We start from the raw sequence: 172458 nt of genomic DNA on the forward strand, positions 1-172458 counted from the left end.
GTCAACCTCGAGGCGCGAAAGGCGAACAACGCCAGTGATCCGCCGATGAACAGTGTCAGGATGCAGAGAACGAACACGCCGCGCGTCGGATCGGTGGCGAAGGCGTGGACGGAGGTGAGCACGCCGGAGCGCACCAGGAAGGTGCCGAGCAGCGACAGCGAGAAGGTCAGGATCGCCAGCAACAGCGTCCAGATCTTCAGGGCCGAGCGCTTTTCCATGACGATCGCCGAATGGAGCAGCGCGGTGCCGGCCAGCCAAGGCATGAACGAGGCGTTCTCGACCGGATCCCAGAACCAGAAACCGCCCCAGCCAAGTTCGTAATAGGCCCAGTAGGAACCCATGGCGATGCCGCCGGTAAGGAACATCCAGGCGACCAGCGTCCATGGCCGCACCCAGCGCGCCCAGGACGCGTCGATGCGGCCTTCGATGAGGGCGGCGACCGAGAAGGAAAAGCAGATCGAGAAGCCGACATAGCCGAGATAGAGCAGCGGCGGATGGATGGCGAGGCCGAGATCCTGCAGGATCGGGTTGAGATCGCGGCCCTCGATCGGCGCCGGATTGAGCCTGGCGAACGGGTTGGACGTCGCCAGGATGAACAGCAAGAAGGTGGCGCCGATCGCGCCTTGCACGGCCAGCACGTTGGCTCGAAGGGTCGCTGGAAGATTGCTGCCGAAAGCAGCGACGAGCGCCCCGAAGAAGCTCAGGATCAGCACCCAGAGCAGCATCGAGCCCTCGTGATTGCCCCAGGTGCCGGTGATCTTGTAGATCAGCGGCTGCAGCGAATGCGAGTTGTCCCAGACGTTGGCCACCGAAAAGTCCGACGTCGCATAGGCCGTCGCCAGCGCCGCGAAGGACAGAGCGGTCAAGGCGAAGCCGGTCACCGCGACCGGACCGCCGACGGCCATCATCTTCTGGCTGTTGATACGCGCACCGAACAGCGGCACCAGCGCCTGTACCAAAGACAGCGCGAACGCCAGGACCAGCGCGAAATGTCCGGTTTCAACCATAGTGGCCAAGCCCGCCAGGTTTTTGCTTTGCCGCAGGGTCTTGCCGCAAAATCGTGGGAACCCTCGGGTCAAGCCCGAGGGCAGGCTTTTGCGGAACCTGCTTAGTCACTTTTTGCTCTCCTGCCACACGCCCCTGGATTTGAGGCCGTCGGCCACCTCCTTGGGCATGTAGTTCTCGTCGTGCTTGGCCAGCACGCTGTCGGCGACGAAGACGCCGTCCGGGCGAAAAATGCCTTCAGTGATGACGCCCTGCTCCTCGCGGAAAAGGTCGGGAAGAATGCCGGTGTAGGTGACCTTGACCTGCTTCTGGTTGTCGGTCACCGAAAAAGCGACGGTGGTCCCCTGACCGCGCTCGATTGTGCCTTTTTCGACGAGGCCGCCGAGCCTGATACGCTGCCCGGGCTGCAGGCTGGCGGTGGTCAGATCGGCGGGCATGTAGAAGTAGGAGGCCTTCTGGCCGAGCGCGTAGAAGGTCAGGCCTGTGGCGGCACCGAGGAAGGCCAACCCTGCGGCGATCACCGACAGTCTTTTCTGCTTGCGCGTCATTTCTTACTCCGTCGCCGTCAGGCCAAGCGAGGCGGCAAAGGCGGTGAATTTCTTCGCTTCGTCACTATCGGAGCCAAAAACGGCGATACCGCGATTGAGCGCGTCGCGCGCCTGATCGGCCTTGCCCAGCACGACATAGGAACGAATAAGCTGCATCCATCCTTCCACATCGCGCGGGTTTTGCCGCAGTTTTTCGTCAAGCCCCGCAACCATGGTGTTGATCATCGCTTCCCTATCCTGCGGCGACATCGACGAGGCGGCGTCGACATCCCCGGCGTTCGGGCCTTTTGCAGGCACTCCCGAAGCGACGCTGCGCCTGGCGGTTTCGGCCAGTGCCTGCGCGACGGCGCCGCGCCAGGGCGTGTCCTGCGGCAAGGCCGCCAGCATTTTCTGCCAGCCGGCCGTCGCCTCCTCGATGCGGCCTTCCTGCGCCATGCCCATCGCCAGATAAAAGCTGGCCTTCGGAGTCGCCGGATCGAGCTTCAGCGCCGCCTCGAAGGCTGCCTGGGCATCGGCCGAGACAATGCCGCCCGCTTCGCTGGCGATCGCCTCGCCGAGGCCGGCTTGGCGGGCTGCGCTGTCGCCGTCGAGGCGAATGGCGTTGCGGTACGCCGTCACTGCGTCGGAGAACCGCTGCATGCGCAGATAGATTGGCGCCAGGACGTCCCAACCCCTGCCATCGGACGGGTTGGCGGCAAGGTGGGCCTCGGCGCGTGCCACCAGTTCGTCGACCGAACTGTCGGCGGGATTCTTGGCCAGTCGCTCGCTGAGCGGCTGCGACGGCAGATCGGGCGAGCCGAGTTGGCTGTACAAGCCCCAACTGACCAGCGGAACCGCCAGGACCGCAGCCGTCGCGACCAGCCTGGTCGCCATCGACGGCTGCCGCGCCGCTGCCTTGTCGGCGGCATTGTCGAGGCGAAGGATGCGGCGGGCGATCTCCGCACGCGCCTCTTCGGCCTCGGCCGGCTGGATCAGGCCACGCGCCACGTCGCGGTCAAGCTCGGACAACTGGTCGCGATAGACTTCAAGGTCATGATCGCTGCTTGGCGAACCACCCTTCGGGCCGCCGGCCAGCGGCAGCAGCACCGCCAGGCTTGCACCCAGCGTGAGAATGGCGGCTATGACCCAGAACAGCATGCTTCTTCCAATAACGGCAGAGCCCTGCCCTGCCAACACAGGCGTCCTGCGACGCTTTGACGGCAGATGCGTCGCATGTCCTTGATTGATGTCAACCGGACCTAAAGCGCGCCGCGTTCGACCGGCGTCATGCGACGCGCCTTAGATAGTTGTTTTCATGCATATCGTCATCGCAAGATCGCTGCACACCCTCGAGTCAGGCCCGAGGGCATGCTTTTGCGCGAATTCTTGTTTTTATGCATGTCGTTATCGCAAAACCGCTGCACACTTTTGCGCGACATGCATTATCCGGCCGGTCGTTACGTCAGCGGCGTCCAGCTGCCATCGGCGTTGCGGCAAGCGGTTCCGCGCGCGGTGGCGCCGGCGGCGCCGGTAAACACCGTATGGGTGTATTGTCGGCAGTCCTGCGAGCCGACACGATAGGGCTGGGCGGGCACGACTTCACCGTAATGCGCCGACCGATCGCTCTTCCACGTCACCTTCTGGCTGCTCGCCGTGTACTCGAGCGCCCTGTATTCCGCCTCCAGCGCCTTGCGTTTTTCGGGGCCGCTCAAGCCGGTACCGATCGATCCGCTGACGAGGCCGCCGCCCATGGCGGAAATGACCGTCGTCGCGATCTTGCCTTCACTTGGCGGCGTTGCGGCCGGCCGCGGCGCCACCGTGGGGCCAGGGCTGCTGCCCAGCGTCGTGCAGCCAGAGACGGCCAGCAGTGCGGAAACAAGCGCGACGCGAATCTTCATGCCAACAACCGGTTTTCTTGAGTTAAAGCTGGGGGCCGCGCCATCGGGGAAGTCGGCGTGGCCATAGTGTCGATGTTTGTCGGAAATTTGGCCACGGCCGACGGCTCCGGGACCAGTCGACATGCCGCAATATCACGCACCGTCGATCAATGTCGACTGGCCCAGCAAAAAGCATAGGCCTAGTGAAGGCTCCGCAATCGAACCACCGCCTTCAACCCGCCCATGCTGGACCGTTCCAGAGCCAGAACGCCTCCGTATTCGTTGACGAGGTCGGCGACAATGGCAAGTCCAAGCCCGGTGCCCGGCCTTGTCTCGTCGAGACGCCGTCCGCGCTTCAGCGCCTCGCGCGCCTTGTCTTCTGGAATGCCCGGGCCATCATCCTCGATGCTGATCTCGAACAGATTGACAGCACCCTCCTTGCCGGCGCCAGTCTTCTTGCCGGGGATTGGCGCCACCGATACCGCGACCGCGCTCCTTGCCCATTTCATGGCGTTGTCGAGCAAATTGCCAAGCAATTCTTCCAGATCCTCGCGTTCGCCGGCAAAGACGATATCGACTGCCGGCAGCGACAGTGAGAGATCGGTCTGCGGATTGAGTTTTTGCAGGACGCGCACCATGCGCTGGACCAGCGGCGCCACCGGCGTTCGGTAGACGACGCTGTCGCGTTGCGCCGCGACGCGGGCGCGCTGCAGATAATGGTCAATCTGCTTCTGCATCGAGGCGGCCTGTTCGGCTATGAGCTGGCCCTTGGCGCCGCCGAGCGCCCGTCCCTCGTTGATCAGCACCGCCAGCGGCGTCTTCAGCGAATGGGCGAGGTTGCCGACCTGCGTCCGCGAGCGCTCGACGATACGCTTGTTGTTTTCGATCAACGCGTTGGTCTCGTCGGCGAGCGGCTCGATCTCGGCGGGGAAGCGACCGTCGAGCTTTTGCGCGGTTCCTTCGCGCACCATGGCGAGAGCGTCCCTGACCCGGCGCAATGGCTGCAGGCCCAGCAGGATGGCGATGGCGTTGATGGCGATCATGCCGACGCCGAACAGCGAAAGATAGGTCAGCAGGCGACGCTGAAAGGCGCTTATCTCCTGCTCGAGCTCGGTCCGGTTGCCCATGACGCGGAAGCGCGCTGCGCGATTTTTCGCGTCGAGAACGAACTCGCTCTCGAACACTTCCAGTTCCTCGCCATCGATGCCTTCTGCCGTATAGCTGCGCTGGAAGCTGGCATTGAAAGGAACCTCGGCGACGCTTGGCGACAGGATCGCCTTGGTCATCGAGGAGGAGTGCAACTCACCACTCACGCCTTCCGACGCAGGCTCCACCGACCAGTACCAGCCGGAATTCGGCTCCGAGAACCGAAGGTCGCCCAGGTCGGGAGCGCCGGTCAGCGAACCGCCTTCGGACACGCCGACCGAGCCGATCAGATTGAACAGATGCGCCGACAGCAGGCTGTCGAAACCGCGCTCGCTCGCCTGGCGATAAAGGGTTGTGATCAGCGTGAAGATGACAATCAGGGTGAGTATCGCCCAGACCGTGGAAAAGGCGATCACCCGGAACGCCAGCGACCGCGGCCCGAACCGCAGTGAAAGCGGCGTCCTTGCAGTCTGTTTGAGCGGTTCCGCCTTACGCCTCCGGCTCACGCATTCGATAGCCCATGCCGCGAACGGTTTCTATCATGTCGATGCCCATCTTCTTGCGAAGCCGCCCGACAAAGACCTCGATTGTGTTGGAATCGCGGTCGAAATCCTGATCGTAAAGGTGCTCGACCAACTCGGTTCGGGACACGACCTCGCCCATATGGTGCATCAGATAAGCAAGCAGGCGAAATTCATGCGACGTCAGCTTCAACGGCACGCCGTCGACATCGGCCTTGGAGGCTTTGGTGTCGAGCCGCAGCGGCCCGCAGGTCAGCTCGGACGACGCATGGCCGGCCGCGCGCCGGATGAGCGCTCGGACCCTGGCCAGCACCTCTTCGATGTGGAACGGCTTGGTGACATAATCGTCGGCGCCGGCGTCGATGCCGGATACCTTGTCGCTCCAGCGATCGCGCGCCGTCAAAATCAGGACCGGCATCTTGCGGCCGCCGCGCCGCCAGCGTTCGACCACGCTGATGCCGTCCATCTGCGGCAAGCCGATGTCGAGCACCACGGCGTCATAGGGCTCGGTGTCGCCGAGGAAATGCCCTTCCTCACCGTCGAAAGCCCGGTCGACAACATAGCCGGCATCGACCAGCGCGTCTGATATCTGCCGGTTCAGATCCTTGTCATCTTCGACGACGAGTACGCGCATGCGGGAATCACACCCAGTTGAAGAATCCGCCTGTTGAAAAATCGGCCTGTTGAGGAGCTGGACGTCAGATATAGGCCGATTCCAGCGCCTGGGATACGGCAGGCATCAGTTCAGCGGAACGACGATCTCCGTGCGGCGCGGACGCTGCCCATCCTTGCCCGGAACCAGCACGACGATGACGCAGACCGGCTGGCCACCGCGCGTCGACTGCGACGCCTTGGCCAGCGTGCCGCCATTCTGCTCGGCGACCTGCTGACCGATCGCGTAGCAGTCGGAGGCGGCCAGGACGATCGGCCGGTTCTGCTCGGGCACGACGACCGGCAGCGCCGTCGCCTGCGACGCAAACAGACCGGCAGCGCAGAGAGCAAGTGTCGCGGTTGGGAAGTGGGAGCGAAGCGTTTTCATGATCAGCGTCCTAACGCATCGGTGCTGAACGTGATATGAACATTGCCTGCAACACATGCCTGTCTCACCCCCTGAAATGCGACACAACCAACCCCGGTGATTTGGCCGCCCCAACCCGGCAAATCCAGGCGCCAGTCTAGACTGTGTTGCAGCCTTATTGAAAGCGCGTCAGGCGTTTTCTTCCGTCACGGCACGAAAGCGCAGCAGCCCGTGACAGGCTGAAAGATCCTCGTCGTAACGGACCTCGGTGAATTCGAGCCTGAGATTGACGCGGTGATGCTCATCGAGGGCGAGCGCCGCATCCTGGAGGCGGGCGCTGACCATGTCCATCACGTCGAGCATTTCTTTCCTGGCCTCGGATTTCGACCAGAAATGCAGAGTGAAAAGCTGCTCGGCGTCTTTCTTCCTGCCTGTTACCCAATCATAGACGCTGGTCCGGCCGAACGTCACATAGGGAAACGGGATGTTTTCCGGGACATGGTCGAATAGTTTTGCGCCGCCCAGCGCCGCTGACAGGGAACCGTCAGCGTCCAGCGCCTGGAACAAGGCCTTCTGCAACGCGGCAGCCGGCGCGGTCATTGTATTCTCCCTCGCCCGTCGCGGTTGAACAGGCCTTTGTGCCGTCAACGATTCGTGCTTGCAGCGTAGCCGCGTTGAGGTTGCTGCGCCAGATCAGGGGGATCTCAGGTGGCTACCCACACCTTTCATTTGACATGCAAGGCGTTTGAAAAACGGTGCTATGGAGTGTTTGTTTCTCCAGACCTTCGAGGTTGTTTTCGTGCGCGAGCCATCGCTGCTGCCTGTTTTCGGAAAGCTTGGGATCAAGACGCCAGTCGTCGTTGCGGCGGCGCCGACCATGTCGAAAAGCATTAAGAACATTGTGTCCCTTTCTGTCTTCATACGGAGGCCTAGCCTTGAAGCTGTTCGTCGTCGTTTGGACGGTCCTTGTCCTGGCGGCAGTGTTCTACATCACGCAGGCCTGACCAATCGCATTCATCGATCGGGGGCGGAAACGCAGCCGTCGAGCTTAAGCACCAGGTCTTGGTTGGCATGAACACGCGCGATGCAGACGCGATGGTCGGATCGGCTGAACAGCCGAGACGTCAAGCGACGGGCAAAGGCGGAGAGCAAGCCCTGATCCTGCCGCTAGGTTCACTCGGCACATTCGTGCGCCTGGATCGGATCTGGCGCGTTGGCCCTGAACGCGATGACGTTCGGGATTTAACGAAAATCGGCCGCGGTCAGCACATATATGCTCTTGCGGGTTCGGTCATAGGCATTCCTGGCGACGTCGTGGATGGAGCTGGAAGCCGTATCGAAGGCGGCGAGATAGGTGGCTTCTGCAGTTGGTGTCCCTGACTCTGCCTTCGAGATGGCATCCGTGGCGACGGAGAAGGAAATCTGGAACATGCCGTCATGGCCGACGAAGCGGATGCGTTTGCCCGCCTCGTCGTAGCTGCGGCTTCGATTGGGAAATGTCAGGCTCATGACTTGACCTCCGTTGATGCAACGTCTGCTTTCTTGATCGCCCGCGACGCCCGCTTTTTCTTGGGGGCGACGGGATTGAGGGCCTCCGCGGCGCGGTCGGCCTCTTCCTTGGCCAGCCGCAACGCCCGCAATCTTGCCGTCTTAATGGTCCTGGCCTTGGCCTCTGAAACATATTCGGCCGTTGCTTGGTTGCGTTCCGCGGTTTTCTTCTGCTTCTCCATGAAGCGCGCTTCGGCTTTTTCCATGATGTTCTGGCTAACTTCCGCCATCGATTAAAACCTCCTATTGGCTGCAATGATGAAAATGATTTTCTCCCTTAAAATAGTCACTCGATGTGGAAAAATCAAATTCTGACCTATTTTTGATCGAGCAAATTTCTGAAGCGAAAAGGCAAAATAATACTATTCAATGTTTTACGGCGGCCAACGAATATTTTTTGGCACTCCTATCTTTCGAGTGCTAACGCGCCTATAGAAGGGAGCGGCCGCCTAAGCCGGCCCCAGAAAGAAGTTTCCATGAAATTCCGGCCACTCCACGATCGCGTCGTCATTCGGCGCGCCGAAAGCGACACCAAATCCAAGGGCGGCATCATCATCCCGGACAATGCCAAGGAAAAGCCGCAGGAAGGCGAAGTGATCGCCGTCGGGCCGGGCGCGCGTGACGAAAGCGGCGCGCTGATCGCGCTCGATGTCAAGGCCGGCGACCTCATCCTGTTCGGCAAATGGTCCGGCACCGAGGTCAAGATTGACGGAGAGGACCTTCTGATCATGAAGGAGGCCGACATCATGGGCATCATCGACAAGAGCGAGATGGGCATCATCGAGAAGACCGGGGCTGCCAAGAAGGCCGCCTGATTGGAGCGCCGCGCGTCTTGGACGCGCAAAGGACGCTCCAAATTTTTGATTCAGGCGGTGCTGACAGCGCCCTGCCGCAACCAACCGAACTGGAAAAAAGATGTCTGCCAAGGAAATCAAATTCTCCACCGATGCGCGTGACCGCATGCTGCGTGGTGTCGAAATCCTCAACAACGCCGTCAAGGTGACGCTCGGCCCCAAGGGCCGCAACGTCGTCATTGACAAGGCCTATGGCGCACCGCGCATCACCAAGGACGGGGTGGCGGTAGCCAAGGAAATCGAGCTTTCCGACAAGTTCGAGAACATGGGCGCGCAGATGGTGCGCGAAGTGGCGTCGAAGACCAACGACCTTGCCGGCGACGGCACCACCACCGCCACGGTGCTTGCCGCTTCCATCTTGCGCGAGGGCGCCAAATTCGTTGCCGCCGGCATGAACCCGATGGACCTCAAGCGCGGCATCGACCTTGCCGTTACCGCTGTCGTCAAGGAAATCCAGGCACGCGCCAAGAAGGTCAAATCTTCCGGTGAAATCGCGCAGGTCGGCACCATTGCCGCCAATGGCGACACCACCGTCGGCGCCATGATCGCCAAGGCGATGGACAAGGTCGGCAATGACGGCGTCATCACCGTCGAGGAAGCCAAGACCGCCGACACCGAACTCGACGTCGTCGAGGGCATGCAGTTCGACCGCGGCTATCTCTCGCCCTATTTCGTCACCAATGCCGAGAAGATGCGCGCCGAGCTGGAGGACCCTTACGTCCTCATCCATGAAAAGAAGCTCGGCAATCTGCAGGCGATGCTGCCGATCCTCGAAGCCGTGGTGCAAAGCGGCAAGCCGCTGCTGATCATCTCCGAGGACGTCGAAGGGGAAGCGCTTGCGACGCTGGTCGTCAACAAATTGCGAGGCGGCCTCAAGGTTGCGGCCGTCAAGGCGCCGGGCTTCGGTGACCGCCGCAAGTCGATGCTGGAAGACATCGCGGTGCTCACCGCCGGCCAGGTGATTTCGGAGGACCTCGGCATCAAGCTCGAAAACATCACCATCGACATGCTAGGCCGCGCCAAGCGCGTGCTGATCGAAAAGGACACGACGACGATCATCGACGGCGCCGGCGAGAAGGCCACGATCCAGGCGCGTGTCCAGCAGATCAAGGGGCAGATCGAGGAAACCACTTCCGACTACGACAAGGAGAAGCTGCAGGAGCGGCTGGCTAAGCTCGCCGGCGGCGTCGCGGTCATTCGCGTCGGCGGCGCGACCGAGTCCGAGGTCAAGGAAAAGAAGGACCGCATCGACGATGCGCTGAACGCCACGCGCGCGGCAGTGGAAGAAGGCATCGTTCCCGGCGGCGGTGTCGCGCTGCTGCGCGCCAAGGCCGTGCTGAATGGGCTGACCGGAGCCAATGCCGATGTGACGGCGGGCATTTCGATCGTGTCGAGAGCGCTCGAAGCGCCAATCCGCCAGATCGCCGAGAACTCCGGCGTCGAAGGTTCGATCGTTGTCGGCAGGCTCACGGACAGCAAGGATCACAATCAGGGCTTCGACGCCCAGAACGAGACCTATGTCGACATGATCAAGGCCGGCATCGTCGATCCCGCAAAGGTGGTGCGGACCGCGTTGCAGGATGCGGGGTCGATCGCGGCGCTGCTGATCACCGCGGAAGCCATGATCACCGACATTCCGGCAAAAGACACTGCGCCTTCGGCCGGCATGGGCGGCTACTGACCACCCCTCCCGTAAATGGGCCTGCAAGGCCTGGCCCCAGCAAGGCCGGGCGACCGATCCCAACATCAACCAGGAAGGAACTGTCCGTGGCCACACAAAGCAGCAAGCCATCTCTCGCGCGTCGATGGGAAGATTACCAGCCGGCCAAATCCACGCTTTTGTGGGCATGCGCTGCAACCGTCGTCGCCACGCTGATCATCGGTTTCAACTGGGGCGGCTGGGTGACCGGCGGCACCTCGCGCGCGCTGGCGGCCACCGCCGGCGATACGGCGCGCGGCGAGCTGGCCTCGGCGGTCTGCGTCGATCGCTTCAATACGGCGCCCGACGCGGCCGCCAAACTTGTCGAGTTCAAGGCCATAACCGACAGCTACAAGAAGCGGCAGTTCATCGAGACGGGCGGCTGGGCGACCATGCCCGGAAAAACCTCGCCCGACAGGCTGGGTGCGCAAAGCTGCGCGGTCGCTCTCGCCACCTAACATCTTCGACCTCTCGGAGAGAACGTGCTCTTGACGAGAGCCTGAAAGACAGCCGCCGGGCATCCCCCGGCGCGCAGCCGTCGGCAAGGAGATCGATCCATGATTGCATTCGTCCCGAAGCCAAATGCTGTAGTAAAGACCAAAGTGGCCGAGGAAAGCCGCTTCGATCGCATTCGCAGACTCGCCGCCGACAAGCACAGGAAAGCCGATGCCGGCACGATCCGCCGCGACCCGCAGAAGGCAGGCGACAAGCGCCCCATGTAACGCGCGCTTGCTGAACTACATCACGAGACCGGTGCTGCGCCACCCTCTTCCGTGCGCCGCGCAATGAATTCGTCGAGAACACCTGATGTGGCAGCGGCGCAAGCCGGCGGCCGAAAATCGGCCAGCAGCCGTTTCCAGATGCCGGTGGCGCGCTCGGTGGCGGTTCTTGACCCGGCCTCAGTCCAGTTGCCGAAATTCGACCAATCGGCGACCAGCGGCTCGTAGAATGCGGTGCGGTAGCGAGCCATTGTGTGCCCGGCCGAGAAGAAATGCCCGCCCGGCTGCACTTCGGCGATGGCCTCGAAGCCGATCGCGCCCTCGTCACCGGGCGTCGCCGCGCAGAGTTCCGCAATGGTCTGCAGCGCCTCGATATCGGTGATCAGCTTCTCGAACGAGACGCTCAACCCGCCTTCGAGCCAGCCCGCAGCATGGATGCAGACCGTCGCGCCGGCGAGCACCGAACCCCACAGCGCGAACTGTGTTTCGTGGGCTGCCTGCGCGTCCGAAATGTTGGCGGCACTGCCGCCTCCGGACCGCCAGGGAAGGCCGGTGAAGCGCGCAAGCTGACCGGCGCCGAGCGTCGCCTTGACGTGCTCCGGCGTGCCGAAGGCCGGCGCCCCGGACTTCATGTCGACATTGGACGAGAAGGAGCCATAGACGACCGGCGCGCCTGGCCGCACGATCTGGGCCAGCGTCAGCCCGGCCAGCGCTTCGGCGTGCTGCAGCGTCAGCGCGCCGGCCACTGTGATCGGCGCCATAGCGCCGGCCAGGCAGAAGGGCGTGATGATCAGCACCTGCCCCGCCTTGGCAAGCCGCAGCATCTCGAAGCCGTCCTCGACCTGCGGCGTGCCGCGCGCGAAGACGAACGGCAGCTTGTCGGAGAGCGTCAACTGCGCGCGGCTGACGGCATAATGGCGGAAGCGGTTGTCAATGTCCTGCGGCTCGATGCAAGGTCCCAGCATATGCAGCACGTCGAAATGCTGCACCAGCCGGATGAGATCCTCGAAAGCGGCAAGCGTTCCCGGCCGCCGGCCGTGCTCCAGATCGGTGACGTTCGGCGCCCCGGATCCTGCCAGGAACGTCATCGAGCCGAGATCGAGCGTCAGGTCGCGGGCACGGTCACCGGCATGGACGCGGATCGATTTCGGCGCCGAGCCCAGCGCCGCCGCGACGATGTCGCGGCCGATGCGCACCATCTGGCTGTCCTCGTCGACCAAAGCGCCGGCACGGGCAAGAATAGCGCGCGCCTCCGGCAGCAGCACCTTGACGCCGAGTTGCTCGAGCACGCGCAGCGCCGTGTCATGGATCGCAGCGACCTGGTCGGCCGAAAAGATCGGCTGCGGCAGAAACGGGTTCTTCAGCGAACGATAGTCCGGCCGGCGGCTGGTCTCGCTGCCGGCCTCGCCGGTTCGTCCGCGCCTGCGTTCGCGCCTGAGGTTGCGTGCGGCGTCATCGACCATGGCGGATACTCCTCATTGCCGTATTGCCCTGCGTTGCGGATCGTAGGCAGGAGCCGCGATGACGCGCGTCGGCCGCTCGGCCCAGTTCGTTGAGGCAGACAGGATACTTGCCCTGTACATATGTGTCTAGTACGGTTGTATGCAGTTCGCCCTCATGCCTTTGTGCGGCCATGATCATGATTTCTCCGCAGGACGAGCCGGCGTCCGGCAACACCAAGGTGACGCGCCGCGACTGGATCAATCTTGCGCTCCAGACACTGATTTCAGACGGCATCGCAAGCGTGCGCGTGCTGCCGCTCGGCCAGAAGCTCGGCGTATCGCGCTCAAGCTTCTACTGGTATTTCGAGAGCCGTCAGGACCTGCTCGACCAGTTGCTTGCCCATTGGCGGGACACCAACACCAAGTCCATCGTCGAACGCGCGCAGCGGCCGGCCGAAAGCATCATCATGGGGGTCATGAACGTGTTCGAATGCTGGGCGGACGAGCGCCTGTTCGATCCCAGGCTCGACTTCGCCATCCGGGAATGGGCGCGTCGCTCCGAGGACGTGCGCCGGGCCATCGACCAGGCCGACAATGACCGACTGGGTGCGATCCGCGACATGTATCGCCGGCATGGCTACGGCGAAGAGGATGCCTTCATCCGCGCCCGTGTGCTCTACTACATGCAGATCGGCTATTATGTGCTCGACCTCAAGGAACCGGTCGAGGCGAGGGTCAGTCATCTCGCCGCCTATCTGCGCAGTTTCACCGGCCAGGAGCCAAGCGATGCCGACGTGGCGCATTTCATGCGCTTTATCGCGGCGCAGTAAGCGGGCGCGAGGTGGCGGAGGTGGCAGGCCCGACCCTGGTATCAACAAACTGTACCGCGAAAGCTCCCCTCACCCTTGTGAGCGAGGCCAAAATGGACAAATAGTCTGGTAGGAGTGCCGCTTCTCAGTGGGAGGCGTAGCCGCAGCCGGATCTTGGAATGGCCAGTCCTTTGAAAACACGCAGGAGAAGGGGTCCGATTGCCGCAAGACTGCTGGCGGCGGATGCGTGGTTCGATTCCTCGCTTTACGAGACCGGCTTCAAGGCGCGCCGGTTCTGGGAAGCGGCCACCATTTTTTTCCGGCGCTTCCGCGTCTCCGGCTGGCGCCGCGGCATCATCGAACTGTTGAGTGAGGGCTTCACGCTCGGCGCCGGCGGCATCGTCGTCATGCTGGCGCTCGCCTTGCCGGCCTTCCAGGAAACCGCCGGCGACTGGCGCGCCCAGGGCGATTTCGCCATCACCTTCCTCGACCGCTACGGCAATGAGATCGGCCAGCGCGGCATCATCCAGCGCGATTCGGTGCCGGTCGACGAGATGCCCGACCAGGTCATCAAGGCGGTGCTGGCCACCGAGGATCGGCGTTTCTTCGATCACTACGGCATCGACGCGCTCGGCCTTTCGCGCGCGATCTTCGCGAACGTGCGGGCGAATTCCGTGGTGCAGGGCGGCTCGAGCATCACCCAGCAGTTGGCCAAGAACCTGTTCCTGACCAATGAACGGACGTTGGAGCGGAAGGTCAAGGAAGCCTTCCTGGCGCTGTGGCTCGAGGCCAATCTGTCAAAGAAGGATATCCTGCAGCTCTATCTCGACCGCGTCTATATGGGCGGCGGCACTTTCGGCATCGAAGCGGCCGCCGATTTCTATTTCGGCAAAAGCGTCAAGGATGTGAACCTCGCCGAAGCGGCGATGCTGGCCGGCCTGTTCAAGGCACCGACCAAATACGCGCCGCACATCAACCTGCCTGCTGCCAGGGCGCGGGCCAATGTGGTGCTGTCGAATCTCGTCGAAGGCGGCTTCATGAGCGAGGGTCAGGTGCTGCAGGCGCGGCTGCATCCGGCTGAAATCGTCGACCGCGGCGAGCAGAAGAGCCCGGATTACTATCTCGACTGGGCATTCGAAGAGGTCAAGAAGATCGCCGCGAAGTCCGGCCAGCATTCGCTGGTCGCCCACACCACTTTCGACGCCAACATCCAGAAGGCGGCGGAAGAATCGATGGAGTTCCATCTCCGCCAGTTCGGCAAGGAATACAACGTCACCGAAGGCGCCATGGTCGTCATCGAAACCAATGGCGCAGTCAGGGCGATCGTCGGCGGCCGCGACTACGGCGCCAGCCAGTTCAACCGCGCCACCAAGGCGCTGCGCCAGAGCGGCTCATCGTTTAAACCCTACGTATACGCAACGGCGATGGAGCACGGCTTCACGCCGGACTCCGTCGTTTCCGGCGCGCCGATCTCCTGGGGTGCCTGGTCGCCGCACAATTACAATGACGGACGGGCCGGCAAGGTCACGCTGATCACGGCGATGGCCAAATCGGTCAACACCGTGCCGGTGCGGCTTGCCAAGAATCATCTCGGCATCAAGCCGATCAAGGCGATGGCGGAAGCCATGGGCGTCGAATCGCCGCTCGAATCGCACAAGACGATGGTGCTCGGCACATCGGGGATGACCGTGATGGACCAGGCGACAGGCTTTAGCGTGTTCGCCCAGAACGGCTTTGTCGGCTCCCGGCATGGCGTCACCCAGCTCGTCACCCGTACCGGCGAGGTGGTTTACGATTTCGCCAAGGATGCGCCGCCGCCGCGCCGTGTGCTCTCGGAGCAGGCGCTGAAATCCATGAACACCATGCTGGCGGCGGTGCCGGTGATGGGCACGGCGCGGCGCGCTGCGCTTCCCAATATCGTTTCGGCCGGCAAGACCGGCACAACACAGTCTTACCGCGACGCATGGTATGTCGGCTTTACCGGCAACTATACGGCTGCCGTGTGGCTCGGCAATGACGACTTCACCCCGACCAACAACATGACCGGCGGCTCGCTGCCGGCGATGGTTTGGCAGCGGCTGATGGTCTATGCGCACCAGAATATCGACCTCAAGCCGATCCCCGGCCTCGATCATCCCTTCGTCGACGAAGAGATCGCCGCCAAGGCCGAGGAAGCGGAGCAGAAGAATGCCGAGCAGGCAGCGGCCGACACCGCTGCCGAGCGGCCGCCGGTGCTGTCCAGCCAGACGACGCGGGCGCTCAGGGACATCACAAGGCTGTTCCAGTCGGCGCCCGTCCTCCAGGCGCCTGCGACACCGGAGACCCTGTCGGCGCTTTGATGCCGGCACGACGGGCCAGGCCATCCCTCGCGCCGCAATTCCACAGAGGTCCGCTTGCCATGGCCCCCTGCCCCGCGATATCCCCGAGCGGCACTCCTCTTGCCCGCGGCTCTTCATGTTCAAGAACGCATTCCTGACGCTCCTCGCGCTTGCCATAGCCATCGGCGGCGGCGGCGGCAGCGTCTGGTACGCTCTCAAGACGCAGGATGGCATTGGCGCGATCAGGATCGGCCAATGGACGGCGTTTCCCGATATCGGCACGCAGACGGCGGATCCTTATTCGAAAGCCCGCGTGGCGCGCGAGGGTGTCCTTGCACTCGGGCAGGCAGAAGGCCTGTCGTTTATCGCCGAACGCGATTCCGATGGCGAACTATTGAAACGCCAATGCGGCTATGAAATCGAAGGCGGATTTCCCACAGCCCGGTTCTGGACCCTCTATGCCGCCGATCGGTCGCTCGGCGTGGTCGAGACCGGCAAGCCAAGGCTTGCGGCACTTCAGTCCTACCAGGTGCTGCGCCAGCCCGACAATTCCGTGCTTATTTCCGTCAGCAACCGCCCCGCGCCCGGCAACTGGCTGCTTTCCGACGGCTTCGGCCGGATGTATCTCGTGCTGACATTCTACGACACGCCGATCGCCAGCAGCACGGGCCTTTCGGATGTCACGCTGCCGCAGATCGTGAAGGTCGGCTGCAATGCGTAGGCTGCTGCACGCGATCCTGCTCGGCCTGCTTGGCGCCGGCATCGTACACATCATCGTGCTGCTGCTCGCCCCGGAATTTTCCGAACGCAATGCCTGGTCGCGGCTGGCCATGGCCTCCAACCTTTATCGGATGACCAGGCTGGACGCTGAGGCCGGCGGTACGCCTGTGGTGAAATCGGTCGATCCGCTGTTTTATGCTGCGGCTTGCCGCTTCGATTTGTCCGATGGGATGGTTCGGGTGAAGGCACCGGGATACGTCCCGTTCTGGTCCGTATCGGTCTATGACCGCAGCGGCCATAACATCTACTCCTTCAACGACTACAGCGCGACCGGAAGGGTGCTGGACAGTATCGTACTGACGCCGGCGCAGATGATCGAGATCCGCAAGGATCTCCCGGAGGAATTGCAAGGGGCAATCTTCGTCGAAGCGCCGATCGACGAAGGCATGTTCGTCATCCGCTCCTTCGTGCCCGACGACAGCTGGAAGCCGACCGTGTCGCGGTTTCTCGAGCAGAGTTCCTGCGAGCTGCAGGACTACTGACGTCAACCGAAACATGCCGCCGGTTCCGGCCCATGCCTTGCGAGCCGCCGCGGCGCTCATTCAAGGAGATAGAGCGTCCTTTGCGCGCCCAACAGGGCGCGGCGAATCCATTCAGCCGCGACGCGCTTTAATGATGCGGAACAGGCAACGTCCCCGACGTCCCCGGCATCGTCCTTGACGAACCCGGCTTGTCCGGACCGGCGCCTGGCCGCGTCTCGCCCGTCAGTGGCGGTTGCTCGTAGCGGACGCCGGGGAAAATGATCACCGCCGCCGGCGCTCCGGTGTTTCGGTCTGCTCGATTGGTTGCCGCCGGTCGCGGCACGAAAGACAGTACCATGCCCATGGTTCGTGCATTCCTCTCGGTTGCCCCGGAGCACAACGCAACGCCTCCAACCTGATTAAGGAGCCAGTAGGTTAACGGAACGCTAACGGATCGCCGCTAATTTGATCTTTGTTCTGAGGTCAGGAAGTCCTGACCCGTGGCAAATGCGAAACCGACACAGTCCCGGTCGAGCATGGTCCAGATTGTGTCGAGTGTCAGGCGTATCCTTCGTGTCATCTGCGGATTTCAGGCAAATCGCTATACGGGCTGAACCGGGAAAGGCCGAAAGGCTGTTCCGCGCCACGGTGTCGGCGTTCTGTTCGCTGACCCGCCCTTCGCGCCGGGAGATCGCGCAACTTGAGGATCTGACGCTGCCGCTTTTCGCCGATGTGCCGATCGAATCGCGCCGCTACGTCGCCGCCGCCCTTTCCGAATGCGAATATGCGCCCGCTGCGCTGGTCCGGCGGCTTTGCGAGGAGCCGGTCGACGTTGCCGCGCCGCTGCTCATCCGCTCGCGCGCGCTCAGCGATATCGACCTCATCGCGCTGATCGGACGCCATGGCCTGCCGCATGCGCGCGCCATTGCGCGCCGCAAGGATCTGAACCCGACCATCGCCCACCTGATCAGGGCGCTTGAAAAGCCGACGCTGGTGAGCGTGCGGCAGCCTGAGGCGAACGCCAAGATGGTGCCCGAGAGCGCCGAAGTCGTCGCCGACAGCCAGCAGGCGCCCGGCGCCGCCGCCGAGACTGCACGGCGCCGGCTGCGGTCGATGATGCGTGATGCCGAGAGCGGCGGCGCGGCCATCAATCCGTTCGCCGGCGCGAACACCTATGTCAAACTGCGCGAGACGGCGCTGACCGGCAATGCCGCATTCTTCCAGACAGCACTGGCCGACGCGCTCGAGATCGATTTTTCAACGGCGCGGTCGCTCACCGCGCACCAGAGCTACACGTCGCTGCTGGCCGCCCTGCGCGCGCTCGATCTCGGCGAAGAGAGGGCGTTCCTGATCACCGCCGCCGTCTATCCCACAGAGTTTTCGCATCCGCAGGCCATCCGCATCTTTCTCGACCGCTATCGGCTGCTGCATCGCGACGCAGCGCTGGACAGGCTACGCGGCTGGAAAGCCGAGACACTGTCGAAGGCCATTCGCAATGCCGGACCGATCGCGGCAAACGCCGACGTCCGCAAGGCGGACAGCGACAATACTGCCGCCAGCCCTAAAGCGCGTCGCGTTCGACCCTGAAAAGAGATTCAAGCGAACGCTCTAAGCCTTTGTCTGCATATCGCTATTGCGACTTGACGGAAAGAAGCTCCTCGACGGGAACAGAGCCGGCCTCGATCTCGACCACCCAGATGTCGGGATCGAATTTCTTCTCCCTTTCCAGTCGCCCGTCGAAGACGGCGGCATCGTCGCCGGCGCCGAGCAGACTGAAGAAACGGTCGTCGGGTTTGGCTGAATCGTAGCTCGTCTGCGGCGCCGGGCCAAACAAGGCAATCTCGCCCATGCGGCCACGCGCCAGCACGAAGACGGCGCCGGCCTCGGTTGCGCCGCGCTTGACCACGGCGGCAAAGCCGCCGGCGCCGAAAACCCGGCGCAGCAGGGCCGACACCCACAGATCGGTGGTTACGCGCATGGCAGCATTCTGGACGACATCGGACGGTACTTAGAGCGCTTTGCGTTTGGGTGAAACCAAAAACCGCCCGCCTCCAATCATCAGTTGGTCAGGCCGATCTCGCGCATCTTGACGTAGACGACCTCGTCGGGCTCGCCGGTCTCAGGCAGCCCGAACAGCGACTGGAACTCCCTGATCGCTGCCTTGGTGCGGGCCCCGACCACGCCATCGAGCTGCATGTCGTCATTGCCGAATGCCTTCAACCCGGCCTGGATCTTGATGATGCGGGCGTCGGGTGCCTGCCTCGGCGCATCTGCCGGCGAAGCCGAGACGGGAATCGCGGCCATGTCGTCCGGACGGGGTGCCGGATGCGGCACGACTGTCGAGGCGGTTGGCATGGCGCCCAGTTGATCGAGCAGAATGGTGTCGATCTCGCCGGAAGCGTTGAGCCCGACCTTCTGCTGATAGGCTTGGATGGCCTTGCGCGTGTTGGGGCCGGAAATACCGTCAACGGTGCCGGAATAGAAATCGAGATCCTTCAATATGCCCTGGACCTGCTCGACGACCGGATCGCTCTTGATCGGGGCCGGCTCCGGCCGCACGATGTTGATGGTGGTTTCAGGCTCGTCGGCGCCGGCTCGAGGAAAGCCCTCCATGCTCCTGGTCGCAAAAAAAGCGCCGGCATGAGGAAAAGGCTGATACCACAAAGCGTTCGCCGAGACGTAGAACAGCGTCACCAGGAAGGCGGTCGAACCGCCAACCAGAACCGGATTGCGTGAAATCTGGCTGCCGAGGGCGACCGCGCTGCGTTGGAAGGCATTGCCGCGGCGCTTGACCGCCCTAGGCTCTTTTGCGGAGCGAGCCATGCCTGTCCCCTTTCGTCTCCGCCTTGGCTGCAGGCATCGGCAGTACGCCGGGCTTGTCGTTCGAACGTCCGTTCGGTCCGTTCACCGGCAAGCTGATCGTGACCGTGGTGCCCTCCCCCGGCATGCTTTCGATCGACATCGTGCCCTCGTGCAGCGCCACCAGACCCTTCACCAGCGACAGGCCGAGCCCAGTCCCCTCGAAGCGGCGCGTATAGTCGTTCTGGATCTGCATGAACGGCTTGCCGAGATTGGCAAAGTCTTCCTCGGCGATGCCGATGCCGGTGTCCCTGACCCAGAAATGCAGTCGCGAGCCGATCCGCTTGGCGCCGACGACGACATCGCCGCCATCGGGCGTGAACTTGATGGCGTTGGAGACGAGGTTGATGAGTATCTGCTGCACGGCACGACGATCGGCGTTTATCTCGCCTGCATCCGGTGCGATCTGGGCCTGAAGATCGATGTTCTTTGCGTCGGCCTGCAAGCGCATCATCGACTGGCACATTTCGACCGCTTCGACGAAACGGAATGGTTCCGGCTCGGTTGCGTAGGCGCCGGCTTCGATCCTCGATACGTCGAGTATCGAGGTGACGACGGCAAGCAGATGCTGGCCGGACTCCTTGACCAGGCCGACATATTCCTTCTGCCGCGGATCCTTGAAGGTGCCAAACATCTCATGCAGCAGCATGTCGGAAAAACCGATGATGGCGTTCAACGGCGTGCGCAGCTCGTGGCTGACGACCGCCAGAAACCGTCCCTTTGCCACTTCGGCAGACGCGGCCGCCTCTTTCGCAGCGGCAAGCTCTTCGCGCAAGCCGGCGAGTTCGTCGTTTTCGCGCAGGACGAACGTGAGGACGTCCTGCTGCTCTTCCCCGCGCGCCAATTCAAGCGAAAACGGCCGGTAATTGTCCGCCGTCGGGCCATTGCCGTTTTGCGGCAGCCGGACGCGAAGATCCAACCGGCGCGCTGGCGCGCCATCGCGCATGTCGGCCAGCGCGCTAAGGTATGCGACGCGATCGGACAGATGGATGCGGTCGAACAGGCCGGTACCGAACAGTAGCTCCGGCTGCAGCTTCAGGATCGTGCGCGCCTTTGCCGACGCATCCAGAACCTCGCCATGCCTGCCGGCCCGCAGGACAACGGCGTCGATGATGTTCTCGAGCCGGTCGTCGGTCGCCGGATCAAGCTGCGCGCCGGCCGGGCTGCCAAGCGCTGCGACGCGGGGAACGAGAGTGAGCCCCCAGGCCAGCGGCAGCAGCCAATGCCAAGCGGCGATTTCCGCCGGGCCGAACGGAAAGACCGAACCGGCAAAAGCCTGCAGCAGGACAGCGACACATGTGGAGACGGCACCCCAGAGTGCAGCGCGACGAGACGCGCCGATCCACCGGGCTTCGAACGGCAGCGCGACGACAAGCATGGCGACCGGCGAGGCCATCCCGCCCGCCGCGGCGATGACACCGGCAAGAGCAAGACTGCCCATCACCAGGGCGACCTGGCCGGCGAACGCCATCTTGCCCGATGCGGCCACCAGCAAGGCAGCAAACCAGCAGAGGCCGAACGTCGCAAAGATCGCAGCCATGGTCACGGCCACGCCCATGCCCGAGGTGACCAGCGTGACTGCTGCGCCTGCGGCAAAGAACGGAGCGGCCAGCATGACACCGATAAACCGCCTCTGGCACCGGCGGTCGTTCTGTCCGAGGATCGACGGATGAACCATACGTTCGCAACCGGCTGCCATCGCGCCGGGCAACTCAACGTATCTGGCCCTTATCGAACTCAACTCAACGCACTCGCACCTGGTCGTGAACAGCCCTGCTTCGCAGATGCTTTTGTTGATCTGAAACTCGCATCCAGCGTTTAAGGAATGGATAAGGCAGGACCGATCAATGCCCGGCCTGAGGCAGATATTGGGAGTCCGGCACGGGGCAAACCTTGGCAATTGCGGCCATAGTAAATGGAGCGTTATCCGGGCGAACCGCCCTCCCGCCTTTGACAGTCGCCCCCGGTAAGCCATGCTTCTGGGAAATACACAAGGCAAACAGTTGGATAGATGGTTAACCTTAAGTGAAGAAAATCGGCTGGACTTGAGGCAAATCCATTGCAAATGCTTCGTTTCGAATTTGCCTAAAATTTGAGGAAAATTTTCGCTGACCGGGCAAGCCGTCCTTTGCGCGTCCATGTCACTATCGTATCCATAAAGAGGTCATGCCGCATGAACGCATGATCCGGTCACGAATGAGGGCATACAGATGGGCTTTCTGATCAGAATGGCTTTCTGGTTTTCGCTGGTGCTTCTGGCATTGCCGCTGAATGTCGGCTCTGACGAGACAGGCCACCAAAGCGTCGGGCCGATCCAGGCGTTGTTTGCGGCACGCGAGGCGGTCGGCGACATTGCCGGCATATGCGAGCGCAAGCCCGACGTCTGCGAGACTGGCAAGTCCGCAATGCACACGATCACCGCCCGGGCCAGGGAGACAGCCAAGATCGCGGCCGCCATGTTGGACGACAAGACCGCCGAACCCGACACGGCGACAACGACCGGCAGCGTGCCCGAAGACATCGTGTTGCCGGCGAAAGTCGATTTGCCGGCGAAAAACTGAGATATTTTTCAGCGCATCTGTCACAGCACCGCACCCCGTCCGCCCTAAAGCGCTTTGGCCGGCCTCACGCGACGCGCTTTTCCTCTTTTTCCGTGACGCGGCGCCGCCGGATGATTATATCCGGGGCTATGACCACGACGATCCAAACGATCCGCGACGACTTCTCCCTGCTTGACGAGTGGGAAGACCGCTATCGCTATGTGATCGAACTGGGCGAGGCCCTTCCGCCGTTTCCCGACGAGGAACGCAACCCTGCCAACAAGGTGCCCGGCTGCGTCAGCCAGGTCTGGCTGACCACCGAGTATGGTCCGGGGCCCGACCCAGTCGTCACCTTTGCCGGCGATTCGGACGCGCATATCGTGCGCGGCCTCGTCGCTATCATGCTGGCGCTGTTTTCCAGACGACCCGCCAGCGAGATCCAGAAAACCGACGCGGAAGCCACGCTGAAGGCACTTGGCCTCGACGAGCACCTGTCGCCGCAACGTGCCAATGGTCTTCGTTCCATGGTCAAGCGCATCAAGCGCGACGCAGAGGCGGCCTTGAAGCAGACCGCCTGATCAGACGAACAGCGCGCGATGGCCCGACATGATCGGAGCCGCACATGTCGCAACGCATATCGATTGCTCCAGCATCGCCCCAAGATCAAAACGGCGCCCGGAGGCGCCGTTGATCATCTAACCCAGGTTGGGAAGAGAGCCGGTATCAGCGCCCCTTGCGCTTGCGGCCGAGACCCATCTTCTTGGCGAGCTGTGAGCGGGCGGCAGCATAGTTGGGAGCAACCATCGGGTAGCTTGCGTCGAGGCCCCATTTTTCACGATACTCGTCGGGCGTCAGACCGTAGTGGGTCATCAAGTGACGCTTCAGCGACTTGAACTTCTTGCCGTCTTCAAGACAGACGATGTAGTCGTCATGGACGGAGCGTTTCGGGTTTACTGCCGGCTTCTGCTTGTCGGCAGGGGGCTGTTCACTGGCCCCGCCCACGCGCCCGAGGGCGGCATGGACATCGGCGATGAGGCTCGGCAGCTCGCCGACCGGCACCGGATTGTTGCTGACATAGGCGGCCACGACATCGGCCGTCAATTCGATCAGCGCATCACTATTTCTGGAAGGTGTTTCGACAATATCCATGGCTTCCTGGCCCCAACGTGAGTTGTTTCTACCTGCGCCCTATTTTTGATAGGTCGGGCATCGCGCGAAATTTTTGCAGGAAAGAGCCTCTGCGATTCGCGTCGTAGCATCCTAATGAGCCACTAAGCCAAGTAAGTCAATTCGCTTCTTGCGCTGTATTCATCGATGGCAATAAAATATTCGACGATCAGCTTCAACCTTTCGTGCACTCTGTAACTTTGCGATATTTTCTGGGCAGACCAGCAGCGGCGGACGCCCAGTCAAGCTGCCGTTACATCCATGAGAGCCAATAAAAAAAATCTCAATGCTTGGCTATGCTTGGTTGTGGCGTAGGCTATCTGGTTGTTTTTAGAATCTACAAAACCATAGGTTGCGATTTGCTGTTGCAAGCAAGCCGGAAATCAGCACCGCGGACCGGCACCGATCCATCAATGTGGGGTGATGTATTTTCCGTAGACCCAGCCGGTGACGAAATTGCCGTTCTGGGCCGGATCGTGCCAGACTTCGCACCAGCGATAGCGGATCTTCTGTTCCTGCTTCCAAACCGGCTGTTTGCCGATGTCGAGCAGGTTTATGCCGCCGGTGCATCTCCCGGTCATCTGCAAAACGGCACCGTTGGGGTAGGCGGCCTGTTTCTGGGACGATCCGGCCGGATACTTGCGTACGTTGAGCGTGTCGCCAAACGGAAGGTTGGTCACTTGCCAAGCTGCGAACACGGTTGCATGAGATTGGCCGATAAAGGCGAAAACTGTCGAAGCGACGGCGAAAGCCGCAGCAGCGTGAAAACGGAACTTCATTTTTCCCTCTCCTCCGGCTCATCTTCTGGAGCCCGGCGCAAACATATACTCCGGCTCTTGAACCTGCGCTGATCGGCGTGTTCATTCTCCATACAAGTAACTTCCACAGCGAGACGCAATGACCCGAACCCCGGCATTTCCAACTATCAGCCCGCCGCAACCTGAGAAGCGACCGGTCTTCGATGTGCATCATGGAGTGACCCGGACGGACGACTATGCCTGGCTGAGAGCTGACAACTGGCAAGAGATGTTCAGGGATCCGTCGCTGCTCGACACCCAAATCCGCGCCCATCTCGAAGCCGAGAACGTCTATCAGGCAGCGCTCATGGCCGACACCGCCCAGGTGCGGAAGCAGCTTTTCAAGGAGATGAAGGGCCGCATCAAGGAGGACGATTCGTCCGTGCCGATGAAGGATGGGCCGTACGCCTATGGGTCATCTTTCAAGCTTGGCGGCGAGCAGCCGCGTTATTTCCGCACGCCGCGCGACGGCGGCGACCAAGAGATCCTGCTCGACGGCGATCTCGAGGCCGAAGGCAAGGCCTATTTCCGCCTCGGCGGTGTCGACCATTCGACCGATCACCGCAAGCTTCTGTGGGCCTTCGACGACAAGGGTTCCGAATTCTACACGCTTCGCGTCCGCGATCTCGCCGACGGCAACGATCTGGCCGACAGGATTCCGGATACCGGTGGCGGCGGCGTGTGGGATGCCGGAAATGATGGATTTTTCTACACCCGCCTCGATCCCAACCATCGTCCTTCCAAGGTGCTGTTCCATGCCCTTGGCGACAGTCCTGAGAACGACCGGCTGATCTACGAAGAAACCGATCCGGGCTTCTTCATGAATGTCGGCGGCACACGCTCCAACGAGTGGATCATGGTTGGCATCAACGACCACGAGACCTCGGAATATCGCATCATGAGCGCCAGCGAGCCGTTCGCCGAACCGAAGCTGGTTGCTGCGCGCGAGACCGGCCTGCAATACGACCTCGAAGAAGGCGGCGGTGTCTTCTTCATTCTCACCAATGCCGACGGCGCCAAGGATTTCAAGATCATGACTGCGCCGGCGAGCGACCCGGTGCGCGCCAACTGGCAGGAGCTGGTGCCGCACGAAGCGGGCCGGCTGATCCTTTCGGTAATCGGTTTCAAGGACCACATGGTCAGGCTTGAACGCAAGGAAGGCCTGCCGCGCATCGTCGTGCATGACCGCAACAGCGGCGAGGAACACCTCATCTCCTTCGACGAGCAAGCCTTCTCACTCGGCCTGTCGGGATCCTATGAATACGATACCGAGATCATGCGCTTTTCCTACTCGTCCATGACAACGCCGGCGCAGGTCTTCGACTACGACATGCGGACCCGCGAGCGCGTGCTGCTGAAGACCCAGGAAGTTCCGTCCGGCCACGACCCGGACCACTTCGTGACGCGGCGGCTGATGGCGCCCGCAGCCGACGGCGAACTGGTGCCGGTCTCGCTCATCCACCATCGCGACACGCCGCTCGACGGATCAGCGCCTTGCCTGCTTTACGGCTACGGCTCCTACGGCATCACGGTCCCGGCCGCCTTTAACACCAATTTGTTATCGCTGGTCGACCGCGGCTTCGTCTACGCGATTGCCCATGTCCGCGGCGGCAAGGACAAGGGCTATGGCTGGTACGACGACGGCAAGCGAGCGCACAAGATGAACACGTTCACCGATTTCATCGCGGTCGCCCACCACCTCGTCGCCGAGCGCTACACCGCCCATGATCGCATTGTCGCACAGGGTGGCTCGGCCGGCGGCCTGCTGATGGGCGCCGTCGCGAATATGGCGCCGGAATGCTTCGGCGGTATTGTCGCCGAGGTTCCGTTCGTCGACGTGCTCACCACCATGCTCGACGCGACCTTGCCGCTGACGCCGCCGGAATGGCCCGAATGGGGCAACCCGATCGCCTCCGAGGAAGACTACCGGACGATTGCCGCCTACTCGCCCTATGACAATGTCGCCGGGCTCGACTATCCGCCGATCCTGGCGCTTGCCGGCCTCACCGACCCGCGTGTCACCTATTGGGAGCCGGCCAAATGGGTGGCGCGGCTGCGCGACCGCAAGATCGGCGACAATCCGGTGCTGTTCAAGATCAATATGGACTCCGGTCATGCCGGTGCATCCGGCCGGTTTTCCCGGCTCGAGGAAATCGCCTTCACCTATGCGTTTGCGCTGAAGGTGGCGGGCAAGGCCGACCTTGCCACCACAGCGCCGCCGACCCTGTTGGACGCACAGACGGCGCTGTAGGAGCTTGATCTTGCGCACCATCCCCACCAGCGGAAAATCGATTCCGGGTCAGGTCAGGTCGATTTTCCGCTCGCGATTGCCATAGCTGCGCGCTACCCAATGCGCGGCTTTTCGCAGCCGCGCCACCCAAAAATCATCCAGTCACGCCAAGGGTCCGCCATGTTGCTCGTCGACGTCTATCTCGACAAATCGCCCATCCAGGGCATCGGTGTCTTTGCCAAGAACCACATTCCCCGCGGCACACTGGTCTGGAAGCTCCATCCCAATTACGACCGGCGCATCCCAGTCGAGGTCTATGAACGCGAAACCGGGCCGGTCAGAGCCTATCTCGATCGCTATTCCTATCCCGACCGGCGCGACCCGAACTTCGTCGTTTTCGAAGCCGACGACGCCCGCTTCATGAACCATGCCGATGACCCGAATTGCGACGTCGCCTCGCCCGAGGAGACATATGCATTGCGCGACATCGCGCCCGGCGAGGAAATGACCTGCGACTACAATCATTTCTTCGAAACCGGCTTCGATTTCCTCGGCGACCGCTGACGCGCCGCCATCCCGTCCGGCTCCCGGAATCAGTTCGCTGGCTGCTTGCGCGCCGGATAGCCGTTGGGATGCGGCGGTATCGCCTTGAGATAGGCTGCTATCGCCGCACGGTCGTTCGGTGCCAACTCGGCCATGTTTCTCTGCACGTCGACCATGGCGCCACTGACGGAATCGAAATCCGGGGTGAAGCCGGTCTCCAGAAAGTAGGCTATGTCGGCCTCCGACCAGTCACCGAGCCCGCCTTCACCCGACGTGATGTTCGGCACGATGCCGCTGCCTTCGGCAGCCGCGGCCCCCGCCAGCCACTCGCTCTTCCTGGTGCCGCCAGCAAAATCGCGCGGCGTGTGGCATTCGCCGCAATGGCCGGGCCCTTCGACCAGGTAACGGCCGGCCATCACCGGATCCGGCGTGCCATCGGGGAAGGAAACCACCGGCTGGTCACTCAAATAGAGATGTTTCCACAGCCCGATGCCGCGACGGATGTTGAACGGGAACCCCAGTGAATTGGGCGGCGCCTTTCCCGCCACCGCCGGAAGCGTTTTCAGGAAGGCATGGAGATCGGCTATGTCGGCCGGCTTCATGCGTGCGTAGGATGCATAGGGAAACGCCGGATAGAAGTGCTCGCCGCTCGGCGACACGCCCTTCAGCATGGCGTTGGCGAGATCTTCGACTGACCAGCCGCCGATACCGTCCTCGGCATCCTGTGAGATGTTCGGTGGCACGAAGATGCCGAACGGCGTCTTGAGTTCGAGACCGCCGGCCAGTTGAAGGCGGGCGTCGCCTTGCGAGCCTGGCTTCGCGTGACAGGACGTGCAGCCGCCGGCATAAAAAATGCGCTTGCCCCTGGCGGCATCGCCGGGGCCGAGCTGCGCCAGGGTCTCGCTGTCGAGCCTGACCGGTGCCGACAGGAACCAGCCGGCGACCGCGCCGGCGGCGCCCAGAACGAGGGCGGCGCCGACGAGTTTTTTCAGCAGGCGCATCGCCCGCTATCAGCCCTTCTTAATCCTGTATGTCTGGTGGCAGGTGCCGCAATCGCCGCCTATGGTGTTGAACCCCGCCTTCAAGGAATCGACGTCGGCAGGAGCGGCGGCCGCCGCAGCCTTGACGTCGGCGAGATATTTGCCTTCCACCGCCTTGAAGCCGGCCATATCCTCCCAGATTTTTGGGGCAGCGGTGGTGTCGCCGGTGCCGCTGCCAGCCGGGAAAAGAGTGTCGACTTTTGCATGGAACTTCTCGGCGTTTGCCTCCAGCGCCTTCAACGCCGCCAGCACGGCCGCTGCGTCATAAGGGGTCTCGCCCTTGACGACTTTCGACAATTGGCCGGCGATCTTTCCACGTTCCTTCATAATGGCCTGCCGCTCCTGGATCGGATCGGCAAACGCCGCCGAACCGGCGAAGGCGAGCATCGAGATGGCGAGGATAAGCTTTCTCATTCAACTGGCTCCATGGTGAAGATGTTTCGGGTGAAGGTCCGACTGATCGATAACGGCAAAACTGGCTTGAAAATTCCGGAAATTCGCCTCACGCTGGTGTGAATTTTTCGCGACGGTCGTTGGAAAAGGGCGGCCGATCATTTGGCACATAGAGAAAAGCCCCGGTTTTGCCGGGGCTCTTCTGCAACTCAGTCAGGCCTACGCCTTTTCGTAGAGCTCGAGGACATGGTCCCAGTTGATGAGACTGTCGACGAAGGCTTCGAGATATTTCGGCCGGGCGTTGCGATAGTCGATGTAATAGGAGTGCTCCCAGACATCAACGCCCAGGATCGGGGTCGCGCCATGGACCAGCGGGTTCTCGCCGTTCGGGGTCTTCGAGATCGCCAGCTTGCCGTCCTTGACCGAAACCCAGGCCCAGCCCGAACCGAACTGGGTGGTGCCGGCGGCGATGAAATCGGCCTTGAACTTGTCGTAACCGCCAAGATCGCTGTCGAACGCCTTTTGCAGCGCGCCCGGCAATTTGTTGCCGCCGCCGCCCTTCTTCATCCACTGCCAGAAGTGGATGTGATTGTAGTGCTGACCGGCATTGTTGAAGAGCCCGGGGTTCTTGCCGAAGGATTGTTTCACAATCTCTTCGACCGACAAGTCGCCGAGCCCGGCTTCGGCAGCCAGCTTGTTGCCGTTGTCGACGTAGGCCTTGTGGTGCTTGTCGTGGTGATACTCCAGCGTCTCCTTCGACATGTAAGGCTGCAATGCCTCGTAGTCATAGGGCAAGGCGGGCAATTCAAAAGCCATCGGTCGTACTCCTCGTGGAAAAATCCGGTGTCGATACCGGACTAACATAGGTCTGGATTGGTGTGGAGCAACTCCGGAACGGAGCGCCGGTTCGCTTTTTAGCCAGTCAGCCGGCCGAAGTCGAATGCGCCCACTCCCAATAGAGTTCGCGCGCCTTTTTCGCTACGGGCCCGGGCTGGAGACTGCGATCCTCGATGCGGGTGACCGGCACGACTTTCGAGTGGTTTCCGGTCGAGAATATCTCGTCGGCTTCGAGGAATTCGCGCACCGACAACACCTTTTCGATGGTCTTGAAGCCATATTCGTCAAGCAGCGTCATCGTCCGCGAGCGGGTGATGCCGGACAGGAACGTGCCGTTCGGCGCCGGCGTCAGGACATGGCCATCCTTGACCAGGAAAATGTTCGAAGTTCCGGTCTCGGCGACATTGCCCAGCATGTCGAGCACCAGGGCGTTGTCGAAGCCGCGCATCTTGGCTTCGAGAATGGCACGACCGTTGTTGGGATAAAGGCAGCCGGCCTTGGCGTTGGTCGGCATGGTCTCGATGGTCGGACGCCGGAACGGCGAGACGGTGACAGAAAAGCCTGCCGGCGAGATCATCGGCGATTCGTAGAGGCAAAGGCAGAAACGGGTCGAGGCCGGATCTGCCGGCACGCCCATATAGCCACCATGTTCGGCCCAGTACATCGGCCTTATGTAGACCGCCGTCTTGCCGTCGAACTTCTTCAGCCCGTCCCAGGTCAGCCCGACGATCTTTTCGGCGCTCATGGATGGTTTGAGACCAAGCGCGATCGCCGAGGCGTTCACCCTCGCGGCGTGGCGGTCGAGGTCAGGGGCGACGCCCTCGAACCAGCGGGCGCCGTCGAACACGCTGGTGCCGAGCCACATGGCATGGCTGCGCGGCCCCAGAATGGCGACGTTGCCTTCATACCAGTCGCCATCGACGAAGGTCCATGTCGCGGATTGTGCCGCAGCCGCCAGTGTCATCGCTTGATTCCGCGTTTCAAAAAGCTGTCCTGTGTCGCCATTGGAAGATGCTTTGGCGCCTGCCGTCAACTGATATGGCCGAGATTTATTGAGGCCAGCGGTCTGTGACTTGCAATCCGTGCTTGCGCCTGGCCTTGCCGCGCCGCAAAACTGTTGCCATGCAACATGCCGCTTACGTTTTCGACGCTTACGGAACGCTGTTCGACGTGCACGCAGCTGTACGCCGTCATGCCGACCAGATCGGACCGGACGGCCAACTCCTGTCGGAGATCTGGCGCGCCAAACAATTGGAATATTCCTGGGTGAGGACGCTGATGGGCGCCTATGCCGATTTCTGGCAACTCACCGAACAGGCGCTGGATTTCGCCTTGCGCAAGGTTCCCTCCGCGGACAAGGGGCTGAGGGCCAAGCTGCTCGACGCCTATTGGCGACTGGACTGCTATCCGGAGGTGCCGGCCGTGCTCAAGGCGCTCAAGGCGTCTGGCGCCAAGCTGGCGATCCTCTCCAACGGCTCGCCTGAAATGCTGGAAGCGGCGGTCAAATCGGCCGCGCTCGACCAGGTTCTGGACGACATCTATTCCGTCGAGGCCGTCAAGCGCTTCAAGGCCGATCCGTCGGTCTACGACATGGTCACGACAGGCTGGCGTCTCTATCCGGGTGCGGTGTCGTTTCAGTCATCCAACCGCTGGGACGTCGCCGGCGCCACCAAATTCGGCTTCCGGACAGTCTGGATCAACCGCTCCGACCAGCCCGAGGAATACCCGGACTTTCCGCCGGCCCTGATCCTGCCCTCGCTCGAGGGCCTGCTCGCCGCAGGCTGACACATAAGCCCAAATCGGAATCGATTTTTGGAAAGGATCATTACGCGCGGCGCTGTGGGCCTGTTGCCTCGGCGCAACAGGGGCTGAACCGTCACAGCTTTGCCTTTGTTTGTTCACCCTCAGGCCAGAATCGGAACCGCCTATCGCGCCAGGCATTGGTAGGGCTGGCGCGCCGTACTGATTGGCGTATTCATGTTCTGTTTCGATATCTTAAAAAAGGCAACGATGTTCATAACCGAAATCGACTCCTATCGCCTGAGCCGTCGCGGCTTTCTCAACGCCGCTGCGCTCGGCGCCGCCTCGATTGCGGTTTCCGCCTGCACCACGACGGCAGGCCGGCCTGTCGAGCCGCCGCCGCCAGCCAATGTCGAGCCGCCGCTCATGGACTATGCAACAATGTACGGTCCGGTCAGCGACAGTGGGTTCGAGCTGCCGGGCATACCCTACGAGAAAATCGACGAGCAATTTCTGCGTCAGATCGTTCCCGATCCGACCGGCCAAGCCCCCGGCACCATCGTCGTCGATACGGCCGGCCACCACCTCTATCTCGTGCGTCCGGGCGGACAAGCCATTCGTTATGGGGTCGGGTTGGGTCGCGCCGGTTTCGAATGGTCTGGCGATGCTGTCGTTCAGTGGAAGCAGAAGTGGCCGAAATGGACGCCGCCGGCCGAAATGATCGCCCGCCAGCCCGAGTACGCAAAATACAGCGCCGAGAATGGCGGCATGCCCGGCGGGCTCACCAATCCGCTCGGAGCGCGGGCGCTGTATCTCTTCGAGGGCAACGAGGACACGCTGTACCGCCTGCACGGCTCGCCGGAGTGGTTTTCCATAGGCAAATCAGTGTCATCTGGCTGCGTTCGCTTGATAAATCAGGACATTATCGACCTTTATGACCGTGTGCCCAACAAGACGCCGGTGATCGTTACTTCCGGTGTCGGTCAGGAACTGGTTGCCACGGCAGACCGCAAAGCCATTCCAATCGATGCGGGCGTCCCGGAAGGATCGATCCTGCTCGGCCCGGCAAGGGCGATCTCGGAACCGATCTTCTGAGCTGGTCGAAGGCGCTGGAGCGGCGGACTTTCGGCGCCGCGAATTTCCGGTCCGATGCTTTTCCCCGAGCATCGGATTCTCGCAAAACCGGTGACCGGTTTTGGGTCCGATGCGGTGCTTTCAGCGCCGCCCCCTAGCCAGGCTGCCGAGGATGCCGCGCACGATCGCCCGTCCAACCGACGTGCCGACCGAGCGAACCACCGATTTGATCGCCGCCTCCGCCACCGTCTGGCGATTGGACGCTCGCGGCGCCGGTGCTCGCCTGCCGCCGGTGGGCTGGGGGGCGGGATCGTCATTGCCGAAGCCTGGAATGGTCCAGCGCGAGCCGCCGCTCTCCTGCTGCTGCGCCTCCGCGTCCAACGCATCCTTGGCTTTTTTCTGCAGCATCTCGAAAGCCGATTCGCGATCGACGGTCTGATCGTACTGTCCCACAACCGGGCTCTCGGTGATCAGCGTGCGGCGCTCGTCAGGCGTGATCGGGCCAAGTCGCGACGACGGCGGGCGAACCAGCGTCCGCTGGACCATGGACGGAACACCTTTGGCTTCCAGCGTCGAGACCAGCGCCTCGCCGGTGCCGAGCTGCGTGATCACGGTAGCACAGTCGAAGTCGGGATTAGGCCTGAACGTCTCGGCGGCGGTCCTCACGGCCTTCTGCTCCCGTGGCGTGTAGGCGCGCAGGGCGTGCTGCACCCGGTTGCCGAGCTGGGCCAGAACGGTTTCGGGGATATCCAGTGGATTCTGGGTGACGAAGTAGACGCCGACGCCCTTCGAACGGATCAGGCGGACCACCTGCTCGACGCGGTCGATCAGCACCTTCGGCGCGTCGTCGAACAGAAGGTGCGCCTCGTCGAAGAAGAAGACCAGCTTTGGCTTGTCGGGATCGCCGACTTCGGGCAGCTCCTCGAACAGTTCCGACATCAGCCACAGCAGGAATGTCGCATAGAGCCGGGGATTCATCATCAGCTTGTCGGCGGCCAGCACGCTGATCGCGCCGCGCCCGTCGCGGGTGGTGCGCATGATGTCGGCGATCCGCAATGCCGGCTCGCCGAAGAAATTCGTCGCGCCCTGCTGCTCCAGAACCAGCAGCGTGCGCTGGATTGCGCCTACCGAAGGTTTCGTCACATTGCCGTAGCGAGCGCCGATTTCTTCGGCGCGTTCGGCGATGTTGGCAAGAAGCGCTTGCAGGTCCTTGAGGTCCAGCAGCAACAAGCCTTCCTCGTCTGCGATGCGGAAGGCGATGTTCATGATGCCTTCCTGCGCCTCGGACAGGTTCATAAGCCGCGACAGCAGCAGCGGCCCCATTTCCGAGACGGTGGCGCGGATCGGATGGCCCTGCTCGCCGAAAAGATCCCAGAATATGACCGGAAATTCCTGGAAATCATAGGGATCGAGCTTGACCTGCTCGGCGCGCTTGACCAGAAAATCCTGTGCCGCGCCCATCATGGCGATACCGGACAGGTCGCCCTTGATGTCGGCGCAGAAGACCGGCACGCCGGCATTGGAGAAACCTTCCGCCAAAATCTGCAAGCTCACGGTCTTGCCGGTGCCGGTCGCGCCGGTGACCAGGCCATGACGATTGCCATACTGAAGCAGCAGGTTTTCGGCGCGCTGGTAGCTGTCATCAGGCTTTCGGCTGGCTCCGATGAAAATACTGGTGTCGTCAGCCATGTGTCGGGTCTCCGCAACCTGAAGTGTTGAATGCCCTGATCTATTGAAAGTAGCGGGGCTCGCCGCAGGTATAATGACGCCATTGCGCAGCGACAATGGCCATGGTCGAAATTGGGTTTTGGAGCTTGCGGATTTTGCGCATGTTTGGCAATCGGTTGACGGTTCACCGTCGCAGGGCGCGTGTTGCATTGTGATATGCGACGGGGAACCGTAGACTGACGTTCCAGGCCTATCGGCCGAGAAGACGAGGAGAGCGGATGGCCGGTGCCTTGAACCACGATGCCGAACTTCCGAACCCTGACCGGCAGCGGTGGCTAGCCCTTGCGGAAAAAGCCCTGGCCGGCGGATCCTTCGAGGAAAAACTCGTATCCCATGCGGACGATGGCATCCGCATCGAACCGCTTTATGATCGTTCGGTCACCGCAGAGCCTCTCCCACGGGCAAACCCCGGATCGCCGTGGATCGTCAGCCAGCGTATCGACGATCCGGATGTCGGCCGCGCCAAAGCCCAGGCCCTGGAGGACGTCGCACAGGGCGCCACCGGATTGTCGCTTGTCTTCGAAGGCGCGCCGAATGCGTTCGGCTACGGCCTGCCGAGGACTGCCGAGGCGCTGGAGACCGTGCTGGACGGCGTGCCGCTCCACCGCATCCAAGTCCGCATCGACGCGCATCCCTGGAGCCGCGCCGTGGCCGACTGGCTGGTTGCGTTCTTGAGCAAGCGCCGGTCAGACCCGGCAAAGCTCAACCTGTCCTTCGGCATCGACCCGGCGGCGATCTTTGCCGGAACCGGCCGGTTGCGGATGTCGATCGAGGCCTTGCAGGCGTCGATGCCGCAGTCCCTGGCGCACTTTTTCTCGATGGGCGTGCCCGGGGTCCTGCTGGAGGCAGACGGACGCGTCTTCCACAATGCCGGTGCCACCGAAGCGCAGGAGCTGGGCACCATGATGGCTTCGGCGGTCTCCTATCTCCGGATGTTCGAGGAGGCGCGCCAGCCGCTTGTCTATGCGGCGCCCCATATCGGCTTTGCGCTGAGCGTCGACCAGGACCAGTTCGTATCGATGGCCAAGGTCAGGGCCCTGCGCAGGCTGTGGACGCGGGTCCAGGAGGCATGCTCGATCTCCGCCGCCACCGCCAACATCCATGCCGAGACATCGTTCCGCATGATGTCTTCGGCGGACCCGGAGACGAACATCCTGCGCACCACGATCGCCGCTTTTGCCGCGGCAACCGGCGGGGCGGACTCGGTCTCCATCCTGCCTCATACGATCGCGCATGGCCTGCCGGCGGGCTTTGCCCGCCGTGTTGCCCGCAATACGCAACTGATCATGGCCAACGAAAGCCATATCGATCATGTCGCCGACCCTGCTTGCGGTTCGGGCGCCGTTGAAGCGCTGACTGGCGAACTCTGTGAAGCTGCCTGGGAAGAATTCCAGCGGATCGAGGCGGAAGGCGGCGTGCTGTCCAGCCTGCAGCAAGGACACATCCAGAAACGGGTTCAGGCGGCCGCCGCCCGCCGCAATGCCGCCTATCAGGCGGGCGACCGGGCCATCATCGGCACGACCCTTCACCCGTCGAAGACCGGACGTCCGGTCGAAACCTTGGCGGCGGAGCGGCGGCCCTCGGTCACCGAGGGCGTCGCGGTGTGCGAGCCGCTGTTTCCGATCCGTATCGATCAATCGATCGGAGCAGCATCATGATCCCGGATTTCAGCCAGATCGGCTGGTCGGCGCCGCGCCGGGCGCCGATTGAGGTCAAGGGCCAGCGGATGACCCCGGAAGGCCTGGCCATCAAGCATCTGTACAACCAGGGCGACCTCAAGGGGTTGCCGCATCTCGACACTTATCCGGGCCTGCCGCCATTCGTGCGCGGCCCCTACCCGACCATGTATGTCCAGCAGCCGTGGACGATCCGGCAATATGCCGGCTTCTCGACGGCGGAAGAGTCGAACGCCTTTTACCGGCGCAACCTCGCGGCCGGCCAGAAGGGACTGTCGGTCGCTTTCGACCTTGCCACGCATCGCGGCTACGACAGCGATCATCCGCGCGTTGCCGGTGATGTCGGCATGGCAGGCGTCGCCATCGATTCCATCCTCGACATGCGCCAGCTCTTCGACGGCATCCCGCTTGACGAGATGACGGTGTCGATGACCATGAACGGCGCGGTGCTGCCGATCATGGCGCTCTACATCGTCGCCGCGGAAGAACAGGGCGTTGCGCAAAAGGACCTCGCCGGGACCATTCAGAACGACATTCTAAAAGAGTTCATGGTGCGCAACACCTACATCTATCCGCCAAAGCCTTCGATGCGGATCGTGTCGGACATTTTCTCCTATACGTCGCAGCACATGCCGAGGTTCAATTCGATTTCGATCTCCGGCTATCACATGCAGGAGGCAGGGGCGACCGCCGACCTCGAGCTCGCCTACACGATCGCCGATGGAATCGAATATGCCCGCGCCGGTGTCGCGGCGGGGCTCGATATCGACCGTTTTGCGCCGCGCCTGTCCTTCTTCTGGGCGATCGGCATGAACTTCTTCATGGAAGTCGCCAAGCTGAGGGCAGCCCGCCTTTTGTGGTCGACCCTGATGCTGAAGAACTTCTCGCCGAAGGACGAGCGCTCGCTGTCGCTGCGCACCCATTGCCAGACTTCGGGCTGGTCGCTAACGGCGCAGGACCCTTACAACAACATCATTCGCACCATGATCGAGGCGATGGCGGCGACGCAGGGTCATACACAATCGCTGCACACCAACGCCTTCGACGAGGCGATGGCGCTGCCGACCGACCATTCGGCCCGCATCGCCCGCAACACGCAGCTCATCCTGCAAAAGGAATCCGGCACCACCCGCATCATCGACCCGTGGGGCGGCTCTGCCTATCTCGAACGGCTGACGCATGACCTGGCGGCGCGCGCGCTTGCCCATATCGAAGAGGTCGAGAGCCTGGGTGGCATGGCCGCCGCAACCGAAAAAAACATACCGAAACTGCGCATCGAAGAGGCCGCCGCGCGCACGCAGGCGCGGATCGATTCCGGCGAACAGATCCTGGTCGGCGTCAACGCCTATCGTCCCGGGACGGATATCAAAGTCGACGTGCTGAAGATCGACAACGCCGAAGTCAGGGCCCGGCAATTGTCGAAACTGCAGCGGCTGAAAGGCACGCGCGACGTCGGCGCCGTCGAGAGCGCACTGAGTGCGCTGAGCCGGGCTGCGGAGAGCGGCGAAAATCTGCTGGAGTTCGCCATTCGCGCCGCACGCGCCAACGCCACAGTCGGCGAGATTTCACTGGCGCTGGAAAAGGTTTTTGGCCGCCATGTCGCCTCCGTCCAGACGATCTCCGGCGTCTATCGCAAGGCGCTCGGCGACAATCCGGCGGTCGATCGGCTGCAGGACAAGATCGTCGCGTTCGAGGAGAAGTCCGGCGGCAAGCCACGCATTCTCGTCGCCAAGATGGGACAGGATGGCCACGATCGCGGCCAGAAAGTGATCGCCACCGCCTTTGCCGATCTAGGCTTCGACGTCACCGTCGGGCCGATGTTCCAGACGCCGGACGAGATCGCCAGGCTTGGCGTCGAGCACGACGTGCATATCATTGGCGCCTCGTCGCTGGCCGCGGGTCATTTGACCCTCATTCCCGAACTCAGGGACGCGCTGAAGAAGCTTGGCCGCGACGATATGCTGATCGTCGCCGGCGGCGTCATCCCGCCGCAAGATCATGAGGCGGTACGGCAGGCGGGTGCTGTGGAAATCTTCCCGCCAGGCACCGTCATCCCGGAAGCGGCGGAGCGGCTGATGGACAGGCTACTGCAGGCCGGCTGAACTTGTTATAATCCATGTTGCAACGACCGACAATTTGAGTTATAATTGGCGTTGCAACAAGGGTTGAATCCATGAACACGACCATTCGCAAAATCGGCAATTCCGAAGGCGTGATCCTGCCCAAGGAAATTCTCGATCGCCTGAATCTGAAGGCCGGCGATCAGCTTGAGATCGTCGAAACGAGCAAGGGCATCGCCCTTCGGCCAGTGGACGACAGCTTCGAGCGGCAGATGGAAGCTGCTCGCCAAGTCATGGACAAATACAAAGTCGCGCTTCAGAAGCTCGCCGAATGAGCTGGGAGTTCCTGAGCCGGCGTGCGGTCGAAGCCATGCACGCCGAGCAGTTGCGTCGGCACGGCGGAGCGCACGGTTTGAGGGATGAGAATGCCCTCGAATCGGCGCTCGCCCGAGCCGAGAACAAGGCGAACTATGGTGATCCATCGATCGAGGATCTGGCGGCGGCCTATATCTTCGGCATCGCCAGAAATCACGCCTTTGTCGACGGCAACAAGCGCACGGCCATCGTCGCCGCCGGCGCATTCCTGATTGTCAACGGCTATATGCTGACGGCCGACAACGGCACGATCTATGAGTTCGTAATGGGCGTCGCCGCCGGCGAAATCGACGAGGCGGGTGCTGCGGCGTTCTTCCGCGACCATGTCGTCAAGGTCGAGGGCTAATGTGCGTCGCGTTCGGGATGGATTCCCGCGACGCGCTTTAAGTTCTCGTTTTTATGCGGTCGCTATCGCAAAACCGCTGCGCACCCTCCGGTCAGGCCCGCATGCTTGGGCGACATGCATTAGCTGTCGGAGAGCTTCACAATCTCCCACTCCCTGCCGTTCACCACGGCAATTTCGCCGATCCTCTTGCCGAACAAGGCCAAGGCCATCGGTGAAACATGGGAAATCGTCCCCTTGGCCGGATCGGCCTCATCCTCGCCGACAATCCTCCAGTGCACCTTCCTGCCGTCATCGCCTTCCAGCGTGACGCCCATGCCGAAGCGAACCAGGTCGCTGCCCGGATCCGGCACGGAAAGCTCGGCGCTTTCACGCCGCGCGGTCCAGTAGCGCAGGTCGCGCGAGATGAGCGCGATGCGCTCGCGGTCGGCCCTCTTTTCCGCTCTGCCCAGATCGTCGCGCAGGGCAGCCAGTTCGGCGTCGATCAGCGCCAGGCCGCGTTGCGTCACCAGATTGCGATGGTGGCTGATCGGCCGCTCGCCGATGCCGGCGATGGCGTTTTCGCTATCTTCTTCGCGCGTGAAGGCTCTGCTCATCAGTCGAGCTTATGCCTCGCGTGGCGACTCCACAAGCTATTGCCGGCAAACCGGATCTGCCGATCCGGCGTGACACGATTCCTGCGGCGCGACGGCCGGACACTCGGACTCTGTGCGGATATGCGCATCTGACCCTCGGACGCAATCCTGGGAGCCGAAGCCCGTTCTCAGCCCAGCGCAGCAGTGGGGCGGAGTGAGCCGACCTTGGCGCCGATCCGGTTTTCCACGGGCGGATGTGCCTGTTCGACCAGTATCGCCGCCAGCGCCTTGTCGGCGTGCAAAACCTTGGCCATGCAGGCCGCGACCATGACTTCAGCGGCGCGGCCGGCGCCATCATCGCATTTCAGCGCAATGCCAAGGCCAAGCTCGGGAAGTGCCGCGCAATAGACGCCTTCGGCCCCTCCCTTCACAAAAATCCGGCCTGACGCAGCCTGCATCAGCGCAACATCAGCCCTGCCCGTGCCAGCGACGAAAAATGGCTCGGCCATGCAAGCGGAAAGCAGCCGCTTTGCGGCTTTGGCGCGAATGGGTTCAAAGCCAATACCTGTCGCCATGCGGGCAAGGCCGAGCGCGAAGCTGCGTAGCGGCACGGCGTAGGTCGGGATCGAGCAGCCGTCAGTGCCGCAATGATCGACATCATGGGCAGCACCGGTCACCGCTTGCATTGCATCGCGCACCATGTCCTGCGAGGCATGGCCGGATTTGACATAGCCGCGATGAGCGACGCCGGCGTGGACGCAGGTGCAGAGAAAGCCTGCATGCTTGCCAGAACAATTGTTGTGCAGCGCGTTTGGCGAGGTGCCGGCACGGGCGAGCGCAACTGTCGCGTCATGGCTTGACGGCCAATGCGCGCCGCATTCCAGCGCCGTGTCGTCCAGCCCGGCTTTGGCCAGCATCGCCCGCGCCAGTTCGACATGCGCCGGCTCGCCGGAATGCGAAGCGCAGGCCAGCGCCAGTTCGCGATCGCCGAAGCCATACGCAGCGGCGGCGCCGCTTTCGACCAGCGGCAGCGCCTGGATCGCCTTGACCGCCGAGCGCGGAAACACCGGGCGAGCCGTATCGCCGATTTCCAGGAACGGCTTGCCATCGGCATCGAAGACCGCAATGGCGCCACGATGCGCGCTCTCTACCACGGCGCCGCGCAAAACTTCGACCAGAACCGGATTTGTCATGAATTCCCCGCTAACGCATGACCTCGAAAATCGGATTCGATTTTCGAAAAGGATCATGCGTAAAATCAAAGTGTTACAGCGTCCTTTTCGCGTCCGGAAGGGCGCGCGACGCTGTAATGCGGGCCGCTTTTATCTGATCCGATCGAGAATGGAAACGTAGTTGGCGACCGCGGCGCCGCCCATATTGAAGATGCCGCCGAGCTTTGCTCCGGGCACCTGGATGCCGCCGGCCTCGCCGACGAGCTGCATGGCGCTCAGCACATGCATCGACACGCCGGTGGCGCCGATCGGATGGCCCTTGGCCTTCAGCCCACCTGACGGATTTACCGGCAGCCGGCCGTCCTTCGCCGTCTCGCCGTCCAGCGCCAGTTTTGCGCCCTCGCCCGGTCTCGCCAGGCCCATCGCCTCATATTCGATCAGCTCGGCGATGGTGAAGCAGTCATGCGTCTCGACAAAGGACAGATCGTCGAGCGTCACACCGGCCTTGTTCAACGCCTGGCTCCAGGCCTGCTCGCAACCCTCGAATGCCAGGATGTCACGCTTCGACATCGGCAGGAAATCCTGCACATGCTCGTTGGCGCGGAAAGCGACGGCGCGGCGCATTTTCAATGCCGTCGCGGTGTCGGCAAGCACCAGGGCGGCGGCGCCGTCCGAGACCAGCGAGCAGTCGGTACGCTTCAGGGGACCGGCGACGAAGGGGTTCTTCTCGCTCTCGTGCCGGCAGAACTGATAGCCGAAATCCTTGCGCATCTGCGCGTAGGGATTGTCGACGCCGTTCCTGTGGTTCTTGGCGGCGATCATCGCCAGCGCGTCCGACTGATCGCCATAGCGTTGGAAATAGGCTTGCGCGATCTGGCCGAAAACGCCGGCGAAGCCTGCCGGCGTGTCGCCCTCCTCGGGCAGATACGAGGCCTTGAGAAGATTCTTGCCGATTTCCGGACCAGATGTCGTCGTCATCTGCTCGGCGCCGACCACCAGCACGATACGCGCCGCATTGGCGTCGATGGCGCGGATGCCTTGCCTGACCGCCGCCGAGCCGGTGGCGCAGGCGTTCTCGACCCGCGTCGCCGGCTTGAAGCGCAGCCGGTCGTCGGCCTGCAGGACCAGGCTTGCGGTGAAATCCTGTGCGGAAAAGCCGGCATTGAAGTGGCCGAGCACGATCTCATCGACCTCGTCCGGACCGATGCCGGCATGATCGAGCGCCTCGCTAGCCACCTTGGTGATGAGGCCCTCCAGCGTCTCGCCTTCGAGCTTGCCGAAGCGCGAATGCGCCCAGCCGACGATGCATGCTGTCATGGTTATCTCCATCCCTGCGGCCGGGCTACGCGATGTCGCGGCGCGCTATCAACATTGTTCAAGAATGAACCGTTCCAGCGACTTCGTAAAGGGGCCAGAACCACACAGCGACTTGATCTTGATATCTGGTCACGGCAGCTGACATTTGCCACACAATCGCGTCGGATTTTTGTTGATTGATCCGTCAATAAAAAATAGTCTTGCCGCAACGGACCGGAGCAAAGATGCCGAAAATCGGAATGGAGCCGCTGCGCCGCAGGGCGCTGATCAACGCGACGATCTCGGCGATCGGCGAGCGCGGTTCGCTTGATGTGACGATGTCGGAAATCGCCGGGCGAGCCGGGGTGTCCTCGGCGCTCGCCCATCACTATTTCGGCGCCAAGGACGAACTTTTGCTGGCGACGATGCGGCACATCTTGGCCGAGCTGACCGCCGACATGCGGCGCGCGCTTCGATCGGCCAGCACGCCACGCCAGCGCGTTTCGGCGGTGGTCGCGGTCAATTTCTCCGACGCCCAGTTCCAGCCGGAAACGATAGCCGCCTGGCTCGCCTTCTATGTCGAGGCGCAGAAATCGCCAGCGCTGCGCCGGCTGCTCAAGGTCTATGCGCGACGCCTGCATTCCAATCTGTTGAGCGGGCTGACCTGCATCCTGCCGAGAAGCGAAGCCGACCGCGTCGCCGAGGCGACAGCGGCGCTGATCGACGGGCTCTACATTAGGCGCGCGCTGAAGGACGGCGTGCCCAATGCCGCGACCGCGATCGCGCTGATCGAGGACTATCTCGAAACGAAACTCGGGCGGCGGAGCGCGCAGTGACGTCGAAGCGACCCAATTTTCTGATCGTCATGGTCGATCAGCTCAACGGCACATTGTTCCCGGATGGGCCGGCAGACTTCCTGCATGCGCCGCATCTGAAGGCGCTGGCGGCTCGTTCGGCGCGCTTCAAGAACAATTACACCGCCTCGCCGCTCTGCGCGCCGGGCCGTGCGGCGTTCATGAGCGGCCAGTTGCCGTCGCGCACCGAGGTCTATGACAATGCCGCCGAATTCGCCTCGTCGATCCCGACCTATGCGCATCATCTGCGTGCCGCCGGCTACCACGCCTGCCTGTCCGGCAAGATGCATTTCGTCGGGCCGGATCAGTTGCATGGCTTCGAGGAGCGGCTGACCACCGACATCTATCCGGCCGATTTCGGTTGGACGCCGGATTATCGCAAGCCCGGCGAGCGGATCGACTGGTGGTATCACAATCTCGGCTCGGTGGCCGGCGCCGGCGTCGCCGAGATCACCAACCAGATGGAATATGACGACGAAGTCGCTTTTCACGCGGTGCAGAAGCTTTATGATTTCGCCCGCGTTTCGGACGATGCCGCGCGCCGGCCGTGGTGCCTGACCGTCTCCTTCACCCATCCGCACGACCCCTATGTCGCGCGCCGGCGCTATTGGGATCTCTACGAGGATTGCCCGGCGCTCGAGCCGGAAGTCGGCTTCATCCCCTATGACGAACAGGATCCGCATTCGCAGCGGCTTTACCGCGCCAGCGACTCTGACAGTTTCGACATCACCGGCGAGCAGATCCGCCGCGCGCGGCGCGGCTATTTCGCCAGCATCTCTTATCTCGACGACAAGGTCGGCGAACTGCTGTCGGTGCTCGAGCGCACGCGGATGCTCGACGACACGATCATCCTGTTCTGCTCCGATCACGGCGACATGCTCGGCGAGCGCGGCCTGTGGTTCAAGATGTGCTTCTTCGAGGGCTCGGCGCGGGTGCCGCTGATGATCGCCGGAAAAGACATTTCGGCCATCCTGATCGACGCACCGGTCTCCAATCTCGACGTCGTGCCGACGCTTTGCGACCTCGCCGGCATCGACATGAGCGGGATTGCGCTATGGACCGACGGCCAGTCGCTGCTGCCGCTGCTCGACGGCAAGACGCGCACTGAACCTGTGCTGATGGAATATGCGGCCGAAGGCTCCAACGCGCCGATGGTGGCGATCCGCGAGGGCCGTTATAAATTCATCCATTGCGAGATCGATCCGCCGCAACTGTTTGATCTTGAATCGGATCCGCGGGAATTGACCAACCTCGCCGCCGACCCGGCGCACGCGGCTTTGGTGGCTTCTTTCACCGATAAGGTCCGGGCGCGCTGGGACATGGCTGCCTTCGATGCCGCCGTACGCGCCAGCCAGGCGCGCCGCTGGGTGGTCTATCCGGCGCTGCGCAACGGCACGCATTACCCCTGGGAATTCCAGCCGCTGCAGAAGGCCTCGGAACGTTACATGCGCAACCACATGAACCTCGACCTGCTCGAAGAGCAGAAGCGCTTTCCACGAGGCGAATGATGACAACCCAGGTCCCCTCCCTCGATCACCTCAAACAGGCCTATGCCGTCACCGCCAAGGCGACGCAGATCACGCCGCTGCTGGAATCGGCGGCCTTGGCCCGAGAGACCGGCGCCTTGCGCGTCTTCGTCAAGCCGGAGTCGCTGCAATGGGCGGGTTCCTTCAAGGTGCGCGGCGCCTTTTGGCGGCTGAAGCGGCTTTCGCCCGATGAAGCCAGGAAGGGCGTCGTCGCCTATTCCTCCGGCAATTTTGCGCAAGGGCTGGCCGCCGCCGGCCAGGCGCTGGGCATTCCAGTGACCATCGTCATGCCGATCGACGCGCCGGCCGCCAAGCGCGACGCAACGACCGGCTATGGCGCGCGCGCGGTGCTGACCGACCATGGCGAGCGCGCGCGTGAGGAGGTTGCCGCCGCCACGGCGCGAGAGATCGCCGAGACCGAGGGGCTGGCGCTGCTGCATCCGTTCGATGACCCCGAGATCGTCGCCGGCCAGGCTGGTGCCGGGCTGGAGGCACTCGAGCAACTCGATGCCAAGAATGCCAGCGCCGATCTGCTGTTCTGCACGGTCGGTGGCGGCGGGCTGATCGGCGGCGTTTCGCTGGCTTTCCACTATCTGTCGCCGGCGACCGAGATCATTGGCGTCGAGCCGGACGGTTTCGACGGCATGGGCGCGTCGCTGGCGCATGGCGTCATCGAAACCATGCCGATCGGGCCGAAATCGATATGCGACGGGCTGATGGCGCGCAGGCCCGGCGACGCGCCGTTCGCGGCGGTCAGGACCGCGGGCGTTCGCGGCATCACCGTCGACGATCAATCGGTGCGCGGCGCGATGCGCGTCGCCTTCGAACGGTTGAAGCTGGTGCTGGAACCTTCGGGCGCTGCATCGCTGGCGGCGCTGCTCGGCGGCAAGGTGGATGTGAGCGGCAAGAGCGTTCTCGTGGTGACAACCGGCGGCAATGTCTCGCTCGCCGATTTCATGACGCATACGAACGATGGGCGCATATGAACCATGCTTGAGGCGGATTTCGTCATCATCGGCGCCGGCTCGGCCGGCTCGGCCATGGCCTACCGGCTGTCGGAGGATGGCAAATATTCGGTGATCGTCATCGAATTTGGCGGCAGCGACATCGGGCCGCTGATCCAGATGCCGTCGGCGCTGTCGATCCCGCTCAATATGAGCCTCTACGACTGGGGTTTTGCCAGCGAGCCGGAGCCGCATCTCGGCGGCCGTGTGCTGGCGACGCCGCGCGGCAAGGTCATCGGCGGCTCGTCCTCGATCAACGGCATGGTCTATGTACGCGGTCACGCCCGCGATTTCGACCATTGGGCAGAACAGGGCGCGGCTGGCTGGGGGTTTGCCGACGTGCTCCCCTACTTCAAGCGCATGGAGGACGCCAACGGCGGCGAGAATGGCTGGCGCGGCCACGGCGGCCCGCTGACCGTGCAGCGCGGCTCAAGGACGAATCCACTCTACGGCGCCTTCGTCGAGGCAGGCCGTCAGGCCGGCTTCGAGCTGACCGACGACTACAACGGCGCGAAGCAGGAAGGCTTTGGTCCGATGGAGCAGACCATTCGCGGCGGCCGCCGCTGGTCGGCGGCGAGTGCCTATCTCAGGCCGGCGCTGAGGCGGAAAAATGTAAGCCTGGTCAAGGGCTTCGCCCGACGGGTGATCATCGAGAATCAACGCGCCACCGGTGTTGAGATCGAAGTGCGCAGACGGATTCAGGTGATCAAGGCGCGACGTGAAGTGATCGTTGCCGCCTCCTCGATCAATTCGCCCAAGATCTTGATGCTGTCCGGCATCGGCCCGTCCCAACATCTGAGGGAATACGGCATTCCGGTGATCGCCGACCGGCCCGGCGTCGGCCGCAACCTGCAGGACCATATGGAACTCTACATCCAGCAGGAATCGACGCAGCCGATCACGCTGAATTCGGTGCTGAACCCGTTCTCCAAGGCGCTGATCGGCGCGCAATGGCTGTTCTTCAAATCGGGCCTCGGCGCAACCAACCATTTCGAGGCGGCCGCCTTCGTGCGCTCGCGCGCCGGCGTCGACTATCCCGACATCCAGTATCATTTCATCCCGGCGGCGGTCCGCTATGACGGCAAGGCGGCGGCGAAAGCGCACGGTTTCCAGGCGCATGTCGGGCCGATGCGATCGAAGTCGCGCGGTTCCGTCACGCTGCGCTCGCCCGATCCCGGATCGAAGCCGGTGATCCGCTTCAACTACATGTCGCATCCGGACGACTGGATCGAGTTCCGCCACTGCATCCGGCTGACGCGCGAGATCTTCGGCCAGTCGGCCTTCGACCCTTATCGCGGCAAGGAGATCTCGCCGGGCTCGAAGGTGCAGTCGGACGACGATCTCGATGCCTTCATCCGCGATCACGCCGAAAGCGCGTACCACCCCTGCGGCACTTGCAAGATGGGCCGCAAGGATGATCCGATGAGCGTCGTCGATCCGCAATGCCGTGTCATCGGCGTCGACGGGCTGCGGATCGCCGATTCTTCGATCTTCCCGCGCGTCACCAACGGCAATCTCAACGCGCCGTCGATCATGACCGGCGAAAAGGCCGCCGACCACATTCTCGGCCGCACGCCGCTGGCGCCGTCCAACCAGGAACCATGGATCAATCCGCGCTGGCAGGTGTCGGATCGATAGAACGACTTGGGTCCATTCGGACGCACAAGCGCTCTATCGCTTTTTTAGTCCTCGCATCGTGCTTTCCGAAAATCGATTCCGGTTTTCGGGCCGATGCGATAAGCGATGATCCGGCGGTGTCTGCCCGCCGGGCCCATCGAAAGACAATTTGGAGAAGATCCCATGCGCGCCCAGCCAAAGGCATCGCACTATGTCAACGGACGCTACATCGACGATGAGCAAGGTGCGCCGCTGCCGGTCATCTATCCGGCAACCGGCGAGACCATCGCGATGCTGCGTTCGGCGACGCCGAACGTGCTGGAACTGGCGATCGAAGCAGCGCGTGCAGCACAACCGGCCTGGGCGCGGCTGAAGCCGGTCGAGCGCGGGCGCATCCTGCGCCGCGTCGCCGACATATTGCGCGTGCGCAACGCCGACCTGGCGCGCATCGAGACGCTGGATACCGGCAAGGCGATCCAGGAGACGCTGGTGGCGGACGCGCCATCGGCAGCCGACTGCCTCGAATATTTCGGCGGCGCGGTCGCTGCCTATAATGGCGAGTCCGTCGATCTCGGCGGCGCCTTTGCCTATACAAGGCGCGAGGCGCTGGGCGTCTGCGTCGGCATCGGCGCCTGGAACTACCCGATCCAGATCGCCGGCTGGAAATCGGCGCCGGCACTCGCCATGGGCAACGCCATGGTGTTCAAGCCGTCGGAGAACACGCCGCTGTCGGCGCTGGCGCTCGCCGAAATCTACACCGAGGCCGGCCTGCCCGACGGGCTGTTCAACGTCGTGCAGGGCTATGGCGATGTCGGGGCCGGCCTCGTCGGGCACGATGTCGTCGCCAAGGTTTCGGTGACCGGCTCGGTGCCGACCGGCCGCAAGGTGCTGTCGCTCGCCGGCTCGAAGATGAAGCACGCCACCATGGAACTTGGCGGCAAGTCGCCGCTGATCGTCTTCGACGATGCCGATCTCGAAAATGCCATTGGCGGCGCCATGCTCGGCAATTTCTATTCAACCGGCCAGATCTGCTCGAACGGCACGCGGGTGTTCGTGCAGAAGGGCATCCACGACCGCTTCGTCGAACGGCTGGTCGAGCGGACCAAGAAGATCCGTATCGGTGATCCGCTCGACCAGGAAACGCAGATGGGGCCGCTGGTCTCCAAGGCCCAGCATGAAAAGGTCATCGGCTATATCGAGACCGGCAAGCAGGATGGCGCCGTGCTCGCTTGCGGCGGCAACGTGCCCTCACTGCAGGGTTTCGGCGGCGGCTTCTTCGTCGAGCCGACGGTCTTCACCGGCGTCACCGACACGATGCGCATCGCGCGCGAGGAGATTTTCGGGCCTGTCATGAGCGTGCTGAAATTCGACGGTGAGGACGAGGTGATCGAGCGCGCCAACGATACCGAATTTGGCCTTGCCGCCGGCGTGTTCACGCGCGACCTGCCGCGCGCCCACCGCGTCATCGCCGAGTTGCAGGCCGGCACCTGCTGGATCAACGCCTACAACCTGACGCCCGTCGAAATTCCCTTCGGAGGCTTCAAGCAGTCGGGAATCGGGCGAGAAAACTCGCTTGCGGCGTTGGCACTCTATTCGCAGTTGAAGTCGGTCTATGTCGAGACCGGGGATGTGGCGAGCCCCTATTGAGGCTCACCGGCGCCGCCGACCAGAGACCTTAGCCAGAGAACTTAGAACGTCTGGTTGTAGGCGCCGACCTCAGGGCTGCGGCGCAGCACCGCGTCGACGGCTTCGAACATCTGCCGGCGCCGCTCCGATGACACCGGGCTCTCCACCACGACGACAAGCTCCGGCTTGTTCGACGACGCCCGCACCAGGCCCCAGGTGCCGTCCTCGGCAACGACGCGAACGCCATTGACGGTGATCAGCTCGGCGATCTTCTGGCCGGCGAAGACGGCGCCGTCATGCTTCATGGCCTGAAAGTCGGAAACGACCCGCTCGACCACCCCATATTTCAGCTCGTCGGCGCAGTGCGGCGACATGGTCGGCGTGCCGAAGGTCAGCGGCAGGTCGCGGTAGAGATCGGCCATGCTGCTTGTCGGGCTGCGATCCAGCATCTCGCAGATGGCGATGGCTGTGATCAGACCATCATCATAACCGCGCCCGATCGGCGGGTTGAAGAAGAAATGACCGGATTTCTCGAAACCGGCGATGGCGCCAAGCTCGGCCACGCGCCGCTTTATATAGGAGTGGCCGGTCTTCCAATAATCGGTGACGGCGCCATCGGCGCGCAGCGCTGCGTCGGTATTGAACAATCCGGTCGACTTGACGTCAACGACGAAGGTCGAGCCTGGATGCAGGCGCGCAATGTCGCGCGCGAGCATGACGCCGACCTTGTCGGCGAAGATCTCGTTGCCTTCATTGTCGACCACGCCGCAGCGGTCGCCATCGCCGTCGAAGCCAAGCCCGACATCTGCTCCTGTCTCCAGCACCTTGTCGCGGATCGCGTGCAGCATCTTCATGTCTTCGGGATTGGGATTGTAATTCGGAAACCTATGATCGAGCTCGACATCGAGCGGGATCACCTCGCAGCCGATCCGTTCCAGCGCTTCAGGTGCAAAAGCGCCGGCAGTGCCGTTGCCGCAGGCGGCGACCACCTTGAGCTTTTTCGCTATGCGCTTGTCGCGGGTCAGGTCGTCGAGATAGATCTTGCGGAAATCCGCAACGAAGTCATAGGAGCCGCCGCCGACCAGGTCGAAGTCGCCGGCAAGCACGATCGCCTTCAATGCGCTCATTTCCTCCGGACCGAAAGTCAGCGGACGCGCCGCCCCCATCTTGACGCCGCTCCAGCCGTTCTCGTTGTGCGAGGCGGTGACCATGGCGACAGACGGCGTGTCGAGCGCGAACTGGGCGAAATAAGCCATCGGCGATAGCGCCAACCCGATATCCCTAACCCGCGCGCCGGCGGCCATCAGCCCGGAAACCAGCGCCAGCTTGATCGCCAGCGAATAGGAGCGGAAATCATGCCCGGTCACGATGTCCGGCCCGGCGCCCAAACGCCGGATCATCGTGCCGAGCCCCATGCCGAGCGCCTGGACACCGATCAGGTTGAGCTCCGGCGGCTCGGCAGAGCCCGGATGGCCGAACCACCAGCGCGCATCATACTCACGAAAGCCGGACGCCTTGATCAGCGCCGAGGTTTCAAACTCGAAAGTGTTGGGAACGGCTTCGCTAACAATCTTCAGGGACAAGACAGCAACTCCAAGCGGCTGGATTCAGAGTGGTTTCAACGCAGGTGGCTATGCCTATTACACGAGCCGTCAAGCGGTGTTTATCCCGCAGGGAACTGAAACCTGTATGACGTTAGAGCGAAACGGCAAGAAATGCGACAGAAGCGCTGCCATTGGCGCTTGCAGGAACGAAGTACGGCGGCTATAAGCCCGCGGTCTGGTCACGGAGTGTAGCGCAGCCTGGTAGCGCACATCGTTCGGGACGATGGGGTCGCAGGTTCAAATCCTGCCACTCCGACCAGAAAAAACAATGGCTTAGCTTTTTTCCGAAAGCGTTAGCCCATCGCGGCCACAGTCTATTTCCTGAAAAGCAAACGCCCCGGCGGGCACCAGGGGCCGTCCCGCACTCTATGTTCTCTTCACGATTCTCGGCTTAATTGGCCGGCGGGATTGAGCCGCACTCTCAAGGGCCAAGGCCAGCCGCTTCTCGTCTTCGATGGCGCGATCGACTGCCTCGATTTCCGCTTGGAGCTCCTTCAGCTCGGCTCCGTAGCTGGAGCCGTCGCTGTCCCCGATCTGAAAGCCACTTGCCCGCATTGCGTCGCGGGTATGGTGCACGTTACGGACTCCTTCGCGTCGAGTCGCGACCAGGATTTCCCTGAACTCTTCAAGACGTTCAACGTGATTGCGAGTCATTGCGTTCTCCTATTTCGTCGTCATCGGCGCTGAGGGCGATTCAGCACGGCTAAAACTTACGGCGCAGAAGGTTTAAGCGACTCTAAGAGATACGCTCGACAAAACATGAATAAGGAAGCTCAAATTTGACCGTCTTGCAGTAAAGTGGAGCGCAGGAAATTGGCTTGGGACCCGACCGCTCACCGACCAGTTGCTAGACTCTTGGGCCGAACGCGCTTGCTGGTCCATCCAGCTGCCGATTCTGGATCGCGAGGGTCCGTTTCTGAGCGCACGGCGACGCTGTTCTCAATGTCCGATAAGGGCGCATTGCTGCTCGAGAGCATAGTGGGCCGTAAGCAGTCCGGCAGCTGTCAGGAAGCGGCGCAACAAGCGGCCGTTCTGTTGACCGCCCCCTTTTGGGGACTCAAAAGCAGGGTTCACAGACGAAGTGAGAACGATAGCGTGGGTCCTCTAACAGCGTGCCAAAGCCGAGAAGAAATGCTCCCTGTGCGAGCACAACTGCCACAGCCATGATGCCAACTCCTGAAGCCAGTTTGCAAGCCAAGCCGACCGATGAAGAAAAGCGCCAAGGGCGTATCAATGCAACGATTGCGGCTGATGCCAGCAAAATAAGCGCTGGAACGCCTAAGACCACAGCGTGCATCTCCAGCATAAGGGCGAACGGAGTACCCGCTTTTATCATCGGCTTAATCTCCCCTAAAACCTGAAGGCATTCAACATCGCGACTCCAATGACTGAAGCGTTAACATCCACCATTTATAACCTGCCATTGGCGCTGTGCGCGGGACTTAGGCTGCCGCGGATCGGACACCGCCGGCACCGGCGAGTCGTCCAACGATCTTGCTCAGCGTTCGCAGCGTCCAGGCCAGCGGCGCCAGAACCATCCTCAGCAGAGAAGCCAGGACAAGACAGAGTATGAGGTAGGCTGCAAAGGCGCCGAGCCAAGCCGGGAGACCTGCTTGTTCGGCTATCCAACCGGCTGCGTTTGCCAGAAGGTGAGGTCGCGTGATCGCCACATAGGGAAGTGCGACGACGGCGGCGACACCGGCTGCGGTACCGACGGCGGAAAGCGATTGGAACGCACCTTTGCCTGCAGCCCTCAGATGTACTATCCGCACAGTTCCGCGACCAGCTGCGGCCACCGGTGCCCTCGCAACGCGCAATGCCTTGGCTGTGGCGCCCATGCCCCCGACGACGATTGCCGCATCGAAGGCCGCCCAACCCATCTCGCCCCAGGTCGGAAGCCGCTCGCCGCGGGTGATCACCCCTTCCAGATCGGAAACGCCGCCCAGGACTATGTTCTTCGCACCAAGCAGCGTGCGGGTGAACTGTCTGCGGACTGCTGTTCCGTCAACGATCTCGAACTCCGACAGCATCTCATGCCCGCGATCCTTGAGCTCGTGAATGGCAATAAGCCCATATTGCTCCGGCGAAATCTCGGCGAGGCCGAATCCCACCTGCCGGTCGTCCCATAGGCTCGAGAGGCCCTGACCGATGGTTTCCTGCAACAAGTACTGCGACGATCCATTCTTCACGAAGTAAGCAATCACCGGCACGACCGGATGGCCGAGGCGGTCGAAAACCTCCACGAAATCCGCATCCTCGCCATAGACGAGGAACACTCTGGCTGCATCGTCGCCATATTTCGCCGCTGCCTCATGCCAGCCGAGCCCGCCTGCCGCGCAGGCTGCAAGAACCCATGGCCGAGCCTGCTCCACAGCTTTGCTGCTGAGCGGGCAACGGGTGTCGTCCCGGCGAACTTCCTCCGCCAGCGCGGCTCGCATGACGTCATCCTCGAAGTGATGGGGCTCCAGCCATTCCCATCTGAGCGTCAGGACGATCGCCACAACGAGTGAGGCTGCTAGCAGATATCTCATTCTCAAGGGGGCATCCTCCCGCAGTCATGCATGCCAAGACGTGCCGAAGCTATCAGCCAATCCCGATGAAGCGATCGTTAGTTCTGGGATGTGGTGGAAATTTGCTGGAGGGTGCGCCGACAGCGGACGTTCCGTTTTCCACCAAACCTCGCCGTTCATGGTCATTTTGGGGCAGAGGGGCGTCCGTCAGCTTTCGGGAATGCGATGTCGAGAAGTTGCCGTTCCGCTGCGCGAGACATGGGATAAATGCCGATACTAGGATTGCGCCGGCATCTGTTGTGGAGAGTCGGAAGCGGTTGCCTCTGGGGTCACAGGTATCGGCCCAATCAGAGGGACTCGAAAAGCTTGTAACCGCACGCGGTCACCCGTCAATTTCCACTTCGGCTTCGCAGTTTACGGGCGCATTCAAAGGGATGGCCATGCCGATGGACGAGCGGGCGTGGGCGCCCGCGTCAGGCCCGTATAGGTGCAGTATCAAATCGGAATAGCCGTTTGTGACCAGTGGTGTCTCATTGAAACCCGGAGCAACATTCACCATGGCGAAGACGCGCAGCCAAGCAGTAACCCGATCGAGGTTTCCGACGGCCCGCTTGAGGCTCGCGAGATGGGCTAGGGCAACGAGCCGCGCAGATGCGTAACCCTGTTCTGGCGAAACCTCGGTCCCGACCTTGCCGAGGGGTCTTGCCAATGTTCCATCCCGGTTACACGCGACGTGACCCGAGATGTAGGCGCGGCTGCCGCGCACCCGGACCCAGGCGAAAGGCATATGCAGCCCCTCGCGAACTTTCAGAGGCTCGGGCAGTTCCAGGCCCATAGCAGCTAGACGTTGTTCGATGATGGTCATAGAGCACCTCCCGGCCCGATGAGGGTACGATGTCGTCGAGCTCCGGCATCAGCACGACGCTCTCGTTTGCTGCGGGGTCGTTGCGGGCACCGAGGAACTCGGCATTTTCCGTGCTGCGATTGACGGCCACGTGCGGAACGCCGGCCGGAATGAAAAGGTAGTCGCCGGGGAGGACCATATCGCACCGTTCGAGCGCGGCCCCCGACCAGATCTCGATCTCTTTGCCTGCGGTCATAAGAAGGGCTGTCTCGTGCCCCTGATGGCGATGGGCGCTGGTTCGTCGCCCTGCAGGTAGCGAGATTGTTCCGAGCCACAGCATGCTAGATCCGACGCTCTCCGCCGACACTCCCGAGCGATAGACAGATCCTTGCTCGGCGATATAGCTGTCACTCCCGCGTACGATTTTCGCGGATAACGCAGAAGCATTTTTCGGTTGCATTGTTTCGTTTTTCATCGCTCTCACCACCTCAACGGCTGCATGGAGCTGAATCTGCGCGCGGAGTCGGCACAAGTCCTGAAACGACGCCGAAAAATTCCGAAAAACTGCAAAATCGGGCGTATCATTCCCAATATGAGCGCCCAGCACCTTGTATTCGGCCCCTTCGAGTTCATTATCGAGGACGGATGCCTTCACCGTGAGAATCGGCATGTCTCCATCGGCACCCGCGGCGCTTCGCTGCTTGCCGCTCTGCTCGCGGCACATGGGCGTGTCGTCACCAAGTCGGCGCTGATGGATGCCGTTTGGCCTGGGCTCGCTGTCGAGGAGAGTAATCTTTCCGTTCAGATTGCTGCCCTTCGCAAGCTGCTTGGCCCGGCATCAGACGGCGGCGACTGGATCGTCACGGTCCCACGGGTCGGATACAGATTTTCCGGTCCGGTAGAGAGCCGGTCGGCCGGACTCGGTAGCGAAGGGCGTTCAGAGGCGAGATCCAGCTCCGCTATTGCAGTACTGCCTTTCGAGAATCTCGGCGGCGGTGCAGAGAGACAGTATCTGGCCGACGGTATCGCCGACGACCTGATCATGGCACTCGCTCGGTTCCGATGGTTCCGCGTCGCGTCGCGCGGGGCGAGTTTCGCAAGGGGGAATGTCTCGAAGGATCCGAAGTCTATCGCGCGCGACCTTGGCGTCGATTTTCTTGTGGATGGAGCCATCCGGCGCGCCGGCGATCGGATGCGGATATCGGTGCACCTCGCCGACGCAATAAAGGGCGCCACCATCTGGTCCGAACATTACGATCTTCCGGTGGCCGAGGTATTTGCTGTGCAGGACGCCATCGCCGAGCGGATCGCAGCGGCGGTCGAGCCCGAGTTGCTGTTGCGCCATGGACTTCAGGTTGCTCCGCACACCGGCAACGTGACCGCCTGGGATCTCGTACGGCAAGGCACATTCAACTTTCACAAGGTCACGCAGCCGACGCACAGTCTCGCACGACAATTCTTCCGAGAGGCAACGGAACTCGATCCCATGCTTCCCGAGGCGCAGATTTGGCTGGCGCGGGTCAACGCAGGCCTCATCGCCTATGGTTGGACGGAAAATCTCGCCGCAGACGGGAAGGAAGGACTCGATGCGGCCCTGCGGGCGATATATCTCGATGCTCGAAATCCCTATGCCCACTATGCGTTGGCGATTGTGTCAGCCTACACAGGCAGGGCCGAACATGCGATCCTCGCAGCGGAACGGTCCATCGAACTCGGTCCGAGCTTTGCCTTGGGGTATCTCGTCCTCGGTATGGCCCGTCTTTTCGTGGGCGATGCGGCCGGTGCGCGAAAGCCATTGGCTCGCGGCCTCGAACTCAACCCCCACGATCCCCAGAATGCGGTCTGGTTTAGCCTCTTGGTGCTTGCGCTGTTTTTTTCGGGCGACGTCGAGGGCGCGCTCAACTCGGGACGCGCGGCGCTTAAGGCGCGGCCTGATTGGCCGGCGCTCATCCGCATTCAGGCATGCTGCCAAGCGGCCGCGGGACATAATCAGGAGGCTCGCCGCCTTGCCGTCGCTGCAAGCGATCTCCCGGAGCCTGCAGGCGACGCGCTTGGTCCGTTCAGAGATGGGAACAGGGAATGGGCGGCTCGCCTCGAGGGCCTGCTGCGAAAGGCGGAACACGGGTCGGGACCCATAAACTGAGCGAAGACTCGGATGACGGCTTCGAGCCGCAAACGCGACCCCGTCTAGGTCTGCCGCGTTGTCCGCTTCCAGGCGAAGGCAAAGTTTACCCCTACGACAGACATTAGGCGCATTGCGGACCAAGCGTTGGGCCGTATTGCGACCGGAAGCTTCAGGACAAAAAGACCTCCTAGGCGGATAGTTCGCATGCCGCCGTGTCCGGCTTATAGCGGACATTCGGCAATTTGGCAGCGAATGACCACATTGTGACAATCTTGCCGAAGACGAACCTCTAACCTAAACCCTCATCCCAGGACATCAACCAAATTGGAGCCACTGTTTGGGACCGGGCGTAGTTGCGACGTTTGCCCTATCCGGACGTGTGAGCAAATGCCGTGGGCAACCGTGATGCGTGCATTTTTTCGTTCGGTTGCTGCGACGATCGTGATGTCCGGCCTGGCAGGTTGCACGAGCATTTCCTACTATGCACAATCCTTGAAGGGTCACGTGGAGATCATGGCGGCGCGCCAGGATGTCGAAGAGCTGATCGACGATCCTTCGATCCCTGGGACATTACGCGCTCGAATGGAATCGGCGAGCGCCATCCGACAGTTTGCGATAGATGAACTAGCGCTGCCGGACAACGATAGCTACCGCAGCTATGTCAACGTTGGTCGGGACGCGGTGACATGGGCCATCTTCGCCGCGCCGGAATTCTCGCTGACGCCACGAACATGGTGCTTTCCGGTGTTTGGATGCGTTCCGTACCGAGGATACTTCTCCAAAAGGTCTGCGATTGAAACCGCTGTCGAACTTCAGAGACAGGGCCTGGAGGTCTATGTGACGGGCATCACTGCATATTCCACGCTTGGCTGGTCAAGTGACCCGCTGCTAAGCACGATGCTCAGCCAGGATGAAACGTACCTTGCAGGGCTAGTTTTCCATGAGCTGGCCCACCAACGCGTCTATGTGAAGGACGATTCCGCATTCAACGAGGCATTCGCTGTCGCCGTCGAAACAACCGGCGTGAGAAAATGGCTGCGCGCGGCTGGTGATACTGGCGAGTTGCGCCGTTACAAAGCCGACCGGAGGCGCAGAGCTCAATTTCTTGCGCTGGTGTCGCAGACCCGGGACGAGCTAAGCCATGTCTATGACGGCAGCGCTACCTCTGAGCAGAAGCGGGCCGCGAAGATGGCCGCGATCGAACGGCTGCGGATGCGCTACCGAGAGATGCGCGACACTCGCTGGCGTGGATACCAGGGATACGATGTCTGGTTCGATTCTCCGATTGACAACGCGAAGCTCGCCGCGACTTCCGTCTACGGCGATCAGGTGGCGACGTTTCTCCGCTTGTTCGATTTGTGTTCGGGCGACTATCCACGGTTCTTCGCGTCGGTTCGACGGATCGGAGCGTTAGACAAGGCTTACCGCGCCGAAGCGCTCAAAGCAGCAGATTCATGCGATAGCCGGTCAAATCCGAAGGCCAGAAGCGGCGAGTCGGTCGCCGATGTGCTCGGCAGCCGGCGCAGGTGATTGAATTGACCATTTGTCGGCCGATTTCCCAGGAACTTTGACGTCGGCGGGGCCGGAAGCCGCATGTCGGCCTACAGAAGCCAAAAGCGGACTTGCCTGAACTCCCCGGCGGATCCTGGACCACAATGTTTGCCGGCGGGCCGTGGCGCCTCAGGCTGCGCCCTACTAGGCCGAAAACCTCACGCTCACGCCGCGCTGCCGAAAATAAGCCTGCATCAGCTTGCGGCCCGAACGGTTGTTCTGCGCCAGCCTGGTCGGATCGAACACCGCCTGTTTTATCCCTTCTCGTGTCATCGCCGCCTTAAGCGTCGCGATATGCGCGTCGATGTCGGCATTGTCCGCCCGGAGGGAGGCATAGATACTTTCGGTCGCCTCGGCCACGGTCGGTTCGCTCACAGGTGTCGTCCTTTGGTTGGTTGAGCGGCGGCTTACCACAGATTCGCGGCTCCGCCGATACCGATGAGACGGCTAGATGGGCGGCAACAGTATCCCTTGGGATTTAAAAGGGATGCCAATGACGGGCGCCGGCGGCTAACGCGCCATAAGGATCGGCATCGACGGGTCTTCAAGCATCGAGACGGTGACGCCACCGAAGATGCGCTCGCGCAACCGGGAATGACCGTAAGCGCCCATCACCATCAGGTCGGCGGCGATGTCGAGCGCGTGCCGGCGAAGCACGTCGACGACTGAATGGTCCAGGCTGGGCAGCCGGTCGACTGTGACATTCACGCCATGCCGCGCGAGATAGGCGGCGGCGTCGGCTCCGGGTTCGGCCCCGTGGCGGTACTCGTCCTCCACCGGATCGACCATGACTAGGTGCACCTCATCGGCGCCTGGCAGCAGGCCGAGGGATTCGCGGACGGCACGCGATGCCTCCAGACGGGCGTCCCATGCAATCAGCACGCGTTTCGGCTTCAGGGTCGGCTGCGCCCCCGCGGGGATGAGCAGCAAGGGCTTTTCCGAAGAAAACAATGCGCCTTCGATCGCTTTGCTTTTCAGCGTTTCGTTGGCGAGCAGCTCCGGTCCAATGACCGTAATGTCGGCATAGCGGGCACGGCGGCCGATGGTGTCGTCGGCCCAGCCGGCTTCCGGATATTCGCTGGAGACATCGGCCGAAAGCACGCTGCCGGCGAGAAAAGCCGACAGGTCAGCAGTCCGCTTCTTCAACAGATCCTCGACGGCCCGACGCTCGTCGAGCCAGGCTTCTGAAACGACCGCGGCATACTCCCCGACTGGTGGCGGCGCAGCTACGGCAACGACCAGAACAGCAAGATGGGCGCCGATCTCGTTGCACAGGTCGGCGGCAGGCTTGAGATCACCGTCTCCCTCGTGCGGTCCCGTAACGGCAAGTATCGTCCTGAAAGCCATGGCGGCTGCTCCCGATTTTGCCCCAAAGCCCAATCGTCGTTGCAACAACAGCGAGACGGCTCGGCGCGCTGCTAGCGCTGAGTCAAGAACGCCGCCGGTCATCATTTGATCCGTATCAACATGCCCACGTGCCGACGCCAACAGGTTTCAGGCCGCTGGAGGACGCCAAGAATACGCCCCGAACACCGGAGCAGCAGCATCACGGAACGCATTCGTGACCTGGCTGGTTATATCCAGGCGCTGTGGCAGCAAGGGCCTGATGGCGTGGAATTTCAGCGACCACGCTCGCTGGCTTCCCCAGGTTGGGTACAAAACAAAGAGGCATCCGATGATCGTCGAGGATCAGCAATCCGTGGCCGCGATGTTGATGGACCCTGCCGCATATGGCGAGAGCGGACCGGTCGAGGCGATCGAGACCCATATCTCGCGGATATTCCTGGTTGGCCAGCGCGCCTACAAGATCAAGCGAGCGGTCAAGCTGCCCTATGTCGACTTCTCGACCCCGGCGCTGCGGCTCGCCGCTTGCGAGAAGGAGGTCGATCTCAACTCCAGGACTGCCCCCGGCCTCTATCTGGGGGTGCGGCGCGTCACCCGCGAGGCCGGCGGCGAGCTGGCCTTCGACGGAAGCGGCAAACTGGTCGATGCGGCGATCGAGATGGTCCGCTTCGATCAGTCGAAGCTGCTCGACCGAATGGCAGTCGGTGGCGAACTGACGCCTGCGCTGATGACGGATGTCGCGCGCATGATCGTGCGCTATCATCGTGGCGCGCCGGAGGTCCACAAGGGCAGCGGATCCTCGAACCTGGCAGGCGTGCTCGCCATCAACGAAGCCGGCTTTGCCACCAGCCATGTTTTCGACGAAACCGAGATCAAGGCATTCGCCGGGATGTTTCGCACCGCCCTCGCACGTCATTGCGAGTTGCTCGACCGGCGGGAGACGGCAGGCAAGATCCGACGATGCCACGGCGACCTGCATCTGCGCAACATCTGTCTCTTCGACGGCGAGCCCCGCCTCTTCGATTGCATCGAATTCAACGACCAGATCGCCAGCATCGATGTGCTTTACGACCTGGCTTTCCTGCTGATGGACCTCTGGCATCGCGGCTTTCCGGAACTCGCCAACCTGGTGATGAACCGCTATCTCGACGAAGCAGACGACGAGGACGGCTTCATCCTCCTGTCGTTTTTCATGGCAGTGCGGGCCGCGGTGCGCGCGCATGTCACCGCAACCCAGATCGAGGAAAGCGGTGACGATTCCAGCGGGCTGCTTGCCGAGGCCAGATCCTATTTCGAGCTTGCCCGAACACTTCTCGAGGAAAAGCCTCCTCGGCTGATCGCCATCGGCGGCTTGAGCGGTTCCGGCAAAACGGCCGTTGCCGAGGCACTCGCCGCACATGTTGGCGCGCCGCCCGGCGCACGCATTGTCGAAAGCGACCGCATCCGCAAAGCCCTGCATGGGGTGCCAGCCGAGACGAAGCTGCCGGACAGGGCTTATCGACCTGATGTGTCGGACCGCGTCTACCGCGAAATGGCATGGCGCGCCGACTTGATCCTTGCCGAAGGCGGTTCGGTGGTCGCCGATGCCGTCTTTGACCGACCGGCCGATCGCAACCGCATCGAGAAAGCTGCAAACGGCAGAGACGTTGCTTTCGCCGGATTCTGGCTGGAGGCGGATCCGCTCGTTCTTTGGCAGCGGGTGAGCGAGCGCAGTGGCGGTCCTTCTGACGCCACAGTCGATATCTTGTCGCGGCAATTGCAGCGAAAGGCTACCCCGTCCAACTGGCGCAAGGTCGACGCCGATCGAAAGCTCGCCGATATCGCCGCAGAATTGGCCAAGGTTTCGGACGCGGTCGCTTTTGCGCAGAATCCTCCACTCAAGACCGCATCGTGACGGCGACAATCGACGCGCATAAAGACGGGTAAATGGGAATGACGCAGGAAAAACTGGTGGTTTGCGGCAAATGCGGCGGGGTCAATCGCCTGCCGCCGGCAGGCGATGCCGGGGACGCGAAATGCGGAAAGTGCGGCTCCAGGCTGTTCTCGGGTCATCCGGCAGACGTCGATGCACAGAGTTTCGATCGCCAGGTCACGCGAAGCAGCCTCCCCGTCGTCGTCGACATATGGGCACCATGGTGCGGCCCGTGCAAGATGATGGCGCCGGCCTATGAAGCGGCAGCCAACGAACTGGAGCCGCATGTTCGACTGATCAAGCTCAATTCCGACAATGAGCAGGCCGTTGCAGGCAGGCTCGGCATCCGCGGCATCCCGACCATGATCATCTTCCACGGCGGATGGGAGGTTGCGCGCACATCCGGCGCAATGACGGCGGGACAGATCGTCAGGTGGGTCCGCGATCACCTGCCGGCCGCAGCCTGAAAGCCGCTACTGCGTGGATTTCACTGAAAGCCGTGCCCAGCACGATGGAAGCGGGCCAAGCGACCTGATGGCCGACGCCGAGCACAGAAGCCATACGATGACCTTAAGGCTTTCGACATCGGACCACGAATTTTCATATGATGATGATCTCGCTTTTGGCCCGCACTTGGAGTATGGATCCTCAGGATCCGGCAAAGTTGGGAGGACCCATGCAGCAGGCCGAACATCGAACGTCCCGGCGGTCGTTCGTCTCTCAGGTTGCCGATGCACTGCGCGATCAGATCGAAGCCGGCTTTTATGCGCCTGGCGATAAATTGCCGACAGAACCCGCGCTGATCGACCGATTCGGGTTCAGCCGCACCGTGGTCCGGGAGGCCATTGCCGCGCTTCGTGCCGATGGGCTGGTGGAATCGCGGCAAGGCGCTGGCGTCTTCGTTCTCGGCCCGAAACCCGTCGACGAGGGATTGAAGCTGTTCACCGACGAAACGAACAAGATCTCGGACATCATCGAAGAGCTCGAGCTGCGCATCGGCATCGAAGTCGAGGCCGCCGGTCTTGCCGCCGCCCGCAGTTCGCCGGCGCAAGAGGCCGAAATCGAGGCCCAGGTCGAAAGGTTCGCCGACCTCATGGCGCAAGGGCAACCCACGGACGATGCGGACTTCCAGTTCCACATGGCGATCGCCGCCGCAACCAACAACGCCAGGTTCAAGGCCTTCCTCGAACATGTCGGCCGGCGGATGATCCCGCGGGTGAAGTTCAAGACGATGATGGGCGGCATCGACCCCTTGCCCAATCGCGACCATCCGATTCTGCAGGAGCACAGGGAAATCGCCGATGCGATCCTCGCCCGCGACCCGGAAAAGGCGCGTGAGGCGATGCGCCGCCATTTGATGACCGGGATAAAGCGCTATCGCGCCCTGACCGTCCGGCGCCCGACAAATCAGGACAACACCGGCGGTTGACTCGTCGGTATACTCATCATATGAATCGAGATGACATCATATTAATTTGTGGGATGAGTTCCTTTGTCGCCAGATGAAATCAAGTCGCGTGTCGCTTCAGGGCTGCTGTCGTTTCCGGTCACGCATTTCAACGAGGATTTCAGCCTCAATCTCGAAAGCTATCGCGCGCATGTCGAATGGCTGTCGGGGTTCAGTGCCGCTGCCCTGTTCGCGGCCGGCGGCACCGGTGAATTCTTCTCGCTGTCGCCGGAAGAGGTCGCCGACGTTACCCGCGCGGCCAAGGATGCCTCGGGAGACGTGCCGATCATCGCCGGCTGCGGTTACGGCACGGCGCTCGCCACGGAAATCGCCCGCCGCGCCGAGGCTGCGGGAGCCGACGGTCTCCTGCTTCTGCCTCACTATCTGATGGAGGCCTCGCAAGAAGGGATTTTTCGGCATGTCAAAGCCGTGTGCCAGTCCACCGGCCTCGGCGTCATCATCTACAACCGTGCGAACTCGGTCGCCAATGCCGACACGGTCGCCCGCCTTGCTGACGCGTGCCCAAACCTCATCGGGTTCAAGGACGGCACAGGCAAGATAGATCTTGTCCGCCACGTCACTGCAAAGCTCGGCGATCGGCTCTGCTACATCGGTGGCATGCCCACGCATGAGCTGTTTGCCGAGGGCTTCAACGGCGCCGGCGTGACGACTTATTCCTCCGCGGTCTTCAATTTCGTGCCGGAATTGGCACAGCGCTTCTACAGGGCGATGCGGACAGGTGATCGCGCTGCAATGGAAGAAATCCTGCACAGCTTCTTCTTTCCCTTCGCGGCTCTGCGCGATCGCGAGCAAGGTTATCCGGTGTCGATCATCAAGGCAGGCGTCGAACTCATCGGACGAACACCCGGCCCGCTTCGGCCGCCGCTGACGGATCTGAAGCCGCAGGAGAAAGACGCGCTGCGCGGACTGATCGAGAAGATCGCCGCCTAGCCGCCGCGAGATCGGCAAATTGTCGGCAGCACGGGATGAGGAGGATCGTCTCGTGCGACAGCCAAAACGGAAGATCCCAAATGGAAGAACAAGGGAGGAGAGACATGAACAGAAGCATTCATACGATTGCAGCTGTCGCAATGATGACCGCTGCCGCGCCATCGGCCGTCGCACAGGAAGCGGCGCAGGAGATCCGTATCGTCCTGCCGGAGCAGCCGGCCAATCTGGAGCCCTGCGGCACCATCATCACCAATGTCGGCCAGATACTCAGCCAAAACGTAGTTGAATCGTTGACCGTCATCGATCCGAACAGCGGACAGCCCCAGCCGAAACTGGCGACCGAGTGGACCAGCGTGGATCCGACCACCTGGCGGATCAAGCTGCGCGAAGGCGTCAAATTCCAGGACGGAACCGAACTCAATGCGGATGCGGTCGTCTTCTCCATCAACAGGATGATCAGCGGCAAGCTTACCTGCAGCAACATTGCGAAATTCGGCGATGCCAAACTGACGCTGACGCCGCTCGACAAGCTGACCGTCGAAATAAAGTCGGACAGGCCCGAGCCCATCATGCCGACGCTGTTGAGCGTGGTCATGATCGTCTCGCCGAAGACGCCGGTCGACCAGGCGGTGAACGATCCGGTCGGCACCGGCCCGTTCACGCTGTCGACCTTTTCCCCGCAGACCGTGGTGCTGGACGCGTTCGACGGCTATTGGGGCAACAAGCCGCAGATCACCAAGGCAACCTATGTCTGGCGACCCGAATCCTCGATTCGAGCCGCCATGGTGGAGACCGGGGAAGCCGACCTGACACCGTCGATTGCCATCCAGGACGCCAGCAATCCGGAGACGGATTTCGCCTACCTGAACTCCGAAACCACCGCCATCCGCATCGATGCCGCCGAGCCGCCGCTCGACGACCTGCGCGTGCGCAAGGCGCTCAACCTGGCGATCGACTGGGAAGGCCTTGCCCAGCTGTTCGGCGACGACGTCAAGCGTGCGTCGCAGATGGTCGTCTCCGGGATCAACGGCCATGACGATGCGCTCGAGCCTTGGCCGTATGATCCGGAAGAGGCGAAAAAGCTCATCGAAGAGGCGCGCGCGGCGGGCGTCGCGGTCGACACCGAGATCAAGCTCATCGGGCGAAACGGCATCTATCCGAACGGCGCCGAAGCGATGGAGGCGATGATGACGATGTGGCAGGATGCCGGCCTCAACGTGAAGCTGACCATGCTCGATGTCGCCGACTGGCTGCGCTATCTGCAAAAGCCGTTCCCGGCGGAGCGCGGCCCCAATCTCCTGCAGATGATGCATGACAACAACAAGGGCGATGCGGCCTTCACGGTGCCGATCTTCTATCGATCGAGCGGCAGCTACTCGACCTTGGCCGATCCGGCATTCGACAAGCAGATAGACGAGGCACTGGCGGCGACCGGCGAAGCCCGCACCAACAGCTTTAAGGCGATCTTCGGCAAGGCCCGCAACGAAGTGGTGGCGGACATCCCGATGTTCCACATGATCGGCTATACCCGGGTTGGCACCAGGCTGGAATGGAAGCCCGATATCACCACCAACAGCGAAATACCGCTGGCCAATATCGCCATCAAAGACTGAGCGATACGGGGGTGCCAGGCGGTCGTCGCCCTGCGCCCCCTGACCCGCTGCCTCCGTCGATATCCGCCGAAGGGCATCCGAAATGATAATCTATCTTGGACGCCGGGCGTCGCACAGCATCCTGTCGGTCATCGGTCTTTTGACCTTGGTTTTTTTCCTGACACGGCTCACCGGCGATCCTTCCGCCTTGTACCTGCCTCTGGACTCGACTGCAGAAGCTCGGGCCGCGTTCGCGCGGTTGAACGGCCTCGATCAGCCGATCCATTGGCAGTTTCTGGGATATCTGCGCGATCTGCTGCAGCTGGATTTCGGTGAATCGCTGCGCCAAAACCGCTCGGCGATGCAGGTCGCGCTCGAGGCGTTCCCGGAAACGCTGAAGCTGGCCGTCGTCGCGATCACGCTGTCGACCGCCTTGGCAATCCTTGTCGGCTCGCTGGCGGCCGCGTGGCCAGGCAGCATCTTCGACCGTATCGCCAGCCTCGTCTCGCTGGCCGGCGCAAGCGCGCCGGATTTCTGGGTCGCCATCGTCGGCATCCTTGTCTTCGCCGTGGGGCTCGGGCTTTTGCCGACATCGGGCACCGGCACCTGGGTCCACTGGATCATGCCGACCTTCGTGCTGATGCTTCGCCCTTTCGGTCTCCTGGTGCAGGTCGTGCGCGGAACCATGCTGTCGGCGCTTGCCTCTCCATACATCAAGACCGCAAGGGCCAAGGGCCTGCCGCGGCAGAAGATCATCTTCGGCCATGCGCTTCGCAACTCGCTGCTGCCCGTCGTCACGGTCGCCGGCGACCTGGCGACCAGCCTCGTCAACGGCGCCGTCGTCGTGGAGTCGATATTCGGCTGGCCCGGCATCGGCAAGCTGATGATCGATTCGATCATCCAGCGCGATTTTGCCGTCGTCCAGTCGACCATCCTGGTGACGGCAACCGCCATCTTCATCCTGAACATCGCGATCGACCTCCTCTACGCGGTTCTCGATCCGCGCATCCGGTACTGAGCCATGACGATCATCACCCCCGACATCAAGCCGGCGGCCGTTCCAGGCAGCGGCCGCGTGCTTTTCGCCTATTTGAAGCGCGACAGGCTTGCGCTCGCCGCCGCCATTTTCCTGGTGATCGTCGTGCTCGCTGCGGTCCTCGGCGCGTGGCTGGTGGGCGATGCCGCTTCGCGGCTGGGCCTGCGCCAGCGCAATCTTGCCCCGTTCTCGCTGGCCAGTGGCTGGATCTACGTCCTTGGCGCCGACACCCTCGGCCGGCCCATCCTGGCCAGGCTGATTGTCGGCGCGCAGAACACATTCGGCATTGCCGCGGCGGCGGTGTTCGCGTCGATGCTGGTCGGTGGAACGCTGGGCCTGATAGCGGGCTATTCGGAGCGCTGGTACAGCCATCTCATCCTGCGCCTCGCCGATGTCGTCATGAGCTTTCCCTCGCTGCTGCTGGCGCTCATCGTGCTCTACACGCTGGGTCCGAGCATCACCAACCTGGTGATCGTTCTCGCCGTGACGCGCATGCCGATCTACCTCAGAACGGCGCGCGCGGAAGTGCTGGAGTTGCGCGAGCGCATGTTCGTCAGCGCGGCGCGAGCCATGGGCGCGAAGCCGGCCCGGATCATCATCCGGCACATCGCCCCCCTGGTCCTGCCGACATTGATGACGATTTCAGCCATTGATTTCGCGACCGTCATTTTGTCGGAATCGGCGCTGAGTTTCCTTGGCCTCGGCATTCAGCCACCCGACTTCACCTGGGGCGCAATGGTCGCAAACGGCCGCGGCTATCTCGCCACCGCCTGGTGGATCGCATTCTGGCCGGGCCTTGCAATCATGCTGACGACGCTGTCGCTCAACATCCTCTCGAACTGGGCGCGCACCGTCGCCGATCCGCAGCAACGCTGGCGCCTTCAGACATTGCGAAAAGCTGCCCGATGAGCAACGCGACCATTCTCAAGGTGGAGTGTCTGACCGTCGATTTTCTTTCGAACGATGAACCGATACGCGCCGTCGACGATGTCTCTTTCCACGTCAGCCGTGGCGAGACGCTGGTGATCCTCGGCGAAAGCGGTTCGGGTAAGAGCGTCAGCACCAGCACGGTGATGGATCTCATCGACTGTCCGCCAGGCGACATCGTGGCCGGCTCCTGCTTCTTCGACGGCGTCGAACTGTCAGGCCTCGGCGCCGAGGCGCGCCGAAGCATCAACGGCCGCAGGATTGCGATGATCTTTCAGGATCCGCTCGCCTATTTGAACCCGGTCTACACGGTGGGGCGCCAGATCGAGGAGGTCTTTGAGAGCCACGGTGCGGCAGCCGGCAAGGGCGCACGCGCCAAGACGATAGAACTGCTTCGGCGGGTCGGCATTCCAGAGCCGCAAAACCGCGTCGACTTCTATCCGCATCAATTCTCGGGCGGACAGCGCCAGCGCGTGATGATTGCCATGGCGATCGCGTTGAAACCGGACATCCTGATCGCCGATGAGCCGACGACTGCCCTGGACGTCAGCGTGCAAGCGCAGATCCTCGATCTGCTGCGCGATCTCCAGCGCGAAACCGGCATGGCGTTGATCATGATCACCCACGACCTCGAAGTCGCCGCGTCCATGGCGGACCGGATCATCGTCATGAACGGCGGCAAGGTCGTCGAGACAGGCATCGCCAAGGAGGTCTTCAGCAATCCGCAGCACCCCTATACGCGCCGCCTCATCGCCGCCCTGCCCCACGGCAACGCAGCGGAGGCGCCGAACAGGCGTTCGACGACGATCGCCGGCGAGACGCTGCTCAAGGTGGAACATCTCACCAAACACTATGAGCTTGCTTCCGGAGCTTTTAGCAGCAAGCGGACGTTCAAGGCGGTGGACAACATAAGCTTCGAGGTCAGGAGAGGAGAAACGCTCGGCATCGTCGGCGAGTCCGGGTCCGGCAAATCGAGCGTCGCGCGCATGCTGTTGGGGCTGAACGCGCCAAGCGCCGGCAAGGCGGTCTTTGCCGGTGAGAACATCTTCGACATGAATGGGAAGCGCCTCAATGCGTTTCGGCGCAAGGTCCAGATGGTCTTCCAGGACCCATACGGATCGATGAATCCGCGCATGCGCGTTTATTCGATCATTTCCGAACCCTGGGTGATCCACCGCGATATCCTGCCGAAGGACAGGTGGAAGGCTCGAGTGGCAGAACTCCTGGAATTGGTTGGGCTGTTGCCGGAGCACGCCGAGCGCTACCCGCACCAGTTTTCCGGCGGCCAGCGACAGCGCATCGCCATTGCGCGCGCACTTGCCAGCGAGCCGGAACTGATCGTCTGCGACGAGGCGGTTTCGGCGCTCGACGTCTCTATCCAGGCGCAGGTGATCGACCTTCTGGCCGACCTCAGGACGAGGCTCGGCCTCTCCTATGTTTTCATCACCCACGACCTGCCGATCGTGCGCCATTTCGCCGACCGGATCATGGTCATGAAAGACGGAAAGATTGTCGAGGAAGGCCAAACCGCGGCGCTGTTCGGGGCGCCTCGCCACGACTATACGAAAAGCCTGTTGCAGGCTGTGCCTAAGCCCAAATGGCTTACGCAGGCTCAATAGTTCCTGGATATCGGCCTCGATTGTCCGCGCGCGCCCAGCTAGCGTTGCCGACTGATGGGCCGAATGCGCTTGACAAAATGGCGATCGCCCGCTCAATTTGACCCATTCACCAGGGGGGTCCCGGCAAGGGGCTGAGATACTGCTGGCTTTCGCGGCGCAGTGACCCGTTGAACCTGATCCAGTTCATACTGGCGTAGGGACGGTGCAAGCGCTTTGCGGGAGTCCATGCCCGAAAACCTGTAAGCAGACAGACCAAAGCGTCTTTTCATCCTTCCGGCACAGAACTGGGTCTCCAATGCATGAGCAAAGGAGCCTCAAAATGAATGCCATTTCCCCCGCCGTGTCGACGGGACCGCTGCCCGCCTCAAGGAAAATCCACAAACCCGGCCTGATTCACCCGCAGATCAGGGTGCCGATGCGGGAAATCGCCGTCCATCCGACGGCAGGCGAACCGCCTGTCACCGTTTACGATCCGTCCGGCCCCTATACGGACCCGACTGTCGAAACCAGCATCGAAAAGGGCCTCGCCAGGTTTCGCCATGAATGGGTGACGGTGCGCGGCGACGTCGAATTCCACGATGCCCGCAGTGTCAGGCCGGAGGACAACGGCTTTGCGTCAGGTGAGCGCCTGACGCCGGAATTTCCCGTGCGCCACCGGCCGCTAAAGGCAAAAACGGGCCAAGCGGTGACGCAGCTTGCCTATGCGCGCGCCGGGATCATCACCCCCGAAATGGAGTTCGTCGCCATTCGCGAAAATCTCGGCCGCGAGAGCTTACGCGGCGGGATGCAGCGCGACGGCAACTCTTTCGGCGCGGCGATCCCGGACTTCGTCACGCCGGAATTCGTGCGCGACGAGATAGCGCGCGGACGGGCTATCATTCCCGCCAACATCAACCACCCGGAGAGCGAGCCGATGATCATCGGCCGCAATTTCCTGGTCAAGATCAATGCCAATATCGGCAATTCAGCCGTCACCTCGTCGATGGCCGAAGAGGTCGAAAAAATGGTCTGGGCGATCCGCTGGGGAGCCGACACCGTGATGGACCTGTCGACCGGTCGCAACATCCACAACATCCGCGAATGGATCGTCCGCAATTCGCCGGTGCCGATCGGAACCGTGCCGCTCTACCAGGCGCTTGAGAAGGTCGGAGGGATCGCCGAGGACCTGACCTGGGAAATCTACCGCGATACGCTGATCGAACAGGCCGAACAGGGCGTCGACTATTTCACCATCCATGCCGGTGTGCGGCTGCACTACATCCCGCTGACGGTCGACCGGGTCACCGGCATCGTGTCGCGCGGCGGCTCCATCATGGCCAAGTGGTGCCTGCATCATCACCGCGAAAGCTTCCTCTACGAGCATTTCGAGGAAATCTGCGACATCTGCCGCGCTTACGACGTGTCGTTCTCGCTCGGCGACGGCCTTCGTCCCGGCTCGATCGCCGACGCCAACGACGCGGCGCAGTTCGCCGAACTGGAAACGCTCGGCGAGTTGACAAAGGTCGCCTGGGCCAAGGATTGCCAGGTCATGATCGAGGGGCCGGGCCATGTTCCGATGCACAAGATCAAGGAGAACATGGACAGGCAGCTCGAAGTCTGCGGCGAGGCGCCCTTCTACACGCTTGGGCCGCTGACCACCGACATCGCACCCGGCTACGACCACATCACCTCAGGCATCGGCGCGGCAATGATCGGCTGGTACGGCACGGCGATGCTCTGCTATGTCACGCCCAAGGAGCATCTCGGTCTCCCCGACCGCAACGACGTCAAAACGGGCGTCATCACCTACAAGATAGCCGCGCACGCCGCCGACCTCGCCAAGGGTCATCCGACGGCGAAGCTCCGCGACGATGCGCTGTCGAGGGCGCGGTTCGAGTTTCGTTGGGAAGACCAGTTCAACCTGTCGCTCGACCCCGAAACCGCGCGCTCCTTCCACGACGAGACCTTGCCGAAGGAGGCGCACAAGCTGGCGCATTTCTGCTCGATGTGCGGGCCGAAATTCTGCTCGATGCGCATCTCCCACGACATTCGGGCCGAGGCACAGAAAGAGGGCATGGCGGCGATGGCCGCGAAGTACCGCGAGGGCGGCAATCTTTGTATGCCGGTGGACGGCGAACCGCCCATGCCGAAGATGCCGGAGCCGTCATGAGGCTGCTGGTCAAAGGGGCCGGCGTCGCCGGCCTCACCGCCGCCTTCGAACTGGCCGCCCGCGGTGCTGCGGTAACCATTGCCGAGACCCGGCATGGCCTTGGCGGCAACGCATCATGGATGGCCGGCGGCATGCTGGCGCCCTGGTGCGAGCGCGAAAGCGCCGAGCAGCCGGTGCTGGATCTCGGACGCGATGCCGCCGACTGGTGGGATGCGGTCCTGCCGGGTCATGTCAGGCGGGCCGGAACGCTCGTTCTGGCAATGCCGCGGGATGCGGGCGAACTCGACCGGTTTGCAAGCCGCACGTCGGGTCATCGGCGGGTCGACGAAGACGAAATCGCGCTCCTGGAACCCGATCTCGCCGGCCGCTTCCGTCGCGGGCTGTTCTTCCCGCGCGAAGCCCATCTCGACCCACGCCGTGTAATGGCGGCGCTGCATGAAAAACTCGCCGGAAGCGGCGTCGAGTTCCGCTTCGGAGTGGACGCCCGGCACATGACGGGATTCGACCGCGAGATCGATTGCATGGGAATGGCGTCCAGCGATGAAAGGCTTCGCGGCGTTCGCGGCGAGATGCTGATCCTGCGTACACCGGACGTCTCGCTGTCGCGCCCGGTCAGGCTGCTGCACCCGCGTTTGCCGCTCTATCTGGCGCCGCGCGCCGACCACCATTTCATGGCGGGTGCAACGATGGTCGAGAGCCTGTCCACGGAGCCGGTCACGGTACGGGCGATGATGGAACTCCTGAACGCCGCCTATTCGGTTCATCCCGCCTTCGGCGAGGCCGCGATCGTTGAGACGGCCGTCGGCATTCGCCCGGCGTTTTCCGACAACCTGCCGCTCGTCGAAGCGCATGGCAGGACCGTCGCCATCAACGGGTTCTACCGCCATGGTTTCCTTCTGGCCCCCGCCATGGCGCGCCGGGTGGCCGACCTTGTTTTCGATTCTGACAAACCGGTGGAACTTGCTGATGAAACTGACGGTCAACGGCGAAGCGCATGAGATCACCGCCGCCACCCTGGCGGAGCTTCTCGCGGCGCTTGACTACGAAGGCAACTGGCTTGCAACGGCCGTGAACAGCGACCTTGTGCACGCGACTGAGCGGGCGCTGTTCCAGCTGAAGGACGGCGACCGGATCGAAGTTCTCTCACCCATGCAAGGAGGTTAGTAACGTGATCGAGCTTTACGGAACCAAGCTTCCGTCGCGCCTGCTTCTCGGCACCGCACAGTACCCCTCGCCCGCCATTCTTGCCGATGCGGTCAAGGCGTCCTGCGCGTCCGCGGTGACCGTCTCATTGCGCCGCGAAATGGCCGGCGCCAAGGGTGGCGAGAAATTCTGGTCGCTTATCCAATCGCTGCGGCTGCATGTCCTGCCCAACACCGCCGGTTGTCACTCCGTCAAGGAAGCCGTCACGACCGCAAAGATGGCGCGCGAGGTCTTCGGCACGAACTGGATCAAGCTCGAGGTGATCGGCAATCATGACACGCTGCAGCCTGACGTCTTCGGCTTGGTCGAGGCCGCGCGAATCCTGTGCGACGACGGTTTTGCTGTATTTCCTTACACGACGGACGATCTCGTCGTCGCCGAGCGATTGCTGGAAGCCGGATGCAGGGTGCTCATGCCCTGGTGCGCGCCGATCGGTTCTGCGCTTGGACCGGTAAATATCACCGCGCTCCGCTCGATGCGCGGCCATTTCCCGGATGTCCCGCTGATCGTGGATGCGGGCCTCGGCCGCCCATCTCACGCGGCTCTCGTGATGGAACTCGGCTTCGACGCAGTGCTCCTCAACACGGCAGTGGCCAAGGCCGCCGATCCGATCGGCATGGCGCGCGCGTTCGGCAAGGCGGTCGATGCCGGCCGTGAGGCCTATCGCTCGGGCCTGCTCGAGCCGCGCGACCTCGCCGTCCCATCGACGCCGACAATTGGCCGGGCAGTCTTTCAATGAAACTCGATCCTTTTTATCTGATCGTCGACAGCGCCGCCTGGATTGAAAGGCTAGCGCCGCTCGGCGTCAGGCTGATGCAGCTTCGCGTCAAGAACCTCGATGAGGCTGCGTTGCGCGCCGAGATCCGCAAGGCGAAGGCCTTGTGCGCCCGATACAAATGCCAGCTCATCATCAATGACTTCTGGCGGCTGGCGATCGAGGAGGACTGCGATTTCATTCATCTCGGACAGGAAGATCTGCAAGCGGCGGACCTTACGCGGATAAGGGCTGCGGGTCTCCGTCTCGGCCTCAGCACGCACGACCATCTCGAACTCGAAACAGCCCTTGCCGCCAGACCGGACTATATCGCGCTCGGCCCAGTCTATCCGACCATCCTGAAACAGATGAAATGGGCGCCGCAGGGGCTCGAACGGCTTGGCGAATGGAAGCGCCGGATCGCGCCGACACCTCTGGTCGCGATTGGCGGCCTCAACCCCGACCGGCTCGAGGGCGTCTTCGGTTGCGGTGCGGACAGCGCCGCGGTAGTGACCGACATTACATTGAATGCCGATCCGGAAGCGCGAACGCGCGAGTGGCTCGAAAAGACGGGGCGATGGCGTTGAGGCGCGAACCGCATGTGCTTGTCGTCGGCGGCTCGGACTCCAGCGGCTGCGCCGGCATAGTCCGCGACATTGAGACGATCTCCGCCCTCGACTTGCGCACCTGCCTTGCCGTTACCACCGTGACGGTGCAGACGCATGAAGCCGTCACGCAAATCCACAATTTGCAACCCGGTCTGGTGGCCGATCAGATGCGTGCCGCGCTGCAAGCCAATGCGGTCGGGGCGATCAAAATCGGCATGCTCGCAACGGAGCAAATCATCGTCGCCGTCGCGGATGTGCTGCGCCAAAACCCACAGATACCGGCAGTCATCGACCCGGTGCTGGTCTCTTCCTCGGGTTGGCCGCTTCTGGACACAGGCGCTATCGACGTCCTGAAGCATGAACTCATCCCGCTTTGCCGTCTCGTCACGCCCAACCTCATCGAACTGGCTGTCCTTGCCGGCTCAGACCTGGCCATCGACGAGGACGGCGCATTGCAACAAGGTCAGAAATTGCTCATCGCCGGATTGCAGGCCCTGCTGATCAAGGGCGGCCACGCCGCGGGGTGTCGATCGACGGACATCCTGCTGCGCGCCGATCAAGAGCCCATCCGCTTCGATGCGCCGCGTCTTGCCGGATCGATGCGCGGGACGGGTTGCGCGCTGGCCAGCGCCATCGCCGCGCATCTGGCAAACGGAAGCCTGCTTGAAGACGGCGTGCGCAAAAGCAAGCTGTTGGTTTTCGAGAAGCTTCGGAAATCGATCTCTCGGGATTGAGGCAGTTGAGCTTGGCGGAGGCTTCTGGGCAGCAAGCTGGCGGCCGGTTCTTCGCCTCCCGTCGAAGAGTCCCTCAGACAGCACGCGAAGTAAATCGCCTTGTCGGGCCTTGTCTCAAGCGATGTCGTCGCGAATGCAGGCCTTCAAATGGCCATCGGACGTTGTTGCCCGCAATGGCGGGACGATGCCGGCGCAAGCGTCCAGGGCAACCGGGCAGCGGGTACGGAAAACACACCCGGTCGGCGGATTTGCCGGGCTTGGAATGTCGCCCTTCAGCACCTGCCGGCCTTGCCTGGCCAGTGGGTCGAGCGACGGAATGGCCGAAAGCAGCGCGCGCGTATAGGGATGCTGCGGCCGGGCATAGAGTTCGGCGGCCGGTGCGACTTCCATGATCCGGCCGAGGTAGAGAACGATCACCGTGTCGCAGATATATTCGACGACGGCCAGGTCATGCGAAATGAACAGCATGGTCAGGCCGAGCCGGACCTGCAGATCGCGCAAAAGATTGATGATCTGCGCCTGAATGGAGACATCGAGGGCAGAGACCGGCTCGTCGGCGACGATGAATTCGGGTTCGAGCGTAAGCGCCCGGGCGATACCGATGCGCTGGCGCTGCCCGCCCGAAAATTCGTGGGCGTAGCGATCATAGGCATCGACTGGCAACTCAACAGCAGCAAGCGCCTTCTCAGCCTTCGCCCGCCGCTCGCGCCTGTTGCCGATGCCCTGAATGTCCAAGCCTTCGGTCAGGATCTGCCCAATGGTCATGCGCGGCGACAGACTGGCGAACGGATCCTGGAAAATATACTGCATCTTGCGGCGCTGGCGAGCCAGCGGCCCGGCGCTCAGGCTGGTGATATCGACGCCGTCAAATCTTATTTCGCCGGACGTCGGCTCGATGAGACGCAGCACCGAGCGGCCGATCGTGGTCTTGCCCGAGCCGGATTCGCCGACGAGACCGACCACCTGGCCGCGCGCAATGTCGAAGGAAATATCTTCCAGCGCCCTGACGACGGGACCGCGCGAGAACGCCGTCGGCGCAAAATGCTTGGTCAGGTTCCTGACCGAAAGGAAGGGGGAGTCCATTGTCAAAGGTCCTCCCAGCGCAAACAACGGCTTTGCTGGGTCGGTGTCGCCGCGAACAATGGCGGTACAGCAGTGCGGCAGGCATCGACAGCCAGGGTGCAACGCGGCGCGAAGGAGCAGCCATTGGGCAGCAAGGCCAGCGACGGAACATTGCCGGCGATGGTCGGAAGTGGCGTTCCTCCTGCCTTCAGCATGGTGGCCTGGCCGAGCCGCGGCACCGAACGCATCAGCCCGGCGGTGTAGGGATGACGCGGACGGTTGAACACCTCGCTCACCGGACCCGATTCCACGATGCGCCCGGCATACATCACCGCGACCCGGTCGGCGATCTCGGCAACGACGCCGAGATTGTGCGTGACGAATAGAATGCCCATGCCGCGTTGCGCCTGCAACGCGGCCAGCAGGTCGAGAATCTGGGCCTGGATAGTGACGTCGAGGGCGGTGGTCGGCTCGTCGGCGATCAACAAGGTCGGATCGCACGACAAGGCCATGGCGATGGTGGCGCGCTGGCGCATCCCTCCCGACAGCTCATGCGGGTATTGCCGCGCCCGCCGATCAGGGTCGGGAATTCCGACCTGAGCCAGCAGCCGCACGGCATCAGTGGCCGCATCACGGTGCGATCTGCCGAGATGGATGCGGATCGGCTCGGCGATCTGTTCGCCGATGCTGTAGACCGGATTGAGGCTGGTCATCGGCTCCTGGAACACCATGCCGATGTCGTTGCCGCGCACCTTGCGCAGCGACTCGGGATCGAGGCCGGTCAGTTCGGTGACCGTGCCGTCCCTGCGCCGCAGCGCGATCGAGCCCTCGGCAATGCGTCCGACCTTCTTCGGCAGCAGGCCGATGATCGACAGGCTGGTGACCGACTTGCCCGATCCCGACTCGCCGACCAGCGCAACCGTCTCGCCCGAACCTATCACCAGGTCGACGTCCTGCACGGCGGCGATGTCGCGTCCGGCGATACGGAACACCGCTCGCAGACCGGAAATCGAGAGGATCGGAGCGTCCACGGTCAGCGCAGCAAGCCGACGTCGCGAAGGATGATGTCGACCTTTGCGCCTTCCTCGTCGTTCAGGCTGCGTTGCGGCCGCGCCATGGTGTTGGAGGCGATGATGCCGAGGCTCCTCATCGCGGTCTTGAAGGCACCGACCCCGGCCGAGCCGGCGCTCGTCCTGCCGAGCGAGATCCAGACGATCTCGAACAGCTTCAACAGCCGCTCCTGCTCCAGGCGGGCCTCGGCGTGCTGACCCGCCTGCATCAGGTTCCACAGCCTGACGTATCCGTGCGGGTCGACATTGGCGAGGCCCGGCACGACCCCATGCGCGCCCATGGCAAGCACGCTGTCGACCAGGATCTCGGACCCGGTCATGCCGAAAAAATTCGGGTCGTTGGCCATGTCCTTGAGCACATAACGCAGATTGCCGTCGTCACCGCTGGAATCCTTGATGCCGGCGATAACGCCCTCGCTGGCAAGGCCGACGGTGGTCTGGCGCTCCAGCTTGACATGGACGCAGACCGGGATGTCGTAGGCGATGATCGGGATGTCGACTGCGTCCTTGATGTAGCGGAAGTGATCGCCGATCTCGGGCTGGCTGGTGCGGGCATAGAACGGCGCGGTGACCACGACTGCGTCAGCGCCGGCCGATCTGGCGATCAGGGCGTGGTTGACGACGCGATCGGTTGTCGGGTCGATGACCCCGGCGAAGATCGGAACGCGGCCATTGTTGACCTTGACCGCGTGCTCGATGATGGCCCGGCGGCCGGCCTCGTCATGGAAGACCACCTCGCTGGTCGAGCCGAGCACGAACAGGCCGTGAACGCCGCCGTCGAGCAGGTTTTCGATGGTCCGCGTGAACGACGCAAAATCGACACTGAGATCGGAATGGAGTGGGGTGACGACGGGTGGCACGACACCGGTAAACAGGGGCATTTTTTCAAAAACCTTCAGGTCAGTTGAGATCGGAACGAGGGTCGAATGCATCGCGCAGGCCATCGCCGATGAAGTTGATGGCCAGCACGGTGAGCACGAGTACGGCGCCGGGAAACATCCATTGCCAGGGGTATTGCTCGAGCACCACGGTGGAGCGGGCGAGATTGAGCATGTTGCCCCAACTGGCTTCGGGCGGTGCGATGCCGAGGCCGAGGAAGGAAAGGCCGGCTTCGAGCAGAATGGCATTGGCGATCTGCAGCGTGGCGTAGACGACAAGAATGTCGATGCAGTTCGGCAGGCCGTGGCGGAACAGGAGATGCGGCAGCCCCGCCCCCATGCCACGGGCGGCGACGACGAAGTCGCGCTCGCGCAGCTCGAGCAGCCGGGCGCGCACCATGCGCGACAGCACCGGCCAGGAGAGCAGCGAGATCACCAGGATGGTCGGCGCGATGCCGGTGCCGGCGATCGAAGCGAGCACGAGCAGGAAGATCACCGGCGGCAGGGTCATGGCGAGGTCGACGAAGCGCATCACCGTGCCGTCGACAAGGCGCCCGCCGAAGCTGGCGACAGCGCCGACCAGGAAGCCGATGACGATCGAGATGGCGACCGAGCAGACGGCGACCAGCAGCGAGATCCGTCCGCCTTGCAGCAGCCGAGCCATGACGTCGCGGCCGACGCCGTCGCTGCCGAGCCAATGAATGGCGGACGGCCCCTTGTTGATCGCCCTGAGATCGATGGCGTTGGGGCTGAACGGCCACCACAGGGAATAGGTCGAGACCGCCAGCAGAATGGGGACGACGATAAGCAGACCGGCGCGCGCCGCACGATTTTCAAAGAACCGGCCGAGCGCGCGGCGAAGCGGTCCCTTGGTTTGCGGCCCGGCTGTCGGGTCGATTGTCGGAGCTGGTGCGGTGATCGTCATCACGACACCTGGATGCGCGGGTCGACGACGGCATAGACGATATCGGTCAGGAGATTGACCAGAATGACGCAGATGCCGATTACCAGAGTGGCGCCCATGATCACCGGGTAGTCCCTTGTGCCGACGGCGTTGACCAGCAGCAGGCCCATGCCCGGCCAGTTGAACACGCTTTCGAGGAAGATGGCGCCGCCGATCGCTATGCCGACCGTCGACCCGATCAGGGTGATGACCGGTAAAAGCGCGTTGCGGGTTGCATGCTTGATGATCACCCAGAATTCGCGCACGCCCTTGGCACGTGCGGTCCGCACATAGTCCTGGTTGAGCACTTCCAGCAGCGACGCGCGCATGTAGCGCATGATCAGCGCGGCGTGTCCGATGGACAGCAGGCAGGCGGGCAGGACCAGGTGCGCGAGCACGTCCGCTAAAGAAAAAGGCGCGCCGGCGGTCTGCATGCCGCCTGATGGCGCCCAGCGCAGCAGCACCGAGAAAAAGTACAGTCCCAGAAGTGCCGTCAGAAACGCCGGGCTGGAGATGCCGACGAAGGAAACCACCGACAGCGCGATGTCGGGCAGCGTGTTACGGCGGACGGCGCTGAAGATGCCGGCGGAAATGCCGAGCACGATGGCGATGGCCAGGCCGGTGCCCATCAACAGCGCGGTCGGGCCGATGCGCTCCATGACCAGCGGCAGCACGCCAACGCCGCTGCGCTGGATCGAATAGCCGAAGTCGCCGCCGAGCGCAGCGCGAAGCCAGGCGAGGTATTGCACGGGAAGCGGCTGGTCGAGCCCAAGCCGGTCGCGCAGGACTTCGAGGTCGGAAGCCGACATCGGGCTGGACGGATTGATATAGGCATCGATCGGATCGCCGGGCGCCAGCCGCAGAAGGATGAAGATGAGGACGCTCAGGGCGACCAGCATCAACAGTCCTGTAGCGCTGCGGCGGGCAATGAAACTCAGCATTGGCTGTCCGTGGCGATGGTGAGCGGAGCCGGCATCGTGCCGGCCCGTATCATTGGCGGGCCGGAATGGCCCGCCAGCCGTTTTACTGGATGTCCCAGCGTTCCGGGTGAGCCGCATAAGGACCGCCGCCCGGCGCCGGCGTCCAGACAAAGTCACGCAGCTTGTTGGAGGCTGCGCCATAGCGGTTGGCCACCCATAATGTCGCCCAGGGCAGATCCTTGTTCATCACCTTGCAGACTTGCTGCCAGGATTGGTCGATCTTGGCCGGATCGGTCTGGGCGAGCGCGGCGTCCAATGCGGCGCTGAGATCATCGAACTCGATGCGCATGGTGTTGAAGCCTGCCGGCGGAATCTGGGACTTGTTGAGACCCGGGCTGATGCCGGCCGGATTGGGACCGTTCTGCAGGCCGGCATAGACCATCGCAAACGCGTTCCAGTCCGGCGTGCCTTCCTTGTAGACGATGCCGTTATAAGTCGGCGTATCGACGACGCGCGGCACCACATTGATCCCGACCTCGGCCAGCATCGACTGGATGGCAGCCATCACGTTGGCGGCTTGCGGCGAGCCGTAATAGGTCAGCAAGGTGATCGGCTTGTCGCCGTTGATCTTGTCCCAGCCGGCCTCGGCAAGCAGAGCCTTGGCTTTGGCCGGATCATAGGCATAGGGTTCGAGGCCTTCGGGAAGCAGGTGCGGCGCGACGTAGCCGCAATTGGCCGGTTTGGCCGCGCCGCCATAGAGGCTCTCGATGATGGCGTTGCGATCGATCGCGTACATGATCGCCTGGCGCACGCGAACATCCTTAAAGAGCTCGACCTTCTGGTTGAGGCCGATGTAGTTGACCACATAGGAGGCGCCCTCGATCACCTTGAAATTGCTGTCGCTCTTGAAGGTTATCGCGTCGTCGGGCTCGACATAGGTGAACTGGATTTCGCCGGCGCGCAGCGCCGCAACGGCCGCCGCCGGGTTCTCGAAATACCTGTTGATGAGCACGTCGACCTTCGGCTTGCCGCCGCGATAGTCGTCATCCGCGGCCAGTTCGACATATTGATCGCTGACATAGCGCTTGAACTTGAAGGGGCCGGTGCCGACCGGCGTCGTGGACCACCAGGTGCTCGTGGCCAGCGTTTCCGGCGGCATCGCGGCCAGGGCATGCTCCGGCAGGATCATCACCTGCGAGAGAATCGACAGGAAGGAGCCGTTGGGCTTCGACAATTTGACGACCACGGTGCGATCGTCCGGCGCGTCGACCGACGCGATGTCGCCGAGGCGCGCGGCAAACAGGCTGCCGGAGGCCTTGTTCCTGGCGAGCTCAAGCGTGAACTTGACGTCCTTGGATGTGAACGGCTTGCCGTCGTGCCAGCTCTCCTGGGCAAGGTTGAACGTGTAGGTCAGCTTGTCGTCGCTGACCTTGTAGTCCTTGGCCAGATCGCCTTCGAGTTCGGTCAGTTCGGCGTTGTAGATGACCAGCGGTTCAAAATAGGTGCTGAGCCAGGTAAAGCCGCCGGTCGCAGCCAACGGATTGAAGTTCTTGGGAAAGCCGCCGGGGCCGACATCGAAGCCTCCGGTGATGGTCTTGGCGCCCTGTGCCTGGACGCTGGTGGCAAGGCTAATGCCGCCGAGCAGCAGCCCGGTGATGGCCAGATGATGAGCTATGGTCTTGATGCGCATGGTTTTCCTCCCTTGGCATTGTCAGTAGTCCGGCGTTGGGTCAGGTAATCCGGTTTTTGGCGATCACTTGCTGAATCCCTCTGTAGTGGTCGTCGAGGCGCTGACGCGCCCGGTCGACATCCTTGGCGGCGACCGCCTCGACGATCTCGTGATGGTCGCGCCACGTCGCCAGCGGCGTCGGATTGTCGAGGCTGGTGAAGTTCGAGGCCTTGTTGAACGCCACCCAGAAGATGTCGATCAGCGCGCTCAACATGTGATTGTTCTGGCAGCGGAACAGCAACTGGTGGAATTGCTGGTCCTCTTCGGCAAAGCTTTCCTGGCGCTCGGCGCGCCGCCGCATGCTTTCGGTCAGCTGGCGCAGCGCGGCGATGTCTTCGGCGCTGATCATCTCGATGGTTTTTGCGATCAGGCCGGTCTCAAGGACGCGGCGGATCTCGCGCAGTTCCTCGACGTCGCGCAGCGAATCCTGCAGGCCGTATGCCAGATTATCCAGCAAGGGCTTGAACGAGAATTCCTTGACGAACACGCCAATGCCGCGACGCGTCTCCAGAATGCCGATCGACTCCAGCGCCTTGATCGCTTCGCGCACCGAGTTGCGGCCGACGCCGAGCCGCTGCGCCAGGAAGGTCTCCGGAGGCAAGGGGTCGCCCGCCTTGAGCTGGTTGCTTTGGATATATTTCCTCAGGCTCTCCTGCACGCTGACGTGAAGCAGCGGCGGTCGGGCCAGCGGTTCGATCGATTTTTGTTCCGGGTTCAACTTGGTTTCTGAACTCGATTTGGGTTCCGGCATTTTGCTCCCAGCGCCGCTGCAATTGCGGCCGATGGCGCGTCGCAAAGCGGTCGATGCTTGTAGCATAGCGACTTGTAGGATATCCTGCAAGCAAGAGGATTACACGCTGAAATGAAGATCGTCCTGGCCGGCTCGAGCCATTGGCACGCCGAAATGCATCTTGACGCTGCACGGTTTTGCAGCGCCGAGATTGCCGGCATCTGGGATGAGGACGCGCAGCATGCGCGCGCCTTCGCGACGCGCCAGCATTTGCCGTCCATCGCCGATTTTGCGACAATCCTCTCCGGCCCGCCGGACGCGATCCTGCTGATGGGACACCCTTCGACGGTGCCGGCGCGGGCGCGTGCCGTCATCGAAGCCGGCATACCGCTGATCCTGGAAAAGCCGGCGGCCAGCAGCACCGCAGCGTTGGCCGCGCTCAGCGAGTTGGCGAGGCAGCACCAGGCCTTTGTCAGCGTTCCCCTGCCCAACCGCTTTGGGCCTGCCGCTACTGCCTTTGAACGGCTGCGCAGCCAAGGCCGCGCCGGTGCGGTCGCGCATTGCCAGTTCCGGCTGGTCAATGGCCCGCCGCAGCGCTATGCGGCCGACGGCGTGGCCTGGATGGTGGATCCGGCGATCGGTGGCGGCGGCGCGCTGAGGAACCTCGGCATACACGGCGTTGACGCCGCGCTCGGCCTGGCAACCGGCGCGCTCGGGCTAAAAACCGTTTCGATCGAGAACCGCATTCACCGCGCCGCGGTCGAGGACCATGCGCTGCTTGTACTGGAAGACGCTGCCGGAGCGTTGTTCGTCGTCGAGGCCGGATACACTTTTGCTTCGATGCGCCCCGGCGGCGATTTCGAATGGCGTATCGTCAGTGAGAATGCGACCCTCATCGACTATGGCGAGCGCGCCTTCTGTGCGACGCTCGACGATGGCGCTATCATCGAATTGCCGATCGAATTGCCGGCGACGCGCTACCGCCTGTGCATGAGCGACACGCTCGACCGGCTGGCTCGAAAAGCGCCGCCGGCGACTTCGATCGCTGACTATGTTGCGGCGATGTCGCTGATCGACGCCACTTATGAAAAGGCAGGACGATGATTGGAATAGGCATTATCGGAGCGGGCGATTTCGGCGCCGCCCATGCAAGGGCAATCAAGCAGGTGCAGGGCCTGCATCTCGTCGCATCGTGCCGCGGGAATAACGATGCCCTGGCCGCCTTCACCAGCGAACATGGTGGTCGCGGCTACACCGATTGGCGCAAGCTGCTCGACGACAAGGATGTCGAGGCAGTCCTCATCGCCAGTCCCCACCATCTTCATGCTGAAATGGCGATCGGCGCGGCAAAAGCCGGCAAGCACGTCATGCTGGAAAAACCGATGGCGCCGACGGCGGCGGCCTGCGATGCGATCAACGCCGCCGTGGGCGCCGCTGGCGTCAAGCTGATGGTCGCCCATCTCATGCACTTCGCGCTGCCTTGCATGGCGGCCAGGCAAATGCTTGAGCAAGGAACGCTCGGCCGGCCGCTCGTCGGGTCGAGCTGGATCATCAAGCTGTGGATGGAGCACAATCGCCGCGACTGGCATCTGCGCAAGGCCACCGGCGGCGGCATGCTGTTGACGGCCGGCATCCATGCGCTCGACCGCCTCGTCTGGCTCATGGATGACGACGTCGTGTCGGTGAGCGCCATGCTCGGCGCCATGTCCCATGACCAGGAAGCCGACGACATCGCCCTGCTCGGACTGCGCTTCGCCGGCGGCGGACTCGGCCAGGTGCAGAGCGTCGGCTATCGCAATGGCGCGGCCGGCTACGCCATGGACCTGGTCTGCGAGCAGGCAACGCTGCGCATCGACATGGACCGCGGCACGATGCTTGGCCGCGACACGGCCTGGACCGACCTGCCCGGCTCGTTCGAGCCGAACTGGATGCATGCCGCGCTGGTGCGCGAATGGAGCGCGATGCGCGATGCCGTTGCCGACGACAAGCCGGTGCCGGTCGACGGCGCCTATGGCCGCAAGATCATCGGCATCATCGAGGCCGCCTTTGCGTCGAACGAAACGCGCCGCGAGCACGAGATCGCCGGTGCGCGCTGAGCTCGACGATCACCTGAGCCACTTGCCCGCGCACGCGCCGCGCGGCGTCTGGGGCGCGGTGATGCTGGCCATCGACGATCGCGGGGCCATCGACTGGGAAGCGACGGAGGAGACGATTGCGCGGCTCTGCGCATCAGGCGTCGACGGCATCTATTCCAACGGCACGGCCTGCGAATTCCACTGCCAGATCGAGCCCGAGTTCGACCGGCTTTGCGCCCTGATGGCCGCGATTGCCGGCCGCGCGCGCCTGCCCTTCCAGATCGGCATCAGCCAGTCCAATCCGCGCGTCGCGCGCGAGCGGCTGATGCGGGTGTCGGCGCTTCGCCCGGCGGCGGTGCAATTCACCTTGCCCGACTGGTGGCCGCCCAGCGACGGCGAGGTCATGCGCTTCGTCGGCGGCCTGTGCGAGACCGCGCCCGACATGCCGCTGGTGCTCTACAATCCACCGCATGCCAAGCGCCGCCTGACGCTCGAAGGCATCGCCAGGCTGCGTGCAGCGGTGCCGTCGCTGGTCGGCGCCAAATTGCCGGGCGGCGACGCCGGTTGGTACGCCGACATGCGCCGCGAACTGCCGGGATTTTCGGTCTTCGTGCCCGGCCATACGCTGGCGACGGGATTTGCCCAGGGAGCGCATGGCAGCTACTCCAACGTCGCCTGTCTTAGCCCCAAGGGCGCGGTAATGTGGTGGCAGACGATCCGCACCGACGTGGCGGCCGCTGCCGAGGTCGAGACGCGCATCCAGGCCTTTCTCGCCACCCACGTACTGCCCTTTCGCGCTCGCTATGACGTCAGCGATGCGGCGCTCGACAAAGCGATGGCGGCGGCCGGCGGCTGGGCGCCGCTTGGCCCGCGACTGCTCTGGCCTTACAGCTCGGTCCCCGACGAGGCGATCGCGACGCTGGCCGAGGCCGCACGCATGACCTTTCCCGAATGGTGGCAGTGACCTCGGCTATCGCATGTGCCTGCCCCCTGATCCAAGGGGAACAACCATGGGGCCTGTTCCGGATTTGACGCCTGACGGACTCGTGGTCATGCTGGACCGATGACAAGAGGTGTACTGCTGGACCTCGCAGGCGTCATCTATGACGGCGAGACCGCCATACCAGGCGGGATCGACGCCGTCACGCGTTTGCGCCAGGCCGGCTTGGCCATACGCTTCATAAGCAATACCACGCGCTCGTCGAAACAGAGCGTTCTCGAACGTCTGCAGGCGATGGGACTCACCGTTACCAGGGCAGATGTTTTCACCCCGGCGCACGCTGCACGCGATTGGCTGCTTCGCAATGGCCGAGCGCCATATTTGCTGATTCACCCCGGCCTTGCGCCGGACTTTTGCGAACTGCCGGATCGCGACAAGCGCGCCGTCATCGTCGGCGATGCCGGAGACGCCTTCACCTATGCGGCGTTGAATGACGCGTTCCGCGAGCTGAGCGCCGGGGCCGAATTGCTGGCCCTTGCCACCAACCGGACGTTTCGGGATGCCGACGGCGAGCTCAGCCTCGATGCCGGGCCATTCGTCGCGGCATTGGAATTTGCCTCGCTGAAACGCGCAACCGTTCTCGGCAAGCCGTCGTCGGAATTCTTTCTGTCGGCGCTGGCAAGCATGGACTGTCCGCCAGACCAGGCGATCATGGTCGGCGACGACGCCGAGGCCGACATAGCTGGCGCGCTAAGCGCCGGATTGTCGGGCGCATTGCTGGTGAGGACCGGCAAATACCGGCACGGCGACGAGAAACGGTTTGATCCGCGCCCGACCGCAACCGTCGCCGATCTCGCGGCGGCGACCGACTGGATCCTTGCGCGCCGGGACTGAACCGGCCGCACAGCGTGCGCTTCGCTCGAGATATCCGGGCTAGGTCGTCTGGCGCTCCATTTCCACCTCGGCCCCCAGACTTTCGATGTCGCGGAAGATCGAAGCGACAGCCAGCGTGCGCCCTTCGCGCTTGAAGCGGAGCAGGCAATCCCTGGCAACGATGTCGCCATCGATCGCGATCTCGTCCCATTGCACGGCATGGCCGACATAGTTGATGGGAACATCGTAGTGCTGGCTCCAGAAGAACGGCACGGCGACGAACTTCCGGCGATGGCCGAGCATGTTGAGGGCCGCGGTTTGCCCCTGCCGCTCGGCAACCACCCAATGCTCGACCCGAATGTTCTCGCCACTGTGAGGATCCGGCCACCGCGCGATGTCGCCGGCCGCGAAGATGCCTGGTGCGCTCGTCTCCAAAAAGGCGTTTACCACGACACCGCGATCAAGGGTGAGCCCTGCCGTTTCGGCTAGCCCTGTCCGCGGTCGCACGCCGATGCCGGCGACGACGAGATCCGCCGCCAAAATATCGCCGCCGCTGAGTTTCACCTCGCTGGCGTCGATGCTGCCCGCGGTGTCCTCGAGATGGAATACGACACCATTCTCCTCATGCAGGGCGCGGATGAAGTTGGCCATTTGCGAACCCATGATCCGTTCCAAGGGCCGTTTTTCCGGCGCCACGACATGAACTTCGATCGAGCGCGAGCGCAGCGCCGCGGCAACCTCCAGGCCAATGAAACTGGCGCCAAGCACGACGGCGCGGCGCGCAGTCGTTGCTCGCTCGATGATCGCCTTGCAGTCTGCGAACGAGCGCAGCGTGTGAACATGTGGCTGGTCGGCGCCGGGGATGGTCAGGCGAACCGGCTCGGCTCCGGTCGCCAGGAGTAGCCTGTCGTAGGCAGTCCGGGCCCCGTCCGCGAGCACAACTTCGCCAGAACGTGCATCGATGCTGGCGACATCCGCATTGAGGCGCAGGTCGATATCGTTCTTCGAATAGAAGCTTTCTCGGCGCAGCGGAATCCAATCCTCCGGTGCTTTGCCGGCGAGGTAGTCCTTGGAAAGATTGGGCCGATCAACCGGAGGCGCTTCGTCGTTGCTGAGCATGACAATGCTGCCTTGATAATGTTCGCGCCGCAGTGTTTCTGCCGCCGCGAAACCGGCGGCGCCGCCACCGACAATGACGATTTTTTCGGGAGCCTGGCTGGAGCCGCCAGCGCGCGGCTTGGACACCGTCCGCTTGCGTTTCTCGCCCACGACTATCCGATCATCGCGTTGTTCCACCGACCAGCACGCGAGTGGACTGAAAGCAGGGGCGCGCAAGGCCTCGCCTGTACGCAAATCAAAACACGCGTGATGCCAGGGACACCGGACGGTGTCTTCCGCCACAAGACCGTCGACGAGCGGCCCGCCATAATGTGTGCATGTCGCGCCGATGGCGAAGATCTCGGCCCCGCGGCGCACCAGCAGCACCGGCTCATCGCCGCAATGGCCGAGGAGCTTTCCGCCGTCGGCAAGGTCGGATAACGCGATACCCTCGACCAGATCCGGCCCGGTTGGTTTGGCATGATCTTCAGCCATTTTCCTCTCCCTTGGCGCGATCCAGAAGATCGCCTGTACGGCCGACAAGCGGGAAATCGTCAGGTCACCAGCCTGGGAATACCTTCTGCTTGTCCAGCGCGCCTTCAGGTTCTCGGACACCGCTTGTGCCCAAACGTCCGGCCGCGTCATTCGTTGCCAGTTGCGCAGTACACGCCGTCGATTTCCTGGCGTTTGGATTCGTTGCCGAAGGAATGACGCCGTCGCGTAAACTTTTTCGCCGGACATGCGTTGTTCGTTCTCCAAGCCAAGGAGACAGCCATGCAGAGGAAATCGGAAATCGCCGGCGAGGCCGCCAAGCAACGCCACATCCAGCGCGGCATCGACGCCAAGGACAAAACGAAGGGCAACGGCAAGCAACAAGGCGCCATGCAGGCCGGAGCACGCAAATATCCCGAGCCGCCCTTTCCCGAGCAGCACCAGCCGAAGCCAGGGCATGAATGGGCGATAGAGCCGGCGCCGCTTTACGACGCGCCATTCTATATCGGATCAAAAAAGCTGGACGGCAAAGTGGCCGTCATCACCGGCGGCGATTCCGGCATCGGCCGAGCCGTGGCCGTGCTCTATGCGCGCGAAGGCGCCGATGTGGCAATCGTCTATCTGTGCGAGGACAAGGATGCTGAAGAAACGAAGAGGGCCGTCGAAGCCGAGGGCCGGCGCTGCACGCTGGTCAAGGCCGACGTCAGCGAACGCGACCACTGCCACAAGGCTGTGACTAAGGTGGTGAAGGAATTTGGCCGGATCGACGTGCTGGTCAACAACGCGGCTTTTCAGGTCCATTCCAGCGACTTCAGTGAGCTGACCGAGGAGCATTTCGACACGACGCTGAAGACCAACCTCTACGGCTATTTCCACATGGCGCAGGAGGCCGTTCCGCATATGAAGCCTGGTTCGGCGATCATCAACAGCGGCTCCATAACCGGCATCGAGGGCTCGAAGCAGCTGGTCGACTATTCGATGACCAAGGGCGGCATTCATGCCTTCACGCGCGCGCTGTCCGGCAACCTCATCGAAAAGGGAATTCGGGTGAACTGCGTGGCGCCAGGCCCGGTGTGGACCCCGCTCAACCCGTCGGACAAGCAAGCCGGCGACGTCTCGAAATTTGGCGCAGACACGCCGATGAAACGGCCGGCGCAACCGGAGGAAATCGCGCCGGCCTATGTGTTCCTCGCCTCGCCGCATTGTTCAAGCTACATCACCGGCGAGATATTGCCGATCATCGGCGGCTACTGAGAACGTGTCGCCCGCACTGCCTCGATCATCGTGGACCTGTCGCCTGTGGCGGAGGTAGCGGCGATCTCAGATATGAAATGGTCGACAGATGTATTTCATTGCCTTGGCGACGGACTATGACGGCACGCTGGCGCACGATGGGATCGTAGTCGAAAAGACGCTTGCAGCCCTCGAACGGTTCAAGAAAAGTGGCCGCAAGCTCATCCTCGTCACTGGCCGCGAACTGCCCGACCTCAAGCGGGTTTTTCCCGAACTCGGCGTGTTCGACAAGGTCGTCGCCGAAAATGGGGCGTTGATCTACACGCCTGCCAGCGAGGAAGAACGTGCGATTTCACCGGCGCCGGCGCCGAAATTTGTCGCCAGTTTGAAGAAACGCGGCGTCAAGCCGCTTTCAGTCGGACGGTCGATCGTCGCGACCTGGGAACCACACCAGGCAACAGTTCTTGAGGTCATCAAGGAACTCGGGCTGGAGCTGGAAATCATCTTCAACAAGGGCGCGGTGATGGTGCTGCCCACCGGCATCAACAAGGCAGCCGGGCTGGCAGCCGCACTTGAGGACCTCAAGCTGTCGCCACACAATGTGGTCGGTATTGGCGATGCTGAAAACGATCATGCGTTCCTGCGGGCCTGCGGCTGCAGCGTCGCTGTCGAGAACGCCCTTGCGGCGGTCAAGGATACAGCGGATCTTGTAACGCGCGGCGCACGTGGAAAGGGCGTCGAGGAACTGATCGAAAAGCTGGTAAAGCGTGATCGGGAATTTGTCCGAAAAGGCCGTGACGGCATCCTTCTCGGTTCGGTCGGCGGCGACGAAGTCTATCTGACGCCGACCGACACGGTTCTGATCGCCGGAAGCTCCGGCATCGGCAAATCCACCTTGGCCACCGCGCTGACGGAACGCTTCGTCGAGAACGGATTTCAATTCTGCGTTTTCGATCCGGAAGGCGACTATGATGGCCTCGAAGGCGCCGTCCGGGTAGGCGATGGCTCAAGCGAACCGACAAAGGCACAAGTGCTCGACCTGATCGAAAAGCCCGACACCAATGTGGTCGTCAACGGGCTGGCGTTGCGGGTCAACGAGCGACCAGGCTTCTTTGCCGACCTGCTCCCCGGTCTTGGCAATTTCCGCTACCGTACGGCGAGGCCGCATTGGCTGGTCGTCGACGAGGCGCATCATCTTCTGCCCAAGAGGCGCGACGACACGCGCGCCATCCTGTCGTTGGAATTGCCGGGCACTGTCCTGATCACCGTTCATCCGGAAGCGATCTCGACCGACGCCCTGCGTCTGGTCACTGCCGTCATTGCGCTCGGTCCCAAGGCCAAGAATGTCATAAAGGCCTTTTGTCAGGAGACGGACACCAAGCCGCCAAAGGATATTCCCTCGCCAAAAGGCGAGCGTGTGCTGTTCTGGCGGCCGCAAGCCCGCAAGAAAATTGCCATGGTCAAAGCGATCGAGCCGCGCCAGTCGCTCAAGCGTCACAGCCGCAAATATGCAGAAGGTCAACTCGACGAGGCCGGCAGCTTCTATTTCAGAGGTCCCGACAACGCGATGAACCTCCGGGCCCACAACCTGATGATCTTCGCTCAGATTGCCGAGGGCATCGACGACAGAACCTGGGAGCATCACCTGCGCGCCGGCGACTATTCCGAATGGTTTCGCCGACAGATCAGGGACAAGGATCTGGCGCGCGAGACCGCCGAGGCGGAAAAGGACGAAATGCTCTCGGCGCAGGAAAGCCGCAAGCACGTTCTGGATGCGGTGCGTCGCCGTTATACGGCTCCTGCCACCGCCCCGGAGGAATAGAGAGGAATATGGTGCGAAAGGATCGCCCACGCACATCATTCTCGGAGGCACCGGCCGTGTTGGTTCTCTGCAGCCATGTCGCTTTTACAGCAGGGCGAAGCAGTGGCCGGTTGACCGCGTCATCCACGCCGAGTTCCCTTTCATCCATGGCGTTTTGACTGGTCAGGGTTCACTATATCCAATGGCAAAGAGGCGCAGGTCATAGGCCTCGGGATCGCGACGAAAGATCAACGCGCCCTTCCGTTGGGAATTCTGTGGGACATAGTCGAGCGTAGCGCTGCTATCCTCGACGACCTCATCGCCGTTGCGGAGCTCACCTTTGATCTCGACAGCAGCAACTGATTTCCCCGCCCTGTTTGCAGCGGCGAACTCGACCACGTAGCCCCCCTCGGTGACCGCGACCGCGAGTGGCACCACAACGATCCGGGCGGTCCCATCGCGCGTGCTCACGCCATCGACGACAAGATAACCGAGCACGGCAAGCAGGACTACGGAGCTTATGCCCGCCACGACCCACTCCGTGACCGAAGTCCCGGGTTTGCGTGTCTTTGCTTTGTTGTCGGACTGCTGCTTCTGTTGCTTGTCGCCTTTTGCGGGGTTCCTTGTCACAGAATGAGCCTCGCAACCGCCGCCCCGAGCGCGCCAGGAAACGACAGAACCACGACTGCACTGAGTGTCTCCGAAAAGCCGGCGCCATCGGTCCTGCCGAAGGTCCACAAGATGTAGAGGTTTACAAGCATCACCAGGACATAGCCGACGATCGCATAGCGAAAGAAGATGCTGACGAATCCAGCGCCTGGCTCGGGACTGTGCGAGCCGCGGAATTCGAACTCATAGACGAAGGCGTGCATGAGAGCGAGGGTGACCACCACCAGGGCGATTTCCTGCCAGGGCTCCATCTTGTAGGCGATGAGGACGACCTCTTCCGTCGGTGCGATGTTCACCGATAGAAATAGCGCTCCGACCACCATCAGGAACAGCTCTCCGGTGTAGCCGGGCTCGGGAATGTCCTCCTCCTCCAACAAACTCGGGCCGAGCTGAGCGCGTGCCAAGGATGCCCCGAGACTGCCTGGGACAATTTGCACCGCAATTTTGCCAATCACCTCCCGCAGCGGCATTTCGGCGGTCACGATGCCGAAAATAAACAACACCGCCGTAGCCGCCACAGCGGCCACAAGTATCGCCACAAAAGCATCGGCGATGCGGTCGCGCAGCGCCACCGTGTGGCGAAAGCCTCCGTACTTGTGCAGCAGCACCAGCATTGGCAAAGTGACAGCGAGGAACAGGGCGAGCCGCAGTGGGTGAAGGTGAAAGCCCAGCGCCCAGGCCTCCATGGTCATCAGCACCGGGGCGGCGAAGATCAACGCTCCGGCAAAGGCACGGCCAAGACCAATCCAGAACTCACGCGGCGTTAGCGCATGCCTGACGATGATCTCGGTTGGCGCCACGTCCGCTCCTCAGAGATAGCCTGCGGGGAACAATGTTTCCTGGACAATCTTGTTCCGGACCGCTGCATCTTCGCCACAGCCGAACGGCGCTGCGATGTTCAAAGCCAAGCCAAACCTGTTGGGAACTCGGGAGCCAGCTTTCCGTTCAACCTCTCGATCGAATGACAACCCAAAGCCGACACAGCGTCTGGAGTGAAATCATGAAATCGCAGCTCATCGCCGAAAGCGCCGGACAAAGGACGTTCGTTGTGGTGCTTGATCCCGGCGAGGAAGCGTTCGCGGCGCTCACATCTTTCGCTGTCGATAACGATATTGGCGGCGCCTCGCTGACCGCGCTCGGCGCCTTCGAAAAGGCGACTGTCGGCTGGTTCGACATCGAGGAAAAAACTTATCGGAAAATCCCGGTGCTGGAACAGTGCGAGGTGCTCAGCGCGATCGGCGACGTTGCGATCGGCGACGACGGCAAGCCCAGCCTTCACGTCCATGCGGTGCTCGGATTGCGCGACGGCAGCACGAAGGGCGGACATCTGCTCGATGGCATTGTTCGGCCTACACTCGAAGTCACTTTGGTGGAAACGCCTGGTCATCTGCGCCGCAGAAAACGTCCGGAACTCGGCATCGCCTTGATCGATCTGGATGCCTGAACACGGATCAGGCCAGGTCCGCTGACCTGCGTTCCGGTCCGATCATCGCTTTTGTTTGAGTTGTTTAGCATCCGCGGGCGCCTCGGGTGCGGTCTCCCAGCCGAACACGCTGCGGCCGCCGAGCAGATGCGACTGATCGAACTCTCCGGCAACGATTTCCTTCAGACTGGGGCCGGTGACATAGCGTTCGACCTGCCGCGACTGCTCGTCGAGCCGCTTCAAGGCGCCGAGTTCTTCGTCGCGACCGAGCCTGGCCTTGTGGACGGCCGACTTTAGGACGCCGATCGTCTCGTCATAGACCTTCAGCGGCACGGGAAATGGATGCCTGTCCTTGCCGCCATGTGCCAGCGAGAAGCGCCCGGGATCGGAAAACCGGCATGGCGCGCCATGCAAGACCTCGGCGACCAGCGCCAGCGCCCGCACCGTGCGCGCACCGACGCCGGGCACCAGGAGAAGCTCGGAGAAATCGGCGGGGCCACGCTCGGCAGCCGCCGCCATGTTGCCATGAAGACGACGCATGACGACATCGCTTTCGCGAACGTCGTGGTGCGCCGGCATGACCAGATGCGGCAGCATTGGCTGATCGGGCTTCGGTGCGACAGCCACATCACGTTCGAGCGCGGCGAACTCCCTCAGAATGCGATCCGGTCCGAGATCCTGCAGGAGATTCAACTGGCCCTTGCGCGAGGCGTCGGCGCGGCGGTCGGTCAGGTTGACGATCTCGCCCTGGTTGGCGCCTTCGATGGCGGCATGCGGCTGGTCGACGAAACTCTTCAGGCCTTCGGACAGCCAGTGATAGCGGCGCGCCACCTTGCTGTCGCCGTTCATGCCCTGCTGCACCACGACCCAGTCGCCGTCGTCGGTGACGATAAAGCCATGCAGATAAAGGTCGAAGCCGTCCTGGACGGCGGCGCTGTCAACCTTGGCGACGAGCCGGCTGGCCGTTGCCAGGCCTGTTCCATCGAAGCCGACGCGCTCGCCGATCACGGCAAGCTCATGCGGGGTCTTGCGCGAATGCGCGCCGCGGCCGCCGCACACGTGAATACCGAGTTCGCCGGAGAGCGGAGCCAAGCCACGTTTGAGGGCGCCGATGACGCTGGTCGTGATGCCGGAGGAATGCCAGTCCATTCCCATGACCGCGCCAAACGACTGGAACCAGAAGGGATGTGCCAGCCGGCGCAGCAGTTCCTCGCGACCGTAATGGTGAATGATCGCCTCACACATGACCGCGCCAAGCCGCGTCATACGGTCGCCGAGCCATTTCGGCACGCGTCCGCCATGAAGTGGAAGGTCTGCGCTTCCCGATCGTTGCGCCAAATTTTTCTGCCTGTTCCGACTTATTCGTTGCGCTCAACAGATAATATCGAAAGCGGCGTGAAGAAGCGATGATGCCGGTTCGTTTGGATTACGAACCGATAGCAATTCAATTCAGCTGGGCCATTCGGGTACCATCGGCGGCTTTGCCGGTTACCGGTCGGCCGGATTTCCGACCGCCGGATCGCGCCGCCTTGAATATCTTCCCACACGCGGCAGATCGTCGCCAAATTCCACCCACGGCAGCTTCATGTCCCAATAGGCATGAGCCTGCGGCGCAAAGCGCTCGGGGTGGTCGAAGAAGCCGATCGTCAGATAAAGTTCCTCGGGAAGCCCCTGGTCGAGGTAGGCTATGGATGTCCCGCAATCGGCGCAGAAGGTGCGGAGCACGCCTCGGGTCCTTGAGAATTTTTTTGGCGCGCCGGTGAGCAATCTGAATTGGGCCGGTCGATAGCCGACCCAGACGGTCAACGGGCTGCCTATCGCCTTGCGACAATCGTCATCGTGATCGGAGCAAATCCAGAACGGGTCACCATGCATCTCAGCACTTATCGAACCGCAAAAACAGGAGCCGGTCTCGATTCTGGTCATCGAACTATCGCTTCTGATCGAGGCGACCGTTGCGGCCGCAGGGTCCGCAGGGTGATCGAATACCGGTGCGCGGCAACCGGCGGGATGCTGTGGTCCCAGTCGGTGCGCGCCGGACCCGTCATCAGGTAAGCCGACCTTGGCTCGAGGGTGACGGTCTCGCGAGCCCATCTCGTGCCGTTCTTCCGGCGGAGCCGAAAGCTGCATGGCGCAAGAAGAGAAACGCCGGCCACGGCATCGAACTGCGGCTTGTCGCGATGCCAGCCGATACCCGCGCCGGGCCGGTACTCGTTGATCAAGACGTGCACGAAAGCATCGGCGGGCAGGCGTGCAAATGCCGCCACCTTGTCCCTGAGCGGCATCAGAAAAGCAGGGATCGGCGGCGCCTCGACCACCTTGCATTGGTCAAAATCGTAGCGCAGGCCAAAACCGGCGACGCGCCGGTTTGCGAGATGGCCATGAAAGTCGAAAGGCTGGAAGGCGAGAGTTTCGAGCTGCCGCACCAGCTCGGCCTCTTCCTCCGCCGTGATCAGCTCCGGCTGGTAGTGAAATCCTTCCGGCAGATCGTTGGGCGCACGAAACAGGTTGCCTTGCCCAGCGAATTCCGCCTGCTTGGTTTTGAGCGATGGCATCAACCCTAATTGGTGAAGCCGGCCGCTGGCGGCAAGGCCTTGGGGCCGGGCCGGATCATCGCCTCCACATGCGCGAGACGGAACCCGGATTGCCGGGGCGGGTTATTGTCCGGACGCGTCGAGTATTGGGGTCGAGTGTTGGGAAATGCCTTCAACTGTTATCCAAAGCATCAATTACGATCCGGCGACGAGGACCCTCTCCGTATGGTTTGTCCCAGGAAATCGCTACGACTTCGACGACGTGCCGCCGCAGGCTTATGCCGCATTCCGCAAGGCCTCGTCAAAGGGCCGTTTTTTCAACGCGTTCATTCGAGACCGGTATAGCTACCATTTGGTCGAGCAGAGCCAGTCGGGATGAGATCTTTAGCCCTTGTCGCGCGTCATCCATCCGGGAGAATCCGGTCAGTCGGCCGATCCCTCATTGCGCCGGCGGCGTACCAGGTTGATCGCCGCCCGTGGTCGTCTTCGGCGTCGGGTCCTTGTGTACCTCGGGATTTTGGTCGACGGTGTTGGTGTTGCTTTGGGTCGGCTCAGAGCTGCTGGTGCCGCCCTGTGTCGGCTCGGCCTCGTTGCTGCAACCCGCCAGAGCCAGGCCCGCCACCAGCGCCGACAAAAACGACAGTCTCTTCAATGACAATCCCGTCATGGCCAACCGCTCCCTAGCTGCTCGACAACGACGGGTGGTGAATTTGGTTGCAGCGAAATGGCTTGTCCCCTGGCCCAGGACCCTTCTGATCCTCGCCGTGCAGGCGCCAAAGGAACAAATCCGCGCGCCGCCACGTTGCATTTCCTGTGCAATGCTTGTGACAGTGAGGCTATCGTCGTGGCGCCGAGAGCAAATTGGAAGGGTTTTCTGAAAATTGGAGAACTCAGCTGCCCGGTGGCGCTCTATACGGCTGCCTCAACCTCAGAGCGCATCGCTTTCCACACGATAAACCGCGCCACGGGGCATAGGGTGCATCGCGCCTTCGTAGACAGCGATAGCGGCAAGCCGGTCGAGAAGGACGACCAGGTCAAGGGCTTTGAGATCGGCTCGGGTGAGTACGTCGTGCTCGAACCCGATGAGGTCGCAGCCGCTGTCCCCGAGAGCGACAAGACGCTGTCGGTCTCGGTCTTCATCGGCTGTGCCGATGTCGACGATGTGTATTTCGACAAGCCTTATTACCTGGCCCCGTCTGACAAACACGCGGAGGAAGCGTTTGGGCTGATCCGCGAAGGCATGCGCAGGAAGAAGGTCGCCGCCATCGCCCAGACCGTCCTGTTTCGGCGCGTCCGGACCCTGCTCGTCCGCGCCTATGACGAAGGCCTGGTCGCAACGACGCTGAATTTCGACTACGAGGTGCGCTCGGCGGAGGAGGCTTTCGACAGCATCCCCGACTTGAAGATCGAGGGCGAGATGCTCGAACTGGCCGAGCACATTATCAAGACCAAGAAAGGCAAATTCGATCCGACCAAATTCGACGACCGTTATGAGGCGGCGCTCGCCGAGCTTGTGAAGGCAAAGCTCGAAGGCAAGAAGATCGCCGTTCCGAAGCCGGCCAGGCGGGAGAAGGTCGTCGATCTCATGGATGCGCTGCGCCAGAGTGCCGGCGTTGGCACCAAGCAGCCCTCGACAAGAAAGCCCGCGGCAAAGTCAAAGCCAGCGCGCCATGCCAAGGCGAAGCAGACAGCGCCGCGTCGGAAGGCCGGCTGACCGATGGCGCTCGAGACCTACCGCAAGAAGCGCAATTTTTCCGTTACCCCGGAGCCGCAGGGCCGCAGGGCGCCGAGGACCGGCAACAGCTTCGTCATACAGAAGCACGATGCCACCCGGCTCCATTATGATTTTCGTCTCGAAATGGACGGCGTCCTGAAGAGCTGGGCCGTCACAAAAGGGCCGAGCCTGATCCCCGGCGAGAAGCGTCTTGCCGTCCACGTCGAGGACCATCCTCTGGAATATGGCAACTTCGAAGGCACAATCCCGAAGGGCGAGTATGGCGGCGGCACCGTCCTCCTTTGGGACAGAGGCACCTGGACGCCGATCGGCGACGCGCATCGCGGCTATGCGAAAGGCCATCTCGATTTCGAACTTCACGGCGAGAAGCTTGGCGGCCGCTGGCATCTTGTGCGGATGGCCGGAAAGCCCCGGGAGAAGCGCGAGAACTGGCTGCTGATCAAAGGCGACGACGACGCCGCGCGCACCGAACGTGATCCCGACATTCTGGACGAGCGGCCGGAATCCGTCGCGACCGGCCGCAAGATCGACGACGTCGCCGGCGAAGAGCCCGGCTGGTCGTCCAAGACAGGCCGCATTCGCAGGCGCCGCGGCGGCAGCACCAGGCCAGCTCCAGCGGAAGAGGCCCCCGCCACTGTCAGCGTTCCCGAACCGTCAAAGATAAAGGGCGCCAAGAAGGCGGCGCTTCCCGATTTCGTCGAGCCGACGCTGGCGACCCTGGTCTCGTCAGCGCCGTCGGGCGAGCGCTGGCTGCACGAGATCAAATTCGACGGCTACCGGCTACAGGCCAGGATCGAAGCCGGCCGCGTCAAACTGTTGACGCGGAGCGGTCTCGACTGGACGAAGAAATTCGGCAAGGCGGTCGTTTCGGCGCTGGCCGATATCCCTGTCGGGACGGCACTGATCGACGGTGAACTCGTGGTCGAGACGTCAGCCGGCGCATCGGATTTTTCCGCGCTGCAAGCCGATCTCAGCGAGGGCCGCAGTGATCGCTTTCACTTCTACGTCTTCGACCTGCTTCATCTCGACGGCTACGATCTGCGCGACGTTGCGTTAATCAAGCGCAAGGAATTGCTGGAAAAAATCATCGGGAGTAACAGCGGCATCATCAGCTACAGCGGCCATTTTGAGGAGGACGGCGTCCTGGTGCTGCGACATGCCTGTCGGCTGAGCCTGGAAGGCATCGTCTCCAAGCTTCGCGATGCGCCCTACCGCGCCGGCCGCAGCAAGAACTGGGTGAAGTCGAAATGTTCGGCGCGGCAGGAATTTGTCGTGGCCGGCTTTATCCCCTCGACAACCTCGCGCAAGGCGATCGGTTCGCTTGTCCTGGGTGTCTATGACCACGGCAAGCTTCATCATGTCGGGCGCGTCGGCACCGGCTACACAGCGGCGGTCGCCGAGAGCCTGTTCAAGAAGCTCGAGCGGATGCGCCTTCCGTCGAGCCCGTTCGACGAGCGTCTGAGCGCCGAGGAGGCTCGGCAAGTCCGCTATGTCAGGCCGGATCTCGTCGCCGAAGTCGAGTTCCGGGCGTGGACCGCCGACGGCAATCTGCGCCACGCCTCGTTCCGCGGATTGCGCGAAGACAAGCCGGCGAAGGAGATCGTGCGCGAGACGCCGAAGACGAGCAAGGCAGCGCCCCAACCTCAGCGCCGGACCGTCAAGCTTACTCATCCCGACCGCCTTTACTGGCCGGACGAGGGCGTGACCAAGGAAGGCCTCGCCGACTATTATGCCGAGGTCTGGCGTTATGTGTCGCCCTACATCGTCGGCCGCGCGCTGGCGCTGGTGCGCTGTCCCAACGGGATTTCGGGCGAGCAATTCTTCCAGAAGCATGCCTGGAAGGGGCTGAACCCCAACATCGTACTGGTCCACGACCCCAAGGATCCGCCCGACGAGCGGCTGATCAGCATCAATGATCTCGACGGGCTGATCGGTCTCGTCCAGTCGGCGTCGCTGGAGATCCACCCCTGGGGCTCGACGGTGAGCGATTGGGAGCGTCCGGACACGATCATCATGGATCTCGACCCCGGCGAAGGCGTGAGCTGGGAGGCGGTGATCGAAGGCGCCGTCGAGACCCGCGACCGGCTGAAGGATGCGGGGCTTGTCCCCTTCATCAAGACCTCCGGCGGCAAGGGTCTGCACGTCGTGGCGCCATTGAAGCCGAAAGCCGAATGGCCAGCTGTAAAAGCCTTCACCAAGGCGATTGCCGACTCCATGGCCGCCGACAGTCCCAACCGCTACGTCTCGACCATCACCAAATCGAAACGGCGCGGGAAAATCCTGGTCGATTATCTGCGCAACCAGCGTGGTGCGACCGCGGTCGCAGCCTATTCGACAAGAGCACGACCGGGTGCGGCCGTGTCGATGCCGCTTGCCTGGGACGAGCTCGGCCCCGGCATCGGATCGGCCTATTTTACCGTCGAGAACACACCGACCCGGCTTGCCTCGCTGTCGTCGGACCCCTGGCAGGATTTCCGCGCGGCCGCAGCGCCAATCGAAGACCGTGCAAACCGGCGCAAGAGAGCGGCTTGAGGACGGCACTGCGAGTGCATGCATCGGAATAATCAGGCGATCTGCTCGAGCGTGCATTGCTCGGGCGCCTTGTCTGGTCGCCAGCGCAGGAACTTGGTGCCGTGCCGGAAACGGTCGCCGGTGACGTGATCGAAGCGCACTTCGACCACCAGTTCGGGCCGCACCGGCTCCCATTCGCCGCTGCGCTCGGTGCTCCAGCGGCTCGGCCCGCCCGGCGCCTTTCCGGTAAAGCCCGGTGGCTCGCGCATGGCTTCGAGCTTGCGGGTAAGCTCGGCCCTGTCCTCCTTGGCAATGGTCGAGGTGAAACCGACGTGGTCGAGCTTGCCGGCCTCGTTGTACAGACCCAGCAGCAATGATCCGACCTGACGACTGCTGCTGAGATAGCGAAAGCCGCCGACCACACAGTCGGCCGACCGCAGCCGCTTCACCTTCACCATCGCGCGCACCCCCGGTTGGTACGGACCGTCCAGCCGCTTGGCGACGACGCCGTCTGTCGCCCCATGTCCGGCATCCCCTAGCCAGGAGCGGGCTTCCTTCACATCGCGCGTGCAGTGCGAAAGCACGATGTTCCTGCGGTTTGCCGAAGCGACGAAAGCCTCAAGGATCGCTCGCCGTTTTTTCAGGGTCCGCGCCAACCAGACGGTTCCGTGCTGATCGCAGAGCATGTCGAACAGGACGATGCTAGCCGGGGTTTCGGCGGACAGCTTGCGGATCCTGCTCTCGGCGGGATGAAGCCGCATCTGGAGCGCGTCGAACGAAAACTTGCCGTCGACCGAGATGACGATTTCACCGTCGACGACAAAACGGCGCGACGGCAGTTCCTTCAATGTCGCGACGAGTTCGGGAAAATAGCGTCCGAGCGGCTTGCCTGACTTTGCGCGCAACTCGACCGCATCATCCTGCCGAAATGCCAGGCAGCGAAAACCATCCCATTTGCGTTCATACTGCCATCCCTCTCCTTCGGGAATCGCATCGGCCGCCTTTGCCTCCATCGGAGGCGTATCGAGCGGCAGGAGGAAATCGCTGGATCGGCGGGTGCTGTCGAAAGCAGGATCGCGGGGTATGACCTTCATTGTGCTGCCTTTGTCCCCCAGCCCAGCCTGCTCCCAGGCGTTTATTTCCGCTTTCCGGGCTCCGAGCCGATGCTCTTGCGCAGCGCATCCATGATGTTGATCACGTTGCTGGCCGGTTGCTCGGCCTTGGCCTTCGCCTTGGCCAGGCCCTTCTTGCCCTTCTTCTTCGAGGCAATGATCTCCAGCAGCCGCGCCTGGACGGGATCTCCGGTCATGGCGGGATCCCACTGCCTGGTTCGCTCATCGATAAGGGTCGAGACCATATCCATCAGTTTCGGTTCGGGTTTGACGTCATCGATCTTGCCGAAATAATCCTCGGGATCGCGAACCTCTTCGCCATAGCGCAGTGTCCACAGCACAATGCCCTTGCCTCGTGGTTCAAGCATGACGGCGCGCTCGCGGCGGTACATGACCAGCCGCGATATTCCGACTGTCCCTGTCGACTGCATCGCGTCGCGAATGACCGAGAATGCCTCCTCCCCAACCGGGTCGTCAGGGGTGAGATAGTGCGGTTTGTCGTACCAGATCCAGCCGATGCTGTCGGCATCGACAAACATGTCGATGTCGATGGTGCGCGTGCTCTCGAGCGCAACTGCGTCGATCTCGTCGTCCTCGAGCAGGACGTATTCGTCCTCGCCGCGCTGGTAGCCCTTGACCTCGTCGTCTTCAGCAACGGGCTTGCCGCTGACGGCGTCGACATATTGGCTGACCACCCGATGCCCGCTCTTGCGATTGAGCGTGTGGAACCGGACCTTTTCGCTCTCGGTGGTAGCGGGCGTCATCGCCACCGGACAGGTCACCAGCGAAAGCTTCAGATAGCCTTTCCAGAAAGGACGTGGCGCCATCTAGGACCCCCGGCAGGAGTAAAACAGTCGAACGCGGCAGGGCGATCGATTGTTCCAGCAGCTTTTTTTGCAAACCCGGGGGCCAATCGCATGGTTCGGCAATTTTTGCCAAGGGTTGATGAAACAATTTGCCCGCAATCGCCGTTTCCCCAGCAAGCTGAATTTGGGCGAGGAGGAGGCCTGAGCAGCACCACGCCAGGGTTTCGGCCTTGGAGGTGAAGACCATGCGCTTTGACGCCTTGAGGTTCAAAGATCGAACGGATGCGGGGCGCCAGCTTGCCGCTGATTTGGCCAGGTTCGCGGCAACCGATCTACTGGTGCTGGCGCTGCCGCGCGGCGGCGTGCCGGTTGGCTTCGAAGTGGCGAAGGCACTCGGTGCCCGGCTCGACGTGCTGCTTGTGCGCAAGATCGGCGCGCCGGGCCATTCCGAATATGGCATCGGCGCGATCGTCGACGGGGAAAATCCGCAGCTCGTCCTCAACGAGGAGGCGATGGCTTTGGTCCGGCCGTCAGACGAATACGTCGAAGCAGAGAAGCGGCGGCAACTGCTGGAAATCGAACGTCGCAGAAACCTCTATCTCGGCAGCCGGCCTGCGGCTTCGGTCCTGGGCCGGACCGTCATCGTCGTCGATGACGGCATTGCGACCGGAGGCACGGTCAGAGTGGCGCTCAAGGCGCTAAGGAAGGATCGCGCCGCGCATGTCGTCCTGGCCGTCCCGGTCGCACCTCGGGACACGTTGGACCTCATCAAAGCCGATGCGGATGATGTGGTCTGTCTCGCCACGCCTGAGCCGTTTGTTGCGGTGAGCCGGTATTATGAGGACTTCGAACAGACCACGGACGCGGAAGTGATCCGGCTGCTGCGTGAGGCAGAGCAGTTTGAGAGCAAATCGTCCACGCGATCTGCCGAAGGAGCACGCCACGGCTAACAAGGACCGACAACCGATGGAGATCGTCGAGCGCGGCGATATTTCTGCGCGAACTCAAAATGACCAAATCGCGCCATCCGATAGAACCGCTCTTCAGTGGCGAATGGGCCTGAGCCATACGGCCCCTCCCCTTGCGCTCGCAGCCAACCTGAAGCGCGGCCCCGGTCAGGGCCGCGCCACCGCGCGCCAGCGGCGGTTGAGCCGTCAATCGCGCAAACGATTGGCAGCGTGATCCTGGCGCTGCTCAGTCGCGATCTGCCTGGAATCCAGACCGCGTTGCTTCGTATGCTGGGCCTTGTCGCGGTTGGACAGGACTTTGTTTTCCTCGAGCTTGTCCTTTGGGGTGGTGGTCATGGCGCCTGCACCGGAACCCTTTCCCCGCGCACCCGCTCCGATGTGCTTCTTGCTACCTTTTGCCATGGGCTTGCTCCAATTCTTAGTGGTCGGGACGGTTCTTGTGATGAACGCTCTCCTGATTTTCTCCGCGAAGGATGTTGCGATCGTCAGGGTCAACGAGGTCGGGTGTCTTGGACCTGATTTCCGACCCCTTGCGCAGCGCTTCACGTTCCGCTGCTGATCGCTTCAGGTCGGCCTCTGCGTCGAAATCCTTGCCGGCGCCCTTCGTGTTCTCCCGCTTTTCGATGATGCGCAATTGCTGCTCATGGGTTCTGCGTCCAGCCATTGGTTTCCTCCAAGGTGCCTTGCGTTCGATTTTTGAGGCCCAGATCGCTGGCGGAACCGTCGACTTCCGGTGATTGCAGTTGGCCACGCTCCTTGCCGAAGCGGACCAATCGTGCGCCACCACGATCTGAGCCTGTCCTTATGGCGATAATGGCAGGGCGGCGGGATCGTTCCGAGATGGCGGCCGAATAAACCGTCTATTCGCTCATCTGCTCCGGGCTGCTCATCCGCATCTGCCATGATCCGTCAGTCTTTTCTCCCCGCGGTGTTCCGATGGAACATCAGAGCATCTCCGTCGTTCGGCGACTGATCGCCTACGTCCACGTCTGATGCCCCGCCGCAGCGAGCGCGTAAAGCTGCAAGAGGATGGACCGCACGATGAAGGACGCCACGGTCAAACGCTTCTACTACGAGAGCCACGATCAGCTCAGGTAACACCTCGCCGACTTCGTTGCCGCCTACAACTTCGCTCGTAGGCTCAAGACCCTCAAGCGCGATCCAACGGACTCGCGAGCAGATTACGTCGCCCTGCGCCGAACTCGGTCGGGCTTGAGCAGCTCGTATCGATCAAGGGATCAAAAACTCGCACATCTGGCGAAGTCCTAGATGATTTCGGCACATTCTTTCGAGCGCATGATGCGATGAAGGGCTGATCGGAACTTTGCTTCCGCATTCTTGGCAGCCGAGGTTGGTTGGAACATGTCGCCCCGAGTCGAACGCATTCACAGCGATGAGCGTCTCCCGGCCGAGGTCGACGTCCTCATCGTCGGCGGCGGCATCCTCGGCTCTACGGCCGCCTATTTCCTGGCGAAGCGTGGCCTCTCTGTGGCTCTGCTCGAGAAGGGCCACGTCGCCTGTGAACAATCGAGCCGAAACTGGGGTTGGTGCCGCCAGCAGAACCGCGATCGGCGCGAACTGCCGCTCTCGGTGATCTCCATGCGACTGTGGGACGAGCTGACGCGCGATATCAATCGGGACCTTGGATTTCGACGCTGCGGTCTCGTCTATGCCACTCACGACGAGGCTGTGCTCGCCGGCTGGGAAAGGTGGCGCGAGGTCGCCAGGGAGTACGAGGTCGACACCCGCATGCTGAGCCGGGCGGAGGTGGCCGAGCGCGTCCCCGAAGCGCGCGACAAATGGGTCGGCGGGACCTATTCGGACCGGGATGGTAAGGCCGAACCTGCGCTCGCCGCGCCGGCCATCGCCGATGGGGCCAGAGCTCTGGGCGCCACCATCCACCAGGAATGCGCCGCGCGGGCGCTCGACTTGGCCAATGGCAAGATTGCGGGCGTGCACACGGAGAAGGGCTACATCAGAACCAGCGCGGTGCTGTGCGCCGCTGGCGCCTGGTCCTCGCGCTTCCTTAGGCCGCTCGGGATCAGTTTCCCCCAAGCGAGCATCCGGCAGACCGCGCTGCGTTCCACCCCGACAATCAACATAGGCGAGGCGGTCTCCACACCCTACTGCACGGTCACGCGCCGACTGGACGGCAGCTATACGCTTGCGATCAGCGGCAAGGCGAACCTCGAAATCACGCCCCAGGCTATCCGGTATAGCCGGGAATTCATGCCGCAGTTCTTGCGTCGCCTGAAGAACGTCAGGCTCGGCATCGGCCAATCGTTCCTTTCGGGGCCGGATTCAATGCCGGCGCTGCTGACCAACGACGATCGGATCTTCGAACAGAATCGGGTGCTGGATCCTCCACCTTTAAGATGGCTGGTAAGCCAAGTGGTGGAGAGTGTCCGGAAGACCTTCCCCCAACTCGGCGATATAGAGATCGATAGTGCCTGGGGCGGCTTCGTCGATTGCACGCCGGACGCAGTGCCTGTGGTGTCGCAGGTGGACGGGGTGAAAGGCCTCGTCCTCGCGGCGGGCTGCTCGGGCCACGGCTTCGGTTTGGGCCCGGGGCTTGGCTATCTGGCCGCAGAGCTTGTCGTAAACGACACGCCTTGCGTCGATCCTACACCGTTCCGCCTGTCGCGTCTGGTCGACGGCTCGAAGCTGGACATCGCCGCTATCTGAAGATCAGCCGGAAGTCAGGCCTGACGCGCACCAAGCGAAGTCAAAGTGTCAGCAGACGGGTGAGCGGAATCGCCACGTTGCCTCGCAGTCAAGTCTCCGCGTGCATGAGCGCAACGTGGTAGGAGTTGCACCAGAATCCGCTCGGCAGAGCGCCGCGCTCATCGCGCTCGTCTTTGGCGCAGTTGGAACCGTCGCAGGAGTTCATTCTAGCGTTCTGCTTCTGCCGGTAGGGCGAATTGCTCGGCCCATACGCCGCGCCAGCGGCCGGGATGTTTGCCGCAACCTACACACGTGGCAGCGCAAACTTCAACGCGGTGGCCCTGCACTACGGCATCATGCGGGAGACCGGTTTCTACGGCGCTGGGGTATCGTCGACAACGTCTTAACCAACCTGTGGGTGCTCGCCCCCTGCGCGGGGCACGCACGGCTTTATCTCACCCAGCTCTTCCACAGGCGGAGCGGCCCCGCACCTCGTCCACGCCGGAGGCGTCAATCTCGGCGCCGCTTCTTACAAGCGCCCTCGCCCTGCTTCTCCCGGTTGTCCTTGGCCTGGGGCGGTCATTGGCCCGGGACAACACACTGGAGGCAACCATGCCCAACACCGCCGAGATGCTTGTCGACACATTTCGACGGCCGTGCGTTACAGGGTTCCGCTCAAGCTTCTGGTGATCAAGAACAACATGCTCAACCAGATCGCCTGGGAGCAAATGATGTTCCTTGGCAACCCGCAATTTGCCCGCGAACTCCAGCCGATCGATTTCGCTTGGCCGCTGAAGCCATGGGGGGCATTGGCTACAGCGTCACCCGGCCTGAGGACGTCGATGGGGTTCTTGATGCCGCGTTTGCCGCGGAAGGCCCGGTGATCATAGAGGCGGTCGTCGACGCGTATGAACCCATGCTGCCGCCGCGCATGCCGGACGAATATCGCAAGAACATGCGCACAGCCCTGCGGGAACGCCGGGCCGCAAGGAGATCGAGGCAAACCTCGCTCGCGAGCCGCTGAAGACGATGATGGGCTGAGTTCCCTGGCCGGTCAGTCCTTGGCGTAGGCGCCGGGCTGGCGGCCGCTCTTCGGAGCCTTGGCATCCTTGGAACGCTCCGCGATCGACGGACCGGCGCCGGATGTCTTTTCGGTCGCTGCACTGGGCGTGGACCGCCTGGACGGGTCCTGCCCTTCGGATTGACGGGTTTTGTCCTCCACCTCGTCCCTTGACCGGGTCAGACCCATGCCGCCGGCAGGCTTCTTGTTGCCGGCCGCTTCCTGGGAGAATTGATCCGACGCGTCCGCAACTTTCTTGGGAGGGTACTTGGTCGCGCCATGTTCGTAACGGGTTTCTTTTTCAGTCACGGCGTTTCTCCGATTGCCTCACTCGCTTGCATGGCGATTAACGGTCCTGCGACGTCAGAGTTCCGACTGCCGGCGATGACCGCCATATGCGGCGCGGGCAGCACCCCGCGGTCACAGGGCTGCCGATGTTCGGCGCCGCTCAGGTGTCCTGCGCCGGTCAGGCGTCCTGCCATGGCGCGTGCAGGATGTCGGCGCCCGGCTGTTCGTCGAACAGGACCGCGCAGCCGCGCTCCCACGCCACCGGTGACAGTGCGTTGGCCACGATTTCGTCAGGCGAGATGAAATCACCGGTCAGCACCCGCAACTCTTCGACGGCTTTGGCCATCGACACCAATCGCCCTGCGGCGCGGTCGGTGGTGCAGGCGTCGATGACGGAAACGAGATCGATCATTTGGAACTGGCCCATCATAGGCCTCCGCGAACAGCATCCCTTCGCGGCTATGAACGTATTAGCGATCAACAATGTTCCCCGCCTGGTCAAACGGAGGCGAGCTTTCTGAATTTTGCCGCCAACGAATCGACCTCAAGCGCAGTACATTCTGTTAGTTCAGGCCGGGCCTATCGCGTGCTTGAGCTTGCTCAGGAATGCCACCAGAGCATCCTCCGGCCGATCGGCCTCCTCGGTCAGCATGTCGATGCCCCAGCGTCCGAGAACCGCTTCCTGGACGACGCTCGGTTGCGGCATGAAGACGAATGATTTCGGACGATTCTTTTCATAACCGGACCGGCGCCAGGTTTCCCAAAGGCGATACAGCAACAGACGGATGTTCATGTCTGACATGCTGTAGCCGATGAACAGGACGGTGCGCCCCAGTGCGTCGGCGCGAAACTTCACGTCCAATGGTGATTCGAACGACAGCCGCTCGAAATAGTCGGACTCCGCCAGGACCAGTGATGCGTCGTCGTCGAAATCGCCGTGGTATTTGATGATCTGGGTAACCTCGCCGTTCACCTTGGCGATATCCTTGGCATTGGCGACTTTCACGAACGCGCGGTCGTGGACTTCGAACGCAACCTCAAGGTTTCGATCATAGTTGGTGGTGTAGATGATCGGGAAATCGAGTGACACGATCAGCTTGTGGATCGCCGATCCCTTGACTTTTTGCCGCGAGACGCTCCATTCGCGATCCATCCAGCTGCGCAAGGGGCCGAGACTGCCATGCTTTAGCCGGTAATATTCGGCAAGAGCCTGGTAACTGGACTCAGGCCGGTCAACCACGTCTCGCTCGAGGCCGAGTTCATCCACCATGTGCTCGATGAGCTTCTCCCAGGATGGCAGGCCGACGCTCATCGACACCCCCGCCCCAACGAACAGGATCGCTCGTCGGTCTTTCACGGATTGAGCCAGTTGCTCAAGTGCAGACGGCATGGCCAACTTACCGGGCAATGATCCAACACAACTGCGAACGGCGCCCTCTGTTCCGGAGAAGCCGGATCACCGCCAAACCTGTTCAGAAAATCGGGTCTGTTCCGAACTCGGGGGTGTTCGGCAAATGCGGCGCAGACTGGAACCGCTGAGGCAGATCGAAGTTTGGTTGCCAGGGAGACACGATGATGGCCGCGCGACGAGATCAGACCAATGCGAGAGGCGATATTCAGGCAGGGGCGACAAGGGATAAGACCCCGGGGTTCGACCCTGCCGCCGTACCTGAAGAGACCGACGCCGAAGCGGCAGATGTGCAACATCCTGTCGCCGAGGCTCGTCCACGGCGACAGCCTGAGTTCACCAATGAAGCAAGCTTCGGCGATGCGATGCGGCCGGCAGGAAGCGAGCCTGTTCTTCAGCCTGGCAAGAACTGGCCGGTGCTGGTGATTGGGGCAGTCGTTCTCGTAGCGGCCGCGGCCTTCCTGCTGGCAACCCTGCTGCGCTAGCGAGATTGGTTTCGAGAGCTTATGGTCCCGAACATGAAACGGGCACAGGCACCCAAATAAATCGATTCACCAATTCACAAGCCACTCATGATCATGTTCCCGACTGCCAAAAGGCTCGGGTAAAAGCCGCTGTACTTGGGCAGGCTGCCGGGCATGTCCAGCACACGACGGTGATAGAATATATCCATCCGAACCGGCGGCAGCCGGGCCTCGGGCTCGAAATTGCTGACCGGGATGAACATCACCTTGAACGGCCCAAAGCCGGCAACCTCCACAACGGGCTTGCCGCAGGTCCGGCAGACCCCGCGATTGAAGTTCGGCGGCGGACGGTATTTCTTGAATGAAATATTGCCGGCGTTTTTCAGCACGACACCCTTGGCGCGAACGGCAGCCACGTCCGCAAACGGTTTGCCGTTGAACGCCTGGCAAATCAGGCAGTGGCACCGGAATCTACCCTTCGGGGCAGTACACACCTCGAACGAGCAAGCGCCGCATTCGCAGGAGCCGTGCAGTGGCAACAATGGGTCGGTCGTCATGTGCTGATGCTCCTGAGCTCGATTGATGACGGCATGCTGGTCACCGGAGCATCATGTTGAGGATGGTATCGATTGGCTGTCTGAAGGGCGCGCGCAGAAGGTTGGAGAGGTTCCAACGGCCCTGCTCATAGATCCCTTTGATTTTTGCGATTGCGTTCATGGTCCACTCCGATGTAGACAGGAGAAACTTACGCTCTTGATGTAGCCCCTTAAGTAGCCACTGTCAACAATGTATTCACAAGAAACTTTGAGGTACCATGCAGGACGCACCCAGCCGCCCTTATCACCACGGTGATCTCCGCCGTGCGGTTATGGAGACGGCGTTGGATATGCTTCGGGAGGAGAAGGGCTGGCAGTTCACCCTGCGGGAAGTCGCCCGCCGGGCTGGCGTAAGCCACGCGGCACCCTACAAGCACTTTTCCGATAAGGCCGCGCTGCTTGCGGAGATCGCTATGATTGGGTTCGACCGGCTGCGCGAGGCCCTATCGGCAGCGAAGTCTGAAGCGCCGAAAACTCTGCGCGACGAAATTACTCCGATAGCTCGAGCCTACGTCGCGTTCGGAACGGACAATCCGGCTCTCTACCGCCTGATGTTTAGCGCGGAGGAGGGAAAAGCGGTGGGAATGCATCTCAATGAGCGGGCGCTGGCGGTATTCGACGTTCTCGTCGAAATCCTCCGGCGGGGCCAGGCCGCGGGGAGCATTCGCAAGCGTCCTATAGAAGGTCAGGCGGCAGCCGGCTGGGGGCTCATCCACGGCATGACCATGCTTGCGATCGATGGACTCCTGGTGCCCGAGAAGGTGGGATCGGCCCCCTTGGATGCGGCCTTGAGCACACTGTTGGAGGGGCTGGGAAACCCAGCACCACAACAATAGCTGGTGCCATCCCGCTCGCCCCGCCTACCGTATATCTGTGCCCTTTAATGTTCAGGGGCCTTATTCGTAGCCGAGGGCCAGGTCATTGTGGACATCTGTCGCAGCGATCGCAGCCTGGCCGAAGGCGACTGCGATCTGGTTCAGAGCCTTGACCAGGTCGCCGATGGCATACACCCCCTCGACCGAAGTCCGCTGATGCTTGTCGACGATGACATAGCCCTCGTCGCAGCATTTGACGCCCATTGCCAGCGCAAGGTCGGAACGCACCTGGCATCCCATCGCCGGATAGATGACGTCGAAATGGCGCACCTCGCCGTCCTTGAGGATGGCCTGGTAGCCGCTGTCGGTGGGAACAAACTTTTTGAATGCGTCGCAAATAGCAATGTTCTCTTCCGTGGCCACGCGTCGTGTGCTGGCGGAAAAATCTGGAAGATAGCGTGCGATCATTGTGACGTGCTGCGTATACTGCTTGAGGAACAAGGCCTCTCGCAGCACCTGCGCCTCGTGACCGATGACCGCGACCTGACGATCTATGACTTCGTAGCCGTCACAAACCGGGCAAAGGCGTACGCTGCCTCTGGCGATGGCCTCGCGCAGACGCGGAATTGCAGGCACGACATCGACGATACCTGTCGCCAGGAATACCTTTCGGGCGACGATCCGCCCGCCGTTAGATTCGGCGCCGAACCCGCCTACGGTCGGCTCGACCGATGACGCGTGATCTTGGACCAGTGTCGCTCCGAACTTGGCGGCCTGGGAACGAAGCCGCTGCAGAAGATCGGGGCCGCTGATCCCTTCCGGAAATCCCGGACAGTTGCGGCTTTCCGCAATCAGCCTCGCGCGCGGTTCACCCGCGTCGACCACGACGACCCGATGACGGAACCTGGCGAGATAGATAGCCGCCGCCAGCCCCGCAGGTCCACCGCCAACGATGAGAACATCCGCTTCAGTCGCGGACGAGGCTGAATGTCGGCGTTTGCGCGCGGGTTGATCCATCCGCGCCGAACGCATTCATGGGAAAGATGTTCCAGCGCCGAAATCGAAGCCACGGCATCCAAAGCGCGTCGCAATTTGAACGGATTCATGTGACGCGCTATAAGTTGTTGTTTATGCATGTCGTTGTCGCAAAACCACTGCGCACCCTCGGTTCAAGCCCGAGGGCATGCTTTCGCGACATGCATTATCGCGGCAAGGCGTCACCACTCGATCACCGGCCGCGCGATCATCAGCCAGAAAATCCCGAAGACGGCAGCAAAGGCGGGAAAGCCGAAGGCGAACCACAGCCGGAAGAGCCTGGTATACCGGGCCGGCAGCGGCCCCCCCGTTTTGGCGGCTTCGGACGCCAGATTGCGCATTTCCATCTGCATCCACACCACCGGCAGCCAGAACACGCCGGTGACGATATAGAGCGCGATGGACAACACGATCCAGCCTTCGGAGAGCGAGTAGCCCGCCAGCCAGGCGAGCGCGACGCCGGTTATCGGCTGCGCCACGACGGCAGTTGCCGTGAAGAGAAAGTCGGCGACCACGACGATGCGCGCCACTGCCGCAATTGTTGCCGCATTGCCGGTCCTGTGGGCGAGAAGCATGAAGAACGCGATGCCGGCGCCGGTGCCAAGCAGCACGCTGGCACCGATGACATGCAGGAACTTCAGCACGAAATAAAGCATCAGCGCTCCTCCAGGATCGCCAAGGCAACAAAGTGAAGGACGATGATCGGCAAGACCTTCAGGAATGGCCCAAGTGGTTCGTTCCACAGGTCCGGGCGCAGGAAAGTGCCCACGACCAGATAGAACAGCGACAGCGCGATGCCGGCGTAGAGGCCTTTTCGCGCCGTTGGCCGCCAGGCTATGAGTGCGCCGACGACGATGTCGGCAAGAGCGCCGGCGATCACGGCAGGCGCCGACAACATGCCAGCCCCCGTGCTTTGCATGAGGCCGATGCCGTTGCCGTAGCCCGTGGTCAGCGAAACAATCCCTGTCATGATCCAGAAGAACGGCAGCACGACGAAAATTGCAGGCTTTGTGACATAAAGCCAGGCAAACCATTTCTCCTGCACCGTCGCAGGATTGAGCGCGAGGAACTGCGCCAGGCCTTGTGGCCGCATGCCGGTCAGGGAAATCCAGGCGGTGGGATCTCCGAGCGCCCCCCGTGCGATCTCCCTGGCGGCGTTGGTGCGCATTGAGGGCCGCCAGCCGAGCATCGCGGCAAAATCGCCGAGGCGGTAGAGAATCCGCGCACCCCAGCCCGGCAAGACCAGCCTGGCTGCAGGAGCCCAGCCGAGCCAGCGGCGGAAAGTACCGATGATCTCATCCATGGTCAGCTGGTCGGGACCGGCAAGTTCCAGCGCCAGACGAGACGGACTGCCGGGATTGAGAAAGAAGAGCACAGTCGAGACCACATCATCGAGCTGCACGACCTGCAGCCGGCCGGTATCTGGCATTGACGGCAGGATCGGCAGCGAGGCCAAGCCGCGAAACAATGCACTGGCCCCAAACACGGGCCGGCCGAGCACCACGGAAGGGCGAAGGATTATCCAGTCCAGGTCAAGCGCCATCAGCGCCTGATCGCCGGCATATTTCGTCGCCGAGAACGACGAAGGCTGTGCCCGATCCACTCCCATTGCCGAGAAGTGGATCACCTTGGCAACGCCGGCCCGCGCGCAGGCGAGAAAAAGCGCCGCCGCCGCATCGCGATGAACTTGACCGGTCTTTTCGCGCGGGCTGTCCTGCAGAACGCCGGCACAGTTCACCACGGCATCGACGCCAGTCAGATGCGGCAGCCAATCTTCAGGGCGTAGCGCGGCGGCCATATCCAGCACCAATGTCTGGTAATCGCGGGCTGCATTTGCCCGAGGGCTACGGGTGATGCCGACCACCTCATGTCCTTCGGAAACGAGGCGGGCGCAGATCGAAGCGCCGATCAAGCCGCTGGCTCCAACAACGAGAATTCTCATCGGCCCCCGATCTCCGGTAGCCACGAGATCGTCGCGGTTCTATTCGACGCGTATTTCCTCCACATCGTCGATGTTTTCCGGCGCTGCGAAAGCACATGTCTCTCGGCCAGCTGCTCCAGGTTTGACGATGACCATAGGCGTTCAATCCTCATTCCTGTACTCATGAATGAGACCAAGGATCTGCGAACGGACCAACTCGCGAGCCTCCGGCTGAACGAACGGCATCAAGAGTTCGACCCGTTCCTCGACGCTCTCGGGAAGATCCGCGGCAGGATCGACGAGGTCGTTGCCGTGCGCGTAGAGATTCTCCGTCAGTTTCTTATCAAGGTCGGAAAAAATACCCATTGATCTGCTCCAAACCAGCTTCTCTGCTTAATTGAAGGCTGACGAAAATGTTCCCAGGATGATCGATCCCAACAGCTGCTTCTCCGGCCGAAAGCGCTGGGACTGGTCCAGCTCCACTTGTCCGGGCGGCAAGGAATTCGGGCAGTATCTTAATGTGGGAGAATTAGAGAGACATTTGCGCGAGGTGCGAAAAAGCAACGCCAATACAGCTGATTAGTGACGACGTAGGTACTCTCGCAGATGTGGTATTGGCCGTCCGGCGATTCCTGCACACGGTCCCGTGGGATGTTGAAATTATGCGGCACGTAAGTGTAACCACCGTCTATCCTGGACCGTACCGACGACCGGGGTACGGCGCGGCAATCAGAACCACCGCAACACTTGAATTTCGTCAGTGGGTCAATCTTGTCCTCGTACCATTCATGCGCGCTAGCGGCAGTTGCGGTGGCGATACACATCGTGAAGACGAGGCTTCGCATGGCGTTCCTAGGTGTTTAGCAGGCGCTGCTCGTTCGAGCGTCTACGTATATTACCGTTCCATTGAAAATACCATTGGCCTTGGATCGACCAAGGCTGCTCCAGCAAGCGACGCTCGCAAATGGAATTGCGGTAGGCGATTTGCTGCAGGTCGGTTTGCAGCCACACATTGAAATCCCGTCACACTTGTAACTCTCACCTCCCCGGCTGCCCGAGATAGCGTCTTTTATCGAAACCGTGGAAACGGCGAATTTGACCGCAGGACGGGAAATGACGATGTTTGCAGCAAAAGAGAAAGCCACTTCGTTGCTCGGGCAGGCGGTCGGTTTTGCCCGCTGCCTCGGGCTCGCCGCCGCACCGACCTTTGCACTGATAGCCTGGATTTCTACTGTCGGCTCGCCGGGCATGACCATGTGCTCTGCCGCCTCGCCTTTCATGCCGATCAACGACATGGCCCTGATGTATCTGCTGATGAGCCTCTTTCACGTATCGCCGTGGCTGAAGCTGTGTTCCGCCCGTTCGCAGCACCGCAACATTTCCGTCGCCCAAACCAAAGGAGACTGACAATGCAACACGCTGTCGTTTCACGCGATGCCTGGCTGACCGCCCGCCGGGACCTGCTGCGAGCGGAGAAGGAACTTACGCATCTTCGCGACAAGGTCGCACGCGAGCGGCTCGCCCTGCCCTGGGTGCGTATCGAGAAGGAATATCTGTTCGACACACCAGATGGTCCGCGTGCGCTCGCCGATCTCTTCGACGGCCGCTCGCAACTTCTCGTGCAACATTTCATGTTCGCGCCGGGATGGAAGGAAGGCTGCCCGAGTTGCTCGTTCATGGCTGATCACACCGACGGCATGAACAAGCATCTGGCGCATCACGATGTAATCGTGATCGCCGTCTCGCGCGCGCCGCTTGCCGAGATCGAGCGCTATCGTAGGCGCATGGGCTGGCAGTTCAGATGGGTGTCGTCGAACGGCAGTCCGTTCAACTACGATTTCCGGGTCAGTTTCACGCCCGAAGAGGTCGCCACCGGGCACATCGACTACAATTTCGGCGAATGGCGGGAAACCGGCGAGGAATGGCCTGGCCTGAGCGCCTTCTACAAGGACCAGGCTGGCGACGTCTTTCACACCTACTGCACCTTTGGGCGCGGTGTAGAGGTGATGATGGGCACCTACGCCATGCTCGACCTCATGCCAAAGGGGCGCAACGAAGCTGAGGGAATGGACTGGGTGCGCCGCCACGACCGCTACGCGTAGACCCGCGGGGACGTTGGAATGCGTTCACTCGTGAGAACTGCTACCTTCAGGTCCGAATCCCGCAAAGCTAGGCTGCGCGCAGTCAGACGATCCCTGCCCGACGATCTCGAGTAGACCCGAGATGATCTGCAAGGTCATGACTGAAACTTCCTGCTCGCGGTCAAGCCAGAATGGGATCGGCATTGTAGCCATCAGCCTCGCTTCCTACGAATTTCCGATATCGCCGCCCTTGGGCGGGTGGGCCGACCAAACACTTCGGTTCTTGCGGCTTCGAGCTCGCTCAGAGATCTGGAGAGGGTAGCGCCCCAGACGACATGGACGGCCAGCATCAGAAGATTTCGGTAGGCGGGGTGCCTCCAGGCTGGCGCGAGGATATTGGCGGCCGGAATCCACCCGAGATAGCTGAGCGCCCACACGCCCAGGCCATAAAGGATGCCGTTGCCACGGCGCATAGGCAGAAGCGCAAAAATCGAGCCGGTCAGGGCTCCGAAGCCGAAATGAGCAAGCAGCGTGCTGGTTCGCGCGCCCTGCTCGTCGCCGGCGTTTGCGACGCGCTCGACGATCTCGCGCGGTGGCAAAGGGTAACGGTCCCGCTTGTTGAGCAACGGATGAAGGCGCCGCATGGCGATGGTCATCGCCAGCGTGGCCGCAAGTCCCGCAAGAGCTCCTGATACGATCCGCTGCAATATTTTCTCCCGCGATATTTGCCAAACGGCAGTTTGGCGCGATCGTTCCCGAGCGACGTCGCAGCTATCTCGCGCTCAAACGAAAATCATCGCTCACTGCGTCCGCGCCTGAAGCTGCGCTGCCGCGAGAAAAACGCGAAGAGGACTGGTCGAGGAACAATGCAGGAAACGGCTTGATGTTGCCGCCGGCTGGCTACTGCTTGGTCGGCGCCGTGGTGGCGTCGGCGATCGCCTGGCTAGCCAGTTCCGCCTTGATGTCGCGCGCCAGTTGCAGATGCTCGAGCACCGTTGGCAAAGTCTCGGAGGCGAAATGCTGAAGGCCGGCGTCCTGTCCAGATCCTATCTCCCATTCAAGCAGCTGCACCGTCTTCTGGTGATCGGTGATCTGCCCGCTGATATAGGCCATATCAAACTTCGCCCCGTCGAGCTTTTCAAGCTCAGCCCGCTGCCGCTCGTGCTCCTCGTCGAGCCCTTCCGGCAGCGGGATCCTATTGGTCTCAGCGAGAGATTTCAGTCTCGCGTTCGCCGCCGAGTGGTCGTCGACCATGCGGCCGGCAAATGCGGTGACGGCGGAGTTGCCGGACTTTTTCGCGAGCTTGCCGAATTCGACCTCGGCTGCGCCGCCGGCGGCGGCGAGCTGCGCGAACAGCCGGTCCTGGTAGTTGGTCTGATGAGGCGCCGGCTGTCCCGGCGCCTCCATCCTGGTATCCGGGGCCATGCCGGCCGGGTATCCGATCTGGGCCAAAAGCGGCGATACCGAGAGAGCCGATGCGGAAAGCACTGCCAATCCCAACACAGTTGCAAAGACACGCATGAGAACCTCCATCGAAGATGCGTCGGGATCGGTCGGCCAGCCGGGAGTCAAAGCGCGAGCATATAGACAACGAGGTCGTTCTTTTCGTCCTCGGTGAGCTTGGTGCCGAGCACCAGGTTGAAAAACTCGACCGTATCGGCGAGCGTCATCAAACGGCCGTCATGCAGATAGGGAGGCGTGTCCTTTATGCCGCGCAGCGTAAACGTCTTGATCGGCCCGTCCGGCAATTCCACCATGTCGTTGAAGGTCTGCCCCGGCTTATAGAAACGCTCCAGCTTCAGATCGTGCATGTTGTTGTCCATGAACGACGTTTGCGGGACATGGCATTGCGCGCAGCGGCCCTTGCCCATGAACACGCGCTCACCTGCCAGTTCCTGTTCGCTGGCCAAGGCGGGATCGAGCCGGCCGAACGGGTCGAGCTTCGGCGCCGGCGGAAAATCGATGATGTTCTGCATCTGCGCCATCATCGCCACCTGGTTCGTGCGATCGGGCAGGTTGACGCGCTTCCTGGTAGCGCTAACATGATCGCCGTTGAAGTATGCGGTGCGCTGCTCGAACTCGGTAAAATCCTCTACCGAGCGCAGCGACCGTTTCGACCCATGGATCTGCTGGTTGAACAGACCGCGCAGGCTGGTCGTGTCGAGACGGAAGCGCGCGGCCTGCGGCCTGACATCCGGCGTCAGATGAAAGGCAGCATTGGTGTTGAAGTTGGCATGGCAATCGAGGCAGGTTACGCCCAGACTCTGCGCCGCCACCTTGCGGTCCTCGGTCTGATTGAATTCCTCCTGCGGGAACGGCGTCAGGAGTAGCCGCAGCCCTTCCATCTGAACCGGCGTGATGATGCCATTCATGATTTCATAGTAGTTGCGGATCGTCAGCAACTCGCCCCGGGAAACATCGCCCAGCTCCGGATGGGTGGTCAGGAATATCGGTGACGGGAACTCTGGCGTAAGGTGATCGGGAAGATCGAAATCGACGTCGAAGCGTCGGAGATCGCGCCCCTCCTGCCGGCCGATCTCACGAATTTCCTGTTCCGGAAAACCTGTCCTCCGGTCGCCTGTTTGACATGGGGCAGCGGCAGAAGACCATTGGGCAGCAGGTTGCGGTCACGTATCTCGCCAGGGCTCATCTCCGACAGGCCCTGCCAGGTCTGGCCATTCGCCAGCTTGACCCGGACGCCGTCCTGGACAGGTTTTGTCCCGCCCGACATCATTGTGCCTGGCATGGGGCGATCCGACAGGTCGTATCGCTCCTCCAGCAAAGCCCGCTGGCGCGCCATGACGCGCGGCTTCTGCGCTTCGTCATCAGCCTTGACGGCGGAAAATGGACGGGCGGGCAATGGTCGGTAGGTTGTATCGGGCGGCAGTGGATCCGACAGTGCGCTGAGGCTGGCGGCAACAACGACAAGAGCGCATGGAATGCCTGCATTCAACACTCTGCGCATTTTTCCCTCCATGGCTGAAGTGCTCCGAACCGCGCTGCGCGTGATTTGTTCCGGCCGCGAGCGGCGCAACCGGGATCGACCGTTCGTTGTATGCGGACAGTGCCAGCGCCCAGACTAGCGAGGCTCGCCTGGCGACTCCCGTTTCCCCCGCTTTGCCAGCGCCAGGCCGCCGATCAGCATCAACGCACCCCAAACCAGGAACCCGATGTCCCAGTAGATCCACTGGTCCTGCGGAACGGTTTCGTTGACATGATGGATGCCGAGAAGCTGGTGATTGATCAGCCCTTCGACCAGGTTGAATATCCCGAAGCCCATAAGCATCGTCCCAAGCAACATCTTTCCCGACCACCAGAGATGAGATTTGTGAGCGGTGCGCCAGAGCACGACCAAACCAAGCACGACGAAGATGTATGTGCCGGCGTGGAACAGGCCATCGAGAAGCGTGTTGAACTGAAGGTTCTCAACACTGTCGGCGGGATAGCCGGAGCTGGTCGCCATATGGTGCCACTGGAGCAACTGGTGCAGCACGATTCCATCGAAGAACCCGCCCAGGCCAAGCCCCAGCAGAATACCTGCGGACGTCGGAAAACGGCGATGCTGCGAAGCCGTGGTCGCCATCCCTCTCCTCCTTTGGCACCCCCAACTTCGGGCCAGGCCATGTGTTCCTTGCCCTACCTGCGCCTTGGATATGCGTGCCTCACGTCGCAACCACCGCGCAACAATTATTAGCGGCGGGCTCACCGCCTAAACGACTCCAGCGTTTGCAACGCACCTTCCTCGCGACAGGCTGCATCGCCGGCACGAGACTCCAGGCCTTGGGAGATCACTGAAATCGACATCGGGCGCGGATTATCGACTGCATGCTTGGAGGCGGGCATCGCGCCGAAGATCGACCCGACTAGTCCTCCTTCTTCAAATCTTCAGCTTCGTCCTTCAGCCGCTGCCAGTCTGCGCCGTGCTTGCGAAGCAATGCCCGCGCTTGTTTGGGCGTCACGCCTGTCACCTCCGCGAGGTGCTCAACTTCTAGTTCTGCACCCTTCTTAACTCGGCTCGCGTCGCTCGTACTCTTGACCGCCATCTGTTGCGTCCTCCTTGGCCCAAGGTCGTTGGCAACGAATGTTGAACGTTGTGGTTCCGTCCCTGTGGAACTAACTGCCGGCCGTGTAGTTCTACCGCCGAAGGAGATCTCAATGCTTCGATTCTTAATCAGTCTTGGCGCGCTGTACGCGGCATTTCAAATTGGCCGTGAGTTCGGCCGCACCGAGTCGGAGGTCATCCAGATTCCACCCGACGATCGTCGTGCGACGGGAAATGGGACAGAGTTCGGCGAGCGGACCTAAGGGTTCTGGTAGCCCCCTAAGCTTGCGCTATCTACGCGACATTGGCGCGAGCAAAACCAGTTACTCCTCGTCGCCGAAATCCAACGAGGACGCGGCCTGCTTCGGAACAACGCCGCGGCGATGTGGTTTTGTAGGATGACCTACAACGAAACGACCAACCCCGTCCTAACCGGTATCAGGGGGCGTTGCCCGCGCTGCCAACAGGGGCATCTGTTCAGCACGTATCTCAAGCTGGCGCGGCGTTGCGAGGTATGCGGATTGAATTTCTCGTTCGCCGATCCGGCTGACGGGCCGGCCTTCTTTTCCATGTCAATTGTGGCATTCCCGGCGCTGGCTTTCGCACTATGGTTTCAGCTCACGTATGAGCCGTCCTATTGGATGCATGCGCTCACAACCTTACCCCTCACCGTTGGCGCGTGTGTTGCATTGCTAAGACCCCTCAAAGGCTAGCTAGTTTGCTCGCAGTACTTCCACAAGGCTGAGGAAGGCTCCATCGACCGAGAATGGCATGCAGCCGAAGCCGAGCGCCAACGGCAGCAGCCGCCGAATACGTGAAGTCTATGAGGCCAGGAAACGTATGTAGAGCTGCCGCACCTTTTGGCCCGCCAAATGCTCCCAACTACCTCGGTTCCTATTCGTCGCTGATACCGGCACAGAACTATGTCGGATATGGCCATGTTCGCCGCGGAGGTGCTTTATATGCAGCTTCACCGCCTCTGGCCCACTGCTTCGCCGGCCGTTTCTTCAACTCTTTGGGCGGTAGACCGGCGTTGTCCTGATCGATAATCGCATTCTCGATCTCAAGCTCACTGGCGGCTTCGAATGAGCAGTGTATTTGCGCGCCCAATCTGCATCGGTTTCCCTGAAGACCAGGGTAGGCACGTTCGGAACAAATCCGCGATCCGCCGCTTGGAGAACTCTGGAGCCATCGGCATGGGCTCGCGAGGACCAAACGTGGCGAATTATCTGACACTGCCTACGACTACATCGAAGGATCGGATCAAGGGTGGTCGTGGAAACGCCGCGTGGTACCGAAGCAAAGTTGACGTACAAACCCAAGAAGAAGCTGTTCGAGTATACGCGGCCGCTTCCAGCAGGCCTAGCCTACCCCTACGACTGGAGCTTTCTGCCTTCTACACTGGGCGATGATGGCGATGCCCTCGACGGTCTGGTTATCCATGAGGCAGCCAGCGCTCCCGGTGTTGTCATCAAATGCGATCTGCTGGCGGCCCTTCGTGTCATGCGGACGGAGAACGCCGAGACCGTGAGAAACGATCGCTATGTATTTTGCCCGCACAGGCAACATGCGCATAGCGGGTCTCTCCTTGGCGAGAATGTTCCGGATCGGTTGCGATCCGGGATTGAGCAGTTTTTCCTCGCGTCAGTGTCCGGCACCGACAAGCAGATCGAATTCGAAGGGTGGCACGATTCCAGCCAAGCTCTCCGGAACATCCATCGGGCCATGAGAACTTTCGAGCGGAAACAGCGAGCGGCCCAATATGAGAGGAATGTAGGCTTGAGAACACAGGCTGCCTGGGCGCCGGTGGCGGGCATTTGCGCCGCCCCTTACCGCAGACAATGCTCTCCCGGAAACTCGCGAGATCGCCAGCTCAGACCTTTTGACCGTCAAGGCTCTAGCAATGCGAACGGGCATAAGCAGTGACCAGGCACAAGAACTGATCGATAGGCTTGGCAATGATCGCGCGGCCATCGAGGAAGCCGCGCGGAGCCTTAAGGCGGCGGGAGGGTGACCTCAGCAGCCAATCCCTGTTATCTCACGGCTCGGAATGTTCGCCGCGCCTTATTCGTCTTGTAGGTAAGCCCAGTTGGTGCCTCAATCGGCGCCGGTCCAAATAAAAAGGACAACAGCCAACCAGGCCACAGGTGGCAAACACCACGACCACCCGGTCCGGCCGCGGGCGGACCATTTCGAGTATTGTCCAGTGTGTGGACAAGACTTCGAGAAGCGCGACCTGGGCCAGCTGGGTCATCGTGCTAAGATCGAGCACCAGTTGCTGCAGCCTGTGAATTAAACTGCGCCTTGCGGAGACCGCCAGGAATGAGTGGAAAGCGCCAGGTGCAGCGTGCCTACTACGACTTCTTCGAATTCCTCTTCGGTGCCGGTGCCCCAGAATGAGCGGTTTCAGTCCTCAGTCGTCGTTCCCGGAGCCGAGCTGTCTTTGCATCTCGTGCCGCGCGCTCGACCTCGATCAATTCCCGCGCAGCATCCGTCGTACGCTCCTTTCTGTCTCGTTTTTCCTTTTCAGTGAATGCTTGCCTTTGCCGCATTGTTCTCCCCGATCTGACAGCACAGCGCTGTGTTGCCGCACCGAACCATCGTCGCCAGATCGGGTTCCACCCGCACAGCAAAAAGGTTGCCATATCCTTAGGCACGGCGGACTGCATCGCATCGCCAACGACCGCGCCCCGAGGGAATGGGAAGGACGCGGGCTGATCGGAGAGGGTTCAGCACTAGGTCAAAGTGTGCCCGACCCGAACGCATTTGGCTCGGCGGGGTCCCCGAACGAAAGACAAACCGCCTGCTGACAAGCCCCGTCCAACGGTCGTCTCGCAAAGAAGCTCTACTCGTCCGCCCTTCTGCCATGTAATTTGCAACAATCCGAGACGCGAGCACTTCACGTCGTTTTCCAGATTGAGCCTCGACCCTTTGGCCGGTCGAACATGCGGCTCAGTAGCGCCATTCGGAGGGGCGGGACGCACCCCTCCTTTAGCTTGTCGGTATCGCCACGACACCTGCGCCCTGCCCACCGCCAGAACCTGCCCTCGGTCTATTCAGCCAAGCCTCCTCGACCGTCTCCCCGAATTCCAGGTCGGAAGAATGGACGAGGTCAGCAACCGGGAGCGATCACGGCTGAGTTCTGGAGGAACGAGTTCCAGAACTTCTATCCCGTCCAGACTCCAGCCGTGCCTGCCTGCCACAGCGGCGCTTGGCCTGCCGTTCAGGAACAACAACGCCCAAGCGAAGTTTGGTGGTCCAGGAGGTAACGACAATGCGCATACTGACAACATTCTTTGGATACTTGTGGCGCTCGAACAGCAAGTCGCCGCCCGACCTTGCGCCGCCCGTCGACGCGATTGTTCGGCTGCTGAAAGAAAAGCAAAAACTCCCTACAAAGAAAGGACTTGGTCGACCAGATCAGACTACTGGCGGCTGACCGCGCTGCGACGCAGGATGTGGCGACGGGGCAGACGGCATCACCCGTCACCCTCTGTAGCTTGGGGGACGGATCGGCATCATGCCCGGCTATCGACGGCGACGCCGAGAGAAGGAGATCAGGTTCGCGCCACTTAGCCACCGCTCAATTCCGGCTGGCAGGTCACATGTCTTTACGCGCAAGGCCGCGCGCAGCCTCAAGAAGCCGCTGCGGTCACCGAAATCCTGAGGTTGCCGGCGGCCTCGACCGTGCGGGCGGTTACAGAGGAGTGTTGCGATGTCGAGCCCATCACCGGCTACACGGCTCCAAAGCCCCGGTCACTGAAAATCGGCATCGGCGCGAAGTTGCCTCCCTAGATCCGGCGGACGGCAAGTGCGGCATCTGCGGAGAACGGCGGCACCTCAAGCCTCAGCCAGCCGTCCGAATTCGCCTGCCATTCCGCTGTTTGCCTGCCGGCCGCGGTATCCCAGGCGATGACGCGATAGGTCCCGCGAGCAAACCTCGGCAGCTCCAAGGTGGCCGGAACCGGCGCCGCGCCGGCGCGAAGCATACCGTTTCGCCCGATCGTGTCGCGGCGAACCAGCCAGACCACCGCCTGGGAATCGTCACCGCAGGCAACAGCCGCGGCGTCGGGACTGGAAACCCGCATCTTGTTGCCGAGATGGGCACGCCGGAACGAAACCCAGTCGATCAGAGGGAGGAAATCGGCCAGCGAACGCTGCGCCCGCCGCATGCCGGGGGTGAGCACATGCGGGGTGCGGTTTGGCCACCGCATGCCGCCACCCGCGCCCCCCGCTGCCAGGTGAGCCCATTGCAAATGGCGGAAATATTCGTCGTCGAAAGGTTCGGGGAGTGTGATCTTCTTGTCTTTGAACGAGTGGATCGGGCCGTGCTCGGAATCGAGAAAAGGGCGGCCGTCATGAATTTCACCAAGCGCCTCTCCGACGATTCGCGCCATGCCGAGCGCCGGCCCCACCGTGTCACTGGGGTCGTCAATTGTGCCCTCCTCGTAGAGATGGAGGGAGGCGAAATCGAGGTCGGGGTGGCGGAAGATCGGTGCAGCCAGCGGCATTTGCGGCCGCCAGCGAAGCTCAGGTCCGAACAGCGAAACGGTCTGCGGGTGAGAGCGGCCGTAAAGTGACGTTTCCAGGCGGCGCACAAAATCGCTGAGATCATGGATGAAAGCGCCGAAGCCATCCGCGCTGCCCTGAGCCTGCTCGGGATGGATCTCGTTCCAGAGGTCCCATGCGAAAAGGGCTCCGCTGCCGCTCCATCTGCGAACCACGAATTCCAGTCTCGCCTTGATCGCGCGGCGCGTATCGGCGCAGACCAGGAATCGCGACGGGTGGTCCAGCACGCCTCCGTTGTGGCGGTTGTAGGGATGGTGGCGCCAGTGGAGCCACTGCCAGAACGTATCAAAGGGGGTGAGCAGGATTCTCAAGCCCTGTTTTTCGCACAGACGAAAAAGATCGTCCCACAGTTGCACCATCGCCGGGACGAAGCGGCCCTGCGGCTTCTCGAAGTAGCGGTGGCGAACCTGGGCGTATTCCAGCATCAGCCTAAGACAGGTGACGCCGCTTTCCTTCAGCCAACGGAGATGATCTTCCACGCCGGCCATATCGGCGCGCCGGAACAAACCATTGAGTTCGGGCCAGCTTACCGCATCATTCTGCCCGATCGGCGTCCATGCCTCGCCGTCCTCGGTGACGAAATAGGAACCGGCTATCTTGATCCAAGGCAGGCCCGCAGCCGATCTCGGCGCGGAGTCTTCCACTTCGCTGACCAGCGGTATCGCCAATCTAATGTCGTTCAAGGCATGCTCGAATTTCGTCCGCGGAGCAGTATAACTGCCGCGGTGGCAAAATGTTTCGCCGGGCTTGGCAGGCCAATGCTCCTTTCGCCCCATTTTGCAGTAAATCGATGCCCTGTCTCGACGCAGCGGCGCCTTGCCTCAAGAGCGGCGCGGAGCTGGTGATGTCGACCGATCACCCAGAGAAGTTGCAGGCGCAGAACGCATGCTCGGTTCTGATAGCGATGTGAGAACCCTCGCTGCGGACATGACGAGGGGGCGGAAGTGTCGTGCGTCGCTTCGTCGACAAGGGCAGAATTTCAGGTTGGCGGTCGTCTGCCCGACCAGACAAACTTCAGCCGAAGGGGAACCTCACGGTCCCAGGCAAGTTCGGTAGGATTGTGGGGGAGATTGCGTGTGCTTTCATCTCATCAGCTTTATAGTTGTCGTGCGTGCGATCTTCTCCTTCCTCGGATTCCATCATCCAGCCCGACAACGGATTGGCGAGGCGCGGCTTCAGAGCGCCAGTCTTTCATCCTGAGGTCAACGTCTGCTCACCGACAACACCTGGACTCGGCTCCGCTCACGCTTGCTTGGTCAACATTCTACGCTTGCACGGCATTTACCGCTCAGGGGACGACGTGATGGAGGCCCGAAGGAAATTGTGGCGGTCGAGACTGGCAATGGCCGGCCGCCCGGCGGCGGGAGCGCCGGCGCGAGCCCTGGCCGAGGGGTTGCACGTATGAGCAGCAATCCGGCGCGTCCGCCAGGCGAGTACCGGTCCGCGTTTGCCAGCTTCTTCATGGCTGGTTTCGAGTGTTCATCCCATCGGCGCGGCGACGGAGTGCGCCTCGATTTGATCCGAGCGACCGCCCACGACACGCACGCCCTCAGCGACTATCGCAGTTGTGCTGCCCTTGGGCTTCGCACGATTCGCGACGGCTTGCGCTGGCACCTGATTGAAACAGCGCCAGGAGTTTTCGATTGGTCGGGTTGGATAGCGATGATCGAAGCAGCTCAGGCCGCCGGGGTGCAGGTCATCTGGGATATCTTTCACTACGGCTCGCCGGATCACGTCGACCAGGGTGGCTCAGGTTTCACCGAGGCCTATGTGCGATTCGCCGCCGAGGCTGTCCGGGTTCACCGCTCCGTTGCCGGGACAGCTCCCCTGGTATGTCCCATTAATGAAATTTCGTTCTTCGCATGGGCGATAGAGGTCGGCTATTTCCCGCGCGTGGGGCCGAAGAAGCGGGGATGGTTCAAGCGGCAGCTTGTGAGGGCAGCGGTTGCGGGCGTCAAAGCGATGCGAGATGCCGAACCTGATTGCAGGTTCATCTGGGCTGAACCGCTAATCCATGTCGCTCCTCGAGACCGCACTCGCGCCGAGCGGCGGCGCGCGGAAAATGTTCGTCAGGGCCAGTTTGAAGCCTATGACATGCTCACGGGCCGTGCCGAGCCCGAACTGGGCGGCCGGGAGGACTGTGTCGACGTCATCGGGCTCAACTTTTATCCGCACAATCAATGGTACTTTCAGGGGCCAACGATACCAATGGGTCACCACGAGTACCGGGCACTTTCGGACATGTTGGTCGAGGTCGCTGAGCGCTACAGCAAACCTATATTTATCGCCGAGACGGGTGCTGAAGGTTCAGGCCGGCCGGCATGGCTCCACTATGTTTGCGATGAGGTCCGCGACGCGATGGGCCTTGGTGCGCTGATTCGGGGCATATGCCTTTACCCGGTGACAGCGTATCCCGGCTGGGACAATTCGCGGCACGCGGAAGTCGGCTTGTTCTCGACGATACATGCTGACGGTTCGCGCAGTCTTCGCCAGCCGGTTGCAAATGAATTGGAGCGCCAGCGCGCATTGTTTGCGGCAAGTGTTTCGTCGAAAACAAGCGCGTGATCTTTAATGCCTTTTCGCGGCGGATCACGGCAAGGCAAGACTTGGCTACCGCTATCCGGGATCAGTATTGATGTTCGCCGCGAGCCGTGCCCGACGAATCGAGCATCGCTCGGTGCGCTGGCATCTGCGGGGCGCCGTTTGCCGGCAGGTTTTTTTGAATTCGCGCGAACGTCGCCAAAGCCTGACCCACGACCTGATCCATGTTGTAATAGCGGTATGTGGCCAGGCGCCCGACGAACCAGGCGTCTGGGCACGCCGCAGCCAATGCTTCGTAACGTTTGTACAGCGCCTCGTTTTCCGCCCGTGGCACCGGGTAATAGGGATCTCCGATATCGGTTGGATATTCGTAGGTCAGGCTGGTTTTCGAGTTCTGCTGGCCGGTCAGATGCTTGTACTCGGTGATGCGGGTATAGTTTTCCGTCTGCGGATAATTAACTACCGCGACCGGTTGAAACTGCTCGCAGTCAAGCGTCACGTGCTCGAACCGCAGTGACCGATAAGGCAGACGACCAAGGCTCCAATCGAAATATTCATCAATCGGCCCGGTGTAGATCATGCGCTGAAAGGGGATCGTGTCGCGAATTTCGCGATAGTCGGTTTGCAGCATGATCTTGATCTTTGGGTTGTGCAGCATGCGCTGAAACATGCGTGTATACCCGTCTGCCGGCATGTTCTGGAAGACGTCGCCGAAGTAGCGGTCATCGCGGTTGGTCCGGGTAGGGACGCGCGCCGTCACCGACTTGCTCAATTGCGCCGGATCGATACCCCACTGCTTCCTTGTATAGCCGCGAAAGAACTTATCGTAGAGTTCCCTGCCGACGGTGCTCACAACCACGTCTTCGGCGGTGCGAACTTCTTCGACCGTTTCCCGCCGAGAAACGAAGAACTCCTCCAACTGCTCGGATGTCAATTCAAGGCCGTACAGGCGGTTAATGGTGTCGAGATTGATCGGTATTGGCAGCAGTTTTCCGTCGACCGAAGCCAGTACGCGATGTTCGTAAGGCCTCCATTCGGTGAATTGCGAGAGATAGTCGATTATCGATTGGGCGTTGGTGTGGAATATATGCGGCCCATAGCGGTGGATCAGAATTCCCGCCTCATCATAGCAGTCATAGGCGTTGCCGCCGACGTGATTTCGCCGGTCGATGAGCAGAACGCTTTCACGCCGTTGCGATGCAATGCGTTCGGCAAGCACGCTGCCGGCGAAGCCGGCGCCGACAATGAGCCAATCGAACATGGTCAGGCTCTCCTGCGCAACGGCACAGTGCTCTTCATGGCATAGGCGCGCTGGATGTGGGCAGCCATTGCCTCCCACGTCCGCTCCCACGACATGTTGGCGAGGTAGGCGTCGACTTTCTTCAGCAGGAGGTTGCGCGGCCTCGACAGAACGGACCGAAGCTTGGGTTCGAGATCTTCGGCGTCGAAGATATCGATAAGGCCTTCCGCACTATAGGTTCGCACGACATCCACTATCGCCGTAGACACAACCGGCAGTCCGGCCGCCAGGAACTCGGGAGTTTTGGTAGGGCTGATGTAGCGCGTCGCCTCATTGAGCGCGAAGGGCATCCAGCCGGCGCTCCAGTGCCTGAGATAGCGAGGCAGGTCGGCGTAGGACTTGGCGCCCAGCCAATGCAAGTTGGTTGCGGCCGGCAGACCCAGCGGGTCGATCTTGACCACCGGGCCGAGCATGACGAAATGCACGTCGGGCATTGCCGCAGCCGCTTGCGCGACCATCTCAATGTCGAGCCGTTCGTCGATCACGCCGAAGAAGCCAACCCTCGGGTGAGGTATGTCGGCCTGGTCTGCAGGGTCATCGCCGGGCTGTCTTGCCTTGTGAAAATGCGCGACATCGATGCTGCTTGGGAAGGGAAAGATCGACTTGTGGAGGCATCGTTTGGCCTCGTACAGGCTCAGTCCGCCCGTGAACACGACATCGGCGCGCTGAAACAGCGCCTTTTCCATCTGCGTCAACTCTGCCGGCGCGTTCTTGAAGGCGGAGAGTTCATCCATGCAGTCGTAGACGCACACGTCGCAGCGGAGATGATCGCTGAAACGCAGCGCCATGGGCGTGTAGAACCATATAGTCAGCCGCTCATGCGGGGCGGAGGTGAGGATCCGATCGACGAACCTGCGCTGGATGGCATCCGCCTTTGTTGCGGAGATGCCGACCGGAAGAACCGGCGTTACGGTTCGGATCATCGGCGACTCATCTGTCACCCGCATGAAGGGGTCGTGTCTTTCCTCGAAGACCGGTTCCTCAAAGTAAATTATCTGTTGCTGCTTTGAGGCCTGGGTCAGGATGTGTTGTGGCCGTTGGTGTACGAAATTCCATCTAAGGTGGGAAAAGCAAAGTATGATTGACGACGTTACGGGAGTTTTTGGTGATATTTTCTTGCCGCCCGCCATTTCCATATAAGTTATCCCTTGACGATTACATAACTCTCTCTCGAGTTAACATATGTTAATCGAGGCCCTTTCGACATGACGCCCGCAGGCATACATCTAACTTTCGTTTAAGTAAGTTGTTCCACGGAGTTGAACTTCTTGCCTGTCCGAGCAGTGGCGCGGGCACCTGTGCGATGATCCACCGATAAACGGAGCGGCCAGCCGAAGATGCCCGAACCCTTCCTGTCCACGCGAGCGCCTCGTCTGCTGCGCGTGATCTCACCAAATGTGGCGCATTGCCACAAAACGGTTGAGAACGTTCGGTCGTTCAACAAGCGTTAATCGGGGGAGCTATAAGTTAACGGTCCGTGAATCGATTCGGCCGAGTGGCGCACGGGCCAGCGACCGCCTTTTACAACGCCGTGAGAGAGCCAAGACATGAAGTTCAACTTCGAAACCGACGTCTTTCCGTTGTTTCACCCGCAGGCCGTGGATGATCTGAAGGATCCTTGTCCGGTGTTCGACGGCACGCTTTGGCACGTCTTCGGCTCGAGCGGCACCGTCACGACCGAGAACTGGAAGATATTGCATGCCACGGCTCCGGACCTTTATGGGCCGTGGACTGAGCATGAGGCGCTCGACTTGGCGGTAACCGGATCGGGCATAGCGGCACCCGGCGTCATTCATGAATGCGGCGTCTTCCATATGTTTATCCAGACCGAATTCATGAAGTCGGGCGGACGTTGCGAACATGCGGTTTCCAATGATGGCTTCAACTGGGTGGTGCTGAATCCGGCGATATTGTCGCTGCCGGACACCGATGAGGACGGTATCTACGATCCCCATCCGGCGGTTATCGGCGGCAGGCGCTACATCGTCTATTCAGGCATGCCTAAATTCACCAGGGTGCCGCAGCCTGACGTCTATCTGGCGCGCAGCCAATCCGATTCCTGGTTCGGGCCATGGAAACGTCTCGGCAAGATATTGGATCATCTCGACGTTCCCCATCACAATGCGCGCGAACATCCGGACTACGAATGGGGGATCGAGGGCGCCCAACTGGTCGAATTGCCTGACGGTCGCGTGCTTCTCAACGCCACCTGCTTCCTTCCGGACGGTCCGCGCGGAAGTCGTCAGCGCGTATTCTTCGCCATCGCCGACGAGGTCCAGGGCCCCTATGTCTCGATCGGCCCCGTGCTCGATCCTGGTGAGCCTGGCGAGAACGGCCATTCGACGGTGATGATCGAGGGCGGGAAACTGACCTTGCTCTACCAGAGCAGACGTGAGGCAACGAACCATCGCTGGCGTTTCGGACTCGCTAGATGCGATCTGGCTCAGCAAGTTCTTTCACGAGTGGCATAACAGGGACGACCGCTCTGTCGCGCTTTGCCATCACGGTCCAGAGGACGAGATGCACCAACTTTAGGGGGATGGGGGGTTCTCGTCGGCCAGCTCTTGCTCTCGCAGCTCAAGCTCCTTCTGAAGCTTCAAAGCTAGTGCGGCAAGCCTCGGCGAAAGGGTTTCATCGCCGTCCAGTCCTAATCGCTTGCGTAGTCTGCGACGATTGTCTTCCGAACGGACCAGCTCTCGGAAGCCGCGATCGCTGTCTCGAGTTGCCATGACGGTTACCTTTAGCTTTGAACGCAACTCGTCGGCTGCTAAAGGGTTCCATGAGGGGTCGGATTATTTCGCTAGAACCTGCCGAACAACTAAGCAGGATTGAGCGGATACTGCTCGCACTCATCGAAAGCCACGAACAGGCCCAGGGCAGCGGCGACTTCGAGGATAGCCTCGGTCAGATCGTCATTGGATGCGATCAATCCAGGTGCAGCCTGCCGAACCTGGTTCAATGCCGCCTTGACCGAGACGGTGTCGCCATAGCCGGCCCTGTTAAGGACTGCGGCAATCGCCTGATCTAGAACTGGACCGACCCTATGGACGATGCTCATCCACCTTCCCCCCCGGGAATGCGAGAAGGTGATAGTAGCGTGTCTGGTGCTGCGATGCAACCGACGCGCGAAATGGGAATTTTCAGCTTGCTGCCGCTGATCGAGTGAAGACGATCGTCACCTTCGTCCCTTTGCTGGCGCTCGAGTCGACCGCGAGCCGCGCCTTGGCGTTCTCGGTCAGCGAGTGCGCGATCAGGGCTCCGAGCTTGCCTGGCTTGGGCCACGTCTCGCCTTCCGGCAGTCCAATTCCGTCGTCAGCCACTATGACCCGGCAGCCGTCGCCATCGACGATGCTGTGCAGCGTTCTCGTGCCGCCTTCGCGCCCCTGGAAAGCATGTTTTAGCGAATTGGTCGTTGACCACCAGTCCAGCCGGCATGGCGACGTTGATTGACACCGGATATGTGTCCACCCTCATATCGAGGCGAATCCCCTCGACTGCATGCGAGCTCATCACCGCGGACGCGATCTGGCTGAGATAGACGCCAAGATCGACCTCTTCCTTCTGCTGGTCGGCCGTCAGCGTCTGGTAGAGGATCGCCAGGGCGTCGACGCGACCGGCGAGCCGTTCAAACCGTCTCCGGTCGGCCTCAGTCGCATTGCGGCTTTCAAGCCGTATCAGGGCGGTGATCATCTGCAGGTTATTCTTCACCCGGTGCTGCAGTTCGCGCAGCAGCGTGTCTTTCTCGCTGACACGCTCCTCCACCGAGGGCTGATCCGCCGCTTCGCCATGGGCGGATACGTCGACCAGCGCCACCAACCGGAAGCAGATCTTGCCGTTGTCGTCCTCGATGACATTGGAATAAACGTCGACGATCGGCAGCTTGTCCTCGTTGTGCTCCAGCCTGTAGGTGCCGACCAAATCGGTCTCCCGGACCACGGCCTCGGCCAGCGGGCGGTCCTTCTGCTGGTAGAGGCCTGTGCCCGAAAGGGCCGACCAGTTTTCTCGAGTTAGCCTAGCGACCGTCAGGCCTGACAGTTTCTCGAACTCCGGATTGGCGTAGACTACACGCTCCTCAGCGGCCAGGTCTGCAACGGCTATGGCGATCGGCACCTGGTCAAGGAATTTCTTGAACTGTTCGCTTTCCAGTGCGGTTGCGAGTTCAGGTGTGTCAAGCAACTGCTCGACCGCATCGGCCTTGTCTGAAGTGGATGTCATTTGCGCGCCTGTTCTGGGCGTACAATATCAATAATGCAGTGCGCCCGCCATCGCCAAAGCTGGAGCTGCATCGCGCCGTGTCAGGCATCTGACCATAAGACGTGCCTCGCGCAACGGCCCTGGGTAAAACGACATCTTCCGATCGGCCGGCTCCGGCATGCTGACGGCGGGCCGCGAAACCCACCGCGCAGCCGGTCCAGCCCGCTGAGTGAATCGGGGTCCCACGTTCTGCTCAGCTATTCGAAGGAATAGGTGAAACCTCCTTCGGAGGCTCCGACCGTCACCTTCGTCATTTTTTCGCCCTCGAGCGACCGGTTCAGCACGCCACGGCTCAATTCCGGCAGAAGCGTGTTTGTCAAAATGGCGTCGATCATTCGGCCGCCGGATTCGATCTCCGTGCAGCGGGCTTTGACCAGATCCATGACACCGTCACCGATCACCAACTCGGCATCGTTGCTCGAGCGCAGCCGGCGGGCGATCTTGGCGAACTGATGGCGGGTGATCGCTTCGATCATCATGTCCGAGAGCGGGTAGTAAGGGATGGTCACCACCCGGCCCAAGAAGGCCGCTGGAAAAACCTTCAGCAGCGGGGCGCGCAATGCTGTGTCGAGATCGTCGAGCCCCGCCCGCACCGTGCCGCTGCTGGTCCGGTCCATGATGACTTCGGAGCCAACGTTCGAGGTGAGCAGGATCAGCGTGTTCTTGAAATCGATCCGGCGGCCTTCACTGTCGTCCATCATTCCCTTGTCGAAGACCTGGAAGAAGATTTCGTGCACGTCCGGATGCGCCTTCTCGACCTCGTCAAGCAGGATCACCGAATAGGGCTTGCGCCGGACCGCCTCGGTGAGGATGCCGCCCTTGCCGTACCCGACATATCCGGGTGGCGCGCCCTTCAAGGTTGAGACGGTGTGCGCCTCCTGGAACTCGGACATGTTGATCGAAATGAGGTTCTGCTCGCCGCCATAGAGCGTCTCGGCCAGGGCCAGCGCGGTTTCGGTCTTGCCGACGCCCGAGGGACCGCAGAGCAGAAACACCCCCACCGGCTTTTCGGGCGCGCCGAGCCCGGCGCGGCTGGTCTGCACGCGCTTGGCAATCATTTCCATGGCGTGATCCTGACCGACCACGCGCTCGGACAGCGTGACGGCGAGCCGCAGCGCCTTTTCGGTCTGGCTCGACAGCATCCGGCCAGTCGGGATGCCGGTCCAGTCCTGCACCACCGCCGCCACAGCGTTGCGGTCGACCGACGGCAGGATCAGCGGCGTCTCGCCCTGCGCTTCTGCGAGTTCGGCCATCAACTCGCGCAGCCGCGCGAGATCGGCAGCCGGGTCGGGTGGAGAAGGACCGGCAGCGGCCGTTGCTTCCGCATCGGGTTCGGGCGCATCGGGTTCGGGCGCTTTGATCTCAGATACATCGGCGCCTGCGGTTTCGGCCACCGCCCCCGAAGGCTCCACGGCGTCGAGCGGCACACCCTCGCCGCGCAGCCTGGCGCGCAGTTCGAGTATCCCGCCAACCAGCGCCTTTTCCCGATCCCAGCGTTGCTGCGCGGCAGCAAGCGTGAGTTCGGTCTCGGCAAGCCCCGTTTCGACCCGAGCCTGCCGGTCGGCCACGTCGATGCCAATCGCTGCCTCGCGGCCGATGATGGCGCGCTCGACCTCCAGCGCCTGGCGGCGGCGCATGATGTCCTCGACCTCGGCCGGGGTGGCATGCTGCGAAATGGCGACACGGGCGCAGGCGGTGTCGAGAAGGCTCACGGCCTTGTCGGGCAGTTGCCGTGCCGGGATGTAGCGGTGGGACAGGCTGACCGCCGCCTCGATCGCCTCATCGAGTATCTGCACCTTGTGATGCTGCTCGAGGACACCGGCGACACCACGCAGCATGAGAACGGCGACCGCTTCCGACGGCTCATCTATCTTGACGACCTGGAAGCGACGGGTAAGCGCCGGGTCCTTCTCGATGTGCTGCTTGTATTCGGCCCAGGTCGTCGCCGCGATCGTGCGAAGCTCGCCGCGCGCCAGCGCCGGCTTCAGCAGATTGGCCGCATCACCGGTTCCTGCCGCGCCGCCGGCGCCGATCAAGGTGTGCGCTTCATCGATGAAGAGGATGACCGGCGTTTCCGAGGATTGCACCTCGTCAATGACCGCCTTCAGCCGTTTTTCAAATTCGCCCTTTACGCTGGCGCCCGCCTGCATCAGGCCGACATCGAGCATGCGCACGCTGACGCCCTGCAGCGTTGGCGGCACGTCGCCCTCGGCAATGCGCAAGGCAAAGCCCTCGACGACCGCGGTTTTGCCGACCCCCGCCTCGCCGGTCAGGATCGGGTTGTTTTGCCGGCGCCGCATCAGGATATCGACGATCTGCCTGATCTCGGGATCGCGGCCGACGACCGGATCGATCTTGCCGTCGCGGGCGCGCTGGGTCAGGTCGGTGGCATATTTGGCCAGCGCCGAATCCGCGCCCGGAGCCCGCCGCGGTGTTTCGGCGGCGGCAACCGCAGTCAAGGCGCCGGCTTCGAGCGAACCCTCCATGACGTCCGCGAACCGCGCAATAACGGCCTGCGCATCGATCTTGTCGAATTCGCCGCTGATCTTCGACAGCAGGCCTTCCAGCACCGGCGTCTTCAGGCAGGCGAGCAGAATATGCGCACTGCGCACTTCCTCGACGCTGAATTCCAGTCCCGCCAGGCCCCAGGCCTCCTGGATGGCGTGAAAGATATGATCGGAAAATTCCTCGATCGAAGTGGCGCCGTAAGGCAGCTTGTCGACGGCGCGGGTCATATCGGCCGTGAGCCGGCTCGCATCCACCCCGGCGTCTGCCAGTATCAGCTGCACATCCGATCGCTCTGAAAGCACCAGCTGCTCGATGAAGTGAACGAGCTCGACATAAGGATTGCCGCGCAGCTTGGCGGTGTCGGCCGCAGCCTTGAAGGCGCGCAAACAGATGGGGTTGAGCTTGCCGACCAGTTCCTTGCGTTTAAAGCTCTGCGACGACCGGCGCTGTTCCATCGAACTTGCCCCTCCAATCTGCCAGCCAACAAACTGCCACATAAGCAGCGACTTGACAAAGAGCGTTTATGAGCGGGGCGTCCGGGTGTGCGATTCAGTCGATTTCTTCCGTCCCGGCAGGCGCCGGCGCCATCGGCTGCAACGCCATCGAACGCCGCGCCTGTTGGCGATGCGTTCACCGACAGGGTTCGACAAATCCGCCAGCACTTTTGAGCCCAGCGCGCCGGTTGCAGGCTCGTATTAAGATTGAGCATCAACTAAATTGTGGTAAAGTGTCGCAGTGTGGTAACGTTGGGTCAGGCACGGCCCACGAGCCGCGCGCTTGGGGGATGGTGTGCTTGATCTCGCACTCTGGCTGAATCCGCTGGACGGTGAAAATCCGTCAGGGGAGGATTTGCGCAACGATCCAGCCTTTCATGAGCTGGAACGTCTCACAGAGCCGCAGGTCAAGGTCGTCCATGGCGGCCACAACCAGCCCTCGTCGCAAAGCACCATTCCGGTCGACTGGCCTGCCGTCCTCGACAAGGCGGAGGAATTGCGTGCGCATGGCCGGGATCTGCGCCTGCTCGTCATTGTCACGCGCGCGCTGGCCAATGAGCAGCGGCTCGCCGGGCTCGCACATGGCCTGACCCTTGTTGCGCGGAGCTTCGATCAGCATTGGGAGACCATGCACCCGGCCCTGCGGCCCAGTGCTTCACTACGCGACGCCGCCTTGCGACGCATCAACGCCCTGCTCGACCTCCAGAATGGCCAGGACGGGCTGCTGGCGGACTTGCGGCGAATGATTTTCTTCGCGCCGCGCCCTATGGGACCGATCAGCGGACGCGATCTGGAACAAGCCGCACTCGACGAGCGGGTCATGCTTCTGGAAGCGGCTTCGGGATTGAATGCGGCGGAAAAGGCAACGCTGGCCAGCGCGCACGGTCAACTGCTGAACCGGGTTCATAGCGGGTGTAAGGCGCAGGCCGATCAAGCCAATGCGGAGATGATGTTGCTCATTGCCGATGCTCATGCGGCGATCACGGCTCTTGATGCGGTCGAGACGGCTCTCAACGGCCGTCTGCAGGGCGGTGGCGCCGCTGTTCCGGAATTGAAACGGTTTCTGCAGCGTTTGCTGTCGACCCTCGAACGGAATTCGGCAATCGAAACGGCGACGAACGGCGCGGCCGTGCCAGCCCCCACGACTGCAGATCCGGAAATGCCTGCTCGAAACGGTCAAATGCCTGCAAAGGGCCATGGAGCAGATACTATGGCAAGTGTGGCGAGTTACGCGGAATCGAGCACGGGGCTGCCGGAACGGATTTCCTCGCGGGACGACGTCGTGAAATGCCTCGACCTCGTCGTCGCCTTTTATGACCGCACCGAACCGTCGAGCCCGATCCCGCACCTGGCCCGCCGGGTGCGCCGGATGGTGCATATGGATTTCGTTGAACTGATGGAAGATCTCGCCCCGTCGGGGCTGAAGGAATTCCGGCTGCTTGCCGGCGTTCCCGATGCCAAGAAGACGGCCCAGAAGGATGAAAGGTAACGAGCCATGGCAGCTGAAAGCAAAGCGAAAGTCATCGAACGGAACCGCGCTCCGCGCGTGCAGATCGCCTATGACGTGGAAACCTATGGCAGCCCGACGACGATCGAATTGCCGTTCGTCATGGGCGTGATGGCCGACCTCTCCGGCGCTTCACAGACCAGGGAAGCGATGAAGTCGGTACTGGACCGCTCCTTTGTCGAGACTGACGCCAACCGCTTCCCCCGTTTCATGGAGGCGCTCGGGCCGCGCGTCAAAGCCCGTGTGAAGAATACGCTGCCCCAGGCTGAGGGCGCCGAGCGGGACGAAGAGCTAGCACTCGATCTTACCTTCACCAAAATGGGCGATTTCGCCCCGGACAAGATCGCCGAACAAGTCCCGCAATTGGCCGAGATCCTCAAGATGCGTCGTCAGCTCGAGGAGCTGCTCGGTTTCATGGACGGCCGTGTCGACGCCGAAAAGCGCATCGCGCAACTTCTGAACAACGAGCCGCTTCTCGGCAAGATCGCCAACCAGGCATTATCCGACGACGACAAGGTTCAGGAGTAAATCATGGCCGAACAACAAAAAACCGCAGCCGTCGCCGCTGAGGCGGAAGCCATAGACCTCGGAGAATTCAGCGGGCTCCTCGAGAAGGATTTCAAGGTCAAGAAGGACGACAGCGAGAAGCTGCAGCAGCTCGTCCGTAATCTCGCGCTGGCGGCGCAGTCCCGCTCCGATACCACGACCATCTCGTCCAACGCGATCAAATCGATCAAGTCGCTGATAGCAGGCATCGACAAGATGCTGACTACCCAGGTGAACGAGATTCTGCATGCGCCGGAAGTCCGCGAGATGGAAGGCACATGGCGCGGCCTATGGTATCTCGTCAACAACACCGAGACGGATCAGAAGCTGAAGATCCGGGTGATGAACATTTCCAAGGTTCAGCTTGCCGACACGCTTGAAGACTACGAAGGCCAGATGTGGGATCAAAGCCCGATCTTCAAGAAGGTCTATACGGACGAGTATTCGATGCTGGGTGGCGAGCCGATCGGCTGCCTGATCGGCGCCTACGAATTCTCGAACCATCCGCGTGACGTCGGCCTGTTGCGCAACATCTCGGGCATCTGTGCCTCCGCGCATACGCCGTTCATCGCAGCCGCCGACCCGCGGCTGTTCCGCATGGACAGCTGGCAGGAACTGCCGAACCCGCAGGACCTGCAGATGATCGTCTCCAACCCGGCCTATGCCTCGTGGCAATCGCTGCGCGAGAGCGAGGACGCGCGCTACATCGGCCTGACCATGCCACGTGTTCTGGCGCGACTGCCGTATGGCTCGGAAACCGTTCCGGTGAAGGGCTTCACTTTCGAGGAAGAAGTGCAGGGCGACCACAACAAATATGTCTGGATGAACGCCGCCTTCCCGATGGGCGTGAACATAAACCGCAGTCACAAGCTCTATGGCTGGGGCACGCAGATCCGCGGAGTCGAGAACGGCGGCACAGTGATCAACCTGCCGGTGCACTCCTTCCCCACGGACGACGGATCGATCGCGATGAAATGCCCGACGGAAGTTGCCATCGACGACCGGCGCGAGGCGGAACTGGCCAAGCTCGGCCTGATGCCCATTCTGCACCGCAAGAACACCGATCTCGCAGCCTTCATCGGTGCGCATTCGCTGCAGGACGACGAGACGCGCGCCGGGCGGCTGGTCGATCCCGACGCCCAGTCAAATGAACGGCTGAGCGCCAACCTGCCCTATCTTTTCCCGGTTTCGCGTTTTGCGCACTACCTCAAGGCCATTGCGCGCGACAAGATAGGGTCGTTCAAGGAGCGCTCCGACATGCAGATCTGGTTGACCGAGTGGATCAACCGCTACGTGCTGGCCAACCCGGCCTTTGCCGACGACAAGGCGCGCGCCAAGCGCCCGCTTGCCGCCGCTGAAGTCCAGGTGGACAGCGTCGAGGGGCGGCCGGGCTACTACAACGCCCGCTTCTATCTGCGCCCGCATTACCAGTTGGAGGGCATCAACGCCTCGCTTCGACTGGTGTCAGAACTACCGTCCGTAAAGGCTTGATTTTGCAGCAACATCCACCTTGTTTTGTTTTGAAAGCGCTGGAGGAAGACAATGCCCGTGAAAATTGATGGTTTTCTAAAAGTTCCGGATATCAAAGGGCCAAGCGTTCGCGACGGTCATGAGGACGAAATCGAAGTCCACGGGGTCGATTACAAGATAATCGCGCCATACGATCCGAATTCGCTCTCACGCCGCGGTCGCGTGTCGCTGGGGATGATCAAGTTCACCAAGCATTATGACAAGTCATCGCCCTATCTGAAAAAGGCGCTGTTCGACAACAAGGCGCTGGACGAAGTTGTGTTCTCCGCCCGCCGGACCATCGATGGCGAGACCAGCGATTATCTGGTCGTCACCCTGACCGACGCTTCGATCATGGAATACGACATGTCGCAGGCCGAGGACGAGGAAGACCTGATCGAGGAGGAGGTCAGCTTCGCCTACAAGAAGATCAAGTTCGTCTATGACAAGGATGACGAAATCGAAATGGATGTCTATGTCGGCAAGTGAGGCGCGGCGGCCCGGCGCCGACAAGCTACAGGTTACCGGCAGTTCGCGGGCGAAACGCGAGGCGGTCCAGCCCTCTCTTTGGGACCGCCTCGTCAACGACCTGCCGGGCGTCACCTCCGAGATAGACGGGCTGCGCCAGACCTTGCAGGACGAGTTGGGCGCGGACCGGCTGGACACGCTGCTGGCGGGCAGCGCACGGCTGATCGACGCCGACGCGGAGCTGACTCCTGATCAGAAGCGGCGTCTGCACCGCCTGGCCTTTCAGACCCAACACCGCGCCGAGATCGAAAGCCGTGGCGTGGTTGTATCGGCCCGCGTCCTCAGGGAGGCGGTGCGGCGCGACATCGAGGCCTTGTTCAACACCGAGCGTTTTGAAGCTGTTCCGCTTCTTTCCGATTTCGAAAGCGAACAGGCCGCAGACAATCCGCCGTCGCTGGCCGATTTTCCGGAGGTGCGCCGAAGTGTGGTCAACTACGGCGTGCCGTCGTTTTCGGGCCGTTCGTCCCGCGACTTTGATCGCGAGACCTTGGCGCGCGAGATCCGCTCGGTCCTTGCCACCTTCGAGCCCCGTCTCAAGGAAAGCGCAACCAAGGTAACGGTGACCCTCGGTGACAAAAGTGTCGGCCTGAAGATCGAGATAGACGCCGTTCTGATCATGACGCCGACGCCGGAACGCATGCGCCTGCGCACCACGATCAATCTCGATAACGGCCTGGCGCGGACCGAATTCAGGGACAGCTGAGATGGATCGGGTCTTCGTAGAATATTACGAGGAGGAACTGACCCATATCCGCGGACTCGCGGCGGAATTTGCCGACATGCATCCGGCGGTGGCGCGCAATCTTTCTCTCGATACCGTCCCGTGCCCGGATCCGTATGTCGAGCGGCTGCTTGACGGCGTCGCCTTCCTCGCTGCACGCACCCGGTTGAAAGTCGACGCCGAGCGTTCGCGGTTTTCACGCAGCGTGCTGGATGTGCTGTATCCCGATCTGGTTACCCCGGCCCCGGCTACGGCAATGGCAGTGCTGAAACCCGGCCAGCAGGTCCAGTCGATGATTGCCGGCCATGTCATCAAGCGGAACACGCGGCTGGTGTCCAGTCTGCAACCCGGCCTGTCGACGCGCTGCACATTCACCACCGCGCAGGAAATCACGCTGTGGCCGATAACCATCAATTCGGTCAGCTATTTCCAGGATCGCAGCGGGTTGGCGGCGGCCGGCATAACACCGATCGGCGGCGCAGGCGGCGAGGCGGCGCTGCGCATCACGCTGGGTCGGACCGGAAAAGGCAAGCTCGGCGAACTGGCGCTCGACCGGCTTGATTTCTATTTTGCCGGGCGCACCAAAGCGCCATTGCTGTTCGACGCGATTTTCGGCGCCTGCTCGGCGGTTGGCGCACGCGCCGAGGGCAAGGCCAATCCGCTGTCGCGGTTGCCGGAACCCGAAATGGTCGGCATCAGCGACGACGAGGCGTTGATGCCTCGTACCCGGCCGACATTCGAAGGCTACCGCCTGCTGCGTGAATATTTCATGATGCCCGAGCGCTTTCACTACGTGCGGGTTTCAGGACTGCAACCGGTCGTGCGCCGATGCGAGGCCGGGGTCGAGATCATCTTCATGTTCCGGCGTCCGGTACCCGAGCTTGCCGATGTGACGCCGGCGGATTTCGAACTTTTCGCGACACCGATCATCAACCTGTTCGAGCGTGACTGCAACGTCATCGAGCTCGATCCGCGCAGAACGCGGCAGGTGCTGCATGCCGACCGCACGCGGGCGCGCGACTTCGAAATCTATCGGGTGACCCATGTCGAGGACGCCGATGCCGAGGGTCCTGACGCCGAAATTCCAGAACTCTTCAGCCTGGGGCAAAACCGCAGCAATGGCTGGGTCTATTCCACCGAACGGCGCCCTCGCCGGGCCACCGAAGATGAACGGCGCGACGGACTGACCCGCACTTCCTACACCGGAGACGACGTTTTCCTTTCGGTTTCCCGGCCGGCCGGAAGCCCGGCGAACCGGCCGCTGAAGCGGCTCGACATCATGGCGCTTTGCACCAACCGCGATCTGCCGATCCTCGACGACAACCCTACCCTGACGCTGGAGACAGGCGATCCGGTCGAAACGGTCCGGCTTATCGGTGCTTTGCGCCCGCCCCAGCCGGCGATCCCGGCCGCGCTGCCCGCCGGCGCCGAAGGCGAATCTCGAGCCGACAATCTCGCATGGCGGCTCGTGGCGCAGTTGGCCCTCAACTTTCTCAGCCTCGCCAAGGAAGGCCGCGGTGTCGATCCGCTGCATGCGCTGCTCGATCTTTATGCCGACCGGGGAGATCCGAGCCTGGCTCGCAACGTGCACTCGATCGTTCGCATCGACTCGCGATCCGTCATCGAACGGCTGCAGATCGATGGGCCGATGTGCTTCGGACGGGGCACGGAAGTGACATTGCATGTGGACCAGTCGGTCCTGGCCGGGCAAAGCACATTGCTGCTTTCAGCCTTGCTTGCCCGGCTGTTTGCCCGTCACGCCGGGATAAACGGCTTTGTGCGGACCCGCACGCGGTTGCTGCAGAAGCAGGAGGATGTGCCATGGCCGATGACGCCCGGCAATCGCTACCTGATCTAGGCAAGCTCGACCCGGTCCGGGCCGAAGAACTGGATGATACGTTCGACTTCTTCGAACTGTTGCGCCGGCTCGAACAACGGGGCGGGCTGTTCGGCTATTCCGGCCGCGCAGATCGCGAGCCGGCAAGGCTCGGGCAGCATGTGCGTCTTAGCTTTTCCGCCAAGGACGTGGTCGAATTCCGCGAAGCGAAGGACAAGACGCCGGGGAACGACGGGGTGCCGGCCCGGGTCACGGTTGCCAATCTCGGGCTGATGGGACCGGAAGGCCCGATGCCGCTTCATTTGACACGTTGGGTGCTCGATCGTCTGTCGCAGCGCTGGTTCACCGGCGCTGACGCACGGCAGACCAGCGACACGACGTTCGTGGACTTCGTCAATATTCTCCAGCACCGCATGATCGCCCTGTACTATCGAGCCTGGGCCGACGCGCATCCGGCGGTACAGGTCGAACGCGCGGTCGGCGGCCGGGTAAGGGCCATGCTTGAAGCCATGGCGGGAACCGGACTTCCCGGCACCCAAAATCCCGATCTCGACGCCGTGAAGCTTCGCCAGGCCGCGTCGCTCGCCAGCCAGGTCGACGGTCCGGAGCGGCTGACGCTGTTCCTGGCGGAAGCGTTCAAGGTGCCGGTCGCGATTAAGGAGTTCGTTGCCACCTGGATGACCATACCGGCGACGCTCCAGACCCGGCTTACCCAGGCTTACGCAGTGCTGGGTCGCGGGGCGACGATCGGCCCGCGCGTTTTCAGCCGCCAAAGCAGGATCGAGCTCCGCGTCGGCCCACTCGGCTATGAGGAGTTCAAGACGTTCCTGCCGGGCGGCCAACGCCTGAAGATGTTCAAGCAGGCGGTTCGCGACATGATCGGGGAACCGCTCGACGTCGATCTGCGGATCGTGCTGGCGCGCGAAGCTGTGCCGGCGCCGCGTATCGGAGCGGTACAGCTCGGCCGGACCACCTGGCTTGCGCGGCCCGCCGAAAGGGGCGATGCTGACGATATGCGGCTGCGGACGATCGTCGGATGGCGGCCGGAAATGGCGGAGGTCGCGGTATGAGTCTGCTGCTGACGCTGGAGCACGGGCCACGCACCCAGGCGGTACGGCAGACCCGGCTGGACGAGGGTGAACTGGTGATCGGCCGTAGCGCGGACGCGGACTGGCAGATCGACGATCCCGACATGTTCGTTTCACGCGCCCATTGCAGGATCACCGGCGGGCCGGATGGCTATTTCGTCACCGACACATCAAGCAGCGGTTTGTTCATAAACGAGGCCGACAGCCCGCTCGGCACCGGCACGTCGGTCCGTCTTCAGAACGGCATGCGGCTGAGGCTGGGCGACTACATCGTATGCGTCGATCTGCAGGCGTCGGTCGCTCAGGCACCAGCGGCCAGCCAATCGTTCGCCGAAACGTCACCGCCGGCATCGCGAGCGCCTGTAAGCATCGGCCGCGATGATTTCTTTTCAGCCACGGTCGAAGAAGAGCCGCGGCGACCGCGTCCCGCCGACCTGCCGAACCCATTCGAGCAACCCGTTCCAGGAGCGTTCGAGCGCGCCAACCAGCGCAGTTCGCCTGCCTTCGACGACCCGTTCAGCCTCGACCCGGTATCGACGCCCGCGCCGAATGGCGCCGGCTATTCCGAACCGCGTGGTGCGCCGGACGCCGCAGACCCATTCAGCTTCGATCCGGCGCCTTATGGTGCGAGCGAGCCCGCTCCAGGCCAGCCCGCTCCAGGCCAGCCCGTTCCAAGCCAGCCCGTTTCGAGAAAGTCCTCCGAATTCGATGACGGTTTCGGTTTCGGGCCGGCCGCTTCGCCCGATTTGAGAAACGGCGCCGGCTCGGCCGGTCAACGCAAACACGTCGCCCCAGAGCCGCAGCCGGCCAATCCCTGGGATTTGCCTGGCCCCGTGGCAGCTGTCCCTTCTCCGCCACGTGCTGGCTTTGCCCCCAGACCCGCTCCCTCGCCGGTAGCGGCGCAATCGGCGAACATGGCCCTTCGCAGCGCGTTCCTGCGAGGCATGGGTGTCGAGGAAGCCGAGTTTCCCGGACGCGACAGCATCGCGGAAATGGAGAAGTTCGGTCGCGAGTATCGGCTGATGATGGAAGGCCTGATGCAGCTGCTGCGCAAGCGGGCCGAGGAAAAAGGCAACGCTCGCGTCGCCCAGACGGTGGTCGGGGCCTCTGAAGTCAATCCGCTCAAGTTTCTGCCGACGGTCGACGATGCCATCGTGACTCTCATCGCGGAGCGCAGCCCCGGATTTCTGGCCGGTGAAGCGGCGATCGCCGACGCGGTCCGCGATCTCGCGCAACATCATGTGCGCGCCTGGCGAGGCGTGCAGTCCGCCTTGCGGCGAATGATTGACCGTTTTGACCCGGCAGCGATCGAGGAAGAGCTCAAATCGAGTTCCGCGATCGGCACCGTGCTTTCGGGCGGACGCCGCGCCAGGCTGTGGGAGCTTTACCAGAAACGCCATCGTGACATCGCCCAGAGTGCGGAATCGAGCTTTTTGGGCGAAATCGGCGCTGATTTTCGGGATGCATATGAGGAGGAGTGAAAAAATGATCGATCGCCGCGAATTTGTCGTTGCCCTGGGCGCAACCGGGCTGCTTGCTGCTTGCCAGAGCGGTCCGCCAAAACCATCCGCGGTGACCGTCAACCTGACCGGCGCGGCCGGCATGAACCCGGGACCAGGCGGCGGCGACCGGCCGGTGACGGTCCTGGTGATGCGGCTGCGCAGCACCGGCAAATTCAATTCGGCCGATTATTTCGCACTGCAGGGAGATGCCGGCTCCGCACTCGCAGGCGATCTCATCGGATCCGACCAGATCTCCGTCGGGCCTGGAAAGACCGCATCCAAAACCATCACGGTCGAGCCGGACGCGGCTGCGCTGGGCTTCGTTGCCCTCATTCGCGAGCCCGGCGGCCGGACCTGGCGTACAACCAAGTCGGTGTCGTCGGGATCAACAGTTACCGTCAACGTCACGCTTGGCAGCGGCGGCATCTCCGCCTAGCGGCCAAGGCAAGGGGTGCTCGATGCAGGAAGTAGCGGCATGAGCGATGCAAACAGGGTGCTGTGGTCCGAAGGCCTGTTTCTCCGGACCCAGCATTTTCAGCAGCAGGATCGCTTTTTCGAGGCGACCGTGCGCGGCGCGTTGCAGGCCGGGCAGCTGCATACGTTCGGCTTTCAGCAGCTGACGCTGGACCAGGCGATGCTCGATGCCGGCCAGGTCTCGATCCTGTCGGCCCGGGGCATCTTTCCGGATGGAACCCCCTTCTCCATCCCGGACCTGATGGACGCGCCACGACCGCTGCCGGTCACCGCCGATACCGGCGCCGGACCGGTGCTGGTCGCCCTGCCGCTCGAGCCTGCCGGCGGTGTCGGCTTCGATCCGGCGCACGCCGCATCGACAGGCGCACGCTATCATGGGCGGATCGTTTCGGTGCATGACGCCGTCCAGGGCGGTTCGGATCCTGAAGAAATCGAAATCGCCCGCCCCCAGGCGCTGCTGATTGCACCGGGAAAATCGGTTGGCGGCTACACTGCCCTGCCGATAGCCGATATCAAAGGGGTTCGCGCCGATGGCGGCGTCTCGCTGGACGAAACGTTCCTGCCGCCGACACTGGTCACCGGAGCGGTGGCCTGGTACCGGCAGCTGCTTCTGGAAGTTGTCACCGGCCTCGACCAGATCGCCGAGGCGCATGGCAAGATGGTCATGGGCGGACCAGGGCGCAGCGTCGAAGACCTGCTGATGCTCAATCTCGCTAATGCGGCGCGTCCGCGGTTGGCCCACATGCTGGCTCAGGATGTTTTCCATCCGGCCGAGCTTTACCTGGAGCTTGCCGGTCTTGCCGGTTCAATGGCGACCTATGGGTCGAGCGCGCGACGGCTGAGCGAGTTGCCCGCCTACGATCACATGGCGCCTGGCCCTGCCTATTCGGCGCTGGCCGACGCCTTGCGCTCGCTCATCCTGAGCCTGCGCTACATCGAGCCCAAATCGCGCGCACTGCCGGTCATGCGGCATTCGACCAATGTCTGGAAAATCCGCATCGACAACCCGAAGCTGCTGGTGGCCAGCCGGATCGTCATCCGGGTCGGCTCCGAGCTGTCGGAAGACGCCTTGCGCAAGATTTTCGTCAACCAGGCGACCGTCGGTTCGGCCGATCAGTTCGAGGGCCTGTGGAAATCCCGCCTGCCCGGCATTCCGCTGAAGCCGCTTCATTCCCAGCCCCGCGAAATCCCCTACGATGGCGATCGGCTGTGCCTTGAGCTGGATCAGAAAAGCGAGCACTGGGCTTCGCTGCTCGATGCCCCCGGCTTCGTCATCGGCGTGTCGGGTGTGCTGCCGAGCGAGCCGCAGGTCGACTGCTATTCGGTAAACAGGTGATATGATGAGCCGGGATGATCCTTTCGGACTGTCGGAGGATCGCGAACGCACCCGCATACGACTGACCGGCGCGCCGATGCCGCGACCGATGACGCCACTGTTGTCGGGTGTGCCAATCAAACGGTCGCGCACCCATCCGAACACGCTGGTCAACGCATTCGCGCCGCTGCTCGAGTTCGCGCCCGAGCTTGAAAGCGCGCTGCCGCCGGAAAACCCGGAAGCGTTGCGCACCCGGTTGCTCGATGAACTGGTGCGGGCGCGTGACGCGGCAATGGCGGCGGGGTCCTCTCTGGAGCGCGCCGACCAGGCAGCCTGGGTGGTGGCGGCGTTGCTCGATGACCTGGCCCTGAACACGCCATGGGGCGGCGCCAGCGCATGGCCGCGCCAGCCGCTTGTGGTGATGCTGCGAGGCGATGTCGATGCCGGCACGCAGTTCTTCACGCGTCTCGACGAACTGGAGCGGCATCCGAACCGGGATCGCGAATTGCTCGAACTGCAATATCATTGCCTGGCGCTCGGCTTCCGCGGCAAATATCGTGTTCCAGGGCGGTCGGGCGACCGCTCGCTCAATGCGGTTCGCGTTGCTGCGGCGCGCTTTCTGCGCGATGCCGATGCCGACGGCGCGCCGCTGTCGCCGAACTGGAAAGGCGTGATCGCATCCGACGAGCCGCAACGCTTCATCGTGCCGATCTGGGTGATGGGGCTCGGCGCGGCGGTTCTCGCCACGGCAATCTATCTCGGGCTGTCGATGGGACTGAGCAGTCAGGCGGTCGAGCTTTCGACGCTGGTTCGTGCTTTGCCGCCGCCGACCCGCGGCGAGATCAGCCGGACGTCGCCACAGGTCGACGCGCCGCCGCCGGAGGCCGTGGATTTCGCGCTGGTGCCGGAGTTTCAGGCCGGAGCGCCGGCCAATCTGAGGGCTGCGCTCAGCGGCACCGAGAGCGTTTCGCTGGCCAGGCTGATCATCCAGGCCTCCAACCCCGAACTGTTCCAGTCGTCGCGGCCGACACTGACGGAAGGCTTCGAACCGCTGATCGGTTCAATCGCCAAAGTGATCCTCGTCAATCAGGAACTGATCGGCAACATCACCGTGGTCGGCCATACCGACAGTATTCCCTTGCAACGGTCCAATCCGCTTTCCACCAACCAGCGGCTGTCGGAAGCGCGCGCAGCAACCATTACCGAGATGCTGGTCCAGAACGGTGTGCCGCAGGACCGCATTCGCTTCGAAGGACGTGCAGCTACCGATCCAGTGGCCGACGACAGCACCCGCGCGGGACGGGCCTTGAACCGCCGCGTCGAGGTGCTGGTCGAAAAGAGGCTGTGAGATGTTCATCCTGCGCTTCCTCTGGGCGGTTCTGACATCGCGCTGGCTGTGGACGCTGATCGGCATCGCGCTGCTTTCTCTGGTTATCTGGGTGTTCGGCCCGATCGTCAGGGTCGGTGCTTACGAACCCTTCGCCTCGGAAAATGTCCGCATCGTCATCATTGCGCTGCTGGTCATCTTCTGGCTGATCTGGCTGATCGTCGCGCAGCGCCGGGCGATCCGGGCCAACCGCATGTTCGTCGCCGAAATCGCTGCGCCCGTGGTGGAAAAACCGCTGAGCCCCGGCGAAGAGAACGTCGCCGCCGTCGGCGCCAAGTTCGCCGAGGTGATGGTCGAATTGAAGCGCCGCAAGCTCGGCGGACGCAAGTTCCTGCGCGAGATGCCGTGGTACGTGATCGTCGGGCCGCCGGCCACCGGCAAGACCACGGCCTTGCGCCAGTCCGGCCTGAACTTTCCCATCGACCTCACCGACGACCTGCAGGGGGTTGGCGGCACCCGCAACTGCGACTGGTTTTTCTCCGAGAATGCAGTTCTGATCGACACGGCGGGCCGCTACGTGCAGCAGGAGAGCCAGCCGGACGTCGATGCGGCGGAATGGCTGGGCTTCCTCGACCTCCTGAAAAAGCATCGCGGCCGCCGGGCGCTCAACGGCGTGATCGTCGCGCTTTCGATCGACGTGCTTTCAGAGGGCGACGAAGCCATCAAGGCGCATGGCCGCAAGATCCGCCGTCGCCTGGCAGAGCTCAACGACCGGCTCGAAATCCGCCTTCCAGTCTATCTGATGCTGACCAAGGCCGATCTGATCAAGGGTTTCGAGGCTTTCTTCGGCGGCCTGTCGACGGCCTCGCGCGAGCAGGTCTGGGGGACAACCTTCGCGCTGGATGCGCGTGTCGACGCAAAGACCATAGAACGGGAAATCGCAACCCTTGCGACGCAACTCGAGCGGCGGCTGGTGCCGCGCCTGGAAGACGAGGACAAACTCGCCGCCCGCGCCGAGATTTTCAGGTTTCCCGCCCAGCTGACGAGCCTGTCCGAGCCGATCCAGGTGCTGGTCGAGGCGATGTTCGGCGAAAGCCGCTACGAAGAAGCCGCCTGGCTGCGCGGCGTCTATCTGACGTCGGCGACCCAGGAAGGGGCGCCCATCGACCGGCTGACCGCGGCGCTGTCGTCATCCTTCGGTCTTCCGCCGCGACGGGCGATGCCGGCGCCGCGCGTTGAAAAACGCAGCTTTTTCCTGAAGAACCTGCTGACCGAGGTCATTTTTAGGGAAGCCGGCCTGGGGACGTTCGATCCGCTGGCGCAGCGCCGCCGCGCCTGGATCTGGCGGGGCGCCGCGGCAGCCTGTGCCGCCGCCGCCCTGTTGGCCGGTGCGATGTTCACCTGGTCCTACTATGACAACCGCAATGCCATCGCAGCGCAGGCGGGCCAGTTCGAAGCGCTGCAGGCGCCGCTGACCGCGGCAGCCGCGAGCCCGGCATCGGTGGAGCAGCCCGCCATTGACAGCGCGCTCAATGCGATGGCAGAGGTCGCAAATGCCCGTACCGCACCGCCGAGCAGTGCCCAGGACCTGCTGGGGCCATCGGCGTCGGCAGAGCTGCTGCGGGCGCAGGCCGACACTTACGACCACGCTTTGCGCAACGTCCTCGAGCCGCACATGGTCGCCCTGCTCGAGGCGACCATGTGGCGGCAGATCCGCGATCCGGATTTCATGCTGGGGGCGCTAAAAACCTATCGGATGATGACCGGCCTGTCGCAGATGGACGCCGATTACGTCCAGAGCTGGTGGGTCAACGATTTGCCGGAATTCGCACCGGCGGCGCCGTTTCCGACCGCCGATGCGGAAGAACACCAGCTTGCCGCGATCCGTCGCATGACGGTCGACGACAGCTACATCGCCCCGGATCAGGCGCTGGTTGCCGAGGCGCTGAAAACGGTTTGCACGATTTCGCTGCCGGCGCGTGCCTACAGGCAGTTGCTGGCCGATCCGGCGGTGGCCGGACTCAAGGAATGGATCCCGGCGAATTTCGCCGGCCCCAACGGCGCCAAGGTTTTTGCGCGGCGTTCCGACAAGACGTTGCGCGTCGGCATTTCGGGCGCGTTCACCTATTCCGGCTTCCACGATGCCATTCTCGACCGGATCGAGGATGTCGCCGCCCAGGCCGCGCTGGATCGCGCGGTGTTTGCCGGAGGCTGCTCGGAAAATTCCGAAACCTCTGTCTCGGCGCTGTCCGAGGATATTCTGAAACTCTATTATGAAGACTACATCGCGCAATGGGACAGCATCCTGCGCGATATCAGGCTAGCGCCATTGGCCGACCTGAATGTCGCCAGCGAGAACCTCAAGGACCTTTCGAGTGCCGACTCGGCGCTGAAACGTTTGCTTACGGCGGTCGTTCAGGAGACCGAGCTGACCCGGTCCGATGAAGCGCCGGCCGACAACAAGGCGGCAGCCAAGGGCACCTCGAAACTGCTCGGCAAGCTGGGGAAGCTTGGAAAGATCGTGAAGACAGGTGCAAAACTGCTGCCGCGCGCAGGATCCGCCAACGAGGTGGATCTTACCGGCAACCTGGTTGCCGAACATTTCAAGCCGCTCAAGGGGGCGATCGCCGAGGTCGACGGCCAGCCGCCGGCACTCGACGCCGCGGTGGTGGCGCTGACCGCACTTTCGAACGTGCTGCAGACGGTCACGGCCAATCCCGATCCGCAGGACGCCATCAAGAAGCAGGGTGGGCTGGCCGAACTGACGGGAGCGGTCGCCAGGCAAGCGCAGATCCTGCCCGATCCGGTCGACGACTGGCTCGGCGGCATTGCCGGCGACACCAGCGGCCTGACCCAGAAGGCGGTCACCTCGGAGCTTAACGCCATCTGGCGCGCCGACATCCTGCCGTTCTGCCAGGCGGCGCTGAACGACCGCTATCCGTTCAGCCCCGAAAGCGCGGTCGACGTCAATGTCCGCGATTTCGCCCGCCTGTTCGGGCCGGCCGGGATGATCGACACCTTCATCAACGACCATTTGATCAGCTATGTCGACACCGCCAGCCAGCCGTGGAAATGGCGCGCCGATTTCGGCCTCGATGCGGCGGCTCTGGCGGCGTTCGAACAGGCCAGGCGGATCCGCGACGATCTGTTTTCAGGCGGTACGGGGCCGGTGATGAGTTTTACGCTGCAACCGACGGATCTGTCGCCCAACGTCACGCGCGTGACGCTCAATCTCGATGGCCAGAACCTCGTCTATTACAACAACGCGACGCGGCCGCAGCCGATGACCTGGCCCGGCAAGGACGGCACAGGCGTTATCTCGCTCGCCTTCCAGCCGATCGACGGCTCGCCCGAAGTCATGTTGAACGAAACCGGCAGCTGGGCGTGGCTGAGGCTGCTGCGCAGCGGCCGCTTCACCGGCACCTCGCTGTCCGACGTCTACAGCCTGCGACTGGGCACGCAAGGCATGTACGCCGATTTCGAGCTCAAGGCGGCAAGCGTCGAGAACCCCTACAATTTGCAGATGTTCAAGAAATTCTCATGTCCGCCGCAGATATGATCCTGCCAGGCTTTTACGGCAAAATGCCCGCCACTGGCGATTTCGTCACGCGGCGGCTGCCGGGGGATTTTGTGCGCAGCTGGGACCGCTGGCTGGCGCAGCACATCGTGCCGCTGATCGGCTCGGAAACCTGGCCGCGCACCACCGCGCTGCGCTTCCTGGCCGGCCCGGCTTCTTTTGGCGCATCGGCGGGCATCATTCTGCAGAGCGCCGACAGGGTCGGCCGGCAGTTCCCTCTCAGCGTCGTTGCGCAGCTTCCCGACGCGTTCATTCTACTGGCTCGCGCCGATGCTTGGTTTGCCGGGATTGAAGAGGCTGCCTTTGCCGCCCAGCAGGGCGAGATGACGCCCGACGAGCTGGATGCCACTTTAAGCGTGCTGCCGGTGCCGCTGCTCGAGCCGGGCGAAGAGATCATCAGCGATATGGTGATGTGGACCGCCCGTTCAGACATTTTCGATATTGATCCGCAATCGCCGCAACCGACGCTGGAGCAGATTTTTGCCGCCAACTGGGAGACCAGCTGATGCAGATCTGGAACCAGATGGGGTATCCGCATCAATTCACCATGGGCATGGACAAGGCCGGCCACGAGTGGATCGTGGTGGTGGTGAAGGGCACGTTCGACTTTCCTGCAACGCCTGGCGGGCTGGTGCAAAAATCTGCAAAGCAGGCGCCGCTGGTCATGGCCGACACGCACACCGGCGAGCCCGGCTATTCGGCCACGCTTTGGGAGACCGACTTCGCATTTCGCAAGCCGCGCTGTGACGTGATTGCCAATGGATTTGCCTACGCTCCGGGAGGACGTCCGGCCGAACGCGTGCCGGTCGGCATCAAGGTGGGCAACTGGTCAAAACTGTTCGAGGTCGTCGGCCACCGCGAATGGCGGCCAATCGGCCCGGTATTTACCGCCACGTCGCCGCAGCCCTTCCTGAAATTGCCCATCTCCTATGACGTTGCCTGGGGTGGCGTCGACAGACTGGACCCGGAGGACAAGCTCCCCGCCAGCTACAAATACAACCCGGTCGGAACCGGCTGGTCGCGGACCAAGAACCAGCGCCTCATTCCGGGCCTACGGTTACCGAATACGCAAGCTGTCGGCGAAGAAATCCGCTCGCCGTTCGGCGACTACAAGCCGATGAGTTTCGGGCCGATGGGACGCGGCTGGCCTGGCCGGATCGAATATGGCGGGACTTATGACGAAAACTGGACGAAAAACATCTTTCCCTTCCTGCCACCGGATTTCGACGAACGCTACTTCCAGATGGCGCCGCCGGATCAACAGATCGACCCGCCGAAGGGCGGCGAGGAGGTGCAACTCGTCAATCTGACGCCTGAAGGACGGGTGAGCTTCCGGATGCCGTCGACGGCACTGCCCATCACTTTGTTCAAGGGCCGGCAAAAGGCTTACGAGGCCGACATCTATCCTGATACCGTTCTCCTCGAGCCCGAGAAGCGCCGCTTCTCGCTGGTCTGGCGTATGTCGCAACGCATTCAGCGGACCATCATCGATTTCTCGGAGTGCTGGGTCGGCCCGCCGACGCCCGCTATGCTGAGGGCGAGGAGCAAGGGAAAACGCTACATTCGCATAAACCGCATCACGCCAGTGCGAGAGAGCGAAGCCGCATGAGCACGAGGCTCGACATCGTCTCGATCGGCATGGTGACGGCTGTCGGCCTCGACGCGCCATCGGCCTGCGCAGCGATGCGGGCACGACTCGATGGATTCCAGCAGACGCGGCTTCTTGGCTCCGCCGGCGAATGGCTGACCGGTGCGCCGATCCCGCTGCCGCGCAATTGGATCGGCGACAGGCGCATGGCGCATTTGGCGGCCGGTGCCATTTGTGAAGCATTCGAAAGCATACCCGAGGCACGCGGCCAGACAGCACTGATCCTATGCCTTCCCGAGGAGGACCGGCCTGGTAGGTATGTCCGCGATGATTCCGGTTTGCTCAGGAGCATTGCGGAGATCGTCGAAATCGAGCTGCACCCAAGCTCCAGAATAATCGCGCACGGAAGACCTTCCGGCATTGTCGCGTTGGATCATGCTCGACGGCTGCTGGCGTCAGGCGATGTGCCCTTTGTCGTGATTGCCGGCGTCGACAGCTATCTAACGAGTCAGACGGTCACCCACTATCTTTCACGCAACCGCATCCTTACGCCTCGAAATCCCAACGGGTTCATACCCGGCGAAGCGGCGGCTGCGGTGATCTGCACCCAACGTCGGCAAACAGGAATGCGGCTGTTCGGTCTCGGGCTCTCACGCGAGAACGCGTCGATCTACAACACCGAAGATTTGCCACTCCGCGCCGACGGCATGACGGCAGCCTATCGTGCGGCGTTCGAAGAAACCGGGATCGAAATGAACCGCCTCGGATACCGGATTGCCGATCTCGTAGGGGAGCAATACTGGTTCAAGCAGAGCGCGCTGGCCAGCCTGCGCCTGCTGCGCGGCCGGCACGAATTCCAGGACATCTGGTCGCCGGGCGAATCTCTCGGCAATATCGGAGCCGCCGTGGTGCCCCTCATGATTGGCATGGCTTTTACCGCCGCGCGCAAAGATTATGCCGCGGGAAATCCGGTCTTGATCGAGGCATCGAATGATGCCGGCGCCTGCGGCGCGGCGATCGTCGCATCGAGGGCGCTGTGATGGGCGCAGTGTTCGCCAACGGCCTGGAAATTTCCGGCAAGGCTGTGAACGCGCAGACGATCGCCGCATTCCCTGACGTCTGTTTCACACCACCGGAAAACCCGGCAACGCCGCCTGGAGTACCCATCCCCTACCCCAGCTTCGGAATGGCCGGCGACACCGAGCAAGGCACCGGCACCGTCAAGATCGGCGGCAAGACCGTCAACATCAAGAACAAGTCGGACCTGTCCAGGACATCCGGAACCGAGGCCGGCTGCGCCGCCAAGAAAGGCATCATCACATCAAAGAATACCGGAAAGGGCTACTTCAATTCCTGGTCCAACGATGTGAAGTTCGATGGCGAGCCGGTCATCCGCATGACGGATCTGGCCACCAACAACCATGCATCGCCGACCGGAAACACGGTTACGTGGCCGCATACGGCGGCATTAACCGTCGGTGGGCAAGACTGCGCGACAATTTTGAACAACGTTGGGATATACGTCCATCAACACAAGGATTCTGACTGCGCGCATCCGACGGAATCCGAGCACTGCTTTGAGAACCAGATGTTCCAGAGGAGTCGCGGCGGCGAGAACTATTCCGGCTGGGGAAACTACGACGTCGACACCGCGCCGTGCATCTGCATGGAATCCTACAAGAAAACCAAGACCGGATTCCGCAAATCCGGCTCGGGCTCGAAGCGCGGCTCGCCGCACAACAAGAAGACGAAAGTCGTCCGCGAATTCTTGAAGAAAAAGCGCAGCCCGACCTTAGGCGATGCGATCAAGGAGGTGCAGCAGGCGGTCGGCGACCATCATGAAAAGTTGCAGAGCTGCACCCCACAGGAGAAGACGGACGCGCTCGAATGCCTCAAACTCGTCCTCCTCGACTACCTCGTTGACTGCGCCAGAGCACCGAAGCCGACGCATGCTCAGTTGTTAGCTAAACCGGTAAGGAAGAAGTGATGCGTGAACCTGAATCCATCGCCGATTTCGACCCCGAAGAAATCGATGTCCAAGCCGTTGACGGATTTCATCATGGCGGCAATCGCTTCAGCGCGAGCTTCGAGCTGAGCGATCCCGATGACGAGTTCAGCCGATCCTATCTTCTGGAAATCGAGCTGGGACGAACCATTCGTTTCAACGCAAGGCTTCAGATCGAAGACGCAATACGCTCGCACGTCAGTTTCGGGACCCAGGATCATATCGCGCTCGAACTCGGCGGGATCATCCACGACCTCCCCCCGGGGTCGGCGTCACGCACGGAATTGCCCGAAGGTGTGCTGACGCGCTTGTGGGCGCCGTCCCGCGACCGTGTTTTCGCGATTGGAGGGCGCGGCGTGAGTTATCTGCGTGAGCGAGGCCAATGGGGCCAATTGGACACCTTTGACGAGGCTGTGCTTAACGATATTCATGGCCGCAAGGGCGGGCCAATCTATTGCGCCGGCGACCGAGGTCTTCTTCTGAGACTCGACGGGCGGCACTGGGACCGTATTGATCTGGGCGTCGAGGAAAACTTCAATACCGTCCTGGCCGGGCCTGAAGGCGAGGTATACATTGGTGGGGCGAACGGGGCGGCCTACGAGTTGCGCGACAGCCAATTGATTGCCCTGAAGGCCGATGAGGTCGACTACTTCGACATCTGTGAATTTCGCGGCAAACGATATTGGTCGGACATGAGCTATGGCGTTTCGGTGCAGAAGGGACGTGAGCTCGTGCCCATGCTGGAAACGGAACAGGGCTTTACAATGTCGGCGACCGACGAATTTCTTGTTGTCGCGGGCTGGCACGAATTCTTTCTGTTCGACGGCACCGACTGGTCTGGCTTCGAAATGGGCTATGACGGCAACATTTTTCTGCGAACCGTCGATATGAACAACTATCGCTAATCTAGGATTGCGGGTCATCGGTTCTGGCTGAGCGTCACGCCCAGATATTGCCTCACCTTTGTAAGGTCCAGATTCACGATCTCAATTGGATTTGGCGCTGCCAGCATCCGCAGCACGAAGAGCTCTCCCGCCTCAGGGAATTCCTCATAGCGCTGCTGCGCGATCTTGTGGCCGAGGTCTCCGGCTACCCGCAGACCATCCAGATGGGCCTCCAACCTTTCGACCAGGCGGGCAAGGCGCACTTCGTCCATCTCCGGATTTTCGTCGGGATGGAGCAGGTGCTGGTCATAGATCGTCCAGAGAAACGCCGCCATTTCGGCATGCTGTCGGACAATATCGCGCAGGACTGGCGCCACCATCAGTTCAAGTTCACCGAGCCACCACGGATACGATTGGCGGCGCTCGCGTGGCTCGTAACATAGGTACCGCGAATAGTGATGTGGCCGTCCTTTTCCATGATGATTGTGGCCTTGCCGCAGCGCAGTTCTATTCGTTCATCGCCCACGATCCTTACCTGTTGGCCGTCGCGTATGACTTCCGGAGCCCACGTCTTGCGACTTGGTTTCACAATGCGCCCTACAATGAGAGGCCGCCCAACATCACCGTCTTCGAACATTAGCGCCACCTCCGCGCCAATCATGTCGGAACTCATCTCGGCCAGGCTTCGAGCCCTTACGGCGGTCTCCTTCGCATTGCCTGGGAACACGACAAGCGGGGCCTCGTCATCGAAGCCTAGAAAAATTCCGATTATTACCCCTTCGATCCGCTTTCTGGTCTTGGTCATCCCGGCCGCCCTCAATTCTGCTTGATCTCCGAACCTTTCATCGTGATGTCGCTTGAAGCCTTCACGTTGATCTTGCCGGAGCCTTTGACGGAAATGTCCTTGCCTTCGATGTTAATAGTGCCGTCCTTTTTCATCGAAATCGCTGCCGACCCGCATTTGATCACGATGGAATCGCCGGCTTCTATCAATAAATCTTTGCCAATCTTAATGGCACCGTCCTCGCCAACCTGAACAAGGCTGCCCTTGGCTATTTTCAGTGCGCGCGAACCACCGACCTCGGTGGCGTCGTCCTTGGCAATCTTGGCCGATCGCCCAGCCCCGATATCGGTTCCTTGATCCTTTGCGATCTTGATCGTCTGGCCGGCGCCTATCTGCACGCTCTGGGCAGCAGCGATCTTCCAACTGTCCGCCGCCCCTATGTCGTGGCTCTGCGCCGCCCCTACAGTGACCGACCGTGTCGCACCGATTGTATTCGCCTGCGGGCCACCCACGGTCCGGGTCTCGGATGCGCCGACTGAATCGACCCGAGCCGCGCCAACGGTCACCGTCTGGACGATCGCGACCGTCTGCGTGTGGTTGGCGCCGATCGTCTCCGTCGAGTTCGACCCAATTCCGATCGTCTCGTTCGACCCCACCGTCAGCGAACGGTTCACCCCCACCGTCTCGGTGTCGTTGTTGCCGATATCGGTTGTCTGGTCGACGCCGACCTTGACCGTCTTGTTGTTGCCGACGTCCTCGTCGAGGTTGTGGCCGACGGAGTGCTTGGCGTCGTGGTCGATGCGATCAGACTGGTCGTGCTGCACCAGCTTGGTGCGGTCGTTCTTGATCAGAAGGTTGTGATCCTTCTGCGCCTGGAAATTGACCAGTTCGGAGCCGGCCTTGTCCTCGAACATCAGCTCGTTGTAACCGCCGCCGCCTTTCGAGGAGTCGGATTTCCAGCCGGATTGCGTGGCGTTGCCCGGCAGTCCGTAGGGCGGCATCTGCGAGGCGTTGTAGACGCGGCCGGTGATGATCGGCAGATCCGGATCGCCTTCGATGAAGTCGACGATCACCTCCTGGCCGATGCGCGGTATCTGGATGAAACCCCAGCCGCTGCCGGCCCAGGTCTGCGAAACCCGCACGAAGCAGGAGCTGTTCTGGTCCTTCTTGCCGAGACGGTCCCAGTGGAACTGGACTTTTACCCGGGCATATTTGTCGGTGAATATTTCCTCGCCGGATGGGCCGACCACCGTCGCCGTCTGCGGACCGCGCATGATCGGCCGTGTCGTGACCCGCGGCGGGCGATAGGCCAAGGCGGTCGGCGCCACGCCGAGGATCACCTTGAAGTTCTCGCTTTCGACGTCGGCAAGGGCTCTGTAGCCGGGATCGAACAGCCTGTATTCGGCGCTGACCACCAGATATTCCTGGTTCTGGTCTTCCCTTGGGAAGCCGTCCAGCTTGAAGGTGCAGCCGGAATACAGGCCGCGCACGGTGCCGACTGCAGCGATGCGCTGGTGCACGGCCTGAATTTCCTCGCGCCGTATCGCGGCCAGGCTGTCGCCGCGGCCGACGTCGAGATGCGCGCCGGGCTGGCGGTAGTTCTCGCCCGCGGCCAGCTTGTGACTGAACGGCTGGGCGGATTTGGCCATCAGGTCGGCGCCCGGCTTCTCGAAATCATAGTCGGTATGGACATAGGCGCCCGGCCGCACCGAGCTGCCCGGAATCCATTCTGTGATGTATTCGACATCGCGCCGGGAGCCCTGCCCTTCAAAGTGATAGGGCACCTTTTCATAACCCGGCGCCGGCTTGAGCTTGTTCATGGCATCGGCGAGCACAAGCGTGTGCTTGCCTTCGTCGTGCTCGAAGAAATACAGGATGCCTTCGTGCTCGAGCAGCCGCTGCACGAAATCGAGATCGCTCTCGTCATACTGGACGCAGTATTCGCGCGGCGGATAGGACCCTTGCAGCCGCTTCTCGAATTTTGCCGTGCTGTATTTCGAGAAAACCTCCTCGACAATTTCGATGACGCTCATGTTCTGGAAAATACGGCAATCGGTGGTATTGCCGAGAAACCAGAGCCATGGCCTGATGACGGCTTCGTAGTAGGCCAGACGGTCCTCGATCCGGGTCAGCCGAAACTCGGAGACAAGGCCGCTGAACCAGCGTTTGGGATCGGATTCACCCTCGATCGAAACCGCGCCGCCCAGCATCTTCAGCGGATCGATTTCGGGGCTGCTGCTGACGAACCCGACCGTATAGGCCAAACAACGACTGATCTCATCGCGCCCGACAAGATGCGTGAAGGTCAACAGGTCAGCGCCAACCGGCGTCTGCACAACCGTAGCACGTTCGTTCGGCATGGGTCGTGCCCCCTCCCGCCGCTCGTTTCTGCGTGAGCCTAGCACATGTCTTGCACCGACCAAAGGGGAACGCTTGGCGGCTGCAGCCTGGTCGCCTGTGGAATCATCGACTTGAACGCTTCTGTGCCGCCGCTCACAAATTGCTGGTATAATGGGGTGTCCTGGGCGAGTTTCCCGACAGGATCGACGGCGATTTTGAATGTTCATCAGGCTGCAGATCAACAATGTCGTCTCCCTGCCCGCCGGTATGTCGACCGGCTACTCCGCTCGTGATCGCAGCTTTGAAATCGGCCGCGAGGCCTGTGATTGGACCTTGCCCGATCCCGACAAGTTCATCTCCGCCAGACACTGCGAAGTGCGTTACCAGGGAGGCGCGTTCTGGCTGCACGATATCTCGCGCAACGGCACATTCATCAATGGATCGACCCAGCGGATGGCCGGCCCTCACCGGCTCGGTCAGGGCGACCGGTTGCTGATCGGCCGCTATGTCGTCCTGGTTTCGATTGATGACGAGCGCGCCGCGACAGGGCATCCTCAAAGCAGCCACGGTTCGACGCAGCGACAAATGCCTGTCGCAACCGGCCGGCCGCAGGATTTCGGAGACCAGCCTTTCTTCGAACCGGTGGCGCAACGGCCCGGGCAGAGAGCACCGGTGGCTTCGCCGCTCGCGCCTCTCGCTTCGACGCCCGCGCCTCTCCCGACGAAGGACGAGGTGTTGCGGGACATCGCGATCGCAGCCGGCATCGCGCCGGAACTGCTTCAATCGCGTGATCCGCATGAAGTGGCCGCCGAAATCGGCGCGGTGCTTCGGACGGTTGTCGAGGAACTGGCCCTGCTGCTGAAGGCACGTGCGGCTGCGAAAATACTGGCCAAGAGCACACACCGGACGATGATCAGCGCTGCTGACAACAATCCCCTAAAATTCGTCCCGGGAACCGACGACATCCTCGAGATCATGTTTGCGCGGCGCAGATCCGGCTACCTTGATGCCAGGCACAGTGTCGAGGACGCGTTCCGCGATCTCAAGACGCACGAATTTGCCACCTATGCGGCCATGCAAGCTGCGCTCTCCCGGCTGCTTGACGATTTGTCGCCTGAGGCGATCAGCAAAAAACTCCCACCGACGTCATTCACATCGAAGAAGGGCCTGGCCTGGGACGCCTTCGTCGCCAAATGGCGGACCATGGAGGAAGCACACGAAAACGGCATGCTGGACATATTCCTGGCCTATTTCAGCGAAGCCTATGCCAAAGCCGACAAGCAAAAGTAGACTGGAAATCTGGCAGGTGCTCCGGAAATCGGATCGGTTTGCTGCGCTTAGCTTCGGCTGCGGAGCGGATCACGCACCAGGTGGAATGTATCCTTGGCGAGCCCAAAGATACGGCGCTGTCGTTGGCGAAGAAAAATTCTTTGGCAGCGCTGCATCTGGTTCCAATCGACCGTTTCTAAGCTTACGATCATTTTCGACAGTTCGCCAGCGGGTAAGGCTGATTGACCTGGGGGTCTGCGGCACATGTCATGTTACTGCGGGTTAGAAAGATATAGCCGACCTTCCTCCGGACACTGCCCTCGTCAGCAGCGCCTGCAGTTCCTGCGCCTGCAGTCCCTGCGCCCGGCCGGGGACCGTCTTGCCCTGATGTGGCGCGCATGCGGCACCGACGCGTGCACGGACGATTGGCGATGAGCTCGAAGGACGACCCTTTCGGCCCAGCGGGCAAGACCGTCATTCGCGCACCGCGCCGTGCTGAAAAATCAGCGCCCGATCCCCAGCGGGCCGTTGCCGACGGCGGGCGCCCCGGCCCCTCGCCGGTCAAGGATTCAACGGTTTTCGATCCGGTCGCTCGGCATGCACCGCCGGGCTGGACATCCGGAACCGTGATTTATCAGGGCGCAGACCCCGGCGCAGCGGCGGCAACCGGCTCCGTTGCGGCGGCGCCGGGCATTCAGCAGGAAATACTGCTGCATGCCACGGACAGCGTCAAATATTCCGCAGCCAATCAGATCCTCGCCGCGGCCGCGCCTTTGCTGATGCTGTTTGGCCAGCTCAGGCTTATGGCTGTCGAAAGGCAGGCGGAGCAGCTGGCGGAACATGTCGCCGAGGCGATCGAAAAGTTCGACCGGACAATGGAGAAAGCCGGTGTTCCCGAAGAAGATGCACGGATCGCAAAATTTGCTCTCTGCGAAACCGCTGACGACCTCATCGGCAATCTGCCTTGGCCCAGGACAGACGCCTGGGCGCAGCACAGCATGCTGTCACAGTTCTTTCACGTCGTGCCCACCGGCTCAGGCTTCTACCAAGCGCTGAACAAGATACTGGCGGCGCCGGAGGCACACTACGATTTGCTTGAACTGATGCATGCCTGCCTGTCGCTGGGGTTCGAAGGCCAGTATCGAGGCCTTGCGCGCGAGGACAACAATCTCGAACGCGTTCGCCGCGACGTCTACGAGACGCTTCGTTACTTCAGGACGCGCGCCGACGACGACATCTCCCCCCACTGGCAAAGCCTGGCGGTGTCCAGCCCACAGTCGTCGGCCCGGCTGCCGCTCTGGGTGATTGCGGCGGCTGCGTCGGCGCTGCTGACGGCGGCATTCTTCGCATTGCGGGTCTTCATTACCGACGAGGGCGATGCCCTTGCCGGCAGATTGCTGGCGCTCGATCCGTCGACTCCGATCGCCATCGAACGCGCCAGCGTGGTGCCGTCGGCTGCGCCGGTGAAAGTCGCTCCGCCTGTCGCCCCTACCCGTTCTCAGATCGATCGCATCCATGCGGCACTGGCCAAGACTATCGCGCGCGGCGGGCTGAGCGTCGGCACGCAGGGCAGGTTCATCATCGTGGAGATCAACAATGTCCTGCTGTTCCCGTCCGGCAGGGCCGAGATAAAACCGGAGTTTGGACCAATCGCCGCGGACATCGCCGCAGCACTCGAACCGGAGCCTGGACCGATCATGATCGTCGGCCACACAGATAATGTGAAGCCGCGGAAATCGAGCGAGTTCAAATCCAACTTCGACCTTTCCATCGCCCGGGCGAAGGCCGTCGCAGCTGTCATGGCGCCACGGTTCAGCAAGCCTTCCCGGATCACCGTCGACGGCAAGGGTGAAGACGAACCGATCGCCGACAATGCGACGCCGGAAGGCCGCGCCCAGAACCGCCGTGTCGACTTGATGATCCCCAAGGAGGAAACGCTGTGAGCACGGCCATTTGGAAGCGCCCATGACGCGCTGGCTGCTGCGGATATTCAGCGCGATCGCGTTGGCCGGTTTCGCGGCAGCCGTCTGGTTTGCCGGACCATTGATCCGCTTTGCCGACACGCGTCCACTGGCACCCGTCTGGCTGCGCGTGACGATCATCGGCGTGATCGTTGCGATCGCGACGCTGTTTTATGGAGTGCGTTTCTGGCAAAAGCGAAAGGCGCAAAAGGCGCTCGAGACGATAGTCGCCCGCGACGACAGGGACGACGACTCGCAGGTGCTCGAGACTCGGATGAATGAAGCCATCGCTGCGCTCAAGCGGTCGAGCGGCAAGCGCAATTTCCTCTACGAGGTTCCTTGGTACGTCGTCATCGGCCCGCCTGGTGCCGGCAAGACAACGGCGTTGGTCAATTCGGGCCTGAATTTTCCGCTTGCCGGTTCGGGCGACGCCCAGCCAGTGGCCGGCGTTGGCGGCACACGATCCTGCGACTGGTGGTTCACCGACCAGGCGGTGCTGATCGACACCGCCGGGCGCTACACCACGCAGGATTCCAATGCGCAGAGCGACAAGAAGAGCTGGCTCGCCTTCTTGTCGCTGCTCAAGGGATACCGCACCCGGCAACCGATAAACGGGGTTATTCTGGCCATCAGCCTTGCCGATCTCATCAGCCTCGATGATCGGCAGCTTGACGCCCATGTCGTCGAAATACGCAGCCGTCTGCGCGAAATTCACGAAACACTGAAAATCCAGTTCCCGGTGTACCTGCTCTTCACCAAGGCCGACCTTGTCTCCGGTTTCATGGATTATTTTGGCGGCTTCGACGAGCAGCGCCGCCGCAAAGTGTGGGGCGCGACATTCCAGACCGCCGATCGCAGCAAGAACATGGCCGGTGAGGCACCGGCCGAACTCGACGCACTGGCAAAGCGCCTGGCAGAGGAGATGGCCGACCGCCTGCAGGAAGAGGCCGATCCGGTCGCGCGCATAGCCATCTTTGGCTTTCCAGCTCAATTTGACGCGCTAAAAAGCCGTATTGCCGGTTTCGTCGCCGGCATCTTCGATCCGGCCCGCGGCCAGGTGAATGTCAGCCTGCGTGGTCTCTATTTTTCGTCAGGCACGCAGGAGGGCACGCCGATCGACCAGGTGCTGGGCGCAATCGGCCGCAGTTTCGGCAGCGCTTCTCGCGCCCATCTTTCCGGCACCGGCAAGAGCTTCTTCCTACATGATCTTCTGACCAGCGTCATTTTCGCGGAATCCGGCTGGGTTTCATACGACAAATCGGCTGAAAGGCGTGCAGCGATCGCCAGGTATGGCGGCCTTGGCGCAATAGCATTGGTGGCTGCCGCGGCTCTCGGCACCCTGGCCCTGAGCTTTTCAGCCAACAGGTCGCTGATCGCTTCTACCACGCAAGCTGCAGGCCAGTATCGCGAGACGGCGGACCCGCTCCTCAAAAGCACTGAAGTCGCCGATGTCGACCTCGAAAACGTCATCGGCCCGCTCGACCAGTTGCGCGAGCTGCCGGCGGGGTTCGACACCGGTGACTTGCCGACCCCGATCCAGGAGACGTTCGGCCTCAGTCAGAGGGAAAGACTTCTTTCGGCATCAAAGACAGCTTACCGGCAGGCGCTGGAGCGCATGTTCCGCTCGCGCCTGCTGCTTCAGGCCGAACGGACGATCCAGGCCAGGATGGCTGATCCCACCGCGCTCTACCAGCCGCTGAAGATCTACATGATGCTTGGCGGCAAGGCGCCCAAGGTCGACGACGAGCTGATAGTGTCGTGGATGAAGCAGGACTGGGAGCAGAACCGGTATCCGGGTGAAAACAACCGCGAGGGACGGGCGCAACTCGAAAAGCATCTGCGGGCCATGCTGGCGCTGGACGACGCCTATGATCCGGTTTTCGAACTCAATCAGCCACTTGTCGAAGCCGCTCAACGCTCGCTTGGACGCATGAGCCTTGCCGATCGTGCCTCTGCCCTGGTGAAGTCGGCGGTATACGCCGCAGCACTGGACGATTTTTCAGTCTCCGTCAAAGGCGGCCCGGAAGCGCAGCTGTTGTTCGAGCGTGTCGATGGTGGCGATCTGTCAGGCCTTCGCGTGCCCGGTATCTACACCTATAGCGGCTTCAACAACTTCTATCTCGGACAACTCTCGCGCATTGCGCAGATGCTTGTCGATGACCAGTGGGTTCTCGGCGGCGGCGCCGAGCAAGGTGGCATCGACCAGGAATTGCCAAAACTCGGTCCCGAACTTGTCGAGCGCTATGGCAGGGAGTTCGCCGCTGCGTGGAACGGCGTTCTCGAAAAGCTGAAGTTCAAGCCCATGCTGGAGGACAAGCCGGACTATATCGCGCTCTCCGCCGCTGCGTCACCAAGCTCGCCAATCGACCAGCTTTTTACGGCGATAGCCGACGAAACAGCGCTGACGCGAGACGCTCGTTCCAGCGAAGAGCCCGGCTCCGAGGCCGAAGCCGGCATGCTTCAAAACCAGCCGCAAAACGCTGCAGACATCGCCAGCGGATTGGCCCGCATCGGCATTCAAATCGCCAGCGGCAAATCGCAAAGCCGGGCCGGCACGGGGTCCGCTCGCGCGCAAAACCAGAATCCCGGGGCGAACATCGAAGCGCAATTCAGATCATTCCAGGCTTTGGTGAACGGTCCCACTGGGCGCCGCCCCATCGATGCACTGACCCAGAATTTCCGCGACATCCATCAAAGCCTGCAATTGGCGGCCGATGTCCCTTCGCAAACGGAACGCGCCAACATGAATCTGCAGCTGCAGATATCCACCCTTCGCGCCAATGTTTCGCGGCTGCCCAAGCAACTCGCCCGAATGGTTACTGCAACCGCCGACGAGCTTGACGGCAACGTCGCAGAAACCTCGCAGACGAATTTGAACCAGCTGCTCGACCAGACGGTGACGCGCGCCTGCGAGGAGATGGTCGAGGGCCGTTATCCTTTCGCCAGCGATGGCCCGGAGGATATCGCGATGGCGGATTTCGCGAAACTGTTCGCTCCAGGCGGACTGATGGACCGGTTCTTCGCACAGAATCTGGCATCGCTGATTGACATGACCGGCCAGGACTGGACCTGGAAGCAGGATGCGCGTTTCGGGCGCGACCTGTCGAAGTCGACCTTGAAAAACTTCCAGCTGGCGGCGGAAATCCGCAACGCCTTCTTTCCTTCAGGTGGTTCTGTGCCGTCGGTCAGTATCACCTTTACGCCGTTTTCACTGCATGGCGATGCCGATACGGCGGTACTCGACGTCGATGGCCAGATCGTCCAAAGCAACCAGGCCGGCAACGCGCCAAGCACGGTGACCTGGCCGAGCGGCATGGCTTCCGCGTCGGCGAGCCTGAGACTCATTCCCGAAATGCCGGGCCGTGAGTCCGCGATCAACTTCGACGGTCCGTGGGCACTGAAGCGCCTGCTGGACAAGGCCGATATCACCAGCACCGGCGGCAACACGCAAGCCCGCTTCGTGATCGGCGGACGCGATGTCGCCTATACGGTCCAGGCCAGTTCGGACCAAAACCCTCTCTTCCTTCCTGCGCTTTCCGGGTTCAGCTGTCCAAAGGCGTTTTGAGATGATTTTTGAATTTCCCAACACGGTGCGGCTGTCCATCGGCAACAGATGGGCGGACGTTTATTTCGATACTCTAACGTTCGAGCCTGTGGCAAACTGGCGCGAGCGAGCACCTGACGGGGCGCCGCAGAGGACGCTTGAGAAGCGCTTGGTGGCAAAGTGAACACTGTCGCCCTTCCCTTTGAAAGCTTCGGCGTTAGCCACAGAGGCTGTGTCCGTGAGCTCAACGAAGACAGCTATCTGGTCGAGCCGAACGCCGGCCTGTGGGTGGTGGCCGATGGAATGGGTGGACATGATGCCGGGGAAGTCGCTTCGGCCAGCATTGTCGATCATCTGGCGACGATCGGCATTGCAAGCTCTGCACCGGATCTTCGCGCGCGCTTCGAGGACCGGCTGAGCCGGGCCAATGCCGAAATCCGCAGGATATCGCAATCCCGCGGGGTAACCATTGGCTCCACTGTCGCCGCCCTGCTGGCGATGGATGGGCGGTTTGCCTGCCTGTGGGCAGGCGACAGTCGCGTGTACCTGATCCGCAACGGCTCGATCTCGCAGATTTCGAAGGACCATACCGAAGTCCAGGAACTTCTCGACAAGGGCATGATCAGCGCAGCCGAAGCGCTCGCCTGGCCGCGCCGCAACGTCATCACGCATGCGGTCGGTGTCAGCGACGAGATCGTCATCGATTTCCAGCAAGGCGAAATCATGCCGGGCGACATATTCGTGTTGAGCACCGACGGGCTGACAGCGCATGTCACAGACACCGAGATCGAGGCGGCGGCGGTGTCGGCGACACCTCAGGCGGCATGCGAAAACCTGCTGCAGATGGTGCTGGCGCGCGGGGGAACGGACAATGTCACGATCGTGCTCGTCAAGATCGGAGACGGGCGCAATGGGGCCTATCCCGGTCCTTCCAGAGCGGAAGGCTGAGGCTGATGAGCGCCGACGACAAGACGCGGATATCGCCTGACGTGGCCAGCACAGCCGTGGGCACGCAACTCAGCGGCATCTATGAACTGGACGAGCGGATCGCATTCGGTGGCATGGGCGAAGTCTACCGTGGCCACAACATCCAGACCGGCGACCATGTCGCTATCAAGATCGTATTGCCCGAGTTCGCCCGTGACCAGACGATCCTGTCGCTGTTCCGCAAGGAAGCGACGATCCTCAATCATTTATCGCACGACGCTGTCGTGCGATATCACGTCTTCACGATCGACCCGGGTATCGGTCGCCCCTACCTTGCCATGGAATTCGTCGACGGCCAATCGCTGTTCGATATCATGCGACGTGGCCCGATGCCGACGGAAGACGTGCGCAAGCTCTGCCATCGTCTGGCTTCCGGCTTGAGCGCCGTGCACCAGGCCGGAGCGATACACCGCGACCTCTCCCCGGATAACATCATCCTGCCAGGAGGCAGGGTCGATCGCGCAAAGATCATCGATTTTGGCATCGCGCGATCGGCGACCGTCGGCGGCGAGACGCTGATCGGCGGAAAGTTCGCGGGAAAGTACAATTACGTTTCTCCCGAGCAACTCGGGCTGTACAGCGGCGATGTCAGCGAGCAATCCGACATCTACAGCCTGGGCCTGGTGCTGGCCGCTGCTCTGCGCGGGAAACCGATCGACATGGGCGGCTCCCAGTACGAGATCGTGGAAAAACGCCGAACCGTTCCGGACCTCTCCGACATCGACGCCGATTTTCGCGAAATTGTCGAGGCCATGCTGCAGCCGGACCCACAAGACCGGCCGATCAGCATGGCCGATATCGCCAGGGCGACACGTGACGACACGGACGAGGAGACAAGGCCGCCAACGTCGATCACACCGCGCGACCGGACGCCGCGAACCGGGGGAACCGCCGCGCCTGGCCCCAGGCTTGCCGGCCCCGAGATTGCCGGCCCCAAGATTGCAAGTCAATCTCCGGCGGCCGCCGGTGAGCAGCGCTTCGTTCCGCATGTCCGGCCGGCGCTTCTGTCCGAGCCAAGGCCGTCGCCAGTTGCCGGTCCTGCTCGGGCGGTCTTGCCAAAGGTCCCGGCAAAGTCCGCCAGGACCCGATCGATCGCGATCGCTGTCCTGGCGACATTGGCTGTCGCGTCGGGTGCAGGCGTTTATCTCAGCGGCGTGATGGCGCCTTCCACGCCGACCGCCGGCGACACAGCGTTCTTGTCGCCAAAAGCATCCAAACCGGGTCCGACGGACAGCGCGGCAAATTCGCCGGGCGATGAGCCGGCAAAAGCAGTTGCACCTGAGCAGTCACGAACAGAAGCCACTGCGCCGCCAGCCGAAAGTCAGGCAGGTGCGGCGGCGGATCATAAGTTGGAGCCGGCACGGCCCGCCGAAGTCCTCTCACCATCCGAGGAAACCCCGGAGCCGGCGGCAGCCGCGGAAAGATCGGAGCCGGCGGCAGCCGAAGCGCAGCCGCCAGCTGAAAGTCAGGCAGATGCCGGGGCGGATCAAAGCTTGCAGCCGACGCGGCCCGCCGAAGTCCTCTCGCCAACCGAGGACACCTCGGAGCCGGCGGCAGCCGAGGAAAGCTCGGAGCCGGCGGCAGCCGAGGCGCCATCGCCGGCTGAAAATCGGGCAGATGCCGCGGCGGATCAAAGGCTGGAGCCGACACGGCCCGCCGAAGTCCTTTCGCCAACCGAGGAAACCCCGGAGCCGGTTCCGCCGCGCATCCAGGTCGCGCCAAACCCGCCGGCCGACAAGGCCTCGCCGCCCGCAGCGGTCCAGCCCGAAATAATGGAGAGCCGGCAGCCCGATAATTCGGCCAGCCAGCACGCGCGGGCCGAAAACCAGACGGATGATGCGAACGAAAAACGGCAGCAGGACGAGACGGCGGCAGGCAAACAGCCGGGCGAAGCCACTGTTGCCTTGAACGTGCCGAAACCGGACCTAAAACTGCCGCCGAAAAATGCCCTCGACCCCGCTGCGCAACGGGTCTCCTGGGTGCGGGATTTCAACGGCGGCGACTGTTTCTATGCGACGTTGACGTCGGCAACCGAGGCCGCCGCCGCAATCGAAGGATTGGGCACGGAGATCCAGCCGTTCGAACGAATGCTGTCCGATTTCCAGGCAAGATTCCGTGTCGAACCGGACATCAGCGTCCGCCTCATTGAGCCGGCTCAATGCGAAGTCACCAACTTTCTGCGCTTTCTGGACCAGATGCCGGCTGACAAGCCGCAGCTTGTTCTCGATCGAACGACGGTGCCGAGCGGCTCGCCGATCGGCGGCTCGCTGGTGACGCACCGCGGCCTTATTTCCAGCGTGCTGCTGATCGACCACAGGGGCATGGCATTCAGCCTCGACGATCTTATCCTGGCGCAAGCGGACAAGGCGACCTTCAACATTCCGATCGATCTTGGCGCAGCCGACAAGGCGGCCGGCAAGGTCGTGCCGCAGATCATAATGGTGATCACGGGTCCACATGATATTCACGCTGCGGCGTTCTCCGAGCCGACACCAGCCGCGCTGCTGTTGCCCAGGATACTCGAAGAGATCGACGCCAACCGATCTGAGTTCTCCGCCACGGCAAAGTACTTCCGGCTCGGCGGGTAGCATGGACGCCGATGGACCTCCGCAGCTCGCGTTTTTCCTTCCTGACCGCTGTCCCGCCCAACAATCAGCGTGACCGGCTTCGCGGCCTGCTTGCCCTGACAGGCCGTACCAGACTTGTGGCCATATTGGGCGCGACATTGCTGGCTCTCCTGTCGTCCCAGGAAGCGCGCGCCGAATTCACCGTCTGCAATCAGACGCTCGACGTCGTCAATCTCGCTGTCGGCCAAAAGGTCGACAATGCGGACCAGACCGATGGCTGGTGGACCATCGGCGCAAATCAGTGCGTGAACGTCATCCGCGAGGAACTCACCAACCGCTACATCTACATCTATGCGACGGACGTTTTTGGCCATGCGACCCTGACCGGGTCGACCGAAATGTGCATCGACCGGCGGCGTTTCTCGATACGCGGCATCGATGAATGCTGGCAGCGCGGCCATATCGCCGCACGATTTCTCGAAGTCGATACGCTTGAACAGGTGCGGTGGACCTTTTTTCTGACCGGAAGCAATCCGTGACGCACAGTATCGACACAAGCTTCAGGCTGAAAAAGCAGGCGCGCGCCGCCCTGCGCAGACGCAGGCTCTGGCGCAGGCTTCTTGCCGGTCTTGCTGTGGCTGTCCTGTTGTCGATCGCTGCCGGCTTCTATCTCACGGCGGATTATTGGTCGTTTGGCGACGAAGATGAGGAGTTGCACGCCGTCGAGGGAACCGACGATGTGCCGGCCGACGCATCTGTCTATGTGCCTGCCATCATCGATCTCGCAGGCGACCCGATGTGGATCACGCTTGCGCCCGACACCGGCGGCGCAACAAAAAGCCAAGTCATCCCGCGGCCGGCAGAACTCGACCAGGTCGGCGTTTCTCCGCAGATCGAGATTCTGTCCGACGTGATGCTTAGCGCCAGCGAAAAGTTCATGACGACGATACCGTCCACGCAAGAAGATTTCGCATTCTTCCAGGCGCAGCGACAGACCGCGCCGGCGCCATCCAACGATCTGCAAAACGACGTTCAGCCACCGCCCGTTGCAAACGAGGCTCCGGTTGCTTCGGACCCGCAGGGGGGTGTCGATGATGCCGAAGCAGGTTGGGGCGAAACAATCGATTCAGGCGAGGCAGCCCTTCCCGCGTTCCAGAAAACCCAGATCGAAAACAACACAAGCGTTGCAAATGTCATCAGTGAACATCAACGACACGAGGCTACCGAGGACATTTTCGTAAAGATCCTCAACGACCGCAGCCTGGACAGTGTTGCCCTGGATGCGCATTTCTCCGCCGAGGATGCCAAGCTGGCAGGCGAAGCGCTGAAGGCGCTTTTCAATCGGGAGAGCCTTGAGCCAGGTCATGTCGTCGCCATGCGCGGTTTCAGGCCGACGCGCGAGACGACAACCATGTCCCTCATGCAGGTCTCGATCTACGCCAGGAACGTATTTGTCGGCACGCTGACGCGCAATGCCGCCGGTGTGTTTGTGTCTGGTGTCGACCCCTGGGTCCGCGAAGATTTGTTCAACTACTCGGGCGCACAGGCGCAAGGCACGCACAAAAGGCAATACCGGCTGCTCGACGCGATCTACTCGACAGCAGCGCGCAACAAGGTTCCAACCGGCGTGATCGGAGAAGCGATCATGTATCTGTCGCGAGGACAGGATCTGGATGCCTTCGCCAGCGAAGACCAGCGTCTGGTCCTGATCTATTCGCAAAAACCGCGTGGCAAGGAAGAGACGGCCGGACGGGTGCTGTATGTTGGCGTCCAGGGTAGCGAAAAAAGCCTCGACTGTTTCGTGTTCCAGCAGACCGACGGCCAGTTTGCATGCGTCAGCGGCGACGATCAGGTTCGCTCGCTGACAATCGCCAACGGCATGGTCACCCCGGTCAACGGGGTCATGACCTCGACTTTCGGCCCACGCAAGCACCCAATCCTCGGAACCGTTCGTATCCACAAGGGGGTGGATTGGGCGGCGCCTCTGGGCACGCCGATAGCCGCCGCCTTCGACGGCGAAATCGTCTTTCAGGGCGATGGAAGTGGTTACGGCAACCTGGTGAAGATTTCGCACGGGGACGGCAGCGAGACGCGCTATGCGCATATGCAGAAATTCGCTGATAAGGCCGGTGTCGGCGCGAAGGTGAAGGCAGGCGATATCATTGGCTATATCGGCACCACCGGTCTTTCGACCGGGCCGCACCTGCATTTCGAACTCTATCGCAATGGGCAGGCGATCGATCCGCTGGGCACGGTTACGGCAGTCGCGACGGACGCTTCCGCTGTCGAAACGCTGACCGAGCGTATCGTTCAAGTCGAAAGTGGCGGCAAGGCCCGCGCCAAGAACCCACTTTCTTCGGCGACCGGCGCCGGTCAGTTCATAACCAAGACGTGGATCCGGATGATGAACACCTACCGCCCGGAACTGGCGCGGACACTGTCAACCGCCGACCTGCTCGCTCTGCGTTTTGACGCCACCATCTCGCGCGAGATGGTCAGCAATCTGGCGCGCGAAGGCGAAGCCTATCTTCGGGCACGCGGCCACCAGATCACAGCCGGCCGGCTTTATCTCTGTCATTTCTTGGGGATGGAAGGCGCCCATCAAGTGTTGTCGTCGCCGGGCTCGGCGCAATTGAGCGCCGTGCTCGGATCGGCCGTCATTCAAGCCAACCCGTTTCTCACCGGCAAGTCCGCCAGCTATGTCGTGAGCTGGGCCGAAAGGAAAATGGGGCGGAAGCTGAGCCCGGCGATGGTTGAAGCGAGCCAACAAACAACGACAACGACGGAAGTCCGGCAGACATCGCCCGAGTTCGAAAAATACAAGCAGGCGATCACGGCTCTCATAGGCTCGATGCAGAATACCCTTTGAACCTGCTTCTCGAGGCGTGCGAGTTTGCCGTTAGTCCATTGGTGTTCCTGCTGCCAAGTGCTACTATAGCCAACTTTTTTCGGGCCTTTGTGAACCAAAACTGTGGTCGAGATCACATACGCCCAGGAGCCATTTTGGCATGCGCAGACATCGATAGTGCGCCCCGGCGGGGCGGAGGGCTGGACCATGAAAGCATTTGCCGTCTTTCTGAGCGGGTTTGTCCTGTTTGTCATCACGTCACTTGGAGCCGAGGCTGCCGCGCCTGATGCCAAACGCGTGGCACTGGTCATCGGCAACAGTAAATATGTCCATGCCGTTGCCTTGCCCAATCCCGCCAACGATGCGCACCTCATCGCATCCACGCTACGCAATGCCGGCTTCCAGGTGATCGAGGGGCTCGATCAAGACAATGCAGGCATGCACAGCCTCATCAGTCGGTTTACCGAGCAATCCTACGATGCCGAGCTCGCCGTCATTTTCTATGCCGGCCACGGCATGCAGGTCGACGGCAAGAACTTCTTGATTCCGATAGACGCCGAACTGACATCGCCCGCTCATCTCAAGACCCGCACCGTTCAGATCGACGACTTCATGGCAGCGTTACCAGCCGAGCCGGCGATCGGCGTCATCATCCTCGATGCCTGCCGCGACAATCCATTGGCCAGGACGCTGGCCGCCTCGATGCCGAAGAGCCGTTCCGCCTCGTTTGGCTCCGGACTGGCGCCGATTGAAGCAAGATCGGACGGCGTTGGAACCGGCGGAGTCTTGCTTGCGTATGCAACCGACCCCGGCGCCATCGCTTTCGACGGCAACGGCGTAAACAGTCCCTACTCCGCGGCGCTCGCCAGACACCTGACTGAACCTGGCGTTGAAATCCAGAGCGCGCTGACGCGTGTGCGCGGCCAGGTGACCGAAACGACACAAGGTCGCCAAAGACCTTGGCACAACGCATCACTGGGACGCGAGGTCTTCCTGGGACAGTCCAAAGCGGAAGCGGCGCCTGCCACAAAACCGATCGCTGGTGCGTCCGGCGCGATGACACCGGCGCCTGCCCCGGTGACCAACGAGCCTCCTTCCTGGGAGGTTGAGCAGCGTCTGTGGGACGAAGCTTCCAAGCGCAATTCCATTCCGTTCTACGAAGCCTATCTTGAACAGTTTCCGAGCGGCCGCTTCGCCACGGTGGCACGGCTGAACATCGACCAGTTGAACGAACCGAAGGCCGAAAATCGGCAGGTCCCGGCAGTCGATGAGGACGAGGCCAACGCAATTTCCGGCTCAGCCGTTCGCACCTCGGTTGGGGTTTCGGACGAGGTGAAGCAGGCCCCGGGCACCGAGTTGACGGAAAGCGCGATCGGTCTCGATCGCCAGGGCCGTATCGATCTGCAGTTGCGCATCGAAGCCTTGGGCAACGAGCTTGGCCGTATCGACGGAAACATAGGCCCAAAAACCCGCCAGGCAATCGGCATCTGGCAAGCGAAAAACGGCCTGCCGCAGACGACCTTTTTGACACGCGAGCAACTGACGTTCCTGGTGATCCAGACGGATCCAATGATGGATTCGGTGCGCGCCAGCTACGCTGCCGATCTGGCTCGAGCACAGCCGAAGAAACAGGTGCAGCAGACCCGCACAAAGAAGCCGGTGGCACAGAAGGCCCGCACACAAAAGCCGGTGGTGGCACAGAAGCCCCGCAGGCAGCAGGTCGTGCGGGATGTTCCGCCGCCGGACAACAACGACTTCCTGACCAAGGCGCTGATTTTCGGCACCGGTGTGGCCGTGGGTGGCGTGCTCAACAACAACTGACGAGCCAGTTTCAGGCGTGTCGACGCTGGCCGTGCCTCGGTGGTCGGAGCGGCCCTACTCAGTCCTTATCCGCATTTCCACCCGGCGGTTTACCGGATCGAATGGATTGGGGTTGCGCGGGCTCGCTTCGCCCAGGCCTGTCGCTTTGATGCGGGCAGGATCGATGCCGTTGGAGGTGAGGAAGGTTGTTACCGATCTGGCTCTGCGTTCCGACAGCCCCTCGTTGTAGCGCTCCGAGCCGGATGCATCTGTGTGACCCTCGACAACGAAGTTCAAAGTGCTCAGTCGGCTGTCCTTCAGTGCCTTGGCGAACTCGTCCAGTTCAGCGCGCGCAGTCGCATCGAGTTCCGCAGAATCAAGGCCGAAATTGATCAGCATGTCGAGGCTGGTTTTTTCGGCAGGCGCTGCTTTGTTCTTGCTGTTGCACTCTTCCTCGGTGCCGACGCAAATTCCACGCGGCGGGCCGAGCTCGCTCGCCGCGTCAAAAAACTTCACGATGTCTTCTGATTTCTGAAGTGGATCGGCAAAAGCGTGGGTCGAATAATACGCGACCGTAAACACGAAGGCTAAACTGCCCAACCGCATAACGGTTACTCCTGTCTTGAGCATCGATTTCATCGACTGCGGACAATACCAAATTGCGAAGCGGTTGTCTGTCAATAAACGTCAAGCATACGAGTGGTGGAGGGCAGTTGCATCTTGCCAGGGACTGCAGACTTGACCCGCCCCGTCCGGGGCTTCAGTGTCGATTGTTCCCTGGGGAAAGCGTGGCGCCATGGCCAATGAGCTTCGATTCAAAACGGCACGGGACCTTTTCATGGCCTGCCCCGCTGTTTCCAGGGACATGGTGACACTTCCGACCGAACAGCCTTCAATCGAATTTTGCCGCGCCCTGCTGGCCGGGCGGGTGCCAGAGGAGGCGATTACGTTCTGTGCCTATCTGCTTCCCGAGCGGGCTGCGGTGTGGTGGGCACATGAATGCCTGAGCCACCTCACCGTTCTGCTCGACAGCAGGGATCAGGAATTGCTCGCAGTTGTTCGTGACTGGGTCAGCCAGCCGGAGAGCCGTCACCATCGCCCGGAAGTGGACAAGGCTGCGGCAATGCCGCCAACAACGCCGGCCGCCTGGATTGCCCTGGCTGCAGGACGGCATGGCAACGGTTCAGCCATGGAGGCGCCAGCGCTATCGGCCTTGCCGCCAGCCGCGCGCGCGGTGAGTGCGGGGGTTCTGGCCGGACTGGCACGCGTTGCACTGGAGGATCGCTTTTCAGTTCTTTCCGCGTTTGTCGAAATGGGCATCCAGTTGGCGGAGACAGAGGCGCTGCGCCAGTCAGCGGATGCGAGTTAGACCGTCGCCCGGATCCGCGAGCGGGATACGTTCAAATTGAGCTGAGCATCCAGATTTATCTGTTTGATTTAGCCGCATTTCTGCGACGCCAAGTGACTCCACTTGGCCGTAAATGCTCTAATTGGCTTACTTGCAGCAGCCATTCAACGCTATCCTCCTCCCCAGCCGCCTCCTCCTCCGCTGCTCCCGTAATCATTCCGACTTCGGGAGGTGGTGGCGGGACTGGCCGGAGT

General features: G+C 62.0%; 155 protein-coding genes, 1 tRNA gene, 8 pseudogenes and 1 riboswitch (1 of these 165 running past the window's edge). Of the genes and pseudogenes, 90 read left to right on the forward strand and 74 right to left on the reverse strand.

Annotated features, from left to right (window positions below):
• From AC0L15_RS06720 to AC0L15_RS06765, 10 genes are all read right to left on the reverse strand, one after another.
• A protein-coding gene (locus AC0L15_RS06720) for a heme lyase CcmF/NrfE family subunit (RefSeq protein ID WP_473496039.1) crosses the window boundary here: on the reverse strand, nt 1-1007 show its 5' portion. The gene continues 985 nt to the left of window position 1, outside the view; the window shows 1007 of its 1992 coding nt (coding positions 1-1007); its start codon is at nt 1005-1007; the stop codon falls past the left edge of the window.
• Nucleotides 1008-1112: 105 nt separating this feature from the next.
• Nucleotides 1113-1553 (reverse strand): cytochrome c maturation protein CcmE, encoded by a 441-nt coding sequence (ccmE, locus tag AC0L15_RS06725; RefSeq protein WP_287244275.1) that lies wholly within the window; start codon nt 1551-1553, stop codon nt 1113-1115.
• Nucleotides 1554-1556: 3 nt separating this feature from the next.
• Nucleotides 1557-2690: a c-type cytochrome biogenesis protein CcmI gene (ccmI, locus tag AC0L15_RS06730; protein WP_473496040.1), complete on the reverse strand. Its 1134-nt coding sequence runs from the start codon at nt 2688-2690 to the stop codon at nt 1557-1559.
• Between the two features lie 299 nt (nt 2691-2989).
• Complete coding sequence (locus AC0L15_RS06735) at nt 2990-3430, reverse strand: hypothetical protein (protein ID WP_128184600.1); 441 nt, start codon at nt 3428-3430, stop codon at nt 2990-2992.
• A gap of 179 nt (nt 3431-3609) precedes the next feature.
• The gene (locus tag AC0L15_RS06740; RefSeq protein ID WP_128184598.1) at nt 3610-5061 is read right to left on the reverse strand and encodes an ATP-binding protein; all 1452 of its coding nucleotides are present in this window, start codon (nt 5059-5061) and stop codon (nt 3610-3612) included.
• Entirely contained in the window at nt 5045-5710 is a 666-nt protein-coding gene (locus AC0L15_RS06745) for a response regulator transcription factor (RefSeq protein WP_023800820.1), read from the reverse strand. The genes AC0L15_RS06740 and AC0L15_RS06745 overlap by 17 nt, the downstream gene beginning before the upstream one ends.
• 105 nt (nt 5711-5815) lie before the next feature.
• Entirely contained in the window at nt 5816-6115 is a 300-nt protein-coding gene (locus AC0L15_RS06750; RefSeq protein ID WP_023800821.1) for a hypothetical protein, read from the reverse strand.
• Nucleotides 6116-6283: 168 nt separating this feature from the next.
• Nucleotides 6284-6694 carry a DUF3168 domain-containing protein gene (locus tag AC0L15_RS06755; protein ID WP_128247459.1) on the reverse strand — a complete coding sequence of 137 codons (411 nt, stop codon included), beginning with the start codon at nt 6692-6694 and terminating at the stop codon, nt 6284-6286.
• A 642-nt stretch (nt 6695-7336) separates the two neighbouring features.
• The gene (locus AC0L15_RS06760) at nt 7337-7603 is read right to left on the reverse strand and encodes a DUF1488 family protein (protein WP_027152775.1); all 267 of its coding nucleotides are present in this window, start codon (nt 7601-7603) and stop codon (nt 7337-7339) included.
• Nucleotides 7600-7872, reverse strand: a complete 273-nt coding sequence (locus AC0L15_RS06765; protein ID WP_027152776.1) for a hypothetical protein — start codon at nt 7870-7872, stop codon at nt 7600-7602. Before AC0L15_RS06765 ends, AC0L15_RS06760 begins: the two co-directional genes overlap by 4 nt.
• Before the next feature lie 246 nt (nt 7873-8118).
• On the opposite strand from AC0L15_RS06765, the gene AC0L15_RS06770 reads away from it, so the two are divergent.
• From AC0L15_RS06770 to AC0L15_RS06785, 4 genes are all read left to right on the forward strand, one after another.
• The gene (locus tag AC0L15_RS06770) at nt 8119-8457 is read left to right on the forward strand and encodes a co-chaperone GroES (RefSeq protein WP_236371801.1); all 339 of its coding nucleotides are present in this window, start codon (nt 8119-8121) and stop codon (nt 8455-8457) included.
• A gap of 100 nt (nt 8458-8557) precedes the next feature.
• Nucleotides 8558-10177: a chaperonin GroEL gene (groL, locus tag AC0L15_RS06775; RefSeq protein WP_236371803.1), complete on the forward strand. Its 1620-nt coding sequence runs from the start codon at nt 8558-8560 to the stop codon at nt 10175-10177.
• A gap of 86 nt (nt 10178-10263) precedes the next feature.
• The gene (locus AC0L15_RS06780) at nt 10264-10653 is read left to right on the forward strand and encodes a hypothetical protein (protein ID WP_091590375.1); all 390 of its coding nucleotides are present in this window, start codon (nt 10264-10266) and stop codon (nt 10651-10653) included.
• 99 nt (nt 10654-10752) lie between these two features.
• Nucleotides 10753-10917 (forward strand): hypothetical protein, encoded by a 165-nt coding sequence (locus tag AC0L15_RS06785; protein ID WP_167366301.1) that lies wholly within the window; start codon nt 10753-10755, stop codon nt 10915-10917.
• Nucleotides 10918-10937: 20 nt separating this feature from the next.
• Here AC0L15_RS06785 and AC0L15_RS06790 read toward each other — a convergent pair whose 3' ends face one another.
• Nucleotides 10938-12377 (reverse strand): trimethylamine methyltransferase family protein, encoded by a 1440-nt coding sequence (locus AC0L15_RS06790; protein WP_473496041.1) that lies wholly within the window; start codon nt 12375-12377, stop codon nt 10938-10940.
• 170 nt (nt 12378-12547) lie between these two features.
• On the opposite strand from AC0L15_RS06790, the gene AC0L15_RS06795 reads away from it, so the two are divergent.
• The 5 genes from AC0L15_RS06795 to AC0L15_RS06815 all read left to right on the forward strand — a co-directional run bounded on the left by AC0L15_RS06795 (nt 12548) and on the right by AC0L15_RS06815 (nt 18311).
• On the forward strand, nt 12548-13186 hold the full coding sequence (locus AC0L15_RS06795) for a TetR/AcrR family transcriptional regulator (protein WP_287244287.1): 639 nt from the start codon (nt 12548-12550) through the stop codon (nt 13184-13186).
• A 158-nt stretch (nt 13187-13344) separates the two neighbouring features.
• A complete protein-coding gene (locus AC0L15_RS06800; RefSeq protein ID WP_287244288.1) occupies nt 13345-15504 on the forward strand; it encodes a transglycosylase domain-containing protein in 2160 nt (719 codons plus the stop codon).
• Nucleotides 15505-15619: 115 nt separating this feature from the next.
• On the forward strand, nt 15620-16204 hold the full coding sequence (locus AC0L15_RS06805; RefSeq protein ID WP_287244290.1) for a DUF1214 domain-containing protein: 585 nt from the start codon (nt 15620-15622) through the stop codon (nt 16202-16204).
• A complete protein-coding gene (locus tag AC0L15_RS06810; protein WP_287244292.1) occupies nt 16197-16745 on the forward strand; it encodes a DUF1254 domain-containing protein in 549 nt (182 codons plus the stop codon). Before AC0L15_RS06805 ends, AC0L15_RS06810 begins: the two co-directional genes overlap by 8 nt.
• Nucleotides 16746-17297: 552 nt before the next feature.
• Nucleotides 17298-18311, forward strand: a complete 1014-nt coding sequence (locus AC0L15_RS06815; protein ID WP_287064282.1) for a hypothetical protein — start codon at nt 17298-17300, stop codon at nt 18309-18311.
• Nucleotides 18312-18354: 43 nt separating this feature from the next.
• Here AC0L15_RS06815 and AC0L15_RS06820 read toward each other — a convergent pair whose 3' ends face one another.
• The 3 genes from AC0L15_RS06820 to AC0L15_RS06830 all read right to left on the reverse strand — a co-directional run bounded on the left by AC0L15_RS06820 (nt 18355) and on the right by AC0L15_RS06830 (nt 21261).
• The gene (locus AC0L15_RS06820; RefSeq protein ID WP_287064283.1) at nt 18355-18702 is read right to left on the reverse strand and encodes a DUF1491 family protein; all 348 of its coding nucleotides are present in this window, start codon (nt 18700-18702) and stop codon (nt 18355-18357) included.
• A gap of 80 nt (nt 18703-18782) precedes the next feature.
• Nucleotides 18783-19547: a peptidoglycan-binding domain-containing protein gene (locus tag AC0L15_RS06825; protein ID WP_287244294.1), complete on the reverse strand. Its 765-nt coding sequence runs from the start codon at nt 19545-19547 to the stop codon at nt 18783-18785.
• On the reverse strand, nt 19522-21261 hold the full coding sequence (locus AC0L15_RS06830; protein ID WP_287244295.1) for an ATP-binding protein: 1740 nt from the start codon (nt 21259-21261) through the stop codon (nt 19522-19524). Before AC0L15_RS06830 ends, AC0L15_RS06825 begins: the two co-directional genes overlap by 26 nt.
• 532 nt (nt 21262-21793) lie before the next feature.
• On the opposite strand from AC0L15_RS06830, the gene AC0L15_RS06835 reads away from it, so the two are divergent.
• Nucleotides 21794-22144, forward strand: coding sequence for a DUF5330 domain-containing protein (locus tag AC0L15_RS06835; protein ID WP_023800834.1), 351 nt, complete (start codon nt 21794-21796; stop codon nt 22142-22144).
• A 128-nt stretch (nt 22145-22272) separates the two neighbouring features.
• A complete protein-coding gene (locus tag AC0L15_RS06840) occupies nt 22273-22701 on the forward strand; it encodes a SufE family protein (RefSeq protein ID WP_023800835.1) in 429 nt (142 codons plus the stop codon).
• Between the two features lie 145 nt (nt 22702-22846).
• On the opposite strand, the gene AC0L15_RS06845 is transcribed toward AC0L15_RS06840, so the two are convergent.
• Nucleotides 22847-23272 carry a Ros/MucR family transcriptional regulator gene (locus AC0L15_RS06845; RefSeq protein ID WP_287244296.1) on the reverse strand — a complete coding sequence of 142 codons (426 nt, stop codon included), beginning with the start codon at nt 23270-23272 and terminating at the stop codon, nt 22847-22849.
• A 428-nt stretch (nt 23273-23700) separates the two neighbouring features.
• Nucleotides 23701-24069, reverse strand: a complete 369-nt coding sequence (locus AC0L15_RS06850; RefSeq protein WP_287244297.1) for an SH3 domain-containing protein — start codon at nt 24067-24069, stop codon at nt 23701-23703.
• Nucleotides 24070-24187: 118 nt separating this feature from the next.
• Here AC0L15_RS06850 and AC0L15_RS06855 point away from each other — a divergent pair, with 118 nt between their 5' ends.
• Nucleotides 24188-26338: a S9 family peptidase gene (locus tag AC0L15_RS06855; protein ID WP_473496042.1), complete on the forward strand. Its 2151-nt coding sequence runs from the start codon at nt 24188-24190 to the stop codon at nt 26336-26338.
• Between the two features lie 159 nt (nt 26339-26497).
• A complete protein-coding gene (locus tag AC0L15_RS06860; RefSeq protein ID WP_287244299.1) occupies nt 26498-26881 on the forward strand; it encodes an SET domain-containing protein in 384 nt (127 codons plus the stop codon).
• A gap of 29 nt (nt 26882-26910) precedes the next feature.
• On the opposite strand, the gene AC0L15_RS06865 is transcribed toward AC0L15_RS06860, so the two are convergent.
• From AC0L15_RS06865 to AC0L15_RS06880, 4 genes are all read right to left on the reverse strand, one after another.
• On the reverse strand, nt 26911-27861 hold the full coding sequence (locus AC0L15_RS06865; protein ID WP_473496043.1) for a cytochrome c: 951 nt from the start codon (nt 27859-27861) through the stop codon (nt 26911-26913).
• A gap of 9 nt (nt 27862-27870) precedes the next feature.
• Nucleotides 27871-28314, reverse strand: coding sequence for a c-type cytochrome (locus AC0L15_RS06870; RefSeq protein ID WP_287244302.1), 444 nt, complete (start codon nt 28312-28314; stop codon nt 27871-27873).
• Nucleotides 28315-28512: 198 nt separating this feature from the next.
• The gene (locus tag AC0L15_RS06875; RefSeq protein WP_287244304.1) at nt 28513-29109 is read right to left on the reverse strand and encodes a superoxide dismutase; all 597 of its coding nucleotides are present in this window, start codon (nt 29107-29109) and stop codon (nt 28513-28515) included.
• A gap of 106 nt (nt 29110-29215) precedes the next feature.
• Nucleotides 29216-30094 carry a branched-chain amino acid aminotransferase gene (locus tag AC0L15_RS06880; protein WP_287244306.1) on the reverse strand — a complete coding sequence of 293 codons (879 nt, stop codon included), beginning with the start codon at nt 30092-30094 and terminating at the stop codon, nt 29216-29218.
• 158 nt (nt 30095-30252) lie between these two features.
• On the opposite strand from AC0L15_RS06880, the gene AC0L15_RS06885 reads away from it, so the two are divergent.
• On the forward strand, nt 30253-30915 hold the full coding sequence (locus AC0L15_RS06885) for a haloacid dehalogenase type II (protein WP_287244309.1): 663 nt from the start codon (nt 30253-30255) through the stop codon (nt 30913-30915).
• Nucleotides 30916-31140: 225 nt separating this feature from the next.
• Nucleotides 31141-31965, forward strand: a complete 825-nt coding sequence (locus AC0L15_RS06890) for a L,D-transpeptidase (RefSeq protein WP_287244312.1) — start codon at nt 31141-31143, stop codon at nt 31963-31965.
• Nucleotides 31966-32085: 120 nt separating this feature from the next.
• Here AC0L15_RS06890 and AC0L15_RS06895 read toward each other — a convergent pair whose 3' ends face one another.
• Entirely contained in the window at nt 32086-33633 is a 1548-nt protein-coding gene (locus tag AC0L15_RS06895) for a helicase HerA-like C-terminal domain-containing protein (protein WP_128172653.1), read from the reverse strand.
• A gap of 257 nt (nt 33634-33890) precedes the next feature.
• Here AC0L15_RS06895 and AC0L15_RS06900 point away from each other — a divergent pair, with 257 nt between their 5' ends.
• From AC0L15_RS06900 to AC0L15_RS06915, 4 genes are all read left to right on the forward strand, one after another.
• On the forward strand, nt 33891-35330 hold the full coding sequence (locus AC0L15_RS06900; protein ID WP_287341872.1) for a methylmalonyl-CoA mutase subunit beta: 1440 nt from the start codon (nt 33891-33893) through the stop codon (nt 35328-35330).
• Nucleotides 35327-37450: a methylmalonyl-CoA mutase gene (gene scpA / locus AC0L15_RS06905; protein ID WP_287244317.1), complete on the forward strand. Its 2124-nt coding sequence runs from the start codon at nt 35327-35329 to the stop codon at nt 37448-37450. Before AC0L15_RS06900 ends, scpA begins: the two co-directional genes overlap by 4 nt.
• 71 nt (nt 37451-37521) lie before the next feature.
• On the forward strand, nt 37522-37743 hold the full coding sequence (locus AC0L15_RS06910; RefSeq protein ID WP_128168029.1) for an AbrB/MazE/SpoVT family DNA-binding domain-containing protein: 222 nt from the start codon (nt 37522-37524) through the stop codon (nt 37741-37743).
• The gene (locus AC0L15_RS06915; protein WP_287239333.1) at nt 37740-38129 is read left to right on the forward strand and encodes a type II toxin-antitoxin system death-on-curing family toxin; all 390 of its coding nucleotides are present in this window, start codon (nt 37740-37742) and stop codon (nt 38127-38129) included. Before AC0L15_RS06910 ends, AC0L15_RS06915 begins: the two co-directional genes overlap by 4 nt.
• A 119-nt stretch (nt 38130-38248) precedes the next feature.
• Here AC0L15_RS06915 and greA read toward each other — a convergent pair whose 3' ends face one another.
• From greA to AC0L15_RS06930, 3 genes are all read right to left on the reverse strand, one after another.
• Entirely contained in the window at nt 38249-38722 is a 474-nt protein-coding gene (gene greA / locus AC0L15_RS06920; protein ID WP_287244318.1) for a transcription elongation factor GreA, read from the reverse strand.
• Between the two features lie 167 nt (nt 38723-38889).
• Nucleotides 38890-39894: an asparaginase gene (locus tag AC0L15_RS06925; RefSeq protein WP_287244319.1), complete on the reverse strand. Its 1005-nt coding sequence runs from the start codon at nt 39892-39894 to the stop codon at nt 38890-38892.
• Between the two features lie 129 nt (nt 39895-40023).
• Nucleotides 40024-41190 (reverse strand): acetyl-CoA acetyltransferase, encoded by a 1167-nt coding sequence (locus tag AC0L15_RS06930; protein WP_287244322.1) that lies wholly within the window; start codon nt 41188-41190, stop codon nt 40024-40026.
• A gap of 224 nt (nt 41191-41414) precedes the next feature.
• Between AC0L15_RS06930 and betI the strand changes: the two genes are divergently transcribed.
• The 5 genes from betI to betB all read left to right on the forward strand — a co-directional run bounded on the left by betI (nt 41415) and on the right by betB (nt 47817).
• A complete protein-coding gene (gene betI / locus AC0L15_RS06935) occupies nt 41415-42005 on the forward strand; it encodes a choline-binding transcriptional repressor BetI (protein ID WP_473496044.1) in 591 nt (196 codons plus the stop codon).
• Nucleotides 42002-43531, forward strand: a complete 1530-nt coding sequence (gene betC, locus AC0L15_RS06940; RefSeq protein WP_287244324.1) for a choline-sulfatase — start codon at nt 42002-42004, stop codon at nt 43529-43531. The genes betI and betC overlap by 4 nt, the downstream gene beginning before the upstream one ends.
• Complete coding sequence (locus AC0L15_RS06945) at nt 43528-44535, forward strand: threonine/serine dehydratase (protein ID WP_287244325.1); 1008 nt, start codon at nt 43528-43530, stop codon at nt 44533-44535. The genes betC and AC0L15_RS06945 overlap by 4 nt, the downstream gene beginning before the upstream one ends.
• Before the next feature lie 3 nt (nt 44536-44538).
• A complete protein-coding gene (gene betA, locus AC0L15_RS06950; RefSeq protein WP_473496045.1) occupies nt 44539-46191 on the forward strand; it encodes a choline dehydrogenase in 1653 nt (550 codons plus the stop codon).
• A 162-nt stretch (nt 46192-46353) separates the two neighbouring features.
• Nucleotides 46354-47817: a betaine-aldehyde dehydrogenase gene (betB, locus tag AC0L15_RS06955; RefSeq protein WP_287244330.1), complete on the forward strand. Its 1464-nt coding sequence runs from the start codon at nt 46354-46356 to the stop codon at nt 47815-47817.
• A 41-nt stretch (nt 47818-47858) separates the two neighbouring features.
• On the opposite strand, the gene AC0L15_RS06960 is transcribed toward betB, so the two are convergent.
• Nucleotides 47859-49379 carry a phosphomannomutase/phosphoglucomutase gene (locus AC0L15_RS06960; RefSeq protein ID WP_287244332.1) on the reverse strand — a complete coding sequence of 507 codons (1521 nt, stop codon included), beginning with the start codon at nt 49377-49379 and terminating at the stop codon, nt 47859-47861.
• Nucleotides 49380-49582: 203 nt separating this feature from the next.
• Between AC0L15_RS06960 and AC0L15_RS06965 the strand changes: the two genes are divergently transcribed.
• Nucleotides 49583-49659, forward strand: a tRNA-Pro gene (locus AC0L15_RS06965).
• Nucleotides 49660-49766: 107 nt separating this feature from the next.
• On the opposite strand, the gene AC0L15_RS06970 is transcribed toward AC0L15_RS06965, so the two are convergent.
• From AC0L15_RS06970 to AC0L15_RS06990, 5 genes and pseudogenes are all read right to left on the reverse strand, one after another.
• The gene (locus tag AC0L15_RS06970; protein WP_287244334.1) at nt 49767-50054 is read right to left on the reverse strand and encodes a hypothetical protein; all 288 of its coding nucleotides are present in this window, start codon (nt 50052-50054) and stop codon (nt 49767-49769) included.
• Nucleotides 50055-50457: 403 nt separating this feature from the next.
• On the reverse strand, nt 50458-50736 hold the full coding sequence (locus AC0L15_RS06975) for a hypothetical protein (RefSeq protein WP_473496047.1): 279 nt from the start codon (nt 50734-50736) through the stop codon (nt 50458-50460).
• A 106-nt stretch (nt 50737-50842) separates the two neighbouring features.
• Nucleotides 50843-51931, reverse strand: coding sequence for a hypothetical protein (locus tag AC0L15_RS06980; RefSeq protein ID WP_287244338.1), 1089 nt, complete (start codon nt 51929-51931; stop codon nt 50843-50845).
• Nucleotides 51932-52292: 361 nt separating this feature from the next.
• Nucleotides 52293-52775, reverse strand: coding sequence for a RidA family protein (locus tag AC0L15_RS06985; protein ID WP_287064306.1), 483 nt, complete (start codon nt 52773-52775; stop codon nt 52293-52295).
• 22 nt (nt 52776-52797) lie between these two features.
• A pseudogene (locus tag AC0L15_RS06990) lies at nt 52798-53229 on the reverse strand (cupin domain-containing protein); the annotation flags it as partial.
• A gap of 117 nt (nt 53230-53346) precedes the next feature.
• Here AC0L15_RS06990 and AC0L15_RS06995 point away from each other — a divergent pair.
• Together AC0L15_RS06995 and AC0L15_RS07000 are read left to right on the forward strand one after the other, a co-directional pair.
• Nucleotides 53347-54897, forward strand: a complete 1551-nt coding sequence (locus AC0L15_RS06995) for a winged helix-turn-helix domain-containing protein (RefSeq protein WP_287244341.1) — start codon at nt 53347-53349, stop codon at nt 54895-54897.
• 387 nt (nt 54898-55284) lie between these two features.
• Nucleotides 55285-56409 (forward strand): aminopeptidase, encoded by a 1125-nt coding sequence (locus tag AC0L15_RS07000; RefSeq protein WP_473496048.1) that lies wholly within the window; start codon nt 55285-55287, stop codon nt 56407-56409.
• A 165-nt stretch (nt 56410-56574) separates the two neighbouring features.
• Here the strand turns inward: AC0L15_RS07000 and AC0L15_RS07005 are convergent, their stop codons facing one another.
• Together AC0L15_RS07005 and AC0L15_RS07010 are read right to left on the reverse strand one after the other, a co-directional pair.
• Nucleotides 56575-56805 carry a hypothetical protein gene (locus AC0L15_RS07005; RefSeq protein ID WP_091590330.1) on the reverse strand — a complete coding sequence of 77 codons (231 nt, stop codon included), beginning with the start codon at nt 56803-56805 and terminating at the stop codon, nt 56575-56577.
• 135 nt (nt 56806-56940) lie between these two features.
• Nucleotides 56941-57777 carry a universal stress protein gene (locus AC0L15_RS07010; protein ID WP_473496049.1) on the reverse strand — a complete coding sequence of 279 codons (837 nt, stop codon included), beginning with the start codon at nt 57775-57777 and terminating at the stop codon, nt 56941-56943.
• 328 nt (nt 57778-58105) lie between these two features.
• Between AC0L15_RS07010 and AC0L15_RS07015 the strand changes: the two genes are divergently transcribed.
• The 14 genes from AC0L15_RS07015 to AC0L15_RS07080 all read left to right on the forward strand — a co-directional run bounded on the left by AC0L15_RS07015 (nt 58106) and on the right by AC0L15_RS07080 (nt 72706).
• Nucleotides 58106-59668 (forward strand): bifunctional aminoglycoside phosphotransferase/ATP-binding protein, encoded by a 1563-nt coding sequence (locus AC0L15_RS07015; protein WP_473496050.1) that lies wholly within the window; start codon nt 58106-58108, stop codon nt 59666-59668.
• 38 nt (nt 59669-59706) lie between these two features.
• A complete protein-coding gene (gene trxC, locus AC0L15_RS07020; protein ID WP_473496051.1) occupies nt 59707-60153 on the forward strand; it encodes a thioredoxin TrxC in 447 nt (148 codons plus the stop codon).
• 209 nt (nt 60154-60362) lie between these two features.
• A complete protein-coding gene (locus tag AC0L15_RS07025) occupies nt 60363-61115 on the forward strand; it encodes a FadR/GntR family transcriptional regulator (RefSeq protein ID WP_473496052.1) in 753 nt (250 codons plus the stop codon).
• Between the two features lie 63 nt (nt 61116-61178).
• Nucleotides 61179-62084, forward strand: coding sequence for a 5-dehydro-4-deoxyglucarate dehydratase (gene kdgD, locus AC0L15_RS07030; protein WP_287244350.1), 906 nt, complete (start codon nt 61179-61181; stop codon nt 62082-62084).
• Nucleotides 62085-62188: 104 nt separating this feature from the next.
• Nucleotides 62189-63697, forward strand: a complete 1509-nt coding sequence (locus AC0L15_RS07035; protein ID WP_473496053.1) for an ABC transporter substrate-binding protein — start codon at nt 62189-62191, stop codon at nt 63695-63697.
• 82 nt (nt 63698-63779) lie between these two features.
• Nucleotides 63780-64694, forward strand: coding sequence for an ABC transporter permease (locus AC0L15_RS07040; RefSeq protein WP_128168008.1), 915 nt, complete (start codon nt 63780-63782; stop codon nt 64692-64694).
• A gap of 3 nt (nt 64695-64697) precedes the next feature.
• The gene (locus AC0L15_RS07045) at nt 64698-65621 is read left to right on the forward strand and encodes an ABC transporter permease (RefSeq protein ID WP_473496054.1); all 924 of its coding nucleotides are present in this window, start codon (nt 64698-64700) and stop codon (nt 65619-65621) included.
• Entirely contained in the window at nt 65618-67258 is a 1641-nt protein-coding gene (locus AC0L15_RS07050; RefSeq protein WP_287244354.1) for an ABC transporter ATP-binding protein, read from the forward strand. The genes AC0L15_RS07045 and AC0L15_RS07050 overlap by 4 nt, the downstream gene beginning before the upstream one ends.
• Nucleotides 67259-67359: 101 nt before the next feature.
• A riboswitch (TPP riboswitch) is annotated at nt 67360-67476 on the forward strand.
• 101 nt (nt 67477-67577) lie between these two features.
• Nucleotides 67578-69407 (forward strand): phosphomethylpyrimidine synthase ThiC, encoded by a 1830-nt coding sequence (gene thiC / locus AC0L15_RS07055; RefSeq protein ID WP_473496055.1) that lies wholly within the window; start codon nt 67578-67580, stop codon nt 69405-69407.
• Nucleotides 69404-70405 carry a glycine oxidase ThiO gene (thiO, locus tag AC0L15_RS07060; protein ID WP_473496056.1) on the forward strand — a complete coding sequence of 334 codons (1002 nt, stop codon included), beginning with the start codon at nt 69404-69406 and terminating at the stop codon, nt 70403-70405. The genes thiC and thiO overlap by 4 nt, the downstream gene beginning before the upstream one ends.
• Complete coding sequence (thiS, locus tag AC0L15_RS07065) at nt 70374-70571, forward strand: sulfur carrier protein ThiS (protein ID WP_287064320.1); 198 nt, start codon at nt 70374-70376, stop codon at nt 70569-70571. The genes thiO and thiS overlap by 32 nt, the downstream gene beginning before the upstream one ends.
• Nucleotides 70572-70575: 4 nt before the next feature.
• On the forward strand, nt 70576-71349 hold the full coding sequence (locus AC0L15_RS07070; RefSeq protein WP_287064321.1) for a thiazole synthase: 774 nt from the start codon (nt 70576-70578) through the stop codon (nt 71347-71349).
• Complete coding sequence (locus AC0L15_RS07075) at nt 71346-71951, forward strand: thiamine phosphate synthase (RefSeq protein WP_287064322.1); 606 nt, start codon at nt 71346-71348, stop codon at nt 71949-71951. The genes AC0L15_RS07070 and AC0L15_RS07075 overlap by 4 nt, the downstream gene beginning before the upstream one ends.
• A complete protein-coding gene (locus AC0L15_RS07080) occupies nt 71942-72706 on the forward strand; it encodes a hydroxymethylpyrimidine/phosphomethylpyrimidine kinase (RefSeq protein ID WP_287245606.1) in 765 nt (254 codons plus the stop codon). The genes AC0L15_RS07075 and AC0L15_RS07080 overlap by 10 nt, the downstream gene beginning before the upstream one ends.
• Before the next feature lie 114 nt (nt 72707-72820).
• Here AC0L15_RS07080 and AC0L15_RS07085 read toward each other — a convergent pair whose 3' ends face one another.
• From AC0L15_RS07085 to AC0L15_RS07115, 7 genes are all read right to left on the reverse strand, one after another.
• Complete coding sequence (locus tag AC0L15_RS07085; protein WP_287064323.1) at nt 72821-73789, reverse strand: ABC transporter ATP-binding protein; 969 nt, start codon at nt 73787-73789, stop codon at nt 72821-72823.
• A 2-nt stretch (nt 73790-73791) separates the two neighbouring features.
• Entirely contained in the window at nt 73792-74799 is a 1008-nt protein-coding gene (locus AC0L15_RS07090) for an ABC transporter ATP-binding protein (RefSeq protein ID WP_287064324.1), read from the reverse strand.
• A gap of 2 nt (nt 74800-74801) precedes the next feature.
• On the reverse strand, nt 74802-75719 hold the full coding sequence (locus AC0L15_RS07095; RefSeq protein ID WP_287064325.1) for a dihydrodipicolinate synthase family protein: 918 nt from the start codon (nt 75717-75719) through the stop codon (nt 74802-74804).
• Between the two features lie 19 nt (nt 75720-75738).
• Nucleotides 75739-76641, reverse strand: coding sequence for an ABC transporter permease (locus AC0L15_RS07100; RefSeq protein WP_128247498.1), 903 nt, complete (start codon nt 76639-76641; stop codon nt 75739-75741).
• Nucleotides 76641-77600 (reverse strand): ABC transporter permease, encoded by a 960-nt coding sequence (locus tag AC0L15_RS07105; RefSeq protein WP_473491582.1) that lies wholly within the window; start codon nt 77598-77600, stop codon nt 76641-76643. Before AC0L15_RS07105 ends, AC0L15_RS07100 begins: the two co-directional genes overlap by 1 nt.
• Nucleotides 77601-77682: 82 nt before the next feature.
• Nucleotides 77683-79269 carry an ABC transporter substrate-binding protein gene (locus AC0L15_RS07110; protein WP_473496057.1) on the reverse strand — a complete coding sequence of 529 codons (1587 nt, stop codon included), beginning with the start codon at nt 79267-79269 and terminating at the stop codon, nt 77683-77685.
• A 40-nt stretch (nt 79270-79309) separates the two neighbouring features.
• Nucleotides 79310-80059 (reverse strand): FadR/GntR family transcriptional regulator, encoded by a 750-nt coding sequence (locus tag AC0L15_RS07115; protein WP_287064329.1) that lies wholly within the window; start codon nt 80057-80059, stop codon nt 79310-79312.
• A 111-nt stretch (nt 80060-80170) separates the two neighbouring features.
• On the opposite strand from AC0L15_RS07115, the gene AC0L15_RS07120 reads away from it, so the two are divergent.
• The 4 genes from AC0L15_RS07120 (at nt 80171) to AC0L15_RS07135 (ending at nt 83947) form a co-directional block, all read left to right on the forward strand.
• The gene (locus AC0L15_RS07120) at nt 80171-81142 is read left to right on the forward strand and encodes a Gfo/Idh/MocA family protein (protein WP_287244364.1); all 972 of its coding nucleotides are present in this window, start codon (nt 80171-80173) and stop codon (nt 81140-81142) included.
• Complete coding sequence (locus AC0L15_RS07125; protein ID WP_287064331.1) at nt 81139-82134, forward strand: Gfo/Idh/MocA family protein; 996 nt, start codon at nt 81139-81141, stop codon at nt 82132-82134. Before AC0L15_RS07120 ends, AC0L15_RS07125 begins: the two co-directional genes overlap by 4 nt.
• Nucleotides 82124-83077 carry a dihydrodipicolinate synthase family protein gene (locus AC0L15_RS07130; protein WP_287064332.1) on the forward strand — a complete coding sequence of 318 codons (954 nt, stop codon included), beginning with the start codon at nt 82124-82126 and terminating at the stop codon, nt 83075-83077. Before AC0L15_RS07125 ends, AC0L15_RS07130 begins: the two co-directional genes overlap by 11 nt.
• Nucleotides 83078-83176: 99 nt before the next feature.
• The gene (locus AC0L15_RS07135; protein ID WP_128172619.1) at nt 83177-83947 is read left to right on the forward strand and encodes a TIGR01458 family HAD-type hydrolase; all 771 of its coding nucleotides are present in this window, start codon (nt 83177-83179) and stop codon (nt 83945-83947) included.
• A gap of 39 nt (nt 83948-83986) precedes the next feature.
• Here the strand turns inward: AC0L15_RS07135 and AC0L15_RS07140 are convergent, their stop codons facing one another.
• Nucleotides 83987-85519, reverse strand: coding sequence for an FAD-dependent oxidoreductase (locus AC0L15_RS07140; protein ID WP_287244391.1), 1533 nt, complete (start codon nt 85517-85519; stop codon nt 83987-83989).
• A 279-nt stretch (nt 85520-85798) separates the two neighbouring features.
• Between AC0L15_RS07140 and AC0L15_RS07145 the strand changes: the two genes are divergently transcribed.
• Nucleotides 85799-86770 (forward strand): SDR family oxidoreductase, encoded by a 972-nt coding sequence (locus AC0L15_RS07145; protein WP_023801357.1) that lies wholly within the window; start codon nt 85799-85801, stop codon nt 86768-86770.
• Between the two features lie 88 nt (nt 86771-86858).
• Complete coding sequence (locus tag AC0L15_RS07150) at nt 86859-88571, forward strand: HAD family hydrolase (RefSeq protein WP_287064334.1); 1713 nt, start codon at nt 86859-86861, stop codon at nt 88569-88571.
• A gap of 162 nt (nt 88572-88733) precedes the next feature.
• Here the strand turns inward: AC0L15_RS07150 and AC0L15_RS07155 are convergent, their stop codons facing one another.
• The gene (locus AC0L15_RS07155; RefSeq protein ID WP_023801355.1) at nt 88734-89180 is read right to left on the reverse strand and encodes a TIGR02588 family protein; all 447 of its coding nucleotides are present in this window, start codon (nt 89178-89180) and stop codon (nt 88734-88736) included.
• Nucleotides 89177-89935 (reverse strand): TIGR02587 family membrane protein, encoded by a 759-nt coding sequence (locus AC0L15_RS07160; RefSeq protein WP_245277751.1) that lies wholly within the window; start codon nt 89933-89935, stop codon nt 89177-89179. Before AC0L15_RS07160 ends, AC0L15_RS07155 begins: the two co-directional genes overlap by 4 nt.
• A gap of 284 nt (nt 89936-90219) precedes the next feature.
• Here AC0L15_RS07160 and AC0L15_RS07165 point away from each other — a divergent pair, with 284 nt between their 5' ends.
• Complete coding sequence (locus AC0L15_RS07165) at nt 90220-90663, forward strand: PPC domain-containing DNA-binding protein (protein WP_287064337.1); 444 nt, start codon at nt 90220-90222, stop codon at nt 90661-90663.
• A gap of 42 nt (nt 90664-90705) precedes the next feature.
• Here the strand turns inward: AC0L15_RS07165 and AC0L15_RS07170 are convergent, their stop codons facing one another.
• From AC0L15_RS07170 to AC0L15_RS07180, 3 genes are all read right to left on the reverse strand, one after another.
• Nucleotides 90706-91980 (reverse strand): DUF763 domain-containing protein, encoded by a 1275-nt coding sequence (locus AC0L15_RS07170; protein WP_287244394.1) that lies wholly within the window; start codon nt 91978-91980, stop codon nt 90706-90708.
• Between the two features lie 150 nt (nt 91981-92130).
• Nucleotides 92131-92568 carry a GFA family protein gene (locus AC0L15_RS07175; protein WP_023801346.1) on the reverse strand — a complete coding sequence of 146 codons (438 nt, stop codon included), beginning with the start codon at nt 92566-92568 and terminating at the stop codon, nt 92131-92133.
• Entirely contained in the window at nt 92565-93197 is a 633-nt protein-coding gene (locus AC0L15_RS07180) for an alpha-ketoglutarate-dependent dioxygenase AlkB (RefSeq protein WP_473496060.1), read from the reverse strand. The genes AC0L15_RS07175 and AC0L15_RS07180 overlap by 4 nt, the downstream gene beginning before the upstream one ends.
• A gap of 145 nt (nt 93198-93342) precedes the next feature.
• On the opposite strand from AC0L15_RS07180, the gene AC0L15_RS07185 reads away from it, so the two are divergent.
• Nucleotides 93343-93555: a KTSC domain-containing protein gene (locus AC0L15_RS07185; protein WP_287064340.1), complete on the forward strand. Its 213-nt coding sequence runs from the start codon at nt 93343-93345 to the stop codon at nt 93553-93555.
• Nucleotides 93556-93615: 60 nt separating this feature from the next.
• Here the strand turns inward: AC0L15_RS07185 and AC0L15_RS07190 are convergent, their stop codons facing one another.
• On the reverse strand, nt 93616-93843 hold the full coding sequence (locus tag AC0L15_RS07190) for a hypothetical protein (RefSeq protein WP_287064341.1): 228 nt from the start codon (nt 93841-93843) through the stop codon (nt 93616-93618).
• Between the two features lie 177 nt (nt 93844-94020).
• Here AC0L15_RS07190 and ku (AC0L15_RS07195) point away from each other — a divergent pair, with 177 nt between their 5' ends.
• Nucleotides 94021-94890, forward strand: a complete 870-nt coding sequence (gene ku, locus AC0L15_RS07195; RefSeq protein WP_287064342.1) for a non-homologous end joining protein Ku — start codon at nt 94021-94023, stop codon at nt 94888-94890.
• Between the two features lie 3 nt (nt 94891-94893).
• The gene (gene ligD / locus AC0L15_RS07200) at nt 94894-97443 is read left to right on the forward strand and encodes a DNA ligase D (RefSeq protein WP_473496061.1); all 2550 of its coding nucleotides are present in this window, start codon (nt 94894-94896) and stop codon (nt 97441-97443) included.
• 32 nt (nt 97444-97475) lie between these two features.
• Here the strand turns inward: ligD and AC0L15_RS07205 are convergent, their stop codons facing one another.
• Together AC0L15_RS07205 and ku (AC0L15_RS07210) are read right to left on the reverse strand one after the other, a co-directional pair.
• The gene (locus tag AC0L15_RS07205) at nt 97476-98516 is read right to left on the reverse strand and encodes an ATP-dependent DNA ligase (protein ID WP_236378405.1); all 1041 of its coding nucleotides are present in this window, start codon (nt 98514-98516) and stop codon (nt 97476-97478) included.
• A 41-nt stretch (nt 98517-98557) separates the two neighbouring features.
• Nucleotides 98558-99361 carry a non-homologous end joining protein Ku gene (ku, locus tag AC0L15_RS07210; protein ID WP_287244403.1) on the reverse strand — a complete coding sequence of 268 codons (804 nt, stop codon included), beginning with the start codon at nt 99359-99361 and terminating at the stop codon, nt 98558-98560.
• 224 nt (nt 99362-99585) lie between these two features.
• Between ku (AC0L15_RS07210) and AC0L15_RS07215 the strand changes: the two genes are divergently transcribed.
• Nucleotides 99586-100290, forward strand: a complete 705-nt coding sequence (locus tag AC0L15_RS07215) for a phosphoribosyltransferase (RefSeq protein WP_287244405.1) — start codon at nt 99586-99588, stop codon at nt 100288-100290.
• 204 nt (nt 100291-100494) lie between these two features.
• Here AC0L15_RS07215 and AC0L15_RS07220 read toward each other — a convergent pair whose 3' ends face one another.
• On the reverse strand, nt 100495-100710 hold the full coding sequence (locus AC0L15_RS07220; RefSeq protein ID WP_027154083.1) for a hypothetical protein: 216 nt from the start codon (nt 100708-100710) through the stop codon (nt 100495-100497).
• A gap of 16 nt (nt 100711-100726) precedes the next feature.
• Nucleotides 100727-100972 (reverse strand): hypothetical protein, encoded by a 246-nt coding sequence (locus tag AC0L15_RS07225; protein WP_027154084.1) that lies wholly within the window; start codon nt 100970-100972, stop codon nt 100727-100729.
• 698 nt (nt 100973-101670) lie between these two features.
• On the opposite strand from AC0L15_RS07225, the gene AC0L15_RS07230 reads away from it, so the two are divergent.
• A complete protein-coding gene (locus AC0L15_RS07230) occupies nt 101671-102993 on the forward strand; it encodes an NAD(P)/FAD-dependent oxidoreductase (RefSeq protein ID WP_473496063.1) in 1323 nt (440 codons plus the stop codon).
• 626 nt (nt 102994-103619) lie between these two features.
• Nucleotides 103620-104013 (forward strand): annotated as a pseudogene (locus tag AC0L15_RS07235) (thiamine pyrophosphate-dependent enzyme); the annotation flags it as partial.
• A 13-nt stretch (nt 104014-104026) separates the two neighbouring features.
• Here the strand turns inward: AC0L15_RS07235 and AC0L15_RS07240 are convergent.
• The 3 genes from AC0L15_RS07240 to AC0L15_RS07250 all read right to left on the reverse strand — a co-directional run bounded on the left by AC0L15_RS07240 (nt 104027) and on the right by AC0L15_RS07250 (nt 105710).
• Nucleotides 104027-104341, reverse strand: coding sequence for a hypothetical protein (locus AC0L15_RS07240; protein WP_287244408.1), 315 nt, complete (start codon nt 104339-104341; stop codon nt 104027-104029).
• A 157-nt stretch (nt 104342-104498) separates the two neighbouring features.
• A complete protein-coding gene (locus AC0L15_RS07245; RefSeq protein WP_123149560.1) occupies nt 104499-104747 on the reverse strand; it encodes a hypothetical protein in 249 nt (82 codons plus the stop codon).
• Between the two features lie 141 nt (nt 104748-104888).
• Nucleotides 104889-105710, reverse strand: a complete 822-nt coding sequence (locus AC0L15_RS07250) for an SIR2 family NAD-dependent protein deacylase (RefSeq protein WP_287244409.1) — start codon at nt 105708-105710, stop codon at nt 104889-104891.
• Nucleotides 105711-105895: 185 nt separating this feature from the next.
• Here AC0L15_RS07250 and AC0L15_RS07255 point away from each other — a divergent pair, with 185 nt between their 5' ends.
• Nucleotides 105896-106213 (forward strand): hypothetical protein, encoded by a 318-nt coding sequence (locus AC0L15_RS07255; RefSeq protein WP_473496064.1) that lies wholly within the window; start codon nt 105896-105898, stop codon nt 106211-106213.
• 74 nt (nt 106214-106287) lie between these two features.
• On the opposite strand, the gene AC0L15_RS07260 is transcribed toward AC0L15_RS07255, so the two are convergent.
• Nucleotides 106288-106749 carry a GFA family protein gene (locus tag AC0L15_RS07260; protein ID WP_287244412.1) on the reverse strand — a complete coding sequence of 154 codons (462 nt, stop codon included), beginning with the start codon at nt 106747-106749 and terminating at the stop codon, nt 106288-106290.
• Nucleotides 106750-107006: 257 nt separating this feature from the next.
• On the opposite strand from AC0L15_RS07260, the gene AC0L15_RS07265 reads away from it, so the two are divergent.
• On the forward strand, nt 107007-107624 hold the full coding sequence (locus AC0L15_RS07265) for a TetR/AcrR family transcriptional regulator (RefSeq protein WP_287244416.1): 618 nt from the start codon (nt 107007-107009) through the stop codon (nt 107622-107624).
• 60 nt (nt 107625-107684) lie between these two features.
• On the opposite strand, the gene AC0L15_RS07270 is transcribed toward AC0L15_RS07265, so the two are convergent.
• The 4 genes from AC0L15_RS07270 to AC0L15_RS07285 all read right to left on the reverse strand — a co-directional run bounded on the left by AC0L15_RS07270 (nt 107685) and on the right by AC0L15_RS07285 (nt 110925).
• The gene (locus AC0L15_RS07270; RefSeq protein WP_287244417.1) at nt 107685-108635 is read right to left on the reverse strand and encodes an NAD(P)/FAD-dependent oxidoreductase; all 951 of its coding nucleotides are present in this window, start codon (nt 108633-108635) and stop codon (nt 107685-107687) included.
• Between the two features lie 185 nt (nt 108636-108820).
• Nucleotides 108821-109294, reverse strand: coding sequence for a DUF2269 family protein (locus tag AC0L15_RS07275; protein WP_287244419.1), 474 nt, complete (start codon nt 109292-109294; stop codon nt 108821-108823).
• On the reverse strand, nt 109294-110580 hold the full coding sequence (locus AC0L15_RS07280; protein WP_287244422.1) for an SDR family oxidoreductase: 1287 nt from the start codon (nt 110578-110580) through the stop codon (nt 109294-109296). Before AC0L15_RS07280 ends, AC0L15_RS07275 begins: the two co-directional genes overlap by 1 nt.
• Nucleotides 110581-110721: 141 nt before the next feature.
• Nucleotides 110722-110925, reverse strand: a complete 204-nt coding sequence (locus tag AC0L15_RS07285; protein WP_023801320.1) for a hypothetical protein — start codon at nt 110923-110925, stop codon at nt 110722-110724.
• A gap of 747 nt (nt 110926-111672) precedes the next feature.
• Between AC0L15_RS07285 and AC0L15_RS07290 the strand changes: the two genes are divergently transcribed.
• Together AC0L15_RS07290 and AC0L15_RS07295 are read left to right on the forward strand one after the other, a co-directional pair.
• Nucleotides 111673-111966, forward strand: coding sequence for a hypothetical protein (locus tag AC0L15_RS07290; RefSeq protein WP_287244424.1), 294 nt, complete (start codon nt 111673-111675; stop codon nt 111964-111966).
• A gap of 2 nt (nt 111967-111968) precedes the next feature.
• Nucleotides 111969-112661, forward strand: a complete 693-nt coding sequence (locus AC0L15_RS07295) for a DUF899 domain-containing protein (RefSeq protein WP_287244426.1) — start codon at nt 111969-111971, stop codon at nt 112659-112661.
• A 191-nt stretch (nt 112662-112852) separates the two neighbouring features.
• On the opposite strand, the gene AC0L15_RS07300 is transcribed toward AC0L15_RS07295, so the two are convergent.
• The 5 genes and pseudogenes from AC0L15_RS07300 to AC0L15_RS07320 form a co-directional block, all read right to left on the reverse strand.
• Entirely contained in the window at nt 112853-113296 is a 444-nt protein-coding gene (locus tag AC0L15_RS07300) for a hypothetical protein (protein ID WP_473496065.1), read from the reverse strand.
• Nucleotides 113297-113540: 244 nt separating this feature from the next.
• The gene (locus tag AC0L15_RS07305) at nt 113541-114161 is read right to left on the reverse strand and encodes a DUF4142 domain-containing protein (protein WP_473496066.1); all 621 of its coding nucleotides are present in this window, start codon (nt 114159-114161) and stop codon (nt 113541-113543) included.
• Between the two features lie 47 nt (nt 114162-114208).
• A pseudogene (locus AC0L15_RS07310) lies at nt 114209-115605 on the reverse strand (cytochrome B6).
• Nucleotides 115606-115719: 114 nt separating this feature from the next.
• Nucleotides 115720-116223: a DUF2243 domain-containing protein gene (locus AC0L15_RS07315; protein WP_287244434.1), complete on the reverse strand. Its 504-nt coding sequence runs from the start codon at nt 116221-116223 to the stop codon at nt 115720-115722.
• 280 nt (nt 116224-116503) lie between these two features.
• The gene (locus AC0L15_RS07320; protein WP_128247528.1) at nt 116504-116683 is read right to left on the reverse strand and encodes a DUF3606 domain-containing protein; all 180 of its coding nucleotides are present in this window, start codon (nt 116681-116683) and stop codon (nt 116504-116506) included.
• A 397-nt stretch (nt 116684-117080) separates the two neighbouring features.
• Here AC0L15_RS07320 and AC0L15_RS07325 point away from each other — a divergent pair.
• The 3 pseudogenes from AC0L15_RS07325 to AC0L15_RS07335 form a co-directional block, all read left to right on the forward strand.
• A pseudogene (locus AC0L15_RS07325) lies at nt 117081-117392 on the forward strand (DUF983 domain-containing protein); the annotation flags it as partial.
• A gap of 565 nt (nt 117393-117957) precedes the next feature.
• Nucleotides 117958-118407 (forward strand): annotated as a pseudogene (locus AC0L15_RS07330) (inorganic diphosphatase); the annotation flags it as partial.
• A 91-nt stretch (nt 118408-118498) separates the two neighbouring features.
• A pseudogene (locus tag AC0L15_RS07335) lies at nt 118499-118696 on the forward strand (DUF2934 domain-containing protein); the annotation flags it as partial.
• A gap of 1049 nt (nt 118697-119745) precedes the next feature.
• Here the strand turns inward: AC0L15_RS07335 and AC0L15_RS07340 are convergent.
• Nucleotides 119746-119888 (reverse strand): annotated as a pseudogene (locus AC0L15_RS07340) (ATPase domain-containing protein); the annotation flags it as partial.
• 68 nt (nt 119889-119956) lie between these two features.
• Between AC0L15_RS07340 and AC0L15_RS07345 the strand changes: the two are divergent.
• Nucleotides 119957-120121 (forward strand): hypothetical protein, encoded by a 165-nt coding sequence (locus AC0L15_RS07345; RefSeq protein WP_287244436.1) that lies wholly within the window; start codon nt 119957-119959, stop codon nt 120119-120121.
• A gap of 352 nt (nt 120122-120473) precedes the next feature.
• Here AC0L15_RS07345 and AC0L15_RS07350 read toward each other — a convergent pair whose 3' ends face one another.
• Entirely contained in the window at nt 120474-121934 is a 1461-nt protein-coding gene (locus AC0L15_RS07350) for a glycoside hydrolase 5 family protein (protein WP_287244439.1), read from the reverse strand.
• A gap of 718 nt (nt 121935-122652) precedes the next feature.
• Here AC0L15_RS07350 and AC0L15_RS07355 point away from each other — a divergent pair.
• The gene (locus AC0L15_RS07355) at nt 122653-123816 is read left to right on the forward strand and encodes a beta-glucosidase (protein WP_287244442.1); all 1164 of its coding nucleotides are present in this window, start codon (nt 122653-122655) and stop codon (nt 123814-123816) included.
• Nucleotides 123817-123877: 61 nt separating this feature from the next.
• On the opposite strand, the gene glf is transcribed toward AC0L15_RS07355, so the two are convergent.
• Both glf and AC0L15_RS07365 read right to left on the reverse strand, forming a co-directional pair.
• Nucleotides 123878-125053, reverse strand: coding sequence for a UDP-galactopyranose mutase (gene glf, locus AC0L15_RS07360; RefSeq protein WP_473496067.1), 1176 nt, complete (start codon nt 125051-125053; stop codon nt 123878-123880).
• A 2-nt stretch (nt 125054-125055) separates the two neighbouring features.
• Nucleotides 125056-126015, reverse strand: a complete 960-nt coding sequence (locus tag AC0L15_RS07365) for a glycosyltransferase family protein (RefSeq protein WP_287244445.1) — start codon at nt 126013-126015, stop codon at nt 125056-125058.
• 624 nt (nt 126016-126639) lie between these two features.
• Here AC0L15_RS07365 and AC0L15_RS07370 point away from each other — a divergent pair.
• On the forward strand, nt 126640-127563 hold the full coding sequence (locus AC0L15_RS07370; protein WP_287244446.1) for a glycoside hydrolase family protein: 924 nt from the start codon (nt 126640-126642) through the stop codon (nt 127561-127563).
• 347 nt (nt 127564-127910) lie between these two features.
• On the opposite strand, the gene AC0L15_RS07375 is transcribed toward AC0L15_RS07370, so the two are convergent.
• The 3 genes and pseudogenes from AC0L15_RS07375 to tssH all read right to left on the reverse strand — a co-directional run bounded on the left by AC0L15_RS07375 (nt 127911) and on the right by tssH (nt 132309).
• Nucleotides 127911-128150 carry a hypothetical protein gene (locus AC0L15_RS07375; RefSeq protein WP_287244448.1) on the reverse strand — a complete coding sequence of 80 codons (240 nt, stop codon included), beginning with the start codon at nt 128148-128150 and terminating at the stop codon, nt 127911-127913.
• 82 nt (nt 128151-128232) lie between these two features.
• Nucleotides 128233-129307 (reverse strand): annotated as a pseudogene (locus AC0L15_RS07380) (sensor histidine kinase).
• A gap of 236 nt (nt 129308-129543) precedes the next feature.
• Nucleotides 129544-132309 (reverse strand): type VI secretion system ATPase TssH, encoded by a 2766-nt coding sequence (gene tssH, locus AC0L15_RS07385; RefSeq protein ID WP_287244451.1) that lies wholly within the window; start codon nt 132307-132309, stop codon nt 129544-129546.
• 334 nt (nt 132310-132643) lie between these two features.
• On the opposite strand from tssH, the gene AC0L15_RS07390 reads away from it, so the two are divergent.
• Genes AC0L15_RS07390 through AC0L15_RS07470 form a run of 17 tightly spaced genes read left to right on the forward strand, consistent with a single transcriptional unit; the run spans nt 132644 to nt 152777 of the window.
• Entirely contained in the window at nt 132644-133837 is a 1194-nt protein-coding gene (locus AC0L15_RS07390; protein ID WP_287244454.1) for a type VI secretion system protein TssA, read from the forward strand.
• 6 nt (nt 133838-133843) lie between these two features.
• Nucleotides 133844-134383, forward strand: coding sequence for a type VI secretion system contractile sheath small subunit (gene tssB / locus AC0L15_RS07395; RefSeq protein ID WP_023801313.1), 540 nt, complete (start codon nt 133844-133846; stop codon nt 134381-134383).
• Between the two features lie 3 nt (nt 134384-134386).
• The gene (gene tssC / locus AC0L15_RS07400) at nt 134387-135892 is read left to right on the forward strand and encodes a type VI secretion system contractile sheath large subunit (protein ID WP_023801312.1); all 1506 of its coding nucleotides are present in this window, start codon (nt 134387-134389) and stop codon (nt 135890-135892) included.
• Nucleotides 135893-135943: 51 nt separating this feature from the next.
• Nucleotides 135944-136399 (forward strand): Hcp family type VI secretion system effector, encoded by a 456-nt coding sequence (locus AC0L15_RS07405; protein ID WP_023801311.1) that lies wholly within the window; start codon nt 135944-135946, stop codon nt 136397-136399.
• Nucleotides 136386-137141 carry a type VI secretion system baseplate subunit TssE gene (tssE, locus tag AC0L15_RS07410; RefSeq protein WP_023801310.1) on the forward strand — a complete coding sequence of 252 codons (756 nt, stop codon included), beginning with the start codon at nt 136386-136388 and terminating at the stop codon, nt 137139-137141. The genes AC0L15_RS07405 and tssE overlap by 14 nt, the downstream gene beginning before the upstream one ends.
• Nucleotide 137142: 1 nt before the next feature.
• Nucleotides 137143-139017: a type VI secretion system baseplate subunit TssF gene (tssF, locus tag AC0L15_RS07415; RefSeq protein WP_023801309.1), complete on the forward strand. Its 1875-nt coding sequence runs from the start codon at nt 137143-137145 to the stop codon at nt 139015-139017.
• Nucleotides 138981-140066 carry a type VI secretion system baseplate subunit TssG gene (tssG, locus tag AC0L15_RS07420; RefSeq protein WP_473496068.1) on the forward strand — a complete coding sequence of 362 codons (1086 nt, stop codon included), beginning with the start codon at nt 138981-138983 and terminating at the stop codon, nt 140064-140066. The genes tssF and tssG overlap by 37 nt, the downstream gene beginning before the upstream one ends.
• Entirely contained in the window at nt 140063-141565 is a 1503-nt protein-coding gene (gene tagH, locus AC0L15_RS07425) for a type VI secretion system-associated FHA domain protein TagH (protein WP_287244459.1), read from the forward strand. Before tssG ends, tagH (AC0L15_RS07425) begins: the two co-directional genes overlap by 4 nt.
• Nucleotides 141566-141569: 4 nt before the next feature.
• Complete coding sequence (tssJ, locus tag AC0L15_RS07430; RefSeq protein WP_473496069.1) at nt 141570-142022, forward strand: type VI secretion system lipoprotein TssJ; 453 nt, start codon at nt 141570-141572, stop codon at nt 142020-142022.
• A gap of 39 nt (nt 142023-142061) precedes the next feature.
• Nucleotides 142062-143396 (forward strand): type VI secretion system baseplate subunit TssK, encoded by a 1335-nt coding sequence (gene tssK / locus AC0L15_RS07435; RefSeq protein ID WP_287244462.1) that lies wholly within the window; start codon nt 142062-142064, stop codon nt 143394-143396.
• A gap of 4 nt (nt 143397-143400) precedes the next feature.
• Nucleotides 143401-144723 carry a type IVB secretion system protein IcmH/DotU gene (gene icmH, locus AC0L15_RS07440; RefSeq protein WP_473496070.1) on the forward strand — a complete coding sequence of 441 codons (1323 nt, stop codon included), beginning with the start codon at nt 143401-143403 and terminating at the stop codon, nt 144721-144723.
• A gap of 1 nt (nt 144724) precedes the next feature.
• Complete coding sequence (tssM, locus tag AC0L15_RS07445) at nt 144725-148261, forward strand: type VI secretion system membrane subunit TssM (RefSeq protein ID WP_287244465.1); 3537 nt, start codon at nt 144725-144727, stop codon at nt 148259-148261.
• Complete coding sequence (gene tagF, locus AC0L15_RS07450; RefSeq protein WP_287244467.1) at nt 148258-148785, forward strand: type VI secretion system-associated protein TagF; 528 nt, start codon at nt 148258-148260, stop codon at nt 148783-148785. The genes tssM (AC0L15_RS07445) and tagF overlap by 4 nt, the downstream gene beginning before the upstream one ends.
• Entirely contained in the window at nt 148785-149888 is a 1104-nt protein-coding gene (locus AC0L15_RS07455; protein WP_287244470.1) for a DUF2169 family type VI secretion system accessory protein, read from the forward strand. The genes tagF and AC0L15_RS07455 overlap by 1 nt, the downstream gene beginning before the upstream one ends.
• Nucleotides 149885-150907 (forward strand): 3-oxoacyl-ACP synthase, encoded by a 1023-nt coding sequence (locus AC0L15_RS07460; RefSeq protein ID WP_287244472.1) that lies wholly within the window; start codon nt 149885-149887, stop codon nt 150905-150907. Before AC0L15_RS07455 ends, AC0L15_RS07460 begins: the two co-directional genes overlap by 4 nt.
• Nucleotides 150907-151854: a DUF4150 domain-containing protein gene (locus AC0L15_RS07465; protein ID WP_287244474.1), complete on the forward strand. Its 948-nt coding sequence runs from the start codon at nt 150907-150909 to the stop codon at nt 151852-151854. The genes AC0L15_RS07460 and AC0L15_RS07465 overlap by 1 nt, the downstream gene beginning before the upstream one ends.
• Nucleotides 151854-152777: a beta propeller repeat protein gene (locus AC0L15_RS07470; protein ID WP_287244477.1), complete on the forward strand. Its 924-nt coding sequence runs from the start codon at nt 151854-151856 to the stop codon at nt 152775-152777. Before AC0L15_RS07465 ends, AC0L15_RS07470 begins: the two co-directional genes overlap by 1 nt.
• Before the next feature lie 14 nt (nt 152778-152791).
• Here AC0L15_RS07470 and AC0L15_RS07475 read toward each other — a convergent pair whose 3' ends face one another.
• From AC0L15_RS07475 to AC0L15_RS07485, 3 genes are read right to left on the reverse strand one after another with little or no spacing between them, the layout of a single operon-like run.
• The gene (locus tag AC0L15_RS07475) at nt 152792-153136 is read right to left on the reverse strand and encodes a hypothetical protein (RefSeq protein WP_473496071.1); all 345 of its coding nucleotides are present in this window, start codon (nt 153134-153136) and stop codon (nt 152792-152794) included.
• Complete coding sequence (locus AC0L15_RS07480; RefSeq protein ID WP_287244480.1) at nt 153136-153561, reverse strand: DUF6484 domain-containing protein; 426 nt, start codon at nt 153559-153561, stop codon at nt 153136-153138. The genes AC0L15_RS07475 and AC0L15_RS07480 overlap by 1 nt, the downstream gene beginning before the upstream one ends.
• An 11-nt stretch (nt 153562-153572) precedes the next feature.
• Entirely contained in the window at nt 153573-155900 is a 2328-nt protein-coding gene (locus tag AC0L15_RS07485; RefSeq protein WP_287244483.1) for a type VI secretion system Vgr family protein, read from the reverse strand.
• 199 nt (nt 155901-156099) lie between these two features.
• Between AC0L15_RS07485 and tagH (AC0L15_RS07490) the strand changes: the two genes are divergently transcribed.
• The 8 genes from tagH (AC0L15_RS07490) (at nt 156100) to AC0L15_RS07525 (ending at nt 170877) form a co-directional block, all read left to right on the forward strand.
• Entirely contained in the window at nt 156100-157170 is a 1071-nt protein-coding gene (gene tagH, locus AC0L15_RS07490) for a type VI secretion system-associated FHA domain protein TagH (protein WP_473496072.1), read from the forward strand.
• Nucleotides 157171-157580: 410 nt separating this feature from the next.
• The gene (gene tssL / locus AC0L15_RS07495) at nt 157581-159092 is read left to right on the forward strand and encodes a type VI secretion system protein TssL, long form (RefSeq protein WP_287244488.1); all 1512 of its coding nucleotides are present in this window, start codon (nt 157581-157583) and stop codon (nt 159090-159092) included.
• Nucleotides 159093-159114: 22 nt separating this feature from the next.
• Nucleotides 159115-162675 (forward strand): type VI secretion system membrane subunit TssM, encoded by a 3561-nt coding sequence (tssM, locus tag AC0L15_RS07500; RefSeq protein ID WP_287244490.1) that lies wholly within the window; start codon nt 159115-159117, stop codon nt 162673-162675.
• A gap of 159 nt (nt 162676-162834) precedes the next feature.
• On the forward strand, nt 162835-163602 hold the full coding sequence (locus AC0L15_RS07505) for a PP2C family protein-serine/threonine phosphatase (protein WP_287244492.1): 768 nt from the start codon (nt 162835-162837) through the stop codon (nt 163600-163602).
• A gap of 5 nt (nt 163603-163607) precedes the next feature.
• Nucleotides 163608-166229 carry a serine/threonine-protein kinase gene (locus AC0L15_RS07510; RefSeq protein WP_473496073.1) on the forward strand — a complete coding sequence of 874 codons (2622 nt, stop codon included), beginning with the start codon at nt 163608-163610 and terminating at the stop codon, nt 166227-166229.
• Between the two features lie 11 nt (nt 166230-166240).
• The gene (locus tag AC0L15_RS07515; RefSeq protein ID WP_419696486.1) at nt 166241-166747 is read left to right on the forward strand and encodes a DUF1036 domain-containing protein; all 507 of its coding nucleotides are present in this window, start codon (nt 166241-166243) and stop codon (nt 166745-166747) included.
• Entirely contained in the window at nt 166744-169077 is a 2334-nt protein-coding gene (locus AC0L15_RS07520) for a M23 family metallopeptidase (protein ID WP_419696485.1), read from the forward strand. The genes AC0L15_RS07515 and AC0L15_RS07520 overlap by 4 nt, the downstream gene beginning before the upstream one ends.
• Before the next feature lie 186 nt (nt 169078-169263).
• Entirely contained in the window at nt 169264-170877 is a 1614-nt protein-coding gene (locus AC0L15_RS07525; RefSeq protein ID WP_473496074.1) for a caspase family protein, read from the forward strand.
• Between the two features lie 54 nt (nt 170878-170931).
• Here AC0L15_RS07525 and AC0L15_RS07530 read toward each other — a convergent pair whose 3' ends face one another.
• Complete coding sequence (locus AC0L15_RS07530) at nt 170932-171462, reverse strand: OmpA family protein (RefSeq protein ID WP_473496075.1); 531 nt, start codon at nt 171460-171462, stop codon at nt 170932-170934.
• Nucleotides 171463-171652: 190 nt separating this feature from the next.
• On the opposite strand from AC0L15_RS07530, the gene AC0L15_RS07535 reads away from it, so the two are divergent.
• Nucleotides 171653-172225, forward strand: coding sequence for a DUF6931 family protein (locus AC0L15_RS07535; protein ID WP_287303728.1), 573 nt, complete (start codon nt 171653-171655; stop codon nt 172223-172225).
• The last annotated feature ends 233 nt before the right edge of the window (nt 172226-172458 follow it).

The organism is Mesorhizobium sp. WSM4846, assembly GCF_055811415.1.

Coding starts and splice junctions, on each gene's coding strand:
- ccmE (WP_287244275.1), bottom strand. CDS start 1,553: ATGACGCGCAAGCAGAAAAGACTGTCGGTGATCGCCGCAGGGTTGGCC.
- ccmI (WP_473496040.1), bottom strand. CDS start 2,690: ATGCTGTTCTGGGTCATAGCCGCCATTCTCACGCTGGGTGCAAGCCTG.
- AC0L15_RS06735 (WP_128184600.1), bottom strand. CDS start 3,430: ATGAAGATTCGCGTCGCGCTTGTTTCCGCACTGCTGGCCGTCTCTGGC.
- AC0L15_RS06745 (WP_023800820.1), bottom strand. CDS start 5,710: ATGCGCGTACTCGTCGTCGAAGATGACAAGGATCTGAACCGGCAGATA.
- AC0L15_RS06750 (WP_023800821.1), bottom strand. CDS start 6,115: ATGAAAACGCTTCGCTCCCACTTCCCAACCGCGACACTTGCTCTCTGC.
- AC0L15_RS06755 (WP_128247459.1), bottom strand. CDS start 6,694: ATGACCGCGCCGGCTGCCGCGTTGCAGAAGGCCTTGTTCCAGGCGCTG.
- AC0L15_RS06760 (WP_027152775.1), bottom strand. CDS start 7,603: ATGAGCCTGACATTTCCCAATCGAAGCCGCAGCTACGACGAGGCGGGC.
- AC0L15_RS06765 (WP_027152776.1), bottom strand. CDS start 7,872: ATGGCGGAAGTTAGCCAGAACATCATGGAAAAAGCCGAAGCGCGCTTC.
- AC0L15_RS06770 (WP_236371801.1), top strand. CDS start 8,119: ATGAAATTCCGGCCACTCCACGATCGCGTCGTCATTCGGCGCGCCGAA.
- groL (WP_236371803.1), top strand. CDS start 8,558: ATGTCTGCCAAGGAAATCAAATTCTCCACCGATGCGCGTGACCGCATG.
- AC0L15_RS06785 (WP_167366301.1), top strand. CDS start 10,753: ATGATTGCATTCGTCCCGAAGCCAAATGCTGTAGTAAAGACCAAAGTG.
- AC0L15_RS06790 (WP_473496041.1), bottom strand. CDS start 12,377: ATGGTCGATGACGCCGCACGCAACCTCAGGCGCGAACGCAGGCGCGGA.
- AC0L15_RS06795 (WP_287244287.1), top strand. CDS start 12,548: ATGATCATGATTTCTCCGCAGGACGAGCCGGCGTCCGGCAACACCAAG.
- AC0L15_RS06800 (WP_287244288.1), top strand. CDS start 13,345: ATGGCCAGTCCTTTGAAAACACGCAGGAGAAGGGGTCCGATTGCCGCA.
- AC0L15_RS06805 (WP_287244290.1), top strand. CDS start 15,620: ATGTTCAAGAACGCATTCCTGACGCTCCTCGCGCTTGCCATAGCCATC.
- AC0L15_RS06810 (WP_287244292.1), top strand. CDS start 16,197: ATGCGTAGGCTGCTGCACGCGATCCTGCTCGGCCTGCTTGGCGCCGGC.
- AC0L15_RS06820 (WP_287064283.1), bottom strand. CDS start 18,702: ATGCGCGTAACCACCGATCTGTGGGTGTCGGCCCTGCTGCGCCGGGTT.
- AC0L15_RS06825 (WP_287244294.1), bottom strand. CDS start 19,547: ATGGCTCGCTCCGCAAAAGAGCCTAGGGCGGTCAAGCGCCGCGGCAAT.
- AC0L15_RS06830 (WP_287244295.1), bottom strand. CDS start 21,261: ATGGTTCATCCGTCGATCCTCGGACAGAACGACCGCCGGTGCCAGAGG.
- AC0L15_RS06835 (WP_023800834.1), top strand. CDS start 21,794: ATGGGCTTTCTGATCAGAATGGCTTTCTGGTTTTCGCTGGTGCTTCTG.
- AC0L15_RS06840 (WP_023800835.1), top strand. CDS start 22,273: ATGACCACGACGATCCAAACGATCCGCGACGACTTCTCCCTGCTTGAC.
- AC0L15_RS06845 (WP_287244296.1), bottom strand. CDS start 23,272: ATGGATATTGTCGAAACACCTTCCAGAAATAGTGATGCGCTGATCGAA.
- AC0L15_RS06850 (WP_287244297.1), bottom strand. CDS start 24,069: ATGAAGTTCCGTTTTCACGCTGCTGCGGCTTTCGCCGTCGCTTCGACA.
- AC0L15_RS06855 (WP_473496042.1), top strand. CDS start 24,188: ATGACCCGAACCCCGGCATTTCCAACTATCAGCCCGCCGCAACCTGAG.
- AC0L15_RS06860 (WP_287244299.1), top strand. CDS start 26,498: ATGTTGCTCGTCGACGTCTATCTCGACAAATCGCCCATCCAGGGCATC.
- AC0L15_RS06865 (WP_473496043.1), bottom strand. CDS start 27,861: ATGCGCCTGCTGAAAAAACTCGTCGGCGCCGCCCTCGTTCTGGGCGCC.
- AC0L15_RS06870 (WP_287244302.1), bottom strand. CDS start 28,314: ATGAGAAAGCTTATCCTCGCCATCTCGATGCTCGCCTTCGCCGGTTCG.
- AC0L15_RS06875 (WP_287244304.1), bottom strand. CDS start 29,109: ATGGCTTTTGAATTGCCCGCCTTGCCCTATGACTACGAGGCATTGCAG.
- AC0L15_RS06880 (WP_287244306.1), bottom strand. CDS start 30,094: ATGACACTGGCGGCTGCGGCACAATCCGCGACATGGACCTTCGTCGAT.
- AC0L15_RS06885 (WP_287244309.1), top strand. CDS start 30,253: ATGCAACATGCCGCTTACGTTTTCGACGCTTACGGAACGCTGTTCGAC.
- AC0L15_RS06890 (WP_287244312.1), top strand. CDS start 31,141: ATGTTCATAACCGAAATCGACTCCTATCGCCTGAGCCGTCGCGGCTTT.
- AC0L15_RS06895 (WP_128172653.1), bottom strand. CDS start 33,633: ATGGCTGACGACACCAGTATTTTCATCGGAGCCAGCCGAAAGCCTGAT.
- AC0L15_RS06900 (WP_287341872.1), top strand. CDS start 33,891: ATGGCCGGTGCCTTGAACCACGATGCCGAACTTCCGAACCCTGACCGG.
- scpA (WP_287244317.1), top strand. CDS start 35,327: ATGATCCCGGATTTCAGCCAGATCGGCTGGTCGGCGCCGCGCCGGGCG.
- AC0L15_RS06910 (WP_128168029.1), top strand. CDS start 37,522: ATGAACACGACCATTCGCAAAATCGGCAATTCCGAAGGCGTGATCCTG.
- AC0L15_RS06915 (WP_287239333.1), top strand. CDS start 37,740: ATGAGCTGGGAGTTCCTGAGCCGGCGTGCGGTCGAAGCCATGCACGCC.
- greA (WP_287244318.1), bottom strand. CDS start 38,722: ATGAGCAGAGCCTTCACGCGCGAAGAAGATAGCGAAAACGCCATCGCC.
- AC0L15_RS06925 (WP_287244319.1), bottom strand. CDS start 39,894: ATGACAAATCCGGTTCTGGTCGAAGTTTTGCGCGGCGCCGTGGTAGAG.
- AC0L15_RS06930 (WP_287244322.1), bottom strand. CDS start 41,190: ATGACAGCATGCATCGTCGGCTGGGCGCATTCGCGCTTCGGCAAGCTC.
- betI (WP_473496044.1), top strand. CDS start 41,415: ATGCCGAAAATCGGAATGGAGCCGCTGCGCCGCAGGGCGCTGATCAAC.
- AC0L15_RS06945 (WP_287244325.1), top strand. CDS start 43,528: ATGATGACAACCCAGGTCCCCTCCCTCGATCACCTCAAACAGGCCTAT.
- betA (WP_473496045.1), top strand. CDS start 44,539: ATGCTTGAGGCGGATTTCGTCATCATCGGCGCCGGCTCGGCCGGCTCG.
- betB (WP_287244330.1), top strand. CDS start 46,354: ATGCGCGCCCAGCCAAAGGCATCGCACTATGTCAACGGACGCTACATC.
- AC0L15_RS06970 (WP_287244334.1), bottom strand. CDS start 50,054: ATGACTCGCAATCACGTTGAACGTCTTGAAGAGTTCAGGGAAATCCTG.
- AC0L15_RS06975 (WP_473496047.1), bottom strand. CDS start 50,736: ATGATAAAAGCGGGTACTCCGTTCGCCCTTATGCTGGAGATGCACGCT.
- AC0L15_RS06980 (WP_287244338.1), bottom strand. CDS start 51,931: ATGAGATATCTGCTAGCAGCCTCACTCGTTGTGGCGATCGTCCTGACG.
- AC0L15_RS06985 (WP_287064306.1), bottom strand. CDS start 52,775: ATGACCATCATCGAACAACGTCTAGCTGCTATGGGCCTGGAACTGCCC.
- AC0L15_RS06995 (WP_287244341.1), top strand. CDS start 53,347: ATGAGCGCCCAGCACCTTGTATTCGGCCCCTTCGAGTTCATTATCGAG.
- AC0L15_RS07000 (WP_473496048.1), top strand. CDS start 55,285: ATGCGTGCATTTTTTCGTTCGGTTGCTGCGACGATCGTGATGTCCGGC.
- AC0L15_RS07010 (WP_473496049.1), bottom strand. CDS start 57,777: ATGGCTTTCAGGACGATACTTGCCGTTACGGGACCGCACGAGGGAGAC.
- AC0L15_RS07015 (WP_473496050.1), top strand. CDS start 58,106: ATGATCGTCGAGGATCAGCAATCCGTGGCCGCGATGTTGATGGACCCT.
- trxC (WP_473496051.1), top strand. CDS start 59,707: ATGACGCAGGAAAAACTGGTGGTTTGCGGCAAATGCGGCGGGGTCAAT.
- AC0L15_RS07025 (WP_473496052.1), top strand. CDS start 60,363: ATGCAGCAGGCCGAACATCGAACGTCCCGGCGGTCGTTCGTCTCTCAG.
- AC0L15_RS07035 (WP_473496053.1), top strand. CDS start 62,189: ATGAACAGAAGCATTCATACGATTGCAGCTGTCGCAATGATGACCGCT.
- AC0L15_RS07040 (WP_128168008.1), top strand. CDS start 63,780: ATGATAATCTATCTTGGACGCCGGGCGTCGCACAGCATCCTGTCGGTC.
- AC0L15_RS07045 (WP_473496054.1), top strand. CDS start 64,698: ATGACGATCATCACCCCCGACATCAAGCCGGCGGCCGTTCCAGGCAGC.
- AC0L15_RS07050 (WP_287244354.1), top strand. CDS start 65,618: ATGAGCAACGCGACCATTCTCAAGGTGGAGTGTCTGACCGTCGATTTT.
- thiC (WP_473496055.1), top strand. CDS start 67,578: ATGAATGCCATTTCCCCCGCCGTGTCGACGGGACCGCTGCCCGCCTCA.
- thiO (WP_473496056.1), top strand. CDS start 69,404: ATGAGGCTGCTGGTCAAAGGGGCCGGCGTCGCCGGCCTCACCGCCGCC.
- thiS (WP_287064320.1), top strand. CDS start 70,374: ATGAAACTGACGGTCAACGGCGAAGCGCATGAGATCACCGCCGCCACC.
- AC0L15_RS07075 (WP_287064322.1), top strand. CDS start 71,346: ATGAAACTCGATCCTTTTTATCTGATCGTCGACAGCGCCGCCTGGATT.
- AC0L15_RS07080 (WP_287245606.1), top strand. CDS start 71,942: ATGGCGTTGAGGCGCGAACCGCATGTGCTTGTCGTCGGCGGCTCGGAC.
- AC0L15_RS07085 (WP_287064323.1), bottom strand. CDS start 73,789: ATGGACTCCCCCTTCCTTTCGGTCAGGAACCTGACCAAGCATTTTGCG.
- AC0L15_RS07095 (WP_287064325.1), bottom strand. CDS start 75,719: ATGCCCCTGTTTACCGGTGTCGTGCCACCCGTCGTCACCCCACTCCAT.
- AC0L15_RS07100 (WP_128247498.1), bottom strand. CDS start 76,641: ATGACGATCACCGCACCAGCTCCGACAATCGACCCGACAGCCGGGCCG.
- AC0L15_RS07105 (WP_473491582.1), bottom strand. CDS start 77,600: ATGCTGAGTTTCATTGCCCGCCGCAGCGCTACAGGACTGTTGATGCTG.
- AC0L15_RS07110 (WP_473496057.1), bottom strand. CDS start 79,269: ATGCGCATCAAGACCATAGCTCATCATCTGGCCATCACCGGGCTGCTG.
- AC0L15_RS07115 (WP_287064329.1), bottom strand. CDS start 80,059: ATGCCGGAACCCAAATCGAGTTCAGAAACCAAGTTGAACCCGGAACAA.
- AC0L15_RS07120 (WP_287244364.1), top strand. CDS start 80,171: ATGAAGATCGTCCTGGCCGGCTCGAGCCATTGGCACGCCGAAATGCAT.
- AC0L15_RS07125 (WP_287064331.1), top strand. CDS start 81,139: ATGATTGGAATAGGCATTATCGGAGCGGGCGATTTCGGCGCCGCCCAT.
- AC0L15_RS07135 (WP_128172619.1), top strand. CDS start 83,177: ATGACAAGAGGTGTACTGCTGGACCTCGCAGGCGTCATCTATGACGGC.
- AC0L15_RS07140 (WP_287244391.1), bottom strand. CDS start 85,519: ATGGCTGAAGATCATGCCAAACCAACCGGGCCGGATCTGGTCGAGGGT.
- AC0L15_RS07145 (WP_023801357.1), top strand. CDS start 85,799: ATGCAGAGGAAATCGGAAATCGCCGGCGAGGCCGCCAAGCAACGCCAC.
- AC0L15_RS07150 (WP_287064334.1), top strand. CDS start 86,859: ATGTATTTCATTGCCTTGGCGACGGACTATGACGGCACGCTGGCGCAC.
- AC0L15_RS07165 (WP_287064337.1), top strand. CDS start 90,220: ATGAAATCGCAGCTCATCGCCGAAAGCGCCGGACAAAGGACGTTCGTT.
- AC0L15_RS07175 (WP_023801346.1), bottom strand. CDS start 92,568: ATGACCAGAATCGAGACCGGCTCCTGTTTTTGCGGTTCGATAAGTGCT.
- AC0L15_RS07180 (WP_473496060.1), bottom strand. CDS start 93,197: ATGCCATCGCTCAAAACCAAGCAGGCGGAATTCGCTGGGCAAGGCAAC.
- AC0L15_RS07185 (WP_287064340.1), top strand. CDS start 93,343: ATGCCTTCAACTGTTATCCAAAGCATCAATTACGATCCGGCGACGAGG.
- AC0L15_RS07190 (WP_287064341.1), bottom strand. CDS start 93,843: ATGACGGGATTGTCATTGAAGAGACTGTCGTTTTTGTCGGCGCTGGTG.
- ligD (WP_473496061.1), top strand. CDS start 94,894: ATGGCGCTCGAGACCTACCGCAAGAAGCGCAATTTTTCCGTTACCCCG.
- AC0L15_RS07205 (WP_236378405.1), bottom strand. CDS start 98,516: ATGAAGGTCATACCCCGCGATCCTGCTTTCGACAGCACCCGCCGATCC.
- ku (WP_287244403.1), bottom strand. CDS start 99,361: ATGGCGCCACGTCCTTTCTGGAAAGGCTATCTGAAGCTTTCGCTGGTG.
- AC0L15_RS07215 (WP_287244405.1), top strand. CDS start 99,586: ATGCGCTTTGACGCCTTGAGGTTCAAAGATCGAACGGATGCGGGGCGC.
- AC0L15_RS07220 (WP_027154083.1), bottom strand. CDS start 100,710: ATGGCAAAAGGTAGCAAGAAGCACATCGGAGCGGGTGCGCGGGGAAAG.
- AC0L15_RS07225 (WP_027154084.1), bottom strand. CDS start 100,972: ATGGCTGGACGCAGAACCCATGAGCAGCAATTGCGCATCATCGAAAAG.
- AC0L15_RS07230 (WP_473496063.1), top strand. CDS start 101,671: ATGTCGCCCCGAGTCGAACGCATTCACAGCGATGAGCGTCTCCCGGCC.
- AC0L15_RS07245 (WP_123149560.1), bottom strand. CDS start 104,747: ATGGGCCAGTTCCAAATGATCGATCTCGTTTCCGTCATCGACGCCTGC.
- AC0L15_RS07250 (WP_287244409.1), bottom strand. CDS start 105,710: ATGCCGTCTGCACTTGAGCAACTGGCTCAATCCGTGAAAGACCGACGA.
- AC0L15_RS07255 (WP_473496064.1), top strand. CDS start 105,896: ATGGCCGCGCGACGAGATCAGACCAATGCGAGAGGCGATATTCAGGCA.
- AC0L15_RS07260 (WP_287244412.1), bottom strand. CDS start 106,749: ATGACGACCGACCCATTGTTGCCACTGCACGGCTCCTGCGAATGCGGC.
- AC0L15_RS07265 (WP_287244416.1), top strand. CDS start 107,007: ATGCAGGACGCACCCAGCCGCCCTTATCACCACGGTGATCTCCGCCGT.
- AC0L15_RS07270 (WP_287244417.1), bottom strand. CDS start 108,635: ATGCGTTCGGCGCGGATGGATCAACCCGCGCGCAAACGCCGACATTCA.
- AC0L15_RS07275 (WP_287244419.1), bottom strand. CDS start 109,294: ATGCTTTATTTCGTGCTGAAGTTCCTGCATGTCATCGGTGCCAGCGTG.
- AC0L15_RS07280 (WP_287244422.1), bottom strand. CDS start 110,580: ATGAGAATTCTCGTTGTTGGAGCCAGCGGCTTGATCGGCGCTTCGATC.
- AC0L15_RS07285 (WP_023801320.1), bottom strand. CDS start 110,925: ATGGGTATTTTTTCCGACCTTGATAAGAAACTGACGGAGAATCTCTAC.
- AC0L15_RS07290 (WP_287244424.1), top strand. CDS start 111,673: ATGACGATGTTTGCAGCAAAAGAGAAAGCCACTTCGTTGCTCGGGCAG.
- AC0L15_RS07295 (WP_287244426.1), top strand. CDS start 111,969: ATGCAACACGCTGTCGTTTCACGCGATGCCTGGCTGACCGCCCGCCGG.
- AC0L15_RS07300 (WP_473496065.1), bottom strand. CDS start 113,296: ATGACCATCGCCATGCGGCGCCTTCATCCGTTGCTCAACAAGCGGGAC.
- AC0L15_RS07305 (WP_473496066.1), bottom strand. CDS start 114,161: ATGCGTGTCTTTGCAACTGTGTTGGGATTGGCAGTGCTTTCCGCATCG.
- AC0L15_RS07315 (WP_287244434.1), bottom strand. CDS start 116,223: ATGGCGACCACGGCTTCGCAGCATCGCCGTTTTCCGACGTCCGCAGGT.
- AC0L15_RS07320 (WP_128247528.1), bottom strand. CDS start 116,683: ATGGCGGTCAAGAGTACGAGCGACGCGAGCCGAGTTAAGAAGGGTGCA.
- AC0L15_RS07345 (WP_287244436.1), top strand. CDS start 119,957: ATGCGCATACTGACAACATTCTTTGGATACTTGTGGCGCTCGAACAGC.
- AC0L15_RS07355 (WP_287244442.1), top strand. CDS start 122,653: ATGAGCAGCAATCCGGCGCGTCCGCCAGGCGAGTACCGGTCCGCGTTT.
- glf (WP_473496067.1), bottom strand. CDS start 125,053: ATGTTCGATTGGCTCATTGTCGGCGCCGGCTTCGCCGGCAGCGTGCTT.
- AC0L15_RS07365 (WP_287244445.1), bottom strand. CDS start 126,015: ATGATCCGAACCGTAACGCCGGTTCTTCCGGTCGGCATCTCCGCAACA.
- AC0L15_RS07370 (WP_287244446.1), top strand. CDS start 126,640: ATGAAGTTCAACTTCGAAACCGACGTCTTTCCGTTGTTTCACCCGCAG.
- AC0L15_RS07375 (WP_287244448.1), bottom strand. CDS start 128,150: ATGAGCATCGTCCATAGGGTCGGTCCAGTTCTAGATCAGGCGATTGCC.
- tssH (WP_287244451.1), bottom strand. CDS start 132,309: ATGGAACAGCGCCGGTCGTCGCAGAGCTTTAAACGCAAGGAACTGGTC.
- tssB (WP_023801313.1), top strand. CDS start 133,844: ATGGCAGCTGAAAGCAAAGCGAAAGTCATCGAACGGAACCGCGCTCCG.
- tssC (WP_023801312.1), top strand. CDS start 134,387: ATGGCCGAACAACAAAAAACCGCAGCCGTCGCCGCTGAGGCGGAAGCC.
- AC0L15_RS07405 (WP_023801311.1), top strand. CDS start 135,944: ATGCCCGTGAAAATTGATGGTTTTCTAAAAGTTCCGGATATCAAAGGG.
- tssE (WP_023801310.1), top strand. CDS start 136,386: ATGTCGGCAAGTGAGGCGCGGCGGCCCGGCGCCGACAAGCTACAGGTT.
- tssF (WP_023801309.1), top strand. CDS start 137,143: ATGGATCGGGTCTTCGTAGAATATTACGAGGAGGAACTGACCCATATC.
- tssG (WP_473496068.1), top strand. CDS start 138,981: ATGGCCGATGACGCCCGGCAATCGCTACCTGATCTAGGCAAGCTCGAC.
- tagH (WP_287244459.1), top strand. CDS start 140,063: ATGAGTCTGCTGCTGACGCTGGAGCACGGGCCACGCACCCAGGCGGTA.
- tssJ (WP_473496069.1), top strand. CDS start 141,570: ATGATCGATCGCCGCGAATTTGTCGTTGCCCTGGGCGCAACCGGGCTG.
- tssK (WP_287244462.1), top strand. CDS start 142,062: ATGAGCGATGCAAACAGGGTGCTGTGGTCCGAAGGCCTGTTTCTCCGG.
- icmH (WP_473496070.1), top strand. CDS start 143,401: ATGAGCCGGGATGATCCTTTCGGACTGTCGGAGGATCGCGAACGCACC.
- tssM (WP_287244465.1), top strand. CDS start 144,725: ATGTTCATCCTGCGCTTCCTCTGGGCGGTTCTGACATCGCGCTGGCTG.
- tagF (WP_287244467.1), top strand. CDS start 148,258: ATGATCCTGCCAGGCTTTTACGGCAAAATGCCCGCCACTGGCGATTTC.
- AC0L15_RS07455 (WP_287244470.1), top strand. CDS start 148,785: ATGCAGATCTGGAACCAGATGGGGTATCCGCATCAATTCACCATGGGC.
- AC0L15_RS07460 (WP_287244472.1), top strand. CDS start 149,885: ATGAGCACGAGGCTCGACATCGTCTCGATCGGCATGGTGACGGCTGTC.
- AC0L15_RS07465 (WP_287244474.1), top strand. CDS start 150,907: ATGGGCGCAGTGTTCGCCAACGGCCTGGAAATTTCCGGCAAGGCTGTG.
- AC0L15_RS07470 (WP_287244477.1), top strand. CDS start 151,854: ATGCGTGAACCTGAATCCATCGCCGATTTCGACCCCGAAGAAATCGAT.
- AC0L15_RS07475 (WP_473496071.1), bottom strand. CDS start 153,136: ATGGTGGCGCCAGTCCTGCGCGATATTGTCCGACAGCATGCCGAAATG.
- AC0L15_RS07480 (WP_287244480.1), bottom strand. CDS start 153,561: ATGACCAAGACCAGAAAGCGGATCGAAGGGGTAATAATCGGAATTTTT.
- AC0L15_RS07485 (WP_287244483.1), bottom strand. CDS start 155,900: ATGCCGAACGAACGTGCTACGGTTGTGCAGACGCCGGTTGGCGCTGAC.
- tagH (WP_473496072.1), top strand. CDS start 156,100: ATGTTCATCAGGCTGCAGATCAACAATGTCGTCTCCCTGCCCGCCGGT.
- tssL (WP_287244488.1), top strand. CDS start 157,581: ATGAGCTCGAAGGACGACCCTTTCGGCCCAGCGGGCAAGACCGTCATT.
- tssM (WP_287244490.1), top strand. CDS start 159,115: ATGACGCGCTGGCTGCTGCGGATATTCAGCGCGATCGCGTTGGCCGGT.
- AC0L15_RS07510 (WP_473496073.1), top strand. CDS start 163,608: ATGAGCGCCGACGACAAGACGCGGATATCGCCTGACGTGGCCAGCACA.
- AC0L15_RS07515 (WP_419696486.1), top strand. CDS start 166,241: ATGGACCTCCGCAGCTCGCGTTTTTCCTTCCTGACCGCTGTCCCGCCC.
- AC0L15_RS07525 (WP_473496074.1), top strand. CDS start 169,264: ATGAAAGCATTTGCCGTCTTTCTGAGCGGGTTTGTCCTGTTTGTCATC.
- AC0L15_RS07530 (WP_473496075.1), bottom strand. CDS start 171,462: ATGCGGTTGGGCAGTTTAGCCTTCGTGTTTACGGTCGCGTATTATTCG.
- AC0L15_RS07535 (WP_287303728.1), top strand. CDS start 171,653: ATGGCCAATGAGCTTCGATTCAAAACGGCACGGGACCTTTTCATGGCC.